Here is a 223,291-nt window from a genome sequence, read left to right on the forward strand (position 1 = left end):
TTGCTGCGTCGATCCGATGCCGGACGCGCCAAGCCGACAGTTCCTCGGGCGAGATCACCATTCGCGGCGGCGGCAGCCGCGTTCCGTCAACCGGCTTCTCACCCAGCATGGCGATCGCGCAGACCTGCTCGAACAGCCTTGTCTTGCGAGGGCCGAAAGCCACCAAACTCTTCAGCCAGCCGGCCGGCAGCCGGTTGACGATGCCGAACTGCAATTCGCGCGGATAGCCGATGCGCTCGGGGATGCCCGCCATCCAAGGCACCAGGGCCGCCTTGGTGCTGCTGGTGAGAAGATAGCACGCGCGATAATTCTGCTCGCGAAGTTGGCGGGCCAGTTGCATGCGCTTGCCGAAACCAGCCTGCAAGTGCCGCTTCTCCAGCACCCAGGCTTTCCTGACGTGAGGCATCAGCCGCGCGAGGGGCGCTGCAAGCGGCGAGGTGATGACATCGATGGGATGGCCGGGAAACCGTTCGGCGATGACCAGAATGGCCGAATGGCAACGAACGAAATCGCCGATCGCCGGCAAACAGAAGACGAGGATTGGATCCAAAAGTTTGACTACCTATTCGATTGGGAGAAGGTCTGCCGCGATGGCGTGGCTCACTCAGAGCGGAATATTGTCGTGCTTCTTCCAGGGGTTTTGCATGTCCTTGTTGCGCAACATGCGCAGCGCCCGCGCGATGCGGCGGCGGGTCGAGTGCGGCATGATCACCTCGTCGACATAGCCGCGCTCGGCAGCGACGAAGGGTGACAGGAAGCGGTCCTCGTAAGCCTTTGTATGCGCTGCGATCTTTTCCGCATCACCGATGTCCTTGCGGTAGATGATCTCGACCGCGCCCCTGGCGCCCATCACCGCGATCTGCGCCGTCGGCCAGGCATAGTTCATGTCGCCGCGCAAATGTTTCGAGGCCATGACGTCATAGGCGCCGCCATAGGCTTTTCGGGTGATGACGGTGATCTTCGGCACGGTCGCCTCGGCGTAGGCGAACAACAGCTTGGCGCCGTGCTTGATCAGTCCGCCATATTCCTGCGCGGTGCCGGGCAGGAAGCCGGGAACGTCGACGAAGGTGACGATTGGGATCGAAAAACAGTCGCAGAAGCGCACGAAGCGCGCCGCCTTGCGGCTGGCGTCGGAATCAAGCACGCCGGCCAGCACCATCGGTTGGTTGGCGACGAAGCCGACGGTGCGACCCTCGACACGGCCGAAACCGGTGACAATGTTTTTGGCAAAGCTCTGCTGGATCTCGAAGAAGTCGCCCTCATCGGCAACTTTGAGGATCAGTTCCTTGATGTCGTAGGGCTTGTTGGCGTTGTCCGGGATCAGCCGGTCGAGCGACAGGTCGTTGTCGGTCACCGACTGGTAGCATTCGATCTCGGGAAGCTCGGCCGTATTGGAGGCGGGCAGCAGGTCGACCAGCCGGCGCATCTGCAGCAGCGCCTCGACGTCATTGTCATAGGCGCCGTCGGCGATCGACGATTTGGTCGTGTGGACGCTGGCGCCACCGAGGCTTTCGGCGGTCACCGTCTCGTTGGTGACGGTCTTCACCACGTCCGGCCCGGTGACGAACATGTAGGAGGTGTCGCGCACCATGAAGATGAAATCGGTCATGGCGGGTGAATAGACATCGCCGCCGGCGCACGGGCCCATGATCAGTGAAATCTGCGGAATGACGCCGGAGGCGAGCACGTTGCGCTGAAAAATCTCGGCATAGCCGCCGAGGGCCGCCACGCCTTCCTGGATGCGGGCGCCGCCGGCATCGTAGAGGCCGATGATCGGCGCCCGGTTGCGCAGCGCCATTTCCTGCACCTTGACCACCTTCTCGGCGTGGGCTTCCGACAGAGAGCCGCCGAAGACGGTAAAGTCCTTGGCGAAGAGATAGACCGGACGGCCGTTGACGGTGCCCCAGCCGGTAACGACGCCATCGCCGGCGATCTTGGTCTTCTCCATGCCGAAATCGGTCGAGCGGTGTTCGACATACATGTCGAACTCCTCGAACGAGCCTTCGTCGAGGAAGACGTCGATGCGTTCGCGCGCCGTGAGCTTGCCCTTCTTGTGCTGGGCGTCGATGCGCGCCTGGCCGCCGCCCATGCGGGCGATCTCGCGGCGGCGCTCGAGTTCCTTCAGCACGTCCTTCATCGCCCGGTCCCCAATATGGAAAGTGGCATTTGTGGTAATGATGCCTGCAAGCGAGCGCAAGCGCCGCTTTCGCCCTCGATTTGCTGCGCTGCAACATGGGCCCCTTGCATTTCGATGCGAACTCAGCCATATGCAGCGGCATAGGCGCTTGGGCCGGCACTGTCCGGCCTTCTCGACGAATGAGACTGGTTGCGTCTGTTTTCCCTCTTTCCGGTTGATCGGCAAGGCGGCGAAAAAGCCCCGTGGCATGATGCCTGCGGGCACGACAGCGCAGCCGAGCGGACGAAGAACGTCCGCCGCCTTGTCGTTCCATGACAATTTTTTCGACGGCAGGTTGCGCCCTGCCGCCATCGATGTTTGCGGCCACGGGCCGCGTGAAAGAAGACTATTTTGACCAACGAAAACACTTTGTCCGGTAAGGACACTGGGGAACTCTCGGGTTTCGCAGCACTTGGAATTTCGGGCGCGCTGCTCAAGGCGACCCATGCCGCGGGCTTCACCGAACCGAAGCCGATCCAGGTCCAGGCAATCCCGCCGCAGCTGGAAGGCCGTGACATTTTCGGCATCGCCCAGACCGGCTCGGGCAAGACGGCGGCCTTCGCGCTGCCGATCCTGTCGAAGATCATCGCGCTCGGCACCAAACGGCGCGCCAAGACGACCCGTGCGCTGATTCTGGCGCCGACGCGCGAACTTGCAGTGCAGATCGAGGATACCATCAAGATCCTCGCCAAGGGCGCGCATGTCTCGACCGCGCTGGTGCTGGGCGGCGTCTCGCGCTTCAGCCAGGTGAAGAAGGTTGCTCCGGGCGTGGACATCCTGATCGCGACGCCCGGCCGTCTGACCGACCTGGTGCGCGAGGGTGACCTCATTCTCTCCGACACCAAATGGCTGGTGCTCGACGAGGGCGACCGCATGCTCGACATGGGTTTCATCAACGACGTCAAGCGCATCGCCAAGGCGACCGCGCCCGACCGTCAGACGGCACTGTTCTCGGCCACCATGCCGGATGAAATCGCCGAACTGGCCAAGGGCCTGTTGAAGAACCCGGTTCGCATCGAGGTCTCGCCGCAGAGCACCGCGGCGGCCGAGATCGTACAAGGCGTCGTCTTTGCCCGCACCAAGCAGAAGCGTCAGGTGCTGTCCAAGATGCTCGCCGACGAGGCGATGAAGTCCGTCATCATCTTTTCGCGCACCAAGCACGGCGCCGACAGGGTGACCAAGGATCTCGAGCGCGACGGTTTCAAGGCCGCCGTCATCCACGGCAACAAGTCGCAGAACGCCCGCCAGAAGGCGCTCAACGATTTCCGCGAGGGCTCGGTGCGCATTCTGGTGGCGACCGACATCGCGGCGCGCGGCATCGACGTGCCCGGCATCAGCCATGTGGTGAACTTCGACCTGCCTGATGAAGCGGAAAGCTATGTCCACCGCATCGGCCGCACCGGCCGCAACGGCATGGACGGCATTGCCATTACGCTTTGCGATCCGTCCGAGAACAGCAAGCTGCGCCAGGTCGAGCGCATCATCCGCAGCAAGCTGCCGATCGTTGCCGACCATCTCGGCAGCCCCGATCCGCAGCGCAATCCCGCCGAGAAGAACGAGCGCTTCGAGCCGGCCAATGACCGCGCCGACCACAATGGCCGTCGCGACGGCAGGCGGCCGGGCGGCAACAACGGTTTCGGCAAGAAGCGGTTCGGCGACAAGCCGGCTGGCGATCGCCCGTTCGCGGCCAAGCCGCAAGGCGAGCGCCCGGAGGGCCGCAAGCCGTTCAAGGGCAACAACAAGCGCCGTTTCGGCGGCAAGCGGCCGGCTACACGGGCTGCCTGAACCTGCTGCGCGGTCGAGCCTTGTGCCCGATCGCCGCTGACTGAAACAAGGGCGACCGAAGCGCTGCTTCGGTCGCCCTTTTCGTTTCGGGTCTATTCCGTGAGCGCCTTGACCCAGACGACGATGCGCTGCGCTAGGAAGGCCGTGGTCGACGGCGACAACGCGTCGCCGGCAATGACGTGGTTGTCCTGGTCGCCGGTGTCGTCGACCGGCACCAGTTCATGCGCGGCACCCCAGCGTCCGGCAACCTCGCGCGTGCGGTCGGGCCGCACCACTTTGTCCGAATCGGAAAAGATGAACAAAGCGGGGATGGTCGCCTTCTCCACCGGCGCGCCATGGGCAAGCTCCACCAGCGCCTCCATCGGCAGCGTTGCCGCCATCGGATATTTGTAGGTCCAGAACTTCTCGTGCAGCGCATTGCGCGTCGGGAAGCTGCGCTCCTTGCCGCCGACGAGTTCGGCGATCTGCTTGCCCCACGGCATGGTCAGGATGTCGGCGCCGGAAGCCTTGACGCCGAAATTGGGCGAGATGAATGCGATCGCCACGACGCCGTCCGAGGCATCCGGCTGCGTCGCCGCCCAGGCCGCCAGCGAGCCGCCGGTCGAGGTGGCGATGACGATCACCTTGTCGCCGATCGCCCGGCCGATGGCGAGCGCTTCTTCATAGTCGTTGATCCAGGCATTGACGCTACCCTCAGCCATTGCGGCGCTGTCCTGACCATGGCCGGTGAGGCGGGTGTAGAAGAGGTTGGCATCGAGCTGGTCTGCCACGTCATCGGGCAGCGGACGAACCTCTCCCTTCGACGCCGAGAATCCATGGATGTAGACGATCGCCAGCTTTGTCCTGGCGTGAACCATCGGGTCGGCCCAGATGATTTCCTTCTCCAGCCCGTCGCGGATATTGGGAACGGCGGCTTCTTCGCGCGCCAGATAGGCCTGCGGATCGTCGCCGATCCCCTTGGGATCGAAGCGGATCGTGGTGTCGACGGGAACGCGCGGGCCAAGCACGAAGGCCATGACAAGAACGACGGCGAGGCCCAACACCGCAAGCACGATCCGTCGCCCCATTAACAAACTCCACGCAATAATTCTCAACCTACGGGCGCGAAAGCAAACAGGCAACGGGGCGCCTGTGGACGGCCAGCCGCCACTAGTGGACGACGCGGCCGCCACTGGTGGACGGCGCGCCGCCACTTGGATGGCGCCTTCGCCAATCCGCCTGCGCGGTCTATTCGCCGGGCGGCTTGCGGTCGAAATTGAGCGGCCGGGCCATCCAGGCGGTCGTCAGGCCGATCACCCAGCGGCCGACCGGCCGCGGCAGCAGACCGAGCAGCTTCAGGGGCCAGCTTATGTGGTAGGGAAAGGTGACTTCGAAGCCGCCGGATCTGATGCCGCGCGCCATACGGCGCGAAGCGCGATGGACGGGCATCAACCCCGGCATCGGCAGCATGTTCTTTTCCGTCAGTGGCGTGTCGACAAAGCCCGGGTTAATCACCTGGACGCGAATGTTCATCTTGTCGAAATCGTACTTCAGCGACTCGGCGAGGATGTTGATAGCCGCCTTGGTGCCGCCATAGGCCGCGGTGGTCGGCCAGCCGGAATAGGCCGTTACCGAGCCGACAAGCACGACATGGCCGCGCGAACGCACGCGCATGTGCTCGACGACGGGCACCAGGCCGTTGAGGATGCCGAAATAGTTGACCTCGAAGGACCGGCGGAAATCCCGCACGATCAGGTCTTCGCCGGGGGTGGCGATGTAGTTCCCCGCGTTGAAGACGGCCAGCACGATCGGACCGAGCTCCTTCTCGATCGCCGCGACCGTCGCTGCCATGCGCTGCTCGTCGGTGACGTCACAAGGAAAGGAGGTGACGCGGCCGGGCATCTGCGCTGTCTCGACGAGCAGCGTGTCGACCGGATCGCCGTCGAGTGCGGTCACCGCGACGGCATAGCCTTGCGCCGCAAGATCCTTGGCCAATGCGCGGCCGATGCCGCTGCTGCCGCCGGTGATCCAGGCGACACCGTGCTTCGGGTTGGCCCGATAGAGAGTCATGCTGCGCCCTGTGAATGTGTCGATAGTGCTCTAGCGGTGGATAAATCGAATGAAAAGAGCGCTTTTCGCGCGATGTGGAAATGAACATTTTGACAACACATCCGTTTTGAGACGCATCCTGGCAATTGCGGTGCCCGAAATGCCGCTAGTCCAGGTAAATTCTTGCCTTGAAACCGAAGCTTCGGGTTTCTAGGGTCTCGCCGCACCTACAAAAGGAATCTCCATGCATCGTTCTGTGATCGAAGCGATTGGCAACACGCCCCTGATCCGCCTCAACAAGGCGTCAGAAGCAACCGGTTGCGAGATCCTGGGCAAGGCCGAATTCATGAATCCGGGTCAGTCGGTCAAGGACCGGGCCGGCCTGTTCATCATCCGCGACGCCGAACAGCGCGGGCTTTTGAAGCCGGGCGGCGTCATCGTCGAGGGAACGGCTGGCAACACCGGTATCGGCCTGACGCTGGTCGCCAAGGCGCTCGGTTATCGCACCGTGATCGTCATCCCGGACACGCAGAGCCAGGAGAAGAAGGACACGATCAAAATGCTCGGTGGCGAGCTGATCGAGGTGCCGGCGGTGCCTTACAAGAACCCCAACAATTACGTGAAGCTCTCGGGGCGCCTGGCCGAGCAGATGGCGCGTTCGGAGCCGAACGGCGCGATCTGGGCCAACCAGTTCGACAATGTCGCCAACCGCGACGGCCATATCCGCACCACCGCGCAGGAAATCTGGGCCCAGACCGACGGCAAGGTCGATGGGTTTGTGTCGGCCGTCGGTTCCGGCGGGACGCTGGCCGGCGTTGGCCTTGGGCTGAAGGCCAAAAGCAACGACGTCAAGATCGCGCTCGCCGATCCGCTGGGCGCGGCACTCTACAGTTTCTACACCAGCGGCGAATTGAAGTCCGAGGGTAGCTCGATCACCGAAGGCATCGGCCAGGGGCGCATCACTGCCAACCTCGAAGGCTTCACGCCGGATTTCTCGTTCCAGATTCCGGATGAGGAAGCGCTGCCGATCGTCTTCGACCTGATCCAGGAAGAAGGGCTGTGCGTCGGCGGCTCGACCGGCATCAACATTGCCGGGGCGATCAGGCTGGCGCGCGAACTGGGTCCCGGCCACACCATCGTGACCCTCCTTTGCGACTACGGCACGCGCTACCAGTCGAAGCTGTTCAACCCCGAGTTCCTGCGCGAAAAGGGGCTGCCGGCGCCGGGCTGGATGGACGAGCAGAGCAAAATCTCGGTGCCGTTCGAAAAGGTCGCGTGATGGCACACAAGACCGAAGCGCTGTTTCGCGACGACGCCTATCTGAGGACGACTGATGCCACGGTCGTCGCCGTCAACGAGCGCGGCGGCATCATCCTCGACCGCTCGATCTTCTATGCGACGTCGGGCGGCCAGCCGGGCGACACCGGTGTGCTAGAGCGCGCCGATGGCAGCCGCATCGCCATTGCCGCCACCATCACCGGCGAGACCAAGGACGAGATCATCCATGTTCCGACGCCCGAGCAAGCGGTTCCTGGTGTCGGCGAGCGGCTGAAGCTCGCCATCGACTGGGAGCGACGACACCTTCTGATGCGCATGCATGCCGCCTGCCACTTGCTTACCGTTGTCTGTCCGTACCCGATCACCGGCGCTTCAGTTTCCGAGGACGACAGCCGTGTCGACTTCGACATTCCGGATGCCGGCTTCACCAAGGAGGACGTGACGGCGGGGCTGATGGAACTGGTGCGCGCCGACCATCCGATCTTCACCCGGCTGATCACCGACGAGGAACTGGCGGCCAATCCCGGCCTGGTGAAATCCAAGAATGTGCGGCCGCCTGTCGGCACCGGCATGATCCGTCTGGTCTGCATCGGCGAGAATGCCTCGATCGACAGCCAGCCTTGCGGCGGCACGCATGTGAAGAGCACCGGCGAAGTCGGTGAGATCCATATCGGCAAGATCGAAAAGAAAGGCCGCGAGAACCGGCGCTTCCGTATACGCTTCGGGCCGATGCCGGCGATCTGAATGTCAGTGCTGCCACAGGCGAGCAGGAGAAAAAGAATGGCCGAGGACAGTCCTTTCATCGTCGACGCGGACTGGCTGCAGCAGCGCCTGGGGGAGCCGGGCCTGACGATCATCGATGCGTCCTGGTACCTTCCGGCGCAGAAGCGCGACGCGCGCGCCGAATACGAGGCGGCACATATTCCAGGTGCGCGGTTTCTCGACCAGGATGCGATCTCGGACCCGGAGTCCGGCCTGCCGCATACGCTGCCGTCGCCGCAGAATTTCGCGCAATATGTTGGCGGCATGGGCGTTTCGGCCGACGATACGATCGTGGTCTATGACGGCCCCGGCTATTTTTCGGCGCCGCGCGGCTGGTGGATGTTCCGGGTCATGGGTGTCTTCCAGGTCTATATCCTGAGCGGCGGCTTCGACCGTTGGAAGGCGGAGGGTCGCCCGGTGACGGCGGAGCGGACGAAGATAGCACCTTGCATCTTCCACGCCGATTTCGATGCAGGTCGCGTCGTCAGCCTCGCCGAGATGCGCCACATCGTCGACAAACGAGAAAGCCAGATCGCCGACGCGCGCTCTGCCGGCCGTTTCGCCGGTACCGAGCCTGAACCTCGCGCCGGCGTCCGTTCCGGCCATATGCCTGGCGCGCGCAATGTCCCGGTTACGGCACTCGCCGAGAACGGCGAATTGCTGCCCAAGGATCGCCTGCGCAAGGTGATCGAGGATGCCGGCATCGATCTGTCGAAGCCGGTCGTCACGTCATGCGGCTCGGGCATCACTGCGGCGGCGATCTCGCTGGCGCTGGAGACGCTTGGCCATGCCGACAACAGGCTTTACGACGGTTCGTGGACCGAATGGGGCGGGCTTGGCGATACGCCGGTGGTGACGGGCAAGGAATGACGGTGATGGAAAACGGAGCGCTGGAAGACATCGACGTCACGGTGACGTTTCTCGAAATGCATGTGCCGCCAGCCTACTCGCCGCCGGTGCCGTACAACCGCCAGATCGCGCTGCTGAAAACCAAGGATATTCCACTGCATTTCTACCGCTACCTGATGGATCGGGTGGGGCGGAAATGGCACTGGGTCAATGTGCTGCGGCTGGACGATGAGGAGCTTTCGGCCGGTCTGCATCGCGAAGACCGCGACATCAGGGTGCTTTATCTCGACGGCGCGCCGGCCGGTTTCTTCGACCTCAAGCCGCATCTGCCGGAAGAAGTCGAGCTCGCCTATTTCGGCATGATGGAGCACGCCACCGGGCAAGGCATTGGCCGCTGGTTCCTGGGCGCGGCGATCGCCGCCGCTTGGTCCTACGGACCGAAGCGGGTGACGGTGCAGACCTGCACACTCGACCATCCCGCGGCCTTGCCGCTCTACCAGAAACTCGGCTTTGCGCCGGTGGCGCAAAAGAAGGAGATCGTGCATCCGATGACCTTCGCCGAGCGCTCGGCCAGCGTCATGCGGCCGTAGCTGCCCAATCGCCGGGTGACGCTGCGTCGTTTCGACGATTTCATCCGCTGAGCCTGACCAAAATTTTGGAGCAATACTGGAAAGAGCCCGGCTTGAACGAGCCGGGCTCTTTCCATATCGCTGATCGTCTAGGGGCCAATGGAGGATCGGATCATGACGATACGGGTGGTGATGGCAGGCGCGACGGGCTGGGTCGGCAAGGCACTGGTGCCGGCGATCGCGGCGCAGGCCGACATGCAGCTCTCCGGTGCGGTGTCGCGCAGCGGCGCAGGACAGGATTCCGGCCTGTTGGTCGGTGTGCCGGCCAATGGCGTTATCGCTGCCGCTTCGTTGGCGCAGGCGCTGCAGGCGCCGTCCGACGTGCTGGTCGATTACACCAAGCCGGATGTGGTGAAGGACCACGTGCTGCTCGCCATCGAGAAGGGACGGCACGTGGTCATCGGCACATCCGGGCTCGGAGCCGCCGACTATGCCGACATCGATGCGGCTGCGCGCGCCAACCGGGTCGGCGTCATCGCGGCCGGCAATTTTTCGATCACCGCCACGCTGATGAAACGCTTCGCCCTGATGGCGGCGAAATATGTGCCTGATGTCGAGGTCATCGACTATGCCAGCGCCAGGAAGCCCGATGCGCCCTCAGGCACGGCGCGCGAGCTGGCCGAAGCGCTGGCTGACATCCGCAAGGCCTCGACTGCGCGGCCCGTGTCGGAAGTGTCAGGTGTGCCGGGAACACGGGGTGCCGCGGTCGGCGCGGCCGAGGGGGTCCAGGTGCATGCGCTGCGTCTGCCGTCCTACATCCTGTCCTGCGAAGCACTGTTCGGCCTGCCTGATGAGCGGCTGACCATCCGCCATGACGCCGGCTCGTCCGCAGCACCCTATGTCGCCGGCACGCTGCTCGCCGTCCGGCGGGTTCCGGAAGTCATCGGACTGATGCGTGGGCTCGACGCCCTTATGGATTGAGGTTGGCAGGAATCGGGTGGGACGAGCTCAGACCACAGCATAATTTCCGGTCACGACACCGGAGACTTCGCCATGACCATCCAGTTCAAAGCCTTGCCGACCGAAGATGTGAGAGCCTTGCAGCGCGGCGGGGCGGACGCCTATGGCCGCAAGCCCGAGCAAAGCATTTCCGACGGCGACGGCGTGCCGTGCCGCCATTGCCTCAGGAATGTCGCCGCCGGCGATGCCTATCTGATCCTGGCCTACCGGCCGTTTCCGGAACTGCAGCCCTACGCCGAGACCGGGCCGATCTTCCTGCATGCCGGCGAATGCGAACGCGCGGCCGAGGCCGAGGCGCTGCCCGACATGCTGGAAAGCAGCGACTATATCGTGCGCGGCTATGGTCGGGACGACCGCATTGTCTATGGCAGCGGCGGCGTCATCCCGACGGCAGCCATCGCGGCACGCGCCGAGGCGCTGTTCGAGCGCGACGACATCGCTTACGTCCACGTCCGCTCGGCGCGCAACAATTGCTACCAGTGCCGGATCGAACGCGCCTGAGGTGCGTAAAAAGACGCCCGCCGATGATCTGGCGGGCGGTTGGGAATCGTATGACAGAAGCTGCGGCCGAAGCCGCCGGCAAAGCCTGGTAATCGCCGGCGTTTGGGAGGCGGCTCGAGTCGTCAGGGAACGACACCTGTGTAGGCATAGTTTTCGAACGCTGAATGTGAAGTGCTTCACACAGGGCGTGTTTGGTCACGGCGGTGGTGCGCGATGTTGGTGACGGCTGTCGTACTCCCGTCGCATAAGCGCGCTAAAGGGTAGTCGTCGATCGATTGCCGACCGCGGATGGACCGGCGGCACATCTCGACATCGAGGAAGCGGGGCTTTGGCTCCGCTTTTTTGTTGCGCGCTTTTGCCGGCAAGAAAAAGCCCGTCGGAACGAACCGGCGGGCGAGACGGGAGGACGCTCTTGCTGGCGTGCTAGAGCGGTTCAGGGTCGCCGATCCGCTCTAACTCTTTGTTTTTGCGCAATTCCGGACGGAAAACCGCTGCGCACTTTTCCTGAAATTGCTCTAGGCGGCGAGCACTGCCTTCGGCTCGACCAGCTCGTAGCCGAGCGCTTCGGCCACCGCACGGTTGGTGATCTTGCCCTTGTGGACGTTGAGGCCATTGCGCAGATGGTGGTCGTCGACCAGCGCCTTCAGACCCTTGTCGGCAAGCTGCAGGCCGTAGTGCAGCGTCGCGTTGTTGAGCGCGTGCGCCGAGGTGACCGGCACCGCGCCCGGCATGTTGGCGACGCAGTAGTGGATCACACCGTCGACCTCGTAGGTCGGCTCGGCATGGGTGGTGGCGTGCGAGGTCTCGAAGCAGCCGCCCTGATCGATGGCGACGTCGACCAGCACCGAACCCTTCTTCATGCCGGAGAGCATTTCGCGCGTCACCAGCTTGGGCGCCGCAGCACCCGGGATCAACACGGCGCCGACAACGATGTCGGCCGAGAAGCATTCCTCTTCCAGCGCTTCGACGGTCGAGTAGCGGGTATGGACGCGGCCGGCGAACAGGTCGTCGAGCTGGCGCAGGCGCGGGATGGAGCGATCGATGATGGTGACGTCGGCGCCGAGGCCGACCGCCATCCTGGCGGCATGCAGGCCGACGACGCCGCCGCCGAGCACGGTGACCTTGCCGGGCAGCACGCCGGGCACGCCGCCGAGCAGCACGCCGCGGCCGCCATTGGCCTTCTGCAGCGCGGTGGCGCCGGCCTGGATCGACAGGCGGCCGGCCACTTCCGACATCGGCGCCAGCAGCGGCAGGCCGCCGCGATCGTCGGTGACGGTCTCATAGGCGATTGCCGTGACGCCGGAGGCGAGCAGGCCCTTGGTCTGCTCCGGATCCGGAGCCAGGTGAAGATAGGTGTAGAGGATCTGGCCGTCGCGTAGCTGGACCCACTCGTTGGGCTGCGGCTCCTTGACCTTGACGATCATGTCCGACTTGGCGAACACGTCGGCGGCCGTCTTGGCGATGGTGGCGCCGGCGGCGCGGTAGGCGTTGTCGTCGGCGCCGATGCCGGCACCGGCGCCGGTCTCGACCAGCACTTCATGGCCATGCGCGACATATTCGCGGACCGAGCCCGGCGTCAGGCCGACGCGGTACTCGTGGTTCTTGATTTCCTTGGGGCAGCCGACGCGCATTTTCTTCTCCTGATCCGGCCCTTAAGGGCGCGTTCCCTGTTGTTTTCGTGCATGTCGTTACGCCCAAAACCGCTGAACACTTTTGGGCGACATGCATTGAACCCAGTGAACCATGAATCGTTGCGCAGGTGTTTGCGAATGCGCTTGCGCTAACCGGCATGCTTCGATAATTGTTGCGCGAAATATCAGGATTTTCGAAGGAATCCCGAAGAATGCCGCTCGACAGGATTGATATCGCCATTCTGGAGACATTGCAGAAGGATGGGCGGATACCCAACGCCGCGCTCGCCGAGAAGGTCGGCCTGTCGCAGTCGGCCTGTTCACGGCGGCTGGACAATCTGGAGAAATCCGGAACCATCCGCGGCTATCATGCCCGGCTCTCCAATGCAGCACTCGGCCACCAGATGACGGCGATCGTGCATATATCGCTGTCGGGGCAATTCGAGAAGACGCTGTCGGATTTCGAAGCCGCGATCAAGCGCTGCCCGAATGTACTTTCCTGCCACCTGATGTCAGGCGAGTACGACTATATACTGCGCATCGCGGCAAAGGATCTCGTCGACTACGAGCGCATCCACAAGGAATGGCTGTCGGCCATGCCGCATGTGACGAAGATCAATTCGTCCTTCGCCTTGCGCGAGATCGTCGACCGGACGACCGTGGGGCTGAGGCCTGAAATGGCTTAGGCTGCTAAATTCTGGCGGTCTCCGTCACCACCTGGTCCATCGGGATGTCGTGTGGTTGCGGGTAAATCGTGGCGATGCGCTGCAGTTCGTAGCCGACGCCGATGACCAAAGGCTTGAACGGCATCGCGGCCAGGGTGCGGTCGAAGAAACCGCCGCCGTAACCCAGGCGATAGTTCCGGGGATCGATGCCGACGATCGGCGAGATGACGATGGCGGGCAGCACCGGATCGCCTTCGGCCGGGATCGGGATGTTCCAGACGCCTTTCTCCAGCCGATCGCCAGGGACATAGGCGCGAAACACCAGCGGCTGCCCCTTCTCGATGACGACGGGCAGAGCCGTGCGGCCGCCGCGCTCGTTGATGGATACCATCCATGGGCGCAGATCCGGCTCTCCGCGAAACGGCCAATAGAGGCTGACCAGGCGGCCGGCAATGTCGCCGATCAGCGCGTCGAGGCCTGCGGCTATGCGCTGCGACATTGCCGTTCGTGCGTCGGCGGAAACCGCCAGCCGCGCCGCGATCAGCCGCTCGCGCTCGGCCTTGCGCCAGCGTCGCACATCGGTCCATTCGGTGGGCGGCGTGCGGAACTCGGGATCGAGCTCATGCATGAAGCAGGGCGGCGAGGAATACTGCGCCGGATCTTCGCCGTCACGATCGTTAGCCATGCTTCATTCCCGTCATCCAGTCCGGTGAGGCTATACCCCGCATGAACCGGCCGGCATGTGCATTCACGACATCGAGCGGCGAGTCCCGGGCAGTCGGGACATTGTTGCAGTGCACAAAAATACCTATATCGAAGCTGGTGAATTTACGCGCCCATGGGGTGAATGAGATGAACGAAGCCAGCCATCATGTCGTCGTTGTCGGCGCGGGGTTCGGCGGCCTCGAATTCACCCGTGCGCTGTCGGGTGTGCCGGTGCGCATCACCATGATCGACAAGCGCAACCACCATCTTTTCCAGCCGCTGCTCTATCAGGTGGCGACCACGGCGCTAGCGACCTCGGAGGTTGCCTGGCCGATCCGCCATCTGTTGCGCAAGCGCAAGGACGTGACGACGCTGCTCGCCAATGTCAGCGGCGTCGACCGTGCCGGCAAGCGTGTGCTGCTCGACGATGGCAGCGCGGTCGCCTACGACACGCTGGTGCTCGCCACCGGTGCCCGCCACGCCTATTTCGGCCATGACGAATGGGAGCCTTTTGCGCCGGGGCTGAAGACGCTCGAGGACGCGACCACCATCCGGCGGCGCGTCCTTCTGGCCTTCGAGCAGGCCGAGCGGGAAACCGATCCCGAAAAGCGAAAGGCGCTGCTGACGCTGGCAATCGTCGGCGGCGGGCCGACCGGCGTGGAACTGGCCGGGACTATTGCGGAACTCGCGCGCGACACGCTGCGCGGCGAGTTCCGCAACATCGACACGCGCCAGACGCGTGTGGTGCTGATCGAGGCCGGCGACCGGATCCTTGCCAATTTCGAACCTCAGCTCTCGGATTATGCAAGGAAGGCGCTCGAGCGACTCGGCGTCGAGGTGGAACTCGGCCGCGCGGTGACACGCTGCGACGCCGAGGTCGTCGTCTTCGGCGGCACAGTCCTGCCGGCCCGGACAATCCTGTGGGCGGCAGGCGTTGCGGCGTCGCCGGCCGCCGAATGGCTGGGGGCGGCGGCGGATCGCGCGGGCAGGGTGCTCGTCGAGCCCGACCTCACCGTGGCGGGCAGCCCGGAGATTTTTGTCATCGGCGACGCGGCACATGTCCTGCGGCCTGACGGCAGGCCGGTGCCCGGCGTAGCCCCGGCCGCCAAGCAGGCGGGATGGCATGTCGCCGCGACCATCAAGGCCAGGCTTGCCGGCGACACGGCGCCGAGGCCGTTCCGCTACAAGCATGACGGCGATCTGGCGACGATCGGCAAGCGCGCCGCGGTCATCGATTTCGGCTGGATCAAGCTTACCGGCTGGCCCGCCTGGTGGCTGTGGGGCATCGCCCACATCTATTTCCTGATTGGCTTTCGCAACCGGCTGGCGGTGTCGCTTAGCTGGCTATGGATCTATGCGACCGGGCAGCGCAGTGCGCGGCTGATCACCCAGGGCGATGACGACAAGGGCTGACCTTGCTTGGCGCGAAGACGTTTCATCCGCCCGTCACCTTTTGCTGATCGACTGGATTCCCGATGGACATGGCCGGATTTCAGCGCGAAGCTTTTGCTTCGGGCAGGGCTTGTCGCATTGTCGAAACAGGAAAAAACAATGTCCCAACTGCTCCACCCTGTCTCCCGCCGCTCGTTGCTGGCGGGCGCCGCCGCAACCGGGGCGCTGATCATGCTGCACCCGTTCTCAGCCCGCGCCCAAGCCAACCAGGCGCATCTCAGGATCATGGAGACGACCGACATCCATGTGAACGTGCTGCCCTATGATTACTACGCCGACAAAGCAAACGACACGATGGGCCTGTCGCGGACGGCTTCGCTGATCGATGCGGTGCGCAAGGAAGCGGTCAACTCGATGCTGATCGATAATGGCGACCTTTTGCAGGGCAATCCGATGGGCGACTACATCGCCTATGAGAAGGGCATGAAGGACGGCGACCTTCATCCGATCATGAAGGGCATGAACCTGCTTGGCTACGAATGCTCGACGCTCGGCAACCACGAGTTCAACTACGGCCTGTCGTTCCTGGACAAGGTGTTGGCCGGCGCCAATTTTCCGCTTGTCTGCGCGAACCTGATCCGCGGCACCCAGCTCGCTACCAATCCGCGGGACGACAAGCTCTACCTCAAGCCATACGTGATCCTCGACAAGAAGATCAGGGACGGGTCGGGCGCCGAGCAGCCGATCAAGATCGGCATCATCGGCTTCGTGCCGCCGCAGATCATGGTCTGGGATCTGAAAAACCTCGAAGGCAACGTCAAGACGCGCGATATCGTCGAAGCGGCCAAGGCCTGGGTGCCCGAGATCAAGGAGCAGGGCGCCGACATCGTGATTGCGCTTTCGCATTCCGGCATCGACGTCAAGCAAGGCGACATGATGGAAAATGCTTCCTTCTTCGTAGCCGGCGTCGAAGGCATCGATGCGGTCTTCACCGGTCACCAGCATCTCGTCTTCCCCGGCAAGAAGGATTTTCAATCGCTTGAGGCCGTCGACACGCAAAAGGGCACACTACAGGGCAAGCCTGCCGTGATGGGCGGGTTCTGGGGGTCGCATATGGGCCTGATCGACCTGCTTCTGGAGCGCGACGGCTCGAAATGGCGGGTCGTTTCGGCGACCTCCGAGGCGCGGCCGATCTACGAGCGGGTCGACAACAAGAACAAGGCGACGGTCGGCGACGACAAGCGCATCATTGCCGCACTGGAACAGGATCATGAGGCGACGCTGGCCTATGTGCGCCGTCCGGTCGGCAAGACGTCGGCGCCGCTCTATTCCTATTTCGCGTTAGTCGCTGACGATCCGTCGGTGCAGATCGTGAATCAGGCGCAGAGCTGGTACCTCAAGGACATCCTCAAGAGCACGCAATGGAAGGACGTGTCGTTGCTGTCGGCCGCGGCTCCCTTCAAGGCCGGTGGGCGCAGCGGCGCCGACTACTATACCGACGTGCCGGTGGGCGACATCGCTATCAAGAATGTCGCCGATCTCTATCTCTATCCGAACACCGTGCGGGCGGTTGAAATCACCGGCGCACAAGTCAAGGAATGGCTGGAGATGTCGGCCGGTATCTTCAACCGGATTGAGGCGGGCAAAGCGGACGAGCCGCTGATCAACACCGATTTCCCCTCCTACAATTTCGACGTTATCGACGGTGTCAGTTACAAGATAGACCTCTCGCAGCCGCCGAAATACGATGCCAAGGGTGGTCTGGCGAATGCCGGCTCGAACCGCATCGTCGATCTGATGTTCGACGGCAAGCCAATTGATCCCGCAGCGAAATTCGTCGTTGCGACCAACAATTACCGCGCCGGCGGTGGGGGCAATTTCCCCGATATCAATGCCTCGAAGATCATCTATGAGGCGCCGGACACCAATCGCGACGTGATCGTGCGCTACATAATCAGCGAAGGTACGATAAACCCATCCGCTGATAACAACTGGTCGTTCGCGCCGCTGTCGGGAACCAGCGTCGTGTTCGAGACCGGACCCAAGGCGAAGGATTTCATCGCCAAGGTGAAATCCCTGAAGATCGAGCCCGCAGGCGAGGGCGAAGCGGGGTTTGCAAAGTACCGCATCGCTCTTTGAAGCAGGGTCGCGCTCAGCTTGTTGCCCGGCTGGGGCCGCCAACCGGCGGCCAATCTAGGGCGAGCCGGTCGCGGGAGCGGTGACCGGTCCAGGGAACGCGGGCTGGATGGAATCGCCCAACGGATCATTGGGAACGGTCAAGGGCGTCATGCCTCTCGGGTGATGGATCGCCGGGATGGACGATGTGGGCGTGTTGTTGATGAGGTCGCTGATTCCAGGTGTGAGGGTGGCGGTGGTGTTCGCACCCAGCGGGTCGTTGGTGACTGTGGGGATGGATGATTTCGCCTGAGCTGTGCTTGCCGATATCACGGCGAGCAACAGCCCGGCGGCGGTCTGGTTTCGGTTCAGGGAAGCCTCCTGTTGCCAAGGATGCTCCGCGCTCGTTTTTGACATGATGCAGTGCCAAGCGGCGGACAGCAGGAAACGCCCGGGGTCCGATCGCGGTTTCATCACGTTCGCATGAGCAATTTGTGCTCATGCGTTCCCCCCTCTTGGTGGCGCATCAGGCCCTGTAGACCACCTGGCGGACGTCGATATAGCTGGCGCGGAAGCCGGCTTCGCAATAGTGCAGGTAGAATTCCCAAAGCTTCTTGAAGCGGTCGTCGAAACCGAGCGGCACGATCTTTTCCCAGGATCCCCAGAAACGCTGGCGCCATTCGGCGAGCGTGCGGGCATAGTCGTCCGGGAAGACGCGCTCGCGCAGATGGGCGAGGCCATGGTCTCTTCCCAACGATTTCAGGATCGACGGCGTTGGCAGCATGCCGCCCGGGAAGACGTAGCGCTGGATGAAGTCCGGGCGGGCGCGATAGGTGTCGTAGGCATCCTCGTTGATGGTGATGATCTGCAGGCCCGCCGTGCCGCCGGGTCTCAGGCAGGCCTTCATCTTGGCGAAGAACACCGGCCAGTATTTTTCGCCGACCGCCTCGAACATCTCGATCGAGGCGATGCGGTCATAGGTGCCGGTCTCGTCGCGATAGTCCTGCAGCTTGATTTCGACCTTGTCGGCAAGCCCGGCCTTGTGGATGCGCTCCCTCGCAAAATCGTGCTGCTCGCGGCTGATGGTCAGGCCAGTGACGCGGCAGCCGATCTCGCGCGCGGCGAACTCGGCAAAGCCGCCCCAGCCGCAGCCGATCTCGAGCACGTGGTCCTTTTTGCCGATGCCGGTGTCCTTGGCCAGCGCGCGGTATTTGGCGGCTTGCGCGCTTTCCAAATCGTTGGCGCCGGTCGCGTAGAGTGCCGACGAATAGGTCATGCTCGGGTCCAGCCATTGCTTGTAAAAGGCGTTGCCGAGATCGTAATGCGCCGAAATGTTGCGCTTCGAGCCGGTGCGGGTGTTGTCGTTGAACCAATGACGGATGCGCTGGACGGTGTTGATCAGCCAATTGGCGCCGCCGGCGACACGTTCGCCTATGGCCGAGTTGACCACAAACAGCTCCAGGAAACTGGTGACGTCGGGGCTTTCCCAATCGCCGTCCATGTAGGACTCGGCCAAGCCGATCGTGCCGCCGGAAAAGGCGCGGCCGGGCAGGCGCCAGTTCTTGAGCACCAGTTCGGCGTCGGGGCCGGGCCCCTTGCCGCCGACCAGGACAGCGCGGCCGTCCGGCATCCTGACCTTGAGCGAGCCGCGTGGCAGGTTCATGGCGGCCGACAGGACCATGCGTGCCTTGGCCGGCAGCCCCTTGACGATCTCGGCGAAGTTGAACTCGTCGAGCTTTACCGCGTCGCCGAGAGCCATGCCGCCCAGGCCACCGCTCTTGTGTTCGCTGTAGGTCATGTCACGCCCCTGAACTTCCGCAGAGCCGGCGCAATATGCCGGCTCCCACCCTCTTGCGGTTCCTTCGCCAGGCTCGAACTCCGCTCCCCGATCTCGACGCTTGCCGATTCGGCAGCGGGCGGGCTCGAATGAAAACGCGCCCCTCAAGGGTTTTCGCGCTTCCCTGTGAATTCCCACGACAATCTTCCACGTCATCAACGAGAACTTCAAGAGGCAAGCGACAAGCAAGGCAGTGCCAGGCAACCGAATCCGAGGTTACGAAAAATCCGCTGGAGAGTGTCCGTGGCGATCGGAATCGCTATGGTTGCGCCTACCCATATGCGTTAGTTTTAGCCATGCGCTATGTAATCGTGATCGTCGGCTTCACCTTCTTCCTGATCTGGGACGGCCTCTACAATGAGGGCCGCTACCTCGACTACACGGTCAGGGAGATGTCGCGCATCGTGCGCTACGTCACCGGCGCAGCCTAGAGCCTGTTCCACCCCGATGGAATCGGGATGGGGCTCTATCTTTTTGTTTGAGCATGGTCTCTTCCGAAAACCGGACGCCACTTTTCGGGATCATGCTCTAGTTTCGACAGCCGCATTCCAAAGGACCTGGCGCGACATCGTTGCCGGTTGACGCGACGGCTGCGCTCGCACAAAACAGCCGCGCTTACCGATCAGGAGGTTGGGTTGATCCGGCATATCGTTTTCTTCAGCGCCCGGCGCAAAGAGGATGTGGAAGCCGTGCGCGACGGATTGATGGCGCTGGGCAAGATCCCGCATTCCAGCCTCTTTGAAGTGACCCTCAACACCAAGGTCGATCCGCTGTCGGATGCGATCGACGTGGTCGTCTATGCCGAATTCGAAGATGACGCCGCACTCGCCGCTTACAAGGCGCATCCGCTCTACGCCGAGACGACCAGCCGGGTCAAACCATTGCGCGAATTGCGTTATTCGGCAGATGTCGTTGCTGCCTGAGCGAATTTAGGCTGCAGGCAATGCCCTCGAATGCATGGGATGAGCGGTCTCATTCCGTCTGGACGGCGGAAGTCTCCGCGGGGTCGACGCCCGGCCGCGTGCTCAGCACCAGCGCGGCGACAACCACGATCGCCGCAACCGCCATTGCCATGAGGACGATTCTCTTCATGGTTGTGACCTAGGGTTGCTTCCCGGTGACTGCAAGTGCGATCAGGGACGGCAACCGATGCCAGGGCTGCACAAGGTGAAGCTCTTGAACCAGCCCCGGGAATGATGCACACCGCACCCGCATGACCAAAGCGCCCCCGGCTCACCCGCTCGACCACCTTGTGCTGCCGACCGCGAGCCTCGATGTCGCGCGGGCGCGGCTTGCCTCGCTTGGCTTTGTCGTGGCGCCGACCGGCATCCATCCGTTCGGCACGGAAAACTGCTGCGTCTTCTTTGCCGACGGTACCTACCTGGAGCCGCTCGCGGTCGGCGATGGACAGGCAGCGGCGAGCGCGATCGCAGAAGGTAACGTCTTCGTCGCGCGCGACCGTCTCTATCGCCACAGCCTTGGCAATGAAGGCTTCTCCGCCCTGGTTGTGGGCACCAGCAACGCCGATGCGGACCACGCGCGCTATGTCGAAGCCGGCCTGTCGGCGGGAAACGAGCTGAGCTTTTCGCGGGCCTTCACCGATGTGAACGGCAAGAGCGACACCGCGTCCTTCAAACTGGCCTTCGCTGCAGGCGACGCGGCCACGGACGCGTTCCTGTTCGCCTGCGAGCGGATCAATTCACCGAAAATCGATCGCACCGCGCTGCAGGCCCATGGCAATGGCGTCACCGGTATTGCCGAGATCGTGGCGGTTAGCGACGCACCTGCTGGGCAACGCCGGCTGATCTCGATCGCCGCCGGCTCGGCGAACAAGGATGACGATGTGTTCGAGTTGCCCGATGCAACGCTGACCATCCTGCATCCTGCCGCCTTTGCCACCCGCTTCGGCATTCCGGCCGGAGCGCCGTCGCGACTTCGATTTGCGGCGATCGTCCTTTCGGTCCGCAGTGCCGACACCGTGGCGAGGCTGCTTGCAGCCGGCTCCGTCGAACACAACATACGCGGCAATGAAATTGTCGTGCCGCCGGCGCCTGGGCAGGGCGCAGCCTTCATCTTTCGGGAGACCCCATGAGCAAGCCCAATTCGTCGGTAACCGTCGGCAATGTCGTGTTCGCCAACACAGCGCAGTTGTCGCTGATCGCCGGACCATGCCAGCTTGAATCGCGCCAGCATGCTTTCGACATGGCCGGGGCACTCAAGGAACTGACGCAAAAGCTCGGCATCGGGCTCGTCTACAAGACCAGCTACGACAAGGCCAACCGCACCTCGCTCGGCGGCACGCGCGGCGCTGGGCTCGAGGCAGCGCTGCCGGTGTTCGACGATCTGCGCAAGGAATTCTCGCTGCCGGTGCTGACCGACATCCACACCGAAGAGCAGTGCGCGCTGGTCGCACCGCATGTCGACATCCTGCAGATACCGGCCTTCCTGTCGCGGCAGACCGATCTGCTGATCGCCGCAGCCAGGACCGGCAAGGTGGTCAATGTGAAGAAGGGCCAGTTCCTGGCACCATGGGACATGAAGAACGTCGTCGCCAAGGTGACGGGATCAGGCAACGCCAATGTGCTGGTCACCGAGCGCGGCGCCTCGTTCGGCTACAATACGCTGGTGTCCGACATGCGCTCGCTGCCGATCATGGCCGAGATCGGCGCGCCGGTGATTTTCGACGCCACCCATTCGGTGCAGCAGCCGGGCGGGCAGGGCGGATCCACAGGTGGCGATCGCCGCTTCGTCGAGACGCTGGCGCGCGCCGCGGTTGCGGTCGGTGTCGCCGGTGTGTTCATCGAGACGCATCAGGACCCCGACAATGCGCCCTCCGACGGCCCCAACATGGTGCCGCTCAAGGACCTGCCGGCGCTGCTCGAAAGGCTGATGGCGTTCGACCGTGTGGCGAAAGGGCACTGATGTTGATGGCCAGCCCTGCCTGATTCTGCGCCGGCTTGTGGTTGCAGAGAGCCGGTTGTAGGCTTGCCCTGCAACTGAGCGCCCTGGCAGGAGGAAGCCATGTCCGTCGCCCGCGTCACAGAGATCACATCGTCGTCCAAGAAGAGCTTTCAGGACGCCATCGAGAAGGGAATTGCGCGCGCCGCAAAGACCCTCAAGAACGTCGAGGGCGCCTGGATCCAGGACCAGAAGATCGACGTCGAGGACGGCAAGATCGCCGCGTACCGGGTCAATATGAAGGTCACGTTCATTCTCGCCGATTAGCCTTCCACCCGCCGAAGAAAAGTCGGGAACCTTCGTCAGCGGCCCTCATTGTCAATGCATAGTGGCAGAGACAGAGAGGAGCACACCATGACAACCCAGACGGGACATACGGAAGCCATTGCGGCTTCGCGGGTCATCGGCACGTCGGTCTACAACACCGAAGGCAAGCATATCGGCAGCATCGAGGACGTCATGCTCGACAAGACCTCGAACGGCATCATGTTCGCGGTAATCGGCTTTGGCGGATTTCTCGGCATCGGCGAGAAATACCATGCCATTCCATGGGCGAGCCTCGACTATGACGAGAACAAGGGCGGCTACGTGGTGCCGTTCTCCAAGGAACAGCTGAAATCCGCGCCGGCCTATTCGATCAACGAACTGACGGGCGCTGACGGCGAGGTGGCGCGCGATGCGTCATACGACTATTACAAGGTCGATCCCTACTGGCATTGACCGGCTGGGCCAGCCCAGCCGGAATCGAAAAGGCCCCCGCATGGCGGGAGCCCCTTTTTGCGAAGACAACCTACTCCGCTGCGTTGAGGGTCGACAATGGCACCGCGCCCTGCGGTGGCTTCTGGCTGTCGCACGATGTCAGGAACGCCGCCGCGATCAGGAACAAACTCACGATACCGCTCAACTGGGACATGGCGAAACTCCTCCTGTTTCGCCCCGCGCGCCAGAATCATAGACCAGAAACCGGTTCGCCGCGCATGACTTATGATGACAGAAATTTGCGCTTCGTGAATCGACGTGGCGGCACTATTTGCAAGCCGCCCGATTGCCTTTTGCAGCGCTTTGGCTAAGAGGGGCGCGACGCTTCAATCGATCAATCGGGGACATCGCAAATGACCGCCATCATCGACATTGTCGGGCGTGAAATCCTGGACAGCCGTGGAAATCCGACCGTCGAGGTCGACGTGGTGCTGGAAGACGGCTCGATGGGCCGCGCCGCCGTGCCGTCAGGCGCTTCCACCGGCGCCCATGAGGCGGTCGAGTTGCGCGACGGCGGGCCCCGCTATCTCGGCAAGGGCGTGCTCAAGGCGGTCGAGGCCGTCAACGGCGAGCTGTTCGAGGCGATCGGCGGCATGGAAGCCGAAAACCAGATCCACATCGACCAGACCATGATCGAGCTCGACGGCACACCCAACAAGAGCCGGCTCGGCGCCAACGCCATCCTCGGCGTGTCGCTGGCCGTTGCCAAGGCTGCCGCCGAAGCGGCCGGCCTGCCGCTCTACCGCTATGTCGGCGGTGCGAAGGCGCATTTGCTGCCGGTGCCGATGATGAACATCATCAATGGCGGCGCCCATGCCGACAATCCGATCGACTTCCAGGAATTCATGATCCTGCCGATCGGCGCGCCGACGCTGCGCGACGGCGTGCGCTGGGGCTCGGAGATCTTCCACACGCTGCGCAAGAAGCTGAAGGATGCCGGCCACAACACCAATGTCGGCGACGAGGGCGGCTTCGCTCCCAACCTGAAGAGCGCGCCGTCGGCGCTCGATTTCATCATGGAATCGATCGAGCAGGCCGGTTTCAAGCCGGGCGAGGACGTGGCGCTTGGTCTCGACTGCGCGGCGACCGAGTTCTTCAAGGATGGCAACTACGTCTATGAAGGCGAGAAGAAGACCCGCGATCCCAAGGCACAGGCCAAATACCTGGCCAAGCTCGCCGCCGACTATCCGATCATCTCGATCGAGGACGGCCTCTCCGAGGACGACTGGGAAGGCTGGAAGATCCTGACAGACCTGATCGGCAAGAAGACGCAGCTCGTCGGCGACGATCTGTTCGTCACCAACACGGCGCGGCTGCGCGACGGCATCCGCATGGGCGTCGCCAATTCGATCCTGGTCAAGGTCAACCAGATCGGCTCGCTGACCGAGACGCTCGACGCAGTCGAGACCGCGCACAAGGCCGCCTACACCGCCGTCATGTCGCACCGCTCGGGCGAAACCGAGGATTCGACCATCGCCGATCTGGCGGTCGCCACCAATTGCGGACAGATCAAGACCGGCTCGCTGTCGCGCTCCGACCGCATGGCCAAGTACAATCAGCTGATCCGCATCGAGGAAGAGCTCGGCAAGCAGGCGCGCTATGCCGGCAAGTCGATCGTGAAAAGCTGATCTCCGGACCATATCCAGTAACGACAAGGGCGGGAACATTCCCGCCCTTTTGTTTTTCGCGGCTGCCGAATCCGGCCGCCCGTAACCGTCCATTAAGCACAATCGGCGAGAAAGAGGCGTTGAGAGGACGAGCGCCATGTGGACACGCCAGCACAAGCAGAGAAACACCGGCCGGCTGATCATCCCCTCGCTCTGCGTGCTGTTTCTGGCCTATTTCGGCTTCCACGCCTATCACGGCGAGTTCGGCATCTACTCCAAGTACCAGCTCGAGGCCCAGGCGACAGATCTGCAGGGCAAGCTCGATGCCATCAAGGCGCGCCGGGTCGATCTCGAGCGCCGTGTCCAGCTGATGCATGAAGGCACGTTGGAGAAGGACATGCTTGACGAGCAGGCGCGCAAGGCGCTCAATGTCTCCCATGCCGACGAAATCACCATCATGCTGCCGGCCTCAGCGAAATAACTGGATTTCAGTTAATCGTTGATATTTGCAATGATTTTAATCGCTTAGACGCATGACAGCCATGCATTTTTCTGCATGGCGAAACGCTTTCCCGCGTGTTAGCCTTGCTCAAATCGGTGGGGAGAACTGATCTCCCTCAGAGCAGATTTCATCTTGCTCTAATGTCCGCAAAGAGACGCCAACAGGGAGTGATGCATGGCCACCGCCGCCAGAAAAGCGCCTGCCAAATCCGTCAAATCATCGGGACTTTCCGCCCCCAAGCCAGCCGACTTCACCAAGGACGAGGAGCTTGCCGCCTACCGGCACATGCTGCTCATCCGCCGCTTCGAGGAAAAGGCCGGCCAGCTTTACGGCATGGGGTTCATCGGCGGGTTCTGCCACCTCTATATCGGCCAGGAAGCGGTCGTCACCGGCATGAAGATGGCGCTGATCGACGGCGACCAGATGATCACCGCCTATCGCGACCACGGCCACATGCTGGCGATGGAACTGTCGCCGCGCGGCGTCATGGCCGAATTGACCGGCCGCCGCGGCGGCCTGTCGAAGGGCAAGGGCGGCTCCATGCACATGTTCTCCAAGGAGAAGCATTTCTACGGCGGCCACGGCATTGTCGGTGCGCAGGTGTCGCTCGGCACCGGGCTTGCCTTCGCCAACCGCTATCGCGAAAACAAGAATGTGTCGCTGACCTATTTCGGCGACGGCGCCGCCAACCAGGGCCAGGTCTATGAAAGCTTCAACATGGCCTCGCTGTGGAAGCTGCCGGTGATCTTCATCATCGAGAACAACCGTTATGCCATGGGCACCTCGGTGTCGCGCTCGTCGGCCGAGACCGATTTCTCGCATCGCGGCGCCTCGTTCAAGATCCCCGGCATTCAGGTCGACGGCATGGATGTGCGCGCCGTGAAGGCCGCCGCCGACCTCGCGACCGAATGGTGCCGCGCCGGCAACGGGCCGCTGATTCTGGAAATGCAGACCTACCGTTACCGCGGCCACTCGATGTCCGACCCGGCGAAGTACCGTTCCAAGGAAGAAGTGCAGAAGATGCGCTCCGAGCATGACCCGATCGAGCAGGTCAAGGCGCGGCTGATCGACAAGAAATGGGCAAGCGAGGACGAGCTCAAGTCCATCGACAAGGAGGTCCGCGACATCGTCGCCGACGCAGCCGATTTTGCCCAGAACGACGCAGAGCCGGATCCGTCCGAGCTCTGGACCGACATCGTATTGTAAGGGAGGGCAAGGACATGCCGATCGAAATTCTCATGCCCGCTCTCTCGCCGACCATGGAAGAGGGCAATCTTTCCAAGTGGTTGAAGAACGAAGGCGACAAGGTGGTCGCCGGCGACGTCATCGCCGAGATCGAAACCGACAAGGCGACGATGGAAGTCGAAGCGGTCGACGAAGGGACGATCGCCAAGATCGTGGTTCCAGCCGGCACCGAAGGCGTCAAGGTCAACGCGGTGATCGCCGTGCTTGCGGTTGATGGCGAAGATGTCGACGAGGCCGGCGAAGGCATCGGCGAAGAAACTGCCAAGGCTGAAGCAGCGGCGCCTGCGCCTGCGGCGGCCATGAGCGAGGCCGCGGCGCCTGTCGCGGCGGCACCGAAGATTGAAATCGCCGCCGATCCGGACATTCCGGCCGGCACCGAGATGGTCTCGACCACGGTGCGCGAAGCGCTGCGCGATGCCATGGCCGAAGAAATGCGCCGCGACGGCGACGTCTTCGTCATGGGCGAAGAGGTCGCCGAGTACCAGGGCGCCTACAAGATCACGCAAGGGCTGCTGCAGGAGTTCGGGCCGCGCCGCGTCGTCGACACGCCGATCACCGAGCATGGCTTTGCCGGCGTCGGTGCTGGTGCTGCGATGGCCGGGCTGAAGCCGATCGTCGAGTTCATGACCTTCAACTTCGCCATGCAGGCGATCGACCAGATCATCAACTCCGCCGCCAAGACGCTCTACATGTCCGGCGGCCAGATGGGCGCGCCGATCGTCTTCCGCGGACCGAATGGGGCGGCTGCCCGCGTCGCTGCCCAGCACTCGCAGTGCTATGCCGCCTGGTACAGCCACATTCCCGGCCTCAAGGTGGTGATGCCGTACACGGCCGCCGATGCCAAGGGCCTGCTGAAGGCGGCGATCCGCGATCCGAACCCGGTCATCTTCCTCGAGAACGAAATCCTCTACGGCCAGTCCTTCGACGTGCCGAAGCTCGACGATTTCGTGCTGCCGATCGGCAAGGCGCGGATCCACAAGCAGGGCAAGGACGTCACCATCGTCTCGTTCGGCATCGGCATGACCTATGCGATCAAGGCGGAAGCCGAGTTGCGCGGCATGGGCATCGACGCCGAGATCATCGATCTGAGGTCGATCCGTCCGCTCGATTTGGACACGATCATCGCCTCGGTGAAGAAGACCAACCGTCTGATCGTGGTCGAGGAAGGTTTCCCGCAGAGCTCGGTCGGCGACCACATCGCCAACCAGGTGTCGCAGCGCGCCTTCGACTTCCTTGATGCGCCGGTCATCACCGTCGCCGGCAAGGACGTGCCGATGCCTTATGCTGCGAACCTCGAAAAGCTGGCATTGCCGAATATCGGCGAGGTCGTCGAGGCGGTCAAAGCCGTCACGTATCGCTGAGCCGGGCGGGAGGAAAAAATGCCAATCAACATCACCATGCCGGCGCTCTCGCCCACGATGGAAGAGGGCAATCTTTCCAAGTGGCTCGTGAAAGAAGGCGACAAGGTTTCGCCGGGCGACGTGATCGCCGAGATCGAGACCGACAAGGCGACTATGGAGGTCGAGGCCGTCGATGAAGGCACGGTTGCCAAGCTAGTCGTTCCGGCCGGCACCGAGGGCGTCAAGGTCAACGCGTTGATCGCCGTGCTTGCGGCCGAAGGCGAGGATGCGGGAGCAGCTGCCAAGAGCGGCGGCGCTACCGCGCCGGCAAAGGCCGAGACACCCAAGGCTGAGGCAGCCAAGGCAGAAGCGCCGAAGTCGGAACCCGCTGCAGCGCCGGCGCCCAAGGCAGAAGCGGCGCCGGTTGCCAATGGCCACGCGGCTGGCGAGCGCACCTTCGCTTCGCCGCTTGCTCGGCGCATTGCCAAGGACGCCGGCGTCGATGTCTCGGCGGTGACGGGCACCGGCCCGCATGGCCGTGTCGTCAAGGCCGATGTCGAGGCGGCGATTGCCGGCGGTGGCGCCAGGGCAGCTCCGGCCGCGAAGGCGGCTCCCGCCGGCGCGCCTGCAACTGCCCCTGCTGCGCCCAAGGCGATGTCGGATGATCAGGTGCTAAAACTGTTCGCCGAAGGGTCTTACGACCTCGTCCCGCACGACAATATGCGCAAGACCATTGCGCGGCGGCTGGTCGAGGCCAAGAGCACCATCCCGCATTTCTACCTGACGCTCGACTGCGAGCTCGATGCGCTCTTGGCGCTGCGCACGCAGCTCAATGCCGCGGCACCGGTGAAGAAGACCGAGAAAGGCGAGGCACCTGCGTACAAGCTCTCGGTCAACGATATGGTGATCAAGGCGATGGCCATGGCGCTGAAGGCGGTGCCGGATGCCAATGCGTCGTGGACCGACAGCGCCATGGTCAAGCACAAGCACGCCGATGTCGGCGTCGCGGTGTCGATCCCCGGCGGCCTAATCACGCCGATCATCCGCCGCGCCGAGGAAAAGACGCTGTCCACCATCTCCAACGAGATGAAGGACCTCGCCAGCCGCGCCCGCAGCCGCAAACTGAAGCCGGAAGAGTATCAGGGCGGCACCACGGCGGTGTCCAATTTGGGCATGTTCGGCGTCAAGGACTTTGCCGCCGTCATCAACCCGCCGCATGCGACGATCCTGGCGGTCGGCGCTGGCGAGGAACGGGCGGTGGTCAAGAACGGCGAGATCAAGATCGCCACCGTCATGTCGGTGACATTGTCGACCGATCACCGGGCCGTCGACGGCGCGCTCGGCGCCGAACTGCTCGGCGCCTTCAGGCGCATGATCGAAAACCCGATGGGCATGCTGGTCTAGGAAAGGAAAAGGCGGTGCGGACATTCTTCACCAGCCTTTTCGCCTTCATCCTTTCCGGTCTGGCTGGCGGATTGGTGGTGCAGCAACTGGCCGTCCTCACCGGCGCGACGGAAGAGTACATACTGGTCTTCGTGGCGACGGCTCTGATCGTCATCGTCGTGACGGTCATCTTCTTTCTGGTCCAGTTCCGCGCCGAGCCGGTTCGGGCGGTCGACCGGATGTTGTGGTGGCTGCTTGCGGTTTTCGCACTAACGCTGCTGGCGCTCGCCGGCTGGACGTTTTCCGTGCCGGCCGAGAACCGTGCGACCGCAAGCGATCTTTCGATCGTTGCCGGGCTGATCCTGCCCGGCGTCGTGGCGATCATCGTGCAATGGCTGTTCGTGCGCTGGCGCCTCAAAGGCGCGGTGGCAGGGTTCGGCAGGGGTGGGACAGACGCATGAAGACAATTCTCTGCTTTGGCGATTCGCTGACGTGGGGCTATGACGCCGCAAGCCTCGGCCGCCATGCGCTGGAAGACCGCTGGCCAAGCGTGCTGCGCGCGACACTGGGCGGGACCATCGAGGTCATCGCTGACGGCCTGAACGGCCGCACCACGGCCTTCGATGACCACCTGGCCGGCGCCGATCGCAACGGCGCAAGGCTGTTGCCGACGGTCCTGATGACGCATGCGCCGCTCGACCTGATCATCATCATGCTTGGCGCCAACGACATGAAGCCGTGGATCCACGGCAATCCGGTGGCGGCCAAGCAGGGCATGCAGCGCCTGATCGACATCGTGCGCGGCCACGACTATCCGTTCGACTGGCCGGCGCCGCAGATCCTGCTCATCGCGCCGCCCGCGGTCAGCCGCACCGACAATGCCGAGTTCAAGGAAATGTTCGCCGGCGGTGACGAAGCGTCAAAACGGCTGGCGCCGCAATATTCCGCGCTTGCCGACGAGGCCGGCTGCGGCTTCTTCGATGCCGGCACGGTGGCCGCAACCACGCCGCTCGACGGCGTCCATCTCGACGCCGAAAACACGCGAAACATCGGCAAAGCGCTGGCACCGCTGGTGCGCGTGATGCTGGAACTCTAGAACATCAGGGAGAAAAACCCGTGGCTGAATCCTACGACGTCATCATTATCGGCTCCGGCCCCGGCGGCTATGTCACGGCGGTGCGGTCCGCGCAGCTCGGCTTCAAGACGGCGATCGTCGAGCGCGAGCATCTTGGCGGCATCTGCCTCAACTGGGGCTGCATCCCAACCAAGGCACTGCTGCGCTCGGCCGAGATCATGCACTATTCGGATCATCTGAAGGATTACGGCCTGAAGCTCGACGGCAAGGTCAGCGCCGACACTGCCGCCGTCGTCGACCGTTCGCGCAAGGTCTCGTTGCGCCTCAATGGCGGCGTCGCCTTCCTGATGAAGAAGAACAAGGTCGACGTCATCTGGGGCGAAGCCAAGCTGTCGAAGCCGGGCGAGATCGTCGTCTCGAAGACGGCCAAGAAGCCGATGGAGCCGCAGCCGCCGGCGCCGAAAGGCGTCAAGGGCGAGGGCACCTACACCGCCAAGCACATCATCCTGGCGACGGGCGCGCGGCCAAGGGCGCTGCCCGGCATCGAACCGGACGGGAAGCTGATCTGGACCTATTTCGAGGCGATGGTGCCGAAGGAAATGCCGAAGTCGCTGCTGGTGATGGGCTCGGGCGCCATCGGCATCGAGTTCGCCTCCTTCTACCGCACCATGGGCGCCGAGGTGACGGTGGTCGAGCTGTTGCCGGCGGTGATGCCGGTCGAGGACGCAGAGGTCTCGAAATTCGCGCAGAAGCAGTTCGAAAAGCAGGGCATGAAGATCGTTCTCGAAGCCAAGGTAACCAAGGTCGAGAAGTCAGCCAATTCGGTCACCGCGCATGTCGAGATGAAGGATGGCAAGGTCGAGAAGATCACCGCCGACCGCATGATCTCGGCCGTCGGCGTGCAAGGCAATATCGAGAATCTCGGTCTCGAAACGCTCGGCGTGAAGACGGACCGCGGCTGCGTCGTCGTCGACGGCTATGGCAAAACCAACGTGCCTGGCATCTACGCCATCGGCGACGTCGCCGGACCGCCGATGCTTGCCCACAAGGCTGAGCATGAAGGTGTGGTGTGCATCGAGAAGATCGCCAATTTCCCCGGCGTGCACGCTACCGACAAGCTGAAGATTCCGGGCTGCACTTACTGCAACCCGCAGGTCGCCTCCGTCGGCCTGACCGAAGCGAAGGCCAAGGCCGAAGGCAAGGACATCCGCGTCGGCCGCTTCCAGTTCGGCGCCAACGGCAAGGCGATCGCGCTCGGCGAGGATCAGGGCTTCATCAAGACCATCTTCGACAAGAAGACCGGCCAGCTGCTCGGCGCGCATATGGTCGGCGCCGAAGTCACCGAACTGATCCAGGGTTTTGTCGTGGCGATGAACCTCGAGACCACCGAGGAAGAACTGATGCACACCATCTTCCCGCATCCGACGCTGTCGGAGATGATGAAGGAGAGCGTGCTCGACGCCTATGGCCGGGCGCTCAACGCATGATAAATTGGCCGTGCGGGACTCACGCGCAAAGCTCGGAGGAACGCGACGGCAAGGCAGTTCGTTTGCGGATGCATTTTCCCCCATCATACGAGGAGTGGGCATATGGACGTGAATGGCGTGGGCTGGATTGCAGCCATCATCATCGGAGGTCTGGCGGGCTGGCTGGCCGAGATAGTGATGAAGAGCAACACCGGCATCTTCATGAACATCATTATGGGCATCGTCGGCGCGGTGGTGCTGAACGCAATCCTCAGAGCCCTCAGCATCGAGCCCTTCGGCGTCGGCTGGTTCGCCTATCTGATCACCGGCTTCATCGGTGCCTGCCTGCTGATCTTTGCAGGACGGTTGGTACGCCGCTAGATCCGGCCGAATGCCGCTATGCGAAAAAGGCCCTGCCGTCATGCGCCGGCATGACCTTTTTCTTTGCGCCGAAAAGCCTTAGATGACGTTGGAACGCGAGCGCCGGACAGGGGCTCGCCAATGAACCGGGTTTGAGATGGTCACTGTTCTCGACACGATCGCCAATGCGCCGCGGCTGCGGCACCCCGAAAAGGCGCACAAGCCGGATCAGGAAGTGCTGCGCAAGCCCGACTGGATCCGCGTCAAGGCGCCGGTCTCGAAGGGCTATGCCGAGACGCGCGAGATCGTGAAGTCGCATAAGCTGGTGACGGTGTGCGAGGAGGCCGGCTGCCCGAATATCGGCGAGTGCTGGGAGAAGAAGCACGCCACCTTCATGATCATGGGCGAGATCTGCACGCGCGCCTGCGCCTTCTGCAATGTCGCCACCGGCATTCCGACGGCGCTCGATGCCGACGAGCCGGCGCGCGTCGCGCATGCCGTCAAGCAGATGGGCCTCAGCCACGTCGTCATCACCTCGGTCGACCGCGACGATCTCGCCGATGGTGGTGCCCAGCATTTCGCCGAGGTCATCCGTGCGATCCGGGCGGCAACGCCATCGACGACGATCGAGATATTGACGCCCGACTTCCTGCGCAAGGACGGCGCGCTGGAAATCGTGGTGGCGGCCAAGCCCGATGTGTTCAACCACAACCTCGAGACGGTGCCGTCGAACTACCTGACGGTGCGGCCCGGCGCGCGCTATTTCCATTCGATCCGGCTGTTGCAGCGGGTGAAGGAGCTCGACCCGTCGATCTTCACCAAGTCCGGCATCATGGTCGGGCTCGGCGAGGAGCGGAACGAGATCTTGCAACTGATGGACGATCTGCGCTCGGCCAATGTCGACTTCATGACCATCGGCCAGTATTTGCAGCCGTCGAAAAAGCACCATCAGGTGATCCGCTTCGTCACGCCGGAGGAATTCAAGTCCTTCGAGACGATCGGCAAGACCAAGGGTTTCCTGCTGATGGCGTCGAGTCCGCTGACGCGCTCCTCGCACCATGCCGGCGACGATTTCGCCAGGCTGCGCGCGGCGCGCGAAGCGCAGCTCAGAAAAACCGCCTGACATCCCGTCTTCATGCCGAAATTCGAAGCCACCCGCCGCGTCGCGCATACGCCGGAAGAGATGTTCAGGCTGGTCGCCGATGTCGAGGCCTATCCGCAGTTCCTGCCGCTCTGTGAGGCGCTGACCGTGCGCTCGCGCAAGGAACGCGACGGCCGCACCATTCTCGTCGCCGATATGAGCATCGGCTACAAGGCGATCCGCGAGACCTTCACCACGCAGGTGCTGCTGAAGCCGGACGAAAACACCATCGACGTCAAATACATCGACGGCCCGTTCAAATACTTAAGCAATATCTGGCGTTTCGACCCGGCCGACGGCGGCTGCGAGGTCCATTTCTTCATCGACTACGAGTTCAAGAGCCGCATTCTCGGCGCACTGATGGGAACGATGTTCGACCGCGGCTTCCGCATGTTTTCCGAGGCGTTCGAGAAGCGTGCCAACGTGATTTACGGCGCCAGAGCCTGATCTTCTCCAAGCGCGCGCAAGCCGAGTTCCAGCGCGTGCCTGACCGTTTCGCTGCGGATGAAGGCACGGCCTTGGTCGGCAAACAGCCGGTGCTCGGCAACAGCAGGATGGCCGGCCAGGGCAACGCAGAACCAGACGAGGCCGACAGGCTTTTCCGCCGACCCGCCGCCTGGGCCGGCAACGCCGGTGACGGCGAGCGTCAGCCCGGCGCGCGAATGGGCCAGCGCACCTTCTGCCATCTCCAGCGCCGTTTCGCGCGACACGGCGCCATGCGCCTGGAGCGTGGCAGCCGAAACGCCGAGCATCTCCATCTTGGCCTCGTTGGAATAGGTGATGAAGCCGCGGTCGACCACGGCTGAGGAGCCGGCGATGTCCGTCAGCGTGGCGACGATCATGCCGCCGGTGCAGCTCTCGGCCGTCGCCAGCATGATGCCGCGGCGCTGGCAGGCCTGGAGCAAGGCGTTGGCGAGATCGCCGTTGTTCATGCCGGAACGTCGCCTGGATAAACGACGCTGGCGGTGGCGATCGCTGCTATGCCTTCCTCGCGGCCGACAAAGCCGAGCTTCTCGTTGGTGGTCGCCTTGACCGAGATTCGTTCCGACGCAATGCCGAGCATCGAAGCAAGGGCTGCCGTCATCGCTTCGCGATGCGGGCCGATGCGAGGCGCCTCGCAGATCAGCGTGATGTCTGCGTTGGCGATGCGTCCGCCGCGCTCGCGCACCAGCTTTGCCGCATGTTCGACGAAGATGCGCGAGGCAGCACCCTTCCATTGCGGATCGGAAGGTGGGAAATGCGTGCCGATGTCGCCAGCGCCGCAGGTAGCGAGCAGCGCATCGGTCAGGGCATGAAGGCCGACATCGGCATCGGAGTGGCCGGATAGCTTCCTGTCGTGCGGAATGGCGACGCCGCACAGGGTGACATGGTCGCCGGGCTCGAAGGCGTGGACGTCATAGCCATTGCCGGTGCGGATGTCCGGAAAGCGCGGTCGTTCGCCGGAGAGCCGTTGGTCCGCCATGGCGATGTCCCTTGCCCAGGTGAGCTTCACATTGTCTGGCGAACCTGGGACGATCTTGACCGGAATATGCGCCCATTCGGCGATCGCGGCATCGTCGGTGAAATCCGCCTTGCCCAGATGATGCGCCTTTTCATGCGCCGCCAGGATCGGCCAGAACGGAAACCCTTGCGGCGTCTGGGCGGCATGTAGCCCGTTCCTCGGAACGGTCTCTTCGATCATGCCGGCGGCCGACTCGCGCTTCAGCGTATCGGCGACGGGGAGCGTCGGCAGTGCCCCCTGGCGTTCGCCGATGGCCTCGATGGTGCGTTCGATCAAGCCGCCGTCGACGAAGGGACGCACTGCGTCATGGATGAGGACCCGGCCCGGCGCGTGGTCTCTCAAGGCGAGCAGCCCAAGCCGTACGGAGGCCTGGCGCGAATCGCCACCCGTAATGGCGATGACCCGGTCGGCATTGGCGCCGGCCGCTTTGCGGAAGAGGTCGCGGTCGTCGGCATGGATGGCGACGACGATCTGGCCTACTCTCGGATGGGCCAGGAACGCGTCCAGCGTTCGTGTTATGACGGCGCGGCCGCCAATGCTTTGATACTGCTTCGGACCGTCGACCTGTCCCGCGCGCGCGCCCCGACCGGCGGCGACGATCACCACGCCGACCTTGTCCGTTGCCGCCCCGGTTTGTTTTTCACTTGCGTCAGTCATGCGGATTGGTCCTAGCGCACGATCCCGAAAAGTGTAATCGGTTTTCGGAAAAGATCGTGCGCCAATTGTGAAGTTCCAAAGCGTCCTTTACGCGTCCTGAAGGACGCGCGGCGCTTTGGTCGCGGCCAAAGCCGAAGACCGGTATTTTCCCAAATGCGCCTTAATGTGGCGTCATTCCGCGTTGCACATTGTCGCCGTTCTGGCTAGAGAATGTGCAGCAATCGAACATGCTTGGTTTTTGTGCATGCCTGAATTGACCAAATTGACTGTGCCGCTCGACGTCGGCGGCGTGACGATCCGCAATCGCGTCTTTCTCGCGCCGATGTCCGGGATAACCGACGAGCCGTTCCGGCAGCGCGCCCATGCGCATGGTGCCGGGCTGGTCGTTTCGGAAATGGTGGCGAGCGGGGAACTGGCCAAGGGCAGGGCCGGCTGCGATCTGCGTATCCGCCATTCCGGCCTGCCGGTGCACATGGTGCAACTCGCCGGCCGCGAGGCCGTGCATATGGCCGAGGGCGCGCGCATAGCCGCGGGCGAGGGCGCCGACATCATCGACATCAACATGGGCTGCCCGGCCAAGAAGGTGACGGGCGGCTATGCCGGTTCGGCGCTGATGCGCGATCTCGACCACGCGCTGACGCTGATCGAGGCGGTGGTCGGCGCCGTCGAGGTGCCGGTCACGGTCAAGATGCGGCTCGGCTGGGACGAGGACGCGTTGAACGCGCCGATGCTTGCACGCCGCGCCGCGCAGGCGGGTGTCCGCATGGTGACCGTGCACGGCCGCACGCGCTGCCAGTTCTACCATGGCAAGGCCGACTGGCGCGCCATCGCCCGGGTCAAGGAGGCGGTGTCAATCCCGGTCGTTGCCAATGGCGATGTCGGTTCGGCCGCCGAGGCGGCGGATATTCTGGAGCAGTCCGGCGCCGACGCGGTGATGGTCGGCCGCGCGCATTATGGCGCGCCGTGGATTGCAGGCAGCATCGCCGCGGCCGGCGGCGAGGCAACGGGCATTCCGGAAAGCCCGTGGGCTCTCGCCGACTACATCATCGCCCATTATGAGGACATGCTGTCGCTCTATGGCAGCGAAAGCGGGCTGCGCCAGGCGCGCAAGCACCTTGGCTGGTATCTCGACCGCCACGCCCCCGGCGTCGGTCCCGACCAGCGCAAGGCCATTTTGACGTCCTTCGAGCCAGCCAGGGTCATTGCCGAACTGCGCGACGCGTTCTCGATCGTCGGCGCACCAGTGACCTTGCGGAGCGCGGCATGAAGGCCATAGCTGCTCAAGGGTCGGACATGGTGGATGCCGCCCAGATCGTGCTGAACACCATTCGCCGCCCGGTGATCATGGTCGATGGCGAAGGCTTCATTACCTACGCCAATGCCGACGCCGAGGATTTCTTTCGCGCCAGCGCCACCATGCTTGCCCGCAACACGCTGTCCAAGCTGGTGCCTTTCGGCAGCCCGCTGCTGACGCTGGTCGATCAGGTGCGCGAGCGTCGGGCGCCGGTCAACGAATATCGCGTCGATGTCTCGTCGCCGCGCCTCGGTATCGAAAAGGTCGTCGACCTCTACGTCGCGCCGGTGCCGGAATTTCCGGGCTCGGTCGTGGTGATGTTCCAGGAACGATCGATGGCCGACAAGATCGACCGGCAGATGACGCATCGCGGCGCGGCGCGCTCGGTCACCGGCCTGGCCGCCATGCTTGCCCATGAGATCAAGAACCCGCTGTCGGGTATCCGGGGTGCCGCCCAATTGCTCGAACTCTCCGCCTCCGACGAGGATCGGGCGCTGACCCGCCTGATCACCGACGAGACCGACCGCATCGTGTCGCTGGTCGATCGCATGGAAGTGTTTTCCGACGAGCGGCCGATCGACCGCTACCCGGTCAACATCCATGTCGTGCTCGACCATGTGAAGGCAATTGCCAAGAACGGTTTTGCCAAGCGGATCAAGATCTTGGAGGAATACGATCCATCGTTGCCTCCGGTTTTCGCCAATCGCGACCAGCTGATCCAGGTGTTCCTCAACCTGGTCAAGAACGCCGCCGAGGCGATCGGCGGCGACCCGCAGGGCGAGATCGTGCTGTCGACCGCGTTCCGGCCGGGCATCCGCGTTTCGGTTCCAGGAACGCAGGACCGCGTCTCCCTGCCGCTGGAATTCTGCGTGCGCGACAATGGCCCCGGTGTTTCGGAAGATATCCTGCCGATCCTGTTCGATCCCTTCATCACCACCAAGCCGAACGGCTCCGGCCTCGGCCTGGCGCTGGTGGCGAAGCTGGTCGGCGAGCATGGCGGCATCATCGAATGCGATTCAACGCCGCGCGCAACCACATTCCGCATACTAATGCCGGCCTGGAAGGAAACTTCGTTCGGCACCGGCGATGACAATGAAGGAGACCGCAAATGACCGTTCGCGGCAATATTCTGGTCGCCGACGACGATGCGGCCATCCGCACGGTCCTCAACCAGGCGCTGTCGCGCGTCGGCCATGAGGTGCGCGTGACCTCCAACGCCTCGACATTGTGGCGCTGGGTGGCGGCGGGCGAGGGCGATCTGGTGATCACCGATGTGGTGATGCCCGACGAGAACGCCTTCGACATGTTGCCGCGCATCAAGAAAGCGCGGCCGGAACTGCCGGTCATCGTCATGAGTGCACAAAACACCTTCATGACCGCGATCCGGGCCTCCGAAACCGGGGCCTATGAATATCTGCCGAAGCCGTTCGATCTGACCGAACTGCTCAGCATCGTCAACCGGGCGCTGGCCGAGCCGAGGCGGCCGAAAATCGACGCGCGTGCCGACGAGCAACCGGAGACGATGCCGCTGGTCGGCCGTTCGGCGGCCATGCAGGACATCTACCGCATGCTGGCGCGCATGATGCAGACCGATCTGACGGTGATGATCTCAGGCGAGTCGGGCACCGGCAAGGAACTGGTGGCGCGGGCGCTGCACGAATATGGCCGCCGCCGCGGCGGGCCGTTCGTGGCCATCAACATGGCGGCCATCCCGCGCGACCTGATCGAATCGGAATTGTTCGGGCACGAGAAGGGCGCCTTCACCGGCGCGCAGAACCGCTCCACCGGCCGCTTCGAGCAGGCGGAAGGCGGCACGCTGTTCCTCGACGAGATCGGCGACATGCCGATGGAGGCGCAGACGCGCCTGCTGCGCGTGCTGCAGCAAGGCGAATACACCACGGTCGGCGGGCGCACGCCGATCAAGACCGATGTGCGCATCGTCGCCGCCACCAACAAGGACCTGCGCACGCTGATCAACCAGGGGCTGTTCCGCGAGGATTTGTTCTATCGCCTGAATGTCGTGCCACTGAGGCTGCCGGCGCTGCGCGAGCGCTCCGAAGACGTTCCGGATCTGGTACGGCATTTCTTCAAGCTCGGCGCCAGCGAAGGCCTGCAGACCAAGCGTATCTCGACCGGCGGCATCGAGTTGATGAAGCGCTATCCGTGGCCGGGCAATGTGCGCGAGCTGGAAAACCTCGTGCGCAGGTTGGCCGCGCTCTATTCGCAGGATGAGATCTCCGCCGAGATCATCGAGGCCGAGCTCAAGACTGGAGAGCGGCCCGTCGTTCCGGGTGGCGGCAATCTCATTCCGGACGACCTCTCGATCGGCCAGGCGGTGGAGCATTTCCTGCAGCGCTATTTCGCATCCTTTGCCGGCGACCTGCCGCCGGCCGGTCTTTACCAGCGCATTCTGTCCGAAGTAGAATATCCGCTGGTTCTGGCCTCGATGACGGCAACGCGCGGCAATCAGATCAAGGCCGCCGAACTGCTGGGGCTCAACCGCAACACGCTACGCAAGAAGATCCGCGAGCTCGGCGTCAACGTCTACAAGTCGTCGAGGCCGGCTTAGAGCGTGTCCCATCCCGACATAATCAGAACCGGGGAGCGGCTCTATCTCTTTGTTTTAGCATGATTGTTTCCAGAAGACCGGATTCCACTTTTCGAGAGCACGCTGTAGTGCCTGTGGACAAAAAGGTCCTGGAGCCGGCGCTTTAGGCGAATGAGCCGGGGAAAGATTTCCGTCCCGGCCACACTTGTTGCACAATCGCCACAATGCGTTGCATAGATCCGACGCAATCACTGGCTCTAGACGGCGACATGGCGACTCAGGCCCCTACACTGAACGAACCGATTTTCAGCAGGCACGGTGTCGAAGACAGGCGCCGGCTGCTGGCGCTGCCTGGCGTGGTGGCGATCGCCGGTGCGCTGATCACGGCGGCGATTTCCTTCGCCATCCTTGTCGGCGCCACGCCGATCGTTCCGAACGAGAACACGACTCTGGCGCTGATTGCGCTCAACACCGTCTTCGTCCTGTTCCTGATCGCGCTGGTCAGCCGCGAAGTTCACCGCATCGTGATGGCGCGCCGGCACGGCAAGGCAGCGTCGCGGCTGCATGTGCGCATCGTGGCGATGTTTGCGCTGGTCGCCGCCATCCCGGCGATCATGGTGGCGATCATTGCCTCGATCACGCTCGATATCGGCCTCGACCGCTGGTTCGAGATCCGCACCAAGACGATCGTCAATTCGTCGCTGTCGATTGCGGACGCCTATGTCCAGGAAAACGCGCGCAATCTTCAGGGCACGACGCTGTCGATGGCCTATGATCTCGATGCGTCGCGCACGCTCTACGGCCTCGATCGGACCGGGTTTCTCGACCTGATGAACAAGGAAGCGGTGGGCCGGTCGCTGGCACATGCGGCGCTGATCAAGCCCGACGGTTCTTTCGTCATGAGCGCCAAGACCGATGCGAACTTCGCCATGCCGGAGCCGCCGGAAGGTGCCGTGACTAGCGCCGCCGATGGCAAGCCGGTGCTGATCGAGCCGAAGACGCGCAACATCATGGGCGCCATCGTCAAGCTGCGCGAAATCGAAGGGCTCTACCTCTACACGATCCGCCTGGTCGATCCTGAAGTGATCAAGGCACGTCAGATCGTCCGATCCAACACCGACGAATATCGCGGCCTGGAAGACAATCGCCGCACCTCGCAGGTGGCCTTCGCGCTGCCTTATCTGTCGCTGACGCTGATCATCATCCTATCGGCGATCTGGACCGGCATCGCGGTCGCCGACCGCTTGGTGCGGCCGATCCGCCAGCTTATCGGCGCCGCCGACGAGGTCGCGACCGGCAATCTCGACGTGGCCGTGCCGGTCAGGCCTTCCGACGGCGACGTCGCCTCGCTTGGCGACACCTTCAACAAGATGCTGCTGGAGCTGAAATCGCAGCGCAACGAGATCCTGTCCGCCAAGGACCTGATCGACGAGCGGCGGCGCTTTTCGGAAGCTGTGCTGGCGGGCGTCACCGCCGGCGTCATCGGCGTCGACCCCTATGGCATCGTCACCATCGTCAACCGCTCGGCCGAAACGATGCTGGCCATTTCGGCCACGGCGGCACTCGGGCAGAACCTGTCGGCGGTGCTGCCGCATGTCGGCCGCGTCTTCGAGATCGGCCGCAAGTCGGGCAAGCCGGTCTATCGTGAGCAGGTGACCTTCTACCGCGCCGGCACGGAGCGGACCTTCAACGTGCAGATCACCATCGAGGCGGGCGACGACGGGGCGGAGGAGAAATCCTATGTCGTGACCGTCGACGACATCACCGACCTCGTCCAGGCGCAGCGTTCGTCGGCCTGGGCCGACGTGGCGCGGCGCATCGCCCACGAGATCAAGAACCCGCTGACGCCGATCCAGCTGTCGGCCGAGCGCATCAAGCGCCGCTACGGCAAGGTCATTACCGAAGATCGCGAGGTCTTCGATCAATGCACCGACACCATCATCCGCCAGGTCGAGGATATCGGCCGCATGGTCGACGAGTTCTCGGCCTTCGCGCGCATGCCGAAACCCGAAATGAAGGCCATCGACCTGCGCGAATCGCTGCGCGAGGCCTCGTTCCTGGTCGAGGTCAGCCGTTCCGACATCGCCTTCGAGCGGATTTTCGGCAATGACCCGCTCAAGGGCACTTTTGACAGCCGGCTGATGGCGCAGGCGTTCGGCAACGTCATCAAGAACGCTGCCGAGGCCATTGACGGACTTGATGCAAAAGATCGTTTGGACGGCACAATCCGGATTCAAGCCGGACGGCAGAATGGCGCCATCAGAATCGACGTCATCGACAATGGCAGAGGTTTGCCGCGCGAGAATCGCCAAAGGCTGCTCGAGCCCTATATGACGACACGCGAGAAGGGGACCGGGCTCGGCCTCGCTATCGTCAAGAAGATCGTGGAGGACCATGGCGGCCGGCTTGAACTGCACGATGCGCCGGCGGACTTCCACGGCGGGCGCGGTGCGATGATCAGCATCATCCTGCCGCCTTCTGCTGCCGCCGCGCCGTCGCGCGGCGAGAGCAGGGCGGAAAACGAAAGAGAAACTGAAAAGGTCGGTAATGGCGTCTGACATTCTCATCGTCGATGACGAGGAAGATATCCGCGAACTCGTCGCCGGTATCCTGAGCGACGAAGGTCACGAAACCCGCACGGCATTCGATGCCGACAGTGCGCTGGCGGCGATCGCCGATCGAGCGCCGCGGCTGATTTTCCTCGACATCTGGCTGCAAGGCTCGCGCCTGGACGGTCTGGCATTGCTGGACGAGATCAAGACGATGCATCCAACGCTGCCGGTGGTGATGATCTCCGGCCATGGCAACATTGAAACGGCGGTGTCGGCCATCCGTCGCGGCGCCTATGACTTCATCGAGAAGCCGTTCAAGGCGGACCGGCTCATTCTCATCGCCGAACGTGCGCTGGAGACCTCGAAGCTGCGGCGCGAAGTCTCGGACCTCAAGCAGCGCAGCGGCGAGACCTTCGACCTGATCGGCATGTCGTCGGCGATGAGCCAGTTGCGCCAGACGATCGAGCGGGTCGCGCCGACCAACAGCCGCGTCATGATCATCGGCCCTTCCGGTTCCGGCAAGGAACTGGCGGCGCGGGCCATTCATGCGCTGTCGACGCGCAAGGGTGCGCCGTTCGTGACGCTGAGCGCCGCCAACATCACGCCCGAGCGCATGGAGGTCGAGCTGTTCGGCACCGAATCGAACGGCACCGAGCGCAAGGTCGGCGCGCTGGAGGAAGCGCATCGCGGCATCCTCTACATCGACGAAGTGGCCGACATGCCGCGCGAGACGCAAAACAAGATCCTGCGCGTGCTGGTCGAGCAGCAGTTCGAACGCGTAGGGGGCACCAAACGGGTCAAGGTCGACGTCCGCATCATCTCGTCGACCTCGCAGAACCTGGAAGCAATGATCGCTGACGGTCGCTTCCGCGAGGACCTTTACCACCGCCTGGCCGTGGTCCCGGTCATGGTTCCGGGGCTGGCCGAGCGGCGCGAGGACATTCCTTATCTGGTCGACAATTTCATGAAGCAGATCGCGCGCCAGGCCGGCATCAAGCCGCGACGCATCGGCGACGACGCGCTGGCGGTGCTGCAGGCACACAACTGGCCGGGGAACGTTCGCCAGCTGCGCAACAATGTCGAGCGGCTGATGATCCTGGCACGCGGCGACAATGTCGATGCGCCGATCACCGCCGACCTGTTGCCTTCCGAGATCGGCGATGTCATGCCGCGCACGCCGAACCAGTCCGACCAGCACATCATGGCGCTGCCGTTGCGCGAGGCGCGCGAACAGTTCGAGAAGGACTATCTGATCGCCCAGATCAACCGTTTCGGAGGTAACATCTCGAAGACGGCCGAGTTCATCGGCATGGAGCGCTCGGCGCTTCACCGCAAGTTGAAGTCGCTCGGCGTCTGACCGCGGGGGGCTCGCGTGAGGCCGGTCTGGCCCACGCAATTGCCGGTTACGGCTGCGGCGGAATCGCCTAAGAAAGTCGGGACTTTTCTTGAGGGTTTCCCATGCCGCGTATTGCCTATGTGAACGGGCGCTATGTCGCTCACGCCGACGCCGCCGTGCATATCGAGGATCGCGGCTATCAATTCGCCGACGGCGTCTACGAGGTCTGCGAGGTGGCGCGCGGCTTCATCGTCGACATGCCGCGCCATCTCGCGCGCCTGGACCGTTCGCTGAACGAGCTGTCGATCGACTGGCCGGTCACGCGCGGCGTGCTGCCGCTCATCCTGCGCGAAGTGGTGCGCCGCAACCATGTCGCCAACGGCCTGGTCTATGTCCAGGTGACGCGCGGCGTCGCCAGCCGCGACTTTCTTTTCCCGGCGGCGGGCACGAGGCGGTCGCTGGTGGTGACCGCCAGGAAGGCCGATCCGGCCGCCGCGGCCAAAAGGGCAGAGACCGGCATCAAGGTGATCACCGTGCCGGAGAACCGTTGGGACCGGGTCGACATCAAGACCGTCGGCTTGCTGCCCAACGTGCTCGCCAAGCAGAAGGCCAAGGAGGCCGGCGCCCAGGAGGCCTGGTTCGTCGACACTGACGGCACGGTCAAGGAAGGCGGCTCGTCGAACGCCTGGATCGTCACCAGGGATGGCGTGCTAGTGACGCGGCCGGCCGAGCACGGCATCCTGCGCGGCATCACCCGCACGACACTGTTCGAGGTGGCCGACAAGCTCGGCCTGAAGGTCGAGGAGCGGGGCTTTTCGGTGGCCGAGGCCAAGGCGGCGCGAGAGGCTTTCATCAGTTCGGCGACCACGATCGCCATGCCGGTCGTGGCAATTGACGGTGCTCCGATCGCCAACGGCCACCCCGGCTCAATAACACTTTCGTTGCGCCAAGCCTTTTTTGACATTGCGGAAAAAAGTCCAGCCTGATAACCGCACAGGTGGAATGAACATCAATTTATCTCGTTCTGCTTGTCGTTACTAACGGCAAGAGGGTGTTTGCGCGCTTGACATGCGCCCGGTAATTTGGCGCATTGGCTGCAAACCGAAGGGGATCGGCGAAAGACAAGAACAATGGCGGAACGATCGCAAAACCTTCAGGACCTGTTCCTGAATTCAGTTCGCAAGAGCAAAAATCCACTCACCATCTTCCTCATCAACGGCGTGAAGCTGACCGGCGTCGTCACTTCGTTCGACAATTTTTGTGTGTTGCTACGTCGAGACGGCCATTCCCAGCTTGTCTACAAGCACGCCATTTCCACGATCATGCCGAGCCAGCCGGTTCAGATGTTCGATGGCGAGGAAAGCCAGGGCGCCTGATTGGCACGTGAGAAAGACGCGGACCGCAGCGTCCGCGGAAAATTGGCACATCAGCCGGGGACGGAAGCCAAAGGCCCGACCCGGGCGGTTGTCATTGTGCCTGTGCTTACCCGCCATCAGCGTAGCGACGATGACTCCAACCGTCCGCGTCTGACGCGCTCGGCCGAGGCCCGGCACGACGAAGCGGTCGGGCTTGCCCGCGCCATCAACCTCGATCTGATCCACACGGCGGTGGCCACCGTCAACGATCCGCGCCCGGCGACCTTGCTCGGCAGCGGCAAGGTCGAGGAGTTCGCCGAGATCGTCAAAGAGGGCCACGCTGAAGTGGTCATCGTCGACCATCCGCTGACGCCGGTGCAGCAGCGCAACCTCGAAAAGGAATTGAACGCCAAGGTGCTGGATCGCACCGGGCTGATCCTGGAGATCTTCGGCGAGCGCGCGCGGACCAAGGAAGGCACGCTGCAGGTCGAGCTCGCCCATCTCAACTACCAGAAGGGCCGCCTGGTGCGCAGCTGGACCCACCTCGAACGCCAGCGCGGCGGCGCCGGCTTCCTCGGCGGTCCCGGCGAAACGCAGATCGAATCCGACCGGCGCATCCTGCAGGACAAGATCATCAAGCTGAAGCAGGAGCTGGAAACGGTGCGCCGCACCCGCGACCTGCACCGCGCCAAGCGCAAGAAGGTGCCGTTCCCGGTAGTGGCGATCGTCGGCTACACCAATGCCGGCAAATCGACGCTGTTCAACAAGCTGACCGGAGCAGGGGTGCTGGCCGAGGACATGCTGTTTGCCACGCTCGACCCGACGCTGCGCCGTGTGCGCCTGCCGCACGGCACGCCGATCATTCTGTCGGATACGGTGGGCTTCATCTCCGACCTGCCGACGCATCTGGTCGCGGCCTTCCGGGCCACACTGGAAGAGGTGGTCGAGGCCGATCTGGTCATCCATCTGCGCGACATCTCCGATCCCGACACGGCGGCGCAGGCCGAGGATGTCGAGCGCATCCTGGCCGATCTCGGCGTCGATGCCGGCGATGCCAAGCGCGTGATCGAAGTCTGGAACAAGATCGATCTGCTCGACGAAGGCAATCGTGCCAGACTGCTTGCCGACGGCAATGACAGCAGGAAAGCGCCGCCCATTGCGATTTCCGCCGTCACCGGCGAAGGCCTCGATGCGCTGAAGGCGCTGATCGAGGCCAGGATGGCAGGCGAACTGGAGGAGCTGACGGTGACCATCGAACCGGCGCAATTCGGCCTCGTCGACTGGCTGTACCGCAATGGCGATGTCGTTTCGCGAACCGACAATGAGGATGGAAGCGCGACCATCTCGCTCAAGGCCACGCACAGCGCCCGGCAAGAGGTCGAAAGCCGATTGCACCGTAAAAACAACGGATAAGCCTGGTTATTTCGCGCCTTTGGCCTGCTGCCAGAGCGCTTCCATCTCCTCCAGCGTCGCCTTTTCCAGCGTGTTGCCCGAGGTTTCCAGCGCCCGCTCGACATAGTGGAAGCGCGAGCGGAATTTCTCGTTGGTGCCGCTGAGCGCTGCTTCGGCGTCGAGCTTGAGGTGGCGGCCGAGATTGACGATGGCAAACAGCATGTCGCCGAACTCGTCCTTGATGGGTGCTGCATCGCCCTTGGCGAGGGCCTCGCGCAATTCGCCGATCTCCTCCTCGATCTTGTCGAGGATGGGCGCTGCTTCGCTCCAGTCGAAGCCGACACGGGCCGCCTTCTCCTGCAGCTTGAGCGCCCGCGTGAGCGCGGGCAGGGCGACCGGCACGCTGTCCAGAAACCCCTTGCCGTGGTCCTCCGGATCGTGGCCGCGGGCGATGCGGGCGGCTCGCTTCTCCGCCTTCTCCTGCGATTTGATCTTCTCCCACATGCCCTTGGCCATGCCGGCGCTGCGCGCCTTTTCGTCGCCGAAGACATGCGGGTGGCGGCGGATCATCTTCGTGGTGATGGCCTGGACGACGTCGCCAAAGGCGAATTCGCCTGATTCTTCCGCCATTTGCGCATGATAGACGACCTGCAGCAGAAGGTCGCCGAGCTCATCGCGCAGGTCGTCCGGATCGCCGCGCGCAATGGCGTCCGCCACCTCGTAGGCCTCCTCGATCGTGTAGGGCGCGATCGTCGAAAAATCCTGCTCGATATCCCATGGACAGCCGGTCTTCGGCGCCCTGAGCGCCGCCATGATCTCGATCAGCCGGGAAATGTCTTGCGAGGGTTTCATCAGTCGGATGCTATCGCGCATGCGGCCGGCCGGCCAATGCCGTCGGCCGGCGAGGGGGCATTGTCCACAGATGCCGGTACGGAACCACCCGATCCATGATGGTCGACTGGCGCTAGTCGAGCACCGAGACGATCGCCTTGGCGAGCTTGTCCATGCCGTCTTCCGGCAGGCCGGCGACATTGATGCGGCTGTCGCCGACCATGTAGACGCCGTACTCGGCGCGCAGGCGCTCGACCTGCGCCTCCGTCAGGCCAAGCCTGGAAAACATGCCGCGATGGCTGGCAACGAAATCGAAGCGGTCGGAGTTCGACTGCCGGCGCAGCGCCTCGGCGAACGCGACGCGCAGGCGAAGCATGCGCAGGCGCATCTCTTCGAGCTCCGCTTCCCAGTCGGCGCGTAGCGCTGCATCTTCCAGGACCATGCGCACCGCCGCGGCACCATGGTCCGGCGGCATCGAATAGATGGCGCGCGCCGCCGACAGCATCTGGCTCATCGCCACGTCGGCCTGGGCGCCATCCTTGGCCAGGATCATCGCAGCGCCGACGCGGTCGCGGTAGACGGCGAAGTTCTTCGAGCAACTCGAGGCGACGACCATTTCAGGGGCTTTTGCGGCGAGCAGGCGCATTCCGGCGGCGTCGGCCTCAAGGCCTTCGCCAAAGCCTTGATAGGCAATGTCGACAAAAGGCAAAAGGCCGCGCTCGACGACGATCTCGGTCACAGCAGCCCACTGCGCGGCATCCAGATTGGCGCCCGTCGGGTTGTGACAGCAGCCATGCAGCAGCGCCACGTCGCCGCTGTTCGCGGTCCGCAATGCCGCCAGCATGTCATCGAAGCGAACGGCGCCCGTAGCGGCGTCGAAATAGGGGTATTCGCGGATTTGCAGGCCGGCGGCGCGCATCACCGGCATATGGTTCGGCCAGGTCGGGTCCGAGAGCCAGATGGTCGCGTCGGCGCGGGTCCGCTTCAAAAGTTCGGCCACCAGCCGCAGCGCGCCGGAGCCGCCGGGCGCCTGCGCGGCGCGGACGCGCGAGAAATCGACGGCATCGCCAAAGGCCAATCTGGCCATCGCCGTGTTGAAACCGGTGTCGCCGGCAAGGCCGAGATAGGTCTTGGTGTCCTGGCTGTTGAGCAGCCGCTTTTCGGCCTCGCGCACGGCGCGCATGACCGGCGTCTTGCCGTCGCGATCCTTGTAGACGCCGACGCCAAGGTCGACCTTGTCGGGGCGCGGGTCGGCGCGATAGAGGCCGATCAGGGCAAGGATCTTGTCGGCAGGGGCGGGCTGCAGGGTTTCGAACATCGACATGGCTCCAATGGCGGCGGAGTGATACGCAAATCGGCTTCGTTTCGCCAGCGGTTTCCTGCGCGGAAAGCTGAAAAGCCCGAGCTACAAGATGCGAAACGTGTCCTACACGTTCCTGTCACATCGGCGTAGTTTGAATAGCCCTTTCCAGGATAAGCGCGAGAGTGACGGCGTAAGACCAAAATGAGCCGGCAAGAAAAATTCGACCTCGCCATTGTCGGCGCCGGCATTGTCGGCCTGGCGCATGCGCTGGCTGCCGTTCGCCGCGGCCTTTCCGTCGTTGTCATCGATCGCGACGCGCGGGCCAATGGCGCCTCGGTGCGCAATTTCGGTTTTATCACCGTCAGCGGCCAGGAGCGCGGCCAGGTCTGGCGACGGGCGATGCGATCGCGTGATGTCTGGCTGGAGGTTGCCGGGCCAGCCGGCATCGATGTCATCCAGCGCGGCGCCGTCGTCGTGGCGCGCCGCCCGGAGGCGCGGGCCGTGGTTGAGGCTTTCTGCAAACCGAGATGGGCGACGGGTGCAAGCTGCTCGAACCCGATGAGCTCAACCGCGACTCTATCGGTTTCGCCGGACAGGATTTCGCCGGCGGCCTGTGGAGCCCACATGAGGTGCGTGTCGAATCGCGCCAGGCGATCCCGCTTCTCGCGGCCTTTCTCGCCGAACGGCACGGTGTCGAATTCCGCCGCGAAACGGCGGTTCGCCGGGTCGAGCCGCCGGATATCGAGACCAGCCGCGGCATTGTCCACGCCGGCAAGGTGATCGTCTGTCCGGGCGACGACCTGGCGACGCTCTATCCCGAGCGCATCGCGCGCTATGCCGTCACGCGCTGCAAGCTGCAGATGATGCGGCTTGCCGATCCCGGTTTCAGGCTGCCGGTGTCGGTGATGTCCGACCTCGGGCTTGCCCGCTATGCCGGCTATGCCGCCTTGCCCGAGGCGGTCGCCTTGCGGCGCCGGCTGGAAGTCGACCAGCGCGACGCGCTCGACAATGGCGTGCATCTGATCGTGGTGCAGAGCGGCGACGGCACGCTGGTGGTGGGCGATTCCCATCACTATGCGACGACGCCTGATCCGTTCGCCTCGGAGCGGGTCGACGAGATCATCCTCGAGGAGTTCAGCGCCGTGTTCGGCGGACCGGTCCCGCGCGTGCTCGAGCGCTGGACGGGCATCTACGCCTCGGCGTCCGACCGCACCATGGTCGCCGATGCACCGCATGAGGATGTGCGGCTGGTGATGATCACCAGCGGCACCGGCGCCAGCACCTCTTTTGCCATCGCCGAAGAGGTGATTGAAGAGCTGTTCGGCGCAACCACGTCCCAGACAAGGAAGATCGCATGATGGCCACCCAGGGCTTGCTCCGTGCCGTGGTGTTCGACTGGGCCGGCACCGTCGTCGACCACGGGTCGCTGGCACCGATGGGCGTGTTCGTCGAGGCTTTTGCAGAGTTCGGCGTGGCGATCAGCGTCGATGAAGCGCGCGGGCCGATGGGCATGGCCAAGCGCCCGCATATCGCGGCGCTGATGGCGCTGCCGAGGATCGCGGCGGCCTGGGCGAAACAGCGCGGCCATGCACCGACGGAGGCCGACATCGATGCGGTCTACGCTGTGTTCGTGCCGAAGAACCGGGCGGTGGCGGCGCGGTTTTCGGATGTCATCCCCGGCGTTGCCGATGTCGTCGCGGCGCTGCGGGCGCGCGGCTTCAAGATCGGCTCGACCACCGGCTATACGCGCGACATCATGGCCGAGATCCTGCCGGTGGCGGCCGGGCAGGGGTTCTCGCCCGATTGCCTGGTTTGCACCGGCGATACGCCGGACGGCAGGCCGACGCCGTTCATGCTGTGGAAGGCGCTGACCGAGCTCGGCGTCTACCCGCCATGGCTCAGCGTCAAGGTCGACGACACCGAAGTCGGCATCGCCGAGGGAACCAACGCCGGCGCCTGGACGGTCGGCGCCGCCGTGACCGGCAACGTCTTCGGCCACACGCTGGCGGAGACGCAGGCGCTGGCGCCTGACGTGTTCAGGAAAAAACGCGTCGAGGCAATCGCCAGGCTCAGCGCCGCCGGCGCGCACTATGTCGTCAATGGCGTCGCCGACCTTTTGCCGGTCATCGCCATGATCGAGGGCAGGCTGCGGCGCGGCGAAAGGCCTTGAGCGGCTGCCAGCATCGTCTAAAATTTGTCGATGACGGGATTAAGATCCGGCCGTGCTCCGTAAACAGGGCATGAAACGGTCGATACCGCGCTTCGATATCGTAGGACAGCTGGGTTCGCTCCGCCGCTACGCGCACTCGCTTACGCGCGACAGCGCCGATGCCGAGGATTTGGTGCATGACGCGCTGGTGCGGGCCTATGAGCGGCGCGGGACGTTCCGCGCCGGCGGCAATTTGCGCGCGTGGCTGCTGTCGATCGTCCACAATGCCTTCATCGACCGCTTGCGGTCGCGCCGGTCCGAAGCGGCGCGGCTCGAGCAGGTTGGACACCTCGCCGACGGCAGCACGCAGGCACCGCAGGAGCATTCCGTTCGCCTGGCGCAGATACGTGAAGCCTTTTTCGAGCTGCCGGACGAGCAGCGCTCGGCGCTGCATCTCGTCGCCATCGAGGGCCTTACCTACGAGCAGGCGGCCAAGGCCAGCGGCGTGCCGCTGGGAACGCTGATGTCACGCATCGGCCGGGCACGCGCGGCGCTGCGCGAGATGGAAGATAACGCGCCGGCGCGCGCCAAAAATCATCTCCGGATTGTGAGAGGCGAGCCATGACCGCAATGCTGGATCCCGTGACCGACGCCGACCTTGACGCCTATGTCGACGACCAGTTGGACGTTGCCCGCCGCATTGAAGTCGAGGCGTTTTTGTCCGCCCGTCCCGAAACGGCCGCGCGGGTGATGTCCGACCTCAGGACACGCGACGAACTGCGGGTGGCGCTTGCCGGTTCAAAAGGCATGGCGCGGCCGGCAACGGCCGATGCCGCCCGGCGGCTGGAGAGGGGGCTCGCCCGAGGCCGCGTGCTCGGCGTGCTGCAGCGAGCGGCAGCGGTCGCCGTCTTCGTCGCCGCGGGCTGGCTGGCGAACGGCATGCTCGGGCCGGTGACCAAGGTCGTCGCCTCGACCCAGCCGCCGGCCTATCTCGAGGAGGCGATCCGGGCGCACCGGACGACGCTGATGCGCGAAGCCATGCCATCCCAAGTCGAAGCGCCGAACTACGACAGCGATGAAATCCGTGCCGCCACGGCGATCGTCATGCCTTCGCTGCCGAAGGACTGGAAGGTCCGCGACGTGCAGGTCTATCCGTCACAGTTCGGCCCGAGCGTCGAAATGGTCGTCGAATCCAGGGAGCTTGGGCTTATCTCGCTGTTTGCCGTCAGGCCGGGAACGTTCGACGTGGTCCGGCCTGCCGTCGCCCCCTCGGGCGATATCTCGTCCGCCTATTTCCAGATTGGCGATGTCGCCTACGCAATCGTCGCGCGGAGCGATGTCCGCGACCTCGATCGCGCCGCCGAGACACTCGCCAAGACGCTTTACTGATCCGATCCAGCCAAGGAGAACCAGCATGAATACCCCCGATCTTGGATACCGCGTAGGCACCGGCGCCCGAGCCGGCGCCGTTTACGACGAGGGCCTGCGCCAGCATATGCTGCGCGTCTACAACTATATGGGCCTTGGCCTGGTCGTCACTGGCCTCATCGCCTTCGCCGTGGCCTCGACGCCCGCCCTCTACGTGCCGATCTTCTCCAGCCCGCTGAAATGGGTGGTGATGCTGGCGCCGCTCGCCTTCGTGCTGCTGTTCTCGTTCAAGATGCAGACGATGTCGGCGGCCAGCGCCCAGGCCATGTTCTGGGCCTTCTGCGCGGTCATGGGCTTGTCGCTGGCTTCCGTGTTCCTGGTCTTCACCGGGACCAGCATCGCGCGCACCTTCTTCATCGCCGCCACCATGTTCGGCGCCACCAGCCTCTACGGCTACACGACCAAACGCGACCTGACCCAGTTCTCGTCCTTCCTGATCATGGGCCTGATTGGCGTGGTCATCGCCAGCGTGGTGAACCTCTTCCTTGGCTCGACGGCGCTGCAGTTCGCGATTTCGGTGATCGGCATCGCCGTGTTCATCGGCCTCACCGCCTGGGACACGCAGACGATCAAGGAACAGTATGCGGAGAACTTCGATGCGGAATCGCAGCAGAAGCTCGCCGTCTTCGGCGCCTTCTCGCTTTATCTGAACTTCATCAACATCTTCCAGCTGTTGCTGAACTTCACCGGCGAGCGTGAGTAGCCGGACCGACCGTAGCAGGCAACACCTCGAACCTTGCCGTGGCCGAAGGGAAACTTCCGGCCACGGTTTTCATTTGAAGCAGGCGCGAATCTCGCCCGTAGCTGAATGCGCTCGTCCGGCTGTATGAGTGCGGCGCGCAGCCCGCGGCTCTTGAGTTCACGCTGGGCCTTTTGCTAGCCTGCCGGCCACACCAGCCACGACCCGCGAGGACGTATGGAACAGGTGACGCTTCACGGTGACGGCATCTCGGCGATCATCGTCGGGCAGGGGGCCGAACTGATCTCCCTGCGCGATGCGGAGGGAACCGAGCTTCTCTGGCAGGCAGGTCCGGCCTGGCGGCGTCATTCACCGGTTCTGTTTCCGATCGTCGGCCGACTGACGGGAGACCAGTTGCGCCATCAGGGGCGCAGCTATCCGATGACACAGCATGGATTCGCCCGCGACAAACGTTTTACGTGGGCGGAGCAGGGGCCTCGGTCCTGCACGCTGGTTTTGACCGACGATGCCGATACCCGTGCCCACTACCCGTTCGCCTTTCGCCTTGCGGTCAGCTACAGCCTGGGCCAGCGGCAACTCGGCGTGACCTTCGAGATCACCAACACCGGCGAAGAACCTTTGCCGGCGTCGATCGGAGCACACCCGGCGTTCAATTGGCCGTTGCTGCCGGATCTGCCAAAGACAGCCTACCAGCTTACATTCGCCGATAACGAAAACGCTCCTATCCGCCGGCTGAGGGATGGCCTGCTCCTGGCCGCGCCGCAACCGACGCCTGTGGAGGGCAAAAGGCTGGCACTGTCCGAAAGGCTCTTCGACGAGGACGCCGTGATCATGGATCGGCCCGTCAGTTCCAGCGTGCGCTACGCCGCCGACCGCGGGCCGGTGATCGAGATGTCGTGGCAAGGCTTTCGAGGATTGGGTATCTGGTCCAAACCCGGCGGCGCGCCATTCCTGTGCATCGAACCCTGGCACGGCCTTGCAAGCCCGGCGGATTTCGATGGTGAGTTCATCGACAAGCCCGGCGTGATGCTGATCGAGCCTGCCGCGAAGCGTGTTCTGAGCTATCAGGTACGTCTGCTGTAGCGTCGTGCGCGAACGGCTGGTCGGAGTGAGCCCAATGAATTCCAAAACAATCGAGATCTACCGTCCGCGGGCTGTTTCAAATTTGGACCAATGGGACATTGGCGGCCTCAAGCTCAAAGTCTATGGCCTCGTCGCAGACGACAAGGAAGTCGACGGGCCTATGGCGACCCTGGCGCAGTCATTCGTGCGACAGGAGGTTCTGCCGCGTGTGGCGGACGAGGGTGATGACAATGGCATGGGCTTTGTGATCATTCATCCCGGCGAGCTTGGTGTTTCCATCTCGGCTCACTGGTGGATACAAGGTTCGGTGCTTTGTCAGCATATCTATCGGAAGCTGTATTCCGCCACCGAACCGATGGATACGGTAAAGAGACCTGTTGTTGCCTGTGTTTGGGAATTGGCTCTGATAAACGCCGAGCAGGAAGCTTGGCGAAAAACGATGATGAAAAGCGAGCCCAGTCCGTCAGCATACATGGACGCTCGAGCTGAATTCAAAGCGGTATAGAGGCGAGGGGAAGCCGGGTTTCAAACCTGCCGGACGATGGTGCCGGTCACATTCACGAGAAGCCGCGCGGCGGTCAGGGCCGACAGGCCGTCAATGTCGGCGGGCGGATAGAGCTCGACAAGGTCGAATCCTGCGATCCTGGCCCGCCGGCCGAGGCCCGCGATCAGGTCGATCACCTGCGTGTAGGTGAGGCCGCCGGGCGTACGCGCCGCTACGCCAGGCATGATTCCGGGATCGAGGCTGTCGCAATCGAGGGTGACGACGATCCGCGCCCCTTCCGGAATATGCCGCAGAGCGGCTTCGACCCCCTCGGCGTGAACCTCGCGGGCGGTCACGAAGTGGCTGGCATAACGCTGCGCCGCTTCGATGTCGGTGAGGCGCGCGCTGCCGACGCTACGCAGGCCGACCTGCACGATGCCGGCGACATGCGTCATCTCGCTCGCCCGGCGCATCGGACTCGAATAGCCGTGGCGTTCGCCATGCACCTCGTCGCGCCAGTCGATATGGGCATCGATCTGCAGGATCCAGACCGGCCCGTGCTCCGCAAAGCCGGCGAGGAAGGGAATGGTCACGGAACAGTCGCCGCCGAGCAGGATCGGTACAGCCGGCACTGCAAGGACCTCGCGCGTCTTCGCCTCGATCCGGGCCCGGTTGCCGGCATTGTCATGCAAGGTGGTCGCGATGTCGCCGGCGTCGATGCAGCAGACCTGCTTGCCGTCGAACAGCGGGCCGCCGAGATCGAAATCCCAATGCTCGACCAGCGCGGCATCGTTCTGGCTCGCAGCGCGGATGGCGTCGGCGGCCAAGGCATGGCCGCTGCTGTCCTTGCCGGGATAGGTGCTGCCGTGACCGGCTCCGAAGATCACCGCACGGGGCATGCGGCCAGCGGCGAGGCGATCGGGAAAGCCGAGAAAGGGAGGCGAGGCGGTCATTTCTTGATGGCCTTGATGATGGTTCAGCTGAACGCTCCTGCTCATGGCCTGTCTTCCCTTCGGTGGGCGATGAAAGGAATGTTCATTATCCTGGGGCGAGGCCATCGAGCAGGAAGTCGAGGCCTTTCCTAAAAGCGCCGTCCCAATCGTTATCCAACAGCAGGCGCGAGCGTTCGATTGTCGGATAGCGTTCGCTGGTAAGGCGCTGTTGCGCGACGGCCCTGTCGTCGTCCGAGAGGTCGAAGCTCGCCCGGGTGATGGTGGCGCCCATCACATAGTTCCAGAGCGACCATATCGCGACGTTCAGATCTGTGTCCGCTACACCGGCTCTCGACAAGGTCTTGCTCAGCAGTTCGAGGCGACCGAGGATGTTCGGGCCGAGCGCCCGGCGCGGCAACAGCGATGCCGACCAGGGATGGCGCAGCATGCTGGCGCGCCAGTCTTCGAGCACATGAAAGACCTCGCCGCGCCAGTCTTGAGACTCAACTATTTGCGCCGGTCCGCGATATTCGAGCACCGAGTCGAGCGCGAGATCGAAGACATCCTCCTTGTTGTCGACGTGCCAATATAGGCTCATCGCCCCCGAGCCGAGGCGATCGGCCAGCCGGCGCATTGTCAATGCGTCACGTCCCCCGGCATCCAACAATTCCACCGCGGTGGCCACGATGCGTTCTTTGGAAAGCGGCGGCTCATTGCGCGGCTCCTGCTCGGGCTGGGGCGACGTCCGCCGAGTGCGTTTGCTCCGGGTGCCGCCGGGTTTGACTGCCATCCGTGTTCCTCGCTGGCCGAACTCGATTTTGGCAGGCGCCGTCAGGAATGTCGACGCTGACCGCTTGACTGGTACGTTGTACTATACGATAACTCGTACGCCGTATGATTCATTAGCATGAGCGAGAGTACGTTGCCAACAATCGGCGGAGCCAAATCATGTCACGCGCAATCAAGCACCTGCTTATCGGAGGGCTAGTCATCATGACCATGGGAGTTCCCACTGCGACGACAGCGAATGAGAATGATCTCAAGCTGACGATCGTCAATCCACAAAACCTCTACGACCCGACGCCGAATGGCTACAGCACGGCGGTGATCGTGCCCGCGAAGCCCGGGTGGCCTACATCTCCGGACAGGGCGGCCAAGACAGCAGGGGAGCCTTGTCGCCCGACTTTGCAGTCCAGGTTAAGCAGGCCTATGCAAATTTGGGCGGCGCCCTCGATGCGCTCGGTGCCAGGCGGGATCAGGTCGCCAAGCTCACGGTCTTCGTGGTCGATCACGATATGTCCAAGCTTGAGGTATTGACCAAGAACGTCAAGGAAATGTTCGGCGACGCGCTGCCGGCGCAGACTCTGGTTCCGGTTCCCAAGCTTGCAATTGACCCCATGCTGTTCGAGGTGGAGGCCATCGTCATTCTGGAATAGTGGGCGGCGCTTTTGGCCCGATTGGGTCGAGCGCGCCGCAGACAGCCGCGCGCTCGCAATTACGAGGGCCGACCAACAACGTCTCGCACTGTCGCATTACTAGATAGATAGCAGCTACATCAGAAAGTCGCATAAGATAGATTATGGAACTGATGGGTATGGTGGAGAGTGTAGCGCCCAGACGAAATTGCTTCGAATTGTCAGAGGCTTGGCGCCTATTGTTTGGGCGCCTGTTGTAACGCGGCGGCTTTTAACGAGATCGAACTGATGGCGCCTGATCCCGATGCGGCATCCGCTGCAGCGTTAGTCGCACAGCCAATGCCGCGAACGACGGTATTCGCGGTTCTCAGTCACAAGGGATTTCAATCGTCATGCCGTCATAGGCCGGCACGACATTGTCCGGAGTCTCGGCCATCACCGTGGCGTAGTCAAGCGGCCCGTGCATATGGGTCAGCACGGCGTTCTTCGGCGTCAGTCTTTCGATCCAGCCAAGCGCCTGATCGAGCGACAGATGGCTCGGATGGGTGTTGTACTGCAGCGCGTCGATGACGAGCATATCCAGGCCGCGCAGCCGCTCCGCCGTGGCGTCCGGAAAGTCGCTGATATCTGGGCAATAGGCGAGCCGGCCAATGCGGAAACCAAGCGAGATGATGTCGCCATGGATCTGCGGCAGCGGCTCAAGGGTGAGGGCGCCGCCCTCGCCTTCGATCACCACCGGCCTGGCATGGTCTATGATGTGGGCGCGCACGATCGGCGGATAGGAACTGCCCGGCGGCGTTTCGAAGCAATAGCCGAACGCCTGCCGCATGCGCTGCATCGTCGGCTGGTCGGCATGAATATCGATCAAATGGCGCTGTTCGAGCACGAAGCCACGCAGATCGTCGATGCCGTGGATATGGTCGGCATGCGGGTGTGTGTAGATGACCGCGTCGACGCGTTTGACCGATGCCAGCAGCATCTGCTCGCGGAAATCCGGTCCGGTGTCGATGACAACCGTGGTCTTGGCGCCGTTCGCCGCGATGCGCTCGACGAGTGCCGCCGTGCGCATGCGCCGGTTTTTTGGATTGGCCGGGTCGCAATTGCCCCAGTCGCCGGTGATGCGCGGCGTGCCGGGCGACGAGCCGCAGCCGAGAATGGTAAGGCGCAGCCGGTCGCTCATGCCTCAGGCGCCTGGCGCGCCCGGACGCGGCATTTTCCCGAAAAGCTGGAAGACATTGTCCGTGGTGATATCAGCGATCTCGGCCTCGCTGACGCCAATAGTTTCGGCCAGCACCTTGGCCGTATGCGCGACATAGGCGGGCTCGTTGCGCTTGCCGCGAAACGGGATCGGCGCGAGATATGGCGCGTCGGTTTCGACCAGCAGGCGGTCATGTGGGACGTCGGCCGCGATGGCGCGCAGCTCGGCTGAATTCTTGAAGGTCAGGATGCCGGAGAAGGACACGTAGCCGCCGAGCGCAACACCCACTTCGGCCAGCCGGCGTCCCGACGAAAAACAGTGCAGGATGAAGGGGAAGGCGCCCTTCCCTGTTTCGTCCTCGAGGATCGCTGCCATGTCGTCGTCGGCGTCGCGCGCGTGGATGACCAGCGGCAGGCCGGTCTCGCGCGCGGCGGCAATATGGGTGCGAAAGCCTTGCGCCTGCGCGTCGCGCGGGGCGTGATCATAGAAATAGTCGAGCCCGGCCTCGCCGATCGCCACCACCTTGGGATGAGCGGAGAGCCGGACAAGTTCGTCGGTCGTCACGTCAAGCTCTTCAGCCGCATTGTGCGGATGGGTACCGACGGAGCAATAGACGTCGTCAAAAGACTCTGCGATTTCAAGTATTTGATTGAACCGCTTCACCCGCGTCGATATCGTGACCATGCGGTCGATGCCGGCCGCTTTGGCGCGGGCGACGATTGCCGCCCGCTCCTCGGCGAAATCCGGAAAATCGAGATGACAATGGCTGTCGACGAGCATCAGGCGCTCGCCTCCGGCTTTTCGATGTAACGCGGAAAGATCGCCTCCGGCGCGGGCAATGTCGTGCCAGGTACGAGCGCATAGTCCGCGTGGACATGCGCGAAGTCACGCCTGTCTGCCGGCACCGCCAGCAGGTCGAGCAGCTTGGCGGCCGACCCCGGAACGAAGGGCTGGCACAGCAGTGTCACGCGCCGGACGACTTCGGTCGTCGTCCACAGAACCGTCTCCATACGCTCTGGGTCGCTTTTGCTTAGCGCCCAGGGCTCCTGAGAAGCGAAATAGCGGTCGGCTTCTGCTACCACGCCGAAGATCGCCGCCAGTGCCAAATGGATGCCCTGATCTGCCATCGCCTTGCGCGCGACGGCGAGTGCCTCCACGGCTTGGTTTAGGATGGTGCTGTCGGCGTCGGTCAGTTCGCCGCGCTTCGGCACCACGCCATCGCAGTTCTTGGCGATCATCTTCAGCGAACGCTGCGCCAGATTGCCGAGGCCGTTGGCAAGATCAGCATTGGTGCGGTTGACGATGGCATCGTGGCTGTAGCTGCCGTCCTGGCCGAAGGGCACTTCGCGCAGGAAGAAATAGCGCACCTGATCGAGGCCATAGTGTTCGACCATAGTGAAGGGGTCGACGACATTGCCGACCGATTTCGACATCTTCTCGCCGCGGTTGAACAGGAAGCCGTGGGCAAAGATGCGCTTCGGCAGTTCGATCCCGGCCGACATCAGGAAAGCCGGCCAATAGACCGCGTGGAAGCGCACAATATCCTTGCCGATGATGTGCGTGGCCGGCCAAAAGCTCCATTTCTCGGACTTGGTGTCGGGATAGCCGGCGGCGGTGATATAGTTGGTCAACGCATCGACCCAGACATACATCACATGCTTGTCGTCGCCCGGCACCGGCACGCCCCAATCGAAGGTGGTGCGCGAGATCGAGATATCCTTGAGCCCGGATTTGACGAAGCTGAGCACCTCGTTGCGGCGCTCGGCCGGACCGACGAAATCCGGCTGACTTTCATACAGCGCCAGCAATTTGTCCTGATAGGCGGACAGCCGGAAGAAATAGCTTTCCTCCTCGTTCCATTCGACCGGCGAGCCAAGTGGCTCGCGGCGCACGCCATCTTCGCCGAGCGTGGTTTCGCTCTCGTCGAAATAGGCCTCCTGCCGCACCGAATACCAGCCGCTGTAGCGGTCCAGGTAAATGTCGCCATTGGCAGCCATCGCCTTCCAGATCGCCTGGCAGGAGGCGTAGTGGCGCGGTTCCGTCGTGCGGATGAATTCGTCGTTTGAGCCGCCGACCGTCTCGGTCATCGAGCGGAAGATTGCCGAATTGCGGTCGGCAAGCGCGATCGGCGTTATGCCCTCGTTCTCGGCCGTCTGCTGCATCTTGAGGCCGTGCTCGTCGGTGCCGGTGAGGAACAACACATCCTTGCCGTCGAGACGCTGGAAACGGGCCAGCGCGTCGCTGGCAATGACGGTATAGGCATGGCCGATGTGCGGCTTGCCGTTCGGATAAAAGATCGGAGTTGTCAGGTAATATTTTTCGCGTGCCATGGATGAAGCCGTCATGAATGTCTGAATGGGAGTGTGGCGGTGGATATCGCATCGAGACGGCGATTGCCATCCCGAGGCCAAGGCCGCGTTCACATTCGCATTGCAGATTTCAGGCGGTCGATCATGGTCAAAGCGTGCTGCTTCTTGTCGAGATTGTAGGTGTCGGTCTCGGATATAGCGTTCAGCGCCTCGTGCCAAGTGTCCGACAGCGTTTTGGCCCGCGCCAGATCGCCGGCATGTGCTGCTTGGCTGGCCCCGGTCGAGAGCAGGTCTAATGCTCGGCGGTTGAAGATGTCGAACTGGATCGCCTGGTCGCGGCCGCCGACGGCCTCCGCAAGCCGATAGGCACCGGTGACGTCGCTCTTTCTGGCGCCGACAAGGGCGTCCAGGGCGGCAGCGATCTCCAGCCCGCCATATTGCGTCAAAAGGATCGCGGTGCGGGCGCTGCCCCCTGCCCGTTCGGCTAGTGCTGCGCGGGCCGCCGGCTCTTCCGGCGGTGGCGGTTCGATGCCCTGGAGGACTGTCATCAGATCCTCGGCGTCGAGCGGCGTCAGCCGCACCATCTGGCAGCGCGAGCGGATCGTCGGCAGCAGGCTGCCCGGCGCATGGACGATGAGAATGAACAGCGTGCGTGCCGGCGGTTCCTCAAGATTCTTCAGCAAGGCATTGGCGGCATTGATGTTCATGTCGTCGGCCGGGTCAACGATGACGATCCGGTAGCTGCCGTCGTGCGAGGTCAGCGACAGGAAGCGGCTGACCTTGCGGATCTCGTCGACGGTGACGACCGTCTTGAAGCTCTTGGTCTTGTCGTTGGCCGGACGGGTCAGATGCAGCACCGAAGGATGTGCCCCGGTGGCGATCTGGCGAAACAGCGATGAGGCCGGATCGGGAACGGCTAGCGCGTCCGGCGCCTTTTCGAAGGCCGGATGCTTCAAGAGATGGTGCGCCAGGTGGAAGGCTAATGTCGCCTTGCCGATACCGACCGGCCCGGCAAGGATCAGCGCATGCGGCAGCTTGCCGGAGCGATAGGCCGCTGCCAACATGGCGGCCGCCTGCGCATGCCCGACCAGGCGCGGCGTTTCGGATGGCTCCGGCACGCCGTCCAGCGTGTCGTGCTGCTCGGGGGCGATGCGTTCGAAGATCATGCGGGTGCTGCCTGCCGCTTGTTGGCCGGCGTCATGGTCTCCAGGGCGGCGAACACGGCGGCGGTGACGACATGCTCGACCGTATCGGGATCGGCGGAAGCGTCGACGACGATGCAGCGCTCCGGTTCCGCCGCGGCGATTGCGAGGAACGCTTCGCGGCGGCGCTGGTGGATATCAAGCGTCTCTTTTTCGAAGCGGTCCGGTCCGTCGCCGGCGCCGCGCCGCGCTGTCGCGCGCCGCAGGCCTTCGGCCGGGTCGATGTCGAAGATCAGTGTGATGTCGGGCACCATGCCGTTGATGGCGACCTCCTCCAGTGCCTCCATGAATGCTGGATCGAGGCCGCCGGTGACGCCCTGGTAGACGCGCGAGGAATCCATGAAGCGGTCGCAAAGCACGATCGTGCCGCGCTCGACCGCCGGCCGGATGACCTGTTCGACATGGTCGGACCGCGCGGCCGCGAAAAGCAGCGCCTCCATCTTGGGGCCGAACGGTTCGGCGGCACCTGAAAGCAGCACATGCCTGACCGCTTCAGCGCCCGGCGAGCCGCCCGGCTCGCGGGTGACGAGGACATCGTATTTCTTGGCGCGCATCTTCCTTGCCAGGCGCTCGATCTGCGTCGACTTGCCGGCGCCCTCGCCGCCTTCGAAGGTGATGAAAAATCCGCTCGCCACTCGAAACTGCCTTTGCCGTGTCGCCCTGGTCTGGATGCTCTCTTAGAGCAATTCCAAGAAAAGTGTGAAACGGTTTTCCGTCCGGAATTGCGCCAAAACAAGGAGATAGAGCGGTTCTGCGTTTCCGTAAAACGGAACCGCTCTAGTCCCGGCTTGAAAAAAGGTCCACGACCTGAGGCCAGAAGCCACTTCCAACTATTGTTTTGTCGCAATTCCGAGACGGAAAACCGCAGCGCTTTTCCTGGAATTGCTCTAACGCAGCCAGCCGACGGCCAGTTCCTTCGCGGCATCGAGCGCGCGCTGCGGCAGCGTACCGACGCCAACCAACTCGGCCGCGAAGAGCGGCGTCTCCTGGCTCAGCGTGTCGCCGATCCAGACGCGCAGCGCGCCGACCGGCTGCCCGGCTTCGACCGGTGCGGAAACCGGCCCGTCATAGACGATCTTTGCGGTCAGCTTGTCGCGATTGGCGATCGGCAGGAAAATGTCCACCGGCCCCTTGGCTTTCAACGCTACGCCGGACTTGGCGCCGCCGAAGACTGCGGCTTCGCCGACCACTTCATCCTTAGCGAAGATCTCGGTCTTTTCGAACGAACGCGAGCCCCAGTCGAGCAGCTTGCGCGCCTCTTCGGACCGTTCGCGGTCGCTGGCCAGCCCGCTCATCGCTGCGATCACCCGCGTGCCGCTATGGCTGACGGTGCCGACGATGCCGAAGCCCGCCGCCTCGCTCGTTCCGGCCACAAAGCCATCGGCCTCGATGCCCATGGCGAGCAGCGGGTTGCGGTTCTTCTGGGTGATCTTGTTCCAGGTGAATTCCGGCTGGCCGTAATAGCGGAAGAACTCGGGGTAGTCGCGCCAGATGTGCAGCGCCAGAAGCGCGAGCTCCCTCACCGTCGTCTGCTGTCCGTCGGCCGGCAGTCCGGTCGCGTTGACGAAGGTCGAATTCTGCAGGCCGAGCTGACGCGCGCGCTCGGTCATCTGCGCGGCAAAGTTCGCCTCCGATCCGGCCATGCCTTCGGCAAGCACGATGCAACCGTCATTGGCGGCCTGCACGGTCACACCCTGGATCAGGTCTCCGACGCTGACCGCCGATTTGAGCTTGGCGAACATGGTCGAGGTTCCCGACGGGGCGCCGCCCGTGCGCCAGGCATTCTCGCTGACCACGAAGGTGTCGTCGAGCGTCATGCGGCCGGACTTGATGGCGTTGAATACCACCTCCATCGTCATCAGCTTGGCCATCGATGCCGGAGGGATCGGCTTGTCGGCATCCTTGGCGAACAGGATGGTGCCGGTTTCGGCGTCGATCATGAAGGCCTGCACGGCCTTCGTCTCGAATAGCTGCGCGCTCGCCGAAGCGAGCGAAAGCAGCAGCAGGCCAAGTCCCAGAAGCCCCGCGACAGGCGAGAAAAAGCGAAATTGCATAAGGAATCTCGACCCGTTAGCCGGCGTGCGTCATGCCCGCAAAGCTATCAGGCTTTTTCCCGGCGGATCAACCGCGAGCGCAAAATTGATCAGTTGCGCACAACAAGCGCGTCCGGCGCGCCATGCGACCACGCCGCCTGCAGCATCTCGTCCAGGCTGCCGTGGCCGTCCGGATAGAGATTGACCGAATACCAGTCCTTGCCATCGAGGTCGGAGCGCTGGATCTCGGTCTTGCCGAAGCCTGCGAGCCCGGCCGCCACGCGCCTGGCTTCGGCGACATCCTCGAACGAACCGGCCGCGACATAGTCGGTGGTGGCCGACGGGGTCTGCGGGTTGGTCCGCTTCCACGACTGCACATCGGCAGGCGACATGCCCTGGCCGCCCAAAGCGGCAAAGACGTCGGCGCGTTCGACACGCTCGTCCGCATAGGACAGCGAGGCCATGGCAAAGGGCGATTGCGGCGGCAGGTTGATTGCCGGCCGCTCGGGCGCGATCGGGCCGAAATCTGGCAGCGTGACATCGCTGGAAGACGGGGCCTGCAAGGACATGACCGGCTGCGCTTCGGGCCGCTGGCCTGAATCGGTCAGCTGACCGGGAAACGGCACGGCGGCGGCGCTCGCCGGCAGGCTCGGCGACGGGCCATTCATGGCGACCATGACGCCGGTCGGCAGGCCATCGGACGGGTCCGGCGCCCTGTTGCCGGGATGGTAGGAAGCCATCAGATACTGGTCGTCATTGCCGTCGAGCGGGGCGCGGCCGACATACTCGACCTTCACCTTGGCGGTGCCGATGTTGGAATAGTCGAGCATTTCGGCGGCACGCTGCGACACGTCGATGATGCGCCCCTCGTGATAGGGACCGCGATCGTTGACGCGCACGATGACCGAGCTGCCGGTCTTCAGATTGGTGACGCGGGCATAGCTCGGCAGCGGCATGGTCGGATGCGCCGCCGTCAGATGCTTCATATCGTAGATTTCGCCGTTGGCGGTCAGCCGGCCGTGGAACGCATCACCATACCAGGAGGCGAGACCCACCTTGGCGTAGCGCCTGTCTTCCTTCGGATAATACCACTTGCCGCGCACCTGGTAGGGCTTGCCGAGCTGGTCGCGGCCGCCGCCACGAGGGATGGAAGCCATATTGAACCTGACGCGCGGGCTTGCCTTCACGCCATATTCGGTTTCGGAAAAATACTCCTTGGAGCGCGGCTTCCTGGTGTCGACCATCGCCTTCGGCTGCGGCGCCGCGCAGGCAGCCAGCAACGCCGCCGAAGCGGCGAACAGCACGAAAGCGGGAGCGCGACGAAGACGCGGGCGCGCCGAAGTCTGCATTTTTCCTGATGTCCCCTACAGTCTCGCTACCAGCTGAATTCCGTGGAGCCAAAGCACCCGCACGAAACATGCCAGCGACACCCTGATCCCCAATCCCCTTGTGCGCAGGAATTGTTTATCACGGTGTTAACCGATTATGGTCGGAACCCGGCGAGATTGTGGCGCGCCCTCGGCGCGTGGCACAAGATGGAACCGGAGCCCGCTCGGCGCGTTGTCGCCGGATGCTTAAGAATGTCGCTTTCGCCATCGTGCTGACACAGGTCGCCGCCGTTGCCGGGCTTGTGACCGAGACGCTGCTGTTTGCCTCGTCCACCACCGAGGCCGCCAACGTAGAGGTGACTGCCGAACCCATGGTGCAATGCGACGTGGCAATTTGGCCGAACATCCCGGAACATTGCCGCAAGCAGGCCGAAGCAGGCAAAACGCGGACGACACTTGTGTTGATGGCCGGCAATTAGTGGCGGCCGTTTGGATTCAACGCTTCATGAGGCCACGACCGGACAGGACCACGAGCCGACTGATACCGGTTAGGAAGATTGAGAGGCAACGCTCCTCCGATCAATTTTCCAACGTATTTCAAGCGCTTATCGGCAAAATCTGGCGGAGGGAGTGGGATTCGAACCCACGGTGAACTTGCGCCCACGCCGGTTTTCAAGATAGGGAACCGGACTTTCGCCGCTTCGCTTTTCGTTGCGTTTCGCGGCGTAACGCTTTGACATTTATCAGCAATTCGCCGCATCCGTCGGCGTTATATTTCGTCGTTTTGCGGCGCTTTGTGCCATTTTCAAACGGGCCGGGCGCAAAATTGGCGCAAAGATTACGCCTTATCGGCGTTGCTCATCCGCGCTGAAAATCGCGCGCCAAGCGCATCCGCAGCAGCCTTGTCACGGCCGTCAACGGCGTGGACGTACGTGGCCAACGTGAACGCCGTTGTCGCGTGCCCGAGCCTTTCGCTGACCGTCTTGATATCGATGCCGTTGGCTATCATTTCGGACGCCATGCCGTGCCTGAATGCGTGCGTCGGCGCGACGCCTTGGACGCCGGCCTGTCTGTGCAACTGTCTCAAGCGGATCGTCAGAACGCCCGGCGGTAATGGCGCGCCGCCGAATGTCGGAAAGAGCAACAGCGGCTCGCGCTGGTAGCCCTTACCCCATGCAAGGATCATTTCGTTGACTACGGTGCGATACTTTCGGATCAAAGCCACGAACGCGGGCGGGATGCTGATCGCCCTGATCGAGGTTTCCGATTTTGCCCGATCGTCGCGCAGGATCGGTTCGCCTTTTTCGCCCGCAACCACGGTGCGGAAAATGCTGATCGTCTCAGCGTCGAGGTCGATGGCGTCGAAGGCAAGGCCGAGGATTTCCGAGCGGCGCATGCCGCAGACCATCAGCAAGGCAACCAGGAGCGCCATGCCGGGATGCTTGCCGCTATCGTCGGCGCGCACCGCCGCCTGATAGACGCGAACGGCTTGCGCTTCGGTCATGATCCTGATTTTCGACTTGCCGGGCGAAGGCGCCTTCACGTCCTTGAACGGATTGGCCGCGACCAATTTCCAGCGCCGCGCCTGCTCCATAGCCGTCGAACCTATCCGATAAAGGTGCAAAAGCGTCCGGTCGGCGAGCGGCCGCGTCCCGCGCGGCTGACCGTCTTTCGCCGGCTTTCGCGCCGCGCCGCCGTTCGCCTTGAGCGCGGCGAGCGCCTCGTCGATATGCAAAGGCGAAAGCTTGCCAAGCTGGATGTGGCCGATCTCGCGCGATAGCAGGCCAAGGTTGCGTCGATACCCAATCAGGCTGGTTTCGGCCAATTCGCTGCGCGTTTGCCAGTGGGCGAGGAGCCGTTCTGTGAAGGCGGCGAAGGTCTGCTTTTCGGCGTCGCCGATCCCGCGCTTTTCGCATTCGGCTTCCATTCTCGCCGCATGGGCTTTCGCGTCGCTTTGCCGGTCAAATGATTTGGTCTGCCGTCGGCGCTCGCCACTCTTGTCGTAGAGACTCCACGTCGCCTGAAAAAAGACTTTGCCGGTCGTGCTTACCTGCCGCCGAACTGAGGCCATTATTTTTTCTCCTTTTTTGATGTGCTGGATGCCGCCCGGCATGAGGCGGAGCAGAATTGTGTGCCTCGCCGACGCTCAACGAACCAGTCGCCGCAGTGCTCGCAAGGCGCCATGGAGACATGGTCTTCAAGATGAAGGATCGCGCTCGTCATCATGTACGCCGCGAGGTTTTCCGGGATGATGCGCATAGTCACGCCACGGCGAGCGGTCACGCCTTTCCCGACCTCGCCGACGTGCGGCACGAAGGCAACGGACCCGACAAATAGCGGCGAGGCGAGCAGCGCGTCCATGACATAGCCGTTGTCCCAAACGGCGCAGAGGCTCGTCTGCGTCCTGTCTCGCGTCCAACATGACGCGGCAAGTTTCAGCAAGCTTAAGACATATGCCCATCCGGCCGTGTCTCCCTGCGTCGTCTGTGACAATTGGCCGAACGGATCGCCGCGACGGCGCACGATCGATAGGACCGCATCAGGATCGTCGAGGTCGATCTCTGAGAAATTGCGCCACCACGCGGCTGGTCCTACGAGTTCGAGAGGGCGACCTTTGCCGCTGGTCTTGAAGGTGAAATCGTCGCCGGTTCGGCCAACGATTTCCGCCGCAGGCCATGCGCGGCCAGTCCAGATTAGTTCCCCGAGCGCCATTCCATATCCTCGCTTCGTCTCATTGCGCGTCACATCGCAATGTATAGCATGAAGGGAGGCGCAGGAAAGATACTTATTGCGCTTATTATGCCTTTTTGGCATATTTGACGAAGCAACGAACGGTGTCGCGGCACAGGGGCTAGGCGCGCTGAGAAATAGGAGGTTTCCATGATCCGTGCCCAACAGAAGCAACTGAAGCGGATAGGCCCTGGATTTTCGATTGCGGCGTTCTCGCGGGCGACTGGCCTTCCCTATAGGCGTGTCGAAAAGGCTGTCGCCGCAAAGGAGATCGCGTCGGTGACGATGGGCGGCGTTACGCGAATTCCCGAAAACGAAGTGCCCCGCGTCCTCCGTGCCTTTGGCGTTGAGACGACCGCACCGGCAGAATGAAGGGGCCCGATCGCGCTGGTAACGCGATAAGGCCGAGGGAAGGAGTTCTGTTCTGAGGACGGAAAGAATTACTTTCCCGGCCTGAAATCGTCAAGCAGCGCGGCGTCCAAACCCGGACGAACCGCATGTCCAATGTCGCACTTGCTTGGGCCTATAGGCAGCAAACCCGCGACGCGGGGGCCAAGGCCGTGTTGGTGTGTCTCGCATGGCGGGCCGACTCTAAAACCGGCAAATGCTGGCCGTCCATAGCCACGATCAGCGCCGACACCGAAATCCCCGAACGCACCGTAAATCGTAAAATCAGGGAACTCACCAAGGCCGGATTGATAACCGCAAGACGGCGGCGAAGGAATTCGAATCTCTATACCTTGATGTGCCACGGTGGCGTTTCTAAAGCGGACGGAAATCCGGTTCTTGAAACGCCAAATAAGCGGCCAAGAAACGCCAAATCCGGCGCTTCAATTGCGCCAAGCTCTGGCGCACAAACAGTAAAAGAACAAAAAAATGAACAGGGCGTGCGCGCGGGTCGCAACGGCGAAGAGACGGCTTTTGCCCCGACGAACGGGCAAGCCGTCCTCCGCCTTGCCGCGAAGGAGAAAGCCACTGTCAGCGCCGAGCTATTTCAATCAGAGCGCGCTAATTTTCCTGCCGAGCAGCGGGCCCGGACCGACGCCGAGCGGCGATGGATCGATGATCTGCTCAAGTACGATCCGAGGCTTTACGAAACCCACATGGTCGAGATGACGCTGGATACCAGCGCGGCCGTAACCGACGCTGAGCTTGCTCGGCCAGGCGGCGGCCTTCAGATGCTGCTCGCCACCGGTCCGCCGAAGAGGCCATGAAATCCGGGGCGAATCCTTGACGCGGCCAATGTTCTCGACAGTGGGCGGCGCTAGATTGAACGGCGAGACTACGACCACGCACTTGTCCTGATAGGACGCGAAATCGGCTTCTAGCCCAATAGCAAGCAAGGGGGATCGTGGCCAATTGAAAGCTGGAGCGTGAATAACCGGCATATCGAGTTCGTTCCCACTTTGTTCCGGAGCTTCCAACGGTCATAATCCTTGCAACTGATTCGCAGGGGTGATTCGAGATGCAGAACCGATCGCACGCGGTGATGGCGCAGCGTTCCGAGGCTAAGGACAGCAGGGATGACTTCCCGACACCGCCTTGGGCTACCCGAGCGCTTCTGGAACATGTCCTGCCCGAACCATCGTTTTCGAGACGGATGACGTGTTTGGAACCGGCCTGCGGCGCTGGTCACATGGACAAGGTTCTTCGTGAATATTTTCACGAGACTACTGCGTCGGATATCCACCCGTATGGCTATGCGAGTGTGGGCGACTTTTTGAAGATACCGTTGGAAGTCGCGTCGTTCGATTGGGTTATTACCAACCCTCCGTTCAACTTGGCGGAAGAGTTTGTGACGCGTGCGCTTCCGGTCGCTCGACGCGGCGTAGCTATCTTGGCCAGGACTGTTTTTATGGAGAGTGTCGGTCGTTACGAAAGACTTTTTCAGCCCACTCCCCCGGCGATTTTTGCTCAGTATGTAGAGCGCGTGCCAATGGTGAAAGGCAGGCTTGACCAGAAAGCCTCGACTGCCACCGGCTACGCTTGGTTCGTTTGGCTGACCGAAGGGACTTCGAATACAAAGGCTATGTGGATTCCTCCTTGCAGGAAGAAGTTGGAAACCAAATTAGACTATGACTTACCGCCAAGCCGCATGTCACCACGGCAGGCGCAGTCGGATTTGTTTGGGTTCAATGTCCCTGCTCGATATAGTGAAGCCAAACGTTGATGCGACAATAGCGTCGCTGGTTGACACTGAATTTCGGCCAGACCCAATTGCGGGAACACTGTTTTCTAGGGTCGTGAGCGTTCTGAGTTCTGCCTATAAGCGTCATGGCTCAATCATTGAACAGGCCATCGTCGAGTGCCTAAAGGCGAACCCCAGGTACACGGTATGGCGCGTCGATCTGTTCGGCATTCACGACCAAGCGACGGTTACAGTCGCTGCGGCCCAAAACAACCCAGGTTCGCTTGATAATACTCATCTGCCCTACATTGGCGACGCGGCCGGCAACAATCGCATACAGTTAGATGCGGTGGTGTTCGATAACGATACGGGTATCGTTTCAAGCTACGAAATTAAGCGGGGTAATGGTCATTTCGATGCCGGAAAACAGCGCTCGATGAAGCGGGAAGCGCTTCTTTCGAAGATCCTGCTTCGAGATCATTGCCGCCAGCGCGGGTTCGCAGCAACCGACAGCAGAGCATACATCGTGTTTTACTATGGCATTAGATCAATTCCCGCGCCCCTTGGCTTGATCGGCACTGAGCTTGACGACCATTTTGGCATGCCAATCTTGAGCGAAGTCGAAACGGTGAACTCCAATTTCAGAAGCCGCTTGTTTGAGATCATTTCTCAGTAGGCTTGGGGGAAGCTGACGGCGGGGCGCGCCAGAATCTAGGGCGAGAACCGTCAAAATCGGCGCGCGACCTGGCCGATCAGATCGAGGCGCAGGACGCGACAGCCAAGCCGTGCGGCATTGAGCGGCGTCCGGCGGCTGATCTGGATCGCCTCGGCGGGCTCAAAATGTCGCGCCAGCGCGACATTCTCTCGCGCCAACTGCATCAGCTTATGCGCCGTCTGCCGCGTTTCGAATCCCAGCACGCGGGCATTGGCGGCCAGCCAGTCTCAACTGGATTCGCCAGCGCGGTGCGCGCGTTGTCACGATCCACTCCGCTTCTGGCAGACGTTTTTGAGATAGTCCGGCTCGTTGCCCTCGCAGAATATGACGCCTGTCTTCGGATCGAACTCGCCGACGAGGCCGATATTCAGCGTGCCGTCGCGGACCCACTGTCTCAGCCTGCCCCGGGACACCCCAACTGGCTCGATGCTGAAACGGCGGTTGTTGCTGCAATCCACAATCAGGCTGTAATCGCCGAGGCTGCGCGCCGTCACCGCCTTCGGGCAGTCTATCCGCAGGGCGTCATTATTTGCCATAAGTGCGTGCCAGCGTACGAGCTGCGCGGGCTCGGCGATCCAGCGGGCAAGCTCAGCCTCATATGCTTTTTCTGCCCGCCTTTCGCCGCGCTCTACCTCCCACTGCTGATACTTGGCGGTCAGCGCCGGGCCGAAGAACCCGGCAATCAAGACGACCAGAATGGCCACCAACAGAACGTGGATAGTCTTCACATTTTTACCCCCCCTGGCGGTGCGCGCCTTTGCGCCAAACAGTTTACCCCCGGATCGTCGTTCAGCGCGAGAACGCCCGGCAGATTAATTGCAGCCAACTGGCTTCCCTCGCAAATAGTCAATTTGCTGTAGGGTTTTCTTGCTGGTCGATCTCGACCTCGGCGCAGGACCGGGGCAAACATCGAGAATACCGGCGCCAACCCGACGCCGGCAAAAATGCGGGCTGATATCGATGTAATGCACGAGCGCGGCTGACCATGAAGCCCGAGATCGACCTCCTCGCCGACTGTCTTCAAGGCCTCGCCGATCGGGTGGCCGCCGCTCAGGCGATGGTGCGGTCGATGCAGGCCGAGCGCGACGCCGCGTCCGAGGGGGAGTTTCCCGAGCATGATCTGATCGACGTTTCCGACGCCGCCATTCGCTTCCGGCAAAAGCCCGACACCATCAGGCATTGGTGCGAGCACGAAGGCTTGGGGATCAAGATCGGTGGTCGGTGGAAGGTGTCGGTGTCGAAGCTCAAAGCTCGGCTGGGATACTGACCTTTTCCCGTTTTTCCCGTTTCGGGCTGTTTGGCTTTCCCGTTTCGCGGTGCACATGTGGGCCAACGAACACCGGCAGGGACCAAGCACATGCCTCACGACTTTCGCGCCGACGGTCTCGCCAGCGCTGCCGGCGGCGGCCAGGCGCCGGGCATCGACGATTCGCAAGCGTCGGCCAGCTGGAATGCTGCCGTCGAAAACGCGACCGCCCCGTCGTTCAACATGCGACAGTTCGGACAGGCGCCGGATGTCGCCGATCTTTTGCCCGCCGACGCGAGGAGCCGGCTCATCGAGTTGCGCGAGATCGCCGAAGACGCTCGCGCCGCCTATGTCGGCCTAGACGACGGATGGCATCATGCGCGGCAGACGCTGAACAGCACGCGGACCCGTCTGCGCAGCCTAACCGATCCGGACGCTATGCTTAGGGCTGGACATAACCCGGCTTTACTCCGCGGCGTTGACGGCAACGAACATCCGGCAATCGCCGATGCCCGCAGCAAGGTCGTCGCGGCTGAAACAGACCTTAAGCGGATTAACCAGCGTCGCGATGATCTGGCGCACCGTCAACAGCAAGCGCGGCTCTTGGTCACGCGCATCGAAAACTATCTTGCCGGCGCCAGGCAGAGTGCGTTCGAGCCGTTCACCGGCAAGCTGCGCAAAGTCCCCAGCGTGGAAGCAGCGCGCGGCGAGATCGACAAGCTCAAAACGGAGTTGTCGGCGGCTTGGACTGCGCCGCATCCGTCATCGGTCGTCAAGGCACGGATGCGAGGCGAGATCGCCGCGCTTGCTGAACGTGGCTCGCCGAATCTGCGGACGGCGGTAGCGCATGGCGAGAATGTGAAATGGCCGACGGCCGGCGTCGATGTCTGGCACAACATGCCCGGCAACCACGTCTCGGCCGTTGCACCGGACACACTCGGCCTGCTCGCGTGGCTGCTCAAGGACAAGCTCGTCGCGGCGCTCGACATAGAGGTCGACGACGCCGCCAACGACCAGATCGCGATGACCGACGAACAGCGCGACGCCGCGCTCGCAAGGCTGGCCGATCAAATTCTCGAGGTCGAGCGCATCGAGGTCCAACTGGTCGAGGCCGGCGGCCTCGACCACCGCGACGACGTTGACGTTCGTGCGTTGCTCGGCATCGTCGGACCGGAAGGCGAATGAGTGTTCAGAGCATGGTGTGGTTGTCCTTCACCATTAAGCACGAGACGGGCGAGGCCGAGCGCACCGCCCGTCTCAACCCAATGACAATGCCTCTGATGATGAGCGGGTTTTGCTGTTCCTTCTCCAGCTCATCCAGAGCACCGGCCGGTCGCGTTGCTGTTCCCAGCGTGGCCGGCCGACCAATGCGGCTGCCGGGTGGGGCGGGCGCCCGCCACATGCAGCGCCGGCGCCTGGCCTCGGTCGCGGTTCCTCCTGCGCCAAACTGGTATGAGGGAGAAGCTTCTGCGCGAGGCATTTCTAGGCATAGACCCGCAAATCTTGGGCATGATCACCAGGCAATCGAGCCAAAGCCTTATGGCACTTGGCGTGGAAGCGTCGAACTGCGCAACGGGGAGTAAAGTCATGGGGCATCCATGTCCCTGATGTCGTTCTCTGCATATGCCGCCCTGATCGGCGTCAACGCCTCAAGCGTGAGCCGGGCCGTTGCCAAGGGTAGGCTTCCCGTCGTGCAACTTGCTGACGGTCGGCGATTGATCGACCCCGCTCTAGCCAACTCGGCAAGACGCAAGAATAGCAACATCCACTCCGGGCACGGCGGCAAGCCCGACCGGACATTGCGGCGCGCGTCGGAATGGAAGGCGCGGCAAGCCGATGGTTTCGATCCGGCGGTCAAGGCCTGCGTCAACGTCATGCGCTCGGACTGGCCCGATCTGGTCCGCAAGGCCATGGCCGTGCTTGGAGCCGACGAATTGAACCAGGCGCGGGCGGTGCTGGCGGTGCGCGAACTCACGGACACGCTCGCTTGCGCCGCGCATTACGACCTGAACGCTGGTGGAGTTTGGGACTTCCGAGAGGCGCTGACGCCGATACCGGCAATGACATGGTCCGCTCCCGATGTTCAGACCTTCTTCGAGCGGGCGGGCGGCAGGGCCGAAACCGAACAAGGTCTATGGACCTCCGACGATGAGGCCGGCCTTCCCGGCGGCGATGCATGGGCATTCGAGGCCTGCTCTGCCCACGACGCTGTGAGAGCAAGGAGATAGCAACATGATCCCTGCAGATTTCCCTCCGCACTGGCGCGCGGCCATCGAGACCGGCGACGCTTCGGGCTTCAAAACCCAAGACGATTTCGTGGCCTTTTTCCGCGCAACCAGCATTGTCAACGGCTGCTTCGGCGAGCTTTCAGATGGCGAGAGAGACCACGTCTTGGACCTTCGCGATGGCTTTCCCACGGTCAATGAGGCCGCAAGGCAAGCAGCCACCAAGGAATGCGAGGCGCCGCCGCGCTTCATCGGCGTCACCAACCTAGCCCGAGAGCCGACACTCGCCGAGCTGCAACCGGAACTCGACGCGATCGAAACCGAGGTCGGGAAAATGAGCAGGAGCGCGTCCGAGTCATGGGCCAAGGTCATCGCCAAACACAATCAAGGTGTGCCGTGATGGCTTGCCGAGCGAATAAATTCCCGGATGAAAAGCGGCATTCATTTCGGTCTTGCCATCGCTTCCTTGCACCGGCTGCCGGCGCGATCGCCTCACGCCAGCCGCCGCCTATGAGGCGCTGCAGCCTGAGACGAAGAACTCGGCATTTCATGGCAACCAGCACAAATCTGGTGTTCGCCAAGTTGGCGATAGGCAGATTGCCGACCGCTTCACCGCCGATACCGCCGCCAAAACTGGCGAGTTTGCCAATTTGGCAAACATTGCTGGATCGACGTTCTTGAAGGCGTCTATTGCGCGATATGCCGACCGTTGCGAAATCTGCGGCAAACGCTGGTCGAGCCACCCGGTAAAGCAGGCGACCGCACTGACCTATGGCGACTTCGGCAACGTCGCCTGACCGCGATATCGCGGCGGGCGGTGGGGTCTCTAGTTGCCGAATTCTTGGCGTAAAAGGAAGTCGATCGCATCCTCTTCAAACCCCGACGGGAAACGCTCTTTCGCGGTTACAGGATCAACCTGATTGCACTCTCTTCCGAAGTCGGCAAGAAACGGTCTGTCGGCCAGCTTGACAAGCCGACCGTTATCATCGAGCGGCGGCTCACAAAGTATCATTTTACTCAATGTTACAGGATCGTATGCTACCGCAGGCACATACCCAAACGCTGCTATGCTTCGCGTCCCGCCAACCGGCTTTCGCGGAGGCGCATCTGCCCAGGCGAAAAGCTTAACTCGTTCTTCTTTCACTTCGGCAAGCCATGGGATTATTGCGCGACTTATGTCGCATCCTGCTATGTCTGGATGCGCGCCCGTTGGCATGATCGCGGATTCGCGAATGCCACAGTTGGTAAACACGGCGCCAGACAGATCCCCTTCAATATACGATTTTTCTAATGTGACCTGCGACCACTGGGCTTTGGCGAGGTTGACCTCGCGAAGCGCGAAGAATTGCATCTTCAACCCAATGACTTTGGAATCGCGCAAATCGAGTCCGGAGATTCCGTCGATTTGTGTTGGCACCCAAAAGCGCAAAGGCTTCTCCCTTGGAGCCTGGCCGATGAACTCGATCCCGGTGTAGATGACCGGTTTCACACAAACGGCAGTCTTTGCATCCCAATTGCCTCTCTCTTCACAGGAGAGGTCGACGGCGTCTAAGACCGCCTTTTGCTTAAACAAGTAACTGAGAGCGTCTCCTTTGCCGGTGTTTCCAGCGGCAGGTCGAAGCAGCCTCGACCAATTTCGTTCTTTGGCATCTTCCACCCTCTGGAATCGCTCATCAGCCCGATCTTCGAGGTCTCCGCTTATTTGCCACGCCGTTAAAAGGACCACCACAAAGCCGGCTACACCTGCGAGCATCACTGCAAGCTGCAGAATGGGGCTTGCTTCCATGCCTTTTACGAATGGTTTTAGCCGAGCGTTGGCTATATTCCATACGCTGTTGATCAGATGTCGAAACACCCAACACGCGACGCAAAGAACGATGATTGCGGCAACCCCGAAATAGACCCAAATCATGCCCAACGCCCCCGCCGGTCAGCGCTTCTGCGCCATGGAGTCCTACCCAAGCACGGGGTCGACACCATCACAAGGAGCAACCCAATCTGCGGGGGGTGGGGCAAACTTGGCGAAGCCGAGCTGTTCGGCCCGGCGAGCCTCCCATGCACGGAATTTTTTCTGCAGCCGAAAGATCGGCCGAGGGTTTTTCCCACCTGTGGATGTAAAATTGAATTTTTGAAGTCTGTGGATGCAAAATCGAATTCGCCTATGGAATTCAGCCTTCCGCCCAGCGGGTCGGTCCGTCTTTCAAGTTGAAAAGTAGATGGTTGGTAAGCTCCTCGATGGTTTTGAAATCAGCGATTAGTTGCGCGTGAAATACGACAGGTCGAGCTTGTTCAGAGTATGAGTGCATCATAACCGGCTGGAAGAAACGCAGCTTATCTCGTTCATCCAAAAGCCTTTTTACTTCGGCATCTCCCATGGGCATCTCGGCTCTATCTATTTTTTTATCGAGCCTATTGTGGGTGTCCACATCCTTGAGCAAGACGGTATAGGGCGGGATGTAGAGCGGGATTCGATGCGCCAAGGCATCCCGGTAGTTTTCGTTTGCTGCCAGCCATCCATCGATCTGATCCAGGTAGTCACCGAAATCAGCGGAAACCGATTGCCGCACGAACTTATGGATTTTGCGAAGACCGACCTCGCGCCGAGATATCTCCTTCCCGTTCGGCGTCGTTAGCGCTTGTTCCTTCACCCAAATCCAAGCCAGATTATCGAGGCAGCCTGCAATATTCAGTACAAACGACTGAAGGCATATTTCCGCGTCGGCCAACGCCAATGAATCAGGTGGTTTTTTCCGCGAAGGCGGCAATCCACGGAAAACATTGTTGATGCAGCGCTCCAAGACTTTTACCCGTCTTAGAAGGCCGTGATACGCAAACTCGCGGGCGGCCTCCGATTTGAACGGATGCGACAAGACGCTGTGGTTTATCGCCCGGGTTCGATCAGCGATCTGATTCCTTTCGCCTAGAATCTCTCTAACTGTTTCTCGTGAGAAGCTCATTCATCGGCCTCGAAAACTACCGCACAGGCAATTTTGGACGCCGGCAAGCGTTGAGACCGCACAATGGCTTCGTGGGAACACACCTTTAGGATGCCGCCGCTGCTATCCGGTCCGCTGGAATTTCGAACCCAGCAGCCTGCAATCGTTGAACGAGCTTTGCCACTATCTCTTTCACATGGGTGTTGAATTCTATCCGAAGGATCCCGTCAGTGTCAGAAGGGCGCTCAAGAGTCCCTTTCTGGATAATGGCCATATTGGGTCGACCCAGCGCGGCCATCACCATCCCCATCTCCAAGATGACGTTTTGTCGAGCTCGCGGTTGCCGATCCGCATCTGTTAGCTTGTTTGAATAGCCGTAATCGTCAGGTGTCAGAAGAACTATTCCAAACGCAGCATCCTTATAGATGCTTTGCTCCAGGGCTTCGACGATCGTCTTTCCACCCCCGTCAGAGTTTTGCAGTATGAACGGTTTAAGGCCCAGTCTTAATAGGACAAGCTCGAGTTGATCACGCGCCTCGCTGTCGTGGCCGTGGACAACAAAAATCTTTGCCGCTTCGGGAGCTTTTGCAACTGGCATTGGGTTACCAAGTGCGGCATCCAAATCGGCCTGAAACTTCTCGGGGGTGCTGCCTTGGCAAAGAAGGGTGCCTGATGAACGCCACCAATTGAGTACCTCACCTGTTTTTGCCCTGAAGAACAGATGACCGGGGTTTTTTTCTCCCCATTCCCCCTGCCGGCCAGTAGCTTCTACGGCGCTTATTAGTGCATCCAATTCGCCATGGAATTTTGTCATCGGTTGGGTTCCCCGTTGTTTCGCTTTGAAGTCGATTCCATCATAAGCCGCCAACCGCTTTTCGCCGGTTCATAGTCGCAGGAACGGAAGGAAAATCAAACGTAGGCGGGCCGATCAGGCTCGGCCCGACCACGGCTCGATGCATTGGGACTTGGTCGGGCTGTTTGGCTGCTCGGAATGCAAGGCCGAGGACCGGGACCCGGTGTTCTTCACCGTCATTCCTGACTATGAGGGCATCCAGCTGCAGAGCAATCGCAACTGGAAGCCGACCTTCGCAAAGCCCTGAAAGCCCGCCTACCAAGCCCGCCAACGCGCTCGGGCCGACGTGCTTGGGCGTGCCGCCCAGTCAAAACAGCTTCGTCAACTGCGGAGCCACCAGCACGATCAGCAGACCGACGATGGCCCAAATCCCCATGTTGATCCGATTGAGGACGATGCGGATACCTACCAGGTTGCTGTTGGTCGTCCAGGCAGCATTGCCGCTGCTCATTTCTTCCATGACAAACCGCAAGTGGTTGTCGCTATCATCGTTTAGCTTTGCAATCTTGTCATCATGCCACTTTCCCGGATTGAATCCGCCGAATAGAGCCACGGCCCATGCCACCACGTAAACCCACCATTGACGATCCATCGATCGACCCTTTCTGTGCACACAGTGCAAAGCAGCAGCGCGGCGGAGAGGACATCACCGGGGAAGCAACGCGCGCTGAGGGGGAACCGCTCCTTCTCCGACAGAGCCTGCCGGCCTGCGTCCAACGTTTCGAATACACCATGAAGTGTCGGGTCGCCAAGCTTGGCTGATCCCCGTGCCGCCAGCGCGCGCGGGCCGCATCGCCGGGCAGCACAGCGGCCAGCGCCAATCGCCCGCTGTAGGGGCCGGGCGGCGGTCAGACATTCGTCAGCGCACCGCGCCTATCATTAGAACCGGACCGATTCGTTCGGCTCCCGAATAAACGACAAGGAACCAAAACCATGAAGATCAAACAAGCATGTGCCCAAGTCGTCGCCGCCTTCATCGATTGGAAGGAAAGCCGAGGTCACCGACCCGACCAAGTGCTGCGCGGTGACGATGCCTTCCTGTTCTACCTCGGCCTCGAAAGCAGCCGCTCGCCACTGCTCGACTTCCGTGCAACCGGTGACAGGTGGCAAACCGTTCATGCGTGGCTGCTCAGCCGCCGTCTCGTCAGCGACTAAACGGGCGTGGGTGGGGCGGACACGGGCTTGCGGCGAGGCGCAAGGATGCCACGAACGCTCGCGATCCGCAAAAGCCCGCCGGATGGCGGATGGGGTGGGATTCGAACCCACGGTAGAGTTGCCCCTACGCTGGTTTTCAAGACCAGAGCCTTAAACCACTCGGCCACCCATCCTTTTGGGCTTTTGCCCCGCTTTGCGCCTTGACTTTGCGCGGTGGCGCAAAAGGGGCGCAAAATTCATGCTCTTTCGGCTAAATTGCCTTTGTATTTCAAATCGTTAGGCCAGTTCCAATTTTAATTTTCAAGACCGGTGCCTTAAACCGCTCGGCCATCCCTCCAATGTGATTTTTCAATCACTTAGATTGTCGCTTTCGGTCAGTTCGAGCAGTTGGCACCGGATTGGCACCGAAGGCGTTCCCGACCGGTTCGCTCTTCATTCCTGTAGAGCGGCATTGAGGGCGGCGTCAACCACCGCTGCGGCGCCTTCCTGCTGACAAGGCAGCCTATGCGCATAGATGCTAAGCGGTACCGTGGCACGTCCCAGAACTTACATCCCGGAGGAATCAACCACTTGCAGCGACAACCATGATGGCGACGACGGTGCGGATTTGTCGACGTTTGTATCATGCCGGCTCAACCGAAGTCCTCTAATCTGATGCGAGAGGTCTGAGCAATGGCGGCAGAGGTCCGACCTGCGACTTTCGTAAAGAGTTCGTACAAGCTTTATGCTGATATTACGGCGTGGTTGAAGTCGGGAGGGGCGCAGTGGGCTCACCAAACACTCTAAGACAACTTGCGCTCCGCTCGGCGGATTCTGGCGGAGGCCCGCCGGTGTGCGCAATAGCGATGTCGTGGGGGCGCCACTATGTTCATTGACTACTACGAAGTTCTGGAAATCAGCCCGAACGCCAACTCGGAAACGATAGAACGGATATTTCGTCATTTTGCTATGCGTTACCATCCCGACAATCAAAATACCGGTGATGAAGCACGCTTCAGCGAAATCGTGGAGGCCCACAATACGCTCAGAGATCCGGTCAAGCGTGCGCAATATGACATTCAGTATAAAGACCATTTGAACCTTCGGCGCGAGTTGACTGAGGAAGCCGGCAACACCAAAGGCATCGAACGGGACGTCGTCATTCAGGCCAAAGTGCTCTCGCTTCTTTATGTCAAACGCCGGCAAGACGTGAACAATCCCGGCATTGGCGATACAGAACTCGAACGCTTATCAGGCTGTCCGCGTGAACACTTGGAGTTTCATCTCTGGTATCTAAAAGCAAAGGGCTGGATTGCAAGGATCGAAAACGGGATGTTCGCGATCACCGTAGACGGCATCGATCGCGCCAATTCCGAACATCGTCCTGACACCACCACCAGACTACTGGACCATACAGGCTGACGCGGAAGGCTCGTCGCCGGCGTCCCCCTTGGGTAGTCACCAACTGGTATGCGCCTTCAGCTTGAACGACCGGCCTTCGCCGTAGCTGCATACGGCAAGGCCCTGGCAGCTGGCGACATAGGTCTTGTCGAAGAGATTGGTGATGTTGAGATCGACGCCCCAGTCCTTCTTCTCGTAGCCGAGCTTCAGGTCGGCGAGCGTGACAGCCGGCACCTTCGACGTGTTCTCATTGTCGGCCCATGAGGAGCCAATGTGGCGCACGCCGGCGCCGATCGAGAAACCGTCATACCAGCCGCCGCGGAAAGTGTAGTCGACGGAGGCCGAGGCCATGACTTCGGGCACAATGAAAGGTGTCTTCCCAATCAGCGCCGCATCTTCGTCCTTGGTGATGTCGATGTCATAGGCGGTGAAAGCACCCGTTACCCGGAAATCCTCGGTGACGTTCACCTTGCCTTCCAGCTCCACGCCGCGCGAGCGCACCTCGCCGGTTTGCAGCTGTGTGAACAGAGTAACGTTCGAAGGCACATTCTGACGGGTCAAGTCGAACACCGACAGGGTGAACAGGCCATCCATGAAGGTCGGCACGTATTTGATGCCAGCCTCGTATTGTACGCCCTCCTCCGGCTTGAACAGATTCCCGTTCGCGTCGGTTCCGATGATCGGGTTGAAGAAGGTGGCGAAGCTGACATAGGGGGTTACGCTGTTGGCGAACTCATAGGCGAGGCCGGCGCGGCCAGAGAAATCGCCAACAGTGCTGTTCTGCCTGGTGGAACTCGCCGAGTAATATGTCGGGCGATTGTCGGCTTCGAGCCAGCCACGGTCATAGCGGCCATTCAGCGTTACCAGCCAGCCGTCGCCGAAGCGCAGCTGGTCCTGCGCATAGAAGCCGAGCTGCTTCTGCGTCAGATCCTGATTGAGATAGCTGACGCGCTCTGTAAGCGGCGCACCATAGACAGGGTCGAAGGCGTCGATCGGTGGGGTCGTTCCGAAGAGGGCCGACGACTGCACCTGGTCGATGTTGTAGTATTTGTAGTCGATGCCGGCCAGCAGCGTGTGTTCGATTGGGCCGGTCTCCACCTTGCCCTCGATCTGCAGGTCCGACAGGAACGTCATCGCGTCGGTGTCGTGACCGAAGTTGATGCGGTTCAGCTGCGTCGCACTCGCCCACCCGTTGGGGTAGACATTGACCTCACTGATATCGGCGGCGGTGAAACGCATGTTGGAGCGCACCGTCCAGTCATTCTCGAAAGTGTGCTCGAACTCGTAGCCGATCGAGCCTTGTTCGCGCTTGTAGAGATCGATGCCCGGTTCCGTGAAATTGGCGTCGGGGTCGATGCGGCCGTAGTCCACGCCGTTGACGATCCGGTCCGTCACCGTACCTTCGTAAGGCAGAAAACCGCCGCCATTGTGGTTCTCGTCGATGTGGCTGTAGTTGGCCAGAATGGTCAGCGTTGTTGCTTCGTCCGGCTTCCAGCTGATGCTTGGCGAGATGAAGCCGCGCCAGCCGTCCTGCAGATCGCTGTAGGTGTCGCCGCCGGCGACCTTGCCCGTCATCCGGTAGCTGACGGCGCCATTGCTGGCCACGTCGCCGACATCGAAGCCGAGATAGACATTGCCGGCATCGTTGACACCGGTTTCGACATAGCGCTTGCGCTCGAAATCCGGCCGCTTGCTGACATAGTTGACCAGACCGCCCGGATTGCTGCCGCCATAAAGCACCGAGGCTGGGCCCTTCAGCACCTCGATGCGTTCCAATCCGAACGAGTCGACATAGAAGCCGCCGAAGCCGTAGCTGAACAGCTGCAGCCCATCCATGTAGACGCCGGTGTCCGTCGCCTGGAAGCCGCGAATGAACATCCAGTTGGTGTCGCTGTCGGGGCCGAAAGGCTGGGCGAAAACGCCGGCGGTGTAGCGCAGTGCCTCGTCGGCCTTCTGCGCGCCCTGGTCATCGATTTCCTGGCGGCCGATCACCGAGACGGATTGCGGGATGTCCTTGAGATCGGTCGCCGTCTTGGAGCCGGTCGTCGTCTTCCTGGCGACGACGCCGTCGACCGGCCCGGTCGCGCTATCTCCCGCCTCGCCCTCGACCAGCACCGGTTCGAGCTGGGTGCTGGTTTGCGCAGTCTGCGCGAACGCGGCCATCGGCGGGAGCATCGCGACAGCGGCGACGCTGCCAGCCAGAAGCGACTTCATCCGGTGAATTCTGCTCATAAGGAAAGGTCCCGCCTGTCGAAATTGAGATACTTGATAATTTATCTCAACTTATCTGCGGGTCATTGGATGGAATTGGGCGGTTTGTCGGTTCTTGTCCAAACGGCTGACATCGCAGTGTCATGTTGCGGAAATGTCACTGGCGGCCGGCGCTCTTCATCCAGATGCCCGGCGTCACTCCGACGACTGATTTGAACAGCCGCGTCAGATGGGCCTGGTCGAAAAACCCGGTCGCCTCGGCGATGTCGCCGAGCGAGGCGGCATCATGCGCCATCATCGCCTGTGCCCTGCCGATCCGCGCCTGCATCTGCCAGCGATGCGGTGGCACGCCCGTCGCCGCCTTGAAGCCGTGGCTTGTCGCGGTTTCGGACAGGCCGGTCAGCGCGGCGAGGTCGGCGAGACGGATCCTGTCCAGGCAATGCGCGTCTATGTAGTCGGTGACCAGACGCAGCTGGCGACGGGACAATGGCGCCCGTTGCCACGCGGCAACCGGCCGGTCTATCTGGAAAAGACTCGCGAACAAGGCGTTGAGCAGGCCCTCGCCGTAGAGATCATGCAGCTTCTGGCCAGTGTCGCATTCGGCGGCGATCAGGCCGGCAAGCGCAGCGATCCGGTCGTCGCGAAACTGGAAGCGCGACACCGGCAAAGCCTCGCGATCGAGGCCGCGGCCGAAGCGGCGCGTCAGGGCTGCGGCGTCGAAATGCAGGTCGAGATGCCTGATCCGGCGCAGTCCCTCGGCCCGGCCACGCATCGCCACGCCGGCCGGAATATAGGCCATGGAAAAGGCCCGGTCGTGGCGGCGCGCTTCGCCCTTGGCCCCTTCGACGAAGAAGGCGCCGTCGCCATCGACATTGAGCAAACAGCCGGGGGTCGGGAGAGACATAGAAGCCTTCCGCCTTGTCCGCGCATGAAACATCCCAGAGGTCGGCAACCGCGCCGTCCCAGACGTGGCATTTCAAACCGCCAATGACGGAAAATCCCTGAATGCGGCTTTCCATGCGCGGAACGAAGGAGACGCTTTCCCCTCACCTGATCGAGACTCTAGCCGGCAAGCGACGAATTCGACGCCGCCAGTGCTGCTGCCAGAACGAGGATTGAAATGGTTGCCCGCATTGTCGCCTCCAGTGCTGACGTCACGGATCGGAGCGCATCATCTCGCATCTGCTGCGCGTGAGATGTGATCAAGCTCACATCCAAATCACCCCGTGGCGAGTAGCCAGACGCTGTGGCGGGAGATCATCCTTGCCCGCGAACAAGCGCCTTCTGCGAAGGTGCTGGAGGCGAATATACACGATGCAGAATTGGCAGGCGAGTTGAACTTGACCCCTTGCCGTCCGTCCGTTCCGCGCCTGCTTTCCCGATGGTTTCAGGGCAAAGCTTGCGATCGCGCTTGGTTGATTTCTCGGACGAAATATGCTGCTTGTCGCGCCCATGAAAAAGCTCTGCCTTATGGTGCTGGCGTCCCTGATGCTGGCGTGGCCGGCCAGCGCGATGGATAGCGCGCTACGCGCCGGCCTGCTGAAACTCGATCCACAGACCCGACTCGAACAGCGCTGCGATGCAGAGGTGCTGGACCGGATTTCCCATGACGACCACAAGTTCAAGGCGGATCGCGTCGTCGCCTACGCCTTCGCGACCCCGGAAATGGGTACCGACGCGATCAGAAGCCCAGGGGCTGCCTTTCGCAGCAAGGGGCAGTGGTATCGGCTGAAATTCAAGTGCCAGACCGCACCGGACCATATGCAGGTGCTGCAGCTCCGCTACCGCATCGGCGACGAAATTCCGCAGTCCGATTGGACGAAGTACAATCTCTACGACTAGAATTCTCTAACCCCCGATCCCTGGCATTTGCGGGCCTTGGCGCCCTTCGGCGACAGTGCTGCTTGCCTTGTATCGCGGATGCGGCAAGGCAGGCGTCCGACATTGTCCCCTGCAATCCCTTGACGCGCACGAACCATACACGTTACGGCGTCTGGACATTCGACGACCGACACTCGGCGAACAAGCAAAGGGCCTCCAGCCGATGGAAATCTTCACCGCCGCAGGCCTCTCGGCCCTGCTCCAGGTCATCGCCATCGACCTCGTACTTGCCGGCGACAACGCCATCGTCATCGGCCTTGCCGCGGCCGGTCTTCCCTCCGACCAGCGCAAGAAGGCGATTCTCGTCGGCATCGCGGCGGCCACCGTGCTTCGCATCTTCTTCGCCCTGATCACGCAGTGGCTGCTCGCCATCGGCCCCATGCTCCTCATCGCCGGCGGTCTGCTGCTCCTTTGGGTGTGCTGGAAGATGTGGCGCGAGCTGCGTGTCACCCTCGAGCAGGAACATGATGCGACGGAATCGCTGTCCAATGTCGACTACGACAAAGACGGAAGGATTGGCAGCAAGGGACCGCGCAAGACCTTCGCTCAGGCGGCGTGGCAGATCGTCATTGCCGACGTTTCAATGTCTCTCGACAACGTCCTTGCGGTCGCCGGGGCGGCAATGGACCATCCGACGGTGCTGATCATCGGCCTGGCGCTGTCGATTGCGCTGATGGGCTTCGCCGCTTCGTTTGTCGCACGCCTCCTGCACAAGTACCGCTGGATTGCCTATATCGGCCTCCTGATCATCCTCTACGTCGCGGTGAAGATGTTTCTGGATGGTGCCGTGCAGCAGTTCCCCGAACAGTTTGCGTTCCTGGCGCCCTGGTTCGGACCGAGCCATCATTGAGCCCGGCCCCTTGCAGGGCGGTCGGCTCGCGTCGCGACGAACCGATCGCCGGTTTGCTTGACTGCGGAACTGTGCTATTGCGCCGCGCAAATTAGGCTCCCGCGAGAGCTCACAAGATCGATATGCATCGGGACTTCCGGGCCGGACCTCAGGGTTTCCGGCCCGCGTCCATTGGAAACCGCAAATGTCCGCAGCCCCCCGCGTCAGTTTCGTCAGTCTTGGATGCCCGAAAGCCCTGGTGGATTCGGAACGCATTATCACGCGCCTGCGCGCCGAGGGGTACGAGATCGCCCGCAAGCATGACGGCGCCGATCTCGTCGTCGTCAACACCTGCGGCTTCCTCGATTCGGCCCGCGACGAGTCGCTCAACGCCATCGGTTCCGCGCTTTCCGAGAATGGCCGCGTGATTGTCACCGGCTGTCTCGGCGCCGAGCCTGATGTCATCCGCGAGAAGCATCCGAACGTTCTCGCCATCACCGGGCCGCAGGCCTATGAGAGCGTGATGGCCGCTGTGCATGAGGCGGCACCGCCCAGCCATGATCCCTATATCGATCTTCTGCCGCCGCAGGGCGTCAAGCTGACGCCGCGCCACTACGCCTATCTGAAAATTTCGGAAGGCTGCAACAATCGCTGCACCTTCTGCATCATTCCCGCTCTGCGCGGCGACCTCGTCTCACGCCCGGCGGCCGACGTGCTGCGCGAGGCGGAGAAGCTGGCCAAGGCCGGTGTCAAGGAGATCCTCGTCATCTCGCAGGACACCAGCGCCTACGGCATCGACATCAAGTACCAGACCAGCGTGTTCGGCGACCGCGAGGTGCGGGCGAAGTTCCTCGATCTGTCGGAGGAATTGGGCAAGCTCGGCATCTGGGTGCGCATGCACTATGTCTACCCCTACCCGCATGTCGCTGACGTCATCCCGCTGATGGCCGAGGGGAAAATCCTTCCCTATCTGGACATTCCCTTCCAGCACGCCTCGCCGCAGGTGCTGAAGAACATGCGCCGGCCGGCACATGGCGAAAAGACGCTGGAGCGCATCCGCGGCTGGCGCGATGTGTGCCCCGATCTCGCCATCCGCTCGACCTTCATCGTCGGCTTTCCCGGTGAGACGGACGAGGATTTCGAGATGCTGCTTGACTGGCTGGACGAGGCCAAGATCGATCGCGCCGGCTGTTTCAAATACGAGCCGGTCAGGGGCGCGCGCTCCAACGATCTCGGCCTCGAACAGGTCCGCCAAGAGATCAAGGAAGCACGCTGGCACCGCTTCATGCAGCGCCAGCAGAAGATCTCGGCGACGCAGCTCGCCAAGAAGGTCGGCAAGCGCCTGCCGGTGCTGATCGACGAGGCGCACGGCACGTCTGCCAAGGGCCGCACCAAATACGACGCGCCGGAGATCGACGGTTCGGTGCATATCCAGTCGCGCCGCCCGCTGCGCGCCGGCGACATCGTCACCGTCAAGATCGACCGTGCCGATGCTTATGACCTCTATGGCTCGGCGGTTTAGAATCAACATTTTCGAACGGGCGATACGAAGCCGGCTCAGGATCTAGGGCGGACCGGTGCGCCACCGGAAGCCGCCGAAAGGGCGCCTCCCCAGCGCCCTCAGATTTTCTGGCACACACCTCGGTAGTCTATGGTGCGTTTCGTCAGAGCTTCACCGCCTCGATTGCAGCCAGGGACCGATCGATCACCTGATCGAGGGTCTTATCCAGTCGCATGTCCGTCGACTCGGCTGCGACTACCGACAGGCGTGCGGCAAAGCCTAAATGATAGTCCACGAACCAATCGGGTCGCGGCTCCGGATCTGGAAATGGCCCCCACCACGGGGGGAGCTTCGGTATCTTCGGTCGCGTGGGGCACCAATCGTCAAGGTCGCTCAACAACGCTTGCATATCGAGCCCGCCTCGCTCGGCGAACCACGCGCAGCGGACGAATTCGTCGGCGATTGCGGCACCCAGTTCGTGAGGCGGGAGCGGCTGAGGATTGAGTGCGATTTGCACAAGCCGCCCCTGTGGTCCGCGCGGGATGACGTCGTAGATGGCGGGAATGCGTTTCCCGATGATCGCTAAGAGTTTTTTGTTCAATTGCATGAGACTTCCCCCTGCTGACGCTTGTCGCGCCGGCCGATTTCGTCCGGGCCGCTTAATCAGCATGGAAGCAAAAGCCATTGAAGTATGTGAAGGCGGTCACGGAGCCGTGTCTGAGACCTTGCGCCTGGGGCGCGAAGACATGGAACGCACAAAAGCGGCCGGCGCCAGGCGGGGCCTCAAACACTTGGCGAAAGACCGTCGAGCGATCCTTCAAGATCGAGCGCGCGACGCCTGCGACCTCTACAGCTCGGCGGTCTGACGCCGTTTCAACCTCGCCGCATTTACTACAACCGGCGATAGTTCCGGGGTCTTAACCCATTCGGCCGCGATCCGCATTAATGGTTGCAAAACTGTCAGTGCGGGGGGGGTCGCATGCACGCCAGACCGGCGCGGCAGGATTACATCGCTTCGCTGGACCTGTTGAGGCTGGCGGCTGCGCTGGCTGTCGTCATCTTCCACTATTTCTTTCGCGGCGCGGCCTCTGGCGGTGCTCTCGTCGAGGGCTATCCGCTGATGGCGCCGTTCGCCATTTATGGCTATCTCGGCGTCAATCTGTTCTTTCTGATCAGTGGCTTCGTCATCGCTTGGTCGGCGGAAGGCCGCAACTGGGAACAGTTCGCGATGGCGCGCTTCGTGCGTCTTTATCCGGGCTTTCTGCTCTGCATGACGATCACCTTCATCGTCATCCTTTCTGTCGGCGAACCGCTGTTTTCAACCTCCTTCGCTCAATATGCCGCCAACCTGTCCATGTTTGCGCCGGCCTTCGGCCAACCGTTCATGGACGGCGTCTACTGGTCGATCGTGCTTGAGCTGGTTTTCTACGGATGGGTGACGCTCGCTCTGATCACCGGCATCTTCCAGAAACGCAAGCTGGAGCTGATCTTCATCTGGCTGGCGATCTCGGCGCTGAACGAGTTCTTCATCGGCAGTCGCGCAATAAGGCTGCTATTGATCACCGAGTTCGGCCCGTTCTTTGCCGCCGGCGTACTGGTCCACCATATCCATGCGCATGGCCGGTCACCGGTGGCCCTGCTGCTGCTGGCGGCCTCCTTCCTGCTGTCCTGCAGCACGATATCGGTGACGCGGGACTGGATGCTGAACGAATATGGCCTCGCCGTTTCGCAGCCACATCTCGTGATCGCCAATCTCGCGATGCATGCCATGCTGATCGGCGGCGTTCTGCTGCGCAGCCATGTCGGGCCGTCCGCGCTGACGCCGGCGCTGGGCGGGTTGACCTATCCGCTCTACCTTCTGCACCAGAACATAGGCTATCTCGCGATCAATGCCGCCGCACCGCTGGTCGGCAAATGGGCCGCCGCCCTGGGCTGCGTCGCCCTCATGCTCTTTGTTTCATGGGCGATCTGGCGCTATTTCGAGCGACCGGTCCAACGCACGCTCAAGACCTGGCTTGGCCGCGCGGTTGAGGTCACGCTGGCGCGATTTCGGCGCGCCTCCACCGATGCGCAACCCGCCGAATGAAAAAGGGCGCCTCGCGGCGCCCTTTTCGTTTGAGTTTTCTTGCGCTTACTGCGGCAGCTTGTCGTCGACGCCCTTGATGTAGAAATTCATGCCGAGCAGCGTGCCGTCGTCGGCGACTTCGCCGTCCTTCAGCCACGGCGTGCCGTCCTGCTTGGCGATCGGCCCGGTGAAGGGGTTCCAGCCGTCGGCGATCTTCTTCGTTGTCGCCTCGGCCGTCGCCTTCACGTCGTCGGGCATGTTGGTGAAGGGCGCGAGCTTGACGGCGCCGTCCTTGATGCCCAGCCAGACATTGCCCGGCTTCCAGGTGCCGTCGAGCGCGGCCTGGACGCGGCTGATATAGTACGGGCCCCATTCGTCGGTGAGCGAGGTCAGCTGCGCGTTCGGCGCGAACTTGATCATGTCGGAGGACTGGCCAAAGCCGTGCAGCTTGCGCTCTTCCGCCACCTGCAGGGCAGCGGTCGAATCGGTGTGCTGGACGATGATGTCGGCACCCTGGTCGAACAGCGCCTTGGCGGCGTCGGCTTCCTTGCCGGGATCGAACCAGGAATTGACCCAGACGATCTTGGCCTTGAAGTTCGGGTTGATCGACTGCGCGCCGAGCATGAAGGAGTTGATGCCCATCACCACTTCAGGGATCGGGAAGGAAACGATGTAACCGGCAACGCCGGCCTTCGATTCCTTTGCGGCGATCTGGCCGAGCACATAGCGACCTTCGTAGAAGCGCGCATTGTAGATGCCGAGATTGTCGCCGGTCTTGTAGCCGGTGGCGTGCTCGAACATCACCTTGGGGAATTTCTTGGCAACCTTCACTTCCGGATCCATGAAGCCGAAGGAGGTGCCGAAGATGATCTTGCAGCCTTCGCGCGCCAGGCGCTCGAAAGCGCGGTCGGCATCGGGGCCTTCGGAGACGTTCTCGAGATAGGCGGTCTCGACCTTGTCGCCGAGCGCCTTCTCCACTTCGAGGCGGCCCTGGTCATGCTGGTAGGAATAGCCGAAGTCGCCGATCGGGCCGGTATAGACCCAGCAGGCTTTGAGCTTGTCCGCGGCCTCGGCGGTTACCGCCAGCGATAGGGCGGCGGTTGTGGTCATCAGGGCAATAAGCAGTTTTTTCATTGTGTTACCTCTCTGAGTTAAGCCTTGGAGCTTCCCGTCTTTGTTATTGTCAACGATCCGGAACGAATGGCTGCCCCAAGGAAGCCGGCGTGTTCATCATCGTCAGACGCTTGTTGCGCGAGATTAGAACGAGAACCACGACGGTTGCCAGATAGGGCAGCGAAGAAAGCAGTTGCGAAGGCACCGGAATGCCGAAAGCCTGTGCATGAAGCTGGCCGATCCAGACGGCGCCGAAGATGTAGGCGCCGGCCAGCACCCGCCATGGCCGCCAGGAGGCGAAGACGACCAGGGCCAGCGCTATCCAGCCACGTCCAGCGGTCATGTTCTCAACCCATTGTGGCGTGTAGACCAGCGACAGGTGGCCGCCGGCAAGGCCGGCACAGGCGCCGCCGAAGATCACCGAGAGATAGCGGTAGCGGATGACCTTGATGCCAAGCGCATGCGCCGAGGTGTGGCTGTCGCCGATCGAGCGCAGCGTCAGTCCGGTGCGGGTCTTGAACAGGAACCACATGACGGCGGCGGTCAGCGCGATCGAGATGTAGAAGATCGGGTCTTGGCCGAACAGCAGCCTGCCGACGACCGGGATCGACGTCAGGCCGGGAATGTCGAGGTTGGGCAGCCGCTCGCCGGGCTGGCCGACGAAGCTGGTTCCCATCATGCCGGACAGGCCGAGGCCGAGCAGCGTCAGCGACAGGCCTGTCGCCACCTGGTTGGTGGCCAGAGACAGCGTCATGACGGCAAACAGCAGCGAGAACACAGCGCCCATTGCGACCGCCGCGAGCAGCCCGATCCATGGCGATCCGGTGAGGTAGCCGGCGCCGAAGCCGCCGACCGCGCCCATGATCATCATGCCTTCGACGCCGAGATTGAGCACGCCGGAGCGTTCGACCACCAGTTCGCCGATCGCAGCGATCAGCAGCGGCGTTGCCGCCGTGGCGATGGTCAAAAGGATGTTGACGGTGATGTCCATCAGCGGGCTTCCTTCAACTTCGGTGCGGCCTCGAGTTTCGGCGCGGCCAGTCCGATCAGACGAATGCGGTAGTGAATGAGCGTGTCGCAGCCGAGCACGAAGAACAAAAGCATGCCCTGGAATACACGCGCCACCTTGTCGGAGATGCCAAGCGCGCTCTGCACTGCCTCGCCGCCGAGATAGGTCAGCGCCAGCACCAGGCCCGCGGCAACGATGCCGAGCGGATTGAGCCGGCCGAGGAAGGCCACGATGATGGCGGTGAAGCCATAGCCTGGCGAAATCACCGGCTGCAACTGGCCGATGGCGCCGGAGACTTCCGATATGCCGGCAAGTCCGGCCAGCGCACCCGACAGCAGGAAGGCGAAGAAAACCATGCGGTTGAGGCCGAAGCCGGCGAAGCGCCCTGCCCTCGGGCTCGAGCCGAGCACGCGGACCTCGAAACCCTTCAGCATGCGGCTCATCAGGATCCAGATCGCCACTGCCGCGACCAGCGCAAAGACGAAGCCCCAGTTGGCGCGGCCGGCATCCGGCATCAATTCCGGCAGGATGGCCGAGTCGTTGAACTGAATGGTCTGCGGGAAACCATGGCCCTGTGGGTCGCGCCATGGGCCACGAACCAGCCAGTCGAGGAAGAGCTGCGCGACATAGACCAGCATCAGGCTGGTCAGGATCTCGTTGGTGCCGAAGCGCGCCTTCAGCAAAGCCGGGATTGCCGCATAAGCGGCGCCGCCGACCATGCCGAGCAGAAGCATCAGCGGCAGCACCAGCGGTCCCTCGAACTGAGGAAACAGCACCGGGATCATCGAGCCGACAATGGCGCCCAGGACGAATTGGCCCTCGGCGCCGATGTTCCAGATGTTGGCTTTGTAGCAAATCGACAGGCCGACCGCGATCAGGATCAAGGGTGCTGCCTTGATCGCCAGTTCATGCAGCTGCCAGACCTGGCTGATCGGCTCGATGAAGTAGATACGAAACGCACTCAACGGGTTGACGCCGAGCAGCGCGAACATGACGGCGCCGGCGATGATCGTCAGCCCGAAGGCGATGAAGGGCGACAGCGCCGAAAACAGCATCGAGCGCTGCGGGCGTTTGACGAGTTCGAGGCGCATCATGCCGTCTCCAGCGTGTGTTCGGCGTGGCCGGGTTCGGCACCGCCCATCAACAGTCCGATCTTCTCGAATGTGGCTTCGGCGATCGGCAGCGGCTTCGACAATTCGCCATTGTGCATGACCGCGATGGCGTCCGAAATCTCGAACAATTCGTCGAGGTCCTGGCTGATCACCAGAACGGCCGAGCCGCTGCGGGCCAGTTCGATCAGGGCCTGGCGGATGTGCGCGGCCGCACCCGCATCGACGCCCCAAGTCGGCTGGTTGACCACCATCACGCTCGGCCTGCGGTCGAGCTCGCGACCGACGATGAATTTCTGCAGATTGCCGCCGGAAAGTGCCGCGGCTTCCGGATCCGGCGCGCTCTTGCGTACGTCCATCGCTTCGATAATGCGCTGGGCGGCGCTGTAGACCGCAGCGCTCTTGACCATGCCGCCGGAGCCGACAAAAGCCTTGCCGTCGGTGGCGTGGCGCGACAGGAGCAGGTTCTCCGAAAGCTTCATGCGGGGTGCTGCACCATGGCCGAGCCGCTCTTCGGGCACGAAGGCAGCGCCCATCAGCCGCCTGCCGGTGATGGAGAGGCCGCCGGCGTCCTTGCCGCGAATGCGCACCGAGCCGGCATCCTGCTGCAGCACCTCGCCGGAGACGGATTCGAAGAATTCGCCCTGGCCGTTGCCGGCCACACCTGCGATGCCGATCACTTCGCCGGCGCGCACGGAGAGATTGATGTTCTTGAGCGGGATCGAGAACGGCGTTGCCGGCTTGCGGGTCAACCCACGGATATCGAGCAGGGCCGGCGCGGTCTCGATGCCTTCCGCCGGCGCGCGGACCACTGCCTTCACCTCGTTGCCGACCATCATGCGGGCCAGCGATGAAGCGGTTTCCTGGCGCGGATTGCAATGGCCGACCACCTTGCCGTGGCGCAGCACGGTGGCGCGGTCGCAGATGCGCTTCACCTCTTCCAGCCGATGCGAAATGTAGAGGATGGACTTGCCTTCCGAGCGCAGCCGCTCGAGCGTCTCGAACAGCTTGTCGGCCTCCTGCGGTGTCAGCACCGAGGTCGGCTCATCGAGGATGATCAGCTGCGGCGTCTGCAGCAGGCAGCGGATGATCTCGATGCGCTGGCGTTCGCCGACCGAGAGATCGCCAACCAGCGATTCCGGATCGAGCGGCAGGCCGTAGCTGTAGGAAAGCGCCCTCGCCTTGGCGGCAATGCTGCTGATCGGCGAACCGTCGTCCAGCGACAGTGCGATGTTCTCGGCCGCGGTCAGCGCCTCGAACAGCGAAAAATGCTGGAAAACCATGCCGATGCCGAGTTTCTTGGCGGCGCCCGGACTGGTGATCCTGACCGCCTGGCCATTCCAGAAGATCTCGCCCGAGTTTGGCTCGAGCGAGCCGAACAGCATCTTGACCAGCGTCGACTTGCCGGCGCCGTTCTCGCCGAGCAGCGCGTGGATCTCACCCTTGGCGATGTTGAGATCGACATGGTCGCACGCCGTCAGCGTGCCGAATATCTTGGTAAGGCCACGAACCTCAAGCAGGGTCGTGCTGTCATGATTTGCACTCACAGTGCCTCCCATCTGGTTTGCCAGACATGTTCTGTGTTCCCGCAAGCATGGTATGCGCTGCCGCCTCCCGTCGGAAAGCGGCACACGACTTGAAAGAGCTTCAAGAATTTCAGCGGAAACCTAACGCATCGGCCCGAAAATCGAAATCGATTTTCGGAAAGCACGATGCGCTGGCTCAAAGTGTTAGAGCGTACTTTGCGCGTCCAAGCGGACGCACGTCGCTCTAATGGATAGCAAGGCAGACGGGACTAAGGGACGAGAATGGTCGTGCCTGTCGTCCTGCGCCCTTCCAGGTCGGAATGCGCCCTGCCCGCGTCCCTCAGCGAATAGCGCTGGTTTATCCTGATCTCGACCGCGCCGCTGAGCACGACGTCGAACAATGCCGCGGCGGAGGCTTCGAGGTCCTCGCGCTTGGCATTGTAGACGAAGAGCGTCGGCCTGGTGGCGAACAGCGAGCCCTTCTGCGCCAGCAGCGACATCGAGAAAGGCGGGATCGGCCCCGACGACTGGCCGAAGCTGACAAACATGCCGAGCGGCCTCAGGCAGTCGAGCGAGGCCGGGAACGTATCGTTGCCGACGGAATCGTAGACGACATCGCATTTCCTGCCGCCGGTGACGGCGGCGACGCCGGCGACGAAGTCCTGCTCCTTGTAGTTGATGACATGGTCGAAGCCGTGCGCCCTGGCGAGCTCGATCTTGTCGGCGGAACTGGCGGTGCCGATGACGGTCGCGCCGAGATGCTTGGCCCATTGTCCGAGGATCAGGCCGACGCCGCCGGCCGCCGCATGGAACAGGATGGTGTCGCCTGCCTTCACCTTGAAGGTGCGGCGCAAGAGATACTCGGCCGTCATGCCCTTCAGCATCATGGCCGCGGCCTGCTCGTCGCTGATGCCGTCCGGCACTTTCACAACGCGGTCGGCGGCAACCACGCGCTGTTCGGCATAGGCGCCGACATTGACGGCATAGGCGACGCGATCGCCCGGCTTCAGCCAGTCGACGTCGGCACCGACTTCCAGCACCTCGCCGGCCGCCTCGCCGCCTGGGATCAGCGGAAAGCCGCCGGGCGGCGGATAGAGGCCCGAGCGATGGTAGACATCGATGAAATTGAGGCCGATCGCGGTGTGCCTGATCAGGATCTGTCCGGCGCCGGGTTGCCCCGGATCGGCGTCCTCATAGGTCATAACCTCCGGACCGCCATGGGCGTGGATACGGACTGCTTTGGGCATCGATTGGTCTTTCTTGGGACACGGCTCGCCCTGGGGCGGCTGTCAGTCTTTGGGGTCAGTCTTTCCGGCGCCGGGCTTGGCGCCGAGATTTGGAAAGAACTGCATGATAGCGCCGATGCTTGCGAGGTAAAGTCCGGTCACGGTGATGCCGATCTTGGTGAAGTCGCTGACCTGTTCGCCGAGCACGCCGATCTGGTCGTAGAAGGCGGCGAGCGCGGCCTGCGCCAGCGCCAGAGCGCCAAAGGCGCACCACAAAAGCGTCATGCCGAGATTGATCGGCCGCAACCGCACCACGCGCACCGGATGGATGAAGTTGATCGGCACGAAAGTGAGAATGCCGGCCGCAACCACCACGCCGAAGGAAACCCATTGTCCCGGTTCGATGACGAACAGCGTGAACACCACCATGTTCCAGACCACCGGGAAGCCCTTGAAGAAATTCTCCTTCGTCTTCATGCCGGTGTCGGCATAGTAGATGGCGCTGGACACGACGATGATGGCCGCCGACAGGAACGACAGCTTTTCGCCCATGAAGCCGCGCTGGTAGAGCGCGAAGGCCGGGATCAGCACATAGGTGACATAGTCGATGATGTTGTCGAGCATTTCGCCCGACCAGGTCGGCAGGATTTCCTTGACTTCGAGCTTCCTGGCGATCGGCCCGTCGATGCCATCGACGAACAGTGCCAGGCCGAGCCACCAGAACATCGCCGTCCAGCGCTGCTCGCTTGCGGCGACCAGTGACAGGAAGGCCAGGAACGAGCCCGACGCGGTCAGGAGATGGACTGAAAACGCGCGCGCCTGCGGCCAGGTGACTTTCTTTTTCGGTCGCGGAATTCGGTCTGCAATTTTCTTGGCCGTTTTCCTTGCCGATGTGTTTTTGCTCACGGGCCCCGCCAGTCCAGCTTGCAGATTTCGGCCGAGCGGCCGGCAAAGTTCCAGTTGCGACCGAAGGCGCGCATCTTGCTCTTGTCGGACTTCGCCACGATGATCTCGGGCGCGATCCAATATTCGGAGTTACTGATCACCGTATCCTTCTCGCGATCCTTGCCAGGAACCGGCGTCACCGCCCCGTCGATGATTTTCGGTATCTGGAAGATGCGCGTCTTGTCGCGCGTCTCATAGCTGATCGGCACCTGTTCGACGCCGAGGAATTTTCCGACCAGGATTGAGAGCAGCGAGGTGGTGCCGCCGGCCTTGCCGGTGAAGATCTTGGTCAGCGCCTTGACCGCGTAGACCGAGGCGCGCTTGTCGATGAACAGGCCTGCGGTCCAATTGCCGCGGCTCATGTAGCCGGGGATTTCCATGATCAGCCCGAGATTGAGGCCGGAGAGGTCGGCCTCTCCGAAATGGCCGGCGTCGATGCGGAAGCCTGCCCAGGTCTGGCAATAACCTTCGGTCGGCGGATGGCCGCCGAGAGACAACACGCAAGGGCAAAAAACCGTGCAATTGCAGGAGAGTACGAGCTCTCCTTTCATTGCCCAGCCTCGGTCGCTCATCGAATTCTCTCCCCCTCAGGCCGAGACTAATAGCAGCGCGGTTGCCCACACAAGCAGTATCGCACCGGCGACACGGCTTGGCATCCTGCCTGCCGTCTGTTTTTCGATCAGGGTGAACAGGCCGATCAGCGCCATCCAGAAGATGTTCATGGCGCCCACGGCGAACATCACCAGCATCAGCGCCCAGCAGCAGCCAAGGCACCACACGCCTTGCTCCATGCCGAGCCTGAAGATGCGCAAGGGTTTTGCGCTCCAGTTGGCAAACAGGACCGAGAACGGGTTCCGGCATTTTGTCAGGCAGGCTTCCTTCAGGGTGCTGAACTGGAAGAGGCCGGCAATCAGCAAGGCGAGCGCGCCGGCAGTTCCGACCGCCGGATCGAGCATCTGACCGGAGGCAGCGATGGCGTGGACGCAGAGCGTCAATGCGACGAACAGTGCCGACGCAACCAGCCATGTGCCGAGATAGCCGGCGACCAGAACAAGCGGGTGGACGACGGGCTCGCTTTTGATCCGCGCCGTGTCGGCGATCTCGCAATAGGTGCGGATCATGGGCGCTGCCGAAGGCAGCATCGTCGCCACCGCCATCAGGAACCACATTGACATGAGCGCCAGGGCTTGCATCCCTGCCGATCCGGCAAGCGGCGCAGGCGTGACGCAAAGAGCGAAGAAACGGTCGAGAAAATCCGGCAGCGGCAGCCGCGGCAGATATCTGAGCACCGCATCGCCGGGCGCATCGGCGCCGGCAATGCGGCCCTGGGCGCTGCGGATCGCCATCGCGGCTAGGATGGCCCAGGCAAGGGCGATTCCGATACCAACGCTGACGGTCACTGTCAGCCGGAGGTTGCGCACGACACTTGCCGTGGCGCGGCCGGCCCGGTCGAGATGGCTGAAGTCGTCGCTCATGGCAATCGAAATGGGCCGAATCGCCGCGTTGATCAAGCCGCATGATCGGGCCTATACAAGTTGGCGGCCGGTTGGGCCTCAATTGCGATCCGGAAGCCGAAATTGGACCATCAGGAAACAGCGCGGATACTGGTAGCCGGCAGCGGCCCGGCCGGGCTGATCGCCGCGCTCGGCTTTGCTGAAGCAGGCTTTCCGGTGACGCTGGTCGGCCCTGAAGCAGCCGGCGCCGATGGTCGCACCACCGCCCTGATGAACCCTGCACTCGCGGTGCTCGAGCGGCTCAGCGTGCTCGCCGACCTCAGGCCAAAGGCGGCACCGCTGAAGGTGATGCGCATCGTCGATGCAACGGGACGGCTGATCCGCAGCCCGGTCGTGACCTTCCGCGCCAGCGAGATCGGCGAAGAGCAGTTCGGGCTGAACCTGCCCAACAGCGCCCTCCTTCCAGCGCTTGCCAAGGCGGTTGCCGCGCATTCCGGCATCGACTGGCGCAAGTCGATGGTGGAAAACTGGCGCCTCGACGCCGGCCATGCCCATGCGACATTGGCTGATGGCAGCGAGGTTTCGGCATCGCTGGCGGTTGCCGCCGATGGGCGTCTGTCGCCGGCGCGCGAGGCGGCAGGCATCCCCGCCTCCGTACGGTCCTATCCGCAGGCAGCGCTCGTCCTCAATTTCGGCCATCGCAGCGAGCATGCATTCACCTCGACCGAATTCCACACCGAAACCGGTCCGTTCACGCAGGTTCCCCTGCCCGGCAACCGCTCCAGCCTTGTCTGGGTGGTAAAACCGGAGACGGCGAAGGAGCTTGCGGCGCTCGATGACGACACGCTTTCGCAGCGCGTCGAAGAGCAGATGCAGTCGATGCTTGGCCGGGTGTCCGTCGAGCCTGGCCGGCAGGTCTATCCTCTGTCGGCGGCGTCCCCCGGGCGTTTCGCGCAGAACCGCGTCGCGCTGGTCGGTGAAGCCGCGCATGTTTTCCCGCCGATCGGCGCACAAGGTCTCAATCTCGGTATCAGGGATATCGACGACCTAATTGGAATCGCTTGCGAAAATCGATCCGACCCGGGGTCAAGGATGAGCCTTGCGGCCTATGATTCCAGACGGCGGCCCGACATATTGGCGCGCAGCGGCGCGGTCAATCTGCTCAACAGGTCGCTGCTGTCGGACATGCTGCCGGCGCAGATGGCGCGCAGCGCCGGTCTCAGCGTGCTAGGCAGCTTCGCACCGCTACGTGCCTTCTTCATGCGCGAAGGGCTGCGACCGGGCAGCGGCTTTCAGGCGCTGGCCGGCGGCCTGAGGAAACAGGTCCGCCGGTAAATGAGACCGACGACATCGGACATTCTTGCCCCGTTCCGAAACCTCTTTGCCGGCTGGTCCGTTGCTTGACCAGACGTCAAGCGCTTCGGGATTGAATTGACCGGGCGCCTGCGCCAAATAGGCACCCACCCTAAAGTCGGGCTCGATTTTGGTGGCGGGTTGTGTAGATTCAAGGTCTTAGGGCGTCCCTGCGCCGCCGTAGAGCGGTTCAGCTTTTGATAGAATCGCCGATCCGCTCTAGGTGTTTGTTTTACGCAATTCCGGACGGAAAACCGCTACGCACTTTTCCTGGAATTGCTCTAGAGACTTAAGTGGTGAGTACGATGAAAACGGCCAAATTCTCGATCGGACAAGTGGTCCGCCACCGGCTGTTTCCGTTCCGCGGCGTGATCTTCGATGTCGATCCGCAATTCGCCAACACCGAGGAGTGGTACGAGGCGATCCCGGCCGACGTGCGGCCGCGCAAGGACCAGCCTTTCTACCATCTGCTGGCTGAAAACTCGGAGACGGAATACATCGCCTATGTGTCCGAGCAGAACCTGCTCGAGGACCAGTCGGGCGAACCGATCCGGCATCCGCAGATCGGCGAGATGTTCGACAAACGGCCCGATGGCCGCTACCAGCCGAAACGTCAGTTGAGACACTGACGCGGGGGGCAATAAAAAAGCGGGGCATGCCCCGCTTTTTTCATGGCCCGGGATAGTCCCGGTGATCAGTTGGCGGCTTTCGCCTTGTCCTGCTCTTCCTTGAGCTTCTTGGCGAAGTCCTGGTTGTTCTTGGCCACGAAGTCCTGCAGCTTCTTCTGCCGGTCCTCGATGTCCGACTGCTGCAGCGGCGGGCCGTCATAGGCGCCGCTGAAGCCGGTCAGCGCGACCTTGATCGGGTTCGGCTGGTTCTGGAAATTGACCGAGGTGAGCGTGATTGCCTGGCCCTTCTTGAAAGACGAGACGAGCTGGTCGGTCAACGGCACTTCGGCCACGCAACGGTCGGGGAAGCAGATCACGTAGTCGAGCTTCTGCGCCTTGCCGGTGTCGATCTGCAGGCCGATGCCGGGAGGCACCAGACGGCCGGTCGGAACCGTCACCTGGAACACCTTGCGGTTCACCTTGCCTTTCAGCTCGATCAGGCTGACGCCGGTGACCAGCTGGCCGTTGCCGGCGGTGACGATGTTCTGGACGTTGCAGATATCGACATCTTCCTGCTTGGTGCAGGCCTTGAACCAGCCTTGCGGAATCTGCTGTTGCTGCTGTGCCGAAGCAGCGGGAAGCTCAGCGCCCAGAAAGCCGACCACGCCTGCGGCCATAACCGAAAGGCGGTATGCGTTGCTGTTCAGGCTCTTCATATGGTGTACTTCCTCTCAATGATCCCGGAACCGGCCGCTTCGTGCCGCGTGGTCCAGCTACCTGTTGCCGAAATGAGGCAACAGCATGACTTCGGTGCGCGTGTTACACTGCCAGCGATGTCGAATCCAGCCCGTTCTCGGCGATTCTTGGTGCGAAGATGCCGCGCTCAGGTCCTGCGCCAAGGGTCGTCACCGCAGGCCGAACTCTTCTCCCGCAGAGCGATTCAATCCCTGCTTGAAATGCTCTAGGGTGCACAGCGAATCACAAAGCCGCCTGCAAGGAGACGGTCATGGGCCGCGTTCTCGTTTGGCTGATCGCCGCGATCTCGTTTCTGACCGTTTCGCTCCGGCCGGCCGTGTCGGAACCGAGGCATGCCATCGCCATGCAGGGCGAACCGGCGCTACCGGCCGACTATACGCATTTCGACTACGTCAATCCCGATGCGCCGAAGGGCGGCAGCATCACCTATTGCGTCGTCGGCAGCTTCGACAATCTCAACCCGTTCATCCTGAAAAGCCTGCGCACCACAGCGCGCGGCATGATGGACACGATCTACGGCAATCTGGTCTTCGAGCCGCTGATGCAGCGCAATTACGACGAGCCGTTCAGCCTCTACGGGCTGCTCGCCGACAGCGCCGACATGGATCCGGAGCGCAAGAGCATCGAGTTCCACCTCAACCCCAATGCAAAATGGTCGGACGGCCAGCCGGTGACGCCGGAGGACGTGCTGTTCACCTATGACGTCTTCACCGACAAGGGCCGCCCGCCCTACAGCGACCGCATGGCCAAGATCGCCAAGCTCGAAAAGACCGGCGACCACAGCGTGCGCTTCACCTTCAACGACAAGGCCGACCGCGAGTTTCCGCTGATCATCGCGCTGACGCCGATCGTCCCGAAGCATGCCTTCGACAAGGAGACGTTCGACAAGTCGACGCTGAAGCCGGTGATCGGCAGCGGACCCTATAGGGTGGACAAGGTGCAGCCCGGCCAGCGCATCGTGTTCAAGCGCAATCCCGACTACTGGGGCAAGGATGTCCCCGCCAAGCGCGGCTTCGACAATTACGATCAGATCACCATCGAATATTTCCTGAACGCCAACGCCAAGACCGAAGCGTTCAAGAAAGGCATCTGTGCCATCGACGACGAGACCGATCCGGTCAAGCGCGAGCGCGACATGGACTTTCCGGCCTTTCGCAAGGGAGATGTGGTGGCCGAAACCTTCGACACCGGCATCCCGCCGGTGGTGACGGGATTCCTGTTCAACACCAGGCTGCAGAAATTTTCCAACCCGGTGGTGCGGCGTGCGCTGGGCATGCTCTACGACTTCGAATGGGCCAACAAGAACCTGTTCGGCGGCAAATACAACCGCACCATGAGCTACTGGCAGAATTCCGAACTTTCGGCGCTCGGCCATCCGGCCGACGACAGGGAGAAGGCGCTGCTGGCGCCCTACCCCGACCGCGTTCCGGCCGACGTCATGGACGGCAGCTGGCGGCCGCCGATCACCGACGGCTCGGGCCAGGACCGCAAGGAGTTGAAGGCGGCGTTCGACCTGCTGAAGGCCGCGGGCTATAGCGTCAAGGATGGGACCATGCTCGATCCCGAGGGGAAACCCTTCGGATTCGAGATCATGACTTCATCGCAAGATGAAGAACGCCTCGCTGCGATCTACCAGCGTACGCTGGAGAAGATCGGCATCAATGTCACCATCCGAAGCCTCGATGGCGACCAGATCCAGTCGCGCAAGCAGCGTTTCGATTTCGAGGTGTTGATCGGCTCGAGCGGTTTCAACAACTCACTGTCGCCGGGCATCGAGCAGATCGGGCGCTGGGGTTCTTCCGCCGCCAAGGCTGAAGGGTCGTTCAACCTCGCCGGCGTCTCCGACCCGGCCGTGGACGCTGCGATCGATGCGATGCTGAGGGCACGTTCGAAGGAAGACTATGTCGCCGCGGTGCGCGTTCTCGATCGGTTGCTGATCTCGGGCAATTACATGGTGCCGATGCAGCACAACGACCAGCAGTGGATCGCCTACTGGAATTATCTGGAACATCCGCAAAAGACGCCCATATTCGGTTATCAACTGCCGACCTGGTGGCGCAAGGCGAACTGAATCCTTCCAGACAGGAGATGAAGATGAGCGACGGGAACTCGATCACGGTCGACGTTGTGTCCGATGTCGTCTGCCCGTGGTGCTTCATCGGCCAGAAGCGGCTCGACAAGGCGATCGACGCCGTTGGCGACATTGACGTCAATGTGCGCTGGCGGCCGTTCCAGCTCGACCCGACCATCCCGCCCGAAGGCAAGGATCGCCGCGAATACATGCTGGCCAAGTTCGGCAGCGAACAGCGCATCCGTGAGATCCATGCCCGCATCGAGCCGCTGGGCGAGGCCGAAGGGATCCATTTCGCCTTCGACGCCATCAAGGTAGCGCCCAATACGCTCGACGCCCACCGCGTCATCCGCTGGGCAGGTGCTGCCGGCGATGCCGCGCAGAACCGGCTGGTGCGCCGCCTGTTCCAGTTGAATTTCGAGGAAGGCGCCAATATCGGCGACCATGGCGTGCTGGCCGAAGCCGCGCGTGAAGCCGGCATGGACGCCTCCGTCGTCGAAACGCTGCTGCCGACCGACGCCGATGTCGAGGCTGTGCGCACCGAAATCACCACGGCTTCGCGCATGGGCATTACCGGCGTGCCGTGCTTCCTGCTCGAAGGCAAATATGCGGTGATGGGCGCGCAGGACGCCGACACGCTTGCAGACGCCATCCGCCAGGTCGCGGCGGCCAAGGCGCGAGGCGAGTTGGAAACGGCGAGCTAGCTCACTTAACCGTCACCTTGGCTTTGCTGACGAAGAAGCCATGACCGTTGCTACCGCTGCAGGTAAGCCCCTTGGTCGACGACTGGCAGGAGAACGGCCCCTTCTTCCAGCTGTTCCCGTAAGCCAGCTTGGCGACGTCGCCGCAACAGCCTTGCTCGCCGGGGTTCTTGATCTGCGTCGCCGGTCCCTTCGGCCCAAGAATGACGGTGACGTAGCTCGGCGCGATGCGCGAGCAACTCAGTTCCGGCCCGCCGTCCTGCGGTTGATAGGTGCTGGTGCCGCCCTTCGGCGTGTAGATGCAGCCGATATTGCCCGATGGCGTGTTGAATTCGATCTGGCCTTCGGCGCTCGCCGGAATGGTCTGGCTGCCGGCATGCGCCAGAGGCTGCCAGATGAAAGCCGCGAGCATTGCGACTGAAAATGTTCGTGCAGACATGGAAGACCCCCTACGCCAAATGTATGGATCAGGTTCGATCCGGACGGCTGCATTGTCAAACGCGGTTTGCCGTGCATCTGGGGAGGCGCGACCTGCCCGCGCCTCAGAACGCTTCGTGCGAGACGAATCGATGCAGGTTCGGCTGCCCGCGAGCCCATCACGAGAGTACTACTGGAGTGGTCGGGGATAGCCCGATTTGGGGACCTGCCAGTCAGTCCTTCGTAGGAAAATCGGCCGCTCGGCAAGGCGAAAAGGTTCACAAAATCGTGTGAAAGGCTTCCCTAAGGGAAGGTGAGAGCGAACGCCGCCATAGCTGCTCAACCTATTGGAAAAAATACCAATAATCCGTTTTCCGTGTGCCGCTTCCGAAGCCCGACCTGTTGCTCCAGGGCAACGTTGCGTGCGCGTGTTCACAGAGGCCGGGAGAAAATTAATAGAAAATGATCAATTGGTGTTACTATCCGTAACAAAACTAGAAAAGGTTTGGGCGGGATCGTGATTCGGGTCGGCAGACCGCAACGTACAGTACCGGCAGAACTAGCTAGCGAGGCCGCAAGGCCATCGCCCCTGACGCCGGTGTCGTCGATGCGCAGCTTCTGGGGGCTGATGCGGGCCTACTGGTTCTCCGACCGCTGGAAGGAAGCCTGGACACTCACCCTCGTCATCGCATTGCTCACGGCACTGTCCAGCAAATCGGGCGTGTGGTTCGCCGAAGCATCGGGTGAACTGGTCAATTCGATCGCTTTTTTCCACGATGCCGCAAATACCACACCACTGAAGTCGCTGCTGACCAACGCCGGCATCCTGGTCTTGTTGGTCATCCTCAAGGACGCGGGCTTCACCGGCATCCGCAGCCTCGTTTCGGCGACGTTGCATCGCAAATGGCGCGGCTGGCTGGACAGCCGCTTCAACGAAGCGCTGCTCGACACCAATCACACGCATTTCCACGCCCAGCATGGTTCGTCCGGCAACGCTGCTCCCGACAACATCGACCAGCGCATCCAGGAATCGATCAAGGACATGACCGGGGGCGCCATCGGCCTCGCCATGGGGGTCCTGGCAGTTGCCACATCACTCTACTTCGTCGGCCAGAAGCTGCTGGAGACCTCGGTGGAAGTGAGAGGACTGGGATTCCTCGGCAGCTACGGCAGCGCGGTTCTGGCTTTCCTGGCCGTCGCCACCTATGTGCCGCTGAACACCTGGATCGCGGTCAAACTGGGCAGACTGCTGGAACGCCTCAACGTCAGGATGCAGCAGTCCGAGGGCAGCTATCGCGGCGAACTGACCACTTTCCTGCGCCGCAGTTTCCACGTCGCCGCCTCGCAGGGCGAGAATGTGCAGAAGTCGATGCACAGCCGGCTCTATGTCGATATCGACCGCACCTGGGCGCGACTGAACATCGTCAACACCAGCTACAATTCGTTCGAGCTGATCTACAATTTCATTGGTGCCCGCATCGTTGCTTACGGGCCGGGCCTTGTTCCGTTCATCCACAACGGCTTCGATCTCAAGGGCTACATCACCGGCTCCGAAATGGTCAATTCTCTGATCAGCCAATGTTCGTGGTTCATCCATGTCATGCCGAATATCGCGACATTGCGGGCCAACAGCCAGCGTGTGACCGAACTGGCGAACGCCATCGAGAACGTCCAGCATCCACAGGAGTTCTACAGCCAGACCGGCCGTTCCGACTTCCGCTACGATCGCCAGAACCCGGTTTTCGGCCTGACCATCCAGAAGCTCGAACTGGCGCATCAGGGCGAGGACGCGACGCCATTCCTGAGCGCGGCGAACCTGCGCTTCAGGCGTGGCGAATGGACGTTCCTCAAAGGCGAATCGGGGTGCGGCAAGACCTCGCTGATCAAGGCGATCAACGGCCTGTGGCCCTATGGCCGCGGCACCATCGTCTTCCCGGAAGGCATCAGGATTTTCTATGCCGCCCAGGAGGTCAAGCTGCAGCAGGTCACGCTGAAGCAGCTGGTCTGCCTGCCCGGCTCCGAGCACGATCATGGCGATGCGCAGGTCGCATCGGCCTTGCACAAGGCCGGCCTTGGCGACTTCATCGAGCACATGGCCGATGAAAGCCGCGAGGGAAAGAACTGGGACCACGTTCTTTCAGGTGGCCAGAAGCAGAAGCTGGTGGTCGCCCGCATCATCCTGCAGCAGCCTGGGCTGCTGTTCCTCGACGAGGCAACCGGCGCGCTCGATCCAGAAGGCAAGATCGCTTTCCACCAGGCGATCAAGGACAATTGCCCCGATGTCACGGTGATCAGCGTCATGCACGAGGCCACGCCGCCTCGCTCGCTGTCCGGCGCCGAGTTCTACCACAGCGTGGTCGCGATCTCGGATGGCGTCGCCACCAAGAAGCCGCTGGCTCCGAGCCTGCCGCGCGAGCTCACCACCATCCTCGCACAGCCAAGGCCGGTCCCAAGGCCGGTTGAGGACAAATGGCTGCGCTTCCCGCGCCGGCTGAAGCAGAAATAACCCCACCACCGCGCCTCCTTGCCCGTCGGCTGCATCAGCCGCGGTAGCGCCACCTCGCGGCGATCACAGTCTCGCGATCCCGCCTCTCCGGTGTCGCTTTTGCCCGTCGTTGCGATTGACTCGGCAGGACGCGCTCCTATGTTGCCGCCGGCTCGCAGAATTCCAACCCGAACCCGCGAGCAGAAAGGTCACCGCGCCATGCCTGGCGACAGTAGTCGAACGCAACCGCCGTCCGCCTAGACGTGACCTTGACGGTTCACGTCTTGCCGGACGGCAAGGAGTGAACCAATGAACGAACTTTCCCCCGTAGCGGGCGACGAGGCCGTCGCCATCGCCCGTATCCTTGCAAACGATCACGTCGCCGACGTCGTCGAGGCGCTTAACCGCGAGCCTCGCGAAACGGCGATCGAGCTACTTTGCCAAGTGCCCTTCGAGCGGTTGGTCGAGATCTTCGACCAGCCGGAACTCGACGGCGCATCCGAGCTTGTCGAGGCGCTGCCGCGCGCCAAGGCCGGCAAGTTGCTGACTGGGATGTCGGTCGACCGTGCCGCCGACATTCTGCGCGAGCTGGAGGAGCCGGCCCGTTCCGAACTGCTTGTCGAACTCGCGCCGCCGCTGCGCGCTACGCTGCTTGCCATTCTGGGCTATCCCGAAGGCAGCGCCGCATCCCTGATGACGACGGAGTTCGTCAGCGTGCCCTCGGACTGGACCGTGGGCCGCACGCTGGACTACATCCGCAAGGTCGAGCGGACGCGCGAGACCATCTACGCGATCTACATCGTCGATCCCGAGACGCATGTCCTGGTGCGCTCGACCGGCCTGCGCCGGCTGATCACAGGCGATCCGGACGATCTGGTGATGGATGTCGCGCTGGATCGCGCGCCGGTGACGGTCTCGCCGCTCACCGACAGCGAGAAGGTGGCGCAACTGATCTCCAAATACGACCTGCTCGCCGTCCCCGTCATTGACCACGGCAAGATCCTCGGCATCGTCACCATCGACGACATCATCGACACGATGATCGAGGAGACGACCGAGGACGTGCATCGTTTCGGCGGCATGGAGGCGCTCGACGAGCCCTACATGAAGATGAGCTTTCTCGCCATGATCCAGAAGCGCGCCGGCTGGCTTTGCGCGCTGTTCATCAGCGAGATGCTGACCGCCAATGCGATGCAGAGCTATGAAGGCGAGCTGGAAAAGGCGATCGTGCTCACCTTGTTCATCCCGCTGATCATGAGCTCCGGCGGCAATTCCGGCTCGCAGGCGACCTCGCTGGTCATCCGCGCGCTGGCGCTGCGCGAGATCGGTCTTGGCGACTGGTGGCGGGTCGCCTTGCGCGAACTGCCGACCGGCCTGGTGCTCGGATCGATCCTCGGCGTCGTCGGCGTCTGCCGCATCACGCTGTGGCAGTATTTCGGCTTCTACGACTACGGCCCGCACTGGGAGCTGATCGCGGCGACCGTCGGCGCGGCACTGGTCGGCATCGTCACCTTCGGCTCGCTGTCGGGATCGATGTTGCCGTTCGCGCTGAAACGCATCGGCTTCGATCCCGCCAGCGCGTCGGCACCGTTCGTCGCCACGCTGGTCGACGTCACCGGGCTGGTGATCTATTTCTCGGTGGCGCTGGTCATCCTGCACGGCACGCTGCTGTAGCAACGCCAAGCACTCCCATCGCGGCAACCTTTTTGTCGCGATGAGCTCTAGTCGCGAAGCGCGTCAATCGACGCGCTGACCGTCCTTCACGCGGTAGGTCGGCTTGTACATGGTGACCAGTTCTTCCGCCGCCGTCGGATGCACGGCCATGGTGCGGTCGAAGTCGTCCTTGGTCAGCCCGGCCTTCAGCGGAATGCCGAGAAGTTGCGCCATTTCGCCGGCGTCTGGCCCGAGGATGTGAGCGCCGAGCACTCTCTTCGAAGCGCCGTCGACCACCAGCTTCATCAGCATCTTCTCGTCGCGGCCGGATAGCGTGTGGCGCATCGGGCGGAATGAGGCGCGGTAGATTTCGATGTCGGAGAAGCGCTTGACCGCCTCGTCTTCCGCCAGGCCGACGGTGCCGATCTCGGGTTGCGAGAACACCGCCGTCGGGATTGTTTCGTGGTCGGGCGCGGTCGGATTACCCTTGAAGGCGGTCTCGATGAAACACATCGCCTCGTGGATCGCCACCGGCGTCAATTGTACGCGGTTGGTGACGTCGCCGATCGCCCAGATGTTGTCGATGTTGGTGCGGGAGTATTGGTCGACAACGATGGCGCCGGTCCTGCCGAGTTCGATGCCGACGCCTTCCAGCCCCATATTCTCGGTGTTGGGGATGCGGCCGATGGCGAGCATGACCTGGTCGACAGTCAGCACCTTGCCGCCGGTGACTAAAGCGTCGAGCCTGCCGTCCGGCCGCTTGCGGACCCATTCCGACACGGCGTGGCAGAGGATCTTTATCCCCTTCTTTTCCATGGTTTCGTGCAGCGTGCGCCGCAGGTCCATGTCGAAGCGCGAGAGGATCTCCTTGCCGCGATAGACCAGCGTGGTGTCGACGCCGAGCCCATGGAAGATGTTGGCGAATTCGACGGCGATATAGCCGCCGCCCTCGATCATGATTGCCTTCGGCAATTTCTTGAGGTCGAAGGCCTCGTTGGAAAAGATGCAATGCTCGTGGCCGACGAGTGCGGGATGCGGCGCCGGGCGGCCGCCGGTGGCGATCAGGATCTGATCGGCGGTGACGGTGCGATCCTCGCCGAGAAGGTGCACCACATGCGGGTCGACCAGCATGGCGCGCGAATGGAAGGTCTCGCCGCCGGCGCCTTTCACATTCTTCTCGTAGATGGCTTCGAGCCGGGCGATCTCACGATCCTTGTTGGCGACCAGCGTCGGCCAGTCGAAGCTGGCCTCGGGCACCGTCCAGCCATAGCCGGCGGCGTCGGCAAAATGCTCGGGGAATTGCGAGGCATAGACGTAGAGCTTCTTCGGCACGCAGCCGCGAATGACGCAGGTGCCGCCATAGCGGTATTCCTCGGCTATGCCGACGCGCTTGCCGAGCGCGGCCGCGACGCGCGCCGCCCTCACCCCGCCGGAGCCGCCGCCGATGACGATAAGATCGTAGTCGTAACCGGCCATAGACTGTTCCTTGCCTTCAAAACGCTTGAGACAGGTAGGCTGCCAACAGCCAAAAGAAAAGCCCGGATAAACCGGGCTTTGTGGTCCAGCGGCGCTCAGGCCATTGGAAAAGCGGGATCAGTTCTGCGTGTTGTCGGCGGGCGCGTCGCCGCCAGCCGGGGCAGCGCCGTCGGCGGGGGCCGCGGGGGCCGTGGCGTCAGCGGGCGCAGCCGGCGCATTGGCCTTCGCCGCCGCGGCCAGCGTTTCGCCGACCTGCTGGGCGAGATCGCGGGCAAGGCCGTTCTGCCAGATGTCGGCGGCCTTCACCAGGTCACGCGTCACGGTCGGGCCGCTGTCGAGCAGCTTCTTGCCGGAATCGGAGCTGTAGAAGGCGGCGATGTCGTTGAGTTCCTTCTCGGAGAAGACCTTGGCATAGGCAAGGGCTGCTTCCTTCTCGAGGTCGGCGCGGCGCGAGGCCAATGCCATCGCCTTGTCGGTGATGGTCTTGCCGATCAGTTCCTGCATGTCCGGGTTCTTCTGGATCAACTGCTGTTCCAAAGCGGCGGCAGCCTGCGGCAGGATGTTGTCGAACGGGTCGGTCGCGTGGATCGCGGCGACGGCGGCGCGTGCTGCCTTCAGGTGCGATTCGGTCACGTCCTGCGCGAAGACAGGCGAAGAAAACGCGAAGACGGCCGAAGCCACCAGAATGGCCGAAAGGCTGCGAACCCGGTTATGCAACATCATGGTCGGTAGAACTCCCTGGTTTTCGGGCGGCATGGACGGTTTGGATGCCGTCGCCGCCGGCAATGATGGCCGCTGACGCCAGCCCGATGAAAAGACCGTGCTCGACGACGCCCGGTATGGCGTGGAGAGCATTCGAAAGCGCTCTTGTATCCGGAATGCGGCCAAAAGATGCATCGAGGATAAAATGGCCGCCGTCTGTAACAAAAGGCTGGCCCCCCGTCATCCTCAATGTAATCGGACCGGAAAGACCGAGACTTTTGGCCGCTGCGCCGACCGCGATTTCGGTCGCCCGCAGGCCGAATTGATTGACCTCGATCGGCAGTGGGAAACGGCCGAGGGTCTCGACCATTTTCGAACGGTCGGCAATGACGATCATGCGCCCGGATGCCGCCGCGACGATCTTCTCGCGCAGCAGCGCGCCGCCGCCGCCCTTTATCAGGGTTAGTGCGGAGTCGACTTCGTCGGCGCCGTCGACGGTAAGGTCGAGTTCAGGCGTTTCCTCGAGCGTCGACAGCGGCACGCCAAGCTCTCGGCAGAGCGCGGCGGTGCGCTCCGACGTCGGCACGCCGACGATGGTGAGGCCGGTGGCGACCTTTTCGGCAAGCAGCCGCACGAACTCCTCGGCGGTCGAGCCGGTGCCGATGCCAAGCCGCATGCCTTCGCTCACATGGGCAAGGGCTGCCCGAGCGGCCTCGACCTTCAGTTGCCTCGCATCCATGCCCATGTCTTGTGCGGTCCCATGTCTCGTCCGGTTTCGCTGGTTCGCGCGCTCCTAGCATTTTTGCCCGCCCGGTCAAAGGCCGCGCCTCTCTCGATCGGTCATCGGCTGTGGATTGGGCAGGCCGGCTTGCCTGATCGGAGCGCAGGCGTTATCGCCTCAGGCGTCGCAATCGCCACAGGACAGGCCATGACCAGACCGATCATCGTGTTCGACCTCGACGGGACGCTGGTCGACACGGCGCCGGATCTGCTCGACAGCCTCAACCACAGTCTCGCCGCCAGCGAACTGGCGGCCGTCGATGAAGCCGGCTTCAAGCGCTACGTCGGCCATGGCGGCCGGGTGATGATCGAACGCGCCCACGCCGCGCAGCGGAAATCGCTGGCAGAGGAAGAGCACGACCGGTTGCTAAAACTGTTCCTCGACCACTACACCGACAACATTCCCGGCAAGTCGCGTCCCTACCCCGGCGTCGTCGAGGCGATCGCCCGGTTCGAGAAGGCCGGCTATCTGCTTGCCGTTTGCACCAACAAATACGAGGCGAATTCGGTGGCGCTGATCGATGCGCTCGGCCTGGCGAAGCACTTTGCGGCCATCGCCGGCCAGGACACGTTCGCCTTCCGCAAGCCCGACCCGCGCCATCTCGTCGAAACCATCAAGCTGGCCGGCGGCGACCCGCATCGGGCGCTGATGGTCGGTGATTCGCAGACCGACATCGACACCGCCAAGGCCGCCGGCATTCCTGTGGTGGCCGTCGATTTCGGCTACACCGAACGCCATGTACGCGAATTCGAACCGTCGGCGGTGATCTCGCATTTCGACGCACTGACGCTCGATCTGGCGGAACGGCTGATCGCCGCGGCTGGCGACTGAGCACCAAAGGCAATCAGGCTCCGGCGCCTGCCCGACCTTGCCGTCTCGGTCCGTGTCGGAATGGTGGCACATCGCCTTGACTTCACAAGGCAGCCTCCCTTATATCGCGGCTCGCTTGGCCTTCGGGCAACGAGCGGGCGATTAGCTCAGCGGGAGAGCACACCCTTCACACGGGTGGGGTCGCAGGTTCAATCCCTGCATCGCCCACCATTTTTTCAAGCACTTAGCAGTCATCGTTTTCCCTTCCGCACAACTTCCGCGTCTTTACGGCGTCAGCGAACCAACCATCAGCCGCATCGTCGCGGCTGCACGGCAGGTACCCGCTTGAATGCAATGGCAGTTCCCACCCACTTGTTGTCGCTAAAGCGACATTGCCGTGCAGCCGTAAGCGGTCATAGTTCGATCTCGCCGTGCATGACCGCCACACATGATCCGCGCAAGGTCGCAACGATCCCCTCCGGTGTTCGGCGCGCATCGACATGCAACAGGCTGGGCCTTCCCATTTCAACGCCCTGTTGGATTTGGAAACTGGCTTCCTGCGCGTCCGGCTCGAGCGATAACAGCAAGCAGGCGAGAGGCGTGTTGGCACTTCCTGTGGCTGGATCCTCCCAGGTTCCGGAAAGTGGCGCAAACATCCTCGCGCGGAGCGTACTTCCCTCTTTGGTATAGACGTGGACGGGAAAGCGACTGCCGAACTGCGGATGGGCATCTAGAGCTTCGCGGAACGCAGCTAGATTGGGATCGCAACGTGACAGCGCCTCGCCTGTAATTTCCGCAACGACAAAGGCGTTGCCGTTTGAGACTGATACGGGCGCGTGGTGCGTTGTCACCACGTCAGCCGGCGTCAATTGCAGCGCACGAGCGATGAACTCAGGTGCAACCGTTTCTCCGATAGTCAACGGTTGGGGAGCATCGATAGCGGCGCCGACCGGTGCGCCATTGGCATCGCGCTCGATCTGAACGCGCACAATCCCGGCGGGAATCTCGAACACCGCGGTGCTCAGATCGGGACGCTGCTTTGCGACAACGAAGGCTGTGCCGACCATCGGATGACCGGCGAACGCCATCTCCGCCGTTCGGTTGAAGATACGGACGCGGGCGACATTATTTGGGTCGGCAGGCGCCAAGACAAAGGTCGTCTCGCTTAGATTGAATTCAGCAGCTATCGCCTGCATCGTCGCATCATCCAGCGCATCGCCGCCGATTACGACGGCGAGAGGATTGCCGCCGAAGCGAGTGCCGGTGAACACGTCGATCGTGAAGAACGGCAAATTTGGCATGTCATCGGTCCAGTCTGTTCGGCAGCTACATCACAATGAACGATGCAAAGCAGTCTGTCTCCAATCCACCTATTCACGCCATAACGTCGGGACGGTAAGCCGCTCAAATTTCTACCGTGAATCTGTGTCCCAATAATGTACTGGGGCCTCTCGGTGCAGTATTGGTTGCGGAAGGTGCCGCGCTGGCCATTCTTCGGCCGGCCGAGCGCATGGTGCATGTCGTCGATGTCGTCGGCCGTTGGCATCGGAGTGATGGCGACATTGGTGGGCTCGGTGGTCATTTCTTGAACTTTCTGTTGAAGACGCGCTTCCGCTTTTGGTCGCCCGTCATGGACAGGCCGGCGAGCGTGGTGACGGCGATCGGCGGCGAGGTGGCGTCTAGGATTGGTCGGCCTGGCGACTTGTCCAAAATGCAGCGGCCGATGTCGTTGAACACCCTGGCGTCGGCCATGGCGCCGGCGACGGTCTTGGCGATCTCGTAGGAATCATGGTCGGTGACGTTCGGCACGGACGGGAAAGGCCCGGTGGCCTCGAACACCCGATATTTGCCACGCGGAGCGACGACGCTGTGCACAAAGACGGTCATCGGTGCGCCACCTGGCCGCGAGGCGGCATTGCGACGGCTGCTTTCTTGGCGCGCTCGCCGGGTTTCAATTTGCGAATGGCGTTGCCGCTGGTGATCATCATGTAGCCGTCGGTGAACTCGACGCGGATCGAGTTCATCTTGCTGCGCGCGGTGACGCGGCATGGCTGTCCTTTTCGCCCCTGGCGATCCCAGCGGCAGACGTGGGTTAAATCGGTCACGCCGGCCTCCTCGAGGTGAGAAGGTTTGCGATCCATGAGGATCTGCAGCGCGCGCCGCTGGTACGGGTAGAGCAATGGAAACGCTGGGGGGATGCTCATATCTGTGCGGCCGCACAACTTCCGCACAGATACAGGTCGATGTTCTTGCGGCGTTCTTGTGCGATCAGGGCGAATTTCGTAATAAAAGCAGTTATCGCCCACCCTTCACACGGGTGGGGTCGCAGGTTCAATCCCTGCATCGCCCACCATTCTTCCCGCGCTGATCTGTTTCCTTATCTCCGCTCCAGCCATTCTTCAGCCGGCGGTTTGCCCCGCCTCACGCCAGATCCACCTCCACCCAAAGCCCGCCCTCGCCCCGGGCCGCATCGCGCGGCGCGTGGCGCACCGCACGGATCGATCCGGATGGCGAGGCAAAGGCCGGCTTGCCGTTCTTGTCGCCTAGCCACTTGTCGTCGGCGCGGATGACGCGGCCGTTCGTCTTGGCGGCTAGCGCGGTCAGGATGGCGTCGTAGGGCATTTCGTGCCAGCGGACTTTCTTGGCGTCATCCTTGTTGGTCGGGATGAAGGCCGAAAGATCGGTGCTGGTCAAAAGGTCGATGCCCTGTTTTTGCGGCATGGCGTTCTGGCTGCCGTGATGGGCAACCTTCAGATAGACCGTGCGCGCCATGAGGTCGGCTATCGTCACCGTCGTCTGTTCCAGTTGCCATTGCAAATCCTTCCAGCTCAGCCAGTTGCCGATCTGGGCGTCGCCCGGGAACAGGAACACGTTGTTGGTGTCGGTGAACTCGAACGCCAGGACCAGGCTGGTATTGTTGACGCCGCGATCGAGCTGCAAGGCAAGGTCGGCGGCAATCCCCATCCAGTCGGCGTCGATGCGGCGCCATGTCTGGTCGGGGTTCTCCGTCGGCGCCGGATGGGAGACCGGCCCCGCATAGTGCTCGCGGACAAAGGCGCCGATATCGATCCTGGGATCACTGCCCTTGTCGCCATTCAGCGCCGCCGACAGTTCTGTGCCGACGTGGCGCTCGAACGGGCTAAGTTCATCGATATAGTCTGCATCGCCGGCTCCGTCGTTCATCTTCAGCCCCGCGGCAAGCGCCCGCGTGAACGGACCGCCGCTGGCAAGCGGAAACATTTCGCCCGCCTTCTCCTCGAGCCGAAGTGCTGCCTTGTCGCGAGGCGGACCAAGCACGTAGATGCGCAGATTGGGCAAGACCTTGATCGAGAGCGGCGGCTTGCCTGGTTCGAGATAGGTTGGCTTGGTCTTCGAAAGGGTGGCCGCGGCGTCTCGCGCCGCGCGCACTTTTTCGCCGGCGGCCCCGAACTGGAATCCGAGCACCGACTGCAACCCGTCACGAATGCCTGCCAGATGGGCGGTCGGCTCCTGGGCTGCATCGAGCCTCTGGCTCACACCTTGCAGCGCCGTCAGGGCCGAGCCCTTGAACTTGTCGAGTTCGACGGCCTGCTGGTCAGCCGGGTTTTCCGTCCATGCCATCCACACCTCTTTGACATCAAAGCCCGCGAACAGGTCCTTCGAGGTCAGGAAGCCCGAAACATGGTCCCAATGCTCATGCGTGACGACGAGGACGTCGATCTTGCCGCCGTCCGTCGCCTTCTTGATGTCAGCGACGATGTCCGCCACCAGAGCCGGGCCACCCTTGATCGACACATGAACGCCGCAGTCGATCAGCATGCGGAAGAGCGAGCCGTCGGGCGTTGGAAAGCTCAGCAGGTGGCAGTCGCCGATGCCCTGGCAATAGTGCCGGACCGTCACGGCGGGCCTTACCTCCCCTGCCGCCCCCGCCGCTTCTTGCGGCCTGTTTCTTGTTGCCGGCCTCCTAGACATGGTCGTCATCTCCATCGCTGGCATGCAGGAGGGCGAAGGGCTCGGAAACCTCGTTGCCGAAATACAGCGCTCGCAGCGGCGACAGGTAGTTCGCGGTCGCGGTCTCGGCCTGGCGCTTGCGCCGTTCGAGACTGCCGGTGTTCTTGATGATCGAATAGCGGATGCGTTCCTTGCCCTCACGCGGGTCGATGATGAGCGTCGCTCCGCCGCGGAACCAGATGAAGCCGTCGCCCGCCTTCACGCCGTTCGGCATGGGCTTGCCTTCGAAATCGATCGGAATGCGTTGCTGAATGACGGCGATGACCTCGGTGCGGAACGAGCCGTCGGACTCGACGCGACGGGTCGGACGCACGCTGAGGATGCTGAAGGTGGTCTCGCCCTTTTTTGCCTTGGCCAAAAGGGTGCCGTCGTCGCGATAGCGCGGCAGGTCGGGCAGAAGTCCGAACTCCTTGTGAAGGGCCGGATGGGTGGCAAAGGTTCGGTGCATTGCCTGCCACATCGCATAGCGGTTCTTCTCATTGAGGGCGAAGATATCGGAGCGATCGAGCTTCTGGTTCCAGCCGAGGTCGATTTCGTCCAGCAGCCCTTTCAGCCAGGGAGGTGACGGATCGTCGGGCTCGCTCCAGGCAAGCGTCTCTTCCGAGATGGTGCGCACGTCGCGTGGCAGAAGCTTCCATCGGCGGAAGGATTCGATGAAGGCCAGGCGATAGTGGAGCGGGTCGTCGGGGAAGGCATCGATGTCGGCCGTGATCAGGGCGCGCAGATATTCGCCAAAGGTGATATCGACGGCGGGGCAGTAATCGAGCGCGCGAATGCACATGGTCAGCATCTGCTGGGCGATCTTGGCGGTCTCGTCGGTCAGGCGCTCGACCAGGCTGGGATGCAAGGTGCCGGCCGGCAGCACGCCGGTGCCGCCGGTCGCCAGCTGGATCAGGTCGTCGGTGCGGCGGTCGGCGATCGCCAGGAACGCCTGGTAGACGGCAAAGACCAGGATCGAGCCCCGGTCGTGCGGCTCGAAGGTCTTGGTGTAGTCGAGCGCGGCCATGCCGGGGCCGCCATAGTCGCGCAGCGGTCCGGCGCGGCCGCTGCCCTCGCCGAACTGCGCGGCGATGCCGGACAGCAGCGTGGCCACGGACACATCGCCCTTCGCCTTGGCAATCGCAAAGCTGACCAGTTCCTTGAGGGTGAAATGCTGGAACAGCGCCACGATATCGGCAAAGGCCTCATGGAAGGCCGGCACGTCCGGGTTGGACGCTTCTTCGAAAAGACGGTGCAACCCGTCGAGCAGCGCATGCGACATCTCATGCGCGACAATGTCGCTCGACAGGCAGGAAAACACCGTCGTGCCCGGCGTGGTCACGTCGCCTTCCTTGCTCTCGGCCGGGAAATAGCCGAACAGCAACGCCTTCTTGTCGGGGCTGTAGTAGGCGTTTGCAGTGCGCAGCGCGTGCGGATAGATGCGCAGGCGCGGCACTTCATGCGCCTTCATGGCCATGCTGCCACGGCTGCCGACCTTGCCGGTATAGTGCGGGGCCCACAGCGCGCGGCGGCCCAGGGCGCGCTCGAAATGGCCGATCGTGGTCATGGCCACGGCATAGACCATCTGCTGGTGGAATTGCGGATTGCCTTCCGAGGGCGGCAGGCCGTCCTGGGCGAGCAGGATCTTGTCGTTGAGGTCGACCGGGTCGTAGACGCGGTTGGATGCCGGATCGACGTCGATGACCTCGAGATATTCGCCGACCGGACCGCGCAGCAACGGCTTGGCCGTCGAAGGCTCGTCGTCCCAGGGAACGGAAAGGGTCGCCTGGAAGACGGATATTGAATCCAGCTGCTTGGCGATGGAAGGATCGAGCGCATAGATGCGCAGGCGGCGCTTCGGCGGCGGCAGCGCGCGCGGCTTGCGCTTGATCTGGGCCGCCGGTTTCGTCGCCGCCGGCGCAGGAGGGCTGGCGCCAGGCCGTCCCAGCGCGCCTTCGAGAAAGGTCCGCAGCGGCCCGGACGGTTTGCCGTCGTCGAGCGCGGCTTCCAGGTAGCGGTTGCGCGCGGCGGCCGAGATCTTGCTGGGGTCGACATCCGGATCGGTGATCGCCTGGTCGACCGACGCGACGCGTTGCGCCATTTGGGTCAGTTCCAGCGCCAGCATTTTTCGGTGCATGATGTCGGTGGGCGACCTCGCCGCCACGGAGTTGCCCCCCCCGGTGATGAAATCCAGCCAGGCCCAGGAATATTCCGCCGGAGGCAATCTGCGGAGTTTGTTCTCGGCCGGTGGCATGACCGAGAGCGCAGCATCCGCCCGGACAACGCCCTGGCCGATCTTTTTAAGTGTCTCCGCCGCCCCCATCTTGGCCGTGGTCTTCGACGCCGCGGAAAACAGCGCGAAGCGGACCGCCTCGATCCGCATCCAGGTTTGCGAATAATTCTTCACGACGTCCCAGTGCTCGGCCAGCCACAGCGCGGCAGCGGCGGCGATCTGCGGCGTCGCCGCCGATGTGCCGCTGCCATCCATGTCGACGATCTTGGCGCAGTCGATCTCCGCCCACGGCACGTTCGGCGTGTAGGCGCCGAGCGCCGTCTTCATCTTCGATTGCGGCCCGTAATTGCCCTGCATCGTGCCGAAGCTCAGGCCGGAATAGGCGCGGCCGTCGGCCATCACGCCGCAGGCAGCCAGCACGCGATTGTAGCGGGCCGGAAAGACGATGCTCCGCGGCGTGATCGTAAAGTTGTTGCCGGCGGCGGTGACCATGACGACGCCGTTGTCATAGGCAAGGTTGACCGCATCGACCAGCGCTTGCGAGGTGAAGCCGCCCATGCTCATCGACAGCACCTGCGCGCCTTTCGCGCGAGCATAGTCGATGCCTTGCACCATTGTGCCGGTGGTGAGCCGCACCACCCAGTCGGCGATGCGCACCGGGATGATGTTTGCCTGGGGGGCGGCGCCGACGAAATCCTTGAAGCCCGGCCAATTCGGCGAGGTGCCGTCGAGCTTGTTGCCGGCGAGCAGGCTGAGCGTGCCGGTGCCGTGGCCGCGATTGCTGGCGAGACCCCCTGCGGGGGCATGATCGGTGGCGTCGTTCGGGCCGGCGCCGTCATTGACGAAATTGCGCTGCTGCGCGGTGAGCAGTCCGGCGGGCAAAGTGCGATGCCCCGGATCGAAGCCGGTATCGAGATGGGCGATGGTGATCTTGGCCTGCTTGGCGCCGACCTTGGTGCGGGCCGTGGCGAACTGGCTGAAGGCCGCTCCGGCATTCCAGGCGACGACGCCCGGCATCGTCGCCTGCCCGCCTGCGGGGTCCTGGTCATCGAAGGTGCAGGCCGGACTGGCGCTCGCCGCCATGCCACGATCGCCATTGGCGTCCCTGTAGTCCCAGTGCTGAAGGATGTCGGGCTCCACGGCCAGGACTTCAGGGCTGCCTGCCGCCGCGAAAGCCTGGCCGTGGCCGGCAAGGGCATGGGCATCGTCCCAGGGGTTTTCCGAACCGGCCTTGGCGCTTAGCCTTAGCCAGGTCGCGCCGCGATCGGCACCGGCGCCGAGATTGCCGCCCGAAGCGCCTGGCGGCACGCGCAGGATTGGCTCGACGTCGACCGCCCCGAGGCGCAATGACCGGCTGCCCGCGGCAAAGCCGGTGCCGTCGCCGCGCACCTTGATCAGGAGTCCCGCTGCCGTCGCCATGGCATGCTCCGCCTTCCCAATCGGTTGAAGTAGAAATCGTAGTCTCGACTGTCAGGTGCTGGCAAGTGTGGGTGGCAAACCACCAAACAACTGATGCCGCGACGGCTATGTTCCAGGATCGTTTGTCATTCAAATATTGCCGATTGCCGGCTGCATGACATTCGCGCCATTCGACAGGTGTCTCTGTGACGGACTTCACAGATGGCCGGCGGCTTCCGCACGAATGTGGCCAGGGGTTCCACTTCGGCCGGCTGCTTCGAACCGAAGTTTCCCAGACTTCGAAAAGGCAGCCGCTCCAAGGCGGTTTTTTTAGCACCTAATCATTTGCACAGCTGCCGTCTGCGCGCTCCCGGCCACCTCCCGCCGCGCGTGCAGACGGCCTTCCGTGCTTCGGCTGCGGCCTTACATGAACGCCGGGCTTTGATGATGTGCTCTCTTGCCGTAAACTTCAGCGGTTGGGGTAATTGGAAAATCGATATGGCTTTCGCCAGCGCGAACGACAGGAACGATCTGCCGCGCCTCGCACGGATCGACCCGAGCCAGTTCGACCTGCTGTTCAGCGGCTGCAAGCTGGAACGCTACGCCGCCGGCCAGCACCTGTTCGTCCAGGAAGATGCCGCCGACCGCATCTACGGCGTGATGAGCGGCACGGTGGAGATCTCGATCTACTCGCCCGGCGGGCAGAAGCTGGTGGCCAACATCGAGCTCCAGCGAAGCCTGGTTGGCGAGATCGGCGCGCTTGACGGGCGCCCGCGCACGGCAACCGCCATCTGTCTCACGGCTTGCGAGCTGGTCTCGCTTAGCCGGACGCAACTCTTTGACCGAATTGAGAAAAACCCGCCCCTGGCGCGCGCCATGATCGAGTTGTTGTGCGCGCGGCTGCGCTGGGTCAGCGGCGAGCTTGGGGACCAAGCTTTCTTCGGCATCGAGGCCAGGCTGGCCAAGCGCCTGGTGTTTCTCGCCGGCGTCATGGCCGATGACGCGGGCTGGATTCCGATCTCGCAATCGGAGCTTGGCGAGTTCCTTGGTGCAACGCGCGAGTCGGTCAACAAGACGCTCAACGACTGGCGCAGCCGGCAGATCATCGCCATCAAGCGTGGCGGCCTGCGCATAACCGACAGCAAGGCGCTCACCTATATCGCCGAATCGCAGGACGACGACTGAGCGGGTCCGGACCGAATCAGAGCCGCGATATCAGGTAGCGCAGCGACGATCGGCTCGGCATGAAGAAGTAGCCCCCGCCCTTCGTGGTGACGAATTGCGGGATTTCCCGAAGGATCGTGACCTTCTCCCAGGACGGGATCGTGAAGTGGCCGCCCTGGTCGCGCGCGCCAATCGTCGGATCCTTCTCGCCAACCAGGCCCTGAAAGGAAGTCGACGAAACCCAGGTCTGCTGGATGAATTCGTACTGGCGCTCGATGTCGGCGTTTAGGCACATGAAGAGCAGCCCCTTTTCGGCCTTTCCACTCCTACTGGCCTGCTTCTCATAGGTGCGCCCGACGCGCAGGATGCGGTGGCGCTTGCCGATATTGATCTGCGTCTCGCGGTCCTCACCAAGCGAGTCGCGCGGGTTGGAACGGCGTATGTGGGCACCGAGCGGGCAGCGATGCCCTTGCGGATCCTCGGCGCCGATGGCGAAATTGTTGTCGACTACGCGTCCCGGATGATCGGGATTGCGCACCAGCGAACTGCCGTTCTGCCAGCGGCCGAGCATCTTGGCGGCAACCCACTCCGACGTCATGGACTGATTGCCGGTTTCGTGCGCAACCCGCGCCGCGGCCCTTTTGCAATAGTCGTTGAAAATGTCGACATGCTGCTCGAATTGGCGAACGACCAGGAATGAGCCGTTGCGGCCGAAATCCCGCGGGGGCGGAGGCAGGCCCGGAATCTGCCGACTACGACGCACCTGCGACAGGATAGCGCTCCGATCGCGCGAGGCGCTTACCGAGGGCGAGGCCGGATAGAAGCCGTGCTCGTCACGGTAGCCGAACAGGAACTCGCCCGGCGCGACCAGATGCATGGGCGCGGCGCCCCTGCTGGCGCGCGTCGTGCCCCGCACGATCGGCTGCGAAATCCCATCAGCGAAGCCGAAATGCTCATAAGCGGGCATGCGCTCCGACTTGTCGTCATGTTTTGCCGTATTCGACGATTTCGTGTTCGTGTTGGTCGGGTCCCGCTTTACGGCGAGCGGCAGTTCAGCGACGACCTTCATCCCCGCGCCGGTCGTCTTTCGTTTCACCGTGGCGATCTCGGTCGCCAACCTTTCCGGTTCTTTCGCATAGCAGACGACGACCACGTCCACGGGCTTCTTCAACGACCCCCACTCCCATTCGTCGGGTGCTTCGCGGCCTCGGTCGTCCAGGATGCGCCCACGCTCGGGATTGCCCATGCCATGGCGAAAGGCAATCGGGAATGTGTCCAGCGGATCGTCGTCGACGCCCGCGTCGAGCCCAAACTGCCGCAGACCGCCGGGACCAAAGGCCACCGTCATGGCTCGCGCGGCGGGCTTGCCTTCGCCGAAACTCGTCTGTTCGATGACGAAATCGAGCCAGGCCCGGCGTTTGGACGCCGGCAATTTGTCCGGCACTCGGATCGCAATCATATGCGCATAGCCAAGCGGGCCGAAAGGGCCGAAGAAGATGGACTGGATCTCGCCGGTTTCCAGTTGCTGCTCGAGAGGCGCCGGAAAGGCTGAGCTGATGTTGGCCAGCAGCGAGGTCGTCTTTTGAACGGTGGTTCTTTCGCTCACCGGGCGCGGTAGCGAACCGAACAGGCTCAGCCAGTCGCGCGCCTCGTTGCCGACGGCGGAAGCAATGCCGCGCCTGATCCGGGAATTCATGCGGATGCGCGTGGTGTTGAGATGGGGATAGGCGGAGTACCAGAACAGGGTCGGCACCTGCTGGCGCCGCGCCCAGCGCTTGAACCGATCGCCGTCGCGCGCGCCGTCGAGGAATAGCCAGCGTGTGCGAGGATAGCCCTCGGTGTTGCTCCACACGCCGGTCAGACCGGCGGATGCCTTGGCAATGAAGTCCTCGAGATAGCTTTCCCAGCTGCCGCCGTAGTTGGAGAGGAACATCAGTCTGCTGGAGCCCGGCAGCAGCACCCAGCGGGCGAAATGGATGGTGTTGATGGTGTTGAGAAAGCCTGGCTTGAACACCTTCTGCGCAGCTATCGAGATCAGGTAGAAGGAAAACCTGAGCGCTAGCCTGCGCAAGATACCGGCCTTCATCGTCGAGATCGCGGTCAGATGGTTCTGCGCCGCGTGGTCCTCCTTGGCGAGTATCTCGTTCAAGGCAGATATTCCGATCGATGTGCTTTCCGGCCGATCCTTGTCCTCGATGCGCCGCAACGCCAGCAAGCACAAGAACACCAGCAGCGCCGCCGCTGCTAACAGTCCAAGCGCCGACAGCAGAAGCGAAGTGACTGCTATGGCTATGGCGGTGAACGAGATTTCGTGGGAACCGAGGTCAATGGACCTGCCGAACACCACACTGTAAGTCATGTACCAGCAAGCAGCCCAGACGACCGCCACTGTCGCAAAAACCGGTGGCACCAGCAGGGTCGTCATGAGGGCACGGCCCCAATGACCCGAAAGCCTTTCAAGCAGGCTTTCGGCAGGCTCGAATGCCCAGCTGAACTTTCCGAGCGACCGGACATGCTGGCGGGCCTCGGCAAGCACTGCTGCGGCGTCACCATTGCCGGCACGCGGCTGCTCGACGATGTCGCGCACGGCGTCGGCGAGTTCAGCTTCGGCCAGGATGCGTCGGACCGAATGTCCGGGGGTGCCCGAAAACACCAGACCGGCAGCGCTGCCGAATGATGGCGATATCGCGACGTTGTGCTTGCGCAGGAAGTCGTTCAGCGCGCTGCCTTCGGGCAGGCCGCAGAAATCCTTGAAAATCGGCCGCAACTGGTGGCCAACGGCCTGCGCCAAGGCATCGATGACCTCATCGGCGGTGCCGTCGCCGGAGATTTCGAGAACGAGGGCGCCTTTCTCGAGGCCTGACGCCTCATCTGTCTCGCCAGTGCCGGCAACGGCCAGGCTGGTGAAATGAATGGTGCCGGCAATGTCGAGTTCCTCGCCGACTGCCTTCGTGGCCGGATTGCCTAATGTCGCGACCCTTTCGCGTATGGCATCCAGCGATGCGGCCCGCGTGATCGGGCAGACCACCGTCACCATCGAATGATCGACCGTGCGGCACAGCGCCGGCCGGTCGAAGTCGACCTTGAGGCTTTCCGGATAGGCGCCGACTTGCGTCATCCGCCCTGCCTTGCCGGGCGCCCGGCGCAGCCTGTCCTTCTGGAACAGGGCGCGAATGCTTTCGCCGATCTGAATCCTGGCGATCTCGGCACCTATGCACAAATGGATGCCGTGGCCGAACACCATGTAATCGCGAAGCGGGCGCGAGGTGTCGAAGTCGTTCGGGTTTTGCACCGCTTCGGGGTCGAACATCGCCGACAGCGTTGCCGGCATCACCACCGTTCCCGCTTTCACGAGCCGCTCACGCGGCGTGCCCCTGGCGATGGTTGCGTCACGTGAGGTATAGCGCCAGGGACCGACCCAGATCGGCTTGAAGCGCATGGCCTCCATGATCGCCCGGTCAAGCTTGCCGGTATCGTCGTCGGCTAACGCCGCATCGACCGCCCGCCGTGCGTCTGGCCGGGACAGGATGACATCGAGGCAGTTGCTGCCGGCCAGCACATTGGTCGGGACAAAGCCGGCGATCATGCCGAGTATGATCGAATGGAGGTCCGGTTTCGACAGGCGGCCCTCGTCGAGAAGGGCGACGAGCCTCGGTAGCGGCCGCTCGTCCTTTCCTCCCCTCTCCCTGATTGCGTCGATGGAGTGGTCGATGACCTTGATCAGCCGATCGCCCGCCACCACGGCAAGCTGGCGGGTGGTGGGGCTTGCCGTCGGATCGGAAAAGAACAGCGCGCTCAATGCGATCGCCCAGTCGGCAAATTCGGGTTCGTCGTCGATCTCGAGGCCGAAATAGTCGCGGCAGACGCGCACCGGGACGATCTTCATCAGCCCGGAGATGGCGTCAAAGCCGGGGTTGGCCCGGGTCATGATGTCCTTGGAATGACGTGCGGCGATCGGCCGGACCATGGCCTCGACCTCCGCCGGCGGGAAGGCGCTCAGCACCGACGATTTCATCTGACGGTAGGCAGCGCCGTCCTGCATGCCGAGGATGAAGTTCGATCCCCGCGCCAGCTCGGCCATCTCCGGACCGTAGGGCGTCTCGAACTCGTCGCCGCGCTCAAGGATGTCGCGGACGTCGGCATTCCTGGTCACCAGCAGGAAATTGCTGAAAGCAAGGTTTGGCCAGAAGCGGCGCAGCAGCCCCAGCATCCAGCGCGGATCGCTGAAGAGGTAGCCGCCGATGCGAGATGCCAGGCCGCCCTTGGAACGGAGCCGCCCGATGTCGAAGGGCGGCATTTCCGATACTGGACGCTGGCTTTTCTGGGCGGCGAGAATGGCGGCGAAATACTTGATCTTGATCATGCGCGTTCAAGCCCCCCGGCTGTCCACGTCATTGCGATACCGGCTAACCCCATGGCCTAGGTTTGCTTCGGCTCCGCGTATGTTAAGTTCTTCACAGTCACGCTTGTTCTACCACTTGTCAGCAGCGAAATCATTTGCCCGACTTGGCCGCTTCGAAATTGCCGATAAGGAATTCGTTCGCTGCCTTGTCGACGAAAGGTATCCAGCGCACCCGTTGGTAGGAGAAATCCGGGTGCCTTGTCGTGAAAATGGCCAGCTCCCGTCGGGCTTCATCCGTGCGGCCGCTGCGCCCCAAGGCGCCGATCTTGAGGAACCTGGCGTAGAAGTAGCCAGGCGACAGGTTGAGCGAGCGAACCGCGATGGCGATCGCGGCCGGCCAGTCCTCGACGAAACTGTAGGCGACCGCCAGTTCCCCCAGATTGTGGAACCTGTAGAGATCGAAGGGGCTCAATCGCTCGGCGTCGAGAAAAAACGGTATCGCGCCGGCGGCATCGCCGAGCAGCAGGCGGGCGCTGCCCATCGCCGAACTTGCGAAGGCAAAGCTCGGATTGATATGGATCGCTTCCTCCAGATGTTCGACCGCGGCCCGCGGCTCTCCCCTCATAATGTCGATCGCGCCGAGATGGGCGTGCGGGCGTGCGTCCAGGCTATCCATGAGCAAGGCCTTGCGCGCATATTGTTCGACCTTCTCCAGATCGTCACTGTCGCCGAAACGCAGCCACGCCCGCCAGAAATACCACCATGCGAGCTCATTCAGCACGGCGCTCGAATTCGGGTCTTCCCGATAGGCCTTTTCGAAGAAATCCAGCGCGATTTCAGTGTCGCCGCGGGTGCGCCGGTTCATGTGCCAGCGGCCGCGCCGCACCAATTGCCAGGTCTCCAGGCTTTCCCAGGGCACCTGGAAGGTGCGCGCCTGCTCTGCCCGGTCGACTTCCTTGTCGAGTATGGAGACGATCTCGCTGCCGATCTGGTCGCGCAGGTTGAAGATGTCGACGAGGTTGCGATCGAAGCGCTGCGACCACACCAGGCGCCCGTTCGAGGTGTCTGCAAGCGACGTGTTGAGGCGGATTTGCCCGCCATTGCGTGTCAGCGTCCCGCTGACGATGTAGCGCGCGCCGAGCGCGTTGCCGATCACCCGCGTTCCCAGGCTGTCGTCGCGGAACTGGAAGCTGGAGCTCTTGGCGATCACCGAAAGCCATCTGGTGTTGGAGAGGCCGTAGATGATGTCCTCGGCAATGCCGTCCGCCATGTAGCCGACGTCGTGCTCGCCGCCGTCGCCGGCAAACGGCAGCACCGCGATCGCCGGTGGGCCCTTGGGCGAGAGCATCCGCTGGCCAAGGGGTGACGACATGGCGGCCAGCGGCGCCATGGGCGCGGAGCCGTTGCCGCCGCGGCCGGCAATCAGGACGCGAACCGGCAGCGCGATGTTCTTCAGCATGAATTCGCCAAGATCGGTGAATTCGGCCGTCGTCTTGTCCTTCACGTGGTGCCAGGTGGTCTCGGAGATGGCGAGCCCGTCATGCGGGGCGAGTTCTTGCAGCCTGGCGGCGATGTTGACGTCGTCGCCATAGAGGCGGCCTTCGCGCACGATGACGTCGCCGGTGTTGATGCCGGCACGAAAGGGCATGCGCATGTCTTGCGCTGCCGATGCATTGAGCGCCACGATCCGGCCCTGGAAATCGAAGGCGGCACGCAAGGCTTCGATCGGACTGCCGAATTCGGCCATGACGCTGTCGCCGGCATCGCCGAAGGTGCGGCCACCAAACGCCCCACAGCTATCGGCGATGATGTCGCGCCGTTCCTCGAACGCGGCGACCGCCAACTCGTCGTCGATACCCATCAGCCGTGAAAATCCAACGGCATCGATGGAAATGATTGTCGCCAGCTGACGGGTGTAGTTCCGTTCAGCCATATTGGAGCCCCCCGGTCCCTTCTGGTCCTGTCCAACACAGGCGACTGCCCGCTCTTGGGCACTTCGCCGCGTTGTTGAATGAAGATTCAGACAGGCCGGCGCGCAGATACCGCCCTGTCATGGCAGGAAGTCTAGCAGGGTCACAGCAAAAGCTCCACCACGATCAGCTAATGTATCGCACAGCGCGGCTCCGTCACGGTTGGCTGTCGGTTATCTGAGATCTCGGATAGGGCATTTGCCCTTACGCATTGAAATTCAATGGCATTCATAGATTGCAGCTGCAGCGATTGGGTGCGGTTTCTTATGATCCCGGATCGCAGTTGCAAACAATGGTGGTGCAGCGGTCCGAGCCTGCCCTTGGCGCGCCGGAACAAACCGGCCTGGAAGCGAGTTTCCAACGCATCAGGCCAACATGAAATGAGGGCACTCATGCGCATCGTTCTTCTGGCGACCAGCCTGGCGGTTTTTCTCGTGAGCGGATCGGCTTTCGCGGCCGACGAAAAGCCACTGCCCCCGCCCAATGCCAAGAAGCTGTCGGAGATCATCGCCAAGGTCGAGCAGCGCAACGACTTCCGCTATGTGAAGGAGATCAACTGGGATAGCGGCGTCTATACCGTCACCTACTATACGAGCGACAAGGCGAAAGTCGAAATCTCCTACGATCCGGTGACCGGCGAGACGAAATAGGATCGCCAGCGCGCTGCGGACCTATGGCACGGCGCCATATGCTCTTGCGCCGGCACATCTTTGATGGCTGACTGCGGCTCTACAGTTGCGGGCACGGGGGTGCATGGCAGTGGTAAAGCACGTATCGAAGCGCGTCCTGATGATGCTCGCCGGCTATCTGGTGGCGGTTCTGGTGGGGCTGTTCGCGGTGGTGGCGATCTACGCCATACTGAGTTCGCTGCCCAACGCGCCTGAATATTTCAGCGTCGTGGGCGTTAGCCCGATCGCGGCAGTGCTGGTGCCGCCGCTCGGCATGTTCATCTATTTCCTGACGATCATATTGACCGGGATGCAGACGCTTGTCTTCGCGCTGATCGCCGAATTCTTCTCGCTGCGCAATGCCTTGCTGCACATGATGTTCGGCGCCATCGCGGCGGTCGCCGGATTCGCCCTGATCTGGCCGGGCGCCTCGGAAAATCCGGAGCGCTGGGCCGATATGGGCATCATCGGCACGGCGGGTGTCGTGGCCGGCCTGGTCTATTGGCTGATTGCCGGGCGCGACGCCGGTTTCCGGCGTCCGCTCTTCGAGCGAGCTTGAGCGAGTCCCGAGGGCAGGCTTTATCGAGACAGGCTTCAGCTCGCCGGTGAGCGAACCGCCTCGGTCGCGTCGAGCGCCTGCATCAGCCTTGTGTCGCGGTCGTAGACGTCGCCGAAATATTCGACGTTGCCGGACGTGTCGGGCCAGGCGGTGAAATAGGCGACATAGACCGGGATGGTCCGCGTCACATTCTCGGTCGAATGCCCGTGCTTCAGCTTCTCGACGACATAGTCGACCGAGGTGCCGAGCACCGCAGCCGCCATGCCGCGCGGATCCTGCAAGCGGACGCAGCCGTGGCTGAGCGCGCGCATGTCGCGCTCGAAGAACGACTTCTGCGGCGTGTCATGCATGTAGATAGCGTGCTTGTTGGGGAACAGGATCTTCAGCTCGCCCAGCGCATTGGCTTCGCTTGGCAGCTGGCGCACGCTGTAGGGGATGTTGGCGCCGTAACCACCCCAATTGACCGCCGATGACGGGACGCGCCTGCCGCGCGAATCCGTGACTTCGTAACCGGCGCGATCGAGATAGCCCGGATCGTTGCGCAGCCTTGGCAGCATCTCGTTGACGATGATCGATTGCGGCACGCCCCAGTAGGGATGGAAATCGACCTGCTTGATCCCCTTGTAGAAGAAGGCGGTCTGGTTGGTCGTCCGGCCGATGACCACGCGGGTTTTCAGCTTGACCTCGCCATTGTCGATATAGCTTGCGGTGAAGGCCGGCTGGTTGATGAAGACGCGCGGACTGCCGAGGTCGGAAGGCAGCCAGCGCAGTTCCTCCAGCGCCACCTCCACTTTCCCGATCTTGTCGGCCTTGGACGTGCCGGCGAGCGACGCGACCGTGCGCGGGCCGATGACACCGTCGCCTTTCATGCCGGCCCGCTTCTGCACCGCCTTGATGACCGGCACCAGCTCGGGGTCATAGATCTCGCTCTTGCCGAGTCTGGCCAGCACCTCGCCATAGTCGCCGCCCATCTCGTCGTCGAGATTGCGCGCGATCAACGTCAGCAGCTTCGGCAGTTCAGGACTGGTTTCGCCGGGTTTCAGCAAGAGCTTGGGATCGACGACGATCTCGTTCTCCTCGCTGGCCTGGAGCGCTTCCAACTCGACCCGCAGTGCCTGGTATTCAGGGTTTTGCGGATGCCGCGATTCGAGATAGGTGCGGACTTCCTGCGTATGCGCCAGCGTTTTCAGCACGCCTTCCATGTCGAGCGGCTTCGGCGGAAAATCATAGTAGCCGGTCATGCGGTTGGGGTCGACGCGGCCGCTCTGGGCGTCATGGGCGTAACGCAGCACGCGTGCCGACAGCGCCATCTCGAAGCGGACGAGTTCTTTCAGGCGCTCGTCGGGAGTGGCAGATGCCGCGGCGGCGGCCGGAACGTCGACCGTATAGTCGGCCGGCGTCAGGCCGTAGCTCGCGGCCTCGCCAAGCACCCGCACCGCATCCTGCGCGCGGCTGTTGGGAGCAGTTCCGCTTACCCAGATGAAATCCGGATTGGCCGAGTAATAGGCGATCAGCGCCTTGGCGATATCCGGTTCGGCATAAAGCTCATAGTCGCTGAGACCGGCGATCGCTTCGGCGAAGGCATTGCCGGTGACGGACGGCACGAATGCGGCGTCCTGCGGTGCCGCGGGCTGCGGTTTCGGCATCAGCGCGGCGAAGTCGACACGCACCAGCCGGTCGGCCTTGTAGGTATAATAGGATGGGCCGCTGATCCTGGTGCCGCCACCGCCACCGGTATCGGGTTTTGGCTTCGGCTTGTATTTGGGTGGCGGCGGGAACTCGCCTTGCGGATTATGGCGAACGCCCCCGCCGAAAAGCATGTCGAACAGGCCCTGCGCGCTGGCTTGCGGCACGACAATGGTCAGCGTTACCGCGACCGCAAGCGGCATTACGGCGGCTCTGTTTCCGAAGATATTCATGGATCACCCGCTCCGGTTGCAACCGGCTCCCGTTCCGCGCCGCTAGACGATCTTGCCAACCGCATGGCGGATGTAAGGCGCGACTATACCGATTCATACCGATTTCGTTAAGCTTCCATAAATTTCGAGGGGTCTGTTGCAGAACCGTTTCACAAGTTTGTGACGGTCGGAGCGAATTCGTGTCTGCTCCGGCCGGTTGAAACCGGGTTGCGTCAGGCGTCGGCGCCGCCATCGATGGTCAGCGCGGCGCCGGTGACGAATCGGCCCTCGGGCCCCGCCAGCCAGGCGACCATGCCGGCGATCTCCTCGGCCTTGCCGAATCGGGGAGTCGCCATCTTCCGCCGCTGATGCTCGCTCACGGCAGCCGGGGCAATGGCGGCATGGAAGGCAATGGCCGACTCCGACCCTGCGTGACAAATGCCGGCCATTGTGCTGGAAATCCCGTTGGCCGAAAACGAGCGGTCGGGAAGGACGTGCCGGTGAAAAAAGGATATCGCGAGCTGCTCGACGAGGCCAATGCCGTCATCGAGGTGATGTCGCCGGAGGAAGCGGCAGGGCTGCTCGACGACGAGGGCACCGTCTTCGTCGATCTGCGCGACCCCCGCGAGGTCGAGCGCGACGGCAGGATCCCGGGCGCGAAGCATGTCACGCGCGGCATGCTGGAATTCTGGATCGATCCGGAAAGCCCTTATCACAAGCCGTTCTTCGCCACGGGAAGGAGTTTCGTGTTCTTCTGCGCCGGCGGTTGGCGATCGGCGCTGGCCACCAAGACGGCGCAGGACATGGGGCTTGCGCCGGTCAAGCATATCCTCGGCGGCTACACCGCCTGGAAGGCGGCCGGGCTGCCGGTCGAGCCCGGGCAAAGGAAGAAGTAGAATTTAGTGCAGAGCTACCGGCTCGCGCTCGCCGGCAACGAAGCCGACGGCGCGCTCGACCACGCCCTTGTCGACGAGGATGCGACGGTGGCCAAGCCCGTCTGCCCAATGAAGCCTGACATGATCGCCGGCGCCGGCATAGCGCCTGGCATGATCGGCGGAGACCTCTCGGTCGTCGGGCGCGTGGATGACCAGCGTCGGCACCGGCGCCTGGGCAAGCTGACGATCGCCGGTGAATTCGCGCAACGGCCGGCCGGATAGTTTTTCGACGCGGTCGGCCATGGCGACCTGCGAACGTGGGCCGACATTGAGCATGCGGCTGAAGTCGTCGAAGATCGCCGGCAGCGAGCTTGGCGCCGCGATCAGCACCAGCCGGTCGGCCGCCACAGGCTGGACGCCCTTGACGGAACCGGCGACGGCGTTGGCGGCGACGGCGCCGCCGAAGGAATGGCCGACGATCACCGCGAAGGGGCCGAACCATTCGCCGGCAACCTGCGCCGCATCGACCGCGTTGACCATGTTCAGGCGGCGGCCTTGCGACTGGCCGTGGCCCGGCAGGTCGAGCGAGACGACTTTGTAGCCGGCATTGCGATAGCCTTCGATCAACGCGCGCATATATTCGGTGCGCGAGCGCCAGCCATGGATGACAAGCACGGTGCCTTGAGCCGCCCTGCCCGGCTCGGGCCGGAATTCATGCAGCATGACGCAGCCGGTCCTGGTCCTTAGCCGGTGATGGCGCGCCTCGGCCATGAAGGCGGCGGCGCGATCGACGGCGCGGCGCTCGCCGTCGCTGAGAGCCTTGACGTTGGGCGTGCGGCAGAACAATTCGAACGCGGCGCGGCCGCTGAGACGCGGTGCCACATGCTCGGCAGCGCCGAACACCCCCCGGATGACCTTCAATCCAAATGATGCCATAGTGGCGATCCATCCATTCGTTCAAGCATGAACATAATAGTTCAAACATGAACATTAAGCAAGAGCTGCCCTGGGACAACCCGCGTTTTCGCAACTGGGTCGCGGTGGCGCGCGCCTGCCATGTGCTGGAGCGTACGCTGGCGGTGAAGCTGGCGCCGCTGGATCTCAAGCCGGCGCAGCTCGACGTGCTGATGAACCTCTATCGCCATCCCGGCATGTCGCAGCACGATCTTGCCCGCAAGCTCTTGGTCGGCCGTTCCAACATCACCATGCTGTTGCCGCAGCTCGAAACGCGCGGCCTGCTGCGCCGCGAAGGCGACGAGAAGGACAAGCGGGTGCTGCGGCTGACGCTGACCAATGAGGGCGAGGCCCTGCTGATGCAGGCGCTGAAGATCCATATGGCGCTGATCGAGAAAGCGATGAGCCAGTCGACGCCGGAGCAGTGCGACTTGATCGGCGAGCAGATGCGCAAGATCTATGAGGTGCTGAAGGACGCGTGACGTGTCGGTATTCAGGTGAGGCCGGCCTGCAAACGGCGGTTCCTGCGCTTCCGGTGTTCACGTGCTTCAAGTACGCTCCGCTCCGTTCTCGGAAACCACCCTTCTCGGCTCGGCCTGACCTGAATCCCAACCCACGTCGGTCTGACTGATCACCACATCGTCTTCTTCGCCCGCTCCGGCCATTCCTTGTCGTAGGCCTCGCCGTCGATGTTCTTGCGGCTGGTGATTTCCAGGATCTGGCCGGGCGTCGGCAGCGACTTCGGATCGACATGCCTTGCCGGGTTCCACAGGTCCGAGCGGACGATGGCCCGGGCGCACTGGAAATAGACCGAATCGATATCGATGATCGTGACCGACCGAGCCGGTTTGCCGTCGACGCTGAACGAGGCGCACAGCGCGGGATCGGTGGTGATGTGGGCGCGGCCGTTGACGCGCAGCGTCGTGCCGGAACCTGGCACCAGGAACAGCAGGCCGACGCGCGGATCGCGGATGATGTTCTTCAGCGAATCGGCACGGTTGTTGCCGCGCCGGTCCGGCATCATCAGCGTCTTTGGATCATGGATGCGCACGAAACCGGCGAGATCGCCGCGCGGCGAGCAGTCCAGTCCCTCCGGTCCGCTGGTCGCGAGGGACACGAAAGGCGAAGCCGCGATGAAAGCCGCGTATTCGGGGATGACATGGTCGAGTTCCTTGACCATCGAGGCCTCGCCGGGCAGGCCATAGAGGGCTTCGAGCTGTTCGACCGTGGTGATGACGGACATGCTTTTTCGTCTCCGAACCTTTGCCGGCGCTACTCCAGATCGATGACGCTATGACGACAGCGGCATGAAACTAGCGGTCGCGGCTGAGCCCCTTTTCCGCAAGTTCGGCGAGGTAGGCGCTCCAGCGCTCTTCCTTCTCATGACCGAGCGTATGCAGATAGTTCCAGGTGAAGATGCCGGTGTCGTGGAAATCATCGAAGGTGATGCGCACGGCGTAGTTTCCGACCGGCTCGATCTTGAGGATCGCGACATTGCGCTTGCCGGGCACGGTCACCCGCTGGTCCGGCGAATGGCCCTGCACTTCGGCCGAGGGCGAGGCGACGCGCAGCAATTCCGCCGGCAGCTCGAACGGCCGGTGATCCGGAAAGGTGACGGTGAGCAGCTTGCGGTCTTTCGAGACCCGGAGTTCCTTCGGCGCCGTCATGCTGATCGTTCCTACGTTACATCCGCCCTTCCCTACGCTGCTTCGCCACACGCGAAAAGGCCATTGCAGGGTAGCCGACACGCGATGTCGGTCGCGGAATGTTACCAAAGATCAAGACCGGCTATCTTGAATGAAAGCCCGGATCGTATCACATAGCTGTATATAACGACGCCGCTCACGGCCACGGAAACGCTTGAACATGGACATGATCGACCCATTCGGTCGCACGATCAGCTACCTGCGCGTGTCGGTCACCGACCGCTGCGATTTCCGTTGTACCTATTGCATGGCCGAGGACATGACCTTCCTGCCCAAGAAGGATCTGTTGTCGCTGGAAGAGCTCGACCGTCTCTGCACCGTCTTCATCGAAAAGGGCGTTCGGAAGCTGCGCCTGACCGGCGGCGAGCCGCTGGTGCGCAAGAACATCATGCATCTGGTGCGCCAGCTTTCGCGCCACCTCGACAGCGGCGCGCTGGAAGAACTGACGCTGACCACCAACGGCTCGCAGCTGTCGCGCTTCGCAGCCGAGCTCGCCGATTGCGGGGTCAAGCGCATCAACGTGTCGCTGGATACGCTCGACGCCGACAAGTTCCACCAGATCACCCGCTGGGGCCATCTCGGCAAGGTCCTGGAAGGCATCGACGCGGCACAGGCTGCGGGGCTGAAGGTCAAGCTCAACGCGGTGGCGCTGAAGGACTTCAATGACGCCGAACTGCCCGACATGATGCGCTGGGCGCACGGCCGTGGCATGGACCTGACGGTTATCGAAACCATGCCGATGGGCGAGATCGATGCCGACCGCACTGACCAGTATCTGCCGTTGTCGCTGCTGCGCGCCTCGCTTGAGCGGCAGTTCACGCTGAGTGACATCCCTTACAAGACCGGCGGCCCGGCGCGCTATGTCCATGTCGCCGAGACCGGCGGCAGGCTCGGCTTCATCACGCCGATGACGCATAATTTCTGCGAAAGCTGCAACCGCGTCCGGCTGACCTGCACCGGCACGCTCTACATGTGCCTCGGGCAGGAAGACGCTGCCGACCTGCGCGCACCGCTGCGTGCGTCCGAAGGCAACGAGCTGGTGGCCGACGCTATCGACGAGGCGATCGGCCGCAAGCCGAAGGGCCATGATTTCATCATCGACCGCCGCACCAGTCGTCCCTCGGTATCGCGGCACATGAGCGTGACCGGCGGCTGATTTTCTCGGCGATTTCGTGCAAGGATTGCCTTCCGGTCATCGGTTTCGAGGCAAGACATGCGGCGGCTCTTTTCGATCATGGCGTCTTTGGCGACGATAACAGCAACCGCTGCTGTCGCGGCCTCCTTTACCTACGTCAACGCGCGCTTCGGCACCGTCTGCACCTTTCCCGACGAGATATTCACCTTGCCCCAACCCGAGCCGGACAATGGCGACGGGCAGCAATGGCTCAGCGCCGACGGCGCCAGCCTGATCTGTTCGGGCATCCTCAATGTCGATGACGACACGCCGAAAGGCTTCGTCGCCGCCGAGAAAGCCAGCAAGGAGCCAGGCTACAAGATCACCTACAGCAAGACCGGTAAGGACTGGGCGGTGCTGTCAGGCATCAAGGGCGAGACGATCTTCTACGAGCGCCGCCTGTTCGGAAAGGACGGCGTGATCCGCACCGTCTGGATCGAGTATCCGTCAGCCCTGAAGGCGAAATATGATCCGCTCGTGAGCGCTATTGCGGACAGCCTCAAGGGACCGTGAGCATCTCGGCCACACCGCAAAATTATCAGATCCAAAGCCGCGACCTGATTTACCGGCAGAGCGTTCCGGCCTAGCCTCCGACTCTAGCGGTTTTCGCTAGAAGGGGGATTACAACATGCGCAAATTCATTCTTTCGCTTGCCTTGCTCGGCCTTGCTGCTGTCCCGGCGTCGGCGCAGTCGATCGGCGGCACCTATACGGTTGCCGGCACCAATTTCGACGGCTCGGCTTATGGTGGCGAGGCAACCATCACCTTGACCAGCGGGACGACCTGCACCATCCATTGGGAGACGGGCGGCTCGTCCTCGGACGGCATCTGCATGCGCAACGACAATGCCTTTTCCGCCGGCTACGTGATGGGCAAGGAAATCGGCCTCGTCGTCTACAAGGTGGAGAAGGACGGCTCTCTGCACGGGCTGTGGACCATCGCCGGCAAGGACGGCAACGGCACCGAGGTGCTGACGCCAAAGTAAGTTTTGCTGGTCTTTGGGCGGATATGTGGGCCACGGCGCAAAGCCGTGGCCCAGTCCTTTTGACGTTGCTGTTTCGCAGCCGGCTGATACAGGCTGATCCGAAGCACAACGAGTGATGCCCTTGCCTCTTTCGCCAAATCTTCGCGGCGCGCTGTTCATGGTGGTGGCCATGGTCGGCTTCACCCTCAACGACGCGATCACGAAATTCTCCTCGGAATCGATGAACATGGCGCAGGTCATGCTGATCCGGGGCGCCTTCGCTTCTCTGTTCGTCGGCCTGCTTGCCTGGCAGCGCGGCGCGCTGGCCCGGCCGGCGTCGATGCTGCAGCCGATGGTGGCTCTACGCGTCGCCGGCGAGGCCGGCGCCACGGTGTCGTTCCTCCTCGCCCTTGCCCATTTGCCGATCGCCAATGTCTCGGCCGTGCTGCAGGCACTGCCGCTGGCGGTGACGATGGGGGCGGCACTTGTGTTCAACGAAGGTGTCGGCTGGCGGCGCTGGCTGGCGATTGCCGTCGGTTTTGCCGGCGTGCTGATCATCGTCCGGCCGGGCTTCGAAGGGTTCAGTGTCTATTCGCTGCTGGCGCTGGCGAGCGTTGCTTGCTGCGCGGTGCGCGACCTTGCTACCAAGCGGGTCCCGCAGGCGATCCCGACCTTGCTGGTGTCGACCGCCACGGCGCTGGCCATGACGGTGTTGGGGGCGGCACTGCTTTCGCCGATGGGCGGCTGGACGCCGATGACAGGCAAAGCCACGGTGCTGCTGGCGCTTGCAGCAGTGCTCGTACTCATCGGCTACCAGTTCATCATCATGGCGATGCGGTCGGGCGACATCGCCTTCATCGCGCCGTTTCGCTACACCGCCCTGCTCTGGGCGATCTTGCTCGGCCTGGTCGTGTTCGGCGACATCCCCGACCTGCCGATGATCGTCGGCGCGTCGATCATCGTCGGCTCCGGGCTCTATGCGCTCTACCGCGAACGGGTCGTCGGCAAGCGACAAACCGCCGCCGAAAGCGCTGGACCTGACATGGCGCCGGACGGCATATAGATCGTCCCGAGACCCCGCGATTTTCGGGCTGAACAGAAGACGGCGGACCATGGACCGGGACATTGCAGGGATCATTCTGGCCGGCGGCCAATCGCGGCGCATGGGCGGCGGCGACAAGACGCTGCTTGTGCTGGGTGGCCGCAGGCTGCTCGACCATGTCGTCGCCCGTCTTGCTCCGCAGGTGGGACCGATGGCGCTGAGCGCCAATGGCGATCCGATACGCTTTGCCAGGTTCGGGTTGCCGGTGCTTGCCGATACGGTGGAAGGCTACGCGGGACCGCTTGCCGGGATCCTGACCGGCCTGGAATGGGCGTCCATGGGTTGTAACGGGGTGGTCACCGCCGCCGGCGATACGCCATTCCTTCCCGAGGACCTGGTCGATAGGTTGACCGCCGCGGCGGCTGAGCACCCTGGCGCGATCGCCGTCGCCAGTTCGGGCGGCAAGCGGCATCCGACATTCGCGCTCTGGCCGCTTGGTCTGCACGACGCCTTGCGCCGGTTCCTGGTCGATGAGGACAACCGGCGGGTTTCCGCCTTCATCGAACGGCATGGCTTTGTCGAGGTCGCGTTTCCGATGTGGAATTCCGGCGAACACGAGATCGATCCGTTCTTCAACATCAACACGCCCTCTGACCTTGCGGCGGCCGAGCGTCTGTTGCAGAGCATCAAACCATGAGACGCGTCTTCGGCATCACCGGCTGGAAGAATTCCGGCAAGACCACCCTGACCGAAAAGCTGGTCGCCGAACTGGTGCGGCGCAGCTGGAGCGTGTCGACGGTGAAGCACGCCCATCATGATTTCGACATCGACAAGGAGGGCGCCGACTCCTTTCGTCACCGCCAGGCCGGCGCGACCGAGGTCGCGGTGGTGTCCGGCCGACGCTGGGCGCTGATGCACGAATTGCGCGGCGAAGACGAGCCGGCGCTGGACGCCATCCTGTCGCGGCTGGCGCCCTCCGATATCGTGCTGGTCGAAGGCTACAAGCGCGAGGCGCACAAGAAGATCGAAACGCGGCGTCTGGAGGCCAAGGACCGCACCCCGCTTGCGGCCAGCGATCCCAACATCGTCGCAATCGCTGCCGACTTCGCGGCCGATGGAGAAGGTCTGCCGGTGTTCGATCTCGACGACGTGAAATCGATAGCCGACTTCGTCGAAGGCGTCGCAGGCCTGAAGCGCTGAACGGGCCGGCAAATCATCGTTCAGCCGCCGCCAAACTTGTTTCCGGGTCCTAACCCTGCGTCATCTTTGGCCGGGAATGCAAATCCCCGAGGCCACTGTTTTGCAGTTGCTTTTTTCGGGGAAAGAGTGGGAGTATCGCCGCCAGCGGGCGGTCAAAAGCACCGCCCTCAGAGCCGCATGGAACAGCGGCCGGGACAATATGAGAGGATCATCATGCGTATTGCATTGCGTATCGCGCTCGCCGCATCGGCTGCGCTGCTGACCTTGGGCGTTGCCCAGGCTCAGGAAAAAACCCTGAAGATCGGCACGGAGGGCGCCTATCCGCCATTCAACAACCTGACTTCCGACGGGCAGCTCGTCGGCTTCGACATCGACATCGCCAAGGCTCTCTGCGATGAGATGAAGGTGAAGTGCACCTTCGTCGCCCAGGATTGGGACGGGATCATTCCGGCGCTGCAGGCCGGCAAGTTCGACGCCATCGTCGCCTCGATGTCGATCACGCCGGAACGCGCCGAAAAGGTCGACTTCACCCACAAATACTACAACACGCCACCGGCGATCGTTGCGCCCAAGGACAGCGACCTCAAGGGCGTGACCAAGGAAGATTTGGCCGGCAAGACGATCGGCGTGCAGGCTTCGACCACGCATTTCAACTATTCGACCAAGACTTACACCGACAGCACGGTCAAGCCCTATCCGACCGCGCAGGAATACCAGCTCGATCTCGCCAATGGTCGCCTCGATGCCGCCAATGACGACATCGTCGTGCTGCAGCAGTGGCTGGATTCGCCTGACGGCGCCTGCTGCAAGCTGATCGGTGCGATCAAGCCGGTCGTTGAAATCCACGGTCCGGGCGCCGGCATTGCGGTCCGCAAGGGCGAGACCGACCTTGTCAACCAGTTCAATGCCGCGATCGACGCCATTCGCGCCAACGGAAAATACAAGGAAATCAACGACAAGTACTTCAAGTTCGACGTCTACGGCGGCGATTCCTGATCGCGGCCTTCTGATCGAGAGAACGGCGGGATAGTCCCGCCGTTCTTGCAAGAACAGGCCGGGCACGAGGGGTGCAGCGGCGTGACTCTCCAAAGGCATTTGGGAGAACAGGCGAGCGGATGCTGAGCGTTTGGACGCTTCTCAGTTGGGGACCCGATGGCTGGCTTGACGACATCGTCTCTGGTGCCGCCGTCACCGTTCTTCTGGCGCTGGCAACCCTTCCAATCGGTTTGACGATCGGCTTTTTCATAGCGCTGGGCAAACAGTCCGAGGAGCCCTCGCTGCGCATCGCCGCCAACATCTACACGACGATCTTCCGTGGATTGCCCGAACTGGTGACGCTGTTTCTGTTTTTTTTCGGCGGCCCGCTGATCCTGCAATATCTCATCAGATTGGTAAGGCCCGAGGCGACCATCGACGTTAACGCCTTCGTCGCCGGCATGATCGTGCTTGCCATTATCTTTTCGGCCTATGCCAGCGAGGTATTCCTTTCGGCTTTCCGGGCCATCCCCAAGGGCCAATATGAAGGCGGCTACGCTGTCGGCCTCTCATACGGGCAAACGATGCGCAAAGTGATCTTGCCGCAGTTGGTCCGCATCGCGTTTCCAGGCTTGGAGAATTGCTGGCTGAGCCTGCTCAAGGACACGTCGCTGGTGTCGGTGGTCGGCCTGGCTGAGACTCTGCGTCAAGCCGGCGTGGCCGCACGCGTCACCAAACACACCTTCCTGTTCTTCAGCGTGGCCGCGGTCGTTTTTCTTATCCTGGCGGTCGTTTCATCCTTGGCTACCGGCGCCATACAGCGCTCGCTTAGCCGGCGGGAGGCACGGCGATGAGCATTGTGGCCGACGCCAAGACCGCTGCAGAACGGCCTCCCCCGCGTGCACGTGGCTGGCCGCGTTCACGCATCATCGGCCATGTGCTGATAGTTATCTGGATTGCCGCCGGCGGTGGCATCGTCGCCTATCTGGCTTGGGCCTGGAACGGCGAGCTCTTTGCCAAGTATGGCCCAAGCTACGTAGAAGGCCTCGGCGTCACGCTTTCGCTGGTCGGCATCTCGATTGTGCTGGGCGCCATCCTGTCGTTTCCGGTCGCCTATGCGCGCATGTCAAAGAACCGGATCCTGTCCGGCCTTGCCTATTGTTATGTCTATTTCTTCCGCGGAACGCCGCTGCTCGTCCAGGCCTTCCTGGTCTATTACGGGGTCGGTTCGTTCAAGCCGCAACTCGAAATGGTCGGGCTGTGGGGCTTTTTCCGCGAGGCATTCAACTGCGGCGTCTTTGCCTTTGCCCTGAATACGGCTGCCTATCAGGCCGAAATCCTGCGTGGCGCCATCGAAAGCGTGCCGAGGGGCCAATGGGAGGGTGCTGCTTCGCTCGGCCTGCATAAATTGCAGACGTTGTGGAAGATCATCCTGCCGCAAGCGTTGGTCGTCGCGCTGCGGCCCTATGGCAACGAGCTTATCCTTATGATCAAGGCGTCCGCGATCGTCGCCATCATCACCGTGTACGATCTGATGGGCATGGCAAAGCTTACCTACTCCCGGACCTTCGATATCCAGGCCTATATCTGGGTCGCCGTGGTGTATCTGGTGATTGTCGAGATCTTGCGTCATGGCATCGAATGGATCGAACGCCGGATCACCATCCACCTCAAACGCTGACGAGTTTCCGGATTTAGGCCCAAAACACGGCCAGCGTCAGCATCTTGACGAATCCGCCGCAAGGCCTAGACGTTCCACGGCAAATTCTCGTTTCCGCTGGAAGGTAGGCCTATGGCATCGGTGGCATTTCTCGGTCTTGGCGTCATGGGTTACCCGATGGCCGGGCACCTCAGGAACAAGGGCGGCCACGACGTCACCGTCTACAACCGCACCACGGCGAAGGCCGAGCAATGGGTCGGCCAGCATGGCGGCCGTTTTGCCGCAACGCCGGCCGAAGCGGCCGAGGGCAAGGATTTCGTCTTCTCCTGCGTCGGCAATGACGATGATTTGCGTTCGGTGACGACGGGCACCGACGGCGCCTTCAAGGCGATGAAGAAAGGCGCTGTCTATATCGACAACACGACAGCTTCGGCCGAGGTCGCGCGTGAGCTGGCTGAGAAGGCGGACGCGCTTGGCTTTTCCTTCCTCGATGCGCCGGTCTCCGGCGGCCAGGCCGGTGCCGAAAACGGCGTGCTGACCGTCATGGTCGGCGGCGAGCAGGCAGCGTTCGACAAGGCCAAGCCGGTCATCGAGGACTTCGCCCGCATGGTCGGGCTGATGGGGTCGGCAGGCGCCGGCCAGCTTACCAAGATGATCAACCAGATCACCATAGCCGGGCTGGTGCAGGGCTTGGCCGAGGGCATTCATTTCGGCAAGAAGGCCGGGCTCGACATCGAGAAGGTCATCGAGGTGATCTCCAAGGGCGCCGCCGGCTCATGGCAGATGGAAAACCGCCACAAGACCATGAATGCCGGCAAATATGATTTCGGTTTCGCCGTGGACTGGATGCGCAAGGATCTCGGCATCTGCCTGACCGAGGCCGACCGCAATGGCGCCAAGCTGCCGGTGACGGCGCTTGTCGACCAGTTCTACAAGGATGTGCAGTCGATGGGCGGCAGGCGCTGGGATACGTCCTCGCTGCTGGCGCGCTTGGAGAAATAGGTCTTAGCGTGGCTGAGCTTTCGCCCCAATCCAGCGCCGATGAAATCGTAGAGCATCTGCGTTCGATCGGCTCGGAGGAGAACCGCCGTGGCATGCTGCGCTATGGTATCAAGATCGACCGAGCGCTCGGCATCCCGCACGGTGTGCAGCGGCAGATTGCCAAGAAAATCAAGCGCAACCATGAACGTGCCTTCGAGCTATGGCAGAGCGGTATCATGGAGGCGCAGTTCATCGCTTCCGTTACAGCCGATCCGAAGCGGTTCTCTGCAGCGGATGCAAGGCATTGGGCGGCGTCTTTCAACTCGTGGGATATCGTCGACGGTGTTTCCGATCTCTTCGTCGACACGGAGTGCTGGAGGGAACTGATCGACGCGTTCGTGGCCGACGAACGGGAGTTCGTTCGACGCACGGCCTTTGCCATGATGGCCTGGTCGGTCGTCCACCGAAAGAAAGAGCCAGAGACGACCTTCCTCGACTTCCTGCAGATCATTGAAGCGCATGCCACCGACGACCGCAATTTCGTGAAGAAGGCCGTGAACTGGGCTCTTCGTTCGATCGGCAAGCGATCCATGGATATGCACGGCGCCGCCCTTGCTGTCGCCGAACGGCTGGCGCGGTCGACCGACAAGACGGCGCGCTGGATCGGCAAGGACGCGGTGAGGGAACTTTCCGATGCCAAGACGCTCGAGCGGCTCGCCGCCAGAAAAGGCTGACGCGACCAGGATCCGCTTTATCGAAGTAACGCGAGGAAAGCGCGCCGACTTCGAGACTCTGTTCGAACAACCCGGCGCGCCGAAATATTGCTGGTGCATGGCGTGGCGCAACCTCTCCAGCCGCGAGCACGTCGACAACGACGAGAAGAAACGGGCAATTATGGCGCTTGTCGAGGCTGGCACACCGGTCGGCATTCTTGCCCAGGCCGATGGCACGACCGTCGGCTGGTGCTCGGTCGCGCCACGCCAGACCTATCGCAAGCTGTCGCGCCAACAGGACGACAGCGAGACCGGCGTCTGGTCGATCGTCTGCTTCTACGTGCCAAGAGCATTACGCGGCGGCGGCCTCGCCGGCGCCCTGCTCGATGCGGCGATCGATCATGCCTTCGCCAAGGGCGCCGGCACGATCGAGGCCTATCCGGTCGACAAGGCATCGCCAAGCTACAGTTTCATGGGATTTCGCGACATGTTTTTGGTCCGCGGCTTTCGCGAGACCGGCATGGCCGGATCTCGCAGACATGTGATGCGGCTCGAGCGTTGACGACATTGCGGGCGGCGTCTTTACTTGGAGCCAAAGGAAGCGGCCGATGAGCAACCGTCTCAAATCAGGCACAGCGCTCGCAGCTCTGTTGTTTGTGTCCACTGCCGCCGATGCCTCGGCCGAGACCGCGCACATATTCTGGAAGAACCTGCGTCCGGCGACGCAAGCGATCGCCGAAGACGCCGGCCTGCCGATGATCGCGGCAAAATTGCCCGACCACGGCGAGACGCTGTCCATCGATTTGGAGGACAAGACCGTCCAGTTAGCCGGCTATGCGCTTCCGGTTGATCGCGACGGCGACCTCGTCTACCAGTTCCTGCTGGTGCCATGGACGGGCGCCTGCAGCCACATGCCGACGCCGCCGCCGAACCAGATCGTGCTGGTCACGCCAGCCCATCCCTACACGATGTCGGAAGCCTATCAGCCGGTTTCCGTCACCGGCACGCTGCAGCCGGGCATGGAGAAGAGCCAGCTTTTCATCCTCGACGGCGTCTCGGTCATCCAGTCGGGCTACACCGTGCGCAAGGCTGAGGTGGCAAGCGTCGACACCGTGCCGGACACGGTGACGCTGCCGGTCAACTCGCCTTGGAGTTTTCTCAACAAAAAGAAGAAGTAAGTGGAACGAACTTGGGTGATCTTCGAGCGAATGGATCACACAAGGCTTGATGATCAGGCCGCGTTCGCCCCCGATTCCTTGTCCAGCACCATATAGTCGAGCGGGATTTCGGTCGTGTACTTGATCTGCTCCATGGCGAAGGAAGACGACACGTCGCGAATCTCGATCTTGGCGATCAGCCGCTTGTAGAAGGCGTCGTAGGCGGCGATGTCGGGTACGACGACGCGCAGCAGATAGTCGACGTCGCCGCTCATGCGGTAGAACTCGACCACTTCCGGGAATTCCTGGATGACCTCGGAAAAACGCCGCAGCCATTCATGGCTGTGCGAATTGGTGCGGATCGACACGAAGACGGTGACGCGCACATTGACCTTCTCGTGATCGAGGATGGCGACGCGCCGCTTGATGACGCCCTCCTCCTCGAGCTTCTGGATGCGCCGCCAGCATGGCGTCGTCGACAGGCCGACTTTCTTGGCGACATCGGCAACCGCGAGGGTCGCGTCCTCCTGCAGGAGGCGAAGGATTTTTCTGTCAAGGCGGTCCATTGGATGCTCCTGATGCATGTCGCCCAAAAGTGCGCAGCGGTTTTGGGATAACGACATGCAGAAAAACAAGAATTCAAAGCGCGTCACGGCTTCCCTTCAGGCGCGACGCGCTTTGGGGAATAGTTTGGCTATATTCCCTTTTATCCGGGGCTTTCACAAGAACGAAATTCTCCCAACCGCCGCAAAAGCGAGTGATTTCTTGCAAGATGACTAAACAAGGCGATAGCGGATTTCCGACCTCAGGAACGGCAGCAAATCCATTTCGAACCATGGATTCTGCTTCAGCCAGCCGGAGTTGCGCCAGGACGGATGCGGCAGCGGCAGCACTTTCGGGCCGCCCGGGGCATCCCATATCGAGCGCCAATCCTTCACCGTTTCGGTCAGCGAGGAACGGCGCGTGGCGCCCATGTGCCAGGATTGCGCGTAGATGCCGATCGTCAGCACGAGATCGATGCGCGGCATCAGCGCCATCAACGGCACGCGCCATGCCGGCGCGCATTCGCGCCGCGGCGGCAGGTCCGCGCCCTTGGCGTCCTGGCCGGGAAAACAAAAACCCATCGGCACGATGGCGAACTTTTCCGTGTCGTAGAACTCCTCGCTGCTGACGCCGAGCCAGCTGCGCAGCCGGTCGCCGGAGGCGTCGGTAAAGGGCATGCCGGTGATGTGGACCTTGGTGCCCGGCGCCTGGCTGGCAAGCAGGATGCGGGCGGTCGACGATGGCCGCAGCACCGGACGCGGCTCATGCGGCAGCGGCCGGCCGAGCGGGTGCTCGACGCAGATGCGGCAGGCACGGACCCGCGCCGTCAAGCGTTCCAGATCTTCGCTCATCAGGTCCACGACAGAACCTACGCAGCAGCACTTGGCCGGCTGGAGATCGCCTGATGCCAGCGCAACACATTGGCGCATTCGTCCGGCACCTTGATGCGCGCCGGCTTCATGAAATCGATGGCGATCAGGCCGGTGATGTCGGCGATCGAGTAAGCGTCGCCGGCAGCGAATTCCCGTTGCGCCAATTCGCCGTCGAGCAGCTTGAGGAATTCGATCGCTTTCGGTTTGTTGGCCTCGCCCCATTCGGGGATTTGCGGGATCTCCCATTCCTTCATCGCCGGATGGATGTGGCGAAAGGCCTGCGCGACGCAACTGAGCAGATTGAACTCCATGCGCCGTTGCCACATCTCGACCCTGGCCTTGCCGAGCGCGCCGCGCCCGAACAGAACCGGCTCCGGATGCAGTTCCTCGAAGTAGCGGCAGATGGCGACGGATTCGGTGATGATGGTGCCGTCGTCGAGTTCGAGCACCGGCAGGCGCCGCAGCGGGTTGCGTGAGCTGACCGGCTCTTGTTTGTGCCCAAGCGCGCCCATATCGACGGGCACCAAAGGAACCTCGATCCCTTTCTCGGCGAGGAAAACGCGGACCCGGCGTGGATTGGGCGCGCGGCCGCCGTCGAACAGTTTCATTCCATCCCTCCCGATTGGTCCTGACAAACTATAGGGTTCATGCGCCTGTTCGCCATCACCGGAAGCGGAAAAACTCACGCATGGCGTCGCCGATCGAGGCGAGCGTGCCGTGCTTCCTTTCGACCAGCTCGTGGCCGTGGGTGTCGCGCCAGTCCTGCGGTTCGTCGAAGCTGCCGGCCCAGATGCCGGTCTTGCCGGCGCGGGCGCCGGCCTCCTCGGTCTCGAAACCGCCATAGGCGACCGCCCAGCCGGCCTCGACCTGCGCGCGGTTGAGATCCGTGCTCCCGGCCTTGCAGTCGCCAAGCAGCCGGCCGTAGCGGTCGTGCTGCCAGCCGCTGCAGGAGACAGGCCTGCCGGCGATCAGCCGCACCAGCGACTGGCGCGCAAGCTTGCCGCAGGGATAGTCGGCGCCGTCCTTGTGGCAGGTCTGCTGGTATTCCGGGGCGTCGATGCCACGCATGCGGATGCGCTCGCTGCCGAGCGCGATCGAATCGCCGTCATTGACGATGGCTGCACCCTCGGCCTTGCGCGTCTCGAACCGGTCGAGGCGCGCCGCCAGCAGGATCAGCAAGCCAAGGAGGATGACCGTCAGTCCGTAGTCCAGCAGCCTGCGCCACAGGCTTCGCGGCGGCGGCGCAACGTAGCGCCGGCGCGGCCTCGGCGACCACGAACGGCTCATATGGCAAACAGTCTCTTAATCATTCGAACGTAGCTTAACGAATTGAAATCGCTGCGCGCATAAATCGAAGTTACCATGCCTTTGCTACGCTCGAACACAGCGGACAAATTCATTGTGGACCGCAGGAAACCGCATCGCAACAGCGATGTGGCGCGCGCGGTGCGCAGGACGCGTGACCGTCTCTCGCAGCAGGCCGGCAATCTCGACTTCGACCGCGAACTCCTGAAGCTGCACGCTCGCTCGATGATGGGTGGAGTGATCGCGATTCCGCTGCTTGTGCTGGCGATCGCGGCAGCAGGCCTGCTTGCCGGAATGGACAAGCAGATCGGCGTCTGGGCGCTGTTCATGCTCATCTGCTACACCGTCGTTTCGTTCATGGCGCGTCGCGTCGAACGCGCGGAAGCGTCCGAACTCGACCCGTCGCGAACGCAAAGGGCCTTCCTGATCGGCCACTCGCTGTGCGGCCTCGGCTGGGCCTGGTTCGCCTGGCTCGGTTGCGCAACCTGCCAGATCGACCAGTTCCAGGTGGTCAAGGCGATGGTATTGCTGGTTGCCATGGCGGCGACCGCCGTCATGGCCTCGTCGCTGAGCGGCGCCCTGCTGGCGACCTTTGCCGTTCCTGTGGCGGTCTATGCCTATGCCGGTGCACGGTTCTGGATGCCGATCGAGGTGATCATGGCCGCGCTGCTGGTCGCAGCCTTGCCCTTCTTCATCTATGTCGCGCGCAATCTCAACCGTTCGTCAGTGATGCTTTTGTCGTTCCGGTCCGAAAAGGACGCTTTGATCGCCGAGGTCGAGACGGCGAAATCGATGTCGGACGAAGCGCGGCGGCGGGCCGAGGATGCCAACCTGGCCAAGTCGCGCTTTCTCGCTTCGATGAGCCATGAGCTCCGGACGCCGCTCAATGCCATCCTCGGCTTTTCCGAGGTGATGGCCAACGAGGTGCTTGGGCCGATGAGCAACCCGACCTACCGCGACTACGCCCATGACGTGCATGAGTCCGGCCAGCATCTGCTCGACCTGATCAACGAGATACTCGACCTCTCCCGCATCGAGGCGGGCCGCTACCAGCTCAACGAGGAACCGGTGATGCTGCTCAACATCGCCGAGGATTGCTGCCACATGATGGAGCTGAAGGCGCGCAACAAGGACATCCGCGTCGTCCAGGATTTCGAATCCACCTTGCCGCGGCTGTTTGCCGACGAGCGCGCGGTGAGGCAGATCACGCTCAACCTCTTGTCCAACGCCATCAAGTTCACCGCATCCGGCGGCGAGGTCCGCGTGCGCGTCGGCTGGACGGCCGGCGGCGGGCAATACATCTCTGTCAAGGACAACGGCCCGGGCATACCGGAAGAGGAGATTCCGATCGTGCTGTCCGCCTTCGGCCAGGGTTCGATCGCCATCAAGAGCGCCGAACAGGGAACCGGTCTCGGTCTGCCGATCGTGCAGGGCCTGCTGGCCATGCACGGCGGCGAGTTCGAGCTTCATTCAAAGCTGCGCGAAGGCACCGAGGCGATCGCCATCTTCCCGTTCAGCCGCGTGATGGAGGAACTGCCGGCGCTGCCCACCAAGGCGGTCGCCGCGCGCAGGCGCTGAATCAGTTTCGAACAGCCGCCGCCATGCCCGAACTGGTGAGTGCGGCGGCCTTGACCAGACCGGCGGCGAGTGCGGCCCCTACCCCTTCGCCGTGGCTCAAGCCAAGGTCGAGCAACGGCCGAAGGCCAAGCCGTTCGGCGGCCTTGGCGTGCCCCGTCTCCGGCGACAGGCTGGCCAGAAGACAATGGTCGAGCGCAGCCCTGTTGGCGGCATGCAGCACTGCTGCCGCGGCGGTCGCGGCAAATCCATCGAGCAACACCGGGATCTTCTGCATGCGGGCAGCCAGGATGGCACCGGCTATTGCCGCGAACTCGCGGCCGCCAACCCGGCGCAAGGCCTCGAGAGGATCGCGCAAGGCGTCGGCATGGAAAGCAAGGGCCGTGTCGACCACCTCGGCCTTGCGCGCCAGCTTCGCGGCATCGGCGCCCGATCCCGCTCCAACCCAGTCGGCACCGCCGCCGCCGAACAGCGTGGCGCACAGGGCGGCGGCGACGGTGGAATTACCGACGCCAAGATCGCCGAGGCAAAGCAGGTCACTGCCACCGGCAATCGCCTCCATGCCGAAGGCCATGGTGGCAGCGCAGCCGCGCTCGTCGAGTGCGGCGTCCTCGGTGATGTCCTCGGTCGGGATATGGAGCGCGAGGTCGAAAACCTTCAACCCGAGATCATTGGCGATGCAGATCTGGTTGATCGCAGCGCCTCCTGCCGCACAAAGCTCGACGGCATTGGCGGTGGCCGCCACCGGTCGCGGCGAAATGCCGTGACGGGCGACGCCATGGTTGCCGGCAAAGATCGCGACCAAAGGCCGGTTCACCGCCGGCGGGGCGCGGCCACTCCAGGCGGCGAGCCAGGCGGCGATGTCCTCGACACGGCCAAGCGATCCCCCGGGCTTGTCGGCCTTGGCAAACAGTGTGCGGACACGCGCCTCGGCCTGCGCATCGGCCGGCGGCAGGTTTGCCAGCAGGTTGCGAAAATCGTCGAAAGGCAGTGCGCTGGTCATGTCGGTGGCGATCGTTGCTGGAGCTGGTCAGCGGCATAGCCGCCTTCCCCGGCCGGCACAACCTTCGGTCTTGCCGTGAAAACGCTCGCCGAGGGCGCAATCCCGAGGGCTTGCATTGGCCTTGGCGTTGCACCATGTGGAGGTAACGCAAGAGAATATCATGACGGCCATCGAATCCCCATGCATCCTGGTTTGTTCGATCGACATGAAAACCGGCTTCTGTTTCGGCTGTGGCCGCACGCGCGAGGAAATCGGCGCCTGGATCGGCATGACCCCGGAAACGCGCCGCAGCGTCATGGCCGAATTGCCAGCAAGGCTGGAAACGGTCGAGCGGCGACCGCGTCGGGAAACGCGCCGCACGCGCATGGCGCGCGAGCGCGATGTGCTCTCGTGAGACGGCAAAGCCAATGAGCCGACTGTTCTGGATAGTGATGGTCGTGATCGGCGCGGGACTGATCCTGCTGATGATCAACGATTCGGCCGGCAGCACTTTCGGTGTCGAAAACTATGATTTCAGCCGGCTGATCTGGCTTGGCGCGATCGCTGCGCTGATCGGCGCCGGCCTCATTCGCTCAGGCCGGTCACTGGGCGATATGGCCCGCAATCTCGGCACCTGGGCCGTCATCGCGCTGGCGCTGATCGCCGGCTATCAGTACCGCTACGAGTTGCAGGATATTGCCAGCCGGGTGACCGCCGGCTTCGTTCCCGGCAGCCCCTTGGCGCTGGGCGTGGAAGACGGCCACGCGACGGTGACGCTGGACAAGGCCGACAATGGCCATTTCGAAGCCCGCATCATGATCAATGGCGCACCGATCCGCGCCGTCGTCGACACCGGCGCGACCAGCATCGTGCTGACGGCGGAAGACGCTCAGGCTGCGGGCTTCAACCCTGCTGCCCTCAACTTCACCATACCGGTCTCGACCGCCAACGGCATGGCACGCGCCGCCGCCGTGAAGACCGACGAAGTGGCGATCGGCGGCATCGTGCGCAAGGACATGCCGGTGATGATCGCGGCGCCCGGCATGCTCGGCCAGTCCCTGCTCGGCATGAACTTCATCGGCTCGTTGTCGGGTTTCGACGTGCGCGGCGACCGGATGATCCTCAGGGACTGAAATCCGTCAGGCGGCTTCCGCGGCAGCGCTGCTGAAATCGACGGCGGCAAAGGCCGTCTTCAGCACATCCGGTCCGGCGCCCGGTCTCGTCGCGTCGGTCGACAGGATCTGCCGGTAGCGGCGTGCACCGGGCAGGCCGTGGAACAGGCCGACCATGTGGCGGGTGACATGGCCGAGCCGTCCGCCCTTCTCGATGTGGCGCGCCGCATAGACTGCCATGGCATCGATCAGCGCCGCAAAATCGAAGGCGCCGGATGTCTCGCCGTAGAAGGCCGCGTCGACACCGCCCAGGATGCCCGGCGTATGATAGGCGGCGCGGCCGAGCATGACGCCGTCGACATGATCGAGGTGGAGGCGCGCCGCTTCCAGTGATTGAATGCCGCCATTGATACCAATGAATTCGTTCGGTTTTCTGGTCTTCAACCGATAGACGCGGTCATAGTCGAGTGGCGGGATGTCGCGGTTTTCCTTCGGGCTCAGCCCCTCCAGCCACGCCTTGCGGGCATGTACCCACAGCGCGTCGGCGCCGGCTGCCAAAACGCCGTCGGCCAGCGCATCGAGCGCCGGCTCGGGGTCCTGCTCGTCGACGCCGATGCGGCATTTGACGGTGACGGGAATTTTCACCGCGGTCTTCATCGCCGCAACGCAATCGGCGACCAGCACCGGCGTCTTCATCAGGCAGGCGCCGAACGTGCCGGACTGGACGCGATCCGACGGGCAGCCGACATTGAGGTTGATCTCGTCATGGCCGAAGGCCTCGCCGATGCGCGCCGCCTCGGCCAGCTTCTGGGGGTCGGAACCGCCGAGCTGCAGCGCCGACGGATGCTCCGCCTCGTCGAAGCCGAGCAGCCGTTCCCGCGCACCCTGGATGATCGCGTCGGCCACCACCATCTCGGTGTAGAGCAGCGCCCGGCGCGTCAACAGACGGTGGAAGAACCGGCAATGTCGGTCCGTCCAGTCCATCATGGGTGCCACGGCCACTCTATGATCTTGATTTTTCAGCATTTTTTCTTTAACATCAAATCGTTAGAACCTGCCGAGTGCACACGAATTTACGCCCGAATACGACCCTTTTCGCCACGTTTCGATCTCTCAGTGCACACGGAGCGCACACGAAAAAATGGCCACCTACACAAAGCTCTCGTCCGGTTCCTGGCGTGTCCAAGTCCGTCGCAAAGGTCGCTACGTCAGCGAGATCTTCCTGCGCCGAGACGACGCACGGCGCTGGGCGACCGAAACCGAGCGCCAAGTCGATCGCGGTGAGACGCCGACCAAGTCCCGTATAGCGCGCCTGAAAACCTTCGGCGAACTCATCGACCTTCATATCGACGACATGTGCGATGTAGGCAAGTCCCCTCGCCGCTCCAAGGCCGCAGCCCTCGATATGCTCCAAAGACATCTGGGGAAGTGCAACATCGCAGCCCTTGATCGCGAACGGCTCATTCGTTTTGGTCGCGACCGGGCCGCCCAAGGTGCCGGACCGATGACTCTCGGTATCGACATCGGCTTTGTAAAACTCATTCTGGCTCACGCCGCTGCGGTGCACGGCCTGCCGGTCAAGATCGAACCGGTTGATCTCGCACGTATCGCCCTAAAGAGGCTTGGTCTCGTTGGGAAAGGCCATCAGCGCGACAGGCGGCCGACCCAGGATGAACTCGACAGGCTCATCGCCCACTTCGATGCAAACCCTCGTCAAATAGCGCCAGTTGGCCAGATAATACGTTTCGCAGTCGCAACCGCGATGCGGCAGGAGGAAATCTGCAAGGCGCAGTGGTCCGACATGGACGCCCGTACGCGGATGCTTCTAATCCGTGACCGGAAAGACCCGCGAAACAAAAACGGGAACAACCAGCGCATACCCCTATTCGCGGCAACTGGATACGACGCATGGGCCATTGTTGAGGACCGACTGGCCAAGCGAAGCAATGACGATGATCGAATTTTCCCATTCAATCATAGGTCAGTCGGGACCGCATTCCGTCGAGGGTGCGCTGACCTGGAGATCCACGACCTTCATTTTCATGATTTGCGGCACGAAGGCACGAGCCGCCTTTTCGAGGCTGGATTCACGATTGAACAGGTTGCGCTGGTGACTGGGCACAAGGACTGGAAAATGCTGAAACGGTATACGCACCTTAAGCCCGAGGCGCTCCACGCAGTGCTGGCGAACCGTGCTGCCTAACGCGATGGCCGCTTCCATGTTCGGGTGCAACAGTAGCCGAAAGTCGAACCAGACCACGAATTTAGGGTCAGGAGTTCAAATCTCTTGGGGCGCGCCATTCGGAATACGCCATCCGTCGAGTTGCATCCGGCCGGCCGCGCGCCTGACACTCTCGATGTATTGCGATGGCGAGCTAAGTGCACTGCCACCGCAATTCCGCCTCGTTCGGCTCGGCTTCGACAACGCAAAAGGCGCGGAATGTTGCGGAGCAAATCTTCGCAGCACCGTCGCCCAATGTGTGTGGTAACACCGCGACGGCGGAACCAGCGGAGTCTGATTTGACCATGCCTTCTTCTACCACCAAGCGTGCGCTGATCACCGGGGCGGGTGCTGCCGACGGCATCGGCTTTGCCATTGCGCGGCAGCTCGGCCTTGCCGGTCATGCCGTTTTCCTGAACGGTGCCAGCGAGCGTGTACTCGATCGCGCCGCCGAGCTTTGCTCCGAAGGCATCAATGCCAAATCCGCGGTCGCCGATCTCACCATCGCAGCCGAAGTCGCGCGGCTGCGGGCTTATGTCGGCGCTGTCGACATCCTGGTCAACAATGCCGGCATGGGCTCGCTGGCATCGCCCTCGGTGGACAAGGCGTTTCTCGCTATGACCGAGGCCGACTGGGACCAAGGGATCGACGTCAGCCTGAAGACCGCGTTCCTGGTCACCCGCGCGTTTCTGCCGGCGATGGTAGAGGCAGGCTATGGGCGCATCGTCAATGTGGCATCGGTTACAGGGCCGCTGGTGTCTTTCGAAGGCACCGCCGCCTATTCCGCCGCCAAGGCCGGCATGGTCGGCCTGACGCGCACGCTGGCGCTCGAAGTGGCAAAAAGCGGCATCACGGCCAATGCCGTGGCCCCCGGCTGGATCGAAACGGGCTCGTCAAGCGCAATGGAGCGGCAAGCTGCCCTGCACACGCCACCGGCGCGGGCCGGGCGACCGGACGAGGTTGCCGCAGCGGTGGTGTTCCTGGCATCGGAAGGCGCCAGCTACGTCAACGGCGCCCTGCTGGTGGTCGACGGCGGCAACAGCCTTCAGGAGCGCAAGGGCTGAATCCGAAAACGACCGGTCGTTCACGATCGGGTCGCGGGGTCGTGGAAAGCCTGGCTGTTGCGCGCCCGTAGCTCAGCTGGATAGAGCACCAGACTACGAATTTGGGGGTCAGGAGTTCGAATCTCTTCGGGCGCAGCATTGCCGCAGCTCGTTTGCGCAACTATTCCTGCTGGAATTGACAGGGCCAATCTTCAGGCCTCGTCAAGCCAGAAGGCAACTCGGTCCGGGCGTCTCCGCAAGCCATGTTGAGCTGCCACTGGGACAGACCCACCGAATTGGAAAGGTCGAGGCCCTCGATACGGGTCAGAAAGAAAAAGGCGCGGTCAAAGTCTATCGGCGCGGTGAACGTCGCTCCTCGGAAGTCCGCGCGTGCGAGATTGGCAAACGAAAAGCGGCTGCCGCTGATATCGGCGTCATGGAACTGCGCACGCCCCAATTCTGCCTTTGTGAAATCAACATTGGTCAGATTGGCGTCCTGGAAATTCGAGCGCTGCATTTCCGCGCTCGCAAACATAGCGCCCTGCGCGTCCATACGGCTGAAGTCGGTCCTGTAGGCCTCGATTCTGTCGAACCGGGCGCCTTTGGCGGTCGAGTCGGCCAGGGAAGCCCGCACAAGCGTTGCCTTCTCAAGATTTGCCGCAAGGAGATTGCTGTTCCTGAGGTCGGTCGAAGTGAAATCAACACCGAACAGGTTCGCCCCGCCCTGGTCCTGTCCTTCTAGGATGAGAAGCTTCTTGTCACACTCGTGCCAATCGACGCCAGGCGTCGCGGCTGCGTCGCAATTTTGAGCGGCAGTGGCGTTCTGCCAAGCAAACACAGTGCAAACCGCTAGAACCAAGCCGGATGCGCCGTAAGCTCTGGTTCGTCTCAAAGTCATTGTTGCTGGACCTCTGCCACTCGCCGACACTCAACCTTACCACATCCTTACTACATCTGCTGACATACGAGCCACGGTGACCACCGCCGTCACAGTTGGCGCATTTCTCATATTCAAGCGACCAACGTCCAGTGAGCGCCGATCCATTCCCCGTTGGCGGCAAGGCTCCGTAGTGCCCACTCCAAAGCTTGCTCGAACTCGCCGCTCACGAGGTGCGAAAGCCCAACCCCCAAAAGGATTTCATAATTGTCCAGGGCCCCAGGTGCGATCTGCAGGGCATGCAGATAGCACTCGCGGCCGAACGCCAAGTCGCCCAGCATTACGTTACAAAAGGCGCACAAGGACAAGACAGTCGAGTTGTTCGGGTTTCCTGCCAAGGCCTGCCGCAGCATCACGAGGCTACGCCGCCCTTCGCGCCCCACGGACATGAACACCAAGGCCGATATCGCGGCGACCAGCGGGTCGTCGCCACCAGCATCTACCGCCCGCTCGGCGAGTTCGAGCGCGCGTCGTCGCTCCTCATTCGACAGGCCTTGGCCAAACGTTTCCTTCCGCTCGTAGGCCCACCCTGCATAGGCGAGTGCGATGGCAAAGGTGGGGTCAAGTTCTATGGCCTTTTCAAGAAGGCGAATGGCTTCGGCATTTACTTCTGGCGACGCACCGCGGAACAGCGGAAGCGCTCGGAGATAGAGATCGTACGCATCGAGACTGTTCGGGGGCTTCCGTCGTGCCCGCTGGATCTCGGCCTTGCGCACCTCGGGCTCGACCAGGCCCACGACAGCCTCGGTGATGCGATCTTGAAAATCGAACAGGCTCGTGACTTCGCCATCGAAGTGATCGGCCCACAGCTCAGTCGCCTCGGCGGCGTCGACGAGTTGTACGCTGACCCGCAGCCGGCTGTCGCGCCGGCGCACGCTTCCCTCAAGCACATAGCGCACTCCCAGGGCGCGGGCGACTTCCCGGCTGTCGGGCGACCGGCCCTTGTAGGCGAAGGCAGCGTTGCGTGCGACGACCGCGAAGGTTCTGAATCGGGACAGGGCGGTGATGATATCTTCGAACATTCCATCGGCGAAGTATTCGTCTTGACCGTCGCCAAGGTGGCTCTGGAACGGCAGGACCGCGATGGATGGGCGCAACGGCCGTAACAGCGAGAACCGGGCGATTGTGCGCGGCAACCGGTAACCGAGCCGGGGGACGGTCACGACCCACTCTTCGCCATCCGGTGCTGGGCCTAGTGCCTTGCGCAGTGTCGCCATCTGCACCGAGAGATTGGCTTCCTCGACAATCATTCCCGGCCAGGCCTTGGCCATCAATTCGTCCTTGCTGACGGTCTGGCCTCCCGCCGCTAGCAGCGTATGCAGAAGCGCTATCCCGAGTTGGCCAAGGGCGACAATCTGTCCGTCCCGCCGCAGCAGTCCCGCGGCCGGATCGAGTTCGAACGGGCCGAAGATGAAAGTCTGTTCAACCACGATGAGATGCTATAGCCGCAACGGTCCATGGGCAATCGGCCATGTTTCCGTCAATCCGGCGGGCAGTTCTTGCGCTCGAACGCTACACGGATGCCGCGTAGCGCCGCTTGCGGTGAGCGTAAGCGCACCACAAAAGCGCAACGATGAAACAGAGCCGGCCTACCGCCTCAACGCGTAGACGTTTTCCATGCTTTCGCCACCGATCGGTAGCGCCATGTCGTCGTCCAGCAGACGGGTGATGCGGGCAAATCCGGTGAAAGCCTTCCTCGCCTCCTCGGCCGACATGTTGCCGGACAGTGCTGCGGCGCAGCAATTCAGGGCGCACTGATAAACCGGTCCACGCCGTCCTGTTGGCCACTTGCGCAAGAACACCATGGCTTCGGCAACGCTATCGACTTCCTGCACTGGGTATCCCTGCCCGGGCGCAATGCGCACAGGCGTGAAGAAATGCAAGCGATCCATATTTAACCTCCCGGCCGATCGCCTCCGCTCGATCGAACCCCATTAAACTCCCGGACGGGCATTTGGTTCCAGAAAAAAGTGGGCTGCGCATAAAAAATTTGGCGGAAAAAACGGGCAGCCTTCGGCCCTCGTAACAAAAACGGCGAAATCGAATCACCGCTAGTGCCATGACAGCAGCAGCTTGCCCTTGCTGATAAGCGCGATTCTCATTGAATATCTTTAAGGCCAAAGCCGGCAAATGGATTGCTTGCCGGTTCCCCGACGTCAGGCATAGGCTGCGCAGCCATCGCGTGGAGGCGCGCGGCAAACCGGGGAGGACATAAGCATGACCATACAGGGCGCATCGCCTGACCTGTACAATGAGGATCTCGCTCCGGCGAAGGTTCGAAACTGGGGACCGTTCTCGATCTTCAACGTCTGGACGTCGGACGTTCACAGCCTCTGGGGCTATTACCTGGCGGCAAGCCTGTTCCTGTTCTGCGGCGGCTTCGTCAATTTCATCATCGCCATCGGTATCGGCTCGCTGATCATCTATGTGCTGATGAACATGGTCGGCTATGCCGGCGTGAAGACGGGCGTGCCCTACCCTGTGCTGGCCCGCGCCTCCTTCGGCATCTGGGGCGCCAACATTCCAGCCCTGGTGCGGGCCATCGTCGCCTGCTTCTGGTATGGCGCACAGACGGCGGCAGCGTCGGGCGCGATCGTCGCGCTGCTGATCCGCTCGCAATGGTTCGCCGACTTCAACCAGAACTCGCACTTCCTTGGCCATAGCGGCCTCGAAGTGATCTGCTTCGTCGTGATCTGGGCGTTGCAGCTTCTGATCATCCAGAAGGGCATGGAAACGGTGCGCCGCTTCCAGGACTGGGCCGGCCCGGCGGTGTGGGTGATGATGCTGATCCTGGCGATCTATCTCTGCGTCAAATCTGGGAGTTTCGCCTTCACCAGCGACATCCCGATGGATGTGCTGCTTGAGAAGACCAAGGATGCGGGCGTTCCCGGCACGCCTGGCTCGTGGACGGCGCTGTTCGCGGTGGCGGCGATCTGGGTGACCTATTTCTCGGCACTGTATCTCAACTTCTGCGATTTCGCCCGCTATGCGCCCGACAACGCCGCGCTGCGCAAGGGCAACATCTGGGGCCTGCCGGTCAACCTGATCCTGTTCTCGCTCGTCGCCGGCGTCACTACCATTGCCGCCTATGACGTCTATCATGAGGTGCTGCTGCACCCCGACCAGATCTCGGCCAAGTTCGACAGCTGGTTCTTGGCGGCACTCGCAGCGCTCACCTTCGCCGTGGCGACGCTGGGCATCAACGTGGTGGCGAATTTCGTCTCGCCGGCCTTCGACTTCTCCAACGTCTTCCCGCGGCAGATCGACTTCAAGAAGGGCGGCTATATCGCAGCGGTGATCGCGTTGTTGCTCTATCCGTTCGCGCCATGGGAAGGCGGTGCTGCGCATTTCGTCAACATCATCGGCGCGACGATGGGGCCGATCTTCGGCGTGATGATGGTCGACTATTATCTGATCCGGAAGGGCGAGGTTGATGTCGAGGCACTCTACCGGGAAGACGGCGAGTTCCGCTTCCAGGGCGGCTGGCACGTCAATGCCTTCATCGCCGCCGGCATCGGCGCGATCTTCTCCTCGATCCTGCCCAACTTCACCAATTGGCTGCCGGCCTGGTGGGGCGTCTATGGCTGGTTCTTCGGCGTCGCCATCGCCGGCGCCATCTACTACGTGCTGCGCACGATGGCGCTGGGAGCCGGAGCGAAGACGGCGAAAGCTTGAAGAGTAATATCGTCAGGGGCGGCGCAAGCCGCCCCTCCTCTATCGACCGACCATCTCGGCCAGTCTGCGCACCGTGTTCCAGTTGCGTGAGGTGCCGATGCCCAAGCGCTTGTGGCTGGTCGCTGCAATTAGCCGCGAACTTGGTGTCGCGCGAGAAAAAACGATCCAGATGTCGCCGCCGACCGCCTGCATTTTTTCGTCCTTGCCGACATAGGCCTGCAGCGTTGCAGCAGCCTCCGCCGGAACAGGCTTGCGCATCACGCGCACCGCCACCTGATCGGCGGCAGCGGCCGATTCGACCGGAAACGGATTGCTGGCGGCGAGCCTCAGCCAGACATCCGCGCGGCGCACGATGATGTCGACATGGCGGCCGAAGGTTTTTTCGAACGCCGCCTCCAGCCGCTGCTCCAGCACGGGAATTTCCGTGGCTTTCGTCTCGAACACCAGATTGCCGGTTGCCACCAGCGTGCGCGGGTTCTTTAGCCCCAGGCCTTCCGCCATCGCCTTGAGGTCGGCCATGACGACGCGCCGTCCCTCGCCCAGGATGATGCTGTAGAGCAGCGCGACATAGGTCTGCATGAGGTGCGGGACCCGGCTTGGCGTTACTATACCAGCCGCGACTGCTCCATCGCCGCCTCGATGAAGCTGGCGAACAGCGGGTGCGGATCGAGCGGCCGGCTTTTCAGCTCAGGATGGTACTGCACGCCGATGAACCAGGGATGGTCGGGGTATTCGACCGTCTCCGGCAGCACGCCGTCGGGCGACATGCCGGCAAACACCAGGCCGCAATCCTCGAGCCGCTCCTTGTAGTCGACATTGACCTCGTAGCGGTGGCGGTGGCGCTCGGAAATCTGGGTGTCGCCGTAGATCTCGGCGATCTTCGACCCCTTGGTGAGCTCGGCCTGGTAGGCGCCGAGCCGCATGGTGCCGCCGAGGTCGCCGGTCTCCTTGCGCTTCTCCAGCATGTTGCCCTTCAACCACTCGGTCATCAGGCCGACGACCGGTTCCTTGCTCGGGCCGAACTCGGTCGAGGAGGCATGCTCGACGCCGGCCAGCGAACGCGCCGCCTCGATGCAGGCCATCTGCATGCCGAAGCAGATGCCGAAATAGGGCACCTTGCGCTCGCGGGCGAATTTCGCCGCCAGGATCTTGCCTTCCGAGCCGCGCTCGCCGAAGCCGCCGGGGACCAGGATGCCATGCACCTTTTCAAGCCATGGCGTCGGGTCTTCCTTTTCGAAGATCTCGCTCTCGATCCAGTCGAGCTTGACCTTGACGCGGTTGGCGAGGCCGCCATGCGACAGCGCCTCGATCAGCGATTTATAGGCGTCCTTGAGGCCGGTGTATTTGCCGACAATGGCAATGGTCACCTCGCCTTCCGGATTGTGGATGCGGTCGGAGACCTTCTGCCAGGGCTCCATGCGCGGTTTAGGCGCGGGGTCGATGCCGAAGGCGGCGAGCACTTCGGAGTCCAGCCCTTCCTTGTGATAGGCCATAGGCACGTCGTAGATGTGCGGCACGTCGAGCGCCTGGATGACAGCACTCTCGCGCACATTGCAAAACAGCGACAGCTTTCTGCGCTCTTCCTTGGGGATCGGCCGGTCGGCGCGGACCAAAAGGATGTCGGGCGCGATGCCGATGCCGCGCAGTTCCTTGACCGAATGCTGGGTCGGCTTGGTCTTCAGCTCGCCGGCCGTCGGGATGTAAGGCATCAAGGTCAGGTGCACATAGACGGCGTTGTTGCGCGGCAGGTCGTTGCCGAGCTGGCGGATCGCCTCCAGGAAGGGCATCGCCTCGATGTCGCCGACGGTGCCGCCGATCTCGCACAGCACGAAGTCGTAGTCGTCATTGCCGTCGAGGACGAAATGCTTGATCTCGTCGGTGACGTGCGGAATGACCTGCACTGTCGCGCCGAGATAGTCGCCGCGCCGCTCGCGCTCGATGATGTTCTTGTAGATGCGGCCGGTGGTGATGTTGTCCCGCTGGTTGGCCGAGCGGCCGGTGAAGCGCTCGTAGTGGCCAAGGTCGAGATCGGTCTCGGCGCCGTCGTCGGTGACGAAGACCTCGCCATGCTGGTACGGCGACATCGTGCCGGGGTCGACGTTGAGGTAGGGATCGAGCTTTTTGATGCGCGCGCGATAGCCTCGCGCCTGCAAGAGAGCCCCGAGGGCCGCTGCAGCGATGCCTTTTCCGAGTGAGGAAACCACGCCGCCAGTGATGAATACATATCGCGCCATGGGAGTCATCGCTTAGCGCGGCCGGATTGATTCCGCCAGAGAAAAAACCGCCGCGAAGGCTTTTTCCCAAGAAGGCGCGAAGCCCCGAGGGGCCAATAGTGTTCCGATCAAAACAAAAAGGGCCGGCTGAGCCGGCCCTTTCGGCATTCCTTGTCTAACCGTCAGATGGTGACGACCTTGGTTGTTGAATAACAACAACCTTGGTCGTTAGATAATGACGACCTTGGTGCCGACCCTGACCCGGCTGTAGAGGTCCATGACGTGCTCGTTGATCATGCGGAAGCAGCCATTGGAGGCGCTGGTGCCGATCGACTGCGGCGCGATGGTGCCGTGGATGCGCAGGTGCGTGTCCTTCTTGCCGTCATAGAGGTAGATGGCGCGCGCGCCGAGCGGGTTCTCGCCGCCGCCGGGCATGCCGTCCTTGTACTGGCCATAGTGCTTCGGCTCGCGCTTCTGCATATCGAGCGTCGGGATCCAGCGCGGCCATTCCTGCTTGTCGCCGACCGCAACCGTGCCCTTGAACTGCAGGCCTTCGCGGCCGACCGCAATCGCGTAGCGGCGTGCAGTGAAAGCCGATTCGACCAAATAGAGGCGGCGGGCACTGGTGTCGATGACGATGGTGCCCGCAGCGTAGCCGGTGAACTCCACTTCCTGCGGCACGAATTCCGGCTTCACCTTGAACTGCTTCTTGGCTTCCTTCTTGGCGAGCACCTGATCGAGCGCCCGCGTCTCCGGCAGCAGCGACATCGACGAGGACGAGGTGCCGCCGAACAGGCCGGCGAAGAGCCCGATGTTGCGCGGCTTCTGGCCGGGCGCTTCGCTGCGCAACTCGCCGTTGTTGCCGGCCAGCGCCACGTTCATCGCCTCGGCCGGGAGCGTTTCGGCGGACTGGATCGGCGCGATCGGCTGAACCGGCTCGATGATCTTGACGGTCTTCTTGCCCGGCTTGGCGTCCGCCACCTTGGTTTCCGCAGCCTGGCCTTTCTTGGCCAGGAATGCCTGGCGTTCCGCGCCAGCCTTGGCCTTGGCCGCGTCGCGCATCGCTAGCTTCCTGGCCTCGAGCGCCTTGGCGCGGGCTGCTTCCTTGTCGGCCGCGATCTTGGTTTCGAGCTTGCTGATCTGAGCCAGATCGTCGGCGCTCGGATTTTTCTTCTTCTTGAGAAGCTTCAACTGCGCCGCATCGCTTTTGGCGGCGGCGACATTGATGACATCGGTCTTTCCAACCGACTGCTGTGAAACCATTGCCGGTGTGCCGGCGACGGCGGCTGAACTCATGCCGAGTACGGCGCAAAACCCCAGGAGAATGAAGCTGCGAAGCTGCATGGCGAAGATCCGATCGTTCAATGCTTGTTGCCCACGGCGTCGCCCGGCGCCCCCCAAGGACGCCGAAAGTGCCGCGCGCAATCTATAATCGATTAGCCACGGACGCCTCAAGCGCGCCATGGAGCTACGCTCGGTTGAATCTTCGTGATCATGCGGCATTTGCCGCGACTGTGTTCAAACGACAACAGGTCGCGGCATCAAGAGGCCTGTTCCATGCCGATAGACCTGTTCCACCGATAGAATCGGGATGGGGCTCTAGCTTTTTGTTTTGAGCATGATTCCGCTTTTCGGGATCATGCTCTGCCGGCTACTGGTTCGGAACCTGCGGAGTGACCGGCAAGGTGACGCCATTGGCCGCCGGTGGGGTGGCCGGAGCCGCGGGCGCCGGCGCGGCCGCGGGAGGCGTCGCCGCAGCATCGTTGCCGGAGGGCGGCGTCGGTGCGGTGCTGCCGGCGGGAGCCGCCGGCGCTGTGGTGCCTGCAGGCGCTGTGGTGCCCGGCAGCTGGTTGAGCACGCCCTTGCCCGCATTGTCGGAGGACGCCGGAGCGCGGTCGAGGATGTCGATCGGCTTTTCGCCATAGCGGGCGAGAATGGACAATGTCAGCGAGGTGACGAAGAAGGCGGCCGCCAGGATCGCCGTCGCCCGCGTCAGCGCGTTGGCGGCGCCGCGCGCGGTCATGAAACCGGAACCGCCGCCGATGCCAAGACCGCCGCCTTCGGAGCGCTGCAGCAGCACCACGCCGACAAGCGCGAGCACGACCATAAGGTGGATGACGATCAGTACGGTTTCCATAGTTTATCCTGGCAAGGCCTTGCGCGGCCGCGAAGACGACCGGTGATTTGGAGGCGGCTCCTTACAATGCTTTAACGGCATTTCCAAGCCCGTGGCCGGAATATGGGAAGCATTGCAGTCTTTGCAACGATTTCGCCAGCGCACCCAGGCCGGCAACGAACGGCCTGGCTACGCGATGTTCAAATAAGCCTCGGCGATGCCAAGAAAGTCCGCCGCCTTCAAGCTGGCGCCGCCGACCAGCGCGCCGTCGACATTGTCGATGCCGAGCAGCTCAGCAGCGTTGGAGGGCTTGACCGAGCCGCCATAGAGAATACGCATCCGTGCCGCGCCATCGCCGAGCAGTTCCACCAGCTTTGCGCGGATATGGGCGTGGGCCTCGGCGACGTCGGCGGCGGTCGGCGTCAGGCCGGTACCGATCGCCCAGACCGGCTCGTAGGCAATGATGGTGTTGGCGGCAGTGGCGCTCGGCGGCACCGAGCCGGCGACCTGGCGCGACAGGACTTCGAGCGTCGTGCCGGCCTCGCGTTCGGCACTCGTTTCACCGATGCAGATGATCGCCACCAAACCGGCGCGCCAGGCTGCGGAAGCCTTGGCCTGGACCAGGGCATCGTCTTCGCCGAGATCGGATCGGCATTCGGAATGGCCGACGATGACGTGGCTGGCGCCGGCGTCCTTCAACATCTCCGCCGAAATCCGCCCCGTATAGGCGCCGCTCTCCTTGGGATGGCAATCCTCGCCGCCGGTTCGCACCGGGGTGCGCGACAGGATCTCGGCGGCGTGCGCAAGCAAGGTCGCGGGCACGCAGACCACGGCTTCCGTCTCGGTGTCGAGTCCGCTCATGAAGCCGTTGCCGATCGTCCTCAGCACGTTCAGCGAGGCGCTGGTGCCGTTCATTTTCCAGTTGCCGGCGACGAGCGGGCGGATTCCAGGCGTCATGGGCTTTGTTTCTCCGGGCGACATTGGGCTCCCGCCCTCACTATCAAAATCAGGCCACAAAGCAATCGACAGTCGACCGGAAGGGCGCTATTGCGCTTGTTTCAGACTCGGGCGCACGCGAAATGCGCATAAATCGGAAGTATGCATGCTTAGTATCTTGAGAAACGCAGCGGGCACCTGGGTCGCGAAGGCGTTGCTGTCATTGCTGGTGCTGAGCTTTGCCGTCTGGGGAATTTCCGGGCGCCTGTCGGGCACTTTGGGTGGCCATCATTCGGTGATCACCGCCGGTGGCACGACCGTTTCGATCAACGAATATCGCCTCGCCTATGATCGCCAGGTCAGCGTCATGTCGCAGCAATTCGGCCAGCGCATCACGCACGAGCAAGCAAAGGCGCTCGGCATTGACAATCAGGTGCTGGCCCAGCTCGTTTCGGGCGCCGTCCTCGACGAGCAGGCCCGCAAGCTCGGGCTTGGCCTCTCCAAGGACCGGCTTGCCGAACTCACGCGCGAAGACCCGGCCTTCAAGGGGCCGGGCGGCCAGTTCGATCGCAGGACGTTCGAATACCTGCTGCGTGAGGTCGGCATGCGGCCCGAAGACTATCTGAAGAACCGCGCCCAGGTGGCGGTGCGCCAGCAGATCGTCGAGGCGGTTTCGGACGGCCTCAAAGTGCCGCAAACCTTCCTCAGGGCGGTGGCGCTCTATCGCGGCGAGGACCGCACGGTCGACTACCTGACGTTGCCGAAGACGCTGGTCGAGCCGATCGAGGCGCCGTCCGACAGCGTGCTCTCGGCCTATTTCGATGCCAGCAAGAAAGCCTATGCGGCGCCGGAATACCGCAAATTCTCCTATGTCAGGCTCGAGCCGCAGGACATCATGGATCTCAGCGCCGTGACCGACCAGCAGATCAGCGACGATTACAACAAGAACAAGTCGCGCTACACCACGCCTGAAATGCGCACCATCGAACAGCTCGTGTTCCAGTCGCCCGACGCGGCCAAGGCAGCGCTAGACTCGCTGAAGACCGGTGCGACCTTCGACAAGATCGTCACTGCCGAGGGCAAGACGCAGGCCGATACGCTGCTCGGCACGCTGGCCAAGGACAAGATCGCCGACAAGGCCGTTGCCGACGCGGCTTTCAAGCTTGCCGCCAATGAAGTCAGTCCGGTCGTCCAGGGCGCCTTCGGACCGGTGCTTTTGCGCGTCACCGACATCAAGCCGGAAGTGGTGAAGCCGCTTGCCGAAGTGTCCGAGCAGATCCGCAAGGACCTGGCGCTGGGCGAGGCAAACCGCATCCTGCTGGATGTGCACGACAATTACGAAGATACGCGCGCCTCGGGCAGTTCGCTCGCCGACGCAGCCGCCAAGCTGAAGCTCAAGGTCGCCACCATCGATGCGATCGACCGCACCGGCCAGCGGCCCGACGACACGATCGTCAAGGACCTGCCGGAATCGGCCGATCTGATCAAATCGGTGTTCGCCGCCGAGCCCGGCGCCGAGAATGAGGGCCTGACCACCGCCGACAACGGTTTCGTGTTCTACGAGGTCGGATCGATCACGCCGGCCCGCGATCGCACGCTGGACGAGGTCCGCCAGAAGGTGGTGGCCGACTGGACGGCGGCGGAGACGACGAAGCGGCTCACCGCCAAGGCCAACGAACTGGAGAAGCGGCTCAAGGCCGGCACCACGCTCGATGTCATCGCCGGCGAACTCAAGCTCGAGAAGCAGACCAAGCGCGGCGTCAAGCGCGAGGCGGACGACGTCGATTTCGGCAAGGAGGGTGCGGCATCGATGTTCGGCGTCGGTGAAGGCGGAACAGGGCTGATCCCCTCGCCCACCGGCGAAGGACAGATGCTGTTCAAGGTCGCCGAAGTGTTCGAACCGGCCGGCGCCGATGCCAGCTCGGTGCCGGACGACACGCAGAAATCCTTCACCGCCGGCATGTCGGACGATTTGCTCGATCAGTTGGTGGCGCAGTTGCAGACGCAATACGACGTCCGCATCGACCAGGCCGCCGTTGCCCAGGCGCAGGCCAGATGAGCGCGCTGAAGACCCACATCGCCAAGGTCGCGGGCGGCAACGCCCTTTCGTTCGACGAGGCGCGTGAAGCCTTCGACATCATCATGTCGGGCGATGCGACGCCCGGCCAGATCGGCGGCTTCCTGATGGCGCTGCGCGTGCGCGGCGAGGCGGTGAGCGAGATTTCCGGCGCCGTCGCCACGATGCGTGCCAAGATGCTGCGCGTCGACGCTCCGCACGGCGCCATCGACATCGTCGGCACCGGCGGTGACAATTCGCACTCGGTCAACATCTCGACCGGATCGGCCTTCGTCATCGCCGGCAGCGGCGTCCCGGTCGCCAAGCATGGCAATCGCGGCCTGTCCTCTCTCACGGGTGCCGCCGACGTCCTGACCGCGCTCGGCGTCAAGATCGACATCCCGCCGGAAACCATCGGCCGCTGCATCCACGAGACAGGCGTCGGCTTCATGTTCGCGCCGGCGCATCATCCGGCGATGAAGCATGTCGGCCCGATCCGCGGCGAACTCGGCACCCGCACCATCTTCAACCTGCTCGGGCCGCTGTCCAATCCGGCCGGCGTCCTCAGGCAGATGGTCGGCGTGTTCCTGCCGGAATGGATCATGCCGGTCGCCGAAACGCTGAAGGCGTTGGGCGCCGACCATGCCTGGGTCGTGCATGGCGACGGCTATGACGAAATCACCACCACTGGGGAGACGCAGGTGGCGGAACTCGTCGGCGGCGAGATCCGTAGCTTCACGCTGACCCCGGAAGCGGTCGGGCTGAAGCGCCACAGCAAGGACGAGTTGCGAGGCGGCGACGCCGCCTACAACGCCAAGGCCCTGCGCGACATGCTGGGCGGTGCCGCAGGCGCCTATCGCGATACGGTGCTGATGAATGCCGGTGCCGGTCTGGTGGTGGCGGGCAAGGTGACGACGCTTGCCGACGGCATGGCGAGCGCGGCGCAAGCCATCGACAGCGGTCGGGCGCTCCAGGTGCTCGACAGGCTGGTCGCAATTTCGAACGGATAGGCCCTTGTCCGACATCCTGCGCAAGATCGAGGCCTACAAACGCGACGAGATCGCCACAGCGAAGGCACGCATGCCGCTGGCCGAGATCAAGGCGCGAGCGAAGGACGCCGAAGCACCGCGCGGCTTTCTGGCAGCAGTCGAGGCCAAGCGCAGAACGGGCGGCTTCGCCCTGATCGCCGAGATCAAGAAGGCAAGCCCCTCCAAAGGGCTGATCCGTGCCGACTTCGACCCACCAGCCCTGGCGCAGGCCTATGAGAAAGGTGGCGCCGCCTGTCTTTCGGTGCTGACCGACGCACCGTCTTTCCAGGGCGCGCCGGAATTTCTCACCAATGCGCGCAAGGCCGTGTCTTTGCCCGCGCTGCGCAAGGATTTCCTGTTCGATCCCTATCAGGTCTATGAGGCTCGCGCCTGGGGCGCCGATGCCATCCTGATTATCATGGCCAGCGTCGATGATGCCCTGGCGAGCGAGCTTGAGGCGACGGCATTCGAGCTCGGCATGGATGCGCTGATAGAGGTGCATGACGAGGCCGAGACGCAGCGCGCGGTAGAACTGTCATCGCAGCTGATCGGCATCAACAACCGCAATCTGAGAACGTTCGAAACCAGCCTTGAAACCTCGGAGCGGCTGGCGGCGATGGTGCCGGCCGACCGGCTGCTGGTCAGCGAGAGCGGTATTTTCACCCATGACGATTGCCTCAGGATGCAACGGAGCGGCATCGGCACCTTCCTCGTTGGCGAAAGCCTGATGCGGCAACGGGATGTCGCGGCGGCAACACGCCTGCTTTTGACAGGCAAGGCGCCGGCCGAGGCCATCTGACGATGGCAGCCGCCCTCACCCATCTCGGCGCCAAGGGCGAGGCCAACATGGTCGATGTCGGCGACAAGGCCGAGACGACACGGACGGCAATCGCCGAAGGCTTTGTCGCTATGCTTCCCGAAACGCTGAACATGATCCTGGCCGGGGATGCCAAGAAGGGTGACGTGCTCGGCACCGCGCGCATCGCCGGCATCATGGCCGCAAAGAAGACGCATGAGCTGATCCCGCTCTGCCATCCGCTGCTGTTGACCAAAGTTTCCGTCGACATCGAGCCGGACCATTCGCTTCCAGGCCTGAAGGTCACTGCGCTGGCCCGCGTCACCGGCAAGACCGGCGTCGAGATGGAGGCACTGACAGCGGCCTCGGTCGCGTGCCTGACCATCTACGACATGGCCAAGGCGGTCGACCGCGCCATGGTGATCTCCGGCATCCGGCTGGTCGAAAAGACCGGCGGCAAATCAGGCGATTACCGGTCCACCAGCCATAAGGCAGGCGCCTAGATGGCGCTGGTTCCGGTCGCCGAAGCGCTCGAGCGCCTGCTTGAAGGCGCGCGGCCGACAGGCAGCGAAAGCGTCGCGCTCATCGATGCAACTGGCCGGGTGCTGGCCGAACCCGTCATGGCGCTGCGCACCCAGCCGCCGTTCAACGCCTCCGCCATGGATGGCTACGCCGTTCGGGCCGCCGATATCGCCTCAGTGCCGGCGCGGCTTTCGGTGATTGGCATGGCGCCGGCAGGGCGTGGCTTTGAAGGTGCTGTCCACAATGGTCAGGCAGTGCGTATCTTCACCGGCGCGCCGCTGCCCGAAGGCGCCGACACCATCGTCATCCAGGAGAATGTCAGGGATCTCGGCGGCGGCGCCATCGAGGTAACGGAACCGACAGCCGAAGGACGCAATATCCGCCGCGTCGGTCTCGATTTCACCAGGGGCGACGTGCTGCTCGAAAAAGGCCGACTGCTCGATCCGGTGGCACTCTCCCTGGCGGCATCGGCCAACCACCCAAGCGTGAGCGTGGTCAAAAGGCCGCTGGTCGCCATCATCGCCACCGGCGACGAACTCCTGCCGCCGGGCAGCGAGCTCGGCCCCGACCAGATCATCTCGTCCAATGCCTATGGCGTCGCCGCCGCCGCGCAATCGGTTGGCGCCCGTGCACTCGACCTCGGCATCGCCGCCGATCGCAAGGAGGCAATTGCCGCGCTGGTGAGGCAGGCGGTCGAGCAACGCGCCGATGTCATCGTCACGCTCGGCGGCGCCTCGGTTGGCGACCACGACCTGATCCATGACGTGCTGACCGGCGAAGGCATGACGCTCGACTTCTGGAAGATCGCCATGCGCCCGGGCAAGCCGCTGATGTTCGGTCGGCTCGGGGAGATAAGCTGCATCGGCTTGCCCGGCAATCCGGTTGCCAGCCTCGTCTGTTCGCAGCTGTTCCTGAAGCCGCTGCTGGCGCGGCTCGGCGACCGCGGCTTCCAGCAGGACATGCGCGCGGCCCGCCTCGGGACCGCGATGCCGGCCAACGATCTCAGGCAAGACTATGTGCGTGCCGTGGTCCGGGAAGATGGAGACAGCCTGGTGGCGACGCCGTTCGGCATCCAGGATTCCTCGATGCTGAGAATGCTCGCCGACGCCAACGGGCTGATCGTGCGCGAGCCGTTCGCCCCTGCCGCTGCAGCAGGCGCTGCCTGCAGCGTGCTGATGTTGCGCTGAACCCGTTCCCTTACTCGACAACCAGCGTCCGGCTCAGCGGATGCTCCGGGTTGCAAAGACCGTCTATGATGCTGAAATGGTGCCGGTCCGGCTCGACCACCGAGCTGGTCGCGGCACCGAGGCCGATCCAGACATTGGCCAGCAGCGCGCTCTGGCGCAGGAACTCGGCGCGCTCGCCACCGCCGACCCAGCAGGTCAGGCGTGCATTGTCCATCGGGCGCAGAAGGGCCGGGCTTTCGGTCAGTGCTTCGGCCTCGTCGATCGCCAGCGTCTCGTTCATGGCTGTGCGCATGAGCGGGCGCAGGTCGTGCACACCCGAGATCGACACGACATGACGTATGCGACCAGTCACTTCGGGCGACAGAGGCGTGGTTGCACTCGCCATTCGGCTGGCGAGATGGCCGCCGGCCGAATGCCCGGTCAGCATCAATGGCCCATCGACCAGTGCCGCCGCCTTGCCGATCGCCGCGCCGACCTCGCGAACGATGCCGCCGATGCGTATCTCGGGACATAGCGTGTAGGAGGGCATAGCCACCGCATAGCCATGCCCGATCGGCCCGGCCGAAAGATGCGACCAGAAACTCTTGTCGAACGCCTTCCAGTAACCGCCATGCAGGAACACCACGAGCCCCTTGGGCGGGGTGCTCGGCAGGAAAAGATCGAGCCGGTTGCGCGGTCTGTCGCCGTAGACGATGTCGAGCCGCGCCCTGCCCTCGGCCGAAAGAGCGTCACGAAAGGCCCGCGCGGGCTCGACCCAGGCGGCCGGCCAGCGATCGCCGCCAGCTATGTTGGCGCCGTTTGTATAGGCGTTGTCCCAGTCGGAAATACGATGTTCCAGCAACTGTGCCCTCCCCCTGCTCTCCCTGCCGCTCAGGTGACGGCTGACTTGACGGCGAAACGTCCGTCTTTCCAGGCCCCACTGCGCAGGATCTCTTCCAACACCTCAACAGCGTGCCACACATCGGCGTAGCCGACATAGAGCGGGGTAAAGCCAAAGCGTATGGTCGACGGCGCCCGGAAATCGCCGATAACGCCGCGTTCGATCAGCGCCCGCATGATCTGGTAGCCGTGCTCGTGCATGAATGAAATCTGGCTGCCGCGCCTGGCGCTGTCGCGGGTGCTTTCGAGCGTGAGACCATAGGCGCCGCATTTTGCCTCGACGAGTTCGATGAACAGGTCGGCCAGGGCGATGCTTTTCTTTCTCACGGCCGCCATGTCGACATCGTTCCAGATGTCGAGCGCGCCCTTCAGCGTGCGCATCGACAGGACCGGCTGCGTGCCGCACAGAAACCGGCGGATGCCGGTGCCGGCTGCGTAGGCCTGCTCGAAGGCGAAGGGCCGCGCGTGGCTCCACCATCCGCTGAGCGGCTGCAGCACATCGGCATGATGGCGCTCCGCGGCATAGATGAAGGCGGGAGAGCCCGGGCCGCCATTCAAATATTTGTAGGTGCAGCCGACAGCGAAATCGGCATTCGCCGTGTCCAGTTCGACCGGCATGGCGCCTGCTGTGTGGCAGAGATCCCAGACGATCAGCGCCCCGGCGTCATGGGCGATGCGCGTCAGCGCCGTCATGTCACGCAGTTCGCCTGACTTGTAGTTGACGTGGTTGACCAGCACCACCGCGACCCGGTCGTCGATCAGCTCTTCGATCGTCGGTGCGTCGACGCCTGCAAGGCGCAGCACAGTGTTCTTTCGAGTCGAGGCGACACCTTCAGCCATGTAGAGGTCGGTCGGAAAGCTGTCGCCCTCGGCGACGATGACGGGCCGATCCGGCCGGATGGCCATTGCCGCGTGCAGCAGCTTGTAGATGTTGATCGATGTCGTGTCGCAGACCACCGTCTGGCCGGGAGCGGCGCCGATCAGGCGCCCGAGCTGATCGCCGAGTTCGACCGGCATGTTGAACCAGCCGGCAGTGTTCCAGGCGCGGATGAGGTCGTACGCCCATTCTTCGGTCGCCGCCTTGCGTAGCTCGTCGAAGGCGGCATGCGAGGCTGCACCCAGCGAATTGCCGTCGAGATAGATTACCCCTTCGGGCAGGATGAAGCGGTCGCGCAAGGGGCGCAGTGGATCCGCGGCGTCCATCGCTTCGACGGCCGCAAGATCAGGAATTCCTGTCATGATATGTCTGCTCCCCCCAGATACGCACGACACCGGCACGCAATGATGACACAAGCCGACGATCGGTACTTTCTCTCATCACAGGCCATCGCGCTGCAAGAACCTGCATTGATGACTTATCGGCCCAACGACACCCTCGACCCCTGCTCATAGTTGGCATTTTGAGTTCGTTTCGTTCACGGTGCATCGAGCGGGCTGGATCGTCAAACACGGCCCTACCTACATTGTTTGCGGCGAATGATTGCCGACTTCCAACCAGCTCCCAGGCCGGTGGTTGGCCGTAAACGATAACAAAATCAATGCGATGAAGCCGGCATCTAAGGGGCTGGGATATTCGCTGTCGCACGCGACATCGTTTCGGGAGCCTTAACCCATTCATTAAACTTTAAACAGTTGCGGAACACAACTGGAACAGATAGTGTTTGTTCTGGGTTTGTTTTTCTGATTCCGTTGGGGGCCGCGATGCTGACACGCAAACAACATGAACTGCTGATGTTCATCCATGAGCGGCTGAAGGAAAGCGGCATTCCACCCTCCTTCGACGAAATGAAAGAGGCGCTCGATCTTGCCTCGAAGTCGGGCATCCACCGGCTGATCACGGCGCTGGAGGAGCGCGGTTTCATTCGCCGGCTGCCCAATCGGGCGCGCGCGCTCGAAGTGCTGCGCCTGCCGGACTCGATTGCTCCCGGCCTCAATGCGGCGAAGAAGTTCTCGCCGAGCGTCATTCAGGGCAGTCTTGGGCAGGGCGGCCTCGGACGGCAGATCAAGCCTATGGCATCGTCGCGCACGCCCCAGGCGGGCAATGACGACGATGCGGTTGCGGCAGTGTCCATCCCGGTGATGGGGCGGATCGCGGCCGGTGTGCCGATCGACGCCATCCAGCATCAGACGCATTCGATCTCGGTGCCGCCGGACATGATCATGGGCGGCGAGCATTACGCGCTGGAGGTCAAGGGCGATTCGATGATCGAGGCCGGGATCTTCGACGGCGATACGGTCATCATCCGCAACGCCGACACGGCGAGCCCGGGAGAGATCATAGTGGCGCTGGTCGACGAGGAGGAAGCGACGCTGAAGCGCTTCCGCCGCAAGGGCGCCTCGATTGCGCTGGAAGCCGCCAATCCGGCCTATGAAACCCGCATCTTCGGGCCCGACCGGGTCAAGGTGCAGGGCAAGCTGGTCGGTCTGATCCGCCGCTACTGAGGCGGCGGCGGTTGTTTTGGCGGCGGTTTGCTGGCCTGCCTTTCGGGTCTCTTGTAAGGCGGCAGGCCCCTCGCCTCGCGTGAGAATCTTCGCTGCTCGTGCCAGGGCCGGTACGGCTGCTCGACCGCGAAGTCTATCTCTGCCGGCGCGATTGCCGATTGCTGATCGAAGAAGACAGCGGCGCTGCCCAAGCGGGCAAGTTGCCGTTTCCTGACGACAAGGACAAGCGGATTGCGGCAAGGGTCGTAGGCGGTGGCGTCGTTGACGATGATCAGGGTAGCGAAAGCACACGCCCGCCACGCGTCCTTGCGGTCTTCTGCATACGCGATGATCGCGCCAGACGGATGCCGCGCGAGGCAAAGACCGCTGCTGCAGTAGAAGGGTGAGCCCGGCGGCAGGTCGGCCGGATCCATGTCGAACCGCGCGTCACCCTTCTCGAAGGTCTCGGGCTCCACAATGGTTTCGGACTTCACAGCCCGTTTCCAGTTGTCGGTGGTGAACTCGTTCGATCGCACGCGGTTGATGGCGAGTTCGCCGCCCCCGATCGGCATTGCCACAAGATGCCCATCCTCCGAGACGAGAACGTCAGGCGTGCGAGTGTCGGAGACAGTCAGCAGGCCGGCGAATGCGAACGGAACGGCTGCCAGCCTGAGCCATGTCGTCGCCATGGTGGCGATGACCAGCGCGATCGTCACCAGCAGTACCGACTGAATGGAGATCAGCCCGACAGCATCGATCGGCGAGCGCTCGGAAATCCATCCGGATATTGCGATCATCGCCGTCAGCCCCTTGCCCATCACATAGAGGAAGGGTCCATCGGCGCCGAACGGCATCGCCAGCGCGCTGAGCACGGCGAACGGCATGACGATCAGCGAGACGATCGGCATGACGGCCAGGTTGGCAAGCAGGCTGAGCGGCGACACGCGCTGAAAATGCCAGATGGCGAAGAGCGCGGTCGCACTGCCGGCGATGATGGAGGTCATGGCGAGGCCGCCCATGCCGAGCAGGAATTTTCGCGTGACGAAGGCGAGCGGCGATCGCCGTGGCGGCGGCGACGTCGCTCTGCCGGCACGGTAGTCCGACCAGCCGGCATAGGCACCGACAAGGGCCGCGGTCGCCGCAAACGACATCTGGAAGCTCGGGCCGACCACTTCGTGCGGCGACACCAGGATCACGGCAATCGCCGAGATCGCCAGATTGCGCATGGTGAGCGCCGCGCGGTCGAACAGCACGGCGACCAGCATCACCGCCAGCATGATGAAGCTGCGTTCGGCCGCGACGACGATGCCGGAAAAGACGAGGTAGGCGGCGATGGAAAAGAGCGCCGCGGCGGCCGCATATTTCTTCACCGGCCGGCGCGATGCGAAATCGGGAAACAGGGCGAAGGCGCCGCGCAGCAGCCCCATAATGGTTCCGGCGACCAGCGCCATGTGCAGGCCGGAGATCGAGATGATGTGGTAGATGCCGGTGCGCCGCATCGCCTCGTTGATCTCATTGGGAATGCCGGCGCGCACGCCGACGATCAATGCCGCAGCAATCTCGCCCTCCGGGCCGCCAATCTGGCCGCGAATGTGGTCCGCGATGCTCTCCCGGGCATTCTCGATTGCGGACGCCAAGCGCGTCCTGGATGGTGCGTCTTCGCCAGCGCCAGTCTTTGGGACAACAGTCTTCGGATTGCCGAGGAAAAACCCGCTCGCGCCGATGCCGGAAAAATAGCTGTCGAAGGAGAAGTCGTAGCTATTCGGCCGCACCGGTCCGGTCGGCGGGAGCAGCCGGGCATAGCCGGTGATCAGGGAACCGGCGGTCATATCAGGAGGAACTTTCCGCGCCGAAAGCCTGACCCGCTCCGGCGCATAGCGCAGCTTCGGATGGGCCGTCGAGATGACGTCGATGGTCAGCCTGACGCGGCCGTTTTCCATTTCTTCCAGGCTGGCGAGCCGCCCGGTCAGCCGCGTTTGGATCTCCGAGCCGAGCATCTGGGTTCCGGCGCGCCAGGTCTCGACCTTTGCGGCGAGCACGCCGAGCGCGCAGAGCAGCGCCGCCATGAAGCACAAATGCGTCCTTAGCCATGACCGCGAAGCCACCGCGCAGGCGGCCGTCAAGGCGACCACGGCGACGGGCCTGTAGAAATCGGGTTCCGTCGCCAGCGAGAAATAGAAGATCACCCCGCATGCCAGAAACACCGGCACCAGCAGGAAGCCCATGCCGCGGTCAAGCTCCGTGCCGCCAGCCGCAGCGATGCTTCGCCGGATTGCGGGACCGGAAAGACGGCGGAATGCTCCGGAGACCCGCTTTACCGAAACAGTCGCGGGGACAAGCTCCGGCGCGCGATTGCCGGGCGGCAAAGGCTCGATGCCCGGCCGTGGCGCAAGCAATGAAACCGGCATTGGCTCGGCGTGTGGAATATCGGCAAACAGCGTCCGCTCGCTGACGCTGCTCGTCGCGCCCTCGCTCTCCCCTGCACCCCGACCTCGTCCAGCCATCGGGTCTGCCCCTTGCGCCCCAGACCTCCTATGCTACATGAACGCGCAACGCGCGAAAGTCCGCGCATCACATCCGCTTTCTGCGCTTTCCGAGAGTTCCATGTCCGACAAGGTCGTCACCCGCTTCGCCCCCTCGCCGACAGGCTATTTGCACATTGGCGGCGCGCGTACGGCGCTGTTCAACTGGCTCTATGCAAAGCACACCGCCGGCACGATGCTGCTGCGCATCGAGGATACGGATCGCGAACGCTCCACCGACGCCGCCACAGCCGCCATCCTCGATGGGCTGTCCTGGCTTGGCCTCAGCTGGGACGGCGAGCCGGTGTCGCAGTTCGAGCGCGCGCCGCGCCACCGCGAAGTGGCTGAGGATCTGGTGCGGATGGGCAAGGCCTATTACTGCTACGCCACGCCGGCCGAACTCGAGGCGATGCGCGAGGCCGCACGTGCCAAGGGCCTGCCGCCCCGCTATGACGGCCGCTGGCGCGACCGGGACCCGTCGGAGGCGCCGGCAGGCGTCAAGGGTGCGATCCGCATCAAGGCGCCGACCGAAGGCGAAACGGTGGTGCACGACCGCGTGCAGGGCGAGGTGCGCTTCCCCAACAAGGATCTCGACGATTTCATCATCCTGCGCTCGGACGGCAACCCGACCTATATGCATGCCGTCGTCGTCGACGACCACGACATGGGCGTCACCCACATCATCCGTGGCGACGACCATCTGACCAACGCCGCCCGCCAGACGGTAATCTACAACGCCATGGGCTGGGAGGTGCCGTCCATGTCGCACATTCCGCTGATCCATGGCGCCGACGGCGCCAAGCTGTCGAAGCGGCATGGCGCGCTCGGCGTCGAGGCCTATCGCGCGATGGGCTATCTGCCCGAGGCGCTGCTCAACTATCTGGCGCGGCTCGGCTGGAGCCATGGCGACGACGAGGTGATGTCGATCAAGGACATGATCGCCTGGTTCGACATCGGCGACGTCAACAAGGGTGCCGCCCGCTTTGATTTCGCCAAGCTCGAGGCGCTGAACGGCGTGCATATGCGGCGCATGGACGATGCCGGGCTGTTCGACATCTTCGTCGCCACGCTGCCCTATCTCGAGGGCGGCCCGGCAATCGCGGCGCGCCTCGATGACAACAAGAAGGCGCAGCTTCTGGCCGCCCTGCCCGGCCTGAAGGAGCGGGCGAAGACTTTGGTCGAGCTCGTCGATGGCGCAGGTTTCCTGTTCGCCGAGCGGCCGCTGCCGGTCGACGACAAGGCGGCTTCATTGCTCGGCGGTGATGCACGTGCGATCCTGGCTGGCGCTCACAGTGTTTTGAATGCGGTTTCCGGCGAGTGGACTGCCGCTGCGGCGGAGGCGGCGATCCGCGAGTTCGCACTGGCCGAGGGCCACAAACTCGGCGCTGTGGCCCAACCGCTCAGGGCCGCGCTCACCGGCAAGAGCACCTCGCCGGGCGTGTTCGACGTGCTTGCCGTGCTTGGCCGGGGCGAAAGCCTGGCGCGCATCGCGGATCAAATCGATTAGGAAAACTGGCCCAAGAAGATTGGCATTGAAAGGCGCGTTTCGCAGTGCAACATTAGGCTTTGGCCCAATCTGGCACGCACCTCCTAAAATGCGGTGGCGAGTACGCGCATTCCGGTGATTTGCAGGATTTGCCCTTGCCGGCATGAGGAACGAAAAGGAGTTTGCAATGACCGAAGCTGCGACAAAACTGGAATTTGGCGGCAAACCGCACGAGTCGACCGCAAAGCTCGAGCTCGCCGGCAAGACGCATGAACTCAAGGTGCGAAGCGGTTCAGTCGGGCCTGACGTCATCGATATCGGCTCGCTCTACAACACCACCGGGGCTTTCACCTATGATCCCGGCTTCACCTCGACGGCAAGCTGCGAGTCGGGGATCACCTTCATCGACGGCGACGCAGGCATCCTCCTGCATCGCGGCTATCCGATCGACCAACTGGCCGAGCATGGCGACTTCCTTGAGGTCTGCTATCTCCTGCTCTACGGCGAACTGCCGACCAAGGCGCAGAAGGACGACTTCGACTACCGGGTGACGCGCCACACGATGGTGCACGAGCAGATGTCGCGCTTCTTCACCGGCTTCCGCCGCGACGCGCACCCGATGGCGGTGATGTGTGGCGTGGTCGGCGCGCTGTCGGCCTTCTACCACGACTCCACCGACATCTCGGATCCGTACCAGCGCATGGTCGCCTCGATGCGGCTGATCGCCAAGATGCCGACCATCGCGGCGATGGCCTACAAATACCATATCGGCCAGCCGTTCATTTACCCGAAGAACGAGCTGAACTTCGCCGCCAACTTCCTGCACATGTGCTTTGCGGTGCCGTGCGAGGAATACAAGATCAACCCGGTACTGGCGCGCGCCATGGAGCGCATCTTCATCCTGCATGCCGACCACGAGCAGAACGCCTCGACCTCGACCGTGCGTCTGGCCGGCTCGTCGGGCGCCAACCCGTTTGCTTGCATCGCCGCCGGCATCGCCTGCCTGTGGGGCCCGGCGCATGGCGGCGCCAACGAGGCGGCTCTGAACATGCTGGGCGAGATCGGCCATGTCGACCACATCCCGGAATTCATCGCCCGCGCCAAGGACAAGAACGATCCGTTCCGGCTGATGGGATTCGGCCACCGCGTCTACAAGAACTACGATCCGCGCGCCAAGATCATGCAGAAGACCGCGCATGAGGTGCTAGGCGAGCTCGGCATCAAGGATGATCCGCTGCTCGACATCGCCATGGAGCTGGAAAAGATCGCCCTGACGGACGCCTATTTCATCGAGAAGAAGCTTTACCCGAACGTCGACTTCTATTCCGGCATCACCCTGAAGGCGCTGGGCTTCCCCACCACCATGTTCACCGTGCTGTTCGCGGTCGCCCGCACCGTCGGCTGGATCGCGCAGTGGAAAGAGATGATCGAGGATCCGCACCAGAAGATCGGCCGTCCGCGCCAGCTCTACACCGGTGCACCGGAACGCGACTACGTGCCGATCGCGAAAAGGTGAGTGAGGAGTGAGTAGGGAATAGTGAGTAGTAAGTGAGCGCGGATCGGCGTTCACTGCCTTCTACTCACTATTCGCTCTCTTGATACAGCCCATCACGACCTCTGCCGCGATATCGCCGGAGGGTCGCTCCGTCGCCATACGCTTCGCGATCTTGGCGAAACCGTCCTTCTGCCAGGCGCGCATGCCGGTGTCGTTAAACAGTGCTTCCAGTTGCCGGGCGAGGTTTTCCGGCAGGACATACTGGTCGTAGAACTCCGGCACGAGCGTGCGGTCGGAAATCAGATTGGGCAGCAGCGCCGACCAGACGGAAATCAGATGCGGCATGACGAGCCGCGCCACGGGATCGAGCCTGTAGCAGGACACCATCGGGACAGCTGACAGCGCAAGCTCGAGCGACACCGTTCCCGAGGCGATCAGCGCCGCGTCGGCCTTGCCGAAGGCCTGCCACTTGCGCTCGGCCTCCAGGATGATTTCCGGTTTTTCGTCCCAGCTTGCGACCGAAGTCCTGACGAGATCAGCGACATGCGGCACGGTGGGCAACAGAAGGCGCAGGCGATGACCGCGCTGGTGCAGCACTGAAACCGTCTTGCCGAACGCATCGATTAGGCGCCGTACTTCGCCACGGCGGGAGCCGGGCAGCACGAGCAGGGTCTTCACGCGATCTTCCGAGAGGTCGCGCGCCTGGCCTTGCCCCCTGGCGGCAGCAAGCACGCCCGGATCTTGCGTCAGGCGGTGGCCGACATAGGTGCCGGGTGGGCCGCCGAGACGGGCCAGCGCCTTCACCTCGAAAGGCAGGATGCACAGGATGTGGTCGACATAGGGCTTCATCGCCACCGCCCTGCCCGGCCGCCAGGCCCAGACGCTCGGACAGACATAGTGGACGATTGGGATGGCCGGATCGGCGGCGCGCACCTTGCGGGCCACGCGCAGCGAAAAATCCGGGCTGTCGATGGTAATGAGGCAGTCGGGCTTTTCGGCGGCGATCGCGCTTGCCGTCTGGCCGATGCGCCTGATCAGGCGCGGCAGGTCGCGCAGGATGGCACTGAATCCCATCAGCGCGATCTCGCTGCCGTCGAACAGGGATTTCAGCCCGAGCGCCTGCAAATGGCGGCCGCCTATGCCGACAAGCCTGATCTCGCGGCCGGTCGTCCGCTTGAGTGCCGCAACGATGTCGGCGCCAAGCAGATCGCCGGATTCCTCGCCGGCAACGATGGCGATCTTGAGCGGCTTCTCAGTGACCATCAGCCGGCTCCGTCGCTGCCAGGCCGACGACGAACAGACCAAGCGCGTTGGCGCGCGCGATGGTGACAGGACCTTCCAGAATGAGCGAACGGCCGGCTTCGACGGCGATGCCGGCAAGTCCCGCTTCATGCGCCGCCTCGACCGTCAGCGAACCGATGGAGGGAAGGTCGGCTCGCAGTTCCTGATCGGGCTTGGCGCATTTGACCAGCACACCGCGCGTCTTGCCGGCGAGCCGGCCATGGTCACGCAGCTGCCTCGTCCGCTCGAGCAGCCCGTTGGTGCCCTCGATGCCTTCCAGGGCAATTACCCGGCCGCCGATCGCGACAGCGGCCTGGCCAATGTCGAGCGCACCGATGGCCTTTGCCGCCACACGGGCCGCTTCGATATCACGCCAGTCGGATTTCCGCGGTTCTGCCTTGGTCAGCGAGCCCTCGGCCGCAAGCAGTTCAGGCACGATCTCATGTGCTCCGACGACCTTGATGCCCCGCTTTTCCAGAAAGCGCGTCAAGATCCTTAGCAAGCCATCATCGCCACGCGCCAGCCCCATTAACACCGTAGGCACGGCGGCCAGCAGGCCAAGGCTTGGCCGCATGCCGGTCAATTTAGGCCTGCGCCTGATCTCGCCGGCCAGCACAAGATGGCTAATCCGTTTGCGCCTGAGCAGCGGGACCAGCGAGCCGAAATCTTCGAGCGCAAGCTGCTCGGTTTCGTAGGCGGCGAGATCCGGCTTGCGGTCTACCTCGCCCTCAGCCGCGATGATGACGGGCGAATGCCCTTGTTTTGCGAGGCTGGCCGCGACTTCGACCGGCAGGCTGCCGCCGCCGGCGATGATGCCAACCCTGGCGCCCGGCGGAAGATCAAGCGCGGTTACGGCGGTCTCAGCCTTCGTCATCGGCGTCGTCGCCGTCGCCACCTTTGAGCGACGGGACGGCATAGTGCCGCTTGCCGCGACTGGCGATGAAATCGATAATTTTCATGGCCGTCGGCGACGAGGCGAATTCCGCCTTGGCAAATTCTATATTCTCGCCAACAGTCCGGGAGCGGTCGAAGATCGTCCTGTAAGCCTTGCGCAGCATTTGGATTTCGGCGCGCGGCAGGCCGGAGCGCTTCAGGCCGATGATGTTGAGCCCGCGCAGGCTGGCGCGATTGCCGACGGCAATCGCGAAGGGGATGACATCGCCGACGACGGCCGAGCAGCCGGCGAGAAAGGCGTTGTCGCCGACGCGGACAAATTGGTGAACAGCGGTCAGACCGCCGATATAGACATTGTCGCCGATCTCGCAGTGGCCGCCCAGCGTCGCCCCGTTGGCGAAGGTGGCGTTCCTGCCGACGACGCAATCATGGGCGATATGCGCGTAGGCAAGGAAATTGCCGTTGTCGCCCACGGTTGTTTCGCCACGGCTGGAATCGGTGCCGAGATGCATGGTGACGCCTTCGCGGATCGTGCAGTTCTCACCGATGACCAGGGTGGTGCGGCCACCCTTGTGCTTGGTGTTCTGCGGCGGCGCGCCCAGGATCGCCATCGGATAGACCTTGGTCGCGGCACCGATGGTGGTCGCGCCCATCACCGAAACGTGGCTGACAAGCTCGACGCGGTCGCCGATCACCGCGTCGGCGCCGATATGGCAGAAAGGTCCAACACGGACACCCTCGCCGATTTGAGCGCCCTCTTCGATGACCGAGGAAGGATGGACTGAAGTCTGGATTTTCATGAGCATTCGATTGTCAGACGCTGGTGACCATCATCGCCGAGATCTCGGCTTCAGCGGCCTTTGCGCCGTCCACCAGAGCTTCACAAGCGAATTTGAGCAGGTTGCCGCGTTTCTTGATTTTCTTGACGTGAATCCTCAGCTGGTCGCCCGGGACGACCGGCTTGCGGAATTTGGCGTTGTCGATGGTCAGGAAATAGACCAGCGACGGTTTCTCGGTGGCGAGGCTGCGGATGCAGATGGCTCCGGCGGTTTGCGCCATGGCCTCGACGATCAGCACACCCGGCATCACCGGTTGGTCCGGGAAATGGCCCTGGAAATGCGGCTCGTTTATGGTCACGTTCTTGATGCCGACGGCGGACTCGTCGCCGTCGATATCGACGATGCGGTCGATCATCAGGAACGGATAGCGATGCGGCAGGAGCTTCATCAGCCCCAATATGTCGACCGCCTCGAGCGTCGCCACCATGTCAGCCATTCCCGTCGCCCTGTTTGCGCGTTCTGGCGAGCTTGCGCAGCATGGCGATCTCACGCATGGCTTCCGCCATCGGCTGCGCCGGATAGCCTCCCCAGATCTCGCCTGCCGGGACGTTGCTCATGAATCCACTTCTCGCCGCAAGCTTGGCCCCTGTTCCTATGGTCAAATGATCGGCAAGCCCAACGCCGCCGCCCATGGTGACGTTGTCGCCCACCACGACGGACCCGGAAATACCCGAAAGGCCGGCAATAATGCAATTGCGACCGATGCGGACGTTATGGGCGATCTGAACCAGATTGTCGATCTTGGTGCCCTGGCCGATGATGGTGTCGGACATGGCGCCGCGATCGACAGTGGTGTTCGAGCCGATCTCGACATCGTCCTGGATGATGACGCGACCGATCTGCGGCACGCGCTCCGGACCCTTGGCGCCGCCCACGAAACCGAAGCCATCCTGACCGATCCTGGCGCCGCCATGGATGATGACGCGGTTGCCGATCAGCGCATACTGAACGCTGGTGCCCGGGCCGATATAGCCGTCGCGGCCGATCTGGCAGGAGTGGCCGATGACCGCATGCGGGGCAATGACGGTGCCACCGCCGACCGACACGCGGGGGCCAATGACCGCGCCGGCCTCGACGATGGCGCCGGTCTCGACATGCGCCGATGGATCGATGTGGGCATGTGGCGAGATACCGGTCTCGCTGGTCATCGGTCCCGGCGTCGCAGCCTGCGGAAACAGAAGACGCCCGACCAGCGCAAAAGCCTGTTGCGGGCGCGGGTGAACCAGAACGGCGATGCCCGCGGGAGCCTTGCCGGCGAATTCGGCCGGACAAAGAACAGCCGCGGCCTTCAACGACTGCATCAGCGCGAAATTTCGCTTGCCGTCGACAAAGACGAGCGCGTCCTGACCGCCTTCATTGGCCGGCGCCAATGCCTCGATCGAAATAAGCGATTGGCCGGAATCGACAAGCTGCGCGCCGGTCAGATTCGCGACTTCGCCGGCCGTATACCGGCGTGAGGGCGCGAAGAACACCGGGTCGGTCATTCCAGAAGCAATATCCAGCTAGGTCGGATCACTCTCTTCCGGACCGCAACCGGTCCGGAAGCAACGTCACCCGCGGATCAGAAACGGGTCGATATGCCGAAGTTGAATTCCTGTAGGTCGTCGGTCTCTTCCTTCTTGACCGGCACCGCGTAGTCGATGCGGATCGGACCAAAGGGCGACGCCCACATCAGGCCGACACCGACCGAGGCGCGCCACTGCATGTCGACTGACGACGGCTCGACCTGGCCCGCAGGAAGTTGGTTGCCATAGAGCGTCGCCGCATCGGCGAAGACGGCGCCACGCAAGCCGAAGCTTTCCGGAATGACCGGAAGCGGGAACTGGGTTTCTGCCGAGGCGTTGAAATAGGTGTCGCCGCCCAGGTGGTCACCGCTGGTACCCGTTGCAATCGGGCCGATGCCGCCGTAGGCGAAGCCGCGGATCATGCGATCGTTACTCTGGAAATAATCGAAGACGCGCAAATCGCTGGAACCGTAGCCTTCGATATGCCCTCCCCCGACCGACAAGAGCCCGACAAGATCCAGTTGCTCAGACAGCGTTTGGTAGACGCTGGAGCGGCCCGTGAGCTTGACCCACTTGGCGTCGCCGCCCAGGCCGGCCACTTCCGTGGTGACGTTCGCGTAAATACCATCATGCGGGTTCTTCATGTCGTCGATGGTGTTGTAGACCAGACCAAGGCTGACCGACGACTTGAGCCACGGGCTCTCTGCAATACCGTTCTGGATCGCCAGCGAGATGTCGCAATCGCCCTGCACGCCATCGCCATTATCATCGCAGTTGTCGTATTTATACTTCTCCTGCGAGATATTGTACGCCAGCAGTGTCGAAATGTCGTCGGTGATCGGCAAGCCGAAGCGCACGGTCGCGCCCAACGTCTCACTGTCGTAGTGGTCGTAGTTGCGCGTCTGCTGGTAGATGTCGAAGCCGGCAGCGATACGGCGCCCGAGGAAATAAGGCTCGGTGAAGGAGAGGCTGTAGTCGCGCGAATTCTTGCCGCCACCCGCCGAAAGCTTGATGAACTGGCCGCGACCGAGGAAGTTGCGCTCGGTGACCGAACCTTCGATGGACGGACCTGCCGTTTCGCCGCCGGTCGAATAGCCGGCGCCGACCGAGAACTCACCAGTCGACTTCTCGACCACGTCGACCACCAGCACGACCTGGTCGGGCTGCGAGCCCGGCACGGTCGAGATGTCAACTTTCTCAAAGTAATTCAACGCTTCCAGGCGCTTCTTCGCGCGCTGGATCAGAACTTGGTTGAAGGCGTCGCCTTCACTGACGTCGAATTCGCGGCGAATGACATAGTCACGCGTGCGGTCGTTGCCGCGGATCTCGATGCGCTCGACATAGGCCTTGGTGCCCTGATCGATCGTGTAGACAACCGAAATGGTGTGGTTCTCGAAATTGCGGTCGCCACGCGGCGTCACCTGGGCGAAGGCATAGCCGGAACCGGCGACCTTCTCGGTCAACGCGATGATCGTGTCTTCCACGTCCTTGGCGTTGTAGACGTCGCCCTTGTGGGTCTGGACCTCTGACTCCAGCGCCTTGCTGTCAACCTCGGGGATCGTGCTCTCGACGCTGACATCGCCGAAAGTGTAGCGGTCACCTTCCTGCACGGTGATGGTGACCGTGTACTTGTTGGTGGTGTCGTCGAGTTCACCGACCGCGGAGACGACCTGGAAGTCGGCATAGCCGTGATTGTAATAGAAGCGGCGCAGCAGCTCCTGATCGGCGCGCAGCTTGTCCTCGTCATAGACGTCGTCACGCAGCACGAACGAGAGCCAGGACGAGCGCCTCGTGGCGATGACGTCCGAAAGCCGGCGGCTCGAATAGGCGCTGTTGCCGACGAAATTGATCGACGCGATCTGCGTGCGGCCGCCTTCATTGATGTTGAAGACCACGTTCACGCGGTTGTCGCCGAGATTCATGATCTGCGTGGTCACGGCGGCATCGTCGCGGCCGATCCGGCGATAGGCAGCCTTCACCGCCTCGACATCGGAATCAAGCGTGGCCTGCGAGAACGTTCCGCGCGGCTTCAGCTGGACCGCGGCCGCAAGGGCGTTGTCCTTGAGCTTCTTGTTGCCCTGGAACAGGACCTGGTTCACGACCTGATATTCGGAAACCTTGACGACCAGGGAGGAGCCGACCTGATTGATCTGGACGTCCGAGAACAGTCCGGTGCCGAACAGCGCCTTGACCGCATCGTCGATATCGGAGCTGGAAAAGGCCTTGCCGGGCTTGATCTGGATGTAATTGCGGATGGTGTCGGCGTCGACGCGTTGGTTGCCCGAAACGTCGATTCTCGAGACAACGGCCGCCTCGGCAGCTGATGTGGCAACGAACTGCACTGCGAGCGCGCCTGGCACAACCAGAGCGGCGGACAAGGCCACCGCGGACGCGGCGCTCAGAAACTTGGATGCTGCCTTCATCGGGCTTTTGTACCTTTTCTCGAAGTCCCCACGGCGAGAAAACCGGACGTGCGGTAAATTTCCCATACCGTAATAACCGGATTTTCCCTACACGCAAGGCTTCTGGTTAATTTGTATTTACTTAACCCTGATGCGTGGCTTTCGCGTCACGCATATCCCCGTGCATGGTAAACGGCGTCTCAACATTGGCGGTGCCGAAGTCAAATTCCTTCATGATTTCAGCACCCAAACAGATCATTCCAGAACACGAAACCCATAAAGCCCAGAACCAGAATCAGCCCGACCCGATAGGCCATCTCCATCATCCATTCCGACACCGGCCGTCGGATGACAGCCTCCACGCCGTAGAACAAGAGATGGCCGCCGTCGAGGGGGGGAATCGGCAGAAGGTTCAGAATTCCTATCCCGACTGACAGGAATGCCACAAGCTGAACCAGCCACTCGAAGCCAAGTTTTGCTGCCTGGCCGGACATTTTGGCGATCTTGATCGGACCGCCCAGCTGGCATTTGTCCTCGCGGCCGGCAACGAAGCGTTGCAGGAACTGGCCGGTGCGCTGAATGACGTGGCCGGTCTCCTCGACAGCCGCTCCCACCGCGCCGACGGGGCTGTATGTGATCAGCCGCGGCTGGCCGAGTTCGGTGTTGTTGGCAACGCCGATCACGGCAACCTTGACCTTGTTGCCCAGAGCATCCTCCTGCTCCATCAGCTCCGGCGTCGCGGTGACGGTCACCTCCTTGCCGTCGCGCAGCATGGTGAAGGTGATGGCGTCGCCGGCACGCCCGGAGACCAGGCGCTGGACGTCGGCGAAGGTCTCGATCTTGCTGCCGTCGACGCTGACGAATCGGTCGCCGGGCTGGATGCCGGCCCTGGCCGCCGGACTGTCGGCCCTGACTTCGGCCACTGTCGGCTCGAGCACGGGCCGGCCATAGACCGAAAACAGCACCGCAAAGACGGCTATCGTCAGCAGGAAATTGAACAGCGGCCCGGCCACCACCGTCGCCGCGCGTTTCCAGATCGGCTGGGTGTGGAAAGCGACCTCGCGTTCGGCATCGCTCAGCGTTTCCATGTCCTCGGCGCTGGGCTGGCTCGATGTGGCATTCATGTCGCCGACGAATTTGACATAGCCGCCCAGTGGTATGGCGCTGAGTTTCCAGCGCGTGCCATGGCTGTCGTTGAAGCCGAAGAGTTCGGGTCCGAAGCCGATCGAAAAGGCTTTCACGCCGATTCCGCACCAGCGACCGATCAGGTAATGGCCCATTTCATGGACGAAGACGACCACGGTCAGCACGAACAGGAAAGGCACCAGCGTGCCGAGGACAAAGCCTTCGGTGCTGAAGACCGCGTGAAATATCTCGTTCAAGTCATGCCCTCAAATTCGCCCGCGGCGCAGGTCGCGCCGTGACTGTGACATCAATCCAGGCGAATCCGTGGCGCAGCCGATTCTTTGGCATGCAGGCCCGTTCTTCGCCATGCAGTCGTGTCGTTCAAGCCGGAAACAGCCCCTGTGCCGGATGGTCGGCGCTCGCCGAAATCCAGCCGATGACGTACAGGGCGAAAGCCGCCGCGACAAGCCCGTCTACCCTGTCCATGACACCGCCATGGCCTGGAATCAGCGTACCGGAATCCTTGGCACCGTGACGGCGCTTGACCCAGGACTCGAAAAGATCGCCGGCCTGGGAGATGACCGACAAAGCCAGTGCAACAACGCTTAGCACAACGAGATTGCCGGCACCTGCGGCGGTCGCCAGAAGCAGGCCGGCGATCACGCCGCCGATGGCACCGCCTAGCGCTCCGCTCTGCGTCTTGCCGGGCGAAATCGACGGCGCCAGCTTCGGCCCACCTACGGCGCGGCCAACGAAGTAGGCAAAGATGTCGGTTGCCCAGACCACCGCGAACAGGAACAGGATCGCAACCAGGCCGGAACGGTCGCCATCGCGCAGCAGTGCCAGCGACAGGCCGGAAAGCGCCGCGTAGCCAATGCCGGCCGCATCCCATTGCGCTGCTCCGCGCATTTGTGCGCCGAGCGCCGTGACCACAACCAGAGCGGCGACAAGGGCTAGCAGCCAGGATGCCGGCAGGCCCGCGATCAGCGCGCCGACGAAAACCAGAAGCAGCGCTTCGGGCAGAAAGCCGAGGCCCGCGCCACCAGCCGGCCGCGACATGCGCGACCATTCATAGAAGATGGCGACCGCGATCGCCGCACAAAGCAAACGGAACGGCAATCCGCCGAACCAGGTCAGGCCAAGGGTGATGACTGCCAGCACCAAGGCCGAGACGACCCGCAGCTGGAGGTTGCTCATTTGCCCGCCCGTCACGAAGCCACGTCTTGGGCGGCAAGGCCGCCAAAACGGCGTTCGCGGCTGGCGAAATCGCGCAAAGCGTCGGCCAGGTGTTCGCGGCTGAAGTCTGGCCAGTAGCAAGGCAGGAAGACCAGTTCGCTATAGGCAGCCTGCCACAGAAGGAAATTCGACAGCCGCAGCTCGCCGCTGGTACGGATGACCAGCTCCGGATCGGGGATGCCTTCGGTGTCGAGGGAACCGGCAAACATGTCGGCCGTGATCGCCTCGCTATCGATTTCGCCGAGCGCGGCGGCGGCGGCGAGCTTCCGCGCCGCGCGAACGATCTCGTCGCGTCCGCCGTAATTGAAGGCGATGACCAGCGTCAGCGCTTCATTGCCAGCGGTCAGCGTTTCGGCTTCCTGGAGCAACCCCCTGATATCGGGCTTCAGCCCTGCCCTGTCACCGACGATTCGCACCCGCACGCCATTCTGGTGCAGTTCGGCGAGGTCGCGGCGGATGAACAGCTTCAAAAGGCCCATCAGGTCACTGACTTCGGATTTCGGCCGCGACCAGTTTTCCGACGAGAAGGCGTAGACGGTCAGAAACGAGATGCCGAGGCCGGGAGCGGCACGCACCGTCTTGCGCAGCGCCTCGACACCGGCGCGATGGCCTGCAAGCCGCGGCATGCCGCGCGCCTTGGCCCAGCGTCCGTTTCCGTCCATGATGATCGCGACATGCGCGGGCGTTGCCATTGTCTCGCTTTCGAGCCGGTGCAGGACCGACCCTAAACCTGCATGATTTCAGCTTCCTTATCGGAAAGCAGGTGGTCGATGGTGCTGATCATCTCGTCGGTCAGCTTCTGGACCTGATCGGAGCGCTTGCGATGATCGTCCTCGCTGATGTCGCCGTCTTTTTCCGCTTTCTTCAAGAAATCCATCCCGTCGCGGCGGACATGGCGCACGGCGACACGGGCGTTCTCGGCATAGCCATGCGAGATCTTGACCAACTCCTTGCGGCGCTGCTCGTTGAGCTCAGGCAGCGGTATCCTCAGATTGGTGCCGTCGACGATCGGGTTGAAGCCGAGATTGGATTCGCGAATGGCGCGATCGACCGCGCCAACCATTGCCTTGTCCCAGACAGAAACCGAAATCATGCGCGGCTCCGGCACGGACACGTTCGCCACCTGGTTGATCGGCATGGCGGTGCCATAGGCCTGGACCTGGATGGCGTCTAGCAGGTTGCTGGAGGCGCGGCCGGTGCGCAACGAAGCGAGATCATGCCGGAATGCGGCAATCGCCCCATCCATGCGCCGCTTGAGGTCGTCGAACTCACCACTCATCTTTATCTCCTCGACCCGTTAGCCGGGTTCACTGCTTGTGTTCGAGCCTTGTTTCGAAAAAACCGGTGCCCTGGTTTTCGAAACAGCTCCGGATCAATCGTCCGCAACGACCGTACAACGGCCGCCGCCCCTCAGAATATCGCCAAAACCACCCTTCTCATGGATCGAATAGACGATTATCGGAATGTTGTTTTCCCGCGCAAGTGCAATCGCGGCCGTATCCATGATCGAAAGGCCTTTGTTGATGACTTCGGCGTGGCTGATGCGCTCGAAGCGCGTCGCGTTCGGGTCTTTCTTGGGGTCGGCCGAGTAGACGCCGTCGACCTGGGTGCCCTTGAACAGCGCATCGGCGCCGATTTCGGCGGCGCGAAGGGCAGCGGCCGAATCGGTGGTGAAGAACGGGTTGCCGGTGCCGCCGGCAAAGATCACGACCTTGCCCTGGTTCATGTAGGCGGTAGCCTGGCGTTGCGAGAAGCTCTCGCAAAGTTCGGGCATGGCGATGGCGGACAGAACCACCGCGTCGACGCCAATCTTGTTCAGCGAGGTGCGCAGCGCCAGCGAGTTGATGACGGTGGCGAGCATGCCCATGTGGTCGCCGGTGACGCGGTCGCCGCCCTTGGAGGCAACCGCGACGCCGCGAAAGATGTTGCCGCCGCCGATGACCACGCCCACTTCGATGCCCAGCGCACGGGCCTCCGCGATGTCGGCGGCGATGCGGTCGACAACCGAGACGTCGATGCCGAAATGTTGTTCGCCCATCAGTGCTTCGCCCGACGCTTTCAACAAGACACGTCGGTAGAGGGGCTTCACCGTCATCTGGTCCTCGTCATTTTGCGTGTGATGCGCCTGGGGGGCAGGCCGCGCAGGCGCCGCGCTCCTAACACCGGCGCGATGCCGAGTTCCGATACACGAAGGGCGCCGCGATGTCACGCGGCGCCCTTTCGCAATTCCCGGCTGTTTTGGTCGCGGTCGGTCAGCTGCTGGTAACGCTGACGGCCTCACCTTCGATGAGTACTCGCGGGGCATAGCCGACAGGCTTGTCGCCGGTCGAGGCACCGCCGGTAACCCGGGCCTGTATCTCGGAACCGAAATACGAATAGGGAAATGGCGCCGGAGATCTGCTGACCGAATCCAGCCTCTGGCGAAGGTCGGCGGGAATTGAAAAGTCCAGCGCCCCGAGATTGTCCTGCAGCTGGCCGAGCTTCGTAGCCCCGAGAATGACAGAGGCGATGCCCGGCTGCGTCGCCACCCAGTTGAGCGCGACCTGGGGCATGCTGCGGCCGAGTTCGGCGGCGACCTTTTCGAGTTCGGTCACGATCTTCCAGTTGCGCTCCGTGAATTTCTGGAACCCCGGATGGGTGGTGTTGCGGAAACCATCGAGCCGCCCGGCATTTCCGGCCTGGGTCGGTCGGTACTTGCCGCTGAGTAGGCCGCTGGCCAGCGGACTCCAGATCATGATACCGGCGCCGTGACGCGTGCCGAAGGGGACGAATTCGTGCTCGATCGTGCGTTCGGCGAGCGAATATTCGAGCTGCAGGGCCGAAACCGGCTCGTAGCCGCGCAATTCGGCGATCGCTTGCGCTCGGCCCGCATACCACGCCGGCACGTCGGACAGGCCGATATGACGCACCTTGCCGGCGCGCACGAGGTCGTCCAGCGTGCGCATGACCTCTTCGGCCGGCGTCAGTCTGTCCCAGACATGCAGTAGATAGAGGTCGATATAGTCCGTGCCCAGCCGCCTGAGCGAGGCCTCCACCGCGCGCAAGATGTTCTTGCGCCCGTTGCCGCCGGCGTTCGGATTGCCGGGCTCGGTGTTCATTGTGAACTTGGTGGCGATCACGGCCTTGTCGCGCAGTCCGCGATCGGCCACGAATTCGCCGAGCCAGGTCTCGCTGGTGCCACCGGTGTAAAGGTCGGCGGTATCGAAGAAATTGCCGCCGGCCTCGACATAGGCATCGAACATGGCACGGGCAGTTTCCCTGTCCGCCCCCCACCCCCATTCGGTGCCGAAGGTCATCGTGCCCAATGCCATGCGGCTCACCCGGAGGCCGCTGTTGCCGAGATTGTAGTAAGTCATCGTCATGGTGTCGCTCCGATCGAGATCAGGATGATGCCGCCGGTCAGTGGCCAGGGGTGGCTTTGACCCACGGGTTGCCGCGCTCATGCGTCATCCGGAATGTGAAGCCATCCACTATCCAGCCGTCATCCGAACGGGTCAGGTGGTGTTCGTAAGTGCCCCAGACTTCCCAGAGCGGGTCGCCATTGCCTTCCATCCGGTTCCAGGCGTAGCCGTTTGACGACACCGTGGCGCCGTTGCCATCGATGGCGACCTGGTGGTTGGTGCGCAGGTGCAGGCTTGTCTTGCTGCCCCTCAGGTTCGCCGCCCAGGTCCCGATCAGGTCGTCCGAGGCAATGGTTGCTGGAGGCTGTCCGCTCAGGCTGCTGAAATCGACCGTGACGCGATCTGCGAAATAGCTGCGGGCGAGCTGCCAGTCCCGCGCGTCGACGGCGCGATCGATGACGTCGGCAATGCGGATGACGGCGCGCTCGCCGGCGAGTGCTCGCCACTCGGATAATTCGGCGCCACCGGCATCGAATGGCGCCAGCGCAATGCCTGCTGCGAAGGTGACGTTTCTCAACGCGTTCATGTCTCATCTCCTTGTGCATCAGCCCGCCGCCGATGTGTTGAGAGCAATATGGGCCGGCGCGTTGGCATCGAGAAGATTGCATTGTTCGCAATGACTATGCGATATTGTTCATGAATGGAGCGAGACCTGCTCAGCCATCTGCCAGTCGTCGTCGCCGTTGCCCGGCGCGGCGGCTTCGCGCTTGCCGCGGCCGAACTCGGCATGAGCCCCTCGGCGGTCAGCCATGCGGTGCGTCTCGTCGAGGAGCGGATCGGTCAACCGCTGTTTGCGCGTACGACGCGCAGCGTCTCACTGACCGAGGCCGGCAAGGCGTTGGTCGAGACGGCCGCCCCTGCGTTGCAGGACATCACCGAGAGGATGGATCGTATCCGCGGCAGCAAGGGGCGACCGACAGGCCAGCTCAGGATCAACGCCTCCAATATCGCTATCCCCCTGGCGGTGACGCCCGTGGTAACAATGATGGCGGAGCGCTATCCGGACGTGACGGTCGAAATAGTCGCCGACCAGGGGCTCGTCGATATCGTCGGAGAAGGCTTCGACGCCGGCATCAGGCTCGGCGAGATGATCGCGCAGGACATGGTCACGGTCCGGCTTACGCAACCGTTCAGCGCCGTCATGGCTGCCACTCCCGCCTATATCGGGCGGCATGGTCGTCCGCGCGATGTGGCCGATCTCGCGAACCACAATTGCATCGGCTACCGGCTTGTCCGCAGCGGCGCGCTCTATCGCTGGGATCTGACGGATGATGGCAAGGACGTGTCCGTGGAAACGCGCGGCACGGCAATCGTCACGGATTCACTCGCCGCGATCGATCTCGCGCTGGCCGGAATCGGCATTGCCTATGTTTTCGAGCCGCTGGTGCGCGCGCACATCGCCGCCGGCAGCCTCGTGCAGATCCTGCCGCAATCGGCGATCGAGGAACCCGGCCTGTTCCTCTACTTCCCGCGCCGGGCGTCGATGGCCCCGAAGCTCAGGGCCTTCATCGACACCGCACAAGAAATCGGCCGGGCATCCTCGCGGACACCCGGCCGTGCTGCCTGAGCAGGGGAGCTCTTTTCAGAGCTATTTCTTGACCGCCGCAGCGACTTCCGCCGCGAAATCGGTCTCTTCCTTCTCAATGCCTTCGCCGAGCGCGAAGCGCAAATAGGCCGTGATCTTGGCCGGCGCGCCGATCTCCTTCTCGGCATCCTTCAGCGCCTTCTCGACGGTGATGTCGGGATTGAGCACGAAGGCCTGCTTCAGGAGAACGACCTCTTCGTAAAACTTGCGCAAGCGACCCTCGACCATCTTCTCGATGATCGCTTCCGGCTTGCCGGACTGGCGCGCCTGGTCGGAGAAGATCGCCTTCTCACGCTCAACCGCCGCCGGATCAATCTGCTCGGCTGTCAGCGCCATCGGGTTTGTGGCGGCGACATGCATGGCGACCTGGCGGGCAAAGGCGTTGGCCGCCTGCTCGTTGCCGGTGGTCTCGATGGCAACCAGCACGCCGAGCTTGCCGAGGCCGTCGGCAACCGCGTTGTGGACATAGGTGGCGACAACGCCGTGCTCGACGGTGAGCTTGGCCGAGCGGCGGAAGCCCATGTTCTCGCCGATGGTGCCGACCGCGTCCTTGATGGTGTCGGTGACCGACTTGTCCGAGCCCGGATATTTGGCCGCTGCGACCACATCGGTCTTGCCACCATAGGCCAGCGCGACCTTGGCGACGTTGGCGACGATCTCCTGGAAAGCGGCATTGCGGGCGACGAAGTCGGTCTCGGAATTGACCTCGACGACCGCGGCCTCGCGGACGCCGGAATCAACGCCGATCAGGCCCTCGGCGGCGGTGCGGCCGGCCTTCTTGTCGGCCTTGGAGATGCCCTTCTTGCGCAGCCAGTCGACGGCCTCTTCCATGTTGCCGTTGGTCTCGTTCAACGCCGCCTTGCAGTCCATCATGCCCGCGCCGGTCAAGTCGCGGAGTTCTTTGACCTGTGCAGCCGAAATGCTCATTGTCGCCTCTTTGTTTCAAATGCGCCGACGCACCATCGATTCCCGATGATGCGCCCGACACCAGCGCTTAACGCGCCAACATATTGGAAAGATGAAGGCCGGAACCGGCCTTCGCTATTAGGCTTCCGGGCTCTCGGCGGCCGGGGTCGGATCGAGCGCCGGCTCGACAGGAGCCTCGACCGAGGCGCCAATGTCGACGCCGAGCGCGCCCTGCTGGCGAGCGATGCCGTCGATCGCAGCCTTGGCAATCAGGTCGCAGTAGAGCTGGATGGCGCGGGCGGCGTCGTCATTGCCGGGGATCGGGAAGTCGATCTTGTCCGGATCGCAGTTCGAATCGATGATGGCGACGACCGGAATGCCCAGGCGCTTGGCCTCGAGAATGGCGATCGCTTCCTTGTTGGTGTCGATGACGAACATCAGGTCCGGGGTCGAGCCCATGTCCTTGATGCCGCCCAGCGCCTTGTCGAGCTTCTCGCGCTCGCGGTCGAGGTTGAGGCGCTCCTTCTTGGTGAGGCCCTGGGCCTCGCCGGCCAGCAGCTCATCGAGCTTGCGCAGGCGCTGGATGGAATTCGAGATCGTCTTCCAGTTGGTCAGCATGCCGCCGAGCCAACGCGAATTGACGTAGTACTGCGCCGAACGCTGCGCGGCATCGGCAACGATGTCGGATGCCTGGCGCTTCGTGCCGACGAACAGCACGCGGCCGCCCTTGGCGACGGTGTCTGACACCTGCTTCAGCGCCTGGTGCAGCAAAGGCACCGTCTGCGACAGGTCGATGATGTGGATGTTGTTGCGGGCGCCGTAGATGTAAGGCGCCATCTTCGGGTTCCAGCGGTGGGTCTGGTGGCCGAAGTGAATGCCAGCTTCCAAAAGCTGGCGCATGCTGAAATCAGGCAGAGCCATTCTTAGTTCCTTTCCGGTTAGCCTCCACGGACACAGGCATTTTCGGACCGAGGTCCTTGAACGCCACCGGAGGTTTCAGCCGGATTTCTCCCGGGCAGACACCAAAGTCCGTGTGTGGAATGAGCGGCCATATAGAGGGGATGCGCGACAAACGCAAGCGCTGCGCCGACTTATGGCTCAGCGTGCGGCGATCAGCGCACCGGTGCCGATCATGGCGCTGCCGGCAAACCTGTTCATCAGGCGCATGCGGCCCGGCGTCCTGAACCAGCCGGAAGCCCTGCCGGCCAATGCTGCATAGACGCCCATGGTGACGATGTTGACGCTGATCACGACGGCGATCACCAGCAATCCGTCGGCGAAGGTCATCGTGTCGAGGTCGAGGATCAGCGGCATGATGGAAGCGTGGAACAGGATCGCCTTCGGATTGCCCAGGGCAATGGACGCACCGAGGAAAAACGATCGCGACAGCCTTGGCTGCGCCGTAGTCGGCCCGTCGGATTGCGTGGCTGCCGACCGCCACATCCTGATGCCAAGAAACACCAGATAGGCGGCACCTGCATATTTCAGGGCGAGAAACACCCATTCGAAGGTCTGCGCCAGCGCCACCAGGCCGAGCAGTGCCAGAATCACCAGCACCGCGTCGCCGGCGGCGATGCCGACGCCGGCCATGAAAGCGCGAACGAAGCCGCGCGAAACGCCGTTGGTGATGACCGCAAACATCGCCGGACCGGGCGTGGCGGCCGCAAGCGAGATCGCAGCGCAGTAAGCCAGAAATGCCGTCAATGTCATCGCCGTCTCTTCCCGTTCGGCACTCGCACCCGCCGGAAGATCGCAACGATCTCCTCGCGGCTGCATTCGATGGCGCCGAGCCGCACCGCGCGGTCGCGCTCGAAGCCGGTTATGTCATAATGCGGCGCCGATGTCCTGGGTGGTCCCTGATAGGATGAACGCTTGACGCCGAGCGCGGCCGCAAAGCGATGCAATTCATCGGTATCGTCGGCCATCAGATGGCACCAGCGGTGGCCGGCCCATTTCCAGATTGCCGCATCGACATAGACCGCCATGAGGCTTGCCGCACTCCCGATTTCTCTCTGGCAGCCATGCGATCAGCCCGGCGTCCAACCTCAGCGATGATAGAAGGGATTCGGATAGGAAATGAAGCCGCCGCTTGCGTCGAGACCGGCCACGATGTCGCTGATGGCTTCCTGCATACGCGACCGCAATTCGTCGAGCGCCTCGTCGGTCGAGCCTTCATAGGCGTGCAAGCCCAGTGGTTCCGGCACACGGATATGGGCACAGCGCGGTCCGGCCGGCTGCGGAATGAAGCGGTTGAGCGTATCGCGCAGTCCGCCCTTGCAATAGTCGTTGCGGATGCGCTTCAGATGCTCGGCGATCTCTTCCTGTGTGACCGTCGGACTGACTGACGCCCAAGGCCCGACCCGCTGCAGGCGCTGGATCGTCTCGGTAAGCGCGCGGATCTTTTTCGATCTCTCGGCGTCGCCGGCGTTTTCGCGCAACCAACGGCGTGACAGGCGCAGCAGCTCGGCGATGTCGCTGATGGCGGTGCCAGCCGAAATGACCTCGCCGAGCCGGTGGCGCAGTTCGACCAGCAATGCCTTTTGCAGTATGTCGTATGGGAGCCGCCGGTCGGACACCATGCCCGAGGCGGCCACGTCGCGCGACAACAGTGTCGAATAGATATGGTGGACACGCTCCGGCAGTGTGTCGGCGGAGCGGCGGTCGATCCCCAGCCTGCGCTCGACATAGGTGCATTCCTTTGCGAGCGCCGGCTCGACATTCCCGGTGAAGGCGAGCTTCCAGACCACCGGCGCGACCCAGACCTTGAAATCGGCAGCCGTGGCGCGGCCACGCTTCAGCGCCTCGAGACCCATCTCGACGGCGCCCGGAAGCAGCAGCGTGACGACATTGCCGTGCCAGCCGACGCTGCCTTCCGGATGCAGGAGCACGCCGTGCCCTTGCAGCGCCCAGCCGACCGAGTGTTCCTTGGCGGCCTGGCTGTTGCCGGGGGATCTGGGCGATCAGATTGTTGGCCAGCCAGAATTTCTGCATCAACCGGCCGAGGCCGTTGACGACGCCATGCGTGGCCCAGGACGCGGCGAGCGGGCTGACCTGCGAGACGATCTCCTTGTCGATCATCCAGTCGGTGAAGAATTCGGGATGGTTTGGGGTGATGAACGTCGCCTTGCCGGCGCCACAGCAGGCTTCAAGCCGATCCCGGTCAGCGTCCGGAAAATCGATATGGCGGACATTGGCGACACCACGCAATCCGGCCAGCCGGTTGAAGGGCAAGAGATCGCGAAACCCCGGCACGCCGCGCAGCATGACGATCCGGTTGAACACCGTCATGACCCTGATCAGCGCCGGATTGGGCCGCGGCGCCACGAACACGTCGATCCTGCTCAAGCTGAACTCCCCCGATATGCCTCAGGGAAAGCTGGAACCTGATTGCGGCGCGTTCAAGTCGATCGCCGCGTCGTGGTTAACCCAAAGCAGGCTGGGGCTATTTCGCCGGACAGGGCTTCGATTGGTCGAACAGCGACAGGTTGACCAGCTTGCCGGTCATCGAGAACTCGCCATAGTCCATGGTGAGGTCGCGGGTGATGCCGTTCTCGTGCAGCTTGAAGCTGATCCGGTATTCCGGCACCTCCTCGCCGGTCTTGTCGGTGTCGTCGAAATAGGCGATGTCGACCGGCCAGTATTTGTCGCCGGCGAGCTTGGCCAGCGCCGGCGCTTCCGGATCGGCCTTGTCGCCGTCGGCCTTCTTGCCGACGATGACGGTGGTGGTCATCACCTTGTTGGCGTCTTCCGAGCCGTCGAAGAGATTGGTTTCATAGAAATTTTCGCCCTTTTCCGCCTTGCCGATCAGCTCGACCAGATGCTGGGTCGGAAACTGGGTGGCGGCGAGCTCCAGGCTGTTCTTCTCGGGCTTGTCGATATCGACCTTGAGGCCCTTGGCCTCCTTCGTCGCGGTACCCTTGACCTCCTTGTCGAGGTTTTGGTCGACGAAGGATTTGGTGACGAAGGAGAAGGTCTTGCCCTCGGCATCCTCGAAGGTGGTCGTCTGCTGGTCGGTCAGCCTGGTGTTGTCGTTGGTGACGATCTGGGTGACAAAGCGGAACTTGACCGTATAGCCCTCGCACGGCGAGCCGTTGAACTCATAGACCATGCGGCCGGAAATGCCGGTGATTCCCGAGCGATCGGAGGCCTTGCTCAAGGTGAGATCATAGACGGCCCGATGCGCCTGCAAAGCCGGCACGGCAAAGGCTGGAGCCATCGAGAAGAGCGTTGGCAGCAGGACGGCGTGGAAGGCAAGGCGCGTTGCGCGCATATGGTGCTCCGATCGTCGCGGCTGATGGCAGGCCGCAGGGAAAGATGGTCCAGCTTAAAAAAAGTCATGGCGGAAGCGAGGCAAAAATAGCAATTTCGGCCCGGCCCGCGCGGCGTCTTCAAGCAATAGGGAAATACGATGAGTGAAACAATCGAAAAGCGGCTAAGCGATCTCGGCGTGACGATTCCCGTCGCCGCCGCGCCCGCCGCCAACTATGTGCCCTATTGCCGAACCGGCAACATGCTGTTCACCGCCGGGCAATTGCCGCTCAAGGACGGCAAGCTGCAGGCGAGCGGCCTGCTTGGCCGCGATGTCGACATAACGGCCGGCAAGGTGGGTGCAAAATACTGCGCGATCAACATTTTGGCGCAGGCCAAGGCGGCACTCGGCGATCTCGAGAAAATCCGCCGCGTGGTGAAGATCACCGTCTTCGTCGCATCAGCACCAGATTTCGTCGAGCAGCATCTGGTCGCCAACGGCGCTTCCGACTTTCTGGTCGCGGTGCTCGGCGAGCGCGGCAAGCATGCCCGCTCCGCCGTCGGCACCGCCTCGCTGCCGCTCAATGCCGCAGTGGAAATCGAAGCGATCTTCGAAGTCGAATAGAGCAGGCGCAACATGACCGATCTTTCCTGGCTGACGGCCCGCCCTGTCGCCCATCGCGGTTTCCACGACATGAACAAGACGCGTTGGGAAAACACGCTGTCGGCCTTCGCCGCCGCCGCCGAACGCGGCTATGCGATCGAATGCGACGTCCACCTGTCGTCGGACCGAATCCCCGTCATCATCCATGACGGCGACCTCAAGCGGCTGACCGGCCAGGACGGTTTCGTCTGGCAGCGCACGGCCGCCGAACTGACGACGCTCAAGGTCGGCGGCACGTCGGACCACGTACCGACGCTGCAGCAGGCGCTCGATCTGGTCGACGGCCGTGTGCCGCTGGTCGTCGAACTGAAGGGCGTTCCCGGTCACGACCAGGGCCTGGTGGAGAGCGTCGGCAAGATGCTCAGGCGCTACAGGGGCAAGGCTGCGATCATGTCGTTCGACCACTGGCTGATCCGCGACTTTCCGAAACACGCGGCCGGCATCCCCGGCGGACTGACAGCCTATGGCAAGGACAACCAGTTGATCGAAGCGCATTTCTCGATGCTGGCGCATGACATCGCCTTCACCTCCTATGCCGCGGGCGACCTGCCGAACCCGTTCGTCAGCTTCGTGCGCGAGCGGCTGAAAATGCCGGTGATCACCTGGACCGTGCATGACCAGCCGGCGGTGGACCGCACCTTCAGATACGCCGACCAGATGACTTTCGAAGGTTTTGAACCCGATCTCGTAAAGGTGGCGTGATCCAGGCTTGCACGGCCCCATAGGGAGCTTAAATAAGCCTCATGGATCAGGGTGACGACGGCGATGGGCAAACGGCGAATGCGGAGTTTTCGATCCGTGTCGCCGCCGGCATCGGCGCCTTCACCTGCGATGAATGGAACGGCTTTGCCGGCACCACGCGCGGTGAGGCAGGAAACGGCTACAACCCGCTCGTTTCATACGCTTTTCTGAGCGCATTGGAGGATTCCGGTTGCGCCGTGCGGCGCACCGGCTGGCAGGGACATCACCTCAGGCTGGAGAATGCGCAAGGCAGGCTGATTGGTGCCGTACCCTGCTATCTGAAGTCGCACAGCCAGGGCGAATATGTCTTCGACCATGGCTGGTCGGATGCTTTCGAGCGCGCCGGTGGGCGCTATTACCCCAAGCTGCAAAGTGCTGTGCCGTTCACCCCGGTCACCGGCCCTCGCCTGCTGGTCAACAAGGGCGAGGACGCCGGCACGGTGAAGGCCGGCCTCGCCGCTGGTCTCAAGATGGTGACCGACAAGCTCGGCGTGTCCTCGGCTCATGTCACCTTCGCCGGCGAGAGCGATGTCGCGGCGCTGGAGGCAGCAGGTTTCCTGCATCGCACCGACCAGCAGTTCCATTTCTTCAACGAAGGCTTTTCGAACTACGACGACTTTCTCGCCACGCTCGCCTCCCGCAAACGCAAGGCGATGAAGAAGGAGCGGCGCGAGGCGCTTGCCGACGGCATCTCGATCGACTGGCTGACCGGCAAGGACCTGACCGAAAAGGCCTGGGACGATTTTTTCGCCTTCTACACGGATACCGGCAGCCGGAAGTGGGGCCGACCGTATCTCAACCGCGAATTCTTCTCGCTGATAGGCGAGCGGATGGCCGACGACATCCTGCTGGTGATGGCCAAGCGCAATGGACGCTACATTGCCGGCGCCATCAACTTCATCGGCTCCGACGCGCTCTACGGGCGCAACTGGGGCTGCATCGAGGACCACCCGTTCCTGCATTTCGAGGTCTGCTACCACCAGGCGATCGACTTCGCCATCGCGCGCAAGCTGAAGGTGGTCGAGGCCGGCGCGCAAGGCGAACACAAGCTGGCGCGCGGCTATCGTCCGGTGACCATGCATTCGGCGCACTACATCGCGCACCCCGGCCTGCGCAACGCGGTGGCCGACTATCTCAGGCGGGAACGCCGCGAAGTCGAGCGCATGGGCGAATATCTCGAAGACCACACGCCATTCCGCAAGGATCTGGCGGAATAGCTGAGGCCTGGTCGGCGTCGCCTTGCCGCGCGATAGCGGCTTCGCTAAACGGGCTGGACAATTATCTGGAGGGCACGCCATGGCCGAAGCCACCTACGATCCCGGCAACATCTTTGCGAAGATCCTGCGCGGCGAAATCCCGTCGCATCGCGTCTATGAAGATGACGCGGTTGTCGCCTTCATGGATGTGATGCCGCAAGGGACCGGCCATACGCTTGTAGTGCCGAAGGTGCCGTCGCGCAATTTGCTCGACGCCGATCCGGCGACATTCGGTCCGCTCTTTGCGGTTGTGCAGAAGGTTGCGCTGGCCGTCAAAAAAGCCTTCGCCGCCGATGGCGTCACCATCCTCCAGTTCAACGAACCGGCATCGGGACAGAGCGTCTACCACCTGCATGTGCACGTCATTCCGCGCTTCGATGACATCCCGTTGAAGCCGCACTCCGGACAGATGGAGAAGCCGGAGCTGCTGATGGAGAACGCCGGCAAGATACGGGCCGCGCTCGGGACCTGATCCGGCCGCAACCGAAGTTCAGCCAGCCGGCGATTGCGCCAGTTTCTGAAAGGCGGTCGGCTGCGTGCCCAGCTGTTGCAGGATTGCCTGTGCGCACTGCGCCGGGCTGAGCTGCGAGGTATCGACCTCCAGATCGTAGAGGCCTGGCTTGTGGACCGCCTCCTGCCAGAGCCGGACCGGCAGCGGTGCCGGATCGTCACGCGATGCCGTCACATAGCCCTCCACGGACGTCCGCGCGCGTCTTTCGAGGATCACCTCGATCGGGCAGCGAACACCGACGAAAAGCGCCGGCAGGCCGGCGAGCCGCCGGGCGCAATCGGCAAGGATGTCGAGCGGCTTCGAATAGGCGTCGTGATGACCGACATCGGCGACGACATTCAGCCCGGACCGACTGTGGGCGGCAATCGATTCATAGAGCGCGGCGTAGAATTGGGGTAGGTACATTTCGAGATCAGGACGCTCTCCGCCGGGACGAAGGCCGATACCGGGACGATAGCTTGGCGGGGTGATCCGTGCGTAAACGTCGACGCCCAGATTCAGCCAAGCGCCGTCGAATGTCTCCTGGATCACCTGGACAATGCTCGACTTTCCCGATCGCGGCGCGCCGTTCAGAACGATGATTTTCCCGATTTCCACGCGGCATCCTCCTACCAACGAAAAAAGCCCCGTTTCCGGGGCTTTTTTACTATTTGACTTCGGGGCTTGTCAGCCCTTGCGCGGCAGTTGCGGCACCAGGCTGCGCTTGCCGCCGTCCTTGCCCTTCGGCTCCGGCTTCTGCGCCACCACCTTCTTCGCGGCGGATTTCTTCGCCACGGCCTTGCGTGCCTTCGGCGCCTCGTCCGGCTCTTCCTTCTTCGGCTTCACCGGCGCCTCGTCGGCCAGCGATTCGAGCTTCAGGCCGGTCTCGCCGGTTTCCTTCTTCTCGACGGTGACGCGCACCGTGCCACCCTTCTTCAGCTTGCCGAACAAGACTTCATCGGCCAGCGGCTTCTTGATGTGCTCCTGGATGACGCGGCCGAGCGGACGCGCGCCCATGCGCTCGTCATAGCCCTTGTCGGCCAGCCAGGCGATCGCGTCCGGCGACAGGTCGAAGGTAACGCCACGCTCGGAAAGCTGGGCTTCCAGCTGCATGACGAACTTCTGCACCACCTGATGGATGACCGGGACCGGCAGCGAGCCGAACGGGATGATCGCATCGAGACGGTTGCGGAACTCCGGCGTGAACAGGCGGTTGATCGCCTCGACATCATCGCCTTCGCGCTTGGTCGAACCGAAACCGATCGCCGCGCGCTGCGCATCGGATGCGCCCGCATTGGTAGTCATGATCAGGATGACATTGCGGAAGTCGATCTGCTTGCCGTTATGGTCGGTCAGCTTGCCGTGGTCCATGACCTGCAACAGGATGTTGAACAGGTCCGGATGCGCCTTCTCGACCTCGTCGAGCAGCAGCACGCAGTGCGGATGCTGGTCGACGCCATCGGTCAACAGGCCGCCCTGGTCGAAGCCGACATAGCCGGGAGGCGCGCCGATCAGCCGCGAGACGGTGTGGCGTTCCATATATTCCGACATGTCGAAGCGGATCAGCTCGACGCCGAGCGAAGCGGCAAGCTGCTTGGCGACTTCGGTCTTGCCGACGCCGGTCGGCCCTGAGAACAGATAAGAGCCGATCGGCTTTTCCGGTTCGCGCAGGCCGGCACGCGCCAGCTTGATCGCCGAGGTCAGCGCAGTGATGGCGGTGTCCTGGCCGTAGACGACGCGCTTCAGCTCGATGTCGAGGCCTTGCAGCACCTTCTCGTCGTCGGCCGAAACCGTCTTCGGCGGGATGCGCGCCATGGTGGCGACCGTCGCTTCGATCTCCTTGATGCCGATGGTCTTCTTGCGCTTGGCCTCCGGCACCAGCATCTGCGAGGCGCCGGTCTCGTCGATGACGTCGATCGCCTTGTCCGGCAGCTTGCGGTCGTTGATGTAGCGCGCCGACAGCTCGACCGAGGCCTTGATCGCCTCGCTCGTGTAGCGGACCTTGTGGAACTCCTCGAAATAGGGCTTGAGGCCCTTCATGATCTCGATGGCGTCCTCGATGGTCGGCTCGTTGACGTCGATCTTCTGGAAGCGCCGCACCAGCGCGCGGTCCTTCTCGAAGAACTGGCGGAACTCCTTGTAGGTGGTCGAGCCGATGCAGCGGATGGCGCCGGTCGACAGCGCTGGCTTCAGAAGGTTCGACGCATCCATGGCGCCGCCCGACGTCGCCCCTGCCCCGATCACGGTGTGGATCTCGTCGATGAACAGCACGGCGCCAGGATAATCCTCGAGCTCCTTGACGACCTGCTTCAGCCGCTCCTCGAAATCACCACGATAGCGCGTGCCGGCGAGCAATGTGCCCATGTCCAGCGCGAAGATGGTGGCGTTGTGCAGCACTTCCGGCACGTCGCCTTCGACGATGCGCTTGGCCAAGCCTTCGGCGATCGCCGTCTTGCCGACGCCGGGATCGCCGACATAGAGCGGATTGTTCTTGGAGCGGCGGCACAGCACCTGGATGGTGCGGTTGATCTCGCTCTCGCGGCCGATCAGCGGGTCGATCTTGCCGGCCTTGGCCTTGTTGTTGAGGTTGATGCAGTAGGCGGTCAGCGCGTCCTGCTGCTGCTTCTTCTTGCCGTTCTCCTCCTGCGGCTCGGCGCCGTTCGGGCCGCCCTGCTCGTCATCGGCGCCGCGCGGGGTGCGGCTCTCCGAGGCGCCCGGGCGCTTGGCGATACCGTGCGAGATGTAGTTGACCGCGTCGTAGCGGGTCATCTGCTGTTCCTGCAGGAAATAGGCGGCGTGGCTTTCGCGCTCGGCGAAGATGGCGACAAGCACGTTGGCGCCGGATACTTCCTCGCGGCCGGACGACTGCACATGGATGACGGCGCGCTGGATGACACGCTGGAAACCGGCGGTCGGCTTGGAGTCTTCGTCGTAGCCGGTGACGAGGTTGTCGAGCTCGGTGTCGATATAGGTGAGAACGGTGTGCTTCAGCTCGTCGAGGTCGACGTTGCAGGCGCGCATGACGGCGGCCGCCTCGGTGTCGTCGATCAGCGCGAGCAGCAGGTGTTCGAGCGTTGCATATTCATGGTGCCGCTCATTGGCGAGCGTCAGCGCCTGGTGAAGCGCCTTTTCCAGGCCTTGGGAGAAAGCCGGCATGTTACCTCACTTCTTCTCCATCACGCATTGCAGCGGATGCTGATTCTGTCGTGCAAAATCCATGACCTGGGACACTTTGGTCTCGGCCACCTCGAATGTATAGACCCCGCACTCGCCCACTCCATGATTGTGAACATGAAGCATGATGCGTGTGGCGGCTTCGCGGTCCTTCTGGAAAAAACGCTCCAGGACGTGAACCACGAACTCCATGGGCGTGTAGTCGTCGTTGAGGATGAGGACCCGGTAAAGGCTGGGCTTCTTGGTCTTGGTTTTGGTGCGCGTGATGACGGCAGTGCCGCGACCGGCCTCGTTGCCGTCACCGTCACTTTGCATCCGCACCACGCCTGCCGTGGCAGTCAAACCGATCGTCACGTAGTCCTGCCTCTTTCGAATCCCCATGCGAGTTCGACATGTAGGTGTTCGATGGACGATTTTAAGCCCTTCTGGTTAGCTGACAATATGGCTAGGTCGGCAAACTTGAGCGATTTTGAAAATCGTGAGGACATTAAGCCCCGGAATTGAACCGGGCATGAAAAAACCCGGCCGCGCATCTGCGACCGGGTCTGTCCTGCAGGCCCGCAGGCCGTTTTTCAGTGCCGTCGGGCGAAATTACTTCGCCTTGGCGACGATCGATTCGAACGGCTTGTAAGCTTCCTTGGCGAGCTCCGCATAGAGGTCGCCGATCTTGGTGGCTTCGGCGACGAAGCTCTCGTAGCTCTGCTTGGCGTAGTCGGACTGGATCTCGATCGCCTTGTCCAGCGACTTGGCCGAAAACAGCTTCTCGAACGCGGCGCTGCCGGCTTCGAAGCTCTTCTTGGTGTACTCGCCAGCCTCGGTGGCGATCGCCTGCGCACCCTTCGAGAGGGAAGCGAAGCTCTTCAATCCGGTGTCGGCAAACTCTTTACCGTATTTGCTGAAGTCCTCATAGGTCTGGGTCATTTCACGTTTCCCTTTGGTTGAAACGCCCTTTAGCCCCGGGCGCCCTTGTGCAATGCACGATAAATATATTGTGCGCTGCACAAAAGTCAAGTTTTTGCCTTTTTCGTGGGCGCCGCTGCGTCGGCAATGGCTAAAATTCGAATAAAGGGAGGCTCAAACGCAAAGAAAATGGTGAACGCGGCGGTTACCATAAACGGATTGGTAACGCCGACCGCGATAGTTTGGCCGGAAGCGAGGCAGGTCCCTTTGCCGCCTCCAAGGCAATGAAATTCAAGGGAAGTATTCAGTGCGTCAGGCGTGGTCGGGCTTCGTCTCCAAATCCTCAATCTCCTTCAAAGCGGTCATGATCGTCGCTTTGGCGATGGCGGTCGTCGTCGGCGACGTAGCCTCGTCGATGGCGGCCAAGTCCGCGGCCATCGTCGTCGATGCCAAGACCGGCAAGGTGCTCTATTCGTCCGACGCGAACGGCCGGCGCTACCCGGCGTCGCTGACCAAGATGATGACTCTCTATCTGACCTTCGAGGCGCTGGCCAAAGGTCGGATCAGCAAGAATACGCCTGTGCCGTTTTCGGCCCGTGCCGCGGCCGAGCCGCCGACCAAGCTGGGTGTGAAAGCTGGCCGCGCGGTTTCGGTGGAGACGGCCATCCTGTCGATGGTGACCAAGTCGGCCAATGACTCGGCGACCGCGCTCGGCGAACTGCTTGGCGGCAGCGAGCCCGGTTTCGCCCGCATGATGACGGCCAAGGCACGCGCGCTCGGCATGAACGGCACCGTCTTCCGCAACGCCAACGGCCTGCCCGATCCCGGCCAGTTCACCACCGCCCACGACATGGCGATGCTTGGCATAGCGCTCAGGGAGCACTTCCCCCAGTATTACGGCTATTTCTCGCAACGCTCCTTCCTCTATGGCCGCCAGCGCATCAACGGCCACAACCGCCTGCTCGGCCGCATCAAGGGCGTCGACGGCATCAAGACCGGTTACACCCGCGCCTCCGGCTTCAACCTCGTCTCGTCGGTTTCCGATGGCGATCGCCGCCTCGTCGCCGTCGTCATGGGGGGAAGTTCGGGCCGCAGCCGTGACAACCAGATGGCCTCGCTGATCAATGCCTATATGCCGAGGGCGTCGACCCGTGGCGGCGGCGGCCTGGTCACCAAGGCCGACGGCGACGGCCCGATCCGCGCGCTGGCCAAGGTGTTCCTGCCGAAGCACGATGCGCCGACGCCGGATGAAAAGCCGGCGGTCGAAGAGGATACGACGGTTGCCTCGGCGGACGACACCGCGCCGGTCGTCGAAGAGACCGCGCCCGTCGTCCAGATCAAAAAGGTCAAGACCGTCGCTGTTGCCGCAGCAACCGAGGTTCCGGCGCCGCAGGTCGTGGCCGCCTATGCCGAGCCTGCGCCTGCAGTCGACCCCGTCAACACCGCCTCGGTGCCGTCGGGCTGGGCGATCCAGGTCGCTTCGTCGCCAAAGCAGTCCGAAGCCCAGGCCTTCCTCGACAAGACGAGCAAGCAGGCGCCCAAGGTCCTGGCCGACGCGGCCGGCTTCACCGTCGCGTTCGACAAGGACGGCGTGACCTATTACCGCGCTCGGTTCGGCGGCTTCGGTTCAAAGAGCGCTGCCTGGAACGCCTGCAGTGCTTTGAAGAAGAAGAAAATCGCGTGCTACGCCGTCCAACAGTAGGACGGTGCTGGATTCTCCCGGGAAATTTCTGCGTCGAAGGAGACTAATTGTGGTTGGAGAGCAAGACGTCCTTGGCTTCATTGATCCGCGCCGCAAGGAACGACGTGCCGCCGATATCGGGGTGCAGGCGCTGCATCAGGCGGCGGTGCGCCTTGCGGACATCCGCCGCGGCGGCCCCCGCTTCAAGACCAAGGATCTTGTAGGCCTCCTCCTTAGTCATGGCGCCCGCACCTGGCGCAACACCCAGCCCTTCGCCACCGTCCGGCTCAGCGTTTTTGCGCCAGACGGGAAACCTGCCGTCAAGATACGTCTCTAGCAACTGGCGGCTCTCGGGATCGCCCGGGAGTTCGCGGTAGAGCTGCTGCAATTCCGCCAGGCCCATCGAGCCAAGCATCTTGCCTTCGTGGCGCCCGGCCAGCACGAGGCCTTCCAGACCGCCGGTCTGGTGATCGAGTTCCATCTCCAGCGCCGCGGTGCGCACAGTCGAACGCTTGCTAGCCGCCGGTTTCGATGTCGGCCGCGCCATCCGCACCGAACCATACCAGGCGGCCGCCCCAACCAGCATCATGCCACCGATGCTGCTGCGGCCCGCGACAAGCACGGCTGCACCGGCCAGTGCCAGAAGAATCGGCCCCAGCGTCTTCAAGCCGTCCGCAACCTTTGCCGGATCGGCGCGCACGAAGATCGTCATGACGCCAAGAAGCACCAGAACCAGTGCAACAAGTGCGATGATTGCGCCCATCAGCTCCCGCCGCCCCGCAAATGCTCGATCAACAGCCGGTCTCCCGGCCTGCCCCTGGCTTCCAGCGCCTTCAGCCCACCGGTCGCGAACATGGCGACCGCGGAAAGCAGTCCTGCCAGGGTCGCGGCGGCCCGCCGATCAAATCGGAACCAAGCTCCTTTGGACAGCCGCGCGATTTCCTTGAATGCCTTTTCCGCGCCGGAATCATGACCTTCCTGGAAGACGAAGACCGGAACGCCATGCAGACCGAGGCTGGCGGCCTTTTCGGCCAGATCGTCGGGGTTTTCTTCCATCGCGTCGCCGATATAGACAAGGGCATTGACCTTGGCCTTGGCCGTCGCCTTCAGCGCATGGGCGAGCACCTTGCCGATCTGGGTGTTGCCGCTGCGGCATTCGATGCCGGTCATCAGCTGCTTCAAGGCATTGGTGTCGGTGACGAAATCGGACGAGCGGCATTCGCCAAGCCCGCGGAAATAGACCAGTTGGACGCTGAGGCTGCCGACCTTGCCGACGGCGTCGAACATCTCGCCCTGCAGCGCATTCGCCAGATCCCAGGTCGGCTGCCGGCTCATCGTGGCGTCGAGGGACAGGATCAGACGGCCCACACCGGTCGCGGATGCGGCAAGGGTCCTCGCCTGACGTATGAAGGCATCGATCTCGCCGGCGCTTGATTTAGGTTTGACCGGCGCAGTATCGGCCTTTGCGGGCACGGGCTGCTTGTTGTCGCTCATGAGATCAAGATGTGGCGCGGCGGCAGCGCTTGCAAGTCCCATCAAGGGCGACATGAAGGGCCAGCACGGCCGGGCAGGAGAAGCGGTTCCAGGATGGCTGATTAAAGCAGGCCGAGTTCGGCCAGTTCGAGCCGCAGTTTCGGCGGCATCTCGGCAAGCGCGGCCTTGCCCTTGCCGAGATCGGCGGGCGCATCGGACGGCTTCAGGTAGCGCCAGCCCTGGAAAGCTCGGCGCGGCTGCCAGTCGGTGCGCACGACTTGCGGGTTGAGCATGAGACGGCAGCGGCCGATGCCTTCGTCGTCGGTGAATGGCCGGATCTCGGTGATCAGCTGTCGGCACTGCACATTGCCTTTGATCACCCAGTAGAGCGAGCCGCCATCGGTGACCTCGCCGCCGCGCGTCGGCACCATGCGGGTGGTGTGCCAGTGTTCCGCAGGCTCGCCGGCCCGGCGCCGCTCATCGAGGCGGAAGCCGATCCACTCTTCCAGATCCTCGACGCTGTCGCAGCCGACGCAGAGTTTTAGGAGATTGAGTGCCATCGCCTAAGGTTTAGTCCGGCAGGCGGATGCGTCAACGGCCCTGCCCGACTTCTCCACAGTGCCAGTCCACAGATACCTACTGTGGCAGAGCTCTCAGCATTCCACCACATTGACTGCGAGACCGCCAAGGCTGGTCTCCTTGTATCTCTCGTTCATGTCGAGGCCGGTCTGGCGCATGGTCTCGATCGCCGCGTCGAGCGGCACGAAATGAACGCCGTCGCCCTTGATGGCCAGCGAGGCGGCGGTCACTGCTTTGACCGCACCTAGCGCGTTGCGCTCGATGCAGGGCACCTGAACCAGTCCGCCGACCGGGTCGCAGGTCATGCCGAGATGGTGTTCCAGCGCGATCTCGGCGGCGTTCTCGACCTGCTCTGGCGTGCCGCCCATGACGGCGCAAAGCCCAGCCGCCGCCATCGCTGAGGCCGAACCAACCTCGCCCTGGCAGCCGACCTCGGCGCCCGAGATCGAAGCGTTGGTCTTGATGATGCCGCCGACGGCCGCCGCCGTCAGCAGGAAGTCGCGGATGCTCGGTTGGTCGGCCTCGGGATGGAAATGCAGCCAGTAGCGCAGCACCGCCGGCAGCGTGCCGGCCGCGCCATTGGTCGGCGCGGTAACGACGCGGCCGCCGGCGGCGTTCTCCTCGTTGACCGCCATGGCGTAGATCGACAGCCAGTCATTGGCGAGCAGCGGGTTCGGCCGGTTCTGCTGCCACTGCTCCTGCAACTTGTCGTGAAGCTGCCGGGCGCGGCGGCGCACCTTCAGCCCGCCGGGCATGATGCCGTCCTGCGACAGGCCGCGATCGATGCAGCCCTTCATGGCGCTCCAGATGGCGTCGAGGCCGCTGTCGAGCTTCTCGCGCGACATCTGCGTCTCTTCGTTGACGCGCTTCATCTCGGCGATGGAAAGCCCGCTCCTGCCGGCCATCGCCAGCATTTCGACGGCATTCTTGAAGGGGTAAGGCACTTTCTTGCCTTCGGTCGTCACCGAGCCCTTGGCCTTCATCCGCTGCAGTTCTTCGTCGGAAACGACGAAGCCGCCGCCGATCGAATAATAGATGCGTTTGAGCAGCAGGCGGTCGCCGGCATCGTAGGCGTAGAAGGCCATGCCGTTGGCGTGGCCGGTCAGCGGCGTCTTCTTGTCGAGCACCAGATCGGTCGCAGGATCAAAGCGATAGGACGGGTGTCCGGGCGGCGAAACCCGCTTTTCGGCGGCGATGCGGGCGACGATGTCGTCGGCCTGGTCGGGGTCCACCGTCTGCGGTGTTTCGCCAGCCAGCCCCAGCACCACGGCGCGGTCCGAACCGTGGCCGATGCCGGTATAGGCGAGCGAACCGTGCAGGCTGGCAGCGATACGGTCGACCCTGGCGCCGGCCGGGCGTGGCCAGTCGTCGCCCGCGACCTCGTCGAGGAAACGGCGCGCGGCCGTCATCGGCCCCATCGTGTGGGAGCTCGACGGGCCGATGCCGATCTTGAACAGGTCGAAAACCGAAAGGAACACGCGGCGCTGTCTCCTGGTCCTTTGAAACCTGGACCCTTTGAAACTTACATATAGGAATTCTCATGATGTTTCCGCTGTTTTGAAGATCGCGGCGCGGCGTCTGCCGACCTTGTTTGCTCCTGCAGCGACATCGCAGCGCTCGCCCATCGAAGACGCCGCTTTGCTTGTGGTAAAAGAGCGCATGGGCGATTCCTTCCATCTGTCGACGGCCGATCTCACGGCGCTGGCCTTCTTCCTGATAGTCTGGGTGCTGCATACGCTCGCCTCCGACGGCAGGCTGGTCAGCCGGGTGTCGCTGACAACGGCGATGAACGCGCAGCGCGCCGCCTGGATGCGGACCATGGCCGAGCGCGAGATCCGTATCGTCGACACCGCCATTATGAGCGGCCTGCAGCAGGGCACCGCCTTCTTCGCCTCCAGCTCGCTGATCGCGCTCGGTGGCTGTTTTGCCCTGCTTGGCGCCTCCGACCAGGTCCTGACCGTGCTGAGCGACTTGCCGTTGAGTACGACCTCATCGCGCACAGCGTTCCAGATGAAAGTCTTCGGCCTGGTACTAATCCTCGCCTTCGCCTTTTTCAAATTCGGCTGGGCCTACCGCCTGTTCAACTACTGCTCGATCCTGATCGGAGCTGTGCCGATCCCGCATGGCGAGGCCGCGCGAAATCCGGTCAGCCAGACGGCGGTGTGGCGTGCGACGCGCATGAACATGCTGGCCGGAAAGCACTTCAATTCCGGCCTGCGCGCCGTGTTCTTCTCGATCGGCTATCTCGGCTGGTTCGTCGACCCGATCGTGTTCGTGCTGTCGACGCTGCTGTTGCTTGCGGTGCTGGTGCGCCGCCAGTTCTTCTCCGCCGCCAGGCAGGCGGTGATCGGTCAGCCGCCAGGCGCCGGAAACGGCTGATCAATCCGGCCCGACAGCCAATAGGCAATGAGGCCGATCCATTCGCGAATGGCCATGGTGGTGACCTGCAGCGAATCGGCCGGATTGTCACGGAACAGACCGATGCCTTCCCTGCCCGAGGTGCGGTAGTCGACCGGCCAGGGAATGGTCGCAAAACCAGCCTTGTCGAACAGCGCCTTGGCGCGCGGCATGTGGAAGGCCGAGGTCACCAGCAGCCAGGTCTCCCCCGGCTTCGGCGTCACCAATTGCCTGGTGAAGACGGCATTCTCGTACGTGTTGCGGGATTTGGTCTCGAGGATCAGGCGATCGGGCGCGACGCCGAGCGCGCCAAGCAGGCGGGGTGCAGTGTCGGCATCGCCCTCGCCTTCGAGGAAAAGCTCGCCATTGCCGCCCGAGACGACCACTTTCGCCTCGGGAAAGCGCCGGGCGAGGATCGCGGTCTCGACCATCCGGTCGCCGCCTGAATTCAGCTCGTAGCCGCCGCGCACAAGGTTGATGGCGCCCTCGAAGCCGCCGCCGAGCACGACGATGCCGTCGACCTTTGGCGGCAGCGGCGGCTTGGGAAAGCGCTCTTCAAGCGGGTTCAGCATCATGGCGCCAAGCGAGGTCCAGGCCGCCAGCGCGAGGGCCAAAAAAGCCGGCACGCTGCCGGTGGCGAACAGTTTTCGGCGCCCGAGCAAGGCGGCGAGCAATCCGGCCAGCAGCAGGAAGATCGCCAGGTTGAGCGGTTGAATGAAGAACCAGAAAATCTTGGAAAGATAGAAGAACATCCCTCACCCCATTACAGCGCCGCGCGTCCCTGGGCGCGCAAAGGACGCTGTAACACTTTGATTTTGCGCATTATCCTTTCCGAAAATCGATTCCGATTTTCGGAAAGGATAAATGCGCTAGATGAGAGACGATCCTACCACCACTTCTCCGGCTGAAATGTGCCGGCCGCCTGCTCGATGACATGGGCGGTCTGGAATAGCGTTTCCTCGTCGAAGGGCCGGCCGATCAGCTGCAGGCCGAGCGGCAAGCCCTTGGCGTCGAGGCCAGCGGGCACGGCGATACCCGGCAGGCCGGCCATGTTGACCGTCACGGTGAAGATGTCGTTGAGATACATCTTGACCGGATCGGAGGCCATGTCCTCGTCGGCGACGCCGAAGGCGGCCGACGGCGTCGCCGGGGTCAGGATGACATCGACGCCGGCCGCGAAGACGTTCTCGAAGTCGCGCTTGATCAGGGTGCGCACCTTCTGCGCCTGCAGATAGTAGGCGTCGTAGTAGCCGGCCGACAGCACATAGGTGCCGATCATGATGCGGCGCTTGACCTCGCGGCCGAAGCCGGCGGCGCGGGTCTTCTCATACATGTCGATGATGTCCTTGCCCGGCACGCGCAGGCCGTAGCGGACCCCATCATAGCGGGCGAGGTTGGACGAGGCTTCGGCGGGCGCGACGATGTAATAGGCCGGCAGGGCGTATTTGGTGTGCGGCAGCGAGATGTCGACGATCTCGGCGCCGGCATCCTTCAGCCAGGCAATGCCCTTCTGCCAGAGTGCCTCGATGTCTTCGGGCATGCCGTCAACGCGGTATTCCTTGGGAATGCCGACCTTCATGCCCTTGATCGGCTTGCCGATCGCCGCCTCGTAGTCCGGCACCGGACGGTCGACCGAGGTGGTGTCCTTCGGGTCGACGGAGGCCATCGACTTCAACAGGATCGCGGCGTCGCGCACGTCGCGGGCGATCGGCCCGGCCTGGTCGAGCGAGGAAGCAAAGGCGACGATGCCCCAGCGCGAGCAGCGGCCATAGGTCGGCTTGATGCCAACCGTGCCAGTGAAGGCGGCGGGCTGGCGGATCGAGCCGCCGGTATCGGTCGCCGTGGCGCCGGCGCAGAGGAAGGCCGACACAGCCGACGCCGAGCCGCCCGACGAGCCGCCGGGCACGAGCTGGGCGTTGTCGAGCGTGCGCGCGGTCTTGGTGCCGCCGGCCGAGACAAAGCCGCCGTCGCCCTGATGCGTCGTCGGCATCACCACCGTGTCGAGGCGCGAACGCCGCCACGGGTTGATCACCGGGCCATAATAGGAGGTCTCGTTGGACGAGCCCATGGCGAACTCGTCCATATTGAGCTTGCCCAGCATGACGGCGCCGTCGGCCCACAGATTGGCGGTGACGGTCGAATCGTAGCGCGGCTTGAAGCCGTCCAGCACGTGGCTGCAGGCCTGAGTGTGGACGCCTTCGGTGCCGAACAGGTCCTTGATGCCGAGCGGGATGCCTTCCAGCGCGCCGGCCGCGCCCTTGGCGAGTTTGGCGTCGGAGGCCTTGGCCATATCGCGCGCCTTGTCGCCGGTCACGGTGATATAGGCATTGAGCGCCGGATTGGCGCGCTCGATCGCCGAGAGGTAGGCCTCGGTGATCTCGGCCGCGGTAATCTCCTTGCCGCGCAGCTTGGCGCGGGCCTGCGAAATCGTCAGGTGGGTCAGGTCGCTCATCAGGCAAGGCTCTTTTCGTAAAACACCGACCACTCGGAATCGGGATAATCCAGCACCGGGCCGCAGCGCGAGAAGCCGGCACGTTCGTAGACGGCCCAGGCGGCGGGATGGCGATCGCCGGTTTCCAGCACCAGGCGCTTCAAGCCTTCGCTGCGCGCCAGCGCCTCGACCCGCTCGACGATCCTGGCGCCGATCTTGCGGCCGCGATGCGAGGGCCGTGTGTACATGCGCTTGACCTCGCCGACCGAGCCGTCATGACGCTTCAGCGCGCCGCAGCCGATGGCCAGGCCGTTGTCGCGGGCGATGAAGACGCTCGTGTCCTCGCCGGCCATCTGCTCGACAGTCAAATGGTAGCAATGCTCCGGCGGCGTCAGCTCGAGCAGCGTCGTGTTGAGCTCCTCGACCAGGGTGCGCACGTCGTCCTGCAGCGGCGTCTCGATGGCGATCTCGACTGCCACCGCCACCTACTCCACCACCTTGGGAACGAGGAAGAAATTCTCATCGGTCGCCGGCGCATTGGCAACGATGTCAGTGGCCTTGCTGCCGTCGGTGACGACGTCCTGCCGCTTCTTCATCTCCATCGGTGTGACCGACGTCATCGGCTCGACGCCGGAAACGTCGACCTCGTTCAACTGTTCGACGAAGCCAAGGATGGCGTTCAACTCGCCGGTCATGCGCTCGGCGTCCTCCTCGCTCACCGCAATGCGGGCAAGGTGCGCGACGCGCTTCACTGTCTGAAGATCAACGGACATTTCTGTTGCCTCGGGAAAACCAGCGCTATAGCGGCGCGGCGCGTGCCGCGCAACATGCATTGTGCCGGGATCTGCCGGCCTCGAACGGCTAAACCGCCGGGACGGCCCGGGACCTGGGCGGCGCAGCGGAACGGACAGTTCGAAAAAGACGCCGTTCCAGGATTGTCACGGGCTTACGCAGCTCCACGCATCATTGCGCCTTTTTCCACGCCGTTCACGCCAACTGTTTGTTTGCGCAACTCCGGACGGAAAACCGCCGCGTACTTTTGCTGGGACTGCTCTAAGGCAAAGCCACGCCGTCGCACAACACGTAACTGCCGCCGTTGCCGGCCTGCTCACTTTCGTCGACGACCGGGCGGACCGACACCAGGTCGATTTGCGTCGGGCTCATTTGCGTGACCGAAAGGACATCCGGAAAGACAAAGCCCGGCTCCTGGCAAATGGCGGTCACCGCCCAGCTCGGCGAGAGCGTTGCCTTGGTGATCTGGAGGAATTCGCAATTGTATTCGACGCTTTGCAGGCCGCGGGCCGACAGCACGATGTTGCCGGCGTCGATCACGCTCTGCAGCGTCTCCTTCTTGGCCTTGGCGCAGAGTTCCTCAGACTGGAGATAGACACCTTCGATGAAATCCTCGGCCGCCGGCGCCGGAGATGCGGCGACCAACATCGAAACGCAAAGAGTCTGTCTCAACGCCATGGTTTCATTCCATTTTTCCAGAGTGCGACGGTCTTTCTAGAGAGTAATGGTCTGGCCGATCCCCGGCAATGCCACGTCCACGCCGGATCCCTCCATTCCCGCAACGAATTTCTCCGCCGTCTGGTCGATGATCGGAAACGTGCCGAAGTGGCAGGGAACGACCGTATCGAAGCGAAAAAAGCGCCGGCAGGCAAGGGCTGCCACCGCGCCGCCCATGGTGAAGCGGTCGCCGACCGGCACGATGCCGATCTTCGGCTCGTGCAATTCGTTGATCAGCGCCATGTCGGAGAAGATGTCGGTGTCGCCCATATGGTAGAGCGTCTCTTCTTCGGGAAAATGCAGGACGAGCCCGCCCGGATTGCCGAGATAGGTGTTTTGACCGCCCTCGCCGCCAAACGACGAGGAGTGCAGGGCCTGGACGAAGGTGGTGGTGAAGGCGCCGCAATCGACGGTGCCGCCGATGTTGCCGGGGTTGATCTTGTCGCCGCTGGCGCCCTTGCCGACGAGGTACATGCAGATCTCGTAGTTGGCGACCAGCATGGCGCCGCTTTTCTTGAGCACTTCCAGCGCGCCGCTGACATGATCGTTGTGGCCGTGGGTCAGCAGCACATGGGTGACCCCTTCCGCCGGCCCTTCCCAGCCGCCCGTCCAGGACGGATTGCCGACCAGATAGGGGTCGATGAGGATATTGGCGTCCGCCGTTTCGATGCGGAATGCCGAATGTCCATACCAGGTCAGTTTCATCAGTCGTGTTCCTCGATTTTTGCTGCGCCGGAAGATAGAAGGCCTCCTGCAGAATGAAAGTGCCATAGTGTGTCATTGCCGGTCAAAAGAGCGTGTCACGCTCCATCGAAGGAAAACCGTTGGGGATCATAGCGATCGAGGAATTGCCGGCGCGGCTTGCCGGCGGCAGGACACTGGCCGGGCTCGACCTCGGCGACAAGACGATAGGCGTGGCGGTTTCCGACCGCGGCCTGTCCTTCGCTCACCCGCGTCCTGTCATCCTGCGACGGAAATTCTCGCTCGATGCAGCCTTGCTGCTCACCCAGTTGCAGAAGGACAATGTCGGCGCGATCGCGCTCGGCCTGCCGGTCAACATGGACGGGTCGGAAGGTCCGCGTGCCCAGAAATCGCGTGCCTTCGTGCGCAACATGGCTGGCCTGTCCGACCTGCCTTTCGTGCTCTGGGACGAGAGGCTGTCGACGGTGGCGGCCGAGCGGACGCTGATCGAGATGGATTTCTCGCGCAAGAAGCGCGCCGGCAAGATCGATTCGGCGGCGGCCGCCTTTATTCTGCAGGGAGTCCTTGACCGGCTTCAGTCGCTCGGCCCATCCGCTCCGGCGGAACCGGATTCATCCAGCGGTTCCTGATCCAGGCGGCAATGTTGCGGCGGCGGCGAAACGCCCACAGCGCCATCAGCAGGAAGCCGTCGAAGACGCAGGTTTTGGCCACCATGCCAGGAATGATCGCCGGATCGATGCCCAGCATCTGGCCGTAGAGTTCGAACACCAGATCATGCAGCCGACGGCTCAGCATCACATAGCCGAAATTGATGTCGTTGAGCGACAGATAGAACCAGCCCCAGAACAGGGCCATGGGGGCCGCCCAAAGTGCGAACAAAGTGCGCATCAGCGGCCATCCCCATGCTTCGTGTCCGATCGGCCGGAAATACGGTTGAGCAAGGAACTGTGCGCCGCCCCCCTCGCCATGACGTTGGCTCTGGCACGGATCTCGCTCTCGACGGCAACCGTCGTGGCCAACGCCGACCGCCGCTCCGCCAGCACCGCAACATAGGATGCCAGCAGCGCCGTCAGTTGCACGGCAATGACCATGAACAGCCCGTCGATGCCTTGCGCGGCGCCGCCGACCAGGATCAGCGACAAGACGCCGGACGCCGATATGAAGGCGATGCGTACGACGATGTCGGTGGCATCGGGATTTGCCGCGATGTTGATCAGGGTCTCGACGAAGGCCCAGCAGAACAGCACCGCCACGACCAGCAGTGCGATGGCCAGCGGTGCGACGACGACGGCGTCATCTAGACCGGCTAAGCGGGTGTTCTCGACGGCCACGCCCAGCACGCCGAGAGCGCCGGCGACACCGCGGTTGCCGTCGATGCAGATGAAGGCCAGCAGTGCGAAAACGATCGCCCAGTGCAAGGCCAGAAAAGAGGTCAGTACGTGCCGCATGGCGTTCCTGCTTCGCGAGCACAGGCGGCTTATGGTTAACCAATCCTTGCTCCGTCAGGACTGTGGGCCCTGCGGCCGGCCACCGCAACGGAAACCATTTGTTAAGGTTAACCGCCATCCACAGGGCAAGGCGAACCGCGAAAAGCCCGCGTCGAGACTAGTTCACCGGTGGATAGAGCGTGTCGATGATCATGCGCGCATCGTGGCGCGAATCGAGCATGCCGTAGGTGCTGCGCCACTGGCCGGCGAGCCGCGTCTCGACGAAGGCATCGGCGATCCGCCCTGCCCCCAGCCGCCGAAGCTCGGCCGCCGCCGCTGACAGCGCCAGCTGCTCGGTGAGCAGGCGGGCCGACCCCTCGTCTGTCGCCGCCACCTGCATCGCCGCCTTGAGCACGCCTATCGTGCCTCGACCGCCGGCGCCGAGGTCGCGGTCGATGCCGGCCAGAACCTCCTCGAACAGGCCTGGCGCGCGGCCGAGCACGCGCAGCACGTCGAGCGCCATGACATTGCCGGAGCCTTCCCAGATCGCATTGACCGGCGCCTCGCGGTAGTAGCGGGCCAGCGGCACCTCCTCGACATAACCATTGCCGCCGAGGCATTCCATCGCCTCGTAGAGCAGCGGCGGTGCGATCTTGCAAACCCAGTATTTGACGACCGGCGTCATGGCGCGGGCGAAGGCCGCCTCGCCCCGATCGCTGGCCGCTTCGTCGAACGAGCGCGCCAGCCGGAACGACAGCGCCGTGGCGGCGGCAACGTCGAGCGCCATGTCGGCCAGCACGCGCTGCATTAGCGGCTGGTCGATCAGGTTGGCGCCGAACACCTGGCGGTGACGGATATGATGGACGGCCTCCGCGAGGCCCGCCCGCATGATCGCCGAGGAGGCGACGGCGCAGTCGAGCCTGGTCAGCGTCACCATATCCATGATCGTCTTCACCCCTGCCCCGGGTTCGCCGACCATTTCGCCGATGGCGTTGACGAACTCCACTTCCGACGAGGCGTTGGAGCGGTTGCCGAGCTTGTCCTTCAGCCGCTGGAAGCGGAAGCCGTTGCCCGATCCGTCGCCGAGGATGCGCGGGACGAGAAAGCAGGAAAGACCTTCCGGCGCCTGTCCGAGCACCAGGAAGGCGTCCGACATCGGCGCCGACATGAACCATTTGTGGCCGGTCAGGCGATAGAAGCCGCTACCGGCGCGCTCAGCCCTGGTGACGTTGGCGCGCACATCGGTGCCGCCCTGCTTCTCGGTCATGCCCATGCCGAGCGTCAGCCCGGTCTTTTCAACCGGCGGCTTCTGGCTCTGGTCATATTTGCGCGTCGTCACCCGCGGCGCCCATTCGCGGAACAGCTTTGGGCTTGCCATCAGCGCTGCCAGCGAAGCGCTGGTCATGGTGATCGGGCAAAGGTGGCCGGTTTCGAGCTCGGCGGTGATGTAGAAGCGGGCGGCGCGCACCTGGTGGCGGCGGCCGATCTCGGCGTCGCCATTTTCCCAGACCGAGGAATGCAGTCCGTTGGCGACGGAACGGCGCATCAGCGCATGGTAGGCGGGATGGAACTCGACCAGATCGACGCGCCGGCCCTGGCGATCGTGGGTCCTGAGCTTCGGCGTCTCGACATTGGCAAGACGGGCCAGTTCCTGTGCTTCCTGCGTCAGCACGAAACGGCCAAGCCCATCGAGATCCTTGCGCACCGGATCGGAAAAGCGCTCGGCAAGCTGGATCAGCAACGGATCGCCCCGCCAGGCGTTGCCGCCCGTCAGCGGCGGCGGCTGGTTGGTCACGTCGTCGGTCACGCTTTGTCCTTGTCGTCGAAGGTCGGTCGAATCCGAAGCCATCGGCGGGTTATAGCCCAAGCCACGCAAGGCGCGCGACGAAAATACCGGGGAGAAAGGCCGCAATCCAAAGCCGGTGCTTGCAGCAGGGAATTCTGCACCCTATAGCAGCGCCTTGAGATGACCGACGCTTCGTCCCTGCCGCTCTATCCCCACCGCCATCTTCTGGGCATCCGCGATCTTTCCCCCGCCGATATCGAGCTTTTGCTCGAGCGGGCGGACCGGGCCGTCGCCATTTCGCGGCAGCCGGAGAAAAAGACCTCGACGCTGCGCGGCCGCACCCAGATCAACCTCTTCTACGAAGCCTCGACCCGCACTCAATCGTCGTTCGAGCTTGCGGGAAAAAGGCTCGGCGCCGACGTCATGAACATGTCGGTGGCGAGTTCCTCGGTGAAGAAGGGCGAGACGCTGATCGACACGGCGATGACGCTGAACGCCATGCGCCCCGACATATTGATCATCCGCCACCAGTCGGCGGGAGCGGCGGCGCTTCTGGCGCAGAAGGTGGGCTGCTCGGTGGTCAATGCCGGCGACGGCGCGCATGAACATCCGACGCAGGCGCTGCTCGACGCGCTGACCATCCGCCGTGCCAAGGGACCGCTGTCGAAGCTGATCGTGGCGATCTGCGGCGACATCCTGCATTCACGCGTGGCGCGCTCCAACATCATGCTCTTGAACGCGCTGGGTGCCCAGGTGCGCGTCGTGGCACCCTCGACGCTTTTGCCGTCAGGCATCGAGAGAATGGGCGTGATCGTCGCCCGCTCGATGGCAGAAGGCCTGAAGGACGCCGACGTGGTGATGATGCTGCGCCTGCAGCGCGAGCGGATGGAAGGCGCCTTCGTGCCTTCGATCCGCGAGTACTTCCGCTATTTCGGCCTCGATGCCGAAAAGCTGAAGGCGGCCAAGGACGGCGCTCTGGTCATGCATCCGGGCCCGATGAACCGCGGCGTCGAGATCGCCTCGGAAATCGCCGACGGCCCGCAAAGCGTCATCCAGGAGCAGGTCGAAATGGGTGTCGCCGTGCGCATGGCGGTGATGGAAGCTTTGCTCGACCCGCGCCGCAACCATGAGGGGCGCGGCGCATGACGACAACGGTCTTCAGCAAGGCGCATATCGTCGACCCGTCGCGTGGTGTCGACGAGATCGGCACCGTCATAGTCGAGGGCCGCAAGATCGTTGCTGCCGGCAAGGCCGCCCTGAACCAGGGCATGCCGGAGGGCGCCATCGTCGTCGACTGCGCCGGCAAGGCGGTCATCCCCGGCCTCATCGACGCCCGCGTCTTCATCGGCGAACCGGGCGGCGAGCACCGCGAGACCATTGCCTCGGCAAGTGTCGCCGCGGCGGCTGGCGGCGTCACCTCCATCGTGATGATGCCGGACACCGACCCCGTGATCGACAATGTGGCCCTGGTCGAGTTCGTGCTGCGCACCGCCAAGGACACGGCCGTGGTCAACATCTTCCCGGCGGCGGCTATCACCAAGGGTCTTGCCGGCCGCGAGATGACCGAATTCGGCCTACTGCGCGAAGCCGGCGCGGTCGCCTTCACCGACGGGCGCCATACCATTTCAAGCGCCTTGGTGATGCGCCGGGCGCTGACCTATGCGCGGGATTTCGGCGGCGTCATCGCGCATGAGACCGAGGATGCCGACCTCGCCTCGGCGGGCGTCATGAATGAAGGCCTCTATGCCAGCTGGCTCGGCCTTGCCGGCATCCCGCGCGAGGCCGAATCGATCCCGCTGGAGCGCGACCTGGCGCTGGCGCGGCTGACGCGCGGCGCCTACCACGCGGCCAAGATCTCGACGGCGATGGCGGCGGAAGCGGTGACGCGAGCGAAGGCCGACGGCGCCAATGTCACTGCGGGCGTTTCGATCCACAATCTGTCGCTCAACGAGAACGATGTCGGCGAATACCGCACCTTCTTCCGGCTGACGCCGCCGCTGCGGGCCGAGGAAGACCGGCTGGCGATGATCGAGGCGGTCAAGGACGGCACGATCGACATCATCGTCTCCTCGCACGATCCGCAGGACGTCGACACCAAACGCCTGCCCTTCGCCGATGCGGCTGCCGGCGCCATTGGCCTGGAGACGCTGCTGGGCGCGTCACTCAGACTCTACCACAATGGCGATGTGCCGCTGCTGCGGCTGATCGAGACGCTGTCCACCGCGCCGGCAAGACTGTTCGGCCTGCCCGGCGGCACGCTGAAGCCTGGCGCCGTTGCCGACCTGGCGGTCATCGACCTTGACGAGCCGTGGATCGTCAGCGAAAGCGGCATCCGCTCGCGCTCGAAGAACACCTGTTTCGAAGGCGCGCGGCTGCAGGGCAAGGTCTTGCAAACGATGGTGGCGGGCCGCACAGTGTTTTCGGCCTAGATCGGCCACGGCGCATTGCGTTATTCCGAGCGGTTCGGGAAACGCGGGGGGAAACAATGGGTTACGGCGTCATCCTGGCATTGCTGTTCGGCTATCTGCTCGGCTCGATTCCCTTCGGCCTCTTGATCACCCGTGCCGCCGGCCTCGGCGATGTGCGCAAGATCGGCTCCGGCAATATCGGCGCCACCAATGTGCTGCGCACAGGCAATAAGGGGCTCGCCGCGGCGACGCTGTTGCTTGACGCACTGAAGGGCACGGCAGCGGTGCTGATCGCTGCTCGCTTTGGGCCGGACCTCGGGCTCTGGGCCGGCTTTGGCGCCTTTCTCGGCCATCTGTTCCCGGCCTGGCTCGGCTTCAAGGGCGGCAAGGGCATCGCCACCTATCTCGGCGTGCTGATCGGGCTGGCCTGGCAAGTGGCGCTGATCTTCGCCGTCGTGTGGCTCGCCGTCGCCTTCCTGTTCCGCTACTCCTCGCTGGCGGCACTGGTGGCCGCCGTGGTTGTGCCTATCGCGCTCTATTTCCTGAGCACGCCGCAGATTGCCGGGCTGTTCGTGGTGATGAGCCTGATCGCCATCATAAAACATCGCGCCAACATTTCGCGGCTGCTTGCCGGCACCGAGGGCAAGATCGGAGCCAAGGGGTGAGCAAGCCTGCCGTCGGGCCGCGCCTCAGCGACCGGCAGCGGATGAGCTGGCTTCGCCTGATCCGCACACCGAATGTCGGCCCGGCCTCCTTCCGCCAGCTCATCAACCGTTTCGGCTCGGCCGAGGCAGCGCTCGAGATGCTGCCCGAGCTGATGATCTCCGGCGGCGCCAGCCGCATCGCCCGCATTCCATCGATCGCCGAGGCCGAAGCGGAACTGGAGGCCGCCGGCCAGGCCGGTGCCCGCTTCGTCGGCATCGGCGAGGCCGACTATCCACCCTTGCTGAAAAACATGGACAACCCGCCGCCGCTGCTTGCGGTGAAAGGCGAGGCCGCGGTGTTCCGCCTGCCGGCGGTCGCCATCGTCGGCGCCCGCAATGCCTCGCTTGCCGGCATCAAGATGGCGCGGATGCTGGCGGCGGATCTTGGCCGCGACGGCTACGCGATCGTCTCCGGGCTGGCGCGCGGCATCGACACATCAGCGCATCAGGGCAGCATAGCAACGGGAACGATCGGCGTGCTGGCCGGCGGGCTCGACCTGCCCTACCCGCCCGAAAATGCCGGTCTCTGCAACGAGATCGCCGAGCGCGGCGGCGCCATCATTTCGGAAATGCCGTTCGGCTGGCAGCCGCGCGCTCAGGATTTTCCACGCCGCAACCGGCTTGTGGCGGGTGCTGCACTCGGGCTGGTCGTGATCGAAGCGGCGCAACGCTCGGGATCGCTGATCAGCGCCAGGCTGGCCGGCGAGATGGGCCGGCTTGTCTTTGCCGTGCCCGGCTCGCCGCTCGATCCGCGCGCCGCCGGCTCCAATGGCCTGCTCAAGGACGGTGCCACGCTTGTTACCGAAGCGGCCGACATCGCAAGCGCGATCGCGCCGCTCGCCGGCACCCGGCCGCCAAGGACGGCGCCGCTTACCGAGCCGCCCGAGCTGTCGGCAACGCCGCCGCCCGGCGAAGACGAGCGTGCCGGTGTGCTCGAAGTGCTCGGCCCGACGCCGGTCGCGGTGGACGAGGTCATCCGCCATACCGGCCTCAGCGCCGCGCAGGTTTCCATGGTGCTGCTGGAGCTCGACCTCGCCGGCCGGCTGGAGCGCCACGCCGGCGGCAATGTCTCACTGGTTTTCGCAGGGGCTTGACGTTTGGAGCCAACCGCCGGCGAAAGGTCGAAGCAAATGCTGTTTACGCGCACGGCCGCTCTTGTCTGGGCGGGGCTGAGCGTTGTGCTGGCCCTGCAATGGTCCATGGAACTCAGCATGGTGGGTTTTCCGGACGGCTACATAACCCCCTTTGCAAGAGCCACCCGCCCGCTTCTGGGCATTCTGACGGCGGCCTGCATGGCTCAGGGCCTCTATTTCATGTTTACCGTCCTGTTCGGCAAGACGATGAAAGCCATCACTCTCGGCCTGCAAATCCTGATCGCCGCCATCTTTACAGTAGCGCCGGTGCTCATCGTGAAGGATTGTCCGCGTTCCAAGACATGCAGCACGGCCTATGAGGCGTTCACCAACACAATGATGGATGACGGCGCGGGCGGCTAGACCTTATGCGAGCGCGGCGCCTTGCACGTCCGGCTCGTCCCCGCGAATGCAGGAATGTGAGCACCTTCAGGGTCCAGCTGCTGTGCAACCGGCTGAACATTATCCTTGTAGGAAATGCATTTGCCGTGAGCGCGATACCGTGAATCAACTCAGTCGTAGATGTTGGCAAATAGATCAATGTCGCTGCGCGCCTTGAAGTGTCCGACGTAGGAACCTGTCGGCAGCAGCAATGCTTCGCCTGAACTGGCTTGCAATGTCAGGGTTCTTGATCCGGTCTCAAGGTGAAATGGCGGATGAAGCACGGCGCCGTCAATTTCGACCGATCCTTGCAAGGGCGTCCCGGTTGCGCTGTAGAGCGCATAGCTTCCCGCAATCGGGACATCGAAAAACTTCTTCTCACCGGGATTAAGGCGACAGCCAGCGATCCTGAGATTTGGGGCGACGCTGACGTAACTGTTCGCAATCAGAGGCGCGACCACAGGATAGATATTGTCCATCCGGTAAGACCACAGGATCATCTTCGGCGGAGACTTGCTAAAGACATTGTAGGCCTCGGAATTCCTGCCTTCCCGCAAGGTCGCGAATATAGAGTGCCTGTCGAGCCACAAAATTGTCGGCTCCTGCCGATTGGGCAACATCCCGATACCGTCGAAATAACGCTCATCGGGTGCGAGTAACAACTCTGCACGCGCGACCAGTTCAAGTTGGGCCGCATTGTTGTCGGTGCGTAGATAAATGACATTGCTCACGTAGCTTATGGCCATGCTCGTGATCAGTGCCACCCATGCAAGGCGCAGGTAACGCGCGTGGGTTGCGATGCCGTCGAGCAGTATCAGCGACCACAGTGACATGAATGGCAGAGCCATAATGAACACGTAGGGCCACGGCTGGTCGTGCGCGAAAACCAGCACGGTGATGACGACAGTGAAGATCAGCGCAATTCGCCTTCGTTCATCGAGTTTTGTGATCTGCATCAGAGACAGAGCCATGCCGGCGAAACAGAGAACATAAAGGACGTAGTTCCGCAGGAGCGTCTGCAGCACGAAGCGCCTCAGCCCCCCGTATTCACCGCCCCCACGCGTCGCAACCTCGACCGGACCGAATACGAGGTTCTTGGCAATGGGAACAGGGTCGCTGCCGCCGAAGATGAAGCAATAGGCAATTATCGGAACAGTCCATCCAAGCACGAGCCATGCCCCGCGCACTGCACCTGTCGCGTAGCGTCTGTTCAAAGCTGCGTCAGCGACCAAGCCAAGCCCAAGCGCAACATTGAAATAGACTGATTTCTGAGTCGCGAGGAAAGCCAAGCCGCTTAGGACGCCGGCGATAACAAGCTGCGGTCCTGTCAACGCACGTGCGCGCAGGATGACCAGCAGCGCCGCCGCAGCGAAGAACACCGCCAGTGGTTCGGCGATGGTTCGAAAGACGCGCTCCATGAAATTCGAGAAGCACAGGAGGATGAGGACGATTGCCAGGGCGCGGACGTGGTTTTCGCCAAGAGCGCGAGCGCATGCGTAGACGGAAGCGATGGTCCCGCATGCCAGCAATGCGGTCTGCATGCGGCCTGCAAGCAGAATCGACGTGGCATCCCAGCCGATCAGGTGGGCAATCTCGTAAAAAACTGCATAACCGACCGCCTTGGCATGCCAGATCGTAACGAACAGGCCGTTGGAGAAATATTTGGCCCATCCGAGTTGGACGAATTCGTCCATGACGAAGCGGCTGTTATACGCGAGGACGAATAGAATGACGATCTTTATAGCGACGGCGATAGTTATAAATGCAGTTGCAATTCTGGGTAACGCCTCATCATTACCTGATCCCCCCGCTTCTATTTTCATTGAATCTGCGATGCCAAATTCTTTGCAGCCACGGCGAGCCTGATCGTTGTAGAAGGCGCATTGTGCACATGAAATGCGCGCTCACAAGGCAGCTCGCGGTAATTGCATTAGCTGTTGCCAGCACTCGAATGGAATGTTGATATTGTCTGTGCCAATCCGGACGGCGATGCACAGTTAAGGGGTACTCCGAGTGGCCTGCCTTGGTGATGATTCGGGAACTTGCCAGTATGTGTCGCTAGGCAAATTCCTGGATCGTAGCGGCAAGTTCGGGCACTCCGAGGTTGTCCGTTGCATGCGTTGTGGTCACGGCGTCTCCATGCCGCCGTTGCCGGATGTGGCCTTTCTCTACCAAAACCGGGAGAGTCAGGACTTTCAGCCTGACGCGAAAGGCCTCTCACACGCAATCAAGGATATTGCCTTCCGCTCACAGGCCAGAAAATTATTGCGGCAAGTTGGC

Annotated in this window: 221 protein-coding genes, 4 tRNA genes and 3 pseudogenes (2 of these 228 only partly in view); 115 read left to right on the plus strand and 113 right to left on the minus strand. The window is 62.9% G+C overall.

Annotation, left to right across the window (positions count from 1 at the left end; translation table 11 throughout):
* Together waaF and AC1RUK_RS10815 are read right to left on the minus strand one after the other, a co-directional pair.
* Nucleotides 1-550, minus strand: partial view of a lipopolysaccharide heptosyltransferase II gene (gene waaF / locus AC1RUK_RS10810; RefSeq protein WP_481835648.1) — the 5' portion only. Its footprint begins 470 nt before the window's first position; the window shows 550 of its 1,020 coding nt (coding positions 1-550); it begins with the start codon at nt 548-550; its stop codon lies off the left edge, out of view.
* Nucleotides 551-604: 54 nt separating this feature from the next.
* Nucleotides 605-2,137: an acyl-CoA carboxylase subunit beta gene (locus AC1RUK_RS10815; RefSeq protein ID WP_481835647.1), complete on the minus strand. Its 1,533-nt coding sequence runs from the start codon at nt 2,135-2,137 to the stop codon at nt 605-607.
* Between the two features lie 390 nt (nt 2,138-2,527).
* Between AC1RUK_RS10815 and AC1RUK_RS10820 the strand changes: the two genes are divergently transcribed.
* Entirely contained in the window at nt 2,528-3,961 is a 1,434-nt protein-coding gene (locus tag AC1RUK_RS10820; RefSeq protein WP_481835646.1) for a DEAD/DEAH box helicase, read from the plus strand.
* A gap of 92 nt (nt 3,962-4,053) precedes the next feature.
* Here AC1RUK_RS10820 and AC1RUK_RS10825 read toward each other — a convergent pair whose 3' ends face one another.
* Together AC1RUK_RS10825 and AC1RUK_RS10830 are read right to left on the minus strand one after the other, a co-directional pair.
* On the minus strand, nt 4,054-5,028 hold the full coding sequence (locus AC1RUK_RS10825) for an alpha/beta hydrolase (protein ID WP_481835645.1): 975 nt from the start codon (nt 5,026-5,028) through the stop codon (nt 4,054-4,056).
* A 160-nt stretch (nt 5,029-5,188) separates the two neighbouring features.
* The gene (locus AC1RUK_RS10830; RefSeq protein WP_481835644.1) at nt 5,189-6,010 is read right to left on the minus strand and encodes an SDR family oxidoreductase; all 822 of its coding nucleotides are present in this window, start codon (nt 6,008-6,010) and stop codon (nt 5,189-5,191) included.
* A 223-nt stretch (nt 6,011-6,233) separates the two neighbouring features.
* Between AC1RUK_RS10830 and AC1RUK_RS10835 the strand changes: the two genes are divergently transcribed.
* The 6 genes from AC1RUK_RS10835 (at nt 6,234) to AC1RUK_RS10860 (ending at nt 10,968) form a co-directional block, all read left to right on the plus strand.
* The gene (locus tag AC1RUK_RS10835; protein ID WP_481835643.1) at nt 6,234-7,268 is read left to right on the plus strand and encodes a cysteine synthase A; all 1,035 of its coding nucleotides are present in this window, start codon (nt 6,234-6,236) and stop codon (nt 7,266-7,268) included.
* Nucleotides 7,268-8,011 carry an alanyl-tRNA editing protein gene (locus AC1RUK_RS10840; protein WP_481835642.1) on the plus strand — a complete coding sequence of 248 codons (744 nt, stop codon included), beginning with the start codon at nt 7,268-7,270 and terminating at the stop codon, nt 8,009-8,011. The genes AC1RUK_RS10835 and AC1RUK_RS10840 overlap by 1 nt, the downstream gene beginning before the upstream one ends.
* A 36-nt stretch (nt 8,012-8,047) precedes the next feature.
* Nucleotides 8,048-8,899, plus strand: coding sequence for a 3-mercaptopyruvate sulfurtransferase (gene sseA, locus AC1RUK_RS10845; protein WP_481835641.1), 852 nt, complete (start codon nt 8,048-8,050; stop codon nt 8,897-8,899).
* Nucleotides 8,900-8,904: 5 nt separating this feature from the next.
* The gene (locus AC1RUK_RS10850; RefSeq protein WP_481835640.1) at nt 8,905-9,468 is read left to right on the plus strand and encodes a GNAT family N-acetyltransferase; all 564 of its coding nucleotides are present in this window, start codon (nt 8,905-8,907) and stop codon (nt 9,466-9,468) included.
* Between the two features lie 153 nt (nt 9,469-9,621).
* Nucleotides 9,622-10,428: a 4-hydroxy-tetrahydrodipicolinate reductase gene (gene dapB / locus AC1RUK_RS10855; protein ID WP_481835639.1), complete on the plus strand. Its 807-nt coding sequence runs from the start codon at nt 9,622-9,624 to the stop codon at nt 10,426-10,428.
* A gap of 72 nt (nt 10,429-10,500) precedes the next feature.
* Entirely contained in the window at nt 10,501-10,968 is a 468-nt protein-coding gene (locus AC1RUK_RS10860) for a DUF1203 domain-containing protein (protein WP_481835638.1), read from the plus strand.
* A 515-nt stretch (nt 10,969-11,483) separates the two neighbouring features.
* Here AC1RUK_RS10860 and ald read toward each other — a convergent pair.
* The gene (gene ald, locus AC1RUK_RS10865) at nt 11,484-12,599 is read right to left on the minus strand and encodes an alanine dehydrogenase (RefSeq protein WP_192181186.1); all 1,116 of its coding nucleotides are present in this window, start codon (nt 12,597-12,599) and stop codon (nt 11,484-11,486) included.
* Between the two features lie 212 nt (nt 12,600-12,811).
* On the opposite strand from ald, the gene AC1RUK_RS10870 reads away from it, so the two are divergent.
* Entirely contained in the window at nt 12,812-13,285 is a 474-nt protein-coding gene (locus AC1RUK_RS10870; RefSeq protein ID WP_006205413.1) for an Lrp/AsnC family transcriptional regulator, read from the plus strand.
* Between the two features lie 4 nt (nt 13,286-13,289).
* Here the strand turns inward: AC1RUK_RS10870 and AC1RUK_RS10875 are convergent, their stop codons facing one another.
* Nucleotides 13,290-13,949 (minus strand): 5-formyltetrahydrofolate cyclo-ligase, encoded by a 660-nt coding sequence (locus AC1RUK_RS10875; protein WP_481835637.1) that lies wholly within the window; start codon nt 13,947-13,949, stop codon nt 13,290-13,292.
* 167 nt (nt 13,950-14,116) lie between these two features.
* On the opposite strand from AC1RUK_RS10875, the gene AC1RUK_RS10880 reads away from it, so the two are divergent.
* Together AC1RUK_RS10880 and AC1RUK_RS10885 are read left to right on the plus strand one after the other, a co-directional pair.
* Complete coding sequence (locus AC1RUK_RS10880; RefSeq protein ID WP_481835636.1) at nt 14,117-15,382, plus strand: NAD(P)/FAD-dependent oxidoreductase; 1,266 nt, start codon at nt 14,117-14,119, stop codon at nt 15,380-15,382.
* 138 nt (nt 15,383-15,520) lie between these two features.
* Complete coding sequence (locus AC1RUK_RS10885; RefSeq protein WP_481835635.1) at nt 15,521-17,500, plus strand: bifunctional 2',3'-cyclic-nucleotide 2'-phosphodiesterase/3'-nucleotidase; 1,980 nt, start codon at nt 15,521-15,523, stop codon at nt 17,498-17,500.
* A gap of 54 nt (nt 17,501-17,554) precedes the next feature.
* On the opposite strand, the gene AC1RUK_RS10890 is transcribed toward AC1RUK_RS10885, so the two are convergent.
* Together AC1RUK_RS10890 and AC1RUK_RS10895 are read right to left on the minus strand one after the other, a co-directional pair.
* Nucleotides 17,555-17,950 (minus strand): hypothetical protein, encoded by a 396-nt coding sequence (locus AC1RUK_RS10890; RefSeq protein ID WP_481840237.1) that lies wholly within the window; start codon nt 17,948-17,950, stop codon nt 17,555-17,557.
* Between the two features lie 52 nt (nt 17,951-18,002).
* Entirely contained in the window at nt 18,003-19,274 is a 1,272-nt protein-coding gene (locus AC1RUK_RS10895) for a class I SAM-dependent methyltransferase (protein WP_481835633.1), read from the minus strand.
* A 335-nt stretch (nt 19,275-19,609) separates the two neighbouring features.
* Here AC1RUK_RS10895 and AC1RUK_RS10900 point away from each other — a divergent pair, with 335 nt between their 5' ends.
* From AC1RUK_RS10900 to AC1RUK_RS10925, 6 genes are all read left to right on the plus strand, one after another.
* Nucleotides 19,610-19,744, plus strand: a complete 135-nt coding sequence (locus AC1RUK_RS10900) for a hypothetical protein (protein WP_281034913.1) — start codon at nt 19,610-19,612, stop codon at nt 19,742-19,744.
* A 204-nt stretch (nt 19,745-19,948) separates the two neighbouring features.
* Nucleotides 19,949-20,236 carry a Dabb family protein gene (locus tag AC1RUK_RS10905; protein ID WP_404282657.1) on the plus strand — a complete coding sequence of 96 codons (288 nt, stop codon included), beginning with the start codon at nt 19,949-19,951 and terminating at the stop codon, nt 20,234-20,236.
* Nucleotides 20,237-20,526: 290 nt separating this feature from the next.
* Complete coding sequence (locus tag AC1RUK_RS10910; protein WP_481835632.1) at nt 20,527-21,405, plus strand: VOC family protein; 879 nt, start codon at nt 20,527-20,529, stop codon at nt 21,403-21,405.
* Nucleotides 21,402-22,235, plus strand: coding sequence for a 3-deoxy-8-phosphooctulonate synthase (gene kdsA, locus AC1RUK_RS10915; RefSeq protein ID WP_481835631.1), 834 nt, complete (start codon nt 21,402-21,404; stop codon nt 22,233-22,235). Before AC1RUK_RS10910 ends, kdsA begins: the two co-directional genes overlap by 4 nt.
* A 99-nt stretch (nt 22,236-22,334) precedes the next feature.
* Nucleotides 22,335-22,538 carry a dodecin family protein gene (locus AC1RUK_RS10920; protein ID WP_481835630.1) on the plus strand — a complete coding sequence of 68 codons (204 nt, stop codon included), beginning with the start codon at nt 22,335-22,337 and terminating at the stop codon, nt 22,536-22,538.
* Nucleotides 22,539-22,625: 87 nt separating this feature from the next.
* Nucleotides 22,626-22,991, plus strand: coding sequence for a PRC-barrel domain-containing protein (locus AC1RUK_RS10925; RefSeq protein WP_481835629.1), 366 nt, complete (start codon nt 22,626-22,628; stop codon nt 22,989-22,991).
* 70 nt (nt 22,992-23,061) lie between these two features.
* On the opposite strand, the gene AC1RUK_RS10930 is transcribed toward AC1RUK_RS10925, so the two are convergent.
* On the minus strand, nt 23,062-23,184 hold the full coding sequence (locus tag AC1RUK_RS10930; RefSeq protein WP_481835628.1) for a hypothetical protein: 123 nt from the start codon (nt 23,182-23,184) through the stop codon (nt 23,062-23,064).
* Between the two features lie 199 nt (nt 23,185-23,383).
* On the opposite strand from AC1RUK_RS10930, the gene eno reads away from it, so the two are divergent.
* From eno to AC1RUK_RS10985, 11 genes are all read left to right on the plus strand, one after another.
* Nucleotides 23,384-24,658 (plus strand): phosphopyruvate hydratase, encoded by a 1,275-nt coding sequence (gene eno / locus AC1RUK_RS10935; protein WP_436175090.1) that lies wholly within the window; start codon nt 23,384-23,386, stop codon nt 24,656-24,658.
* A gap of 136 nt (nt 24,659-24,794) precedes the next feature.
* On the plus strand, nt 24,795-25,118 hold the full coding sequence (locus tag AC1RUK_RS10940) for an FtsB family cell division protein (RefSeq protein ID WP_436175089.1): 324 nt from the start codon (nt 24,795-24,797) through the stop codon (nt 25,116-25,118).
* Nucleotides 25,119-25,313: 195 nt separating this feature from the next.
* Complete coding sequence (gene pdhA, locus AC1RUK_RS10945; protein ID WP_436175088.1) at nt 25,314-26,345, plus strand: pyruvate dehydrogenase (acetyl-transferring) E1 component subunit alpha; 1,032 nt, start codon at nt 25,314-25,316, stop codon at nt 26,343-26,345.
* Between the two features lie 14 nt (nt 26,346-26,359).
* Entirely contained in the window at nt 26,360-27,745 is a 1,386-nt protein-coding gene (locus tag AC1RUK_RS10950; RefSeq protein ID WP_481835627.1) for a pyruvate dehydrogenase complex E1 component subunit beta, read from the plus strand.
* A gap of 18 nt (nt 27,746-27,763) precedes the next feature.
* Complete coding sequence (locus AC1RUK_RS10955; protein ID WP_481835626.1) at nt 27,764-29,128, plus strand: pyruvate dehydrogenase complex dihydrolipoamide acetyltransferase; 1,365 nt, start codon at nt 27,764-27,766, stop codon at nt 29,126-29,128.
* 14 nt (nt 29,129-29,142) lie between these two features.
* Complete coding sequence (locus AC1RUK_RS10960; RefSeq protein ID WP_481835625.1) at nt 29,143-29,568, plus strand: hypothetical protein; 426 nt, start codon at nt 29,143-29,145, stop codon at nt 29,566-29,568.
* A complete protein-coding gene (locus AC1RUK_RS10965) occupies nt 29,565-30,203 on the plus strand; it encodes an SGNH/GDSL hydrolase family protein (protein WP_481835624.1) in 639 nt (212 codons plus the stop codon). Before AC1RUK_RS10960 ends, AC1RUK_RS10965 begins: the two co-directional genes overlap by 4 nt.
* A gap of 20 nt (nt 30,204-30,223) precedes the next feature.
* The gene (lpdA, locus tag AC1RUK_RS10970; RefSeq protein ID WP_481835623.1) at nt 30,224-31,669 is read left to right on the plus strand and encodes a dihydrolipoyl dehydrogenase; all 1,446 of its coding nucleotides are present in this window, start codon (nt 30,224-30,226) and stop codon (nt 31,667-31,669) included.
* 102 nt (nt 31,670-31,771) lie between these two features.
* Nucleotides 31,772-32,029 (plus strand): GlsB/YeaQ/YmgE family stress response membrane protein, encoded by a 258-nt coding sequence (locus AC1RUK_RS10975; protein WP_481835622.1) that lies wholly within the window; start codon nt 31,772-31,774, stop codon nt 32,027-32,029.
* Nucleotides 32,030-32,165: 136 nt separating this feature from the next.
* A complete protein-coding gene (gene lipA, locus AC1RUK_RS10980) occupies nt 32,166-33,131 on the plus strand; it encodes a lipoyl synthase (protein ID WP_436175081.1) in 966 nt (321 codons plus the stop codon).
* 12 nt (nt 33,132-33,143) lie between these two features.
* On the plus strand, nt 33,144-33,596 hold the full coding sequence (locus tag AC1RUK_RS10985; RefSeq protein ID WP_436175080.1) for a type II toxin-antitoxin system RatA family toxin: 453 nt from the start codon (nt 33,144-33,146) through the stop codon (nt 33,594-33,596).
* Here AC1RUK_RS10985 and AC1RUK_RS10990 read toward each other — a convergent pair.
* Both AC1RUK_RS10990 and AC1RUK_RS10995 read right to left on the minus strand, forming a co-directional pair.
* Entirely contained in the window at nt 33,578-34,081 is a 504-nt protein-coding gene (locus AC1RUK_RS10990; RefSeq protein ID WP_481835621.1) for a CinA family protein, read from the minus strand. The two genes, AC1RUK_RS10985 and AC1RUK_RS10990, sit on opposite strands and share 19 nt — an antisense overlap.
* Nucleotides 34,078-35,307 carry a bifunctional 2-C-methyl-D-erythritol 4-phosphate cytidylyltransferase/2-C-methyl-D-erythritol 2,4-cyclodiphosphate synthase gene (locus tag AC1RUK_RS10995; protein WP_481835620.1) on the minus strand — a complete coding sequence of 410 codons (1,230 nt, stop codon included), beginning with the start codon at nt 35,305-35,307 and terminating at the stop codon, nt 34,078-34,080. The genes AC1RUK_RS10990 and AC1RUK_RS10995 overlap by 4 nt, the downstream gene beginning before the upstream one ends.
* 244 nt (nt 35,308-35,551) lie before the next feature.
* On the opposite strand from AC1RUK_RS10995, the gene dusB reads away from it, so the two are divergent.
* The 8 genes from dusB (at nt 35,552) to hflX (ending at nt 45,805) form a co-directional block, all read left to right on the plus strand.
* Complete coding sequence (gene dusB / locus AC1RUK_RS11000) at nt 35,552-36,574, plus strand: tRNA dihydrouridine synthase DusB (RefSeq protein WP_481835619.1); 1,023 nt, start codon at nt 35,552-35,554, stop codon at nt 36,572-36,574.
* Nucleotides 36,571-37,713 carry a two-component system sensor histidine kinase NtrB gene (locus AC1RUK_RS11005; RefSeq protein ID WP_481835618.1) on the plus strand — a complete coding sequence of 381 codons (1,143 nt, stop codon included), beginning with the start codon at nt 36,571-36,573 and terminating at the stop codon, nt 37,711-37,713. The genes dusB and AC1RUK_RS11005 overlap by 4 nt, the downstream gene beginning before the upstream one ends.
* Nucleotides 37,710-39,170 carry a nitrogen regulation protein NR(I) gene (ntrC, locus tag AC1RUK_RS11010; protein WP_192181160.1) on the plus strand — a complete coding sequence of 487 codons (1,461 nt, stop codon included), beginning with the start codon at nt 37,710-37,712 and terminating at the stop codon, nt 39,168-39,170. Before AC1RUK_RS11005 ends, ntrC begins: the two co-directional genes overlap by 4 nt.
* Nucleotides 39,171-39,373: 203 nt before the next feature.
* The gene (locus tag AC1RUK_RS11015) at nt 39,374-41,707 is read left to right on the plus strand and encodes a sensor histidine kinase NtrY-like (RefSeq protein ID WP_481835617.1); all 2,334 of its coding nucleotides are present in this window, start codon (nt 39,374-39,376) and stop codon (nt 41,705-41,707) included.
* A complete protein-coding gene (gene ntrX, locus AC1RUK_RS11020) occupies nt 41,697-43,058 on the plus strand; it encodes a nitrogen assimilation response regulator NtrX (RefSeq protein ID WP_481840238.1) in 1,362 nt (453 codons plus the stop codon). The genes AC1RUK_RS11015 and ntrX overlap by 11 nt, the downstream gene beginning before the upstream one ends.
* 101 nt (nt 43,059-43,159) lie before the next feature.
* Complete coding sequence (locus tag AC1RUK_RS11025; protein ID WP_436175073.1) at nt 43,160-44,023, plus strand: D-amino-acid transaminase; 864 nt, start codon at nt 43,160-43,162, stop codon at nt 44,021-44,023.
* Between the two features lie 144 nt (nt 44,024-44,167).
* The gene (gene hfq, locus AC1RUK_RS11030; RefSeq protein WP_006202172.1) at nt 44,168-44,413 is read left to right on the plus strand and encodes an RNA chaperone Hfq; all 246 of its coding nucleotides are present in this window, start codon (nt 44,168-44,170) and stop codon (nt 44,411-44,413) included.
* The gene (gene hflX, locus AC1RUK_RS11035) at nt 44,414-45,805 is read left to right on the plus strand and encodes a GTPase HflX (RefSeq protein WP_481835615.1); all 1,392 of its coding nucleotides are present in this window, start codon (nt 44,414-44,416) and stop codon (nt 45,803-45,805) included.
* 6 nt (nt 45,806-45,811) lie between these two features.
* Here the strand turns inward: hflX and mazG are convergent, their stop codons facing one another.
* Together mazG and AC1RUK_RS11045 are read right to left on the minus strand one after the other, a co-directional pair.
* On the minus strand, nt 45,812-46,636 hold the full coding sequence (gene mazG, locus AC1RUK_RS11040; RefSeq protein WP_481835614.1) for a nucleoside triphosphate pyrophosphohydrolase: 825 nt from the start codon (nt 46,634-46,636) through the stop codon (nt 45,812-45,814).
* A 112-nt stretch (nt 46,637-46,748) separates the two neighbouring features.
* Entirely contained in the window at nt 46,749-47,933 is a 1,185-nt protein-coding gene (locus AC1RUK_RS11045; protein WP_481835613.1) for an amino acid aminotransferase, read from the minus strand.
* Nucleotides 47,934-48,119: 186 nt separating this feature from the next.
* Between AC1RUK_RS11045 and AC1RUK_RS11050 the strand changes: the two are divergent.
* From AC1RUK_RS11050 to AC1RUK_RS11080, 7 genes and pseudogenes are all read left to right on the plus strand, one after another.
* Nucleotides 48,120-49,276: pseudogene (locus AC1RUK_RS11050) on the plus strand (TIGR03364 family FAD-dependent oxidoreductase).
* The gene (phnX, locus tag AC1RUK_RS11055) at nt 49,273-50,088 is read left to right on the plus strand and encodes a phosphonoacetaldehyde hydrolase (protein ID WP_481835611.1); all 816 of its coding nucleotides are present in this window, start codon (nt 49,273-49,275) and stop codon (nt 50,086-50,088) included. The pseudogene AC1RUK_RS11050 and the gene phnX overlap by 4 nt, the downstream one beginning before the upstream one ends.
* 70 nt (nt 50,089-50,158) lie before the next feature.
* Nucleotides 50,159-50,692, plus strand: coding sequence for a sigma-70 family RNA polymerase sigma factor (locus AC1RUK_RS11060; protein WP_481835610.1), 534 nt, complete (start codon nt 50,159-50,161; stop codon nt 50,690-50,692).
* A complete protein-coding gene (locus tag AC1RUK_RS11065; RefSeq protein WP_481835609.1) occupies nt 50,689-51,456 on the plus strand; it encodes an anti-sigma factor family protein in 768 nt (255 codons plus the stop codon). Before AC1RUK_RS11060 ends, AC1RUK_RS11065 begins: the two co-directional genes overlap by 4 nt.
* 25 nt (nt 51,457-51,481) lie before the next feature.
* Nucleotides 51,482-52,198 carry a Bax inhibitor-1/YccA family protein gene (locus AC1RUK_RS11070; protein ID WP_436175066.1) on the plus strand — a complete coding sequence of 239 codons (717 nt, stop codon included), beginning with the start codon at nt 51,482-51,484 and terminating at the stop codon, nt 52,196-52,198.
* A 213-nt stretch (nt 52,199-52,411) separates the two neighbouring features.
* Complete coding sequence (locus AC1RUK_RS11075; protein WP_481835608.1) at nt 52,412-53,278, plus strand: aldose 1-epimerase family protein; 867 nt, start codon at nt 52,412-52,414, stop codon at nt 53,276-53,278.
* A gap of 34 nt (nt 53,279-53,312) precedes the next feature.
* A complete protein-coding gene (locus AC1RUK_RS11080; RefSeq protein WP_481835607.1) occupies nt 53,313-53,783 on the plus strand; it encodes a hypothetical protein in 471 nt (156 codons plus the stop codon).
* 20 nt (nt 53,784-53,803) lie between these two features.
* Here the strand turns inward: AC1RUK_RS11080 and AC1RUK_RS11085 are convergent, their stop codons facing one another.
* Nucleotides 53,804-54,715 carry an agmatinase gene (locus AC1RUK_RS11085; RefSeq protein WP_481839528.1) on the minus strand — a complete coding sequence of 304 codons (912 nt, stop codon included), beginning with the start codon at nt 54,713-54,715 and terminating at the stop codon, nt 53,804-53,806.
* An 85-nt stretch (nt 54,716-54,800) separates the two neighbouring features.
* Complete coding sequence (locus AC1RUK_RS11090; RefSeq protein ID WP_481835606.1) at nt 54,801-55,484, minus strand: TetR/AcrR family transcriptional regulator; 684 nt, start codon at nt 55,482-55,484, stop codon at nt 54,801-54,803.
* 158 nt (nt 55,485-55,642) lie between these two features.
* On the opposite strand from AC1RUK_RS11090, the pseudogene AC1RUK_RS11095 reads away from it, so the two are divergent.
* Nucleotides 55,643-56,130 (plus strand): annotated as a pseudogene (locus AC1RUK_RS11095) (RidA family protein).
* Nucleotides 56,131-56,476: 346 nt separating this feature from the next.
* Here the strand turns inward: AC1RUK_RS11095 and AC1RUK_RS11100 are convergent.
* The 7 genes from AC1RUK_RS11100 to AC1RUK_RS11130 form a co-directional block, all read right to left on the minus strand.
* Nucleotides 56,477-57,289 carry an MBL fold metallo-hydrolase gene (locus AC1RUK_RS11100; RefSeq protein ID WP_481835605.1) on the minus strand — a complete coding sequence of 271 codons (813 nt, stop codon included), beginning with the start codon at nt 57,287-57,289 and terminating at the stop codon, nt 56,477-56,479.
* 3 nt (nt 57,290-57,292) lie between these two features.
* Nucleotides 57,293-58,087, minus strand: coding sequence for a TatD family hydrolase (locus AC1RUK_RS11105; RefSeq protein WP_481835604.1), 795 nt, complete (start codon nt 58,085-58,087; stop codon nt 57,293-57,295).
* Nucleotides 58,087-59,637 carry a methionine--tRNA ligase gene (gene metG, locus AC1RUK_RS11110; protein ID WP_481835603.1) on the minus strand — a complete coding sequence of 517 codons (1,551 nt, stop codon included), beginning with the start codon at nt 59,635-59,637 and terminating at the stop codon, nt 58,087-58,089. The genes AC1RUK_RS11105 and metG overlap by 1 nt, the downstream gene beginning before the upstream one ends.
* An 89-nt stretch (nt 59,638-59,726) precedes the next feature.
* A complete protein-coding gene (locus AC1RUK_RS11115; RefSeq protein ID WP_481835602.1) occupies nt 59,727-60,782 on the minus strand; it encodes a DNA polymerase III subunit delta' in 1,056 nt (351 codons plus the stop codon).
* Nucleotides 60,779-61,453, minus strand: coding sequence for a dTMP kinase (gene tmk, locus AC1RUK_RS11120; protein ID WP_481835601.1), 675 nt, complete (start codon nt 61,451-61,453; stop codon nt 60,779-60,781). The genes AC1RUK_RS11115 and tmk overlap by 4 nt, the downstream gene beginning before the upstream one ends.
* Nucleotides 61,454-61,705: 252 nt before the next feature.
* Complete coding sequence (locus tag AC1RUK_RS11125; RefSeq protein ID WP_481840239.1) at nt 61,706-62,872, minus strand: D-alanyl-D-alanine carboxypeptidase family protein; 1,167 nt, start codon at nt 62,870-62,872, stop codon at nt 61,706-61,708.
* A gap of 89 nt (nt 62,873-62,961) precedes the next feature.
* Complete coding sequence (locus AC1RUK_RS11130) at nt 62,962-64,200, minus strand: septal ring lytic transglycosylase RlpA family protein (protein WP_481835599.1); 1,239 nt, start codon at nt 64,198-64,200, stop codon at nt 62,962-62,964.
* A gap of 221 nt (nt 64,201-64,421) precedes the next feature.
* Between AC1RUK_RS11130 and AC1RUK_RS11135 the strand changes: the two genes are divergently transcribed.
* A complete protein-coding gene (locus tag AC1RUK_RS11135) occupies nt 64,422-64,658 on the plus strand; it encodes a hypothetical protein (protein WP_481835598.1) in 237 nt (78 codons plus the stop codon).
* Between the two features lie 359 nt (nt 64,659-65,017).
* Here AC1RUK_RS11135 and AC1RUK_RS11140 read toward each other — a convergent pair whose 3' ends face one another.
* Together AC1RUK_RS11140 and AC1RUK_RS11145 are read right to left on the minus strand one after the other, a co-directional pair.
* Nucleotides 65,018-66,292: a tyrosine-type recombinase/integrase gene (locus AC1RUK_RS11140; RefSeq protein ID WP_481840240.1), complete on the minus strand. Its 1,275-nt coding sequence runs from the start codon at nt 66,290-66,292 to the stop codon at nt 65,018-65,020.
* Entirely contained in the window at nt 66,250-66,891 is a 642-nt protein-coding gene (locus AC1RUK_RS11145) for a hypothetical protein (protein WP_481835596.1), read from the minus strand. Before AC1RUK_RS11145 ends, AC1RUK_RS11140 begins: the two co-directional genes overlap by 43 nt.
* Nucleotides 66,892-67,406: 515 nt before the next feature.
* Between AC1RUK_RS11145 and AC1RUK_RS11150 the strand changes: the two genes are divergently transcribed.
* From AC1RUK_RS11150 to AC1RUK_RS11160, 3 genes are all read left to right on the plus strand, one after another.
* Complete coding sequence (locus AC1RUK_RS11150) at nt 67,407-68,123, plus strand: helix-turn-helix domain-containing protein (RefSeq protein ID WP_481835595.1); 717 nt, start codon at nt 67,407-67,409, stop codon at nt 68,121-68,123.
* Between the two features lie 422 nt (nt 68,124-68,545).
* Nucleotides 68,546-69,079: a class I SAM-dependent methyltransferase gene (locus AC1RUK_RS11155; RefSeq protein WP_481835594.1), complete on the plus strand. Its 534-nt coding sequence runs from the start codon at nt 68,546-68,548 to the stop codon at nt 69,077-69,079.
* Nucleotides 69,045-69,713, plus strand: a complete 669-nt coding sequence (locus AC1RUK_RS11160) for a hypothetical protein (protein WP_481835593.1) — start codon at nt 69,045-69,047, stop codon at nt 69,711-69,713. The genes AC1RUK_RS11155 and AC1RUK_RS11160 overlap by 35 nt, the downstream gene beginning before the upstream one ends.
* 50 nt (nt 69,714-69,763) lie before the next feature.
* On the opposite strand, the gene AC1RUK_RS11165 is transcribed toward AC1RUK_RS11160, so the two are convergent.
* The gene (locus AC1RUK_RS11165; protein WP_481835592.1) at nt 69,764-69,916 is read right to left on the minus strand and encodes a hypothetical protein; all 153 of its coding nucleotides are present in this window, start codon (nt 69,914-69,916) and stop codon (nt 69,764-69,766) included.
* A gap of 96 nt (nt 69,917-70,012) precedes the next feature.
* Complete coding sequence (locus AC1RUK_RS11170; RefSeq protein ID WP_481835591.1) at nt 70,013-70,480, minus strand: hypothetical protein; 468 nt, start codon at nt 70,478-70,480, stop codon at nt 70,013-70,015.
* A gap of 257 nt (nt 70,481-70,737) precedes the next feature.
* Between AC1RUK_RS11170 and AC1RUK_RS11175 the strand changes: the two genes are divergently transcribed.
* From AC1RUK_RS11175 to AC1RUK_RS11190, 4 genes are all read left to right on the plus strand, one after another.
* Nucleotides 70,738-71,019 (plus strand): hypothetical protein, encoded by a 282-nt coding sequence (locus AC1RUK_RS11175; RefSeq protein WP_481835590.1) that lies wholly within the window; start codon nt 70,738-70,740, stop codon nt 71,017-71,019.
* Between the two features lie 90 nt (nt 71,020-71,109).
* On the plus strand, nt 71,110-72,183 hold the full coding sequence (locus tag AC1RUK_RS11180) for a hypothetical protein (RefSeq protein WP_481835589.1): 1,074 nt from the start codon (nt 71,110-71,112) through the stop codon (nt 72,181-72,183).
* A 413-nt stretch (nt 72,184-72,596) separates the two neighbouring features.
* Nucleotides 72,597-73,226 (plus strand): MerR family transcriptional regulator, encoded by a 630-nt coding sequence (locus AC1RUK_RS11185; protein ID WP_481835588.1) that lies wholly within the window; start codon nt 72,597-72,599, stop codon nt 73,224-73,226.
* Nucleotides 73,227-73,230: 4 nt separating this feature from the next.
* Complete coding sequence (locus tag AC1RUK_RS11190) at nt 73,231-73,623, plus strand: hypothetical protein (RefSeq protein ID WP_481835587.1); 393 nt, start codon at nt 73,231-73,233, stop codon at nt 73,621-73,623.
* A gap of 426 nt (nt 73,624-74,049) precedes the next feature.
* Here AC1RUK_RS11190 and AC1RUK_RS11195 read toward each other — a convergent pair whose 3' ends face one another.
* The 3 genes from AC1RUK_RS11195 to AC1RUK_RS11205 all read right to left on the minus strand — a co-directional run bounded on the left by AC1RUK_RS11195 (nt 74,050) and on the right by AC1RUK_RS11205 (nt 76,973).
* Nucleotides 74,050-75,135, minus strand: a complete 1,086-nt coding sequence (locus AC1RUK_RS11195) for a pentapeptide repeat-containing protein (protein ID WP_481835586.1) — start codon at nt 75,133-75,135, stop codon at nt 74,050-74,052.
* A 256-nt stretch (nt 75,136-75,391) separates the two neighbouring features.
* Complete coding sequence (locus tag AC1RUK_RS11200; protein ID WP_481835585.1) at nt 75,392-76,180, minus strand: hypothetical protein; 789 nt, start codon at nt 76,178-76,180, stop codon at nt 75,392-75,394.
* 85 nt (nt 76,181-76,265) lie between these two features.
* A complete protein-coding gene (locus tag AC1RUK_RS11205) occupies nt 76,266-76,973 on the minus strand; it encodes a TIR domain-containing protein (protein WP_481835584.1) in 708 nt (235 codons plus the stop codon).
* A gap of 139 nt (nt 76,974-77,112) precedes the next feature.
* On the opposite strand from AC1RUK_RS11205, the gene AC1RUK_RS11210 reads away from it, so the two are divergent.
* Nucleotides 77,113-77,259: a hypothetical protein gene (locus AC1RUK_RS11210; RefSeq protein ID WP_481835583.1), complete on the plus strand. Its 147-nt coding sequence runs from the start codon at nt 77,113-77,115 to the stop codon at nt 77,257-77,259.
* Between the two features lie 60 nt (nt 77,260-77,319).
* On the opposite strand, the gene AC1RUK_RS11215 is transcribed toward AC1RUK_RS11210, so the two are convergent.
* Complete coding sequence (locus AC1RUK_RS11215; protein ID WP_481835582.1) at nt 77,320-77,604, minus strand: hypothetical protein; 285 nt, start codon at nt 77,602-77,604, stop codon at nt 77,320-77,322.
* A 341-nt stretch (nt 77,605-77,945) separates the two neighbouring features.
* Between AC1RUK_RS11215 and AC1RUK_RS11220 the strand changes: the two genes are divergently transcribed.
* On the plus strand, nt 77,946-78,167 hold the full coding sequence (locus AC1RUK_RS11220; RefSeq protein ID WP_481835581.1) for a hypothetical protein: 222 nt from the start codon (nt 77,946-77,948) through the stop codon (nt 78,165-78,167).
* Between the two features lie 83 nt (nt 78,168-78,250).
* On the opposite strand, the gene AC1RUK_RS11225 is transcribed toward AC1RUK_RS11220, so the two are convergent.
* A tRNA-Ser gene (locus AC1RUK_RS11225) sits at nt 78,251-78,340 on the minus strand.
* A 691-nt stretch (nt 78,341-79,031) separates the two neighbouring features.
* Here AC1RUK_RS11225 and AC1RUK_RS11230 point away from each other — a divergent pair.
* Entirely contained in the window at nt 79,032-79,568 is a 537-nt protein-coding gene (locus tag AC1RUK_RS11230; RefSeq protein ID WP_481835580.1) for a DnaJ domain-containing protein, read from the plus strand.
* Between the two features lie 36 nt (nt 79,569-79,604).
* Here the strand turns inward: AC1RUK_RS11230 and AC1RUK_RS11235 are convergent, their stop codons facing one another.
* Both AC1RUK_RS11235 and AC1RUK_RS11240 read right to left on the minus strand, forming a co-directional pair.
* Nucleotides 79,605-81,779: a TonB-dependent siderophore receptor gene (locus tag AC1RUK_RS11235; RefSeq protein WP_481835579.1), complete on the minus strand. Its 2,175-nt coding sequence runs from the start codon at nt 81,777-81,779 to the stop codon at nt 79,605-79,607.
* Between the two features lie 136 nt (nt 81,780-81,915).
* On the minus strand, nt 81,916-82,662 hold the full coding sequence (locus AC1RUK_RS11240) for a helix-turn-helix transcriptional regulator (RefSeq protein WP_481835578.1): 747 nt from the start codon (nt 82,660-82,662) through the stop codon (nt 81,916-81,918).
* A gap of 530 nt (nt 82,663-83,192) precedes the next feature.
* On the opposite strand from AC1RUK_RS11240, the gene AC1RUK_RS11245 reads away from it, so the two are divergent.
* The 3 genes from AC1RUK_RS11245 to rimO all read left to right on the plus strand — a co-directional run bounded on the left by AC1RUK_RS11245 (nt 83,193) and on the right by rimO (nt 85,990).
* Nucleotides 83,193-83,600 (plus strand): DUF930 domain-containing protein, encoded by a 408-nt coding sequence (locus AC1RUK_RS11245; RefSeq protein ID WP_481835577.1) that lies wholly within the window; start codon nt 83,193-83,195, stop codon nt 83,598-83,600.
* A gap of 202 nt (nt 83,601-83,802) precedes the next feature.
* Entirely contained in the window at nt 83,803-84,489 is a 687-nt protein-coding gene (locus AC1RUK_RS11250) for a TerC family protein (protein WP_436175030.1), read from the plus strand.
* Nucleotides 84,490-84,673: 184 nt separating this feature from the next.
* A complete protein-coding gene (gene rimO / locus AC1RUK_RS11255; protein ID WP_481835576.1) occupies nt 84,674-85,990 on the plus strand; it encodes a 30S ribosomal protein S12 methylthiotransferase RimO in 1,317 nt (438 codons plus the stop codon).
* Nucleotides 85,991-86,132: 142 nt separating this feature from the next.
* Here rimO and AC1RUK_RS11260 read toward each other — a convergent pair whose 3' ends face one another.
* On the minus strand, nt 86,133-86,576 hold the full coding sequence (locus tag AC1RUK_RS11260; RefSeq protein ID WP_481835575.1) for a hypothetical protein: 444 nt from the start codon (nt 86,574-86,576) through the stop codon (nt 86,133-86,135).
* A 372-nt stretch (nt 86,577-86,948) separates the two neighbouring features.
* Between AC1RUK_RS11260 and AC1RUK_RS11265 the strand changes: the two genes are divergently transcribed.
* On the plus strand, nt 86,949-88,055 hold the full coding sequence (locus AC1RUK_RS11265) for an acyltransferase family protein (RefSeq protein ID WP_481835574.1): 1,107 nt from the start codon (nt 86,949-86,951) through the stop codon (nt 88,053-88,055).
* A 45-nt stretch (nt 88,056-88,100) separates the two neighbouring features.
* On the opposite strand, the gene AC1RUK_RS11270 is transcribed toward AC1RUK_RS11265, so the two are convergent.
* From AC1RUK_RS11270 to AC1RUK_RS11305, 8 genes are all read right to left on the minus strand, one after another.
* Nucleotides 88,101-89,168 (minus strand): BMP family ABC transporter substrate-binding protein, encoded by a 1,068-nt coding sequence (locus AC1RUK_RS11270; RefSeq protein ID WP_436175026.1) that lies wholly within the window; start codon nt 89,166-89,168, stop codon nt 88,101-88,103.
* Between the two features lie 49 nt (nt 89,169-89,217).
* A complete protein-coding gene (locus AC1RUK_RS11275) occupies nt 89,218-90,138 on the minus strand; it encodes an ABC transporter permease (RefSeq protein ID WP_006199782.1) in 921 nt (306 codons plus the stop codon).
* Complete coding sequence (locus AC1RUK_RS11280; protein WP_481835573.1) at nt 90,138-91,250, minus strand: ABC transporter permease; 1,113 nt, start codon at nt 91,248-91,250, stop codon at nt 90,138-90,140. The genes AC1RUK_RS11275 and AC1RUK_RS11280 overlap by 1 nt, the downstream gene beginning before the upstream one ends.
* Entirely contained in the window at nt 91,247-92,824 is a 1,578-nt protein-coding gene (locus AC1RUK_RS11285) for an ABC transporter ATP-binding protein (protein WP_481835572.1), read from the minus strand. Before AC1RUK_RS11285 ends, AC1RUK_RS11280 begins: the two co-directional genes overlap by 4 nt.
* Before the next feature lie 236 nt (nt 92,825-93,060).
* Nucleotides 93,061-94,038, minus strand: coding sequence for a quinone oxidoreductase family protein (locus AC1RUK_RS11290; protein ID WP_481835571.1), 978 nt, complete (start codon nt 94,036-94,038; stop codon nt 93,061-93,063).
* Nucleotides 94,039-94,080: 42 nt separating this feature from the next.
* On the minus strand, nt 94,081-94,923 hold the full coding sequence (gene pcsA / locus AC1RUK_RS11295) for a phosphatidylcholine synthase (RefSeq protein WP_345892425.1): 843 nt from the start codon (nt 94,921-94,923) through the stop codon (nt 94,081-94,083).
* Nucleotides 94,920-95,534 (minus strand): DUF1326 domain-containing protein, encoded by a 615-nt coding sequence (locus tag AC1RUK_RS11300; protein ID WP_481835570.1) that lies wholly within the window; start codon nt 95,532-95,534, stop codon nt 94,920-94,922. The genes pcsA and AC1RUK_RS11300 overlap by 4 nt, the downstream gene beginning before the upstream one ends.
* Before the next feature lie 15 nt (nt 95,535-95,549).
* The gene (locus AC1RUK_RS11305; protein ID WP_481835569.1) at nt 95,550-96,437 is read right to left on the minus strand and encodes a DUF2182 domain-containing protein; all 888 of its coding nucleotides are present in this window, start codon (nt 96,435-96,437) and stop codon (nt 95,550-95,552) included.
* Between the two features lie 102 nt (nt 96,438-96,539).
* On the opposite strand from AC1RUK_RS11305, the gene AC1RUK_RS11310 reads away from it, so the two are divergent.
* Nucleotides 96,540-97,751, plus strand: a complete 1,212-nt coding sequence (locus AC1RUK_RS11310; RefSeq protein ID WP_481835568.1) for a UbiH/UbiF family hydroxylase — start codon at nt 96,540-96,542, stop codon at nt 97,749-97,751.
* 323 nt (nt 97,752-98,074) lie between these two features.
* A complete protein-coding gene (gene hspQ, locus AC1RUK_RS11315) occupies nt 98,075-98,398 on the plus strand; it encodes a heat shock protein HspQ (protein ID WP_436175018.1) in 324 nt (107 codons plus the stop codon).
* Nucleotides 98,399-98,463: 65 nt separating this feature from the next.
* Here the strand turns inward: hspQ and AC1RUK_RS11320 are convergent, their stop codons facing one another.
* On the minus strand, nt 98,464-99,093 hold the full coding sequence (locus tag AC1RUK_RS11320; protein ID WP_006199773.1) for an invasion associated locus B family protein: 630 nt from the start codon (nt 99,091-99,093) through the stop codon (nt 98,464-98,466).
* Between the two features lie 290 nt (nt 99,094-99,383).
* Here AC1RUK_RS11320 and AC1RUK_RS11325 point away from each other — a divergent pair, with 290 nt between their 5' ends.
* Nucleotides 99,384-101,204 (plus strand): extracellular solute-binding protein, encoded by a 1,821-nt coding sequence (locus AC1RUK_RS11325; protein WP_481835567.1) that lies wholly within the window; start codon nt 99,384-99,386, stop codon nt 101,202-101,204.
* Between the two features lie 23 nt (nt 101,205-101,227).
* Nucleotides 101,228-101,908: a DsbA family oxidoreductase gene (locus AC1RUK_RS11330; protein WP_481835566.1), complete on the plus strand. Its 681-nt coding sequence runs from the start codon at nt 101,228-101,230 to the stop codon at nt 101,906-101,908.
* A 1-nt stretch (nt 101,909) separates the two neighbouring features.
* On the opposite strand, the gene AC1RUK_RS11335 is transcribed toward AC1RUK_RS11330, so the two are convergent.
* Nucleotides 101,910-102,344: a hypothetical protein gene (locus AC1RUK_RS11335; RefSeq protein WP_481835565.1), complete on the minus strand. Its 435-nt coding sequence runs from the start codon at nt 102,342-102,344 to the stop codon at nt 101,910-101,912.
* Between the two features lie 585 nt (nt 102,345-102,929).
* Here AC1RUK_RS11335 and AC1RUK_RS11340 point away from each other — a divergent pair.
* Together AC1RUK_RS11340 and mgtE are read left to right on the plus strand one after the other, a co-directional pair.
* Entirely contained in the window at nt 102,930-104,828 is a 1,899-nt protein-coding gene (locus tag AC1RUK_RS11340; RefSeq protein WP_481835564.1) for an ABC transporter ATP-binding protein/permease, read from the plus strand.
* A 288-nt stretch (nt 104,829-105,116) separates the two neighbouring features.
* Nucleotides 105,117-106,481, plus strand: coding sequence for a magnesium transporter (mgtE, locus tag AC1RUK_RS11345; RefSeq protein WP_481835563.1), 1,365 nt, complete (start codon nt 105,117-105,119; stop codon nt 106,479-106,481).
* Between the two features lie 63 nt (nt 106,482-106,544).
* On the opposite strand, the gene gor is transcribed toward mgtE, so the two are convergent.
* The 3 genes from gor to rpiA form a co-directional block, all read right to left on the minus strand.
* The gene (gene gor / locus AC1RUK_RS11350) at nt 106,545-107,936 is read right to left on the minus strand and encodes a glutathione-disulfide reductase (protein WP_481835562.1); all 1,392 of its coding nucleotides are present in this window, start codon (nt 107,934-107,936) and stop codon (nt 106,545-106,547) included.
* Nucleotides 107,937-108,053: 117 nt separating this feature from the next.
* Complete coding sequence (locus AC1RUK_RS11355; RefSeq protein ID WP_481835561.1) at nt 108,054-108,659, minus strand: DUF2059 domain-containing protein; 606 nt, start codon at nt 108,657-108,659, stop codon at nt 108,054-108,056.
* Nucleotides 108,646-109,377 carry a ribose-5-phosphate isomerase RpiA gene (gene rpiA, locus AC1RUK_RS11360; protein ID WP_481835560.1) on the minus strand — a complete coding sequence of 244 codons (732 nt, stop codon included), beginning with the start codon at nt 109,375-109,377 and terminating at the stop codon, nt 108,646-108,648. The genes AC1RUK_RS11355 and rpiA overlap by 14 nt, the downstream gene beginning before the upstream one ends.
* Before the next feature lie 189 nt (nt 109,378-109,566).
* Between rpiA and AC1RUK_RS11365 the strand changes: the two genes are divergently transcribed.
* Together AC1RUK_RS11365 and AC1RUK_RS11370 are read left to right on the plus strand one after the other, a co-directional pair.
* Nucleotides 109,567-110,250 (plus strand): phosphoglycolate phosphatase, encoded by a 684-nt coding sequence (locus AC1RUK_RS11365; protein WP_481835559.1) that lies wholly within the window; start codon nt 109,567-109,569, stop codon nt 110,248-110,250.
* Between the two features lie 135 nt (nt 110,251-110,385).
* Nucleotides 110,386-110,460 (plus strand) — tRNA-Val (locus tag AC1RUK_RS11370).
* Between the two features lie 182 nt (nt 110,461-110,642).
* Here the strand turns inward: AC1RUK_RS11370 and AC1RUK_RS11375 are convergent.
* The 3 genes from AC1RUK_RS11375 to AC1RUK_RS11385 all read right to left on the minus strand — a co-directional run bounded on the left by AC1RUK_RS11375 (nt 110,643) and on the right by AC1RUK_RS11385 (nt 112,334).
* On the minus strand, nt 110,643-111,530 hold the full coding sequence (locus AC1RUK_RS11375; RefSeq protein ID WP_481835558.1) for a PhzF family phenazine biosynthesis protein: 888 nt from the start codon (nt 111,528-111,530) through the stop codon (nt 110,643-110,645).
* Nucleotides 111,531-111,807: 277 nt separating this feature from the next.
* Entirely contained in the window at nt 111,808-112,116 is a 309-nt protein-coding gene (locus AC1RUK_RS11380; protein ID WP_481835557.1) for a hypothetical protein, read from the minus strand.
* Nucleotides 112,113-112,334, minus strand: a complete 222-nt coding sequence (locus tag AC1RUK_RS11385) for a hypothetical protein (RefSeq protein ID WP_481840241.1) — start codon at nt 112,332-112,334, stop codon at nt 112,113-112,115. The genes AC1RUK_RS11380 and AC1RUK_RS11385 overlap by 4 nt, the downstream gene beginning before the upstream one ends.
* A 166-nt stretch (nt 112,335-112,500) precedes the next feature.
* On the opposite strand from AC1RUK_RS11385, the gene AC1RUK_RS11390 reads away from it, so the two are divergent.
* Nucleotides 112,501-112,582: transfer RNA gene (locus tag AC1RUK_RS11390), tRNA-Val, on the plus strand.
* Nucleotides 112,583-112,650: 68 nt separating this feature from the next.
* Here the strand turns inward: AC1RUK_RS11390 and AC1RUK_RS11395 are convergent.
* Together AC1RUK_RS11395 and AC1RUK_RS11400 are read right to left on the minus strand one after the other, a co-directional pair.
* Nucleotides 112,651-114,108, minus strand: a complete 1,458-nt coding sequence (locus AC1RUK_RS11395; protein ID WP_481835555.1) for a ComEC/Rec2 family competence protein — start codon at nt 114,106-114,108, stop codon at nt 112,651-112,653.
* Nucleotides 114,109-114,172: 64 nt separating this feature from the next.
* Nucleotides 114,173-117,850 carry a S8 family serine peptidase gene (locus tag AC1RUK_RS11400; RefSeq protein ID WP_481835554.1) on the minus strand — a complete coding sequence of 1,226 codons (3,678 nt, stop codon included), beginning with the start codon at nt 117,848-117,850 and terminating at the stop codon, nt 114,173-114,175.
* A gap of 477 nt (nt 117,851-118,327) precedes the next feature.
* Here AC1RUK_RS11400 and AC1RUK_RS11405 point away from each other — a divergent pair, with 477 nt between their 5' ends.
* Nucleotides 118,328-119,014, plus strand: a complete 687-nt coding sequence (locus tag AC1RUK_RS11405; protein ID WP_481839527.1) for a Crp/Fnr family transcriptional regulator — start codon at nt 118,328-118,330, stop codon at nt 119,012-119,014.
* 16 nt (nt 119,015-119,030) lie between these two features.
* Here AC1RUK_RS11405 and AC1RUK_RS11410 read toward each other — a convergent pair whose 3' ends face one another.
* Nucleotides 119,031-123,356 (minus strand): cytochrome P450, encoded by a 4,326-nt coding sequence (locus AC1RUK_RS11410; RefSeq protein WP_481835553.1) that lies wholly within the window; start codon nt 123,354-123,356, stop codon nt 119,031-119,033.
* A gap of 130 nt (nt 123,357-123,486) precedes the next feature.
* A complete protein-coding gene (locus AC1RUK_RS11415) occupies nt 123,487-125,268 on the minus strand; it encodes an adenylate/guanylate cyclase domain-containing protein (protein ID WP_436175006.1) in 1,782 nt (593 codons plus the stop codon).
* A gap of 429 nt (nt 125,269-125,697) precedes the next feature.
* Between AC1RUK_RS11415 and AC1RUK_RS11420 the strand changes: the two genes are divergently transcribed.
* Nucleotides 125,698-125,955: a PepSY domain-containing protein gene (locus tag AC1RUK_RS11420; protein WP_481835552.1), complete on the plus strand. Its 258-nt coding sequence runs from the start codon at nt 125,698-125,700 to the stop codon at nt 125,953-125,955.
* 103 nt (nt 125,956-126,058) lie between these two features.
* Complete coding sequence (locus tag AC1RUK_RS11425; protein WP_481835551.1) at nt 126,059-126,532, plus strand: hypothetical protein; 474 nt, start codon at nt 126,059-126,061, stop codon at nt 126,530-126,532.
* 35 nt (nt 126,533-126,567) lie between these two features.
* Here AC1RUK_RS11425 and AC1RUK_RS11430 read toward each other — a convergent pair whose 3' ends face one another.
* Both AC1RUK_RS11430 and AC1RUK_RS11435 read right to left on the minus strand, forming a co-directional pair.
* Nucleotides 126,568-128,451: a L,D-transpeptidase family protein gene (locus AC1RUK_RS11430; protein ID WP_481840242.1), complete on the minus strand. Its 1,884-nt coding sequence runs from the start codon at nt 128,449-128,451 to the stop codon at nt 126,568-126,570.
* Between the two features lie 212 nt (nt 128,452-128,663).
* Nucleotides 128,664-128,807 (minus strand): annotated as a pseudogene (locus tag AC1RUK_RS11435) (SDR family oxidoreductase); the annotation flags it as partial.
* 123 nt (nt 128,808-128,930) lie between these two features.
* On the opposite strand from AC1RUK_RS11435, the gene AC1RUK_RS11440 reads away from it, so the two are divergent.
* On the plus strand, nt 128,931-129,326 hold the full coding sequence (locus tag AC1RUK_RS11440) for a rhodanese-like domain-containing protein (protein ID WP_481835549.1): 396 nt from the start codon (nt 128,931-128,933) through the stop codon (nt 129,324-129,326).
* A gap of 3 nt (nt 129,327-129,329) precedes the next feature.
* Here AC1RUK_RS11440 and AC1RUK_RS11445 read toward each other — a convergent pair whose 3' ends face one another.
* Nucleotides 129,330-130,241 carry an alpha/beta hydrolase gene (locus tag AC1RUK_RS11445; RefSeq protein WP_481835548.1) on the minus strand — a complete coding sequence of 304 codons (912 nt, stop codon included), beginning with the start codon at nt 130,239-130,241 and terminating at the stop codon, nt 129,330-129,332.
* Nucleotides 130,242-130,288: 47 nt separating this feature from the next.
* On the opposite strand from AC1RUK_RS11445, the gene AC1RUK_RS11450 reads away from it, so the two are divergent.
* Nucleotides 130,289-130,741 carry a MarR family winged helix-turn-helix transcriptional regulator gene (locus AC1RUK_RS11450; protein WP_481835547.1) on the plus strand — a complete coding sequence of 151 codons (453 nt, stop codon included), beginning with the start codon at nt 130,289-130,291 and terminating at the stop codon, nt 130,739-130,741.
* Nucleotides 130,742-130,890: 149 nt separating this feature from the next.
* On the opposite strand, the gene AC1RUK_RS11455 is transcribed toward AC1RUK_RS11450, so the two are convergent.
* On the minus strand, nt 130,891-131,502 hold the full coding sequence (locus tag AC1RUK_RS11455) for a pyridoxamine 5'-phosphate oxidase family protein (RefSeq protein ID WP_481835546.1): 612 nt from the start codon (nt 131,500-131,502) through the stop codon (nt 130,891-130,893).
* Between the two features lie 70 nt (nt 131,503-131,572).
* Nucleotides 131,573-131,926 (minus strand): gamma-butyrobetaine hydroxylase family protein, encoded by a 354-nt coding sequence (locus AC1RUK_RS11460; protein WP_006205223.1) that lies wholly within the window; start codon nt 131,924-131,926, stop codon nt 131,573-131,575.
* A 199-nt stretch (nt 131,927-132,125) separates the two neighbouring features.
* Between AC1RUK_RS11460 and moaA the strand changes: the two genes are divergently transcribed.
* The 13 genes from moaA to AC1RUK_RS11525 all read left to right on the plus strand — a co-directional run bounded on the left by moaA (nt 132,126) and on the right by AC1RUK_RS11525 (nt 141,852).
* Entirely contained in the window at nt 132,126-133,121 is a 996-nt protein-coding gene (gene moaA / locus AC1RUK_RS11465; RefSeq protein WP_481835545.1) for a GTP 3',8-cyclase MoaA, read from the plus strand.
* 57 nt (nt 133,122-133,178) lie between these two features.
* Nucleotides 133,179-133,652: a hypothetical protein gene (locus AC1RUK_RS11470; protein ID WP_481835544.1), complete on the plus strand. Its 474-nt coding sequence runs from the start codon at nt 133,179-133,181 to the stop codon at nt 133,650-133,652.
* Nucleotides 133,653-133,767: 115 nt separating this feature from the next.
* Complete coding sequence (locus AC1RUK_RS11475) at nt 133,768-134,124, plus strand: hypothetical protein (protein ID WP_436174995.1); 357 nt, start codon at nt 133,768-133,770, stop codon at nt 134,122-134,124.
* A 121-nt stretch (nt 134,125-134,245) separates the two neighbouring features.
* Complete coding sequence (locus AC1RUK_RS11480; protein ID WP_436175192.1) at nt 134,246-135,166, plus strand: DMT family transporter; 921 nt, start codon at nt 134,246-134,248, stop codon at nt 135,164-135,166.
* 49 nt (nt 135,167-135,215) lie between these two features.
* The gene (gene mobA / locus AC1RUK_RS11485) at nt 135,216-135,842 is read left to right on the plus strand and encodes a molybdenum cofactor guanylyltransferase MobA (protein WP_481835543.1); all 627 of its coding nucleotides are present in this window, start codon (nt 135,216-135,218) and stop codon (nt 135,840-135,842) included.
* Nucleotides 135,839-136,345, plus strand: coding sequence for a molybdopterin-guanine dinucleotide biosynthesis protein B (gene mobB, locus AC1RUK_RS11490; protein ID WP_481835542.1), 507 nt, complete (start codon nt 135,839-135,841; stop codon nt 136,343-136,345). Before mobA ends, mobB begins: the two co-directional genes overlap by 4 nt.
* A 213-nt stretch (nt 136,346-136,558) precedes the next feature.
* A complete protein-coding gene (locus tag AC1RUK_RS11495; RefSeq protein WP_481835541.1) occupies nt 136,559-137,341 on the plus strand; it encodes an ABC transporter substrate-binding protein in 783 nt (260 codons plus the stop codon).
* Nucleotides 137,342-137,460: 119 nt separating this feature from the next.
* Nucleotides 137,461-138,174 carry an ABC transporter permease gene (locus AC1RUK_RS11500; protein ID WP_006205215.1) on the plus strand — a complete coding sequence of 238 codons (714 nt, stop codon included), beginning with the start codon at nt 137,461-137,463 and terminating at the stop codon, nt 138,172-138,174.
* Complete coding sequence (locus tag AC1RUK_RS11505; protein WP_481835540.1) at nt 138,171-139,001, plus strand: ABC transporter permease; 831 nt, start codon at nt 138,171-138,173, stop codon at nt 138,999-139,001. Before AC1RUK_RS11500 ends, AC1RUK_RS11505 begins: the two co-directional genes overlap by 4 nt.
* Nucleotides 139,002-139,112: 111 nt before the next feature.
* Nucleotides 139,113-139,982: an NAD(P)-dependent oxidoreductase gene (locus AC1RUK_RS11510; RefSeq protein WP_481835539.1), complete on the plus strand. Its 870-nt coding sequence runs from the start codon at nt 139,113-139,115 to the stop codon at nt 139,980-139,982.
* An 8-nt stretch (nt 139,983-139,990) separates the two neighbouring features.
* Nucleotides 139,991-140,695, plus strand: coding sequence for a DNA alkylation repair protein (locus AC1RUK_RS11515; protein ID WP_481840243.1), 705 nt, complete (start codon nt 139,991-139,993; stop codon nt 140,693-140,695).
* Nucleotides 140,655-141,236 carry a GNAT family N-acetyltransferase gene (locus AC1RUK_RS11520; protein WP_481835537.1) on the plus strand — a complete coding sequence of 194 codons (582 nt, stop codon included), beginning with the start codon at nt 140,655-140,657 and terminating at the stop codon, nt 141,234-141,236. Before AC1RUK_RS11515 ends, AC1RUK_RS11520 begins: the two co-directional genes overlap by 41 nt.
* A 46-nt stretch (nt 141,237-141,282) precedes the next feature.
* Entirely contained in the window at nt 141,283-141,852 is a 570-nt protein-coding gene (locus tag AC1RUK_RS11525; RefSeq protein ID WP_481835536.1) for a DUF3299 domain-containing protein, read from the plus strand.
* Between the two features lie 53 nt (nt 141,853-141,905).
* On the opposite strand, the gene AC1RUK_RS11530 is transcribed toward AC1RUK_RS11525, so the two are convergent.
* The 4 genes from AC1RUK_RS11530 to AC1RUK_RS11545 form a co-directional block, all read right to left on the minus strand.
* The gene (locus tag AC1RUK_RS11530) at nt 141,906-142,397 is read right to left on the minus strand and encodes an Lrp/AsnC family transcriptional regulator (RefSeq protein WP_006205209.1); all 492 of its coding nucleotides are present in this window, start codon (nt 142,395-142,397) and stop codon (nt 141,906-141,908) included.
* Between the two features lie 210 nt (nt 142,398-142,607).
* The gene (locus AC1RUK_RS11535; RefSeq protein ID WP_481835535.1) at nt 142,608-143,303 is read right to left on the minus strand and encodes a uracil-DNA glycosylase family protein; all 696 of its coding nucleotides are present in this window, start codon (nt 143,301-143,303) and stop codon (nt 142,608-142,610) included.
* Nucleotides 143,243-143,854 (minus strand): glutathione S-transferase, encoded by a 612-nt coding sequence (locus AC1RUK_RS11540; RefSeq protein ID WP_481835534.1) that lies wholly within the window; start codon nt 143,852-143,854, stop codon nt 143,243-143,245. The genes AC1RUK_RS11535 and AC1RUK_RS11540 overlap by 61 nt, the downstream gene beginning before the upstream one ends.
* A gap of 55 nt (nt 143,855-143,909) precedes the next feature.
* Nucleotides 143,910-144,533, minus strand: coding sequence for a thermonuclease family protein (locus AC1RUK_RS11545; RefSeq protein ID WP_481835533.1), 624 nt, complete (start codon nt 144,531-144,533; stop codon nt 143,910-143,912).
* A gap of 75 nt (nt 144,534-144,608) precedes the next feature.
* Here AC1RUK_RS11545 and AC1RUK_RS11550 point away from each other — a divergent pair, with 75 nt between their 5' ends.
* Nucleotides 144,609-146,129, plus strand: a complete 1,521-nt coding sequence (locus tag AC1RUK_RS11550; RefSeq protein ID WP_481835532.1) for a sensor histidine kinase — start codon at nt 144,609-144,611, stop codon at nt 146,127-146,129.
* 1 nt (nt 146,130) lies between these two features.
* Here AC1RUK_RS11550 and AC1RUK_RS11555 read toward each other — a convergent pair whose 3' ends face one another.
* Entirely contained in the window at nt 146,131-147,129 is a 999-nt protein-coding gene (locus tag AC1RUK_RS11555; protein ID WP_481835531.1) for a nicotinate-nucleotide--dimethylbenzimidazole phosphoribosyltransferase, read from the minus strand.
* Nucleotides 147,130-147,289: 160 nt separating this feature from the next.
* Here AC1RUK_RS11555 and AC1RUK_RS11560 point away from each other — a divergent pair, with 160 nt between their 5' ends.
* Nucleotides 147,290-147,523: a DUF1289 domain-containing protein gene (locus AC1RUK_RS11560; RefSeq protein WP_006205202.1), complete on the plus strand. Its 234-nt coding sequence runs from the start codon at nt 147,290-147,292 to the stop codon at nt 147,521-147,523.
* 13 nt (nt 147,524-147,536) lie between these two features.
* Nucleotides 147,537-148,241 (plus strand): TIGR02281 family clan AA aspartic protease, encoded by a 705-nt coding sequence (locus AC1RUK_RS11565; RefSeq protein ID WP_481835530.1) that lies wholly within the window; start codon nt 147,537-147,539, stop codon nt 148,239-148,241.
* Between the two features lie 6 nt (nt 148,242-148,247).
* On the opposite strand, the gene dusA is transcribed toward AC1RUK_RS11565, so the two are convergent.
* Nucleotides 148,248-149,246, minus strand: a complete 999-nt coding sequence (dusA, locus tag AC1RUK_RS11570) for a tRNA dihydrouridine(20/20a) synthase DusA (protein WP_481835529.1) — start codon at nt 149,244-149,246, stop codon at nt 148,248-148,250.
* Between the two features lie 115 nt (nt 149,247-149,361).
* Between dusA and AC1RUK_RS11575 the strand changes: the two genes are divergently transcribed.
* The 3 genes from AC1RUK_RS11575 (at nt 149,362) to AC1RUK_RS11585 (ending at nt 151,640) form a co-directional block, all read left to right on the plus strand.
* Nucleotides 149,362-150,423 (plus strand): tyrosine-type recombinase/integrase, encoded by a 1,062-nt coding sequence (locus AC1RUK_RS11575; protein ID WP_481835528.1) that lies wholly within the window; start codon nt 149,362-149,364, stop codon nt 150,421-150,423.
* Nucleotides 150,424-150,746: 323 nt separating this feature from the next.
* Complete coding sequence (locus AC1RUK_RS11580) at nt 150,747-151,505, plus strand: SDR family NAD(P)-dependent oxidoreductase (RefSeq protein WP_481835527.1); 759 nt, start codon at nt 150,747-150,749, stop codon at nt 151,503-151,505.
* 61 nt (nt 151,506-151,566) lie between these two features.
* Nucleotides 151,567-151,640: transfer RNA gene (locus tag AC1RUK_RS11585), tRNA-Arg, on the plus strand.
* A 25-nt stretch (nt 151,641-151,665) separates the two neighbouring features.
* Here the strand turns inward: AC1RUK_RS11585 and AC1RUK_RS11590 are convergent.
* The 3 genes from AC1RUK_RS11590 to AC1RUK_RS11600 form a co-directional block, all read right to left on the minus strand.
* Complete coding sequence (locus AC1RUK_RS11590) at nt 151,666-152,382, minus strand: pentapeptide repeat-containing protein (protein WP_481835526.1); 717 nt, start codon at nt 152,380-152,382, stop codon at nt 151,666-151,668.
* 113 nt (nt 152,383-152,495) lie between these two features.
* Nucleotides 152,496-153,851, minus strand: coding sequence for a winged helix-turn-helix domain-containing tetratricopeptide repeat protein (locus AC1RUK_RS11595; protein WP_481835525.1), 1,356 nt, complete (start codon nt 153,849-153,851; stop codon nt 152,496-152,498).
* Between the two features lie 159 nt (nt 153,852-154,010).
* Nucleotides 154,011-154,313 (minus strand): DUF982 domain-containing protein, encoded by a 303-nt coding sequence (locus AC1RUK_RS11600; RefSeq protein WP_192178741.1) that lies wholly within the window; start codon nt 154,311-154,313, stop codon nt 154,011-154,013.
* Nucleotides 154,314-154,638: 325 nt separating this feature from the next.
* Between AC1RUK_RS11600 and AC1RUK_RS11605 the strand changes: the two genes are divergently transcribed.
* The gene (locus AC1RUK_RS11605) at nt 154,639-156,096 is read left to right on the plus strand and encodes an NCS1 family nucleobase:cation symporter-1 (protein ID WP_481835524.1); all 1,458 of its coding nucleotides are present in this window, start codon (nt 154,639-154,641) and stop codon (nt 156,094-156,096) included.
* 39 nt (nt 156,097-156,135) lie between these two features.
* Here the strand turns inward: AC1RUK_RS11605 and AC1RUK_RS11610 are convergent, their stop codons facing one another.
* The 5 genes from AC1RUK_RS11610 to tpiA form a co-directional block, all read right to left on the minus strand.
* Nucleotides 156,136-156,675, minus strand: coding sequence for a DUF1697 domain-containing protein (locus AC1RUK_RS11610; protein WP_481835523.1), 540 nt, complete (start codon nt 156,673-156,675; stop codon nt 156,136-156,138).
* A 26-nt stretch (nt 156,676-156,701) separates the two neighbouring features.
* Nucleotides 156,702-158,339, minus strand: a complete 1,638-nt coding sequence (gene pyrG, locus AC1RUK_RS11615; protein ID WP_481835522.1) for a CTP synthase — start codon at nt 158,337-158,339, stop codon at nt 156,702-156,704.
* A gap of 198 nt (nt 158,340-158,537) precedes the next feature.
* The gene (locus AC1RUK_RS11620) at nt 158,538-159,653 is read right to left on the minus strand and encodes a L,D-transpeptidase (protein ID WP_481839526.1); all 1,116 of its coding nucleotides are present in this window, start codon (nt 159,651-159,653) and stop codon (nt 158,538-158,540) included.
* Between the two features lie 307 nt (nt 159,654-159,960).
* On the minus strand, nt 159,961-160,446 hold the full coding sequence (gene secG / locus AC1RUK_RS11625; RefSeq protein ID WP_481835521.1) for a preprotein translocase subunit SecG: 486 nt from the start codon (nt 160,444-160,446) through the stop codon (nt 159,961-159,963).
* Between the two features lie 168 nt (nt 160,447-160,614).
* Nucleotides 160,615-161,382 (minus strand): triose-phosphate isomerase, encoded by a 768-nt coding sequence (tpiA, locus tag AC1RUK_RS11630; protein ID WP_481835520.1) that lies wholly within the window; start codon nt 161,380-161,382, stop codon nt 160,615-160,617.
* A 145-nt stretch (nt 161,383-161,527) separates the two neighbouring features.
* Here tpiA and AC1RUK_RS11635 point away from each other — a divergent pair, with 145 nt between their 5' ends.
* The 5 genes from AC1RUK_RS11635 to AC1RUK_RS11655 are packed head-to-tail and all read left to right on the plus strand — an operon-like array spanning nt 161,528 to nt 166,950.
* On the plus strand, nt 161,528-163,420 hold the full coding sequence (locus AC1RUK_RS11635; protein WP_481835519.1) for a SurA N-terminal domain-containing protein: 1,893 nt from the start codon (nt 161,528-161,530) through the stop codon (nt 163,418-163,420).
* Nucleotides 163,417-164,427 carry an anthranilate phosphoribosyltransferase gene (gene trpD / locus AC1RUK_RS11640; RefSeq protein WP_481835518.1) on the plus strand — a complete coding sequence of 337 codons (1,011 nt, stop codon included), beginning with the start codon at nt 163,417-163,419 and terminating at the stop codon, nt 164,425-164,427. Before AC1RUK_RS11635 ends, trpD begins: the two co-directional genes overlap by 4 nt.
* A gap of 4 nt (nt 164,428-164,431) precedes the next feature.
* Nucleotides 164,432-165,244, plus strand: a complete 813-nt coding sequence (gene trpC, locus AC1RUK_RS11645; protein ID WP_481835517.1) for an indole-3-glycerol phosphate synthase TrpC — start codon at nt 164,432-164,434, stop codon at nt 165,242-165,244.
* 2 nt (nt 165,245-165,246) lie between these two features.
* Complete coding sequence (gene moaC, locus AC1RUK_RS11650; RefSeq protein ID WP_481835516.1) at nt 165,247-165,744, plus strand: cyclic pyranopterin monophosphate synthase MoaC; 498 nt, start codon at nt 165,247-165,249, stop codon at nt 165,742-165,744.
* Nucleotides 165,745-166,950, plus strand: coding sequence for a molybdopterin molybdotransferase MoeA (locus tag AC1RUK_RS11655; protein WP_481835515.1), 1,206 nt, complete (start codon nt 165,745-165,747; stop codon nt 166,948-166,950).
* Between the two features lie 10 nt (nt 166,951-166,960).
* Here AC1RUK_RS11655 and AC1RUK_RS11660 read toward each other — a convergent pair whose 3' ends face one another.
* Together AC1RUK_RS11660 and kynU are read right to left on the minus strand one after the other, a co-directional pair.
* The gene (locus AC1RUK_RS11660) at nt 166,961-167,791 is read right to left on the minus strand and encodes a hormone-sensitive lipase (RefSeq protein ID WP_481835514.1); all 831 of its coding nucleotides are present in this window, start codon (nt 167,789-167,791) and stop codon (nt 166,961-166,963) included.
* A 29-nt stretch (nt 167,792-167,820) separates the two neighbouring features.
* Complete coding sequence (gene kynU / locus AC1RUK_RS11665) at nt 167,821-169,068, minus strand: kynureninase (RefSeq protein WP_481835513.1); 1,248 nt, start codon at nt 169,066-169,068, stop codon at nt 167,821-167,823.
* Between the two features lie 462 nt (nt 169,069-169,530).
* Between kynU and lexA the strand changes: the two genes are divergently transcribed.
* A complete protein-coding gene (gene lexA, locus AC1RUK_RS11670) occupies nt 169,531-170,271 on the plus strand; it encodes a transcriptional repressor LexA (protein ID WP_436174918.1) in 741 nt (246 codons plus the stop codon).
* On the opposite strand, the gene AC1RUK_RS11675 is transcribed toward lexA, so the two are convergent.
* The gene (locus AC1RUK_RS11675; protein WP_481835512.1) at nt 170,265-172,754 is read right to left on the minus strand and encodes a ComEC/Rec2 family competence protein; all 2,490 of its coding nucleotides are present in this window, start codon (nt 172,752-172,754) and stop codon (nt 170,265-170,267) included. The genes lexA and AC1RUK_RS11675 overlap by 7 nt on opposite strands.
* A 100-nt stretch (nt 172,755-172,854) precedes the next feature.
* Here AC1RUK_RS11675 and gltX point away from each other — a divergent pair, with 100 nt between their 5' ends.
* Entirely contained in the window at nt 172,855-174,279 is a 1,425-nt protein-coding gene (gene gltX / locus AC1RUK_RS11680; RefSeq protein WP_481835511.1) for a glutamate--tRNA ligase, read from the plus strand.
* A 166-nt stretch (nt 174,280-174,445) separates the two neighbouring features.
* A complete protein-coding gene (gene gltA / locus AC1RUK_RS11685) occupies nt 174,446-175,774 on the plus strand; it encodes a citrate synthase (RefSeq protein ID WP_404276775.1) in 1,329 nt (442 codons plus the stop codon).
* A 60-nt stretch (nt 175,775-175,834) separates the two neighbouring features.
* Here gltA and lpxB read toward each other — a convergent pair whose 3' ends face one another.
* The 13 genes from lpxB to AC1RUK_RS11750 all read right to left on the minus strand — a co-directional run bounded on the left by lpxB (nt 175,835) and on the right by AC1RUK_RS11750 (nt 188,962).
* Nucleotides 175,835-177,016 (minus strand): lipid-A-disaccharide synthase, encoded by a 1,182-nt coding sequence (lpxB, locus tag AC1RUK_RS11690; RefSeq protein ID WP_481835510.1) that lies wholly within the window; start codon nt 177,014-177,016, stop codon nt 175,835-175,837.
* Nucleotides 177,006-177,908 carry an LpxI family protein gene (locus tag AC1RUK_RS11695; RefSeq protein ID WP_481835509.1) on the minus strand — a complete coding sequence of 301 codons (903 nt, stop codon included), beginning with the start codon at nt 177,906-177,908 and terminating at the stop codon, nt 177,006-177,008. The genes lpxB and AC1RUK_RS11695 overlap by 11 nt, the downstream gene beginning before the upstream one ends.
* Complete coding sequence (gene lpxA, locus AC1RUK_RS11700) at nt 177,895-178,728, minus strand: acyl-ACP--UDP-N-acetylglucosamine O-acyltransferase (protein ID WP_481839525.1); 834 nt, start codon at nt 178,726-178,728, stop codon at nt 177,895-177,897. Before lpxA ends, AC1RUK_RS11695 begins: the two co-directional genes overlap by 14 nt.
* Before the next feature lie 13 nt (nt 178,729-178,741).
* Entirely contained in the window at nt 178,742-179,203 is a 462-nt protein-coding gene (gene fabZ, locus AC1RUK_RS11705; protein ID WP_120016200.1) for a 3-hydroxyacyl-ACP dehydratase FabZ, read from the minus strand.
* Nucleotides 179,196-180,251, minus strand: a complete 1,056-nt coding sequence (gene lpxD, locus AC1RUK_RS11710; protein ID WP_481835508.1) for a UDP-3-O-(3-hydroxymyristoyl)glucosamine N-acyltransferase — start codon at nt 180,249-180,251, stop codon at nt 179,196-179,198. The genes fabZ and lpxD overlap by 8 nt, the downstream gene beginning before the upstream one ends.
* Before the next feature lie 77 nt (nt 180,252-180,328).
* On the minus strand, nt 180,329-182,695 hold the full coding sequence (gene bamA, locus AC1RUK_RS11715; protein ID WP_481835507.1) for an outer membrane protein assembly factor BamA: 2,367 nt from the start codon (nt 182,693-182,695) through the stop codon (nt 180,329-180,331).
* 218 nt (nt 182,696-182,913) lie between these two features.
* Entirely contained in the window at nt 182,914-184,056 is a 1,143-nt protein-coding gene (gene rseP, locus AC1RUK_RS11720; protein WP_481835506.1) for an RIP metalloprotease RseP, read from the minus strand.
* 124 nt (nt 184,057-184,180) lie between these two features.
* Nucleotides 184,181-184,996, minus strand: coding sequence for a phosphatidate cytidylyltransferase (locus AC1RUK_RS11725; protein WP_481835505.1), 816 nt, complete (start codon nt 184,994-184,996; stop codon nt 184,181-184,183).
* 11 nt (nt 184,997-185,007) lie between these two features.
* Complete coding sequence (locus AC1RUK_RS11730) at nt 185,008-185,727, minus strand: isoprenyl transferase (protein ID WP_481835504.1); 720 nt, start codon at nt 185,725-185,727, stop codon at nt 185,008-185,010.
* A 32-nt stretch (nt 185,728-185,759) separates the two neighbouring features.
* Nucleotides 185,760-186,314, minus strand: coding sequence for a ribosome recycling factor (gene frr / locus AC1RUK_RS11735; RefSeq protein ID WP_006205169.1), 555 nt, complete (start codon nt 186,312-186,314; stop codon nt 185,760-185,762).
* Between the two features lie 93 nt (nt 186,315-186,407).
* On the minus strand, nt 186,408-187,130 hold the full coding sequence (gene pyrH, locus AC1RUK_RS11740) for a UMP kinase (RefSeq protein WP_436174907.1): 723 nt from the start codon (nt 187,128-187,130) through the stop codon (nt 186,408-186,410).
* Nucleotides 187,131-187,287: 157 nt separating this feature from the next.
* A complete protein-coding gene (locus AC1RUK_RS11745; protein WP_481835503.1) occupies nt 187,288-188,397 on the minus strand; it encodes an aldo/keto reductase in 1,110 nt (369 codons plus the stop codon).
* Between the two features lie 37 nt (nt 188,398-188,434).
* Nucleotides 188,435-188,962, minus strand: a complete 528-nt coding sequence (locus tag AC1RUK_RS11750; RefSeq protein WP_481835502.1) for a nuclear transport factor 2 family protein — start codon at nt 188,960-188,962, stop codon at nt 188,435-188,437.
* A gap of 114 nt (nt 188,963-189,076) precedes the next feature.
* Between AC1RUK_RS11750 and AC1RUK_RS11755 the strand changes: the two genes are divergently transcribed.
* Complete coding sequence (locus AC1RUK_RS11755; protein WP_481835501.1) at nt 189,077-190,003, plus strand: LysR family transcriptional regulator; 927 nt, start codon at nt 189,077-189,079, stop codon at nt 190,001-190,003.
* Between the two features lie 21 nt (nt 190,004-190,024).
* Here AC1RUK_RS11755 and tsf read toward each other — a convergent pair whose 3' ends face one another.
* The 5 genes from tsf to AC1RUK_RS11780 form a co-directional block, all read right to left on the minus strand.
* Nucleotides 190,025-190,948, minus strand: a complete 924-nt coding sequence (gene tsf / locus AC1RUK_RS11760) for a translation elongation factor Ts (RefSeq protein ID WP_481835500.1) — start codon at nt 190,946-190,948, stop codon at nt 190,025-190,027.
* Nucleotides 190,949-191,065: 117 nt separating this feature from the next.
* Nucleotides 191,066-191,848 carry a 30S ribosomal protein S2 gene (gene rpsB / locus AC1RUK_RS11765; protein WP_404276793.1) on the minus strand — a complete coding sequence of 261 codons (783 nt, stop codon included), beginning with the start codon at nt 191,846-191,848 and terminating at the stop codon, nt 191,066-191,068.
* A gap of 177 nt (nt 191,849-192,025) precedes the next feature.
* Complete coding sequence (locus AC1RUK_RS11770; protein ID WP_481835499.1) at nt 192,026-192,637, minus strand: LysE family translocator; 612 nt, start codon at nt 192,635-192,637, stop codon at nt 192,026-192,028.
* Nucleotides 192,634-192,912, minus strand: a complete 279-nt coding sequence (locus tag AC1RUK_RS11775) for a DUF4031 domain-containing protein (RefSeq protein ID WP_436174901.1) — start codon at nt 192,910-192,912, stop codon at nt 192,634-192,636. Before AC1RUK_RS11775 ends, AC1RUK_RS11770 begins: the two co-directional genes overlap by 4 nt.
* A 60-nt stretch (nt 192,913-192,972) precedes the next feature.
* A complete protein-coding gene (locus AC1RUK_RS11780) occupies nt 192,973-193,815 on the minus strand; it encodes a hypothetical protein (protein ID WP_481835498.1) in 843 nt (280 codons plus the stop codon).
* A 37-nt stretch (nt 193,816-193,852) separates the two neighbouring features.
* Here AC1RUK_RS11780 and AC1RUK_RS11785 point away from each other — a divergent pair, with 37 nt between their 5' ends.
* On the plus strand, nt 193,853-194,314 hold the full coding sequence (locus AC1RUK_RS11785; RefSeq protein WP_481835497.1) for a hypothetical protein: 462 nt from the start codon (nt 193,853-193,855) through the stop codon (nt 194,312-194,314).
* 55 nt (nt 194,315-194,369) lie between these two features.
* Here AC1RUK_RS11785 and AC1RUK_RS11790 read toward each other — a convergent pair whose 3' ends face one another.
* Nucleotides 194,370-195,197, minus strand: a complete 828-nt coding sequence (locus AC1RUK_RS11790) for a cell envelope integrity EipB family protein (RefSeq protein ID WP_192178773.1) — start codon at nt 195,195-195,197, stop codon at nt 194,370-194,372.
* A 138-nt stretch (nt 195,198-195,335) separates the two neighbouring features.
* Here AC1RUK_RS11790 and AC1RUK_RS11795 point away from each other — a divergent pair, with 138 nt between their 5' ends.
* The 4 genes from AC1RUK_RS11795 to AC1RUK_RS11810 all read left to right on the plus strand — a co-directional run bounded on the left by AC1RUK_RS11795 (nt 195,336) and on the right by AC1RUK_RS11810 (nt 198,308).
* Nucleotides 195,336-195,800, plus strand: coding sequence for a RidA family protein (locus tag AC1RUK_RS11795; RefSeq protein WP_481835496.1), 465 nt, complete (start codon nt 195,336-195,338; stop codon nt 195,798-195,800).
* Nucleotides 195,801-195,812: 12 nt separating this feature from the next.
* A complete protein-coding gene (locus tag AC1RUK_RS11800; protein WP_481835495.1) occupies nt 195,813-196,541 on the plus strand; it encodes a glycerophosphodiester phosphodiesterase in 729 nt (242 codons plus the stop codon).
* A gap of 41 nt (nt 196,542-196,582) precedes the next feature.
* Entirely contained in the window at nt 196,583-197,797 is a 1,215-nt protein-coding gene (locus AC1RUK_RS11805) for a GNAT family N-acetyltransferase (protein WP_481835494.1), read from the plus strand.
* 79 nt (nt 197,798-197,876) lie between these two features.
* Nucleotides 197,877-198,308 (plus strand): HIT family protein, encoded by a 432-nt coding sequence (locus tag AC1RUK_RS11810; protein WP_481835493.1) that lies wholly within the window; start codon nt 197,877-197,879, stop codon nt 198,306-198,308.
* A gap of 18 nt (nt 198,309-198,326) precedes the next feature.
* On the opposite strand, the gene AC1RUK_RS11815 is transcribed toward AC1RUK_RS11810, so the two are convergent.
* The 4 genes from AC1RUK_RS11815 to AC1RUK_RS11830 all read right to left on the minus strand — a co-directional run bounded on the left by AC1RUK_RS11815 (nt 198,327) and on the right by AC1RUK_RS11830 (nt 202,421).
* A complete protein-coding gene (locus AC1RUK_RS11815; protein WP_481835492.1) occupies nt 198,327-198,962 on the minus strand; it encodes a chloramphenicol phosphotransferase CPT family protein in 636 nt (211 codons plus the stop codon).
* Between the two features lie 51 nt (nt 198,963-199,013).
* Nucleotides 199,014-201,482 (minus strand): ATP-dependent Clp protease ATP-binding subunit ClpA, encoded by a 2,469-nt coding sequence (gene clpA, locus AC1RUK_RS11820; RefSeq protein WP_481835491.1) that lies wholly within the window; start codon nt 201,480-201,482, stop codon nt 199,014-199,016.
* A gap of 6 nt (nt 201,483-201,488) precedes the next feature.
* Complete coding sequence (gene clpS / locus AC1RUK_RS11825) at nt 201,489-201,815, minus strand: ATP-dependent Clp protease adapter ClpS (RefSeq protein WP_023671012.1); 327 nt, start codon at nt 201,813-201,815, stop codon at nt 201,489-201,491.
* Nucleotides 201,816-202,091: 276 nt separating this feature from the next.
* Nucleotides 202,092-202,421 (minus strand): phasin family protein, encoded by a 330-nt coding sequence (locus AC1RUK_RS11830; RefSeq protein WP_006205150.1) that lies wholly within the window; start codon nt 202,419-202,421, stop codon nt 202,092-202,094.
* A 286-nt stretch (nt 202,422-202,707) separates the two neighbouring features.
* Here AC1RUK_RS11830 and AC1RUK_RS11835 point away from each other — a divergent pair, with 286 nt between their 5' ends.
* On the plus strand, nt 202,708-204,102 hold the full coding sequence (locus tag AC1RUK_RS11835) for an SPOR domain-containing protein (RefSeq protein ID WP_481835490.1): 1,395 nt from the start codon (nt 202,708-202,710) through the stop codon (nt 204,100-204,102).
* A gap of 43 nt (nt 204,103-204,145) precedes the next feature.
* Here AC1RUK_RS11835 and AC1RUK_RS11840 read toward each other — a convergent pair whose 3' ends face one another.
* The 4 genes from AC1RUK_RS11840 to AC1RUK_RS11855 form a co-directional block, all read right to left on the minus strand.
* A complete protein-coding gene (locus tag AC1RUK_RS11840; protein WP_481835489.1) occupies nt 204,146-204,844 on the minus strand; it encodes a DnaJ domain-containing protein in 699 nt (232 codons plus the stop codon).
* Complete coding sequence (locus tag AC1RUK_RS11845; protein WP_436174890.1) at nt 204,844-205,575, minus strand: vWA domain-containing protein; 732 nt, start codon at nt 205,573-205,575, stop codon at nt 204,844-204,846. Before AC1RUK_RS11845 ends, AC1RUK_RS11840 begins: the two co-directional genes overlap by 1 nt.
* A gap of 101 nt (nt 205,576-205,676) precedes the next feature.
* Nucleotides 205,677-206,114, minus strand: a complete 438-nt coding sequence (locus tag AC1RUK_RS11850; protein WP_481835488.1) for a DUF1489 family protein — start codon at nt 206,112-206,114, stop codon at nt 205,677-205,679.
* Nucleotides 206,115-206,207: 93 nt separating this feature from the next.
* The gene (locus AC1RUK_RS11855) at nt 206,208-207,611 is read right to left on the minus strand and encodes an L-serine ammonia-lyase (protein WP_481835487.1); all 1,404 of its coding nucleotides are present in this window, start codon (nt 207,609-207,611) and stop codon (nt 206,208-206,210) included.
* Between the two features lie 181 nt (nt 207,612-207,792).
* On the opposite strand from AC1RUK_RS11855, the gene AC1RUK_RS11860 reads away from it, so the two are divergent.
* Nucleotides 207,793-208,512, plus strand: a complete 720-nt coding sequence (locus AC1RUK_RS11860) for a DUF599 domain-containing protein (protein ID WP_481835486.1) — start codon at nt 207,793-207,795, stop codon at nt 208,510-208,512.
* Here the strand turns inward: AC1RUK_RS11860 and AC1RUK_RS11865 are convergent.
* The 6 genes from AC1RUK_RS11865 to AC1RUK_RS11890 form a co-directional block, all read right to left on the minus strand.
* A complete protein-coding gene (locus AC1RUK_RS11865) occupies nt 208,485-209,282 on the minus strand; it encodes a YdcF family protein (RefSeq protein ID WP_481835485.1) in 798 nt (265 codons plus the stop codon). The two genes, AC1RUK_RS11860 and AC1RUK_RS11865, sit on opposite strands and share 28 nt — an antisense overlap.
* 134 nt (nt 209,283-209,416) lie before the next feature.
* Nucleotides 209,417-210,982 (minus strand): amidase family protein, encoded by a 1,566-nt coding sequence (locus AC1RUK_RS11870; RefSeq protein ID WP_481835484.1) that lies wholly within the window; start codon nt 210,980-210,982, stop codon nt 209,417-209,419.
* A complete protein-coding gene (locus AC1RUK_RS11875; RefSeq protein WP_436175189.1) occupies nt 210,982-211,440 on the minus strand; it encodes a GNAT family N-acetyltransferase in 459 nt (152 codons plus the stop codon). Before AC1RUK_RS11875 ends, AC1RUK_RS11870 begins: the two co-directional genes overlap by 1 nt.
* A 6-nt stretch (nt 211,441-211,446) precedes the next feature.
* Nucleotides 211,447-211,734, minus strand: a complete 288-nt coding sequence (gene gatC, locus AC1RUK_RS11880; RefSeq protein WP_006202114.1) for an Asp-tRNA(Asn)/Glu-tRNA(Gln) amidotransferase subunit GatC — start codon at nt 211,732-211,734, stop codon at nt 211,447-211,449.
* 280 nt (nt 211,735-212,014) lie between these two features.
* Entirely contained in the window at nt 212,015-212,431 is a 417-nt protein-coding gene (locus AC1RUK_RS11885; protein ID WP_481835483.1) for a hypothetical protein, read from the minus strand.
* A gap of 36 nt (nt 212,432-212,467) precedes the next feature.
* Nucleotides 212,468-213,175, minus strand: coding sequence for a metal-dependent hydrolase (locus tag AC1RUK_RS11890; protein WP_481835482.1), 708 nt, complete (start codon nt 213,173-213,175; stop codon nt 212,468-212,470).
* A 119-nt stretch (nt 213,176-213,294) separates the two neighbouring features.
* On the opposite strand from AC1RUK_RS11890, the gene ruvX reads away from it, so the two are divergent.
* On the plus strand, nt 213,295-213,801 hold the full coding sequence (gene ruvX / locus AC1RUK_RS11895; RefSeq protein WP_481835481.1) for a Holliday junction resolvase RuvX: 507 nt from the start codon (nt 213,295-213,297) through the stop codon (nt 213,799-213,801).
* On the opposite strand, the gene AC1RUK_RS11900 is transcribed toward ruvX, so the two are convergent.
* The 3 genes from AC1RUK_RS11900 to AC1RUK_RS11910 all read right to left on the minus strand — a co-directional run bounded on the left by AC1RUK_RS11900 (nt 213,719) and on the right by AC1RUK_RS11910 (nt 216,448).
* On the minus strand, nt 213,719-214,060 hold the full coding sequence (locus AC1RUK_RS11900) for a DUF6105 family protein (protein ID WP_481835480.1): 342 nt from the start codon (nt 214,058-214,060) through the stop codon (nt 213,719-213,721). The two genes, ruvX and AC1RUK_RS11900, sit on opposite strands and share 83 nt — an antisense overlap.
* Nucleotides 214,060-214,620: a hypothetical protein gene (locus tag AC1RUK_RS11905; protein ID WP_481835479.1), complete on the minus strand. Its 561-nt coding sequence runs from the start codon at nt 214,618-214,620 to the stop codon at nt 214,060-214,062. The genes AC1RUK_RS11900 and AC1RUK_RS11905 overlap by 1 nt, the downstream gene beginning before the upstream one ends.
* 157 nt (nt 214,621-214,777) lie before the next feature.
* The gene (locus AC1RUK_RS11910) at nt 214,778-216,448 is read right to left on the minus strand and encodes a DNA alkylation response protein (RefSeq protein WP_481835478.1); all 1,671 of its coding nucleotides are present in this window, start codon (nt 216,446-216,448) and stop codon (nt 214,778-214,780) included.
* Between the two features lie 117 nt (nt 216,449-216,565).
* On the opposite strand from AC1RUK_RS11910, the gene AC1RUK_RS11915 reads away from it, so the two are divergent.
* From AC1RUK_RS11915 to AC1RUK_RS11935, 5 genes are read left to right on the plus strand one after another with little or no spacing between them, the layout of a single operon-like run.
* A complete protein-coding gene (locus tag AC1RUK_RS11915) occupies nt 216,566-217,531 on the plus strand; it encodes an aspartate carbamoyltransferase catalytic subunit (protein ID WP_481835477.1) in 966 nt (321 codons plus the stop codon).
* Nucleotides 217,528-218,814 (plus strand): dihydroorotase, encoded by a 1,287-nt coding sequence (locus AC1RUK_RS11920; RefSeq protein WP_481835476.1) that lies wholly within the window; start codon nt 217,528-217,530, stop codon nt 218,812-218,814. The genes AC1RUK_RS11915 and AC1RUK_RS11920 overlap by 4 nt, the downstream gene beginning before the upstream one ends.
* A 56-nt stretch (nt 218,815-218,870) precedes the next feature.
* A complete protein-coding gene (gene plsY, locus AC1RUK_RS11925) occupies nt 218,871-219,458 on the plus strand; it encodes a glycerol-3-phosphate 1-O-acyltransferase PlsY (RefSeq protein WP_481835475.1) in 588 nt (195 codons plus the stop codon).
* On the plus strand, nt 219,455-220,591 hold the full coding sequence (dprA, locus tag AC1RUK_RS11930; RefSeq protein ID WP_481835474.1) for a DNA-processing protein DprA: 1,137 nt from the start codon (nt 219,455-219,457) through the stop codon (nt 220,589-220,591). The genes plsY and dprA overlap by 4 nt, the downstream gene beginning before the upstream one ends.
* Nucleotides 220,592-220,627: 36 nt before the next feature.
* Entirely contained in the window at nt 220,628-220,993 is a 366-nt protein-coding gene (locus AC1RUK_RS11935; protein WP_481835473.1) for a hypothetical protein, read from the plus strand.
* A 149-nt stretch (nt 220,994-221,142) separates the two neighbouring features.
* On the opposite strand, the gene AC1RUK_RS11940 is transcribed toward AC1RUK_RS11935, so the two are convergent.
* Nucleotides 221,143-222,834 carry a DUF7055 domain-containing protein gene (locus AC1RUK_RS11940; protein ID WP_481840244.1) on the minus strand — a complete coding sequence of 564 codons (1,692 nt, stop codon included), beginning with the start codon at nt 222,832-222,834 and terminating at the stop codon, nt 221,143-221,145.
* Between the two features lie 316 nt (nt 222,835-223,150).
* On the opposite strand from AC1RUK_RS11940, the gene AC1RUK_RS11945 reads away from it, so the two are divergent.
* On the plus strand, nt 223,151-223,291 hold the beginning of the coding sequence (locus AC1RUK_RS11945) for a class I SAM-dependent methyltransferase (protein WP_481840245.1). The gene runs 597 nt beyond the window's last position; the window shows 141 of its 738 coding nt (coding positions 1-141); the start codon lies at nt 223,151-223,153; its stop codon lies beyond the right edge, outside the window.

This window comes from Mesorhizobium monacense, from assembly GCF_056781675.1.

Bases quoted from the DNA above. Each gene is read 5' to 3' on its own strand.
- AC1RUK_RS10870 (WP_006205413.1), top strand. From the start codon at position 12,812: ATGCCGCTCGACAGGATTGATATCGCCATTCTGGAGACATTGCAGAAG.
- eno (WP_436175090.1), top strand. From the start codon at position 23,384: ATGACCGCCATCATCGACATTGTCGGGCGTGAAATCCTGGACAGCCGT.
- AC1RUK_RS11250 (WP_436175030.1), top strand. From the start codon at position 83,803: ATGGAAATCTTCACCGCCGCAGGCCTCTCGGCCCTGCTCCAGGTCATC.
- AC1RUK_RS11475 (WP_436174995.1), top strand. From the start codon at position 133,768: ATGCGCAAATTCATTCTTTCGCTTGCCTTGCTCGGCCTTGCTGCTGTC.
- clpA (WP_481835491.1), bottom strand. From the start codon at position 201,482: ATGCCGGCTTTCTCCCAAGGCCTGGAAAAGGCGCTTCACCAGGCGCTG.
- hfq (WP_006202172.1), top strand. From the start codon at position 44,168: ATGGCGGAACGATCGCAAAACCTTCAGGACCTGTTCCTGAATTCAGTT.
- AC1RUK_RS11455 (WP_481835546.1), bottom strand. From the start codon at position 131,502: ATGTCCGTCATCACCACGGTCGAACAGCTCGAAGCCCTCTATGGCCTG.
- AC1RUK_RS11870 (WP_481835484.1), bottom strand. From the start codon at position 210,982: ATGAGCGACCTGACCCACCTGACGATTTCGCAGGCCCGCGCCAAGCTG.
- AC1RUK_RS11025 (WP_436175073.1), top strand. From the start codon at position 43,160: ATGCCGCGTATTGCCTATGTGAACGGGCGCTATGTCGCTCACGCCGAC.
- kynU (WP_481835513.1), bottom strand. From the start codon at position 169,068: ATGACAGGAATTCCTGATCTTGCGGCCGTCGAAGCGATGGACGCCGCG.
- AC1RUK_RS11605 (WP_481835524.1), top strand. From the start codon at position 154,639: ATGACCATACAGGGCGCATCGCCTGACCTGTACAATGAGGATCTCGCT.
- AC1RUK_RS10920 (WP_481835630.1), top strand. From the start codon at position 22,335: ATGTCCGTCGCCCGCGTCACAGAGATCACATCGTCGTCCAAGAAGAGC.
- AC1RUK_RS11420 (WP_481835552.1), top strand. From the start codon at position 125,698: ATGCGCATCGTTCTTCTGGCGACCAGCCTGGCGGTTTTTCTCGTGAGC.
- AC1RUK_RS11770 (WP_481835499.1), bottom strand. From the start codon at position 192,637: ATGACATTGACGGCATTTCTGGCTTACTGCGCTGCGATCTCGCTTGCG.
- clpS (WP_023671012.1), bottom strand. From the start codon at position 201,815: ATGCAAAGTGACGGTGACGGCAACGAGGCCGGTCGCGGCACTGCCGTC.
- AC1RUK_RS11175 (WP_481835590.1), top strand. From the start codon at position 70,738: ATGAAGCCCGAGATCGACCTCCTCGCCGACTGTCTTCAAGGCCTCGCC.
- AC1RUK_RS11840 (WP_481835489.1), bottom strand. From the start codon at position 204,844: ATGGGCGCAATCATCGCACTTGTTGCACTGGTTCTGGTGCTTCTTGGC.
- AC1RUK_RS11205 (WP_481835584.1), bottom strand. From the start codon at position 76,973: ATGACAAAATTCCATGGCGAATTGGATGCACTAATAAGCGCCGTAGAA.
- AC1RUK_RS11130 (WP_481835599.1), bottom strand. From the start codon at position 64,200: ATGCAGACTTCGGCGCGCCCGCGTCTTCGTCGCGCTCCCGCTTTCGTG.
- AC1RUK_RS11555 (WP_481835531.1), bottom strand. From the start codon at position 147,129: ATGACCAGCGCACTGCCTTTCGACGATTTTCGCAACCTGCTGGCAAAC.
- AC1RUK_RS11920 (WP_481835476.1), top strand. From the start codon at position 217,528: ATGACGACAACGGTCTTCAGCAAGGCGCATATCGTCGACCCGTCGCGT.
- secG (WP_481835521.1), bottom strand. From the start codon at position 160,446: ATGGAAACCGTACTGATCGTCATCCACCTTATGGTCGTGCTCGCGCTT.
- AC1RUK_RS11045 (WP_481835613.1), bottom strand. From the start codon at position 47,933: ATGTTCGAAACCCTGCAGCCCGCCCCTGCCGACAAGATCCTTGCCCTG.
- AC1RUK_RS11190 (WP_481835587.1), top strand. From the start codon at position 73,231: ATGATCCCTGCAGATTTCCCTCCGCACTGGCGCGCGGCCATCGAGACC.
- AC1RUK_RS11675 (WP_481835512.1), bottom strand. From the start codon at position 172,754: ATGGCTGGACGAGGTCGGGGTGCAGGGGAGAGCGAGGGCGCGACGAGC.
- AC1RUK_RS11935 (WP_481835473.1), top strand. From the start codon at position 220,628: ATGCTGTTTACGCGCACGGCCGCTCTTGTCTGGGCGGGGCTGAGCGTT.
- AC1RUK_RS11890 (WP_481835482.1), bottom strand. From the start codon at position 213,175: ATGAAACTGACCTGGTATGGACATTCGGCATTCCGCATCGAAACGGCG.
- AC1RUK_RS11830 (WP_006205150.1), bottom strand. From the start codon at position 202,421: ATGACCCAGACCTATGAGGACTTCAGCAAATACGGTAAAGAGTTTGCC.
- AC1RUK_RS11535 (WP_481835535.1), bottom strand. From the start codon at position 143,303: ATGCGCCAATGTGTTGCGCTGGCATCAGGCGATCTCCAGCCGGCCAAG.
- mgtE (WP_481835563.1), top strand. From the start codon at position 105,117: ATGAACGAACTTTCCCCCGTAGCGGGCGACGAGGCCGTCGCCATCGCC.
- rpiA (WP_481835560.1), bottom strand. From the start codon at position 109,377: ATGGATGCGAGGCAACTGAAGGTCGAGGCCGCTCGGGCAGCCCTTGCC.
- AC1RUK_RS11470 (WP_481835544.1), top strand. From the start codon at position 133,179: ATGCGGCGGCTCTTTTCGATCATGGCGTCTTTGGCGACGATAACAGCA.
- AC1RUK_RS11150 (WP_481835595.1), top strand. From the start codon at position 67,407: ATGTCCAATGTCGCACTTGCTTGGGCCTATAGGCAGCAAACCCGCGAC.
- pyrG (WP_481835522.1), bottom strand. From the start codon at position 158,339: ATGACTCCCATGGCGCGATATGTATTCATCACTGGCGGCGTGGTTTCC.
- lipA (WP_436175081.1), top strand. From the start codon at position 32,166: ATGGTCACTGTTCTCGACACGATCGCCAATGCGCCGCGGCTGCGGCAC.
- AC1RUK_RS11065 (WP_481835609.1), top strand. From the start codon at position 50,689: ATGACCGCAATGCTGGATCCCGTGACCGACGCCGACCTTGACGCCTAT.
- AC1RUK_RS11080 (WP_481835607.1), top strand. From the start codon at position 53,313: ATGAATTCCAAAACAATCGAGATCTACCGTCCGCGGGCTGTTTCAAAT.
- AC1RUK_RS11400 (WP_481835554.1), bottom strand. From the start codon at position 117,850: ATGGCGACGGCAGCGGGACTCCTGATCAAGGTGCGCGGCGACGGCACC.
- metG (WP_481835603.1), bottom strand. From the start codon at position 59,637: ATGGCACGCGAAAAATATTACCTGACAACTCCGATCTTTTATCCGAAC.
- AC1RUK_RS10925 (WP_481835629.1), top strand. From the start codon at position 22,626: ATGACAACCCAGACGGGACATACGGAAGCCATTGCGGCTTCGCGGGTC.
- AC1RUK_RS11240 (WP_481835578.1), bottom strand. From the start codon at position 82,662: ATGTCTCTCCCGACCCCCGGCTGTTTGCTCAATGTCGATGGCGACGGC.
- AC1RUK_RS11410 (WP_481835553.1), bottom strand. From the start codon at position 123,356: ATGATCAAGATCAAGTATTTCGCCGCCATTCTCGCCGCCCAGAAAAGC.
- AC1RUK_RS11260 (WP_481835575.1), bottom strand. From the start codon at position 86,576: ATGCAATTGAACAAAAAACTCTTAGCGATCATCGGGAAACGCATTCCC.
- AC1RUK_RS10860 (WP_481835638.1), top strand. From the start codon at position 10,501: ATGACCATCCAGTTCAAAGCCTTGCCGACCGAAGATGTGAGAGCCTTG.
- lpxD (WP_481835508.1), bottom strand. From the start codon at position 180,251: ATGACCGACCCGGTGTTCTTCGCGCCCTCACGCCGGTATACGGCCGGC.
- pdhA (WP_436175088.1), top strand. From the start codon at position 25,314: ATGGCCACCGCCGCCAGAAAAGCGCCTGCCAAATCCGTCAAATCATCG.
- pyrH (WP_436174907.1), bottom strand. From the start codon at position 187,130: ATGACGGTGAAGCCCCTCTACCGACGTGTCTTGTTGAAAGCGTCGGGC.
- AC1RUK_RS11275 (WP_006199782.1), bottom strand. From the start codon at position 90,138: ATGGACATCACCGTCAACATCCTTTTGACCATCGCCACGGCGGCAACG.
- AC1RUK_RS10815 (WP_481835647.1), bottom strand. From the start codon at position 2,137: ATGAAGGACGTGCTGAAGGAACTCGAGCGCCGCCGCGAGATCGCCCGC.
- AC1RUK_RS10910 (WP_481835632.1), top strand. From the start codon at position 20,527: ATGACCAAAGCGCCCCCGGCTCACCCGCTCGACCACCTTGTGCTGCCG.
- AC1RUK_RS11505 (WP_481835540.1), top strand. From the start codon at position 138,171: ATGAGCATTGTGGCCGACGCCAAGACCGCTGCAGAACGGCCTCCCCCG.
- AC1RUK_RS11430 (WP_481840242.1), bottom strand. From the start codon at position 128,451: ATGAATATCTTCGGAAACAGAGCCGCCGTAATGCCGCTTGCGGTCGCG.
- AC1RUK_RS11115 (WP_481835602.1), bottom strand. From the start codon at position 60,782: ATGATCTTCGAACGCATCGCCCCCGAGCAGCACGACACGCTGGACGGC.
- AC1RUK_RS11520 (WP_481835537.1), top strand. From the start codon at position 140,655: ATGCCAAGACGCTCGAGCGGCTCGCCGCCAGAAAAGGCTGACGCGACC.
- AC1RUK_RS11810 (WP_481835493.1), top strand. From the start codon at position 197,877: ATGGCCGAAGCCACCTACGATCCCGGCAACATCTTTGCGAAGATCCTG.
- AC1RUK_RS10995 (WP_481835620.1), bottom strand. From the start codon at position 35,307: ATGACTGACGCAAGTGAAAAACAAACCGGGGCGGCAACGGACAAGGTC.
- AC1RUK_RS11165 (WP_481835592.1), bottom strand. From the start codon at position 69,916: ATGCAGTTGGCGCGAGAGAATGTCGCGCTGGCGCGACATTTTGAGCCC.
- AC1RUK_RS11845 (WP_436174890.1), bottom strand. From the start codon at position 205,575: ATGAGCGACAACAAGCAGCCCGTGCCCGCAAAGGCCGATACTGCGCCG.
- trpD (WP_481835518.1), top strand. From the start codon at position 163,417: ATGAGCGCGCTGAAGACCCACATCGCCAAGGTCGCGGGCGGCAACGCC.
- AC1RUK_RS10875 (WP_481835637.1), bottom strand. From the start codon at position 13,949: ATGGCTAACGATCGTGACGGCGAAGATCCGGCGCAGTATTCCTCGCCG.
- AC1RUK_RS11865 (WP_481835485.1), bottom strand. From the start codon at position 209,282: ATGTTCTTCTATCTTTCCAAGATTTTCTGGTTCTTCATTCAACCGCTC.
- AC1RUK_RS11155 (WP_481835594.1), top strand. From the start codon at position 68,546: ATGGACAAGGTTCTTCGTGAATATTTTCACGAGACTACTGCGTCGGAT.
- AC1RUK_RS10890 (WP_481840237.1), bottom strand. From the start codon at position 17,950: ATGAAACCGCGATCGGACCCCGGGCGTTTCCTGCTGTCCGCCGCTTGG.
- kdsA (WP_481835631.1), top strand. From the start codon at position 21,402: ATGAGCAAGCCCAATTCGTCGGTAACCGTCGGCAATGTCGTGTTCGCC.
- AC1RUK_RS11750 (WP_481835502.1), bottom strand. From the start codon at position 188,962: ATGAACGCGTTGAGAAACGTCACCTTCGCAGCAGGCATTGCGCTGGCG.
- AC1RUK_RS11195 (WP_481835586.1), bottom strand. From the start codon at position 75,135: ATGATTTGGGTCTATTTCGGGGTTGCCGCAATCATCGTTCTTTGCGTC.
- AC1RUK_RS11320 (WP_006199773.1), bottom strand. From the start codon at position 99,093: ATGAAGAGCCTGAACAGCAACGCATACCGCCTTTCGGTTATGGCCGCA.
- AC1RUK_RS11540 (WP_481835534.1), bottom strand. From the start codon at position 143,854: ATGAAACTGTTCGACGGCGGCCGCGCGCCCAATCCACGCCGGGTCCGC.
- AC1RUK_RS11590 (WP_481835526.1), bottom strand. From the start codon at position 152,382: ATGACTTTGAGACGAACCAGAGCTTACGGCGCATCCGGCTTGGTTCTA.
- AC1RUK_RS11790 (WP_192178773.1), bottom strand. From the start codon at position 195,197: ATGCGCGCAACGCGCCTTGCCTTCCACGCCGTCCTGCTGCCAACGCTC.
- AC1RUK_RS10955 (WP_481835626.1), top strand. From the start codon at position 27,764: ATGCCAATCAACATCACCATGCCGGCGCTCTCGCCCACGATGGAAGAG.
- AC1RUK_RS11005 (WP_481835618.1), top strand. From the start codon at position 36,571: ATGAAGGCCATAGCTGCTCAAGGGTCGGACATGGTGGATGCCGCCCAG.
- AC1RUK_RS11280 (WP_481835573.1), bottom strand. From the start codon at position 91,250: ATGATGCGCCTCGAACTCGTCAAACGCCCGCAGCGCTCGATGCTGTTT.
- AC1RUK_RS11415 (WP_436175006.1), bottom strand. From the start codon at position 125,268: ATGGCTGAACGGAACTACACCCGTCAGCTGGCGACAATCATTTCCATC.
- AC1RUK_RS11510 (WP_481835539.1), top strand. From the start codon at position 139,113: ATGGCATCGGTGGCATTTCTCGGTCTTGGCGTCATGGGTTACCCGATG.
- AC1RUK_RS11145 (WP_481835596.1), bottom strand. From the start codon at position 66,891: ATGGCGCTCGGGGAACTAATCTGGACTGGCCGCGCATGGCCTGCGGCG.
- dusB (WP_481835619.1), top strand. From the start codon at position 35,552: ATGCCTGAATTGACCAAATTGACTGTGCCGCTCGACGTCGGCGGCGTG.
- AC1RUK_RS11270 (WP_436175026.1), bottom strand. From the start codon at position 89,168: ATGAAAAAACTGCTTATTGCCCTGATGACCACAACCGCCGCCCTATCG.
- AC1RUK_RS11220 (WP_481835581.1), top strand. From the start codon at position 77,946: ATGAAGATCAAACAAGCATGTGCCCAAGTCGTCGCCGCCTTCATCGAT.
- ntrC (WP_192181160.1), top strand. From the start codon at position 37,710: ATGACCGTTCGCGGCAATATTCTGGTCGCCGACGACGATGCGGCCATC.
- plsY (WP_481835475.1), top strand. From the start codon at position 218,871: ATGGGTTACGGCGTCATCCTGGCATTGCTGTTCGGCTATCTGCTCGGC.
- AC1RUK_RS11215 (WP_481835582.1), bottom strand. From the start codon at position 77,604: ATGGATCGTCAATGGTGGGTTTACGTGGTGGCATGGGCCGTGGCTCTA.
- AC1RUK_RS10985 (WP_436175080.1), top strand. From the start codon at position 33,144: ATGCCGAAATTCGAAGCCACCCGCCGCGTCGCGCATACGCCGGAAGAG.
- AC1RUK_RS10965 (WP_481835624.1), top strand. From the start codon at position 29,565: ATGAAGACAATTCTCTGCTTTGGCGATTCGCTGACGTGGGGCTATGAC.
- moaC (WP_481835516.1), top strand. From the start codon at position 165,247: ATGGCAGCCGCCCTCACCCATCTCGGCGCCAAGGGCGAGGCCAACATG.
- AC1RUK_RS11885 (WP_481835483.1), bottom strand. From the start codon at position 212,431: ATGGCGTTGAGACAGACTCTTTGCGTTTCGATGTTGGTCGCCGCATCT.
- AC1RUK_RS11355 (WP_481835561.1), bottom strand. From the start codon at position 108,659: ATGATGTTGCATAACCGGGTTCGCAGCCTTTCGGCCATTCTGGTGGCT.
- ntrX (WP_481840238.1), top strand. From the start codon at position 41,697: ATGGCGTCTGACATTCTCATCGTCGATGACGAGGAAGATATCCGCGAA.
- dusA (WP_481835529.1), bottom strand. From the start codon at position 149,246: ATGCTGAAAAATCAAGATCATAGAGTGGCCGTGGCACCCATGATGGAC.
- AC1RUK_RS10940 (WP_436175089.1), top strand. From the start codon at position 24,795: ATGTGGACACGCCAGCACAAGCAGAGAAACACCGGCCGGCTGATCATC.
- AC1RUK_RS11135 (WP_481835598.1), top strand. From the start codon at position 64,422: ATGCTTAAGAATGTCGCTTTCGCCATCGTGCTGACACAGGTCGCCGCC.
- AC1RUK_RS11445 (WP_481835548.1), bottom strand. From the start codon at position 130,241: ATGGCATCATTTGGATTGAAGGTCATCCGGGGGGTGTTCGGCGCTGCC.
- sseA (WP_481835641.1), top strand. From the start codon at position 8,048: ATGGCCGAGGACAGTCCTTTCATCGTCGACGCGGACTGGCTGCAGCAG.
- AC1RUK_RS11575 (WP_481835528.1), top strand. From the start codon at position 149,362: ATGGCCACCTACACAAAGCTCTCGTCCGGTTCCTGGCGTGTCCAAGTC.
- AC1RUK_RS11940 (WP_481840244.1), bottom strand. From the start codon at position 222,834: ATGAAAATAGAAGCGGGGGGATCAGGTAATGATGAGGCGTTACCCAGA.
- AC1RUK_RS11775 (WP_436174901.1), bottom strand. From the start codon at position 192,912: ATGGCGGTCTATGTCGATGCGGCAATCTGGAAATGGGCCGGCCACCGC.
- AC1RUK_RS11545 (WP_481835533.1), bottom strand. From the start codon at position 144,533: ATGAGCCGTTCGTGGTCGCCGAGGCCGCGCCGGCGCTACGTTGCGCCG.
- AC1RUK_RS11655 (WP_481835515.1), top strand. From the start codon at position 165,745: ATGGCGCTGGTTCCGGTCGCCGAAGCGCTCGAGCGCCTGCTTGAAGGC.
- AC1RUK_RS11580 (WP_481835527.1), top strand. From the start codon at position 150,747: ATGCCTTCTTCTACCACCAAGCGTGCGCTGATCACCGGGGCGGGTGCT.
- AC1RUK_RS10830 (WP_481835644.1), bottom strand. From the start codon at position 6,010: ATGACTCTCTATCGGGCCAACCCGAAGCACGGTGTCGCCTGGATCACC.
- AC1RUK_RS10840 (WP_481835642.1), top strand. From the start codon at position 7,268: ATGGCACACAAGACCGAAGCGCTGTTTCGCGACGACGCCTATCTGAGG.
- tpiA (WP_481835520.1), bottom strand. From the start codon at position 161,382: ATGACGCCTGGAATCCGCCCGCTCGTCGCCGGCAACTGGAAAATGAAC.
- AC1RUK_RS11340 (WP_481835564.1), top strand. From the start codon at position 102,930: ATGCGCAGCTTCTGGGGGCTGATGCGGGCCTACTGGTTCTCCGACCGC.
- AC1RUK_RS11405 (WP_481839527.1), top strand. From the start codon at position 118,328: ATGGCTTTCGCCAGCGCGAACGACAGGAACGATCTGCCGCGCCTCGCA.
- ald (WP_192181186.1), bottom strand. From the start codon at position 12,599: ATGCGCGTCGGCTGCCCCAAGGAAATCAAGAACCACGAGTACCGCGTC.
- AC1RUK_RS10885 (WP_481835635.1), top strand. From the start codon at position 15,521: ATGTCCCAACTGCTCCACCCTGTCTCCCGCCGCTCGTTGCTGGCGGGC.
- AC1RUK_RS11610 (WP_481835523.1), bottom strand. From the start codon at position 156,675: ATGCAGACCTATGTCGCGCTGCTCTACAGCATCATCCTGGGCGAGGGA.
- tsf (WP_481835500.1), bottom strand. From the start codon at position 190,948: ATGAGCATTTCGGCTGCACAGGTCAAAGAACTCCGCGACTTGACCGGC.
- mazG (WP_481835614.1), bottom strand. From the start codon at position 46,636: ATGAAACCCTCGCAAGACATTTCCCGGCTGATCGAGATCATGGCGGCG.
- AC1RUK_RS11230 (WP_481835580.1), top strand. From the start codon at position 79,032: ATGTTCATTGACTACTACGAAGTTCTGGAAATCAGCCCGAACGCCAAC.
- AC1RUK_RS11915 (WP_481835477.1), top strand. From the start codon at position 216,566: ATGACCGACGCTTCGTCCCTGCCGCTCTATCCCCACCGCCATCTTCTG.
- AC1RUK_RS10825 (WP_481835645.1), bottom strand. From the start codon at position 5,028: ATGGGGCGACGGATCGTGCTTGCGGTGTTGGGCCTCGCCGTCGTTCTT.
- AC1RUK_RS11495 (WP_481835541.1), top strand. From the start codon at position 136,559: ATGCGTATTGCATTGCGTATCGCGCTCGCCGCATCGGCTGCGCTGCTG.
- AC1RUK_RS10880 (WP_481835636.1), top strand. From the start codon at position 14,117: ATGAACGAAGCCAGCCATCATGTCGTCGTTGTCGGCGCGGGGTTCGGC.
- AC1RUK_RS10850 (WP_481835640.1), top strand. From the start codon at position 8,905: ATGGAAAACGGAGCGCTGGAAGACATCGACGTCACGGTGACGTTTCTC.
- AC1RUK_RS11060 (WP_481835610.1), top strand. From the start codon at position 50,159: ATGAAACGGTCGATACCGCGCTTCGATATCGTAGGACAGCTGGGTTCG.
- AC1RUK_RS11290 (WP_481835571.1), bottom strand. From the start codon at position 94,038: ATGCCCAAAGCAGTCCGTATCCACGCCCATGGCGGTCCGGAGGTTATG.
- AC1RUK_RS10895 (WP_481835633.1), bottom strand. From the start codon at position 19,274: ATGACCTACAGCGAACACAAGAGCGGTGGCCTGGGCGGCATGGCTCTC.
- bamA (WP_481835507.1), bottom strand. From the start codon at position 182,695: ATGAAGGCAGCATCCAAGTTTCTGAGCGCCGCGTCCGCGGTGGCCTTG.
- AC1RUK_RS11860 (WP_481835486.1), top strand. From the start codon at position 207,793: ATGGGCGATTCCTTCCATCTGTCGACGGCCGATCTCACGGCGCTGGCC.
- AC1RUK_RS11085 (WP_481839528.1), bottom strand. From the start codon at position 54,715: ATGACCGCCTCGCCTCCCTTTCTCGGCTTTCCCGATCGCCTCGCCGCT.
- gltA (WP_404276775.1), top strand. From the start codon at position 174,446: ATGACCGAAGCTGCGACAAAACTGGAATTTGGCGGCAAACCGCACGAG.
- AC1RUK_RS11805 (WP_481835494.1), top strand. From the start codon at position 196,583: ATGGATCAGGGTGACGACGGCGATGGGCAAACGGCGAATGCGGAGTTT.
- AC1RUK_RS11305 (WP_481835569.1), bottom strand. From the start codon at position 96,437: ATGAGCGACGACTTCAGCCATCTCGACCGGGCCGGCCGCGCCACGGCA.
- AC1RUK_RS11425 (WP_481835551.1), top strand. From the start codon at position 126,059: ATGGCAGTGGTAAAGCACGTATCGAAGCGCGTCCTGATGATGCTCGCC.
- AC1RUK_RS11180 (WP_481835589.1), top strand. From the start codon at position 71,110: ATGCCTCACGACTTTCGCGCCGACGGTCTCGCCAGCGCTGCCGGCGGC.
- AC1RUK_RS10835 (WP_481835643.1), top strand. From the start codon at position 6,234: ATGCATCGTTCTGTGATCGAAGCGATTGGCAACACGCCCCTGATCCGC.
- AC1RUK_RS11725 (WP_481835505.1), bottom strand. From the start codon at position 184,996: ATGAGCAACCTCCAGCTGCGGGTCGTCTCGGCCTTGGTGCTGGCAGTC.
- moaA (WP_481835545.1), top strand. From the start codon at position 132,126: ATGGACATGATCGACCCATTCGGTCGCACGATCAGCTACCTGCGCGTG.
- AC1RUK_RS11565 (WP_481835530.1), top strand. From the start codon at position 147,537: ATGAGCCGACTGTTCTGGATAGTGATGGTCGTGATCGGCGCGGGACTG.
- hspQ (WP_436175018.1), top strand. From the start codon at position 98,075: ATGAAAACGGCCAAATTCTCGATCGGACAAGTGGTCCGCCACCGGCTG.
- AC1RUK_RS11210 (WP_481835583.1), top strand. From the start codon at position 77,113: ATGCATTGGGACTTGGTCGGGCTGTTTGGCTGCTCGGAATGCAAGGCC.
- AC1RUK_RS11075 (WP_481835608.1), top strand. From the start codon at position 52,412: ATGGAACAGGTGACGCTTCACGGTGACGGCATCTCGGCGATCATCGTC.
- AC1RUK_RS11235 (WP_481835579.1), bottom strand. From the start codon at position 81,779: ATGAGCAGAATTCACCGGATGAAGTCGCTTCTGGCTGGCAGCGTCGCC.
- AC1RUK_RS11550 (WP_481835532.1), top strand. From the start codon at position 144,609: ATGCCTTTGCTACGCTCGAACACAGCGGACAAATTCATTGTGGACCGC.
- AC1RUK_RS11530 (WP_006205209.1), bottom strand. From the start codon at position 142,397: ATGGACCGCCTTGACAGAAAAATCCTTCGCCTCCTGCAGGAGGACGCG.
- AC1RUK_RS11090 (WP_481835606.1), bottom strand. From the start codon at position 55,484: ATGGCAGTCAAACCCGGCGGCACCCGGAGCAAACGCACTCGGCGGACG.
- rpsB (WP_404276793.1), bottom strand. From the start codon at position 191,848: ATGGCTCTGCCTGATTTCAGCATGCGCCAGCTTTTGGAAGCTGGCATT.
- AC1RUK_RS11285 (WP_481835572.1), bottom strand. From the start codon at position 92,824: ATGGGAGGCACTGTGAGTGCAAATCATGACAGCACGACCCTGCTTGAG.
- AC1RUK_RS11905 (WP_481835479.1), bottom strand. From the start codon at position 214,620: ATGCGGCACGTACTGACCTCTTTTCTGGCCTTGCACTGGGCGATCGTT.
- AC1RUK_RS11500 (WP_006205215.1), top strand. From the start codon at position 137,461: ATGCTGAGCGTTTGGACGCTTCTCAGTTGGGGACCCGATGGCTGGCTT.
- phnX (WP_481835611.1), top strand. From the start codon at position 49,273: ATGATGGCCACCCAGGGCTTGCTCCGTGCCGTGGTGTTCGACTGGGCC.
- AC1RUK_RS11300 (WP_481835570.1), bottom strand. From the start codon at position 95,534: ATGAGCGACCGAGGCTGGGCAATGAAAGGAGAGCTCGTACTCTCCTGC.
- AC1RUK_RS11375 (WP_481835558.1), bottom strand. From the start codon at position 111,530: ATGCCAAATTTGCCGTTCTTCACGATCGACGTGTTCACCGGCACTCGC.
- mobB (WP_481835542.1), top strand. From the start codon at position 135,839: ATGAGACGCGTCTTCGGCATCACCGGCTGGAAGAATTCCGGCAAGACC.
- AC1RUK_RS11800 (WP_481835495.1), top strand. From the start codon at position 195,813: ATGACCGATCTTTCCTGGCTGACGGCCCGCCCTGTCGCCCATCGCGGT.
- rimO (WP_481835576.1), top strand. From the start codon at position 84,674: ATGTCCGCAGCCCCCCGCGTCAGTTTCGTCAGTCTTGGATGCCCGAAA.
- fabZ (WP_120016200.1), bottom strand. From the start codon at position 179,203: ATGGCTGACATGGTGGCGACGCTCGAGGCGGTCGACATATTGGGGCTG.
- AC1RUK_RS11620 (WP_481839526.1), bottom strand. From the start codon at position 159,653: ATGCAGCTTCGCAGCTTCATTCTCCTGGGGTTTTGCGCCGTACTCGGC.
- AC1RUK_RS11245 (WP_481835577.1), top strand. From the start codon at position 83,193: ATGCTGCTTGTCGCGCCCATGAAAAAGCTCTGCCTTATGGTGCTGGCG.
- AC1RUK_RS11100 (WP_481835605.1), bottom strand. From the start codon at position 57,289: ATGAGCGACCGGCTGCGCCTTACCATTCTCGGCTGCGGCTCGTCGCCC.
- AC1RUK_RS11910 (WP_481835478.1), bottom strand. From the start codon at position 216,448: ATGGCTTCGGATTCGACCGACCTTCGACGACAAGGACAAAGCGTGACC.
- AC1RUK_RS11600 (WP_192178741.1), bottom strand. From the start codon at position 154,313: ATGGATCGCTTGCATTTCTTCACGCCTGTGCGCATTGCGCCCGGGCAG.
- AC1RUK_RS11125 (WP_481840239.1), bottom strand. From the start codon at position 62,872: ATGCAATTTCGCTTTTTCTCGCCTGTCGCGGGGCTTCTGGGACTTGGC.
- AC1RUK_RS11160 (WP_481835593.1), top strand. From the start codon at position 69,045: ATGTCCCTGCTCGATATAGTGAAGCCAAACGTTGATGCGACAATAGCG.
- AC1RUK_RS11325 (WP_481835567.1), top strand. From the start codon at position 99,384: ATGGGCCGCGTTCTCGTTTGGCTGATCGCCGCGATCTCGTTTCTGACC.
- AC1RUK_RS11200 (WP_481835585.1), bottom strand. From the start codon at position 76,180: ATGAGCTTCTCACGAGAAACAGTTAGAGAGATTCTAGGCGAAAGGAAT.
- gor (WP_481835562.1), bottom strand. From the start codon at position 107,936: ATGGCCGGTTACGACTACGATCTTATCGTCATCGGCGGCGGCTCCGGC.
- dapB (WP_481835639.1), top strand. From the start codon at position 9,622: ATGACGATACGGGTGGTGATGGCAGGCGCGACGGGCTGGGTCGGCAAG.
- AC1RUK_RS10975 (WP_481835622.1), top strand. From the start codon at position 31,772: ATGGACGTGAATGGCGTGGGCTGGATTGCAGCCATCATCATCGGAGGT.
- frr (WP_006205169.1), bottom strand. From the start codon at position 186,314: ATGAGTGGTGAGTTCGACGACCTCAAGCGGCGCATGGATGGGGCGATT.
- lpxB (WP_481835510.1), bottom strand. From the start codon at position 177,016: ATGGTCACTGAGAAGCCGCTCAAGATCGCCATCGTTGCCGGCGAGGAA.
- AC1RUK_RS11635 (WP_481835519.1), top strand. From the start codon at position 161,528: ATGCTTAGTATCTTGAGAAACGCAGCGGGCACCTGGGTCGCGAAGGCG.
- mobA (WP_481835543.1), top strand. From the start codon at position 135,216: ATGGACCGGGACATTGCAGGGATCATTCTGGCCGGCGGCCAATCGCGG.
- AC1RUK_RS11730 (WP_481835504.1), bottom strand. From the start codon at position 185,727: ATGGCAACGCCCGCGCATGTCGCGATCATCATGGACGGAAACGGACGC.
- AC1RUK_RS11560 (WP_006205202.1), top strand. From the start codon at position 147,290: ATGACGGCCATCGAATCCCCATGCATCCTGGTTTGTTCGATCGACATG.
- AC1RUK_RS11335 (WP_481835565.1), bottom strand. From the start codon at position 102,344: ATGTCTGCACGAACATTTTCAGTCGCAATGCTCGCGGCTTTCATCTGG.
- AC1RUK_RS11140 (WP_481840240.1), bottom strand. From the start codon at position 66,292: ATGCCGGGCGGCATCCAGCACATCAAAAAAGGAGAAAAAATAATGGCC.
- AC1RUK_RS11460 (WP_006205223.1), bottom strand. From the start codon at position 131,926: ATGACGGCGCCGAAGGAACTCCGGGTCTCGAAAGACCGCAAGCTGCTC.
- AC1RUK_RS11070 (WP_436175066.1), top strand. From the start codon at position 51,482: ATGAATACCCCCGATCTTGGATACCGCGTAGGCACCGGCGCCCGAGCC.
- AC1RUK_RS11525 (WP_481835536.1), top strand. From the start codon at position 141,283: ATGAGCAACCGTCTCAAATCAGGCACAGCGCTCGCAGCTCTGTTGTTT.
- lpxA (WP_481839525.1), bottom strand. From the start codon at position 178,728: ATGAAAATCCAGACTTCAGTCCATCCTTCCTCGGTCATCGAAGAGGGC.
- AC1RUK_RS11105 (WP_481835604.1), bottom strand. From the start codon at position 58,087: ATGCTCGTCGACAGCCATTGTCATCTCGATTTTCCGGATTTCGCCGAG.
- AC1RUK_RS11380 (WP_481835557.1), bottom strand. From the start codon at position 112,116: ATGACCGTCTTTGTGCACAGCGTCGTCGCTCCGCGTGGCAAATATCGG.
- AC1RUK_RS10930 (WP_481835628.1), bottom strand. From the start codon at position 23,184: ATGTCCCAGTTGAGCGGTATCGTGAGTTTGTTCCTGATCGCGGCGGCG.
- AC1RUK_RS11850 (WP_481835488.1), bottom strand. From the start codon at position 206,114: ATGGCACTCAATCTCCTAAAACTCTGCGTCGGCTGCGACAGCGTCGAG.
- AC1RUK_RS11330 (WP_481835566.1), top strand. From the start codon at position 101,228: ATGAGCGACGGGAACTCGATCACGGTCGACGTTGTGTCCGATGTCGTC.
- gatC (WP_006202114.1), bottom strand. From the start codon at position 211,734: ATGTCCGTTGATCTTCAGACAGTGAAGCGCGTCGCGCACCTTGCCCGC.
- gltX (WP_481835511.1), top strand. From the start codon at position 172,855: ATGTCCGACAAGGTCGTCACCCGCTTCGCCCCCTCGCCGACAGGCTAT.
- AC1RUK_RS10900 (WP_281034913.1), top strand. From the start codon at position 19,610: ATGCGCTATGTAATCGTGATCGTCGGCTTCACCTTCTTCCTGATCTGG.
- AC1RUK_RS11900 (WP_481835480.1), bottom strand. From the start codon at position 214,060: ATGCGCACTTTGTTCGCACTTTGGGCGGCCCCCATGGCCCTGTTCTGG.
- AC1RUK_RS11695 (WP_481835509.1), bottom strand. From the start codon at position 177,908: ATGACGAAGGCTGAGACCGCCGTAACCGCGCTTGATCTTCCGCCGGGC.
- AC1RUK_RS11185 (WP_481835588.1), top strand. From the start codon at position 72,597: ATGTCCCTGATGTCGTTCTCTGCATATGCCGCCCTGATCGGCGTCAAC.
- lexA (WP_436174918.1), top strand. From the start codon at position 169,531: ATGCTGACACGCAAACAACATGAACTGCTGATGTTCATCCATGAGCGG.
- AC1RUK_RS11745 (WP_481835503.1), bottom strand. From the start codon at position 188,397: ATGACGATGACTTACTACAATCTCGGCAACAGCGGCCTCCGGGTGAGC.
- AC1RUK_RS11795 (WP_481835496.1), top strand. From the start codon at position 195,336: ATGAGTGAAACAATCGAAAAGCGGCTAAGCGATCTCGGCGTGACGATT.
- AC1RUK_RS11755 (WP_481835501.1), top strand. From the start codon at position 189,077: ATGGAGCGAGACCTGCTCAGCCATCTGCCAGTCGTCGTCGCCGTTGCC.
- AC1RUK_RS11450 (WP_481835547.1), top strand. From the start codon at position 130,289: ATGAACATTAAGCAAGAGCTGCCCTGGGACAACCCGCGTTTTCGCAAC.
- AC1RUK_RS10990 (WP_481835621.1), bottom strand. From the start codon at position 34,081: ATGAACAACGGCGATCTCGCCAACGCCTTGCTCCAGGCCTGCCAGCGC.
- AC1RUK_RS11365 (WP_481835559.1), top strand. From the start codon at position 109,567: ATGACCAGACCGATCATCGTGTTCGACCTCGACGGGACGCTGGTCGAC.
- AC1RUK_RS11015 (WP_481835617.1), top strand. From the start codon at position 39,374: ATGCGTTGCATAGATCCGACGCAATCACTGGCTCTAGACGGCGACATG.
- AC1RUK_RS11265 (WP_481835574.1), top strand. From the start codon at position 86,949: ATGCACGCCAGACCGGCGCGGCAGGATTACATCGCTTCGCTGGACCTG.
- AC1RUK_RS10950 (WP_481835627.1), top strand. From the start codon at position 26,360: ATGCCGATCGAAATTCTCATGCCCGCTCTCTCGCCGACCATGGAAGAG.